This is a genomic window from Trinickia dabaoshanensis (genome assembly GCF_002879885.1).
Classification (GTDB): Bacteria; Pseudomonadota; Gammaproteobacteria; order Burkholderiales; family Burkholderiaceae; genus Trinickia; species Trinickia dabaoshanensis.
Genome location: NZ_PNYA01000009.1, coordinates 1 through 229032, shown reverse-complemented (window position 1 = coordinate 229032; position 229032 = coordinate 1). Strand labels below are relative to the sequence as shown.

Genomic DNA, 229032 nt, shown 5'->3' with positions numbered 1-229032 from the left:
GTGAACATCGTCTCGGTGTAGCCGTCCGCTCCGCGCATCGTTTCGCTCTCAGTGTTGGTCGATTCCTTCTTTCAACGTTTACCCCTCCCGCTCGGATGACGTCTGCGGGAGGTATTTCAACAGCCTGTTAGACCGTACCATGCCGGCTCGTCCAGATCGTGGGTCGTCGTTATATTGCATCGCCTTTTATGGTTGGAAATAAAAATCGCAGTTGATTTCCTTGCATTCCGCCATATTTAACTTCAATTAGTGTATCTGTGTATCTTGCGATTGAAGGGTGATAGATGTCTTTGTAGTTGACCCGAATATATATAAATAGACGGGCTTTTCTCGCTATCAATGCATTTATGCTTTTGTCAAACACAATCATTGGGCACGATACGGTAGTGTGTGGCGTTATGACGCCTTCTGGTTTTGCGTTAAGGCCAAATTTATCAAGATCATTGTATTGACCTGTGAGATCCGTTTCTTGTGATTTGCACAGCATCACGACGTCACGGGCAGGGGTATTTCCCGAATTTATCCATTGCGCTGTAAATATAAAACCGTTGCCGACGTTGTTTCCGGTTGCGTCGTGAGCGTTTTGGAATGGATTGCCCTCCATTCTAACAAGTGACATCCATGCTCGTTCAGAAAGTGAGAATTCTTCGATATTTTTGCTTGCCGCGTCAGCAGCTTTTGTTGCTGCATCGGCCGCTTGCTTGGCGACCTCGCTAGATGATCGCGCCTCTCGCCATAGGCCGTCCGTTGAATACCACAATAGAGCAGTAAATATGACAAGTAATAGTGTGAAAAGCGCCACGGGCTCATTGATCATTTTGCGTAGCCACACCCGAAAACCCGGAGACTCTGCTGCATTATCGTGTGATTCCCTGTTATGAGCCGACCCTGACATAACTGGTTGCGAGTCGGATTCACTATTCTTGTCCGTGATTGGTTCGCCGGTTACGTGATTGTTTGATGCCGCAGGCGGTGTTGCCGGGATATTTTTACGCGTGTTGCTCACTGATCCTCCCCAATGATTGAGTTTTGGTGATGTAAGTTAATCGGTCTAATCATTGCGGTCAACGATGCTACTTGCTACATGGGCGACTGTTTGCCGAGCATGTGCTCGCGCTTCGTGCGCGCAAAGCCCGAAACCACTTAGTTTCACGTGTCCCTTTGACCATCCTGTGCGGCCGACAAGCCAACGTCTCACAATGTCGACGGGGAGGGTGTTTGATAGGCAATGGACGTGAGTTGGCGAACGGCGTTGGACGGAATCGGAATTGCTGGCTGTCGAGCTTGCGGTTTCTCGTGGTGGTCAGGAGTCGTTTGCGGGCGGATTGGACCTTCGGTTGTTCTGAGATTCGCGTGGGTGCGACCGGGGTGGTTGGACGTTGGAACGTCAGCAACCGGCGCGGTTGACGTTATCGGACCGGTTTCATCCGCTCGCCGATGCGTGATCGTACGTAGTGTTCCGTCATGTTTCGGCTCTGATGTCCGAGCAGCTTTGAGAGTGTGATAGATCGCCAGTGTCGCTCGCCGCCTTCGCCCGAATATCGCGAAACTGGAAGGACGCGCCCGCTAGCTTGCGCGCCTTGTCAAATCTCGATCGCAGCTCGAACGGGCTCACCGGCGTGCCGTCGTCATTTTGCAACAGGTGTGCACCGGTCATCTTCCTGGGCCGCGCAGTGATGCGCTCTATGACCGCTTTTAACTCGCCCTCGATCGTGATTCTGAGGTGCTTCCCCGTCTTATTCTGGACGATATGTAAATGGTCGCCCCGAATGTCTGCTCACTTCACTTTCAGTACGTCGGCCGGGCATTGCCCGGTCAAGTAGGCTACGTCCATCGCGTCTTGCAGCGTCGAATGTGCGACGGCATAGACGGCCCCGAACCCCTCGTCGGTCAGGTATATGTTTCGCCCGCTCTCGCGGAACCCTTTGACGCCCGCGCACGGATTCGATGCGCTTGTGTACCCCCATTCTCGAGCCTTGTTATCGATGTGGCTCAACAACGCTTTCTCGCGGTTCGCGCGCACCCTCGCGGTTTCCCCCGAATGTCCAGATATTCGCGCACATGGACGGGAGTGGTTGCGTCATAGGCATCGCCCCGAAAATGGCTTTCGGGTTCTCCAGTTCTTTGAGGTTATCGCTGCGAGCGCGTGGCGACTTCGTTCCTGCTCCGGTTCCATTTCCGCCCACTTGCGCCTCGCCTCGTTCAGAGCAGCCGAGAGGCGTCCACTGGCGCGGGAGCGACGTTCCGACGTGATAGTAGCGGCCTCCCTTGAGGTGCATCCGCGGCGGGAGGTCTAGATTCGTCTGTCGCCTACGCCCCATGTGCGGCCTCCCGCGTTGTACGCACCCGCGCAGCGCCTCGAAACGCGGCCGAATCGTTCCCGCATGGGATGATTCCGGGGCAGACTGCGTCGCGCCGAGTCGGGCCTCGAAATAGCTGCGTGCAACCTTTGGACGGTGCTGCGAATCTTCTGCGAACCGCCAACCGTTCGCCCGCAACCATTCGATTTGCTTGGCTGATCGGATGAATCACGTCAGTTCTTCCAGTTCGATTTTCGACAGGAACATGACCTACCTCATCCGCGAGCCGTGCCGCACGCGCCGGCACATAGGGCGCGTGCTGATAGATTGGCGCTCGCCTCGCTGCGCGCGACGATGCGCGAGAGAGCGGCCCAACCTTGCTTGCCGCCGATACGGCATTTTCATGTTTCGAATGACGTGCCCGCGCAAGCGGGCCATGTTTGCCAGTGCGCTAACGGCCGTGTTGAGCTTGAATTGCTTTCTCATCGCGCCCCCGCTGCAGTGATCGGCGTCGGTGCCGCGTCGCCTTCGCGCTCAACGGGGAACGCATAAACATCTGCAGTGCGCAGTCGGGCCAACGGTTCGCCAATCCGGCATCGAATCGGACGCGTATGAAGCGCACTATAACCGGTGTAAAGTAGCGACCTTGGGCGCTGCATCTTTTCAGTATGAATGCGGCCGGTCTAAGGCTGCATGCTTTTTAGCGACGGCGACCCGCAGTTGGGCTGTAGCTGCTTCGCGTCGCAAGAACCATCTCGCCGCCGACAACGACATAGACCAATAGCTCCATGAACAAACAGCTTGCTGACCTGATCGGTGATTATCAGGAGAAGGTCCTCGAGGCCCTGATACTCATGCAGCGGTCCGGTATCCGGATGCCGGATTCAAGCCTGCGGTGGATCGAAAGTGATCTTCCAGAAAAGGGTCTACTTGATGGTGATATCACGTACGTCAAGCACGGTGCCGGATGCACGGTCTATCTCCCTGGTGGAGAGATCGATTTTGATTTCGGAATTTTTGGAGAGATAAATGGATTCGACCTGTGGCGACTCTCTCTCTTCGCTGGCGAAAAATTGTCTACGTACGGTTTTGAGAGCGAGGATGCGCTGGAGGGGGGCTTCGAGACGGCAGTTTCTGAAGGATATCTGATTCGCTCAAATGATGGTCTCTTCTACGTCGCGAACGTTAAACGCGCGCTGGCAGTTGACATCGACAGTCGGTCACCTGGCGACGAGCTACCTCCTCGCAATCTGGACATCGTGATGGTACTTCATAGCCATTATTTTCAGGCTGCTGAGTTGATGCGAGAGAACTACGAAAGCCTGAACAAGAAATGGAAGAAGGACAATTCCTTGAGTCACGGAAAGATTGTTGATTTGAGAATCTATATGTCCTCTTGGCTAGGTTTTCTTGCCGTGACATGCGAAGGCTTTGAGGATATTGGGATGCACGTTCTCCTACGGAGTGGAAGACCAGCGGCATTTGAGAAATTGATTCCGAAGAGCGATGCTGTAGGAAAAATGATTAAACGTCACCGCAACCCGCTCCGGGAGCTCCGAAACAAAACGTTTCATCTAAGGGAGGATCCGGAGGCAATCCGACGCTTCTTCGCCCCCGACGCAAGGCGGCTTCCGTGGGCTCGTGAACTGCACGATGCGTTTAAAGATTTTTTCTCCGCTTATCGCATCCAGTGCGAGGTGCATTATGCGATCAATGGACGACGAGGTGAGCTGCGCATCAAACGAGAACCTCCTCGACGACGCACGTTTATGGTGAGCTAAGCGGTCAGCCCAATGGCCGAAGCTCGGCAGGATTCTGCGCCCGATCGCGTCGCTGCGAAGATGGTCATCAGACGACCGACTGACAACGTCTCGCGTACCCGGGAAGCGGACACCAGCAATAGGCTGCTTCCGAAGTTTTACGTTCGCCGCGCTTCGGTGGATGTGCGGCAGCGGAATAGAGGTGGAGATCGTTCCGATTCAGTTATATCGTGACGTTCCCCAGCAGATGATCCCTCACCATCACACGTTCGACGTCCGTCAGGCCGAGTAGGACGCGCGCAGGATATCGGTATTCGGGACCGCCCGGGTTGATAGTGGCTTTCTCGCCAAACTGGTGCACGCGCGCCAAGCGAGCCATACGGCCACCGAAGCCGACGGCCAGGGGATCCTTGTTCATCGGCAACTGCAAGGTCAACTGCGGAGCAATTCTGCCATGTATCTAAAGTGAGCGAAATCCGAAACTGAAGTTGAGCGACTCGAATGTCGCGCCGACTTTTAGGGTCGGACTCACCGTAGGGAGGTTGCCTAACAGGCGAATGCATGCGCGCCGTACCGGCTGGTGGGGCCGATGAATGTCCCGGTGCTAGAGGAAAGGACGGAAGAGCAGGATATTAGACGCTGTCTAATTTCTAACTGCAGAGGCAAATAAAAAGGGCCTAGCATCGCTGCTAAGCCCTTGAATTCTTTGGTGGGGCGTGAGTGACTCGAACACTCGACCTACGGATTAAGAGTCCGCTGCTCTACCAACTGAGCTAACGCCCCAACAGACTGCGAATTATGCAGGACTTTTTTCGTCTTGCATAGCCCTTTGCACGAAATTCCCTGAAAAAATTCCGCCAGCCACCCGCCCAGCCCCGCCTGGCGGCCCTTCAGCGCCGTTGTCTCATGAATTCAATCCGCTCCCGGTATGATGGCGGCACCGCCGCGCCCAACCCCAGCGGCTCCGCTATGAGAAGACGGAGCCATCGGCGTGGCCGACAGGAGACAGCCCATGACAGAATCCGCCATCCTCGATCTGCTCGATCGCGTCCTCGCACCGTGGGTGCGCTCGCTCGCGCTCAAGCCGGTGACCGTCTCAGATGAAAGCGTCACGCTGCGGCTGCCGTTTTCCGGCGAATTCCGTCATTCGGGCGGCGTCATCTGCGGACAAGTGTTCATGGCAGCTGCCGATACGGCCATGATCGTCGCCATTTCAGCGGCGCTAGGCGAGTTTCGCCCAATGACCACCGTTTCGCTCAATATCCACTTCATGCGCGCGGTGCGCGCGGGCGACGTACTCGTCACGGCACGCGTGTTGCGCATGGGCCGTAACCTCGTATTCGGCGAGATCGAACTCGTCGACCAGGACGGCAAAATGGCCGTGCACGCCACCACCACCTACGCGCTCGTCAACTAAGCACTCAGCCAAGAAGCGCGCAGGCATTGTCCAGCGCAAACCCCAAAAGGAATCGCTCATGTTCGATCAGGTCGTGTTCGCAGGCGGCGGCAATCGCTGCTGGTGGCAGGCCGGCTTCTGGGACGTCGTTCAGCCCGAACTCTCGCTCGCGCCGCGCGTCATCACGGCGATCTCGGCCGGCGCGGCAACCGCTTGCATGCTCTACACGCGCGATTCGCAGTGGGTCATGCGCTATTACGAAGACGTTCTACGTCATAACAAAAAGAACGTTTATTGGGGCAACCTCTGGCGGCGCGGCGCGGCCGTGTTCCCGCACTACGCGATTTACCGGCGAGCCTTGCTCGATATCTACGGCGAGTCGTTCGACAAGCTCACGAGCGCGCCCGAGATTCGCGTCGGCGTCTCGCATGTGCCGCGCTGGCTCGGCGCGCGCACGTCGGTCGCAGCCGGTCTCATCGCCTACAACATCGATAAGCACGTCCGAAAAGTGCTGCATCCGACGCTCGGGCGCGCACTCGGCTTTCGCCCCGAGTTCGTCAAAGTGCAAGATTGCATCGTCGTCGATGAACTGGCCGATCTGATCTTGCAGTCCTCGTGCACGCCGCCGTTCACGCCCGTGCTCAAACGAGACGGCCGTCCGGTGCTCGATGGCGGGATGGTCGACAACGTGCCCGTCGATGCGCTCGACGATACGCCGGGCCGCGTGCTCGTCATGGTCACGCGCCGTTATCCGCGCCCGCAGACTTTCGTCATGTCGCACGGCCAGCAGCAGCGCCTGTACGTGCAGCCCTCGCGCAAAGTACCCATCTCGAGCTGGGACTACACGCAGCCGGCGCTCATGCGGCCCGCGTACGACCTCGGCCGCAGCGACGGCGAGGCATTCCTCGCTCGTCTGCCGCAGCTTTCCGAGCTCGTGTCCGAGCAGGCGTAAGCATCGTCGAAACAACGCCCACGCCTATTTCACTCGACGCGCCCCTGCGAACGTCTCAACGCCGGCGCACGACGCTCAGCGCCTCTGGGTTGACGACGTTCGACACGTCGCCTTCATCGAATGCAAGGATGTTCTTGAACGCGCCGCTGAAGTAGAGCTCGTAGCTTTCGCGCTCGACGTAGCCGATGTGAGGCGTGCAGATCACGTTCTCCATCCGCAATAGCCCATAGCCTTGCAAGATGGGCTCGCTTTCGTACACGTCGATGGCAACCATCCCGGGCCGATTGTGCGAAAGCGCATTGACGAGCGCGTTTTCCTCGAGCAGTTCGGCGCGGCTCGTGTTGACGAACAGCGCCGTCGGTTTCATCCGCAGCAGATCGGCTTGCTTGACGATCCCGCGCGTGTCGTCGTGCAAACGCAAGTGCAGCGACAAGACGTCGCTCTCTTCGAATAGCGCCTCCCGGCTTGCCGCCGCTTCGTAGCCGTCGGCCTTCGCGGCCTCGAGCGAATGCTCTCGGCCCCAGATCAGCACACGCATGCCGAACGCCTTGCCGTAGCCGGCCACGAGCCGGCCGATCTTGCCGTATCCCCAGATCCCGAGGGTATGGCCGCGTAACACGGTGCCGAGCCCGAAATTCGGCGGCAACACCGATGTCTTCAAACCCGATTGCTGCCAAGCACCTTGTTTGAGGTTGGCAACGTACTGAGGAATGCGGCGCTGCGCCGCCATGATGAGCGCCCACGTGAGTTCGGCCGGGGCAATCGGCGAGCCGACGCCTTCGAGCACGGCGATACCGCGCTCGGTACAGGCGGGCAGATCGATATGGCTCGACACTTTGCCGGTCTGGCTGATCATGCGCAGGTGCGGCAGCTTGTCGAGCAACTGCGACGTGACGCGCGTGCGTTCCCGAATCAGCACCAAAGCGTCGACTTCCGCGAGGCGGCTGGCCAACTGACCAAGGCCGCGCACGGTGTTATTGAACACTTTGACGTCATGACCGGTCAGTAGCTGAAAACAATCGAGTTTGCGGACGGCGTCTTGGTAGTCGTCGAGAATGGCAATCTTCATAGGCTAGGGAGGTTCGTTTTGCAGTGCACGATGTACACAATAGACGCAGTGATATGCTTGTCGGTTCCAACCTGTCACAGGAGTACAAGCTGGCATGAGCGATGCGACGCGCAGGGTCACGATGCTCACGGCTTTCACTAGGCAGGACCGCCTCTTTTTAACAGCTTGTCGCGCCGGCGCGCAAGCCGCAGATTACGCGCGTGCATCGATCGCGCCTAAAAACGTGTCGATGCCCCGCACTCGGCGACAAGCCGTTTCGCTCCTGACGCACCCGTTCGTACGCGCAGCGTACGCGTACGAACGCGCCTCTCGCATGCAGCGTCAGCGAGCCATGCCCGTTTCCTTCTTTACGATCACAAAACGGAGACTGCTCGATGAATCATCCCGCCTTTGGAGGCGTCGCTACATTTGAAGCACCCGCCTACGTCAAACATCGCAAGCTGATCGACTGGGTTCAGCGCATCGCGGAACTCGCGAAACCCGATCGCATCGTTTGGTGCGACGGTTCTCAGGAAGAGAACGACCGTCTGTGCGAACAGATGGTCGAGGCAGGCACGTTAAAGCGCCTGAATCCGGAGAAGCGTCCGAACTCGTACCTCGCTTGCTCTGATCCGTCGGACGTCGCTCGTGTCGAGGATCGCACTTTCATTTGTTCGGAGTACCGCGACGACGCGGGACCGACGAACAACTGGACCGAGCCCTCCGAGATGCGCGCCACGCTCGACAATCTGTTCGACGGGGCGATGCGAGGCCGCACGCTTTACGTCGTACCTTTTTCGATGGGACCGATCGGTTCGCCGATTGCGCATATCGGCATCGAATTGACGGATAGTCCGTACGTCGTCGTCAACATGCGGATCATGACGCGCATGGGCCGCGCGGTGTACGACGTACTCGGCACCGACGGCGAATTCGTGCCGTGCGTGCATTCGGTCGGTGCGCCGCTCGCCGCGGGTCAGGCCGATGTCGCTTGGCCCTGCAACCCGACCAAATACATCGTTCATTTCCCCGAAGCCCGCGAGATTTGGAGCTTCGGTTCGGGCTATGGCGGCAACGCGCTGCTCGGCAAGAAGTGCTTTGCGTTGCGGATTGCCTCGACGATGGGGCGCAAGGAAGGCTGGCTCGCCGAGCACATGCTGATACTGACCGTGACGTCCGACGAGGGCCGCAAGTACCGCGTGGCCGCGGCGTTCCCCTCGGCATGCGGCAAGACGAACTTTGCGATGCTGATTCCGCCGCGAACGATGGACGGCTGGACGATCTCGACGATCGGCGACGACATCGCCTGGATCAAGCCCGGCAAGGATGGCCGGCTGTACGCGATCAACCCCGAGGCAGGGTATTTCGGCGTCGCGCCGGGTACGAGCGAGAAGACGAACTACAACGCCATGGCGACGCTCAAGGCCAACGTCATCTTCACGAACGTTGCGCTGACCGACGACGGCGACGTTTGGTGGGAAGGTATGACGGACACGCCGCCCGCGCATCTGATCGATTGGCAGGGCCAGGACTGGACGCCCGAGCTCGCTAAGGAAACGGGCCGCAAGGCGGCGCATCCGAATGCGCGCTTCACGGCGCCCGCGTCGCAATGTCCGTCGGTCGATCCCGACTGGGAGAACCCGGCGGGCGTGCCGATCGATGCGTTTATTTTCGGCGGCCGCCGCTCGAGCACGGTGCCGCTCGTGACGGAGGCGCGCAATTGGGTGGAAGGCGTCTATATGGCCGCGACGATGGGCTCGGAGACGACCGCCGCCGCCGCCGGCCAGCAAGGCGTCGTGCGGCGCGATCCGTTCGCGATGCTGCCGTTTTGCGGCTACCACATGGGCGACTACTTCGATCACTGGCTCAAGGTGGGCGAGCGGCTGGATTCGCTCGGCGCCAAGCTGCCGAAGATTTTCTGCGTCAACTGGTTCCGTAAAGGGCCGGACGGCAAGTTCGTCTGGCCGGGCTTCGGTGAAAACATGCGCGTGCTGCGCTGGATGATCGGCCGCGTCGAAGGGCGCGCGACCGGCACCGACCATGCGTTTGGCGTTTCGCCTCGCTACGAGGACATCGACTGGAACGGGCTCGACTTCACGCGCGAGCAGTTCGACCAAGTCATCTCCGTCGACGACGCCGATTGGCGCCGGGAGTTGGCGTTGCATGCGGAATTTTTCGATTCGTTACGGCATCGGTTGCCCGCCGCGCTCACGCAAACGAAGGCCGAAATCGAAAATCGCCTCGCGCCGGCCTGATAATTCGAACCATCGCTCGGCGCCGCGCCGCGCCGAGCCGGCTTCTCCAAATGACCGCCTTCGGGCGGTTATTTTTTTTCTGACGAAACCGCATAGGTCGTGAATTTTCACATTATGAACTCTCGCAACAATTGATTACCGCTTGTTTCTTGCTACGAAACAAAAAACGCGATGCGCGCAACTCTGCGCGCGTTTCAAAGTCGTAGGACAATCACGGATTGGCTCAGGAATTTTTTTCTGAGTAACAACAAGCGGCAGGAGTCGTCAATGGATCATTTGCAGTCAATGCGTGTGTTCGTAAAAGTGGCGGATCTCGGCAGTTTCGCTCGTGCGGCCGGCGCGATGGATATCTCGAACGCCGTGGCCACGCGTCACGTCGCCGATCTGGAAGGCCGCCTCGGCACGCGCCTGCTCAACCGCACTACGCGTAGTCTCTCGCTGACCGAATCGGGCCAGGTCTACCTCGAGCGCGCTCGCCAAATTCTCGATGAGCTCGAAGATGTCGAGCAGATGGTCGTCGCCCGCAATCATGAGCCGGTTGGCACGCTGCGCATCGTCGCCCCCGTGGTGTTCGGCTTGCACAATCTCGCACCCGTTCTGCAGACCTATACCCAGCGCTTTCCGAAAGTGGTGCCGGATCTAACGCTCGTCGATCGCAGCGTGGATCTGGTGGAAGAAGGATTCGACGTCGGTATCGTCATCGCCCAAAGGGTGCGCAGCGCGAGTATCGTCACGCGCCGGCTAACGACGGGCTGCATGATCGTCTGCGCTACGCCCGCCTATTTGGAAAAGCACGGTACGCCGACGCGGCCCGAGGAATTGCTCGACCACGCGTGCCTGAGCCTGCCCACCGAGTATTGGGGGGACGAGCGGGTGTTCACGGGCCCGGAAGGCGAGGTGCGCGTACGCCCCTCGAACGTGATCGTCGCGAACAATACGGAGATGCTGCGTCAGTTCGCGCTGCTCGATATGGGTATCGCGATCTTGCCGAGCTACTTGATCGGCAGCGATGCGACGCGCGGCAACCTCGTGCGCGTGCTCAGCGATTACCGGCTGCCGCAGGTGGAGATCAACATCGGGTACCCGAGCCGCCGCCATTTGCCGGCCAAGGTGCGCACGTTCATCGATCACCTCGTCGACCACTTCAGCCAAACACCGAACGGCACGCTCGGGGAACTCTGGCTCAAGGATGCGCCCGAGACCGCGCCTGCGCCCGCGTTGCCGGCGGTCGAATCCGCCGACGGCGACGACGAGGCCTACGAAGTGGAAGGTGAAAGCGATGCGTTCGGCACCCGGCGCGACAGCGCGCTGCGTAAGATGGCTCGAGCGCCGCGTGCGCGTATGAGCACGCCGTCGCCGCTGTAAAGCGAGGAGCGGTGCGCCAGCCGGGCGCGCGGTCCCGGTACCCGACAAAAAATAAAGCGAGCGCTGGTTGGCGCTCGCTTTATTTGTCTATGGACCGCGGTACGGGTTGGCGCGGCCTTAGGCGTTGACCTTACGCGCCGTCGCCCGCTTCGCCGGTGTTTTGGCGGCGGTTTTCACCGCGGTCTTGGCTGCCGTCTTGGTGGCGGCCTTCTTGGCCGGAGCCGCGGCGGTCACGGTTTCGGCTGCGTCATCGCTTTGCGCCTCGCTATCCGCGGCGGACGATTTGCGCCCCGCGCTCTTCGCTGCCGCTTTAGGCTCCTTCTTCTCGAATTCGAAGCCGATCTTGCCGTCGCTTTGCTTGACGAGATAGGCCTTGAAGTTGCGGCCCGTCCGCGACGATTTGAAGTTCGTCAGCAAATCGGTGCGGCCTTCGCCGAGCAGCTTCGCCATTTGCTCGCGTGCGATTTCTTGCTGCAGGATCACCTTACCCGAGCGGAAATCGCAGGTCTTGGGGTTCGCGACGGAGTTCTCGCAGACGTAGCTCATGCCGTGCTCGAAGACGCGGGCGTGACATTTCGGGCATGCGCCCACGCTCTCTTGCGTCGAGAAGTCGGGCGCCTCGCCGTCCTCTCCGCCGGCATCCTGGCCGAAATCGAACTCGAGCTTGTAGTTCTTGATTTCGTCGTCGAACGTCAGCTTCAGAATGGCCGAGAAGGGACGGCCCATCTTGCTGCGGAAGCCCGACAGCGGACCGATTTCCTTTTGTTTGAGCAGCGTCTCGACTTCTTCGGTCTCGAATTGGCGGCTGCCCGGGATCTTCGAAATCGAGAACTCGCATTGCGTGCAAGCGAAGCGGCGGTAGTTTTCCTTGACCTGTCCGCCGCAATTCGGACACGGCGTGGCGAGCGTGGCGTAATCGCCGGGAATCGTATCGGAGTCGTACTCCTTCGCGCGCTTGACGATGGTCTGCGTCATGCGGGCAATCTCCTGCATGAACGCGTCGCGCGCTAGCTTGCCGCGCTCCATCTGCGCAAGCTTGTATTCCCACTCGCCGGTCAACTCGGGCGCCGTCAGCTCCTTGACGCCGAGCCCGCGGAGCAGCGTCATCAACTGGAACGCTTTCGCGGTCGGAATGAGATCGCGGCCCTCGCGCACGAGGTATTTCTCTCCGAGCAACCCTTCGATGATGGCGGCGCGCGTGGCCGGCGTGCCGAGCCCCTTGGCGGCCATCGCCTCGCGCAACTCGTCGTCCTCGACGAGCTTGCCCGCCCCTTCCATCGCGGAGAGCAGCGTCGCTTCGTTGTAGCGCGCGGGTGGTTTCGTCGTCAGGCCGTGTGCGGCGATCTTGTCGGTCTTGACCTTCTCGTCCTTTTGCACCGGAACGAGATTGGCGTCCTCGCCGCTCGTCTCGCGGCCGTAAATCTGGAGCCAGCCGGGCTCGACGAGCACCTTGCCTTCGGTCTTGAAGTGGTGACCCACGACCTCCGTCACGCGCGTGGTGACGCGGTACTCGGCCGCCGGGAAAAACACCGCCAGGAACCGCTTGACGACGAGGTCGTACAGTTTCTGCTCGGGCTCGGAGAGCGCTTTGGGCGCTTGCAGGGTCGGGATGATCGCGAAGTGGTCGCTGATCTTCGAATTGTCGAAGATGCGCTTGTTCGGCTTGACCCACCCCTTGTCGAGCACCTGCTTCGCGAACGGCAGGTAGTTGTTGCTCTCCTTGAGCATTTGCAGCGTGTCCTGGACCGTGCCGAGGTAGTCCTCGGGCAGCGCGCGCGCGTCGGTACGCGGATAGGTCAAGACCTTGTGCTTCTCATAGAGTGCTTGCGCCAGCCCGAGCGTGTTCTTCGCCGAGAAGCCGAAGCGGCCGTTGGCCTCGCGCTGCAAGCTCGTCAGGTCGAACAGCAGCGGGGAGAGCTGCGTGGACGGTTTGGACTCCTCCGACACCGTTCCGACGTGGTCGCGGCACGCGGCCACGACCGATTCGGCGGCGGCGACGCTCCACAGCCGCGAGTCCCGCTTTTCGGGATCGAACTCGTCGCGCTTGAATTTCGGGTCGAACCAACGGCCTTCATAGAAGCCGCCGGCGCAGACGAATTCCGCCCGCACTTCCCAATAATCGCGCGGCACGAAGTGACGAATCTTCTCCTCGCGCTCGACGACGATCGAAAGCGTCGGCGTTTGAACCCGTCCCACCGTCGTGAGGAAGAAGCCGCCGCCCTTGCTGTTGAACGCGGTCATCGCCCGTGTGCCGTTGATACCGACGAGCCAGTCGGCTTCCGAACGGCATCGCGCGGCATCCGCGAGCGGCTGCATGTCGTTGTCGCTGCGCAGGTGCGCGAAACCGTCGCGGATGGCGGCGGGCGTCATCGATTGAAGCCAAAGCCGCTGAACGGGCTTCTTCACGTTCGCGTGCTGCGCGATGAGGCGGAAGATGAGCTCGCCCTCGCGCCCCGCGTCGCATGCGTTGATGAGGCGCTCGACGTCCTTGCGCTTGATCAGCTTGGTCAGCACCTTGAGCCGCGATTCGCTTTTCGCGATCGGGTTCAGGTCGAAATGCGGCGGAATCACGGGCAGGTGAGCGAAGCTCCACTTGCCGCGTTTGACTTCGTATTCTTCGGGCGCGGCGATCTCGAGTAGATGGCCGACCGCCGAGGAGAGCACGTATTCGTCGCTCTCGTAGTACTCGTCATGTTTGGTGAAGCCGCCGAGTGCGCGCGCGATGTCGTTCGCGACCGAGGGCTTCTCCGCAATGATCAGTGCTTTGGACATGACAGGATTAATGTAGTGATCGGGGTCGAATCCCCGATTGAGTTCCCTTCAACGACCGCTTTATAGCACACGGCGCGTCAGCGGCGATTTCTTGCCCCAAAAAGGATCATGCCGGCGCCGGGGCGCCGGCACCGGCCGCCACGCTCCGATGCGTGCGGCGCGAGACCTTGTGGACGGCAGCCGGCGTGCACCCTGTGCACGGAATGTGCCACCGGGCAGCGCGGCGCGGCGGGGATCCGGGCGACGTTCAAACCGCCGCGAGCGCCGGCCGCACCTTCGGCGCGCCCACGGCGTCCGGTAAAGCCGTGAGGTCGGCGAGCATCCGTTCCGCGATCGCGCGGTGCGGCAGGACCGTCCCGAAAAAGCGAGCGGTCGTCCCGTCCTCGATCAGCAGCGTCGGGAAATTCTCGACGTCGAGATCGTCGAAGCGGTCGGCATGCGTTTCGATGTCGATCCAGACGAAACACATGTCGGGATGGGCGTCGGCAAGCTGGTCGAACGTTTCGCGGTATTCGCGGCACGTGCCGCACCATTGGGCGCACAGACAAGCGACGAGCAGCGTGTTCGGGTCGTTGACCCGCTCGCCGATTTCGTCCGAATCGGTGTCCAGGTTCAGCGCTGGCATGATGCGTTCCTTCTTTTCTAATGCCGGTAGCGGTTTTGGGGACTGTAGCACGCCGGGTTATGCCGACGTTGTGCGCCGCGTCACCCCTCGGTATGCCGAACGTATCGGCCACCCGGTAAGACGGTCAGATATCCGCGCAATTCGAGCTCGAGCAGAGCGCCTTGCAAGGTCCCGCTATCCATGTCGGTTCGGCCGGCGAGAATTTCAAGCGCGGCCGGGGCGTGTCCGAGCGCCTCGAGCAACCGGCTGCCGTCTGGTGACAGCGCGGGCGGCGGTGTATCGAAGAGGGGCAAGGCCGGAGCGGGCACCCGCGGCTTTGCCGATTTCGAGGCCGACTCCGGTCGGGGCGTCGATGAACGGCGCGCTTGCCGCTGCCGGGACGGCTGCGTTTCCTTTGCGCGCCGATCCGCGCGTTGCGGCTCGCCGGTGTCCTCGGTTACGGTCAGACCGAGCGCTTGGAGCACGTCGGCCGCCGTTTCGACGAGCATCGCGCCATCCTTGATCAATTGATGGCAGCCGCGAGAAACGGGCGAATGAATCGAGCCGGGAACCGCGAATACATCGCGCCCCATTTCGTTCGACAGGCGGGCGGTAATGAGCGAACCGGAACGCAGCGCCGCTTCCACGACGAGCACCCCCCGTGTCAGCCCGGCAATGAGCCGATTGCGCTGAGGAAAGTGAGCGGGTTTGGCCGGCGTCGCAAGCGGCCACTCGGAGACGATCGCCCCGCAGGCGGCGATCTCGTCCGCGAGCGCGTGGTGCTGAGCCGGATAGACTAGGTCGGCTCCCGTGCCGACCACCGCCAGCGTGGCGCCGCCCGCGTCCAACGCGCCTCGGTGGGCGGCGGCGTCGACGCCGAGCGCCAGCCCGGACACCACGACGAGCCCCGCTCGGGCGAGTTCGCGCGCAAAACGCCTGGCATCGGCGGCGCCCTGCGGCGTGGCATTGCGGCTGCCGACGATCGCCACGCTCGGTGCGTGGAGCCATTGCAACTGCCCGCTCACGTAGAGCAGTGGCGGTGGGTCGTGCATATTGAAAAGCGAGCAAGGATAGGCCGGATCGTCGAGCGTGACGAGCGCGTGGCCTGGTGCCGCGCACCAAGCGAGCGTTCGATCGACTTGCTCGCGCACGTCGGCGCGCGCGGCCGCCGCCACGGCCCGCGCGATCGCGCTTCCCGCCTCATCGGCGAGCGCCTCGAACGGCTGCGCCAGCAACGAGCGGGCGTCGCCGAATGCCGCGAGCAACGCCCGCAAAATGGCGGGCTTGAGTGCGCGCACACTGGTGAGCGCAAGCCACGCATGCAATTGTTCCGATGTCGGCGCGCGCGCGTTCATGACTGCGCGCCTTCGCTCGGCCGCCAGCGAATTTGCCGGCGCCGTGATAAAATTTTCACCATCCGAAATACCCCAGAACGTAGCCGATGCCTGCGCGTTTTTCGCCGCTGCGAGCGGCCTGACGACGCACGCGGTTCGGCGTATCTTCGATATTCCGAGCGGGCCGTGCCAGTTGGCCGAACGGCTAACGACCGGTCTGTAGACCATCGGCGATGCGCCCCCCGGCTGCGTCGCAACGACTTTTGACACCATGGCTTTACTGAGCATCCTGAACTACCCCGACAAGCGGCTGCACAAGGTCGCCAAACCGGTCCAGAAGGTGGACGACCGAATCCGCAAGCTCGTCGCCGATATGGGCGAGACGATGTACGCCGCGCCCGGCGTGGGCTTGGCCGCGACTCAAGTCGACGTGCACGAGCGCGTGATCGTCATCGACGTTTCCGAGACACACGATCAATTGCGCGCCTTCATCAATCCCGAAATCGTGTGGTCGAGCGACGAGCGGCGAATCAACGAGGAAGGGTGTTTGTCGGTGCCCGGCGTCTACGACGAAGTGGAGCGGGCCGAGCGCGTGCGCGTGCGCGCGCTGAACGAAAAGGGCGAAACGTTCGAGCTCGACTGCGAAGGCCTGCTGGCCGTATGCATTCAGCACGAAATGGATCACTTGATGGGCCGGGTCTTCGTGGAATACTTGTCGCCGCTCAAGCAGACGCGTATCAAGACGAAGATGAAAAAGCTCGCTCACGCGATGTGACGTGACGCGCAACTCCTACCCGCCGCTTTTGCTCGATACATGACCCATACGCTGCGCGTCGTTTTCGCCGGCACGCCCGAGTTCGCTTGCAGCGCGCTCGCCGCGATCCATGAAGCCGGTTTTCCTGTGCCGTTGGTGCTGACGCAGCCCGACCGTCCCGCCGGACGCGGGATGAAGCTGCAGGCGAGCCCCGTCAAGCGCTATGCGGTCGAGCACGGGCTCGAACTCGCTCAGCCGCCCTCGCTGCGCCGAAACGGCAAATACCCCGCTGACGCGGCGGCCGCGATCGACCGGCTGCGCGCGACGCCGCACGACGTGATGGTGGTGGCCGCGTACGGCCTGCTGTTGCCGCAGGAAGTGCTCGATATCCCGCCGCGTGGCTGCATCAACATCCACGCGTCGCTGTTGCCGCGCTGGCGCGGCGCGGCGCCGATCCACCGCGCGATCGAAGCCGGCGATACGGAGACGGGCATTACCCTCATGCAAATGGATGCGGGGCTCGACACGGGTGCGATGATAGAAGTCGGGCGGATGCCGGTCGACCCGCGCGACACCACCGCCACGCTGCACGACAAGCTCGCGGCGCAAGGCGCGCGACTCATCGTCGACGCACTCTCGAAGCTCGAGCGCGACCGCGTGCTGCCGTCGATCGCGCAGCCGGGCGAGGGCGCGACGTATGCGCAGAAGATCGAGAAGCACGAGGCCGCGCTCGATTGGCGCGCGAGCGCCACGGCACTTGCGCGCCGAGTGCGCGCGTTCGATCCGTTTCCGGGCGCGGTCGCGACGCTCGAGGATGGCACCTCGTTCAAGATCTGGGCGGCCGAAGCGACCGGCGCATCGGTCCCGACCGTAGAGCCGGGAACGATCGTGGCGGTAGCGGCCGACGGCGTCGTGGTCGCGTGCGGCGAAGGCGCGCTGCGGCTTACGCAACTGCAAAAACCGGGCGGCAAGCGTCTGCCCGTGCGCGAATTTCTCGCCAATGCGACGTTGCAAGCCGGTCAGCGGCTAACCTTGCCCGAAGCCGTGTGATTGCCGCCGCGGTGCCTGCCCGGCCCGCGCGCAAACGAGCGGCCGCCATGCGATGATGGCGGGCGCAGCTTTTCCGTGAAGGAGACCTCGAGCATGTTCGGCATCGTTCATTTTCCGTTTTTCGTCGCCGCGGTGTTCTTGCTGAACGTCACGCCCGGCCCCGATACGGCCTACATCGTGGGGCGCAGCGTGGCGCAGGGTCGCGGCGCCGGGCTGATGTCGGCGCTCGGAATCTGTTCGGGTTGCTGCGTGCACACGATCGCCTGCGCATTCGGCCTCACGGCGCTGTTGGCGGCATCGGCCACTGCCTTTACGGTCATCAAGTTCGCAGGCGCCATCTATCTGATCTATCTCGGCGTGCGGCTTGCCTTTTGGCCATCGTCGAAAAGCGAAGCCGCGACGGTTCAGACGGGCGAGACTCCGGCGCAAGCCAGCCGCACGCTCAGGCAACTCTACTTGCAAGGCTTTTGGACGAACGTCCTCAACCCGAAGGTCGTGCTCTTTTTCGTCTCCTTCTTTCCTCAGTTCGTTTCGACCGACAGCGAGTACAAAGCCTTCGCGTTTCTGTCACTCGGCGGCGTTTTCATCGCCATGAGCGTCATGTGGTGCCTGTTTCTGGTATGGGTCGCAAGCAGCGTCACGCAGCGTCTGGGCGGCACGCCCACGGTCAAGAAGTGGCTCGATCGCGTGGTAGGCAGCGCGTTCGTCGGACTAGGGCTGCGGCTTGCCGCCGTCCATCGCTGAACGAACACCTCGTTCGCGCCCGGCCGGCTAAAACCATTTCCTGACAAATCGCTTACAATTGAGCGTGACGCCAGGGCTCCCCCATGTCTGGGGGTGTCGCCGCGGCGCAAACGGAAAAGGAGTGCATATGTTCAATTGGGTCAAAACCGCGATGCTGATGGCCGCGATCACGGCCCTTTTCGTCGCCATCGGCGGGATGATCGGCGGTTCGCGCGGCATGACGATCGCGCTCGTCATCGCGCTGGCGATGAATTTCTTCTCGTACTGGTTCTCGGACAAAATGGTCCTGAGCATGTACAACGCTCAGGAAGTCGACGAAACCAGCGCCCCGCAGTTCTATCGGATGGTGCGCGAACTCGCCACGCGCGGCGGCCTGCCGATGCCGCGCGTGTATCTCATCAACGAAAACGCGCCGAACGCCTTTGCGACGGGCCGTAACCCCGAACATGCGGCGGTCGCCGCCACGACGGGCATCTTGCGGATTTTGTCGGAGCGCGAGATGCGCGGTGTGATGGCCCACGAGTTGTCGCACGTTAAGCATCGCGACATCTTGATCTCGACGATTTCGGCGACGATGGCCGGCGCGATTTCGGCGCTGGCGAACTTTGCGATGTTCTTCGGTGGGCGCGACGAGGAAGGCCGGCCGGCCAACCCGATCGCAGGTATCGCCGTCGCGCTGCTCGCGCCGATCGCCGCCGCGATGATTCAAATGGCGATTTCGCGTGCCCGTGAATTCGAGGCCGATCGCGGCGGGGCGCAGCTTTCGGGCGATCCGCAAGCGTTGGCCTCCGCGCTCGACAAGATCCATCGATTCGCTGCCGGCATTCCGTTCGCGGCCGCCGAGGCGCATCCCACCACGGCGCAAATGATGATTCTGAACCCGCTATCGGGCGGTGCCGTGGCCAATCTGTTCTCGACGCACCCGGCAACGGAGGAGCGCATCGCACGCCTCATGGAAATGGCGCGCACGGGCAGGTACGACTAAGGATCGAGGTGCGCGCGTCGATGCGCGCCAACGTCGAAACGGGCCCTCGTGGGCCCGTTTTCTTTGCCGTGTCACGCTTGCGCGCCTGCGAGCGAGCGCGCTCGAGATGATCGATCACGCGTGCGCGTTACAATGTCGCGTTTATTCGTGCGATACGCTCTTTACCGCCTCACGTCGCGCGATCCTTCGCCTTTTCGATGACTCGATCCGCTCCCGTTCACCGTAAACCGCCGAAAGCCGGCACGCCGCGCTTTGCCACGCTGCGTCTCGCGCCCGATTCGCTCGCCTTCGCGCTCGACTGCGCGGCGCTCGCCGTCGGTGCTGTGCGCGCGGGCATGGCGCTGCCGGCCGCGCTCGCCGCTGTCCAAGCCTCGATGCCGGCGGCCGCGGCGCTTGCGCGCGGCGCCATCCAAGACATCGCGTATCGCACGCTGCGGCGGTTGGGCACGGCGGACTGGCTCGTCGCTCAACTCGTGCGCAAGGCGCCGCCGGCGCATGTCGGCGACGTGCTCGCATGCGCGCTGGCACTCGCGGCCGACGATGCGCAGGCAGCCGCGTATTCCGCATTCACGGTCGTCGATCAGGCGGTGACGGCCATTGGGGCACGCCGCGACTGCGCGTTTGCCAAGGGGCTCGTCAATGCGGTCTTGCGCAACTTCTTGCGGGAGCGGGAGGCGTGGCTCGAGAAGGCGCAAGCCGATGTGGTCGCCGCCTGGAACTACCCCGTCTGGTGGGTCGAAGCGGTACAGCGGGCCTGGCCTGACGACTGGCGGCGCGTGTTGGCGGCGGGCAATGAACCGGGCCCGCTCACGTTGCGAGTCAATGCGCGCCGAACGAGCGTGGCCGAGTACTTGCATACTCTCGACGCAAACGGCATGGCGGCCACCGCGATCGGACCGCATGCGGTTCGGCTCGCTTCGCCGCTGCCCGTCGATCGCATTCCCGGCTTTGCGCAAGGCGTCGTCTCGGTGCAAGATGCCGGCGCGCAATTGGCGGCCGAACGGTTGAACGTGCGCGACGGGATGCGGGTGCTCGACGCGTGTGCCGCGCCCGGCGGCAAGACGGGGCACATTCTCGAACTCGCCGATGTCGAACTCGTGGCGCTCGAATCGGACGCCGCGCGCGCGGCGCGCATCGAGGAGAACTTGTCGCGCCTCGCGTTGACGGCGAAGGTGACCGTGGGCGATGCGGGCGCGCCGGCGCAGTGGTACGACGGCAAGCCGTTCGACCGTATTCTGGCCGATGTGCCGTGTTCGGCGTCGGGTATCGTTCGGCGGCATCCGGACGTGCGCTGGCTGCGCCGCCCGAGCGACATTCCCGCGCTCGTCGCCGAGCAGCGCCGCATCCTCGATGCGCTCTGGCCGCTGCTCGCATCGGGCGGCGAACTGCTTTACGTGACATGCTCGATCTTCCCCGAGGAGTGCGAGGAGCAGGCGCACTGGTTTGAACGTGCGCATGAAGATGCGGTACGATTGGACGCGCCTCACCAACTGCTGCCGACAGGTTCGGGCTCCGCGGCCGAGCCCTCGGCACCTTTATCGCCCGGAACGCACACCGCCAAGTCGGAGCGCTGCGGTGCCGACATGGATCACGACGGTTTTTACTACGCGCGCTTTCAAAAACGGTGACGATCAGCAAACGCTTTTTTCGGCTTCGGTTCGTGGCCTTGCTCTGGATTGGGCTGACCGTTTGTTTAGCCGCGGCGGGGTCGGCGCACGCCGATACGATCGCGGTTCAGCGCGCGTCGCTGCAGGCCGACGGAACGGGCTGGGATCTCGATGCGCGTTTCGATTTCGAACTCAACAGCAGCTTGGAGGATGCCGTCAATAAAGGCATCCCGCTCTATTTCACGACCGAGTTCGACCTTACGCGTGCCCGCTGGTATTGGTTCGACGAGCAGCCCGTATCGGTCACCCAAACGCTTCGACTTTCGTTTCAACCGTTGACGCGGGAGTATCGCGTCTCGAGCGGCGGCGGGCTCCAGCAAGGTTTCCCCTCGCTCAAAGAGGCGCTGGCGGTCATCAAGCACGTGACGTCCTGGCGCGTGATCGAGCGCAATCAAGTACAGCCGGGCGAAAGCTACACGGCGTCGGTGCGCATGCAGCTCGACACCGCGCTGATGCCCAAGCCGTTCCAGGTCGATGCGGTCAACAATCGCGACTGGACGCTCGCTTCCGATTGGAAGCGCTTCACTTTCACGGTGGCCGAACGTGTTAAATAGCGTACGTCGAAGAGCGGACGTGCGAAGCATCGTCGTCCGCGTGATCGTCTCCACGGTAGCCGTCACGGCGCTGCTGCTGCTCGTGCTGCTGGCGGCGGCGAGCGCCAACACCGAATTCTTCGATCGCTACTACTCGTGGCTCTACGCGGCGAACATCGCGGTTGCGCTCGTTTTTCTGCTGATCGTCGTCGCGCTCGTCGTGATGATCCTCGTGCGGCTGCGCAAGGGAAAATTCGGCACGCGGCTGCTGGCGAAGCTCGCGGTGTTCTTCGCGCTCGTGGGCGTGTTGCCGGGCGCGATCATCTACGTCGTCTCGTACCAGTTCGTCTCGCGCAGTATCGAGTCGTGGTTCGACGTCAATGTCGAGACCGCGCTGACGTCGGGCCTGAACCTCGGGCGCGCGATGCTCGATGCCTCGCTGTCCGATTTGCAGACGAAGGCGCACGTGATGGCCGAGCAGCTCGCCAGCACACCGCCCAATAACACGACGCTGACGCTGCTGCGTATGCGCGACCAGTTCGGGGTGCAAGATGCGATGCTCATGGAATCGGCGCGCAGCGTATCGGGCGCGTCGCCCGATCTGCACGTGCTGGCGCAGGCGCAGGCGTCCAGCAACATTTCCTCGCTGATGCCCGACGATCTGCCGACGCCGATCATGCTGGACCAGGCGCGCGGCCGGGGCTACGCGTCGATCGAGGGTGAGGTGGACGGCGATCCGCATGCGAAAGGCTCGAAGGGCGCGCTGCGCTTGCGCGTCGTCGTGCTCGTGCCCGACGCGAATGCCTCGCTGCTGCAGCCCGCCGAGCGCTTCTTGCAATTGACGCAGCCGGTGTCGCCCACGCTTGCGCGCAATGCCGATGCCGTTCAGCGCGCGTATCGCGAATACCAGGAAAAGGCGTTCGGCCGCACCGGCTTGCGCAAGATGTACATCGGCACGCTGACGCTCGCGCTATTTTTGGCGACCTTCATCGCGATGATGCTTGCGCTCGCGCTCGGCAACCAACTCGCGCGTCCGCTGTTCTTGCTGGCCAAGGGCACGAAGGAAGTCGCCGAGGGCGACTACACGCCCAAGCGCGAGATCAAGTCGCGTGACGAACTCGGCTTCCTCACGCAGTCGTTCAATGCGATGACGCGTCAATTGTCGGAAGCGCGCGCGGCCGTCGAACGCAATCGCGTGGCGCTCGAGCATTCGAAGGCGTACCTCGAAAGCATCTTGGCCAATCTGACGGCCGGTGTATTCGTGCTCGACCGGCAGTTCCGGCTGACCACGGCCAATCGCGGGGCGGAGCGGATTTTCCGCCAACCGTTCCAAGGCATGCTCGGCGCCTCGCTGGAACAGATCGGCGCGCTCGCGGAATTCGCCGTGCTGGTGCGCAAGGCGTTCGCGGATCGCGAGGCCGCGAGCGAGGGGATCGTGGATGACGGCGGGCACTGGCAGCAGCAGGTTGCCGTGTCGGTGCCCGGCGAGAGCGAGCCGCTGACGTTGCTCGTGCGCGGCACGCGGCTCTTGGCGGCAACTGTCTCGGAAGGCAGCGAAGAAGCGCGCACGGCCGGTTACGTGGTGGTATTCGACGACATCTCCGATGTCATTTCCGCGCAGCGCTCGGCGGCATGGGGCGAGGTGGCACGCCGGCTGGCGCACGAGATCAAGAATCCGCTGACGCCGATTCAGCTCTCGGCCGAACGGCTGCAAATGAAGTTGGCCGACAAGCTCTCGCCGAGCGACGCCGACGTGCTCAAGCGCGGCGCCACGACGATCGTCAACCAAGTCGCGGCGATGAAGCAAATGGTGGACGATTTCCGCGATTACGCGCGCACGCCGCCGGCGGTCCTTGCGAACTTGCAGTTGAACGAGCTCGTGACCGAGGTGCTGAGCCTGTACGGCGTGGAAGAGGGTAAGAGCGCGATCACGGCGGAGCTGTCGGCGTTGCCGGTGATTCGCGGCGATGCGACGCAACTGCGGCAGGTGATCCATAACTTGCTACAGAACGCGCAGGACGCGGTGGCGGAGATCGCGAACCCGCGTGTCGTCATCGAAACCAAGACAGTAGAATATGGCGACCCCGACGCCCAGGGCAAAGTGCGCGTCGCGGTCCGCCTGACAGTATCCGACAATGGCCCGGGCTTTCCCGCCCGCATTCTCACGCGTGCGTTCGAACCGTACGTGACGACGAAAGCGAGAGGGACGGGGCTGGGGCTTGCGATGGTCAAGAAGATCGTCGACGAACACGGCGCACGAATCGATATTCGAAATCGTGTGAAAGCAGGCGAGGCAATCGAAGGTGCGCAGATCTCGATTTTGTTCCTGCAATTGGCAGACGACACGACTCCCGCGCGAGGCTCGGCCTCGAACGGAGGCACGGCGTCGGGGACGACAAAAGCAATAGCGCAGACAAGGGCAGCATAAATGGCGACCATCCTGGTGGTAGACGACGAAATGGGCATCCGGGAATTGCTCTCGGAAATCCTGAGCGACGAAGGACATGCCGTGGAGGTGGCGGAAAACGCGCAACATGCGCGCGATTTCCGTCTGCGTCAGGCACCCGATCTGGTGCTGCTCGATATTTGGATGCCCGATACCGACGGCGTGACCTTGCTCAAGGAATGGGCGGCGCAAGGGCTTCTCACGATGCCGGTGATCATGATGTCCGGGCATGCGACGATCGACACGGCCGTCGAGGCGACGAAGATCGGCGCGCTGAACTTCCTGGAAAAGCCGATCGCTTTGCAAAAGCTGCTCAAGGCAGTCGAGCAGGGGCTTGCGCGCGGCAGCGCGGTCGCGCCGATCGCGGGCGCGAGTGCGGTCAAGGCCGCGGCGCCGGCCAATGCGACGACGGTCGCGGCGGCGGTTGCGCTGCCGATTCTTGGAGCCGATGCTGTGACGGCCACCCCGGTTTCCACGCAGGCGGCGTCGATTTCGTTCGACATTCCGTTGCGCGATGCGCGCGATGCGTTCGAGCGAGCCTACTTCGAATACCACCTGGCCCGCGAGAACGGCAGCATGACGCGCGTGGCGGAAAAAACTGGGCTCGAACGCACGCACTTGTACCGCAAGCTCAAGCAGCTCGGCGTCGATCTGAGCAAGAACAAGGGGGAGTGACGGCGGACCGGCCGTGGCGCCTATCCGGCGCAAGGCGCGTGCGAATGCGCTTCTGCAAAAAAATGCTTGAGCAACGCAAAACCCCTTGCTATACTCTCGCTTCTTCGTGGCCCGGTAGCTCAGTTGGTAGAGCAGCGGATTGAAAATCCGCGTGTCGGTGGTTCGATTCCGCCCCAGGCCACCACTTGATTCAAGCAAAAAGCCCAACCTAACCGGTTGGGCTTTTTGTTTTTGTGCTGCCTTCGTTTCGGAGTTCGTCGGGCTAGCCGCCGGTGCCCGCTAGGACGAGCAAGTCACGGCCGGGTCAGCGGGCGATGCGACTCGCTAAGGCCGCAAGAACGGAACAAAGCCCGATGCGGACAAGGCGCCCGCGATGAGCAGCATCTGAAAGGCGGCGAGCGAGGTCGCCTTCTTGCAGAGCCTCGCCACACCGCGAACGCGTGCGTCGAGTGTTCTCCCAGCCTTCGATCCGTCGATCCATCCCAGCGCCGACAGCGCGTCATCCAAGGCGGCAAGCGTATCGGCGCCAAGCTCGGTTTGCTCCAGCGCGGCGAACAGCTTTTTATCGATCGCGATGCGTACCATGAGCCACAGCGAAATAACGGCGGTGATCGTGCTGACGGCGGCGAGCAGCATGCCTGTCCAGGGCGCGCGTGTCCATTCGAGTGCTATCGACCATCCGGCGGCCGCCGCCGCGCCCGCGACGTAGACGGCTCGCTCGCCGGCATCGAGCAACCCGCGCCCGGCTGCAATCAGAAACGGCGCGGATCGGTTGCTCATCGGACCTCCTGCATCGGCATCGAGCGGCTATCGATCCATGCCTGAAGTACCGCCACGGTTTCGTTCGACCATGCCGCTCGCGGTTGCAGCCGGCGCACCGCATCCAGCGCGGCCCGCGCATCGCGCTCGCCGTTTTTGGCGGCAAGCCAGGCCGCGGCACACAGCACGCTGCGGCCCAAGCCGAGCGCGCAGCAAACGAGCACGTCATGGCCGTCGTCGACGAGCCGTTCGAGTTCGGCCATGGCACGCCGAAGACTATCGAGCGAAGGCGCCACCAAATCGAGCTGCGGCACCGCCACATAGTCGAGCGGCGCACGGCGAGACACCCAGCGCGGCATCTCGGCGGTCAAGTCGACGAGCGCCGTAAATCGATGCCGGCGCAGTTCGCCGGTCGTCGGCGCGCGGCCGATCGATAGGCGGGCGTCGATCCGCACGGGCGTCTGCCGACGCGTCCAAAGCCGCGAATTCACGAAGGCGCCTGCGATCGTCGGTGCGAGCAACGCGCGCATGAAAACCGGCATTTGTCCGTGCGCGCTCTTCAGAAAAGCGCCCGGCGCGCCGTGCCGATAGATCCAGGCAACGCAGCCGAGCGCCAGCGCGAACCATCCGAATAGCAAGGCGTACCCCGCCGCGCCGGGGATGCAAGCGATCGCCGCGAAAAAAGCGACGATCGCCGCGCCGGCATACGCCAGTGCGAGACGAGGCGCGCGCACCGAGGGCGCCACATCGCGCCGATGCGGCTCGCTTTCGGCGTCGCGCAGCGGAAACAGAAACAACGCGAGACAGCCCAGCGCGGCGCCGGTCGGCACATCGATCGCATGATGTTGCCAGGTGGTCAGCACCGATATGCCGATCGCGGCGAACCACAGATGGGTCGCCGCGCGCAGCGCGACGCCGCGAACGTGCCGCGCATAGACGGCCCAGAGCACGACCAGCAATCCGATATGTAGCGACGGCGCCTGGTTATACGGTTTGTCGAACCCCGCGAGCAAGGTGAACAGCGCCCCGGCGACGCCGCCGGCGTCGGGCCGATCGAAGCCGAAGCGCAGGGGCCACGCGATGAAGCACACCACCGAGACGAGTTGCACGGTGACGAGACGTTTGACGTGGTCGAACAGATCGGCTCGCCGTGTCTGGAACAAGAACGATGCGGCGTAAAGCAGATCGATCGACCAGTACGGCACGATCGTCCATGGCACGAATGGGATCGCATGCTCCCATCCGAACGCGAAGCTCGGGACGAAAGCGCGCCGCGACGCAAGCCAATTCGCAAACCCGTACGTCGAGAAGAAGAGCGCGCCCATCATGCCGAGCAGGCTGAGCCGTAGCAGCCAAGACGCGTCGCCCGCGTCCGTTCGCTCGCTTTGCGTGTTCAGCTTCGCTCCATCGCTGATGTGGCTCATCTCGCTGGCATTACTCATGGGTGTGTACCCGCTCAGCGAGGCTCACCGTGAAAATCCCCATCGCGTCGATTCGTTGGTCGATTTTGCGGAAGCCGGCGCGCGCGACGAGCTCGTCCATCTCGGCCTGCGAGCGGCGCCGCATCACCCAGGTTGCTTCGCCGCGATGGTTGTTCAAAGCTCGCGCGATGAACTCGAGCTGCGGATGCCACGGTTGCCCCGTGTAGACGAGATACGCGCCCGCCGGGACGGCCTGCGCGAGGCCCCGCAGCGAGCGTTCGATGCGCTCGTTATCGCCGAACAACTCGTAGAGCCCCGAGACGATCGCAAGTGTCGGGCGCGGCTCGAGTGCGGCGAGCGACGCTTCGTCGAACGCATCGCCCTGCTCGAAGCGAGCCATCGCGCCGAGGCCGCGCTGCGCGATCAGTGCGCGCCCGCCCTCGACGTTCGGTGCGCTGTAGTCGCGCAGCACGATTGCGTCCGGCGCCGTGCCGCCCGCAGCCGTGACGGCTTCGATCGCATCGAGCACGTAGCGGCCGTGCCCCGCCGCGATGTCGACGATCCGGACCGGCGAGTTCGTGTCGCGCAACCGGGCGATCGCCGTGGCGATGAGCTGTTGGAGGTGAAGTTTGCGCTGCCGGATTCCGACCCAGCCGGGCGAGTTCAGATAGGTACGGTCGATCAGCCGCCCTATGCCGGAGCACCCTTGCGGCTCGTTGCGATAGACGTAGTCGAGCGTGGAACCCGAATCGAATCCCAGTTCGAGCCCAAGCGCGATGCCCTTCGACATCGCGCCGCTCATGCGCAGCCCCGCTCGGGTAGCGTGCCAATACAGCTTTGCCAGCGGATTGGCCGGAGCGCGGCTGAGCGCGGCATATTCGTCGAAAAAGGGGCCGCGTCGATCGGCATCCGCGAGCGAGACGCGCGGCGCCGGCGCGTCGAATTCGCGCAGCACGAACGCGCGCAGCGGTGCGAGCGCCTGGGCGCGATCGCGCTCACCGAGCGTATCGTGATAAAACCCGGGCAAAACGACGCGCTCTTTGCGTACGGCGCCGAGGCGTTCGTAGAAGCGGTCCTGCGGGCCTCGATGGACGACCCAGTCGGAGCCGGAAATCAGCAGAAGTGTGGGCGCGGTGATGGCCGCCGCGTCCGCCACCACGCGCTTCGACGTCTCGTGCAGATCGAGCAGCATGTTGACCGCGATCGGCCGCGTGATCAGCGGGTCGGCCGCGTAGCTCGCCGCGCGTTCGGTATCGTGCGTCAGAAGCTTCGGCTTTACGTAGCTGTTCACGTAGAACAGGCCGCGCATGCGGTGCATCAGACGCAGCCCCGGTCGCGCGAAGGGCACGTAAAGCTTGATGTGAAAGGCCGGCGACGCCATCACGAGGCAGCGCACCGAGGGCGCGTAGTCGTGCACCCAGGCCGCCGCGAGCACCGCGCCCACGCTTTGCCCGACGATCGCCAGATCCTCTATGGCCACCTGGTGCGTGTCGCGGATGTGCTCGACGAAGCATTGCAGATCCCGCACCGAAGCGGCGGCGCCCGGACTGTAGCCGCGCGGCCCGGGGGATCGCCCATGGCCGCGCGCATCCCATGCGAAGAAGGCGAACTCGGGCAATTCGAGTTCGTCGACGAGATGGGCGACCCGTCCCGAGTGCTCATGGCCGCGATGCAGCAAAACGATCGCGCCGCGGCAGACGGGCTGCGTGGCGGGCCAATGGCGATAGAACAGTGTCTGCCCATCGTGGGTCGTAAAGCTCGCCTCCAAGGCGGCGCGTGTATTCATTGGCCTGGCTCTCACGTTATAGTCATCGTTTCTTGGGTGGCCGAGGCATCGGCGCCGTCCACGGCGCGCAACCGGAGCGTGCCGTGCCCGCTACGGCTCATTGCGCTTGCGCGATCCCGGCTCGCACGCGCCGCACGATCGTCACGAGCATCAAGACGAGCAGCACACGCCACAACCACAGCGCGAATACGCCGAGAGACCAGCCGAGCCCGACCCACAGCGCGAACGCGCCGATCGCGAACGCGCGATCGCTCTTGCCGAACGGCCCGTCGTAGCGCCGGCCCGCCCCGACGAGCGGGCCGATCAGGCCCGCGCATTCGACCACGACGGCGAGCAGCGCGAAAAGCCAGATATCGGCCGGCGCAAAAGCCGGTACGGCAAGGAGCGGCAGCACGAGCGCGATGTCGGAGATCACGTCGCCGAGCTCGTTCAGGTACGCGCCGAGCGTGCTTTTCTGTCCGTGCTCGCGCGCGAGCATGCCGTCGATCGCATTGAGCCCCATCCGGATCAATAGCCAAAGCGGAATCAGCAGAAAAAGCGTGGGGCCAAAGAAACCGAGACCCGCCAGCGCGCCCACGACGATCGAACCGCCCGCCGCGAAAAGCGTGACTTGATTGGCGGTGACACCGCGTTGGGCTAGCGATACGGTCAACGGCCTGAGCAGATTCTGGAATTTGGGTTTGAGTGCGTAAAGGCTCATTGGGCTGATTGCTTATTCCGATCGCGCGGAGTTGGAGTGGCGCGGCGGCGGGCGATCGCATGGCTAAAACGACAGCATGGCGGCGCCGGAAAATGGACGGGCACAATCGTCGCCGAGCGACACTCGATGCGTCAAGGCTTTTGAGATGAATCGAGGTCGCAAACCGAAAGCGACTTTGAAAGGGCCGGTCGAACGGCGCGATGCCGGAGCCTAGTCAATTGCCCGCAAACTCGCGATAATCCCGGAGCTTTGCCGCGCCGGTCCGATTTTCGCGCACGACCCGCGACCCGCGTAGTGGCGCCCAATTATCAACAACCACAGGCAATCGATGCGGATATTCGAGCGTATTGAGAAAATGGCCGATAACGAGCCGGGAAAGGGTACTTTAAAGCGCGGGCATGCGGGCGAGACCACCGCACGCGCGCGCCGTATCGATCTGAGCACGGGTTGAAGGGGCGCGCAGCGGATGAATCTTCGGCATGTTTGGCAGCGCGACTTCCTGCTATCGATCGTGCGCCTCGTCGCAGGCGCTTACCCCGTATGGCACGGCGGAGCGCCCACGGCGGCGCAGACGATTTACTTTTCGAACCACGCGAGTCACGTCGATACGCTCGCGATCTTGGCGGCCCTGCCGCGCGACGTGCGTGCGGTCGTGAGGCCGGTCGCCGCGCGCGATTATTGGAGTCGCGGCTCGCTCAAACGTCACATTGCGCAGAATCTGCTCAACGTCGTGTTGATCGACCGCCACCGGGAGACGGGCGGCGATCCGCTCGATCCGGTTCGCGAGGCTTTGGCCGAGGGACACTCGATCATTATTTTTCCCGAAGGCACGCGCGGCGCCGATGTGTTACCGCAGCCGTTTCGCAGCGGCCTGTTTCACTTGGCCAATGAATTTCCCAATATCGGTCTGATGCCGGTTTATCTCGAAAATCTCCAGCGGGTCATGCCCAAAGGCGCAATCTGGCCGGTCCCGCTCATTTGCAAAGTGCATTTCGGTGCGACGGAAAAGCGCCGCGATAACGAAGATAAAGCCGGTTTTCTGACGCGTATGCGCGATGCCGTCATCGCACTCGTGCCGCACCGGCAAGCAAGCTGAGCCATTGCCAATCCATTCGAGCGATAACGGAATTCATCTATGCGGACTCTTTTCTGGCAATTGGTCGCCGGCGTGACCGGCCTGCTCATCGTCGCCACGTTCGTCGGTGCGATTCTCGGTGCGCGCGACGGTGGACGAAGCGCCACGATCGTCAACTTGAATCAGCGCATCCGCGCCTGGTGGGCAATGATCGCCGTCATGGCGGTCGCGATCGGTCTCGGCAACAACGTCACCTATCTCGTATTCGCGCTGCTCTCTTACCTCACACTGCGCGAATTCATCACGCTCACGCCGACGACGGCCAGCGATCACACGACGCTGTTCATCGCGTTCTTCGTCGCGATTCCGACGCAGTATTTGCTGCTTGCGGTCGACTGGTACGGGATGTATTCGATCTTCGTGCCCGTCCATTTGTTTTTCGCGATGTCGCTCGTGTCCGCGCTGACGCAAGACACGCACGACTTCCTCGCCCGCAACGCGAAAATCAACTGGGCGCTCATGGTCTGCGTATACGGGCTCAGTTACGCGCCGGCGGTGCTCATCCTCGATATTCCCCACTACGCCGGTCAAAACGCGCTGCTGCTCTTTTACTTCCTGCTCGTCGTGCAGATCAGCGACGTATTGCAGTACGTGGTCGGCAAGCTGTTCGGCAAGCGCAAGATCGCGCCGCGCCTGTCGCCGTCCAAGACCGTCGAGGGCTTCGTCGGCGGCGGGCTGCTGGCCACCCTATGCGGCGCGGCGCTGTATCGCGTGACGCCGTTCGGCTTCGGCGCCGCGTTCGGTATCTCGCTCGCGATCGTGCTCTCGGGCTTCGTCGGCGGACTAGTCCTTTCGGCCGTCAAGCGTTCCCTCGGCGCAAAGGACTGGGGCGTGATGATCGCAGGTCACGGCGGAATGCTCGATCGGGTCGATTCGATCTGCTTCGCCGCGCCCGTGTTTTTCCATCTGGTGCGATACCTGTACGTTTAGTCCGGCAGGCTCACGGGTGTCCTCGGGCGCCCGAGCAGGGGGGAGGCGGGACCGGCTATAATGACGGGTTTTCGACGGCGCAGTCCATAATCGGGCCGCCCGGCCAGGTTCAGGGCGGCCGGCAGTCGCGCTGCCGCCGCAAGTCGAATCGGGGTAACCGGGGCGGGCTTCGAGCCGTCCCGCACGGCGAGCGCACCCCCGCATTCGCACATAATCGGGTCGGCGTGTACGACGGCGCCCTCTACTGCACGGTATAAGCGCCAGGCAACTCGACGCTCGAAAGCGAAGCATATACTGCAAGCACCGCGTGGCCGAGCGCCGCGCTCGTGCGCCGGCAGCCGCCGAGCGCTCACCTAACATTGACGGCCCACGGAGTTTCCACGGTGATTCGGACAGACGCTAAGCATGGTGCGCTCGTGCTGTTTTCGGGCGGCCAAGATTCGACCACGTGCCTAGCTTGGGCGCTCGAGCGCTACGAGACGGTCGAGACGCTCGGCTTCGATTATGGCCAGCGTCACCGGGTGGAACTCGAATGCCGTGACGGCGTGCGCGAGGCCATCGTCCGCTCGTTTCCGCAGTGGGCCGAGCGCCTCGGCGACGATCACATGATCGACCTGTCGGTGCTCGGCGCGATCAGCGAAACGGCGATGACGCGCGAGATTCAGATCGAATCGGCGGCCAATGGTCTGCCCAATACGTTCGTGCCGGGCCGCAATTTGATGTTCATGACGATCGCCGCGGCGATCGCCTACCGCCGGGGCTTGTCGGTGCTCGTCGGCGGCATGTGCGAAACGGACTTCTCGGGCTATCCCGATTGTCGCGACGACACGATGAAGGCGCTGCAAGTCGCGTTGAACCTCGGCATGGATAGCCGCTTTCTCGTCGAAACGCCGCTCATGTGGCTCGACAAGGCGGACACCTGGCGCCTCGCGCGCGATCTCGGCGGCGACGCGCTCGTCGAACTCGTGCGCGTTCAGACGCATACGTGCTACGTGGGCGAGCGGGCCGAATTGCATGCGTGGGGTTTCGGCTGCGGCGAATGCCCGGCCTGCCGCTTGCGCAAGCGTGGCTATGAAGCGTTTCTCGCCGGGGAAAAAGTCACCGAGCCCGACTGAGTCGCGGCGGCGAGAAGCCGGACCGACCCGCCGTGGGCCGGTCCAAAATCGAGATGGACGAAAAGAGCAGCATGACGTACGCGGTCAAGGAAATTTTCTACACGTTGCAAGGCGAAGGCGCGAATGCGGGTCGTCCGGCCGTGTTTTGCCGGTTTGCCGGCTGCAACTTGTGGTCCGGACGCGAGGAGGATCGCGCAAGCGCCGTCTGCCGCTTTTGCGATACCGATTTCGTCGGCACCGACGGTGAGAACGGCGGCAAGTACCGCGACGCCGAGGCGCTCGCCGCGAAAATCGCCTCGCTGTGGCCCGAGGGCGAGGCCAACCGTTTCGTGGTCTGCACCGGCGGCGAGCCGATGCTGCAAATGGATGAGCCGTTCGTCGACGCGCTGCACGCGGCCGGTTTCGAGGTGGCCATCGAGACCAACGGCTCGCTTCCCGTGCTCGAATCGATCGATTGGGTCTGCGTGAGCCCGAAGGCCGACGCGCCGCTCGTCGTCACGAAGGGCAACGAGCTCAAAGTAGTCGTGCCGCAAGAAAACCAGCGCCTAGCCGACTACGCCGCGCTCGATTTCGAGTATTTTCTCGTGCAGCCGATGGACGGTCCGGCGCGCGAGATGAACACGCGCCTCGCGATCGATTGGTGCAAGCGCCACCCGCGCTGGCGGCTCTCGATGCAGACTCACAAGTATCTGAACATTCCCTGATTCACCGTGCTGACGATTACCCGAAAACTCGAATTCGATGCGGGGCACCGCATCCCCGACCACCGCAGCCAGTGCCGCAACTTGCACGGGCACCGCTACGTGCTCGAAATCACGCTGCGCGGCGACGTCGTGGAAACGGAAGGTGCGCCGGATCGCGGTATGGTGATGGACTTCGCCGACGTCAAATCGCTCGCGATGGAGCACCTCGTGAGCCGTTGGGATCACGCGTTCCTCGTCTTCGAGGGCGATGCCCGGGTGCGCGAATTCCTCGAATCGATGCCTGAGCATAAAACCGTGGTGCTCGATCGCATCCCCACCGTCGAGAACCTGGCCGCCGTCGCCTTCGACGTGCTCGCGCAAGTCTACGACGCCCACTACGGCGTCAATCTCCGCTTACACCAAGTCCGTCTCTACGAAACGCCCAACTGCTGGGCGGACGTCGTGCGCGAGGGCGCGCTCTAACCTGCGCCGCTCGCCGGGGTCGTGCATCCGAACGTTTATTCTCGGCGTATTATCGTTCGAGGGCCGCATCGCACCGCGACGCGGCCGGCCGACGATAAACCGAGGAGCGAGACATGCCGGACGCCGCACCCCCGATCGCAAGCCGTTCGGTGACGCAGGCGCGCGCACGGGAGGCATCCCGATGAGCGCACTGACCAATTCCCTGAAGCAGCGTTTGAAAGACCGCGAGCCGCTGGTCGGCTTGTGGCTGTCGCTCGCGAGCGCCGATGCCGCGGAAGCGCTCGCGCATGCGGGCTTCGACTGGCTGTGCATCGACATGGAGCACGCGCCGAACGACTCGGCCGACGTGAGCGCCCAACTGCGCGCGATCGCGGCGGCGCACTTGCCGACCGAGCCGATCGTGCGCGTACCGGCGCGCGAAGGCTGGCTCGTCAAACGCGTGCTCGACGCCGGTGCGCGCACGGTCATGTTTCCGAACATCGAATCGGCAGAGGATGCCGCGCATGCGATTCGCCTCACACGCTATCCGTGCGCCGATACGCCCGACGGCTTGCGCGGCGTCGCCGGTGTGGTCCGGGCGGCCGCGTTCGGGGCGCGTCGCGACTACGTGCAAACCGCGAACACGCAAATCGCCACGATCATTCAGATCGAATCGGCGCGCGCCCTCGATGAGCTCGACGCCATCGCCGCCACGCCGGGCGTCGATTGCTTGTTCGTCGGTCCCGCCGATTTGGCGGCGAGTCTCGGACATCTAGGCGATTCCAAACACCCCGACGTACAGGCCGCGATCGCACGCGTACTCGACGCGGCCGGAAAGGCCGGGATTGCCGCGGGTATTTTCGCGCTCGACGTTGCCAGCGCGCGCCAGTATCGCGACGCGGGCTTTGCGGTTATCGCGCTCGCCGCCGACGTCATTTGGCTCGTGCGAGCCTCGCGCGCGGCATTGCAGGAGATGAGGTCATGAGACAACGCAAGACGAAGGCACGGATGTTATCGATTGCGATCCTGGCCGTCAGTGCCTGGGCGGGCACCTGCGCCGCCTACGCACAGGCCGCCGCGAAATCGCAGGGTGAAGCGGTCGTGGACGACGAAACGCAAACGGCCGTCGCCGACTACAACGCGGGCAATTTCGGCACGGCGCTCAAGGAGTTTCACGACGCGGCCGATCGCGGCAACCGGCTCGCGCAATTCAACTACGCGATGATGCTGCTCAACGGCGAGGGGACGGCGGCCGATGTCGGCGAGGGGCGCAAGTGGCTCCTGAAGGCGGCCGAGGCGAATATGTCGCACGCCCAGTACGTCTACGGAAAGATGTACGACGACGGCGATTTCGTCGCGCGCGACCCGGCCGTGGCGCACAAATGGTTCCTCAAGGCCGCCGAGCAGGGGCACGTGCAGGCGGAACTCGCGCTCGCCAATCAATTTCTCGACGGCCGCGGCACGCCGCGCGACAACGCGCAGGCGTTCATTTGGTACAAAAAGGCGGCGGAAGGCGGCGATATGACCGCGCAATACGTGACCGGCTCGTTCTACGAACTCGGCGGCGACGGCGTGCAGCGCAACTTGAACGTCGCGCGTGCTTACTACGCGGCAGCCGCGGCGCAGGGCGACCCGGCTGCCCGGCTCAAGTACCGAGACCTGAGCGAAGCGTTGCAGAAAGAAGCCAAGAAGCAGCCGTCGAAATAGCCACGCAAACGTCGGATGAGCGGCGCGGCGCGCAAGCGCGCGCCCTCAACTCTTCATCAGGCGCTTTTGACGGCCGACGCTCATGATGAGCCCGACGGCGATCCCGAGCGTGGTGAGCGCCGTGCCGCCGTAGCTCATGAATGGCAGAGGCACGCCGACGACGGGCAGCACTCCGCTCACCATGCCGACATTGACGAACGCATACGTGAAAAACGCCATCGTCAACGATCCGGCGAGCAGCCGGCCGAACAGCGTCGAGCCATTGGCCGCGATGTACAACCCGCGGGCGATCAGCGCCGTATAGAGCGTGAGCAGCACGAGCTCGCCCGCGAGGCCGAATTCCTCCGAGAACACCGCAAAAATGAAGTCGGTATGTTTTTCGGGGATGAAATCGAGGTGGGCCTGCGTTCCCTTTAGCCAGCCCTTGCCGAGCGGGCCGCCCGAGCCGATCGCGATCACCGCTTGGATCGTATGGAAGCCCTTGCCGAGCGGGTCCGAAGTGGGGTCGAGCAGCGTGCAGATGCGATGCTTTTGATAGTCGTGCATCAGCGGCCACTGCACCTGGGGCTGACAAATCTTGTCCTGGAACGTCGCAACGAGGCCGATGCCGATGATGGCGGCGACGAGCACGGGCACGATCAGCTTGAACGATAGGCCGGCGAAGTAAATCACGAACAGGCCCGCTGCGAACACGAGCACGGCTGTGCCGAGATCGGGCTGCTTCGCAATCAACCCCACCGGCACGAGCAGGATCACGAAGCCGACGATGAAGTCGTACCAGCGGATCGAGCTTTCGCGGCGCTGGTAGTACCAAGCGAGCATCAGCGGCGTGGCGATCTTCAATATCTCGGAGGGCTGAATGACCACGCCCACGTTGATCCAGCGCTTCGCCCCTTTCTTGGTGATGCCGAACAGCGCCACGGCGACGAGCAGCGCCAGGCCGAACGCATAAAGCGGGACCGCGAAGCGCATCAGCGTTTGCGGTGGAATGGTGGCGAGCACCCACATCAGCACGAACGTGATCAAGATGTTGCGCAGTTGGTCCTCGACGCGGCCCGGCACGTCGATGCTCGCGCTGTAGAGCGTGACGATGCCGACGCATAACAGCAGGAACACCGTCAGCGCGAGCGGACGGTCGAAACCGATGAACATTTTCTTGAAGCGTTCGAGCCAGGCGCGCTTGTCGATCTGCATGCCTATCTCCGTTATTCGTTGGGGCCGGACGCGGCCGGCGCGGGAGGCGCCGTCTCGCTGCCGGTTTCGCGCGGCGCTGCGACGTCGCTCGCGGCGGCATCGGGCGGCGGCGAGCGCCGCTTACGCGGCTTGGGGGCGGGCCGGTCGCCGGCGGCGCCCGAAGCGGGCCCTTCGCGCAAGCGGCGCATCGCTTCGACGGCCGAGACCGACGCTGTCGTACTCGCGGAATTGTCCGATGCACCCATGGCCGGGGTGTTCTTTGGGGCCGCGCCGAGTGCCGAGGCCGGGGCCGCCGCCGTACCGGGCGCGCTCGCGGCCGCGCCGCTCGCCGATGCGCCTTGCGCCGCGCCGATCACGTCCGAGGCGATCAACGGCGCGGATGCGTCGCGCGGCGGTTGAGCCGAGACGGCCGGCGCCGGCAGCGGTCTGAAGCCGGCCGCGACCTTCACGGGCGCGGCCGTGCCGTCCTCGCTGTCGGACGCGCCGATGACGGGACCCGCGATCGCCTGCGTGGCCGAGGCCGCTTGCGCGACAGCCGCTTGCAAGACGCCGGGTTTGCCGCGCTGCAACAAGTAATAGTCGAGCACGCGGCGCACGATCGGGCCTGCCGCGCTCGCACCCCACCCGCCGTTCTCGACGATACATGCGACGGCGATCGTCGGATTGTCGGCCGGCGCGAACGCGATGAACAGCGAATGATCGCGCAAGCGTTCGGGGATCGAGCCGCCGTGATACTTCGCGCCTTGCAACGAATAGACCTGCGCCGTCCCGGTCTTGCCGGCCACGAGGTAGGGCGCGTTGCGGAACACTTCGTAACCCGTGCCGGACGGATTGCTCGTCACCGCTTCCATCCCCCGTTTAACGACGTCGATATCGGCCTGGCTCACGTCGATGCGCCCGCTTTCGTGCGGCACGGTCAGGCGCATATCGCGCGTGATCGGGTTCTCGATCTCCTTGACGAGGTGGGGCCGCATGATCGTGCCGTTGTTCGCCAACGTCGCCGTGGCGTGCGCGAGCTGCAGCATCGTAAACGAGTTGTAGCCCTGGCCGATTCCGAGGCTGATCGTTTCGCCTTCGTACCAGCGCTGCTGTTCGGGCTTGCGGTAGGCTTTCTTCTTCCATTCCGTGGACGGCAAGATACCGCGCGCCTCGCCCGCGATATCGATACCCGTCAGTTGCCCGAAGCCCCACGGCTTCATGAACTTGGAAATCGCATCGACGCCGAGGTCGTGCGCGAGCATGTAGAAGTAGGTGTCGTTCGACACCATGATCGCCCGGTTCATGTCGATCCAGCCCTGGCCCTGCGGCACGTCGTTGCGGAACATGTGCCCGGCGAACATATAGAAGCCCGGATCGTGGAAGCCCCAATCGGGGGTGCGCTTGTGCAACGTCAGGGCGGCGAGCGCCATGAACGGCTTGTAGGTCGAGCCGGGCGGGTAGGCGCTGTGCAGCGGCCGGTTCAGCAGCGGGTGATCGGGCGAGGTGTTGAGCTCGTCCCACGTTTGCTGGTCGATACCGTCCACGAACGCATTGGGATCGAAACTGGGCGCCGAGACGAACGCGAGCACGTCGCCCGTCGAGGGCTCGATCGCGACGAGCGCGCCGCGCTTGCCCGCGAACGCCTGTTCGGCCACCTCTTGCAAGCCGATGTCGAGCGAAAGCACGAGATTGTTGCCCGGTGTCGCCTGCGTGCGCGAGAGTGTGCGCACGGGGCGTCCGCCCGCCGTCACTTCCACTTCCTCGAAACCGGTCAAGCCGTGCAGTTCCGCTTCGTAGCTCTGCTCGACGCCGATCTTGCCGATGTAATCGGTGCCCTTGTAGTTGTTCGCGTCGAGCCGCGGATCGTAATGATCCGGGTCGCTGTCGTTTTGCTCGCTGGCGGCGTCGATCTTCTCCTGATCGCGCTGCGAGATCCGGCCGATGTAGCCGATAACGTGCGCGGCGGTGGTGCCGAGCGGATACTGGCGGAACAACCGGGCGCGAACGTCCACGCCGGGAAAGCGGAAACGCTGCGCCGTGAATCTCGCGACTTCCTCGTCGGTGAGCCGGGTGCGGATCGGCAGGCTTTCGAAGTTCTTCGAATCCTCGAGCAGCTTTTTGAAGCGGCGCCGGTCGCGTGCATCGATTTCGACGACCGTCGAGAGCTGATCGATGACGTGGTCGAGCGTGTCGCTGAGCTTCGAGGGCGTGATTTCGAGCGTGTAAGCCGAGTAGTTACGGGCCAGTACGACGCCGTTGCGATCGGTGATGATGCCGCGATTGGGCACGATCGGCGCAACGGAAATGCGGTTTTCCTCGGCTTGCAGCGAGTACTTGCTGTAGTGCCAGACCTGCAAGAACAAAAAGCGCACGATCAAGAGCCCGAAGCAGGCGAGCACGAACAAGCCCGCCGCCGCTACGCGAAAGCGAAACCTCGAGAGCTGCTGCTGGGTGTTTTTGAATTCCGTCATGCTTGTTCGCGAAACGCGCTCACCAAGGAGCGCTCGGGGCGGCCATCAAATGGGGCGCGTATCGTCCTTGTCGGCCGGGCGGCGCTGCGGCATCAGCAGCAACGAACAAGCGAGCGGCCACAGCGCGGCTTCGACGAATCCGTGCACGAGCTGGCCCCAGCCCGGAAATCCCGCGCCGGTCAGCAAACGCGTAATGAACGGCACGAGCTGCGCGATCACGAGCAACGGCGCGACGGCGAATACCTGCAAGCCGCGCGGCATCCACAGCACCCGCCGGTGGATCGTGATGGCGCCGTATGAAAGGAGCGTGTAGGCGAGCGCGTGCTCGCCGAGCAAGCTCGCGTCGTGCACGTCCATCAACAGCCCTAAGAAGAATGCGATGCCCATGCCGACCTTGCGCGGCTGATGGACGTTCCAAAAGAGCAGCACGAGCGCCACGAAATCGGGGATGCCGATCAAGCGGCCCCACGGCATCAGGTTCAGCAAGAACGCCGCGGCGAGGCTGAACGCGATGAAATAGGGGTTGACCGGCAGCAGGATGTACTGCGGACGATTCATCGCTGGGCTCCGGAGGCGGCGCGCGCGGTGGCCGCGCCATGCGCTTTGGCGTCGGCCTTGACGGGTTCGGCTCGCTTATCGGCCGCCGGGTTCGCGGCTTTGTCGTTCGCCTTTTTGTCTTCGGGCTTCGGCGCTGCGGCCTTCTCGTCCGTCTTCGCCGCCTTTTCAGCCGCTTTTTCGGTGGCCTTGGCGGCTTTCTTGCCCTTGGCATCTTTCGACTGCGAGGCGGCCTCCGGCACTTCGGGGCGCGGCGGCACGTCGCTTTGATAATGCAGCACGAGCACGTCGCGCGCACCGCGCACGGCCGCGACCGGCGCACAGACGACACGCGCGAACGCCGTGTCGGCCTGCTTATCCACGCGCACGACCTTCGCCACCGGCAAGCCTTCCGGATAAACGCCGTCCAGCCCGCTCGTCACGAGTTCGTCGCCCGCCACGACATCGGCGCTGATCGGCACGAAACGCAACTCGAGCGTGTCGCCCGTCGCGGTCCCATAGACGACGCTGCGCAGGCCCGTGCGCACGATCTCGACCGGCACCGCTTGGTCTTTGTCGGTGAGCAGCGTGACTTCGGATTGCATCGGGAACACGCGCGTGACCTGTCCGATCATGCCGTCCTCGCTGACGACGGGCGAGCCGTTTTGCACGCCTTGCTGCGAGCCGCGGCCGATGACGACCTTTTGCGTGAACGGATCGCGCATGCCGTACTGCACATCGGCCGGGATCGACTGCGTGGCGACGTTGCGCGTGAGATTGAGCAGCGCGCGCAGATGGGCGTTTTCGGCGGTGAGCGTCGCGACTTGGTTCGCTTGCAGCGAAAGCTTCAGATTCTTGGCCGCGAGCGCATCGTTGTCGCGCCGCAGCGTATTGCTCGACACGGCGAACTGCGTCGCGCCGAGTACGAGGTCGCGCGGTAACAGCGCGACGCGCTGCAGCGGATAAAGCCCCGCATCGAGCACGGCGCGCACGACTTCGAGCGTCTTGAAGCGTGCGTCGGAAACCAGCAGCACCAGCGAGAGGACGACGAAGAAGATGAGCCGCGCGAGCGCGGACGGACCTTGCTTAAATAGAGGCGGCGGACTGTATTCCATGGTCGACGCCGAGAGCGTGAACGTTGGCGGGGAATGTTGCGGCGCGCATCAACGCTCGATCCGTAAGGAGCGAGGGGCGCGCGCCGAATATGCCTGCAACGTCACTCGTACGAGAAGATGCTACCGAGCTTGTCCATACGCTCGAGCGCCATGCCGGAGCCGCGCACGACGCACGTGAGCGGATCCTCGGCGACGAGCACGGGCAGGCCCGTTTCCTCGGCGAGCAGACGGTCGAGATCGCGCAACAGCGCGCCGCCGCCCGTCAGCATCATGCCGCGTTCGGCGATATCGGCGCCGAGTTCCGGCGGCGTTTGCTCGAGCGCGATCTTGACCGAGGAGACGATTTGATTGAGCGGGTCGGTCAGCGCTTCGAGGATTTCGTTGCTCGAAATCGTGAAGCTGCGCGGAATACCTTCCGACAAATTACGGCCCTTGACCTCCATCTCCTTGACTTCGGAACCCGGGAAGGCCGAACCGATTTCCTTCTTGATGGCTTCGGCCGTTTGTTCCCCGATCAGCATGCCGTAGTTGCGGCGGATGTAGTTCACGATCGCTTCGTCGAACTTGTCGCCGCCGACGCGGACCGAGCCCTTATAAACAATGCCGCCCAGCGAGATCACGCCGACTTCGGTCGTGCCGCCGCCGATGTCGACCACCATCGAGCCCGTGGCTTCGGAAACCGGCAGGCCCGCGCCGATCGCGGCCGCCATCGGCTCCTCGATCAGATAGACCTGCGAAGCGCCGGCGCCGTGCGCCGCTTCCTTGATCGCGCGGCGCTCGACTTGCGTCGAACCGCAGGGTACGCAGATGATGATGCGCGGCGAGGGCGAAAACATGCGCGATTCGTGGGCCGTTTTGATGAACTGCTTGATCATCTGCTCGGTGACCGTGAAATCGGCAATGACGCCGTCTTTCATCGGACGGATCGCTTCGATGTTACCCGGCACCTTGCCGAGCATTTGCTTCGCTTCGCGGCCGACCGCTTGAATGGTTTTCTTACCATTGGGGCCGCCTTCCTGACGAATCGATACGACGGACGGTTCGTCGAGGACGATACCTTTGCCGCGCATATAGATCAGGGTATTGGCGGTGCCGAGGTCGATCGCAAGGTCGTTGGAGAAGTAGCTGCGCAAAAAGCCGAACATGAAATTCCTGTCTCGCGGGAGAGCCGGGCTTCGCCGTGATGGCGCCGCGCGGCGGCGGAAAAAAATAAAAGCTTCGGGTTCTGGGCGGCTGCCGTTCGAGCGCCGCCACGCGAGCGCGAAGCTGCAATGAATTCGACCGGAGGCCGCGGCTCGCGAGGCGGCGGCTTATTGTTGAGGCGCCGAGTGGCCAGAGGCGGGGCCGGTCCGGGTTTGGTTCGAACGCGTAATGATACCTTATAATTTCGACCTATTTGTAGTAAACGGGCGGTCCTTTTTGCCGTTCCCGGCCCCCTCGTCGAGGGCACGATCCGACGCCCTAAACCACTGGCGCAACAGACGTTTTTTCCGCGTTGCGCTGAAGTCCTCGTTTCCGGTGGAACACATGGCTTTGACCCTGACCGATGTGAAACGCATCGCCCATCTCGCGCGGCTCGAATTGGCCGATGCCGACTGCGAGCACACCCTCGCCCAACTCAACGAGTTCTTCGGGCTCGTCGAGCGGATGCAGGCCGTCGATACCTCCGGCATCGCGCCGCTCGCGCACCCGATCGAGCAGATCGAGGACGTCGCCCTGCGCCTGCGCGAGGATGCCGTCACCGAAACGGTCGATCGCGACGCCGCTCAGCGCTGCGCACCCGCCGTGCAAGACGGGCTGTATCTGGTCCCGAAGGTGATCGAGTAACCGCTCCAGTCCAGGATTGCAGGATCTACGGAAAGAACCGATATGTACGAGAAAAGTTTGAGCGAGCTTGCGAGCGCGCTCGCAAGCCGCGCGACGTCCGCCGTTGAACTGGCGCAGCTTTATCTTCAGCGCATCGACGCGGCGCGCGAGCTGAACGCCTTCATCGAAGTCGACCCGGAACTCACGCTCGCACAAGCGCGCGCAGCCGATGCGCGGCTCGCGCGCGGCGAGGGCGGCCCGCTCACGGGGCTGCCCGTCGCGCACAAGGACGTGTTCGTCACACGCGGCTGGCATTCGACGGCGGGCTCTAAAATGCTCGCCGGCTACGAAAGTCCGTTCGACGCCACCGTCGTCGAGCGCCTCGCGCGCGCCGGCATGGTGACGCTCGGCAAGACCAACATGGACGAATTCGCGATGGGTTCGTCCAACGAGAACTCCGCGTTCGGTGCCGTGCGCAATCCGTGGGACGAGCGCGCCGTACCGGGCGGGTCTTCGGGCGGCTCGGCCGCCGCCGTGGCCGCGCGCTTGGCGCCCGCGGCGACGGCCACCGATACCGGCGGCTCGATTCGCCAGCCGGCGTCGTTCTCGGGCGTGACGGGTATCAAGCCCACCTACGGGCGCGTTTCGCGTTACGGGATGATCGCGTTCGCCTCCTCGCTCGATCAGGGCGGCCCGATCGCGCGCAGCGCCGCCGATTGCGCGCTGCTGCTCGGCGCGATGGCCGGCTTCGACGAGCGCGACTCGACGAGCCTGCAACGTCCCGATGAAGACTACACGCGCCTCGTCGGCCAGCCGTTCTCGGCCGGCGCACCCGCCGGTAAGCCGCTCGCCGGCATGCGCATCGGCCTGCCGAAAGAGTACTTCGGCGAAGGGCTCGCGCAGGACGTGCGCGCCGCCGTGGACGCGGCGCTCGCGCAATACGAGGCGCTCGGCGCCACGCTCGTGCCCGTGTCGCTGCCGAAAACGGAGTTGTCGATCCCCGTTTACTACGTGATCGCGCCGGCCGAGGCTTCCTCGAACCTGTCGCGTTTCGACGGCGTGCGCTACGGCCATCGCGCGGCCGAGTACCGCGATTTGCTCGACATGTACAAGAAGTCGCGCGCGCAAGGCTTCGGCCCCGAGGTCAAGCGCCGCATTCTGGTCGGCACGTACGTGCTTTCGCACGGCTATTACGACGCTTACTACCTGCAAGCGCAAAAAATCCGGCGCATCATCGCGCAGGATTTCCAGGAAGCGTTCAAGCAGTGCGACTTCATCATGGGCCCCGTGGCGCCTTCCGTCGCGTGGGACATCGGCGCCAAGGGCGACGATCCCGTGCAGATGTATTTGGCCGATATCTACACGCTCTCGGTCAGCTTGGCCGGCCTGCCCGGCATGAGCGTGCCGTGCGGCTTCGGCACGGGCGCAAACGCAGGCCGTCCGGTCGGCCTGCAGATCATCGGCAACTATTTCGACGAGGCCCGGATGCTGCAAATCGCCGACGCGTTCCAACGCGTCACCGACTGGCATACCCAAGCGCCGCAAGCGGCTTCGCGGGAGGCATGAACATGGAGTGGGAAGTCGTTATCGGACTGGAGACGCACGCGCAGCTCTCGACCGTCTCTAAAATTTTCTCGGGTGCATCGACGCGTTTCGGCGCCGCGCCGAACACGCAGGCATGCCCGGTCGACTTGGCGTTGCCGGGCGTGCTGCCCGTGGCGAACCGCGGGGCCGTCGAGCGTGCGATTCGCTTCGGTCTCGCGATCGGCGCCACGGTCGCGCCGCGCAGTATCTTCGCGCGCAAGAACTACTTTTATCCGGATCTGCCCAAGGGCTATCAGATCAGCCAGTACGAGATTCCGGTCGTGCAAGGCGGCACCGTCACGATCGCGGTGCCCGCGAACGAGAAGACCGGCTCCGCCGCCTACGAGAAGACGATTCGCTTGACGCGCGCGCACCTCGAGGAAGACGCGGGCAAGTCGCTGCATGAAGACTTCGCCGGCATGACGGGCATCGACCTGAACCGAGCCGGCACGCCCTTGCTCGAAATCGTCACCGAACCCGAAATGCGCAGCGCCGCCGAGGCCGTGGCCTACGCCAAGTCGTTGCACGCGCTCGTGGTTTGGCTCGGCATCTGCGACGGCAACATGCAAGAAGGCTCGTTCCGCTGCGACGCGAACGTCTCGGTGCGCCCGATGGGCCAGAAAGAGTTCGGCACGCGGGCCGAGATCAAGAACTTGAACTCGTTCCGCTTCCTCGAGGAAGCGATTCAATACGAAGTGCGCCGCCAGATCGAGTTGATCGAAGACGGCGGCACGGTGGTGCAGGAAACGCGTCTGTACGACCCCGATCGCCGCGAGACCCGTTCGATGCGCAGCAAGGAAGATGCGCACGATTACCGTTACTTCCCCGATCCCGACTTGATGCCGCTCGTCATCGACGCCGCGTGGATCGAACGCGTGAAGAGGGAGATGCCCGAATTGCCGGCGGCGATGCAGCAGCGCTTCGTCGCGCAATATGGCCTCACGCCTTACGACGCGACGGTGCTCACATCGAGCAAGGCGATGGCGGCATACTTCGAAGCCGTCGCCGCGAAGACGGGGCCGGCGCAAGCGAAGAGCGCCGCCAATTGGCTGATGGGCGAAGTGTCGTCGCAACTGAACCGCGACGGCCTCGAGATCGACGCCTGCCCCGTTTCCGCCGCGCAACTCGCCCTCGTGTTGCAGCGCATCGCCGACGGGACGATCTCGAACAAGATCGCGAAGGAAATCTTCCTGGCGATTTGGGACGAGAAGGCCAGCGACGAAGGCGCCGCCGATCGGATCATCGAAGCGAAGGGCTTGAAGCAGATTTCCGATACGGGCGCGTTGGAAGCGATCATCGACGAAGTGCTGGCCGCGAACCAAAAATCGGTGGAAGAATTCCGTGCGGGCAAGGAAAAGGCGTTCAATGCACTGATCGGCCAAGCCATGAAGGCGACCAAGGGCAAGGCCAATCCTCAGCAGGTCAACGAATTGCTCAAGAAGAAGCTGTCCTGAGCGTCACGACGATCGACGCGAGGAGGGCGGTGGGCCGGCGCCGCGAGCGCCGGCCGGTTCTGACCAACGAAGAAGGTAAGACAGAGCATGGGCAAGCGCGCGCGGTTGGACGATTTTCAAGTCCCGTTTCAAAACGGCGATCAAGCACGAAAGGCATTCTCGCTTGCGGATTTCGACCCGGGCGCGAAGCCGTTTTCGGCCGGTTCGAAGCTCGCTGACCGCGAGCGGCTGGCGAGCTATGCGGTCAAGCTCGACGAGATGCAGGAACGCTTGCACGCGCAGCGGCGAGAGCGCGTCTTGCTCGTTTTGCAGGGCATGGACACGAGCGGCAAGGACGGCACGATCCGCGCCGTTTTTCACGAGGTCGACCCGCTCGGCCTGCGTATCGCGACGTTCCGCGTCCCCACGCCCGACGAGGCCGCGCACGATTTTCTATGGCGCGTGCATCGTCAGGCACCGGCGGCCGGCGAGCTGACCATCTTCAATCGCAGTCATTACGAAGATGTCCTCGTGCCGCGCATCCGGGGCGAAGTCGACGCGGACGAACTCGCGCGCCGGTACGCCCATATTCGGCATTTCGAAACCCTGCTCGCCGATTCCGGTACGGCCATCCTCAAATGTTTCCTGCACATCTCCAAGGATCAGCAGCGCGAGCGATTGCAGGCGCGGATCGACGACGAGACGAAGCATTGGAAATTCGATCTGGCCGATCTCGAGGCGCGCGAGCATTGGGATGCCTATCAATCCGCCTACGCCGAGGCGCTGGCGGCGACATCGACCGAGCGCGCGCCGTGGTACGTCGTTCCGGCCGATTCGAAATCTCATCGCAACGTCATGGTGGCCGCGTTGCTGCTCCGGGTGTTCGAGAGCTTGAATCTCGAATACCCGCCCGCGAAGGCATCGCTGCAAGGCATCACGATCAAATGAACCGGCGGCGGCGAGTGCCGGCTCGCCTCGGTGAGGCGAGCGGTGTAGCCATCCCGCAATACTTCAATCCAATAGAACAAGGACGACCATGCTGCGAGTGATTTCGGCCAATTTGAACGGGATTCGTTCGGCGGCCAAGAAAGGCTTCTTCGAATGGTTCGGGGAGCAAAGTGCCGATGTCGTCTGCGTGCAGGAAGTCAAATGCTCGCAAGACGACATGACGCCCGAGTTTCTCGCGCCGCACGGCTTCACCGGGTACTTCCAGCACGCGGTGAAAAAGGGCTATAGCGGGGCGGGGCTCTATACGCGGCACGAGCCCGACGAGGTCGTCATCGGTTTCGGGAGCGAGGAGTTCGACCCCGAGGGCCGCTACGTCGAGGCGCGTTTCGGCAAGCTTTCCGTGATCTCGGTGTACGTGCCGTCCGGTTCGAGCGGCGAAGAGCGGCAACAGGCGAAGTTCCGCTTCATGGACGAGTTCATGCCGCACCTCGCGGCGCTGCGTAAAGAGCGTGAAGTGATCGTTTGCGGCGACGTGAACATCGTTCACAAAGAGATCGACATCAAGAACTGGAAAAGCAACCAAAAGAATTCGGGTTGCCTGCCCGAAGAGCGCGCGTGGCTGACGAAACTGTTCGACGAAGTGGGCTACGTCGACGTGTTTCGCCGGCTCGATTCGCGCCCGGAGCAGTACACCTGGTGGAGCAACCGCGGCCAGGCGTACGCGAAGAACGTCGGGTGGCGTATCGACTATCAAATCGCCACGCCGGGCATTGCCGAAACCGCGAAAGCGACATCGATTTTCCGCGACATCAAGTTCAGCGACCACGCGCCGCTGACCGTCGACTACGCGCATACGTTGACGTGATCGAGGGCGGCCGCCCAGACCTCCCCGGCGTCTCGTCTACCGGCGCCGATGCTCTGGCAGCAGCGGGTTCTCCGCGTAATACCGGCGTAAGAAGGTGTGCCGCGGCGTCTCGACGTCGGTGATCGTCTTGGTATCGACGGCGATCTGCTGGCGCAGCAGGCCGCCTTGTTCCTCGCGCGACGCGGGCCATGCGGGCAGCGAAGGATCGTTGGGCGTGCCCGTTTTCACGAAGTGGGCCACGTAGCCCGAAAAAATACGCGAGACGGCATGGTCCTGCGGCCGCCAAACGAATCGATTGGACAGTCCGAGGGTGCCCAAGGCGTATTTGATTTCGCTGCTATGGACCGCGCCGTCCTCGGGTAATTGGTCCGGTTCCGGATTGCGCTTTTGCGGGCGCTTGTGCGTATAGAGATAGAAGTAGACGGGCGCGCCGCTCGTTTCCCTATGCGCATCCACCCAGCGGCGTGTGGCATGGCTGATGAAGATATCGCTCGCCAGCGAGGTGGCCGAGCGCCGCACTTCATCGTCGTTGTTGCCTGGATACAGCGCGAGTACATCGGTGGCATAAGGGCCGAATACGCGCTTGAGCGCGGCGCGCCAATTGTGCGGCGTGGGCGGCTGGGCATCGAGAATCATCGTGTGGGGCGCTTCGTGCGAATTGCTGCCGACGAGCAGCGGTACGCGCGCTTGCGATCCTGCCGCATAGGTCTCCTCGAGCGGGTGCGTCAGGAAATGGCCGTCGATCGACGGCCAAAAGAGGAAATCGGGCTTTTCCTTGGGGCCGGTGCCGTTCAAGAGCGACTGTGCCGGAATCGCGCGCAGCTCGGCGAGCGATGCGCCGTTCATCTTTCGTTGAAAAGCCTGCGCCGCCGTGGTCGCGTCCTCGCGCGACCAAATCGTGAGCGGACCGAAGGCCGCCCCGCTTTGGCCGATGGCGCGGGCGAAGAATCCTTTGGACAACGGCGAGGCGAGATGTGCGCTGACGGCCACCGATCCCGCCGATTCGCCGCCGATGGTGACCTTATCGGGGTCCCCGCCGAATTGGCCGATGTTCTCGCGCACCCAGCGCAGCGCCGCATGCTGATCGAGCAGGCCGTAATTGCCGGCAGCGCCATGGGGAGATTCGCGCGCCATTTCCGGCAGCGCCAGGAAACCGAACACACCGAGCCGGTAATTGACCGTCACCGTCACGATGCCGCGCGAGGCAAGCGCGGCTCCGTCGTAGCGCGGCTCCGAGCTGTCGCCCGCCGCGAAGCCGCCGCCGTAGAAATACACGAGCACCGGCAGTTTGTCGCCGGACGGTTGAGCCGGCTTCCAGACGTTTAAAAAAAGGCAGTCCTCGCTCATCTCCCGCCCCCGGAATTCCATCGGAAACAAGGGCAACTGCATGCAGCGCGCGCCGAATCGCGTCGTGTCGCGCACGCCGGCCCAGGCGGCAACCGGTTGCGGCGGTTTCCAGCGAAGATCGCCGACGGGCGCGGCCGCGTAGGGAATCCCGCGGAAGCTGACCATTTCGATATCTTTGACCGAGATTTTGATGCCTTCGATCGTGCCGGAGCCCAAATCGAGACGGGGCGCCGATACTTGGGCGGATGCGTGCAGCGTAGCCGGCGCAAGGACGCCGAGCGTGGCGGCGACGAATGCGGCGGCGGCCCGTTGGCGTGGCGAGCTCAGTGACGGGAGATATTGCATGACTGTCTTCATCTTGATCCTCTCGATTCGTAAATTAATGAGTGGGACCGCAATTCGCATTGAAGACGCGAAAGAATCATCGACGCCATGAATCAATGGCGCAATGAGATGAGGCTGAATTGGATTTATGCGGAGCGATGTCGAGGTGCATCGATCCTGATCGGCGTCACGCAATTGCGCGGCGGCGTGAGAGGCATTGTCTTGTAGGATGTGCCGGTAATTAGCGTAATTTCTGCAAATAAGACCGACGGAATTGCGCGCGAACGCGGTGCTTCGTTTCGCGTATCGTTGAATTAATTATCGGGCATCCGGGTTATGTCGCAACGGGATCGATGCAATGCGCAATTCGGATGCAATGAAATGGAATCGTCGTTAGTGCGCGGTGGCGGACGCAAGCGGCCCGCCGGGGGCGAAAACCCGCTAGCGTGAGCCGCGGGCCCTTCTCGTTAAGCGCGTTGATTCCACGGTGCGATCCGTGGCAACAGCAGCATGCCGGGCACCGCCAGGGCGGCGCAGACGAGAAAGTAATCGAACCAGCCGATTTTCGCGACGACGAAGCCGCTTGCGGCCGAGGCCAGCGTGCGCGGCACCGAGGCCAGACTCGTGAACAGTGCGAATTGGGTGGCGGTATAGCGCGGGTCGGTGGTGCTCGCGATATACGCCGTGAAGGCGGCGAGCGTCAGGCCCGTGGCGAACGTCTCGAAGCCGTAGATCAGCGCGAGCGCGGCCGGCGACGGACCGATCTTCGCTAGCCACGCGAAGCCCAGCGTGGAGACGATCTGCACGAAGCCGAAGATCCACAACCCGCGCGCGATGCCGATCTTCACGAGCCAGGCGCCGCCGATGATGCCGCCGGCGAGGCTGGCCCAAAACGCCGTCGTTTTGGCGATGACGCCGATCTGCGTCTTCTCGAAGCCCAGGTCGAGAAAGAACGACGTCGACAGCGTCGTCGCCATCGTGTCGCCGAGCTTGTAGAGAAAGACGAACGAGAGCACGAGCACGGCGGCCGCCAGCCCGTCTCGCGCGACGAATTCGGCCAGCGGCGCGACGATGGCCTCGCGCAGATTTTTCGGCGGCGTGCCGTGTACTTGGGGCTCGCGCACGACGAGCGTCAGCACCATACCCGGCAGCATGAACGCCGCCGTAACGGCGAACACGGCCGTCCAGGGCAGGTGGTCCGACAAAATCAACGAGAGTGAGCCGGGAACGAGCGCCGCGACTTTATAGGCGTTCACGTGCACGGCGTTGCCGAGCCCCTGCTCGGTGTCGGCCAGCAGTTCGCGCCGATAGGCGTCGATGACGATGTCTTGGCTTGCGCCGAAGAAAGCGACGAGCGCGGTCAGTGCGGCGACGGTCCAGATCGCGTCGCGCGGCGAGACGAACCCGAGCGAGGCGATGGCGCCGGCCACGAGCAACTGGGTGGCGAGCATCCAGCCGCGGCGCCGCCCGGGCCGCCAGAACGGCAGCCTCGGCACATAGCGATCCATGAGCGGCGCCCAAACGAATTTCCACGTATAGGGAAATTGGATCAGCGCGAAGAGCCCGATCTCCTTCAGGTTGACGCCTTCCGAGCGCAACCAGGCCTGCACGAGATAAACGAGCGTGAATAGCGGCAGTCCCGACGTGAAGCCGAGAAAGACGCAAATGAGCATGTGCCGGTTGAGAAAGGCGCGCCACCCGGGGTGCGCCTCGTGGGCGCTCAACGCGGCGCTTTCATGCGACGGGGGCGGCGGGGCAATGTCTCGTTTGATGGCGGGCCTCTTCGATCCGGCGCGCTCAGGCGGGGGTGGCTCCGTTCGAGCCGCGCCTGACGCGGTAGACCGCAAGACTACCACGCCAGTTCGCGCCCCAGCGGAGCACGCGCCCCCCATGCAGGACGACGCGGTCCAAGATCTCGATGCCGACTTCGGGCGCGAGTGCCTCGAAGTCCTTGATCGTCAGCACCCGGACGTTCGGCGTGTTGTGCCATTGGTAAGGCAGCGCTTTCGAGACCGGCATGCGTCCTTGCAAAACCGACAGCCGATGCGGCCAATAACCGAAATTCGGGAACGAAACGATGCACTCCTTGCCCACGCGCACCGTTTCGCGCAGGATCGCGGCCGTTTGATGGATCGTCTGCAACGTCTGCGACAAGATCGCGAAATCGAAGCTCTCATCCTCGAACAGGCGCAGGCCGTCCTCGAGATTTTGCTGAATGACGTTCACGCCTTGTTTGACGCAGGCCAGCACGCCCGCGTCGTTGATCTCGATGCCGTAGCCGGTGACGCCGAGTTCCTCGGTGAGGAGCGCGAGCAGACTGCCGTCGCCGCAACCGAGGTCGAGCACGGTGGCATTGGGCTCCACCCAGCGGGCAATCGCGCGGAAATCGGACCGTGTGGCGAGCGAATCGATGGCGGCTTGATTCATGCGCGGACCTCCTCGGCAATGCGTTCGTAATAGGCGCGCAGCACATTGTGGTAACGCGCGTCGTCCAGCAAGAAGGCGTCGTGCCCGTGCGGCGCGTCGATTTCGGCGTACGTCACGCGCCGCTTGTGGTCGAGCAATGCCTTGACGAGTTCGCGCGAGCGCGTCGGAGCGAAACGCCAATCGGTCGTGAAGCTGGCCACGAGATATTGCGCGCGCGTATGCGCGACGGCCGCCGTGAGGTCGCCGTCGAACGCTTTGGCCGGATCGAAATAATCGAGCGCGCGCGTAATCAAGAGGTACGTGTTCGCATCGAAATAGTCGGCGAACTTGTCGCCCTGATAGCGCAAGTACGATTCGACCTCGAATTCGACGTCGAAGCTGAAGTGGTAGTCGTCGGCGCCGCCCGACGGACGCCGCAGCGCGCGTCCGAACTTGGTGGCCATGTCGTCGTCGGACAAGTACGTGATATGCCCGATCATGCGGGCCACGCGCAGTCCGCGCCGCGGTTTCACGCCGTGCGCGTAGTAGTCGCCGCCGTGGAAATCCGGATCGGAGAGGATAGCCGAGCGCGCCACTTCGTTGAACGCGATGTTTTGGGCCGAGAGCTTCGGCGTGGACGCGATCACGATGCAATGGCCCACGCGGTCCGGGTACATCAAGCTCCAGGCGAGGGCCTGCATGCCGCCCAGGCTGCCGCCCATCACCGCGGCGAAGCGCTCGATGCCGAAGGCGTCGGCCACGCGCGCCTGCGCATTGACCCAATCTTCGACGGTGACCACCGGAAAACGCGCGCCGTAGGGCTTGCCCGTGGCCGGATCGAGGCTCATCGGGCCCGTCGAGCCGAAACACGAACCGAGGTTGTTGACGCCGATGACGAAAAAGCGGTTCGTATCGAGCGGCTTGCCCGGCCCCACCATGTTGTCCCACCAGCCGACGTTTTTCGGCTCGTCCGCGTAGACGCCCGCGACGTGGTGCGAGGCGTTCAGCGCGTGGCACACGAGCACCGCGTTCGAGCGTGCGGCGTTGAGCGTACCGTAGGTTTCGACCATGAGGTCGTACCCGGCGAGCGACGCGCCGCTTCTGAGCGCGAGCGGCTCGGGAAAATGCATGCGATGTGGAGCGACGATGCCGATCGATTCCATGGGTTCCGCCTTCTAATGGGGCGGCTAAATGGTGTCGGCAATGCGCGGAAGGACGAGACAGTGCGCGGCTGACGACCTCTTTAGCCGCATTTATAGTGAACCCGGGACTGGCTCGGGTTCGCGCGCCCGCAATCGAGTCGACAAATCGGCGCGCTGCCTGATGCGATCCGCGCTTCCGGCTAAACGCCGAAGAAGGGCTCGCTTAAGGCAATGAACGGCAAAGGATAGCGGAAATTCGAATAACGCGCTATGGGCCCATCGTTACGGGGCCGGAGCCGGGAGGACGCCGTATCTGCGTCACGACATTCGCATGCAGGAGCTCGTCGCTCCGGGGGTACCACAGTTGGCTCGGCGGCGTCTGGGCGATACGCTGAATGAACTCGGGAGGCAGGCCCGCGACGCGGTAGTCGTCGAGCATAGCCTGCGTGATTTTTTGCTGGCCCAGCGCATTGAGTCCGACGAAGGTCGGTTGATGAAACCCGATACGTGCGTTGGGGGATGCGGCGCGTGTTTTGCCGGCTAGATAGACGAAGGTGCAAGCGCTGGCGCATTGCCCTCCGACATAGGTGTCGAGCCCGCGTGCGCGTACCGTTCGCGCCAGTTGCTGCGCCTCGAGCACGCGCCCCCCGTTCGAATTGAGTACGAGCCATTGCGCCGTCGGCGTAGCGTCGATCACGCGGGTGATCGCAGCTGCCGCGCCTTCGCGCAACGTACCGGCCACGATCACCGACCGTGAGTCGGGCGATACGCTCACGAAAAAATGGCCGATGGGATCCTGACCGATGGCGATCAGCCCGTAAATGCGCATCTGGGGCAACACGGTTCGCACGAAATTCGAAAGGCCGCCGATTATCCCGAGCACGACCATAAAACGTGCGACAAGCGCCCAGCCCTTCGCTCCGCCCCGAGCGGCGTGGTGTTCCGCCGACCGCCATATTCCGACCATCGACCAGATCGACGATAGAAGCGAGGCGCCCAATATCGCGAGCGTCGTCCATGCCACGAGGCGCAATGAAGCGAGACTTCGCTGCTCGATCTCGTTGATCGAGATGATGATCCCCGTCGATACGACGCTCAGCAAGCCGCCGTTGATCCAGTACGACACCGGCAATGGCAGTTCGCCGCGCCAGTGGCGGACGAGGTAATTCGACGACGGTGCGCGATCGGTCTGTCGGGCAGCGTCGATCGACGTTTCGTTAGGGCAGGCCGCCGCATCGGCGACTTCGCTCGCGCTTTCCCACACAGGCTCGATCTGTGCGGGACGCTTGCATTGCTCGGCCTTTTTATGCGCGAGTACTTTGGCGTTGACGGCGAAAAGCAATCCGAGCGCAACAGGGCGGAAAGTCGCCAAGGTCTCGTGTCCGCTCAACGTGGCGCCGATGACGAACGTGACAAGCATAATGAAAGCCGCCGCCAGACTGACGACCCAGGCGGCATTCGTCAGGCCCGGCGACGCCTTGCGGCCCAATCCGCGCCATGCCATCGCAAAAGGGACGGCGGCGAGGAGTGCCCCTTCGAACGTTTCCGCAGCTCCCGCTACGCCTCTGGCCAGCTTCGCCGCGGTGGTCAAAGCCGCAACGCCGACCAACGTCAGTACGACCGCATTCACGAGCGCCATCGCCCGTTCCCATTTCTCGCCCCGCATTCCGTTCCCCGGTTCTCACTCGTTTTTGTTGTTCACCGCGGACGCTTGCGAATCGGCTGCCGCGCGCGCCCAATGCGCGGCAGCATAGCGCCCGCGCGAGCGGACTGTCAAAGCGGGGTACAGACGTGCAGTATCAGATGCAGCTGCGCCTCGGCATGTTCGGCCGGTGCGCGCGTAAAACCGCTGCGCGCATACCGGTGCCAGCGGCCCACGACGTAGCTGACCAGCAAATTCGCGCGCATGGCGGGATCGTAGGTGGGCGGTATCGAAGGGGCTGCGGCGTGGGCCTCGTTCCCGGCGGCGGCCTGATTGGCCTCCATGAGCGCGATGCGCAAACTCTGCTTGACCGACGTTTCGACGCGCTCGAGCATCTGCGTGACGCGCTCGGCCAGCCGGGCATGCTCACCCACGAGCGCTTCGCCGGTCAGCACGCGCGTCATCCCGGGATTTTTCCCCGCAAAGTTCAGCAACATCATGCCGATCGCGCGTGCTTGGAGCACCCCGTTCGGTTCTTTTTCGGCGATTTGATTGATGAGCCCGAAGAAGGTCGCCTCGATGAACTCGATCAGCGCTTCGAACATTTGGGCTTTGCTCGCGAATTGGCGGTAGAGCGCCGCCTCCGATACGCCCAGTCGCGCGGCAAGCGCGGCTGTCGTGATTTTCTCGGTCTTGGGGGCTTCGAGCATCGCCGCGAGCGTTTGCAGGATATGCACGCGCCGCTCGCCCGGCTTCATGCGCGGCGCGCGCCCCGTGCCTTTCGGCTCGCTGTCGCCGTTTAAGTCCGCGTCTTGCTCTCCAATCGGCTCCATGTCCGCCCCGTTTCGTGACCCGGTCGGAGCGATTTTAGCGAACGAATGCGACGATCGACATAGTGGGGGCGCCCGGTACCCGGCAACCGTGTCGTTTTTCCGTCCGGATGCTTCGGTACGGGCAGATGACCGACGATCCAGACAGTGCGGATGCCGAGCCGCTTGTAGCGCTTCAAGTGCGAGCGCGTGTCTTCGACGAGAATCGCGTCCTCCATCGGCACGCGCGCTTCGCGCAGCACCCGCCGCAACATCGGCAGATCGGGCTTGGCGTGCCACGAGCCGCGCCTGCGCATGTGTTCGATCGCGATCACGCGCTCGACTAGGCGCTCGATCCCGAGTTCCGCGAGCACTGCGCGCGCGTACGTTTCAGGCGCGTTCGTCAGAATCAGTTTGCGCCCGGGTAGGCAAGCGACGAGGCGGGCCAGGCCGCGCTCGGAGCGCACCATGGCGGCCAAATCGGGGAACGTGTGCACGACGCGCAAAAAATCGTGCGCATCGATCGGATGATGGCGGGTGAGCCCGAGCAGCGTCGCGCCGTAACGTCGCCCATAGCGCAGTCTGAGCCGATCGGCTTCGGCGCGCTCGACGCTGAGCGCGTCGACGATATAGCGCGTCATGGCCTCGTTGATCGCCGGAAAAATGGCGTGCGAGGCGTGGTGCAAGGTGTTGTCGAGATCGAACAGCCAAACCGGGCCACCCGTGCGCGGGCGCATCCGGCGGCGTCTGGGGGCGAGTGGCGAAGGAGACATCGGCGGGCGATCGATGGCCGCGTTCGGGACCGAAGCCATCATGGCTCGAACGCGTGCTCGCTCAGTGCGAGCGGATCATCGTGCCGAACGGCTGCTCGGTCAAAATTTCGAGCAGCACCGAGTGCTCGATGCGGCCGTCGATGATGTGAACGGAACGCACGCCGCTCTTGGCGGCGTCGAGCGCCGACGCGATCTTCGGCAACATGCCGCCCGAAATCGTGCCGTCCTCGAACAGCGCGTCGATTTCACGCGCGGAGAGGTCGGTCAGCAAATTGCCGGACTTGTCCATGACGCCGGGGATGTTCGTCATCATGACGAGCTTTTCCGCGTTCAGGACGACGGCGAGCTTGCCCGCCACGAGGTCGGCGTTGATGTTGTACGACAAACCGTCTTCGCCGAAGCCGATCGGCGAGATGACGGGAATGAACGCATCGTCTTGCAGCGCGCGCACCACGGCCGGATTGATCGATTCGACTTCGCCGACTTGGCCGATATCGACGTACTGCCCCGGATTGTCGCGGTCCGGCATCATCAGCTTGCGTGCGTGGATGAGGCCGCCGTCCTTGCCCGTCAGTCCGACGGCGTGGCCGCCGAAGTGATTGATGAGCGTGACGATGTCTTGCTGCACCTCGCCGCCGAGCACCCATTCGACGACTTCCATCGTTTCTTCGTCCGTCACCCGCATGCCTTGGATGAACGTGCCCTGCTTGCCGATCTTCTTGAGCGCCTGATCGATTTGCGGACCGCCGCCGTGGACGATGACGGGGTTGATGCCGACGAGCTTGAGCAGGATCACATCGCGTGCGAACCCTTGTTTCAGGCGCTCTTCGGTCATTGCATTGCCGCCGTATTTGATGACGACGGTTTTGCCATGGTATTGGCGGATATAAGGCAATGCCTCAGCCAGAATTTCTGCTTTCAGCGTGGGCGGCATCTGGGTGAGGTCGAGAGGCTCGGACATGGCGGCAAGCTCGGCAGGCTACGGTTCAAACGGGGAGGCGAAAACAGGCGGAATTGTACAGGAGTGCGCCGCCTAACCGCGGTTTTTGGTCGCAGTGCGAGTATGACGCGCTGATTCTTTGACAAAGATGCATGCGGCATGCCGAGAAGGCTGGCATCATCGGCTCATCGTGTTGTTTTTACGACATATTTTGCATATTTGCTTTGATGTGACCGCCGATGGACGCCCCGCATAGCCCGCCGGAACCCGATTCGAGCCCGAGTTGCCCGCGCTGCGGTGCGGCTCTCGAGTGCGGCAGCATGACGCGGCCGTTCGATTGCTGGTGCGCGCGCCTGCCCGCGTTGCCCGGCGGCGGCGCGCTTGCACGTGAAGCGGGCGGCGCGGCGCTCCGGTGTTTGTGTCCCCGTTGCTATGCCGATGAACTGGCCGCCGGCGGCGCGGCCGCGGGCGGCGATATCGGCCAACGCCCACACTCCAGAAAGTAGGCTTCGATGCACCGTATTACGAATACCGGCCGGATGAATCTCGGGCACCTGTTTTGGTTGCGTTGCCTGGCGATTATTGGGCAACTCGTCACGATCGCCGTCGTGCAAACGTTCTTCGGCGTGCATTTGCCGTTGCCGGCGATGCTGATCATCATCGCGCTCGAGGCGATTTTCAACGCCGCCACCTGGATACGCGTATCGAGCGCGCGGCCCGAAACCGATCTCGAACTGCTCGGCCAGCTCTGGGTCGATTTGGGCGCGCTTTCGGCGCTCTTGTTCTTGTCGGGCGGCACGACGAATCCGTTCGTTTCGCTTTATCTGCCCTCGCTCGCGATCGCGGCGGCGGTGCTGCCGTGGCGGCACATGATCTGGCTCGCGATCTTCGCAATGTGCTGCTACGTCGCGCTCGGCTTCGATTCGGTCCCGCTGAACATGGACAACCCCGCGAACGTGTTCGATTACTACCGCACCGGGATGTGGGTGAACTTCATGGTGAGCGTCGGCCTGATCGCGTGGTTCGTTGCGCGCATGTCCGCCGCGCTGCGCCAGCGCGACGCGGCGCTCGGCGATGCGCAGCAACGGCTGTTGCGCGACGAGCGGGCGGTCGCGCTCGGGGTGCAGGCGGCCACCGTCGCTCACGAGATGGGAACCCCGCTCTCGACGATCGCGATGGTGACGGAAGAGTTGCGCGATGCCGCCAAGCACGACGAGGGCCTCGCGCCGTATGCGGAAGATTTCGCGCTGCTCGAGCAGCAGATGACGCTTTGCACGTCGGCGCTCGCGCGGCTGCGCTCGCGTGCATCGGTATCGCCCGCGCGCGAGCGGCTCGATAGCTGGCTCGCGAGTTTTTGCGAGCAATGGCGGCTGCGCCATCCGCATGTGAAGTTCGTGCGTCTCGGCGCGGTTGCCGACGACGTATGGCTCGACGAAACGGCCGCCGTCGGCCAGATTCTGACGATCTTGCTCGACAACGCCGCACGCGTGAGTTGCGATCACGTGACGCTGGCGGCCGCCGCTGCGGACGGTTTCATCGAATTCGAAGTATGCGATTCGGGGCCCGGCATCTCGCCGGCGTTGCGCACGAAGCTCGGCAGCGCCCCGGTCGACAGTACGCAGGGCGGACACGGCGTCGGCCTGTATCTCGCTTTCGCCGCCGCTTCGCGGCTGAGCGGATCGATCGAGCTGCTCGATGGCGAATCGCGCGGCACGCGCGCCGTGCTGCGGGTACCGGCCGCGAAGGACGAAGGACAATCGCGGCGTGCCGCGCCCACACCATTGCATTCCAAGGAGAACGAACTATGAGCGGCAATCAATTTCTCGTCATCGACGACGACGAGGTTTTCTCGGGCATCTTGGCGCGCGGGCTCACGCGCCGCGGCTTCACGACGCATCAGGCGCACAACGCCGAGGAGGCGATCGCGCTGGCCAACCAGCACCGGTTCGACTTCGTCACCATCGATTTGCACCTGGGTAGCGATTCGGGGCTGAGCCTCGTCGCGCCGCTGCGCGAATTGCAGCCCGACGCGCGGATGCTGGTGCTGACCGGCTATGCGAGCATCGCCACCGCGGTGCAGGCGGTGAAGGACGGCGCGGACAACTATCTGGCCAAACCCGCGAACGTCGAATCGATTTTGGCTGCGCTGCAAACCGAGGCGAGCGCCGCGCAAGCCGAAGCGGCGATCGAGCATCCGACGCTGCTATCGGTCGCGCGCCTCGAGTGGGAGCATATTCAGCGTGCACTGGCGGAGAACGGCGGGAACATCTCGGCGACCGCGCGTGCGTTGAATATGCATCGGCGCACGTTGCAGAGAAAGTTGGCGAAACGGCCGGTGAAGCAGTGAGGTGTTTCACGACATACGTCTGCTGGCGAAGCCTGGGCTCGCTTCCGGCCGCTCCGAGCGGCCGGAAGCCTATCGCCTAAGCTCGCCTATCGAGCGGACGGAGGTTGCGGCGTATCGACCGCGACTTCTTCCGGTGCCGCGACCGGTTGGCCGCCGGCCGTGAGGCGCTGAACCAGCCCATGCCGCGGCGCACTGCGATCCCACACCGAACTCGTCTTCTCGCCGATCGTTTGCATGAGGATGCCGCGGTTCTCGGCGACGACCGCCGGCCATCGCGGTAGCCAGCCGTCGCTGCGCGCCGTCGTGCTTTCCGTCGTGGCGCCTTGCCCGGCCGCTGCCTGCCCGCTCGGATCACCCGTCTTCACGAATTGTTCGACGTAACTCGAGAACATCCGCGATACATCGTAATCGGCGGCAGTCCATGCGTAGCGCCGAACTTGGTTCAGGTTGCCGAGCGCATAAGCGACTTGCGCGCTATGCCGCGCGCCCAGGCGCGGCTCCGCGGCTCGCGCTTTGGCGGAAGCGGACGAAGTGTCGACCTCGGGCGGCAACGGCTGCGTATAGCGGTAATAGAACACCGGCGAACGACCTGTCTCACGGTGCCGCTCCATCCATCTCCAAGTGCCGTGGCCGATGAACATATCGCTCGCCAGCGCCGTGGCGGCGTGTTTGACTTCGTTTTCATCGTTGCCCGGATAATGCGCGAGCACCTCTTCGGCCTGGGCCGGGAATTTCGCCTTGATGATTTCCCGCCAGTTCTCCGGCGTCGGCGCCGTCTCTCCGAGCAGCGCCGTGTAAGGCCGCTCCTGCGAGTTCGAGCCCACCATCAGCGGTACCTGCGCTTGTGCGCCGTTCGTGAAGACCTGCTCCGGCAGTTCGGTCAGAAAGTGGCCGTCGACGCTGGGCCAAAACGCGATGGACTCCGGTGCGATATTCGGTTGCGTCGCCGCGGCGAGCAGCGCCTGCGCCGGCAGGGAGCGCAGTTGTTGCAACGAGCTCGCGCCGACGCGCGTCGCGAATTTCGCCGCCGCTTCTTGCGCCTCGTCGCGTCTCCAAACCTCGTTGGGTGCGAATGCGCCGCCGCTTTCGCCGATGGCGCGCGCAAAGAGTCCGCGCGAAAGCGGCGAGGCCATATGCGTGCTCACGGCAATCGAGCCCGCCGACTCGCCGGCGATCGTGACGTTCGACGGATCGCCGCCGAACTGCGCGATGTTGTCGCGCACCCAGCGCAGCGCCGAAACCTGATCGAGCAGCCCGTAGTTGCCGGCCGTGCCATGCGATGATTCTTGGGCCGCTTCGGGCGGAGCGAGAAAACCGAACACGCCGAGCCGGTAATTCACCGTCACCATGACGATGCCGCGCGAGGCGAGGTTGGCCCCGTCGTAACGCGGCGACGAGGCGTCCCCCGCCGTAAAGCCGCCGCCGTGGAAATACACGAGCACGGGCAGCTTCGCGTCAGCCGCGCGCGAGGGCGCCCAGACGTTCAAATATAGGCAGTCCTCACTCATTTCCTTCGCGCGCGTGTCGCTCTTGCTCGCGGGGACAGGCTGCATGCAGCGCGGCCCGAACTGCCGCGCTTGCCGTACGCCGGCCCAGCGGGCGACCGGCTGCGGTTCGCGAAAGCGGAATTCACCGGTGGGCGCGGCGGCGTAGGGGATGCCGCGAAAGACGCGCACGTCCTTATGCGGGCCGCGCATCTGCAAGCCCTCGACGATGCCGTCGGCCAGCTTGACCTGAGGCGCGAGCGGTGCGCGTGCGGGCGTGGACGCGCCCGGGGTGGCGGGGGTGGCCTGGGTAGCGGATGCGGCGGTGCCGCACGAGAGCGCCGCCGCTGTGGCGATGGCTGTTACGAGATGGCGCTTTACTGCGTGATTCGACGATGTCTGCACGAGTTGCCTCCTTTTCAGATCGGACGGTTGTCCAATAAGCCCGCCTTGGCGGTGGGAGACTCGATCTTCGGCGTCGTACAAATCGGAGCGGCGCGCGCCGGGCTATTTCCGACTGAATTACGATTCCGGCGGTGACGGCGCATCGCGTTCGATGCGTCCATCCCCGCCGGTTTCACGCCTACAGCACGTATCTACAGCACGTAGCGCGAGAGATCCTCGCTTTGCGCGACCTCACCGAGTGCGCGATCGACGTAGGCCGCATCGATCTTGACCTTCTGGCCGGAGTGATTGCCGGCCGAGAACGACACTTCCTCGAGCAGCTTTTCGATCACGGTATAGAGCCGGCGGGCACCGATGTTTTCGGTCCGCTCGTTGACCGAGAAGGCGATTTCGGCCATGCGCTTGATACCGTCTTGCTCGAATTCGAGTTCGACGTCTTCCGTCGCGAGCAGCGCTTGATATTGCTTGACGAGGCTCGCGTCGGTGGCGATCAGGATCGATTCGAAATCCTCCACCGACAGCGAATCGAGTTCGACGCGGATCGGAAAGCGCCCTTGCAACTCAGGGATCAGATCGCTCGGCTTGGACAGATGAAATGCGCCGCTCGCGATGAACAGAATGTGATCGGTCTTCACCATCCCGTAGCGCGTGTTGATCGTCGTGCCTTCGACGAGCGGCAGCAAGTCGCGCTGCACGCCTTGGCGCGATACTTCGGCGCCGCCCGCTTCGCTGCGCGAAGCGATCTTGTCGATTTCGTCGAGAAAGACGATGCCGTTTTGCTCGACGTTTTGGACGGCCTTCGTCTTCACTTCCTCGTCGTTGAGCATCTTCGACGCTTCTTCGTCGGTCAAAAGCTTCAGCGCTTCCTTGACCTTCACCTTGCGGCGCGTCTTCTTGCCGCCGCCGAGATTCGCGAACATCGAGCGGATCTGCTCGGTCATGTCCTCCATCCCGGGCGGGCCCATGATGTCCATGCTCGCTTGCGGCACTTCGACGTCGAGCTCGATCTCCTTATCGTCGAGTTGGCCCTCGCGCAGGCGCTTGCGGAACGTCTGGCGCGTCGCGTTGCCGCTCTCGCCGTCGTCGCTCGCCGTTTGCGCGCCGAAGCCCACGGGGCGAGCGCTCGGCAACAAGATGTCGAGGATGCGGTCCTCGGCTTGGTCCTGCGCTTTCGTGCGGACCTTGCGCATCTCCGTTTCGCGCGTTTGCTTGAGCGCGATCTCGATCAGGTCGCGCACGATGCTGTCGACGTCGCGGCCGACGTAGCCTACTTCGGTGAATTTCGTCGCCTCGATCTTGATGAACGGCGCATCGGCGAGCTTGGCCAGACGCCGCGCGATCTCCGTCTTACCGACGCCCGTCGGTCCGATCATCAGAATGTTTTTCGGCGTGATTTCCTGACGCAGCGGCTCGCCCACTTGCTGCCGGCGCCACCGGTTGCGCAGCGCGACGGCCACGGCTTTCTTGGCCTTGTTCTGGCCGATGATGTGTTTGTCGAGTTCCGAGACGATCTCGGCGGGGGTCATGGTGCTCATCGCTTCCTCACTCGCTTGGCGCTTATTCGATCGTCTCGATGACGCGGTTATGGTTCGTGTAGATGCACATGTCGCCCGCGATTTCGAGCGACTTTTCGACGATCTCGCGCGGCGACAGCGCCGTGTTATCGGCCAATGCCCGTGCCGCGGCCTGCGCATAAGCGCCGCCAGAGCCGATCGCGCAAATGCCGCCCTCGGGGTCGAGCACGTCGCCGTTACCGGTGATGACGAGCGTCGTTTGGGCGTCGGCCGTGATCAGCATCGCCTCGAGCCGGCGCAGCATGCGATCGGTGCGCCAATCCTTGGCGAGCTCTACGGCCGCGCGCGTCAAGTTGCCTTGGTGCTTTTCGAGTTTCGCCTCGAAGCGATCGAGCAGCGAAAACGCATCGGCGGTGCCCCCCGCGAAACCCACGAGGACCTTGCCGTTGTAGATGCGCCGTACTTTCTTTGCGCCGCCTTTCATGACGATGTTGCCGAGCGTCACTTGGCCGTCGCCGCCGAGCGCAACTTTGTCGCCGTTGCGCACGGAGACGATCGTCGTGCCGTGAAATTGCTCCATGGTGCGTTCCTCGAGAATACGGAAGGGGCTTGCGCGGCACGCGGCCGCGCGAGCTTGAAAACGGGTGGCGGCGGACAGCAACCCAAAGCGATACCGCGCGCGCATTCAGCCCATTTTAGGGCGTGCGCGGATTTATCAAGGGGAGGGGCGTCGATCGACGCGTGCCGCGGCCGATGGCTGGCGCACCCGCCACGCATCGGTAAGCTTTTCCGGGTCGAGGGCCGTAGCGGCTTGCCGCAGGTCGTCGCCGATGCGATGCCCAAAAGAAAAAAGCGCGCGGGATACCGCGCGCCTCGTTGGAAGCAGCGTGCAATCGCGCGGCACGTGCGTGCCGCGCTGCCGGTGCATCAGTCGCCGAACAGCTTTTGCCGCAACTCGCGGCGCTCTTGCGCCTCGAGCGAGAGCGTGGCCGTGGGCCGCGCGAGCAGACGGGGGACGCCGATCGGCTCACCCGTTTCCTCGCACCAGCCGTAGTCGCCCGCTTCGATGCGCGCAAGCGACTGCTGCACTTTCTTCAGCAGCTTGCGTTCTCGATCGCGCGTGCGCAGCTCGAGCGCATGCTCTTCCTCGATCGTCGCGCGATCGGCCGGATCGGGCACGATCACCGTTTCGCGCAGGTTTTCGGTCGTCTGCCCGGCGTTGCGGAGAATCTCCGCCTGAAGCTGTTCGAGCCTGTTCTTGAAGAAGGCGAGCTGATCCTCGTTCATGTAATCCTTGTCGCTCATCTTCAGGATTTCGGCTTCGGTCAAGAGTCGTTTCGTCGTCATCTGCGTGCTTCTTCAATGTGAGGCAAAACCCATACATATTGCCCGCACTTTCGTATTGCCCGCAAGCGGTGCTAGGCAAGCGCCGGCGCCCGCGGCCCAGTGGCCGTCAAGACGCCGTCGCGCCGATGCGGGGCCGAACTCCTTAAGGAAACCGATCCTCGGGTGCTCCTACCCTTCGATACGGCGTCGCAGCACGAACCTCGCAATGCGCGAGCCTCGAGCGCGGCGTCTTTCGGTGTCTCGATTTTTTGTTTCGGCCTTGTCCGGATAAGGTTTCCCGGTGCCGTCGCATAACCCGCCGATAAGCGGCGGGGCGTATTGTAACTGAATCGAACTTCGGCGCTGCAACAGAGAAAACCCTGTCGCGGCGCGTTCCAATATCCTGAAAATATAGCGCGCGCCCGTGCAAAAAGCGAACGTTCGGCTAGCGAGGTGCGTGTGGCGCCCCACCTGTCGGACGATTTATACGAGGCAGGCGTCCAGGCCGTCTGTGATGAGGTCTTGCGGCAGGTCGATGCCGATGAACACCATTTTGTTCGTCTTCTTTTCGACCGGCAGCCATTTGGCCGCGAGATCGCTTCCCATCATCTGGTGCACGCCCTGGAACACGACCTTGCGGTCGACGCCCTTCATATACAGAACGCCCTTGTAGCGCAGCAGCCGCTCGCCGTAGATCTGCAGCACGCCGCCGAGGAAATCCTCGAGCTTGTTCGGATCGAACGGGCGGTCGTTGCGATAGACGAACGACTTGATCCGATCGTCGTGGTGCGCGTGGTGATGGTGCGCATGGCCTTCGTGCTCGCAATGGCCGTGGTCGTGATCGCAGTGCTCGTGACCATGATCGTGAGCGTGGTCATGGCCGTGATCGTGATGATGCGCGTGGGCATGATCGTCTTCGGCGAGGAAGTCCGGATCGATCTCGAGCTTTGCGTTCAGGTTGAAGCCGCGCAGATCGAAGATTTCCTTGATGTCGGCGTCGCCGAAGTTCACCACCTTGATCGCCGCCTTCGGATTCATGTGGACGAGGCGGTGGCGCAGATCGGCCAGCGTGGCTTCGTCGACGAGATCCGACTTCGTGATGAACAGGCGATCGGCAAAGCCCACTTGCCGCTGGACGACTTCGTGTTCGTCGAGTTGCGCGTCGGCGTGCTTGGCGTCGACGAGCGTGATGATCGCGTCGAGCAAGAACGCATCGCCGATCTCGCTATCCATGAAAAACGTCTGCGCAACCGGGCCGGGATTGGCGAGCCCCGTCGTTTCGATGACGACGCGATCGAACGCGATCTCGCCGGCGCGCTTGCGGGCCGCCAGATCGCCGAGCGCGCGCGCCAAGTCGCCGCGGATCGTGCAGCAGATGCAGCCGTTGCTCATCTGGACGATCTGCTCGGCCTGTTCCTGAACGAGGATCTCGTTGTCGATGTTCTCCTCGCCGAACTCGTTTTCGATCACGGCGATCTTCATGCCGTGCTTTTCGGTGAGGATGCGCTTGAGCAGCGTGGTTTTGCCGCTGCCTAGGAAGCCGGTCAAGATGGTGACGGGGATCATGTTCAATCGCCTATGGGTCGAAAATCAGGGACGGTTCAAGCGAGCCGGCCACGAAAATAGTGAAGCATACCGGCGAGCGCGCATTTGCGCCGAGGCCCCGTGGAACCTCGTTGCCGCCGAGCGTGCGCCCTAAGTGGGGGCGGTCATACGATTTGCAACAGTAGTCCTTTCAAGTACTCGCCTTCGGGGAAGGCGGCCAGCAGCGGATGGTCCAGGCCCGCGCCCAGGCGCTTGAGTATCCGCGCGTCCACACGCGCATCGGCCGCGGCGCCGGCGACGATCTTCTGGAACAACTCCGCATCGATCGCGCCCGAGCACGAGTAGGTGAACAGCAGCCCGCCCGGGCGCAGCATCTTGAAACCCGACAGGTTGATGTCCTTGTAGGCGCGCGCTGCCCGGTCGACGTGCTCGCGCGCCGGCGCGAACTTCGGCGGATCGAGCACGACGAGGTCGAATCGGTCGCCCTCGTCCACGAGGCGGCGCAGCGTGCGGAACGCGTCGGCGTCGAGCCACTCGGCGCGCCCGGCGTCGAAGCCGTTGGCCTCGACGTTCGCACGCGCAAGGGCGAGCGCTTCGCCCGACGAATCGATCGAGACGACGCGCCCCGCGCCGCCGCCCAATGCCGCGAGCGAAAAGCCGCCCGTGTAGCAGAAGCAATTGAGCACGTCGCGCCCGGCTGCGTACGTTTGGACGAGGGCGCGGTTATCGCGCTGGTCCACGTAAAAGCCGGTTTTGTGCCCGGTGCGAACGTCGACGTGATAGCGCACGCCGTTCTCGCGCGTAATCAACGTTTCGGGCGGCGCGTCGCCGGCCAGCACGCCCGTGGTTTGCTCGAGCCCTTCCTTTTCGCGGATGGAGACGTCCGAGCGTTCATAGACGTTCGGGCAACCCGTCGCGCCGACGAGCGCCGCCACGATCGCTTGCTTCCACGCTTCCACCCCCGCGGCCATGAACTGGCAGACTAGCTGGGCGCGGCCGGCGCCGCTGTCTTCCGTGTAGTAATCGACCACGAGTCCCGGCAGGCCGTCGGCTTCGCCGAAAATGAGCCGCACGGCGCCCGTGTCGCGTACGAACGCTTGCCGGTGCGCGAAGGCGCGCTGCACGCGCCGCTTGAAAAACGCGTGATCGACCGGTTCGGTCTCGTCGAAGCTCCACACACGCAGGCGGATTTGGGAATGCGGGCTGTAGGCCGCCCTTGCGAGGAAACGGCCGTCGTGAGCGCGCACGAGGACAGTGGCGCCGGAGGCGGGCTTGCCCTCGACGTGCTCGATCGCGTTCGCATAGACCCACGGGTGGCGGCGTAACAGCGATTTTTCCTTCGAGGGCTTGAGCGTAACGGTGTTCATCGATGGGAGTTCAGCAAAAAACGAAAGTTCGGCGGCGCAGCTAGCGCACGCGGGGCTCGCGCGTTAGCCGCGCTTTTTCGCGCGCGGATGCGCGGTGTCGTAGATGCGCGCGAGGTGTTGGAAATCGAGCGACGTATAAATTTGCGTCGCGGCGACGCTGGCGTGGCCGAGCAACTCCTGCACGGCGCGCAAATCGCCGCTCGACTGCAATACGTGCGTCGCGAACGAATGGCGCAACACGTGCGGATGGACATTGGCCGGAATGCCGGCTCGCAGCGCCGCGCGCTTGACGCGCTCGCGCACGACGTTCGGCGACATACGCGCGCCGCGCGCCGAGAGAAACAGCGGATGCGGGTCGGCTTTCACGAACTGGCCGCGTACCGCAAGCCACGCACTGAGCGCCTCGAGTGCCTTGCGCCCGACCGGCACGGCGCGCTGGCGCTTGCCCTTGCCGAGTACCGTTACCTCTGCTGCCGCCATGTCGAGCCAGCCCGCCGAGCGGTAGCCGTCGCCTTCGGCATACACGGCATCGAGCCCGACGAGCTCCGAAAGCCGTAACCCGGACGAGTAAAACAACTCGAGGATCGCATGATCGCGCAGGCCTTCGGCGCTTTCGCTCGGACCGGCTTCCATCAGCGCGGCGGCGTCGTCGACGGAGAGCGCTTTGGGCAGCCGCTTGGGTTGCTTCGGCGCCCGCACGGCAGCGACCGGATTCGCGGGGATTTCGATCCGCTCGCCGAGCCAGCGGTAAAACGCGCGCCAAGCCGAGAGGCGGTGCGCGATCGAGCGCGCCGACAGCCCTCCCGCATGCGCCCGGGCAACGGCCCCCCGCATATCCACCGCCGCCAAACTGGCCAGTGGTCTACCGTTCGCCAATTGCACGAGCGTCTCGAGTTCGTGCGTATAACTGCGCAGCGTGTGCTCCGATAGCCTGCGCGCATGCGCCAGGTCGGCCAGATACTGTGCGACCAGTTCGGAATCGGTTGAGGGCACGGTCGGGCGCGTCGCGAGCGATGCGGCTTATCGGGCGAGCAGCCGGCTCAGCGCCGCGCTCGCGAGCGTGCCGATCTGCAGCAGGAAATCGGTTGCCATGCCCTCGTGGAAGCGCCGCGGATCGGGCGAGCCCATGACGAGCAAGCCGAACGCGGGTGTCGCGGGCGCGCTGAGCTCGGCGCCGTCGGCGGTGCTCGCTTGCACGGCGGCCGCTTCGACCGCACGCGTTTCGCGTAGCGCAAGCAGCACGACCGATTGCACGGCGCCGGCCTCGCCCGTGGCGGTTTGACCGGCACTCTCGCCCGCGACCAGCCATTGCGCCGCCTCGAAGCCCGAATTCGCGCCGCAGTAAGGAGCGTCGAGCCCATTGGCGAACAAGCGGACCTCCTCGCCCACTTGGCGCGCGAATTCCGCGTCGCGATAAGTGTCGGCAACGTCCCACAGCCGCAGCGCCGCTTGCGGCACGTCGAACACCTCCATGAGCCCTTGCGCGACCGTGCGCGGCAACGCGTGGGCGTCGCGCTCGGCGATGACGCGCGCGGTCCAGCGGTTGAACTTGGCGGCGATGCTGTCGTTCTCGTGCCCATAGCGGAGCAGTTCTGCCAGGCGCCGCTCGAGCACCTTGTTCTTCTCGCGCAGCATGTCCATCTGGCGCTCTTGCAGCGAGACGGCGGCTTTACCGTGCGGGTTGGCGAGCCGGATCGCGGCCAACAGCTCCGCATGTTGCGAGAAGAATTCCGGGTTGGCGAGCAGGTAGTCGGCGACTTCGCGATCGTTCATGAGTGTCGGCAAAAGAGCGGGCAAGAGCGAATGGGTGAAAAAGGGCGGGTGCGTTGCAAGCGTATCGGATCAGTCGGCAAGTTCGATTTCGCCCTCGAATACGGTCGATGCGGGCCCCGACATCATGAGCGGCGCGGCTTCGTCGCGCGCGCCGTCCCAGGCGATCGTCAGCGTGCCGCCGAGCGCATGAACCGTGACGGGTGAATCGAGCAAGCCCCGGCGAATGCCGGCAGCCACCGCCGCGCACGCACCCGTGCCGCAGGCTAGCGTCTCACCCGCCCCGCGTTCGTACACGCGCAGCGCCACCTCGCCGCGCGACACAATCTGCATGAAGCCCGCGTTCACCCGCTGCGGGAAGCGCGCGTGGTGCTCGATCTTCGGGCCGAGCTCGGCGATCGGGAACGTGCGGACATCGTCCACGACTTGCACGGCGTGCGGATTGCCCATCGACACGACCGACACCATGCACGTGCGATCGTCGATCTCGAGCGGCCAGAGCGTATCGGCCCCCTCGCGGCGGCCGTCGAGCCCCGTGGCGTCGAACGGGACGCGGGCCGGTTCGAACACGGGCGGGCCCATATCGACGACCACCTCGCCGTTTTCCTGCATCGTGAGCGTGATGAGGCCGCCGTGCACTTGCACCCGGACGCTGCGCTTGTCGGTCAAGCCGGTGTCGCGGACGAATTTCACGAAGCAGCGCGCGCCATTGCCGCAATGCTCGACCTCGCCGCCGTCGCAGTTGAAGATGCGGTACTTGAAATCGGCGCCGGCGGCCGTGGGCCGCTCGACGAGCAGCAGTTGATCCGCGCCGATGCCGAAATGGCGATCGGCGAGCGCGCGCACTTGGTCGCGCGTCAGGGCGAGCGGGCGGCTATAGCCGTCGAGCACGACGAAGTCGTTGCCCGCGCCGTGCATCTTGGTGAACTTGAGCTTCATGATGCCGCTATTGTAAGGGACGCCTAGGTTCCGGGCGCTCGCGCGTCAATCGTAGACGCTCGGCATGCCGGGCGGGCGCGTCTTGAAGCGCTTGTGCACCCAGTAATACTGCTCGGGGATGCGCGGAATCTGCTCTTCGAGGAACGCGTTCATGCGGCGTGCGTCGGCATCTTCGTCGCCGGTCGGATAGTTTTCCCAAGGTTTGAAGACTTTCAGCCGATAACCCTTGTAATTGGGCAGCACCTCGCCGATGAAGGGCAGCACCTGTGCGTGCCCGACTTGCGCGAAGCGGCCGACGGCCGTCAGTGTGCAGGCGGGGATGCCGAAAAAGGGCACGAAAGTGGAATTGCGCAGGCCGTAATCCATATCGGCGCCGAGCATCACGGGTTTGCGCTCGCGCAGCCAGCGCAGGACCATGCGCGCGCTGTCGGCGCGGCTCGCCATGTCGGCGCCGAACCGGCCGCGCGCGTGCTTGGCGATTGCGTCGAGTTCCGGGTTGGACATCGGCTGGTACAGGGCCGCGCATTGGCGTTGCAGGGCCACGTTGATGAAGACCGAGCCCGCTTCGATGCCGACGAAGTGAAAGCCGAGCAGCAGCGTGGGCGGCATGTTCGGATCGGTCAGATCGACTTCGCTGTCGACTTGCACCAGCTTTTTGAGCTTCTCGAGCGATCCGAACCATTGCACGCTGCGCTCCACGTAGCTGCGGATCGCGTGCCGGAAGTGCTTGCACGCGATCTCATCGCGCTTTTGCTCGCTCCATTCGGGAAAGCACAGCGTGAGGTTCGTGTGGACGATGCGCCGACGTTTGCTCGGAATTTGATAGAGCAGCCAGCCGAGGCCGTCGCCCAAGCGCGCGACGAAGCCGTACGGCAAGATGGCGAGGAACTTGAGCAGCCCGATGGCGAACTTCGTGCCGAGTCGGTTTAGCATGCGCGGCCCTCACGCAAGAGGGGGCAAGCAGTGCGGCGAGGCAGCGAGAAGGCCGCGGGGACGTATGAGCAGCGCGCCCGATGCGCCGAATAGATGGGATAAGACACGGCAATTCGCTCTGTGACAATCACGAGAAGCCGCTATAATACGGGCTTCGCCGAGTTAATAGACAACTTGCGGGGCGAAGTCGCCGGACGCCAGCAGCGTCCGAACGATATGGAAATCCGCTAAAGCGTCGCCGCTTCAGGCTCTCGAAGTTGGCTACGTGAACTCAACACCGTAACCTTGGAGTCTGCAACGTGGCAAACGACTACCTTTTCACGTCCGAATCCGTTTCCGAAGGCCATCCCGACAAGGTCGCCGACCAAATCTCGGACGCCATTCTCGACGCCATCCTCACGCAGGACAAGTACTCGCGCGTTGCCGCCGAAACGCTGTGCAACACGGGTCTCGTCGTGCTCGCCGGTGAAATCACCACGACGGCGAACGTCGACTACATTCAGGTCGCGCGCGACACGATCAAGCGCATCGGCTACGACAACACCGACTACGGCATCGACTATCGCGGCTGCGCGGTGCTCGTCGCCTACGACAAGCAATCGCCCGATATCGCGCAAGGCGTCGATCGCGCGCACGACAACAACCTCGATCAAGGCGCGGGCGACCAAGGCTTGATGTTCGGTTATGCCTGCGACGAAACGCCCGAGTTGATGCCGCTGCCGATCCATTTGTCGCACCGCCTCGTCGAGCGCCAAGCCTCGCTGCGCCGCGACGGCCGTCTGCCCTGGCTGCGCCCCGACGCGAAATCGCAAGTGACGGTGCGCTATGTCGACGGCAAGCCGCATTCGATCGACACGGTCGTGCTCTCGACGCAGCATGCGCCGGAGATGGAATTGTCGACGCTGCGCGAAGCCGTGATCGAAGAGGTCATCAAGCCGACGCTGCCGGCCGATCTCATCAAGGGCGACATCAAGTTCCTCGTGAACCCGACGGGGCGTTTCGTCATCGGCGGGCCGCAAGGCGACTGCGGTTTGACGGGCCGCAAGATCATCGTCGATACGTACGGCGGTGCGGCGCCCCATGGCGGCGGCGCGTTCTCCGGTAAGGATCCGTCGAAGGTCGACCGCTCGGCCGCCTACGCGGGCCGTTACGTCGCCAAGAACATCGTGGCCGCGGGTTTGGCTTCGCGCTGCTTGATTCAAGTGTCGTACGCGATCGGCGTGGCGCAGCCCACCTCGGTCATGGTCAATACGTTCGGCACGGGCAAGGTGTCCGACGCGACGATCACGGCGCTCGTGCGCGAGCACTTCGATCTGCGTCCGAAGGGCATCATCCAGATGCTGGACCTGCTGCGCCCCGTGTACGAAAAGACGGCTGCCTACGGTCACTTCGGCCGCGAAGAGCCGGAATTCTCGTGGGAAGCCACCGATAAGGCGCTCGCGCTGGCCGAAGCGGCCGGTACGGAGCCGGTTGCGGAAGTGGCCTGATCGATCGAAGAAAGCGCCGAACGGCGTAACGGAAAGTCCAAAAAAAGCGGCCCGAGCGTAAGCGCGCTCGGGCCGCTTTTCCTTGGGCCGAGGTTAATGCGCGTCGCCGCCGCTTTCGGCTTGCGCGGCGCAGGTGATGGCTCGTTGTTTCTCGTCGGAATACGTCGATGGCTTTGTCATCGGAGATTCCTCGTCAAGACGCGTGCGGATGCCGAAGTCGCGCAAACGGCGTGCCTTCGCGCCGATGCGGCGTGGCTAATCCCAGCAGTTACGAAAGGCCACGGCTGCGATGACGGGCACACACATGACGAGCGGAATCGCGAAGTAGGGCACTTCCAGATCGGTCACCCAACTGTAGACGAGCCAGGCGATGCCGGCGGCGAGCGTGCCCACGCCGACGAGCGCCGTCAAAATGTTCAACGTGCGCTTCGAGGGCCCCTTGTGCCGCGGCTTTTCGGGAGACGGCGTGTTCATTGCAAATCCTGTTTCGTGCGGCTTGGCCGATCAGTCCGTCATGGTCGAATTTTACGCTTCGGCAAAGCGCTTGGCGCCCGCGTGCGCGATCTATCTATCGATTGTGCAAAGCGCCGTGCTTAGTTCTCATCGGTACCCCGGACTTTGTCGGGGAAATGCTCGAGCAGCCAATCGAGGAATACGCGCAGCCGATGCGTGACGTAGCGATTTCGCGGATAGACCACATGGAACGGATACGAGCCTGGGCGCCACTGAGCGAGGATTTCCACGAGCGAACCGTCTTGCAGCGCCGATCTGGCCGAGTGCGCAAAAGTCTGGATGATGCCCAGGCCCGCACGAGCGGCCGCAAAGTGCGCATTGCTTTCGTTGACGCCGATTCGATGGTCGGCTTTGATCTCGATCTTTTCGCCGTCGCGCTGAAACCGGAACGGCATGGCTCTACCATTTTGCGACGACACGTAGCTCACCAACTGGTGCCCGTTCTTCAGCTCTTCCGGGTAAGCAGGCACGCCGAATCTCCGTAAATACGCCGGCGTGGCGCATGTCACCATCACGGCATCGCCGATATGGCGTGCGACCAAGGAGGAGTTGTCGAGCGGGCCGCCGCGGATCACGCAATCGACGCTCTCGCTGATGAGATCGACCGTGCGGTCCGCCACTCCCAAATCGATGCGGATATCCGGATAGCGCGCCATGAAATCGGGAAGCAGCGGAATCAACACGTCCCGCGCGGTCAGCCCGCCCACGTCGATTCGGAGATTGCCTCGCGGCTTACCGCGCGCGACGTTGAACGACGCATCGATGTCTTGCAGGTCCTCCAAGATCCGCGTGGCTTTCGCGTAATAGTCCTGGCCTTCCGGGGTCACCGTGACTTTACGCGTGGTGCGCTGCAGGAGCCGAACGCCCAAATGCGCTTCCAACTCTTGCACGAGCTTGCTCATGGTGGCATTCGGCACGTCGAGCGATTCGGCGGCGCGCGTGAAGCTGCCCGCCTCCACCACGCGAGCGAAAGCGCGCATCGCAAGCAACTGGTCCATCCCGTCGGTCTCTCCGAGTCGTTACGCGCCGTGATTATACATAGCAGTGGATAGTCATTTCATCTTTCCACTATTTATCAATAAAAGCGCAGCTCGTAAATTAGCGTTCATGCGCTGCACGACATACCGAAACGCTGAAACGGCACCGTCGCGGCAGACATTTTGAACGTCACTCGAACCATGAAACGGAGCTGAAAATGAGCAAGCCACTGAACGGAAAAATCGCGCTGGTCACGGGCGCAAGCAGCGGCATCGGTCTGGCCGCGGCGCAGGAGTTGGCAGCCCAGGGCGCACGGGTATTCATCACCGGCCGCCGCGAGGCGGAACTGGCTGCCGCGGCTCAGGCTATCGGCCCGGCGGCGACGGCGATTCGCGCCGATGTATCGGTGTTATCGGATTTGGACGAGGTCTATGCGCAGATCGCGAGAACGGCCGGCAAACTCGATATCGTGTTCGCCAATGCGGGCGGCGGCGACATGATGCCCCTCGGCGCGATCACCGAAGAACACTTCGATCGTATCTTCGGCACCAACGTGCGCGGCGTGTTGTTCACGGTGCAAAAGGCGTTGCCGCTGCTGACCGATGGGGCGTCGGTGATCTTGGCCTCGTCCGTCACGTCGGTCACCGGCACCGCCAACTTCAGCGTCTATAGCGCGAGCAAGGCGGCTGTGCGCAATTTCGCGCGCTCCTGGGCGCTCGATCTAAAAGAGCGCCGGATCCGCGTCAACGCCGTGAGCCCGGGACCGATCCGCACGCCGGGATTGGGCGAACTCGTGCCTAACGAAGCGCGTCAGAGGCTGTTCGATGCGCTGTCCTCGCAGGTACCGCTAGGCCGTCTGGGAGAACCCGAGGAGATCGGCAAGGTGGTGGCGTTCCTTGCTTCCGACTCCGCCGCCTATATCAACGGCACGGAGCTTTTCGTCGACGGCGGCATGGCCCAGGTGTAACGCGAAACGCGAACGGCATCGGGTGCCGACCGCAAGATCGGCTTCGGCAAAAGCCCAGCCGCCGCGTTTAGCGGGCGGCGAACGCAAACCAACCGGCGCTGGCCGAGAGGCGGCGCGGCCGGCGGTTGGACACGGCCGCCGCGCGTTGCGCCGCGGCAAGCGCGGCCCTCCGGGCTTTCGTATGGCGCAGCAAGCCGCGCAGCAGTACCCGGCGCGCACGCGTTCGGCTGCGCAACATCGAGAAGACGGCGTGTAGCCACGCGCGCAACGATCCATCGGCCTGCTGCTGATGGGCGGGCGCCGTCCCGCGACGCGACAGCCCAACCGCGCGAGCGGCATGGTGACGCAAGGCACGCGCGGGGGTGCGGCGCAGCGAGCGAGCGGGGTTCAACGCGGCGGGGGGCCGACTATGACGGAAGGTGAGACGTTTGTGCATGGCTTATGCGAACCGATAGTGGGCCTCGCGATGGGGGCAAGGCCGCCGCATCGACGCAGCAATCGTGCCATGCGCGCTGGTGCCAGGCGCAGGCCGACCGTTGCGACGGGGGCAAAATCCGGGGAAGGCGAGGACGGCGCGCGACGTAAAACGGGGTCGCAAGGCGCCGACGAGAACATTCGACATGCGGAGCACAGTACACGCGAATCGTGACGCGCGTAAGTCGTGATCACCCTCGCACAGGGTCGGTGCGAACCCGCACCGCTCGCGCGCGCTTTAGAATGAAACGTTTGAGCCCCTAGCGGCCCTTCAGCAAGGAACGTTTCATGTCAGCGCAATCGAAAAAAGAACAAGTGCGGGAGCTGCGCGAGCGCGGCTTCGTCGTTGTAAAGGGGCTCGTTCCGAGCGAGCGGTGCGCGCAGATCAAGCGGCTCGCGCTGCAGCAATTGGACGAGGCGGCGCAGCCGCTCGAATACGAAGCCGACTTGCGCTACCCGGGCGCGCCCGAGTCCAAGCTGGCGCCGGGCGGCCATACCGTGCGCCGGTTGCTCGATGCGTATGGGCGCGACGCGCTGTTTCGCAAATGGGCCACGGCACCGGAAATCAAGGGCTGGATGGAGCTGTACTTCGGCGAGCCGCCCCGGCTCTCGCGCGCGCACCACAATTGCGTTATGACGAAGCACCCGGCCTACGGCAGCTTGACGGGCTGGCATCGCGACGCGCGCTACTGGTCGTTCGAACGCGACGATCTCGTCTCGACTTGGCTTGCACTCGGACCTGAAACAGTGCGCAACGGCGGACTCTGGTTCGTGCCCGGCTCGCATGCGATGACGTTCACCTCGGAGCGCTTCGACGCCCAGAAATTTTTCCGCGCCGATCTACCCGAGAATGAAACCCTGCTGCGCAGGGCCGTGTCGCCGGAACTCGAGCCCGGCGATGTCGTCTTCTTTCACTGCAACACGCTGCACTCGGCGGGGCAAAACCTCAGCGACGAGGTCAAGTTCTCGCTCGTGTACACCTATCACGGAACGAGCAACGTGCCGCTGCCGGGTACCCGTTCGGCTTCGAAGCCCGAAGTCGCGCTTTGACCGACGAGGGCGGTCGTGCCGGCGGGCGCTTCAGCGCTTACCGGCCGACGACGCGGTTAGCCCGACGAGACCGGCGAGCGTGGCCGCCACCCCGCCGGCGAGGAGCCAAATGGTCTTGTTCGTGGGCGCCCCGGTCACGACGCGCGACACGTCGTTCGCGAGCGAATGGAACGATTGGCCGCCGAAATACAGCAGCACCACGCCGCCCGCGATCAACGCCAGGGAAATCGCTTTCATCATGAAGGTTCTCATCGGTGGTTCGAGCAGGCCGCAGTGTATGAAACTTGCCGCGCAAGTGTCTATCGGTTCGCACCCCGCGGGATGCCGCCGACCCATTCACCCTGTACTCATCGAGGACTCTCATGGCCTATGAAGCTGCATCCACCCGCTACTCGGATATGCAATTCCGTACCTGCGGCCGCTCGGGGTTGAAACTGCCCGCGCTGTCGCTCGGCTTATGGCACAACTTCGGCGATACGACACCGCTCTCGACGCAGCGCGACATTTTGCGCACGGCTTTCGATCTCGGCATCACGCACTTCGATTTGGCGAACAATTACGGCCCGCCCTACGGCAGCGCGGAAACGAATTTCGGGCGCTTGTTCAAGGATGATTTCCGCCCCTATCGCGACGAGTTGCTGATTTCGTCGAAAGCCGGCTGGGACATGTGGCCGGGACCGTACGGGCAGGGCGGGGGCTCGCGCAAATATGTGCTTGCGAGCCTCGATCAAAGTCTGAAGCGTATGGGGCTCGACTACGTCGACATTTTCTATTCGCATCGCTTCGACGCCGACACGCCGCTCGAGGAAACGGCCGCCGCCCTTGCTACGGCCGTGCATCAAGGCAAGGCGCTTTATATCGGCATTTCGTCGTACTCGGCGGCCAAGACGCGCGAGATGGCGGCGCTGCTGCGCGAGCACAAGGTACCCCTGCTCATTCATCAGCCGTCCTACAACATGCTCAACCGTTGGATCGAGCACGAGTTGCTCGATGCGCTCGGCGAAGTGGGGACCGGCTGCATCGCGTTCACGCCGTTGGCGCAAGGCCTGCTCACGTCGAAGTATCTGAACGGCGTGCCGGACGATGCCCGCGTCAACAAGCCCGGCGGCGGCTCGCTGCAGCAAAGCCATTTGAGCCACGAGAACATCGAGCACGTGCGCAAACTGAACGAGATCGCGAAGCGGCGAGGGCAGTCGTTGGCGCAGATGGCGCTCGCGTGGGTGCTGCGCGATGCGCGTGTGACGTCCGCGCTCATCGGCGCGAGCCGCGCGGAGCAAGTCCGCGAAAACGTGGGGGCGCTGGCGAACCTCGCGTTCTCGAGCGATGAGATTGCCGAAATCGATCGTTACGCCACCGAAGGCGGGATCAATCTCTGGGAAAAGCCGTCCACCGATCAACGCATTTGATCGGCGTGTGCGCGGCCGGCGCCGGGCTTGCCGCGCTACATCAACGCCGGCAGCCCTTCCACTAGAACGACGGCAAATACGACGCCGATCAGCGCACCGAGCACGCGCAACGCGTTGTGCAAGAAACGCGAGGACGTCGGAAGCGCACCGAGGAACAGCGCGCCCGCGAGTGCCATCGGGATGACGAGGATGAAATCGCTAATGGTGAAGTCCGTCGGCATGCTCATCTCCTCCCAATTTTTGTTGCGGTGCAGTGCTGCAAACGTGCACACGCGTTGATCGAGTATAGGAGACGCGCAGCGATTGGCACGCGAACCGCGTTCGAGAAACGGAGCAGATGCCGGCACGTCACTCCCGCGCGGGGGCCGGAGCCGGCGCACTGGGCGGCGAAACAGCCTCACCCGAATGGTAGGCCGTGGTGGCAGTGGGCTTCACATCGTCCATACCGTTCTGTGCGCAGGCGCCGAGTGCGAGCACGCCGAGCGAGAATCCCGCTGCCCCGAGCGCGTTGGCCCAGACGCTGCGCCCTGCGGCGCATTGCGATAGATCGTTCATGGTCGTTCTCCTGTCCCTTCGAGCGCGCAATCGATGTGCCTCGCCGGCGCGTTGTGCGGCGCAGCGCGGCTGACGGACCCGCGGCGATGCGCCGCACGTTATGCTTGGACTATACCGCCTGGTACGCGTAACGTATGGCGATGGGCTCCGCGTTCAAACGAGGGGCCGCGCGGTAAAGGGCGAGCTTGCGGGACTCTTGCTATTTGGATGGTCAGCTATTTGTAAGGACGATCGCTGGAAATAGCGGTTAATCGGCCTCTACATTCGGCTTTCCTCACAGGCCGGTTCCGTGAACAATCGAGTCATCGTTTAACGCCCCAGAGGGGAGACATCATGCAGATCGGTTCTATCGTCAGGTCGGTGCATATGGCCGTGCCGTCCGGCGCGCGCGGGATTGTCATGCGCATACTCGGCGATATGGCGATGGTCGTTTGGTTCGCCGGAGAGCCCGGCGCATCGCTGCAACTGAACACCGAGCCTTTCTTCCTCGAAGATCTCATCGATACCGGCGAACTCGTTGCGCGCCCGGCCGGCTCGCTCGTGCATTGAACCCCACGTTCGGATTGCGTATTCCTCAGAGGTAGTCATGCGCCGATGGGGCACAATGCCGGCATGAACGAGCCAATCTCCGATTCCTCCGGCGTGCCCAACTCAGCGGCCACGCATCCCTTTACCCGACTCACCCCGGAATGTGTGCTCGACGCGCTCGATAGCGTGCTGGCTCAAACCGGCGTGCGTACCGACGGACGTCTGCTGCCCCTGAACAGCTACGAAAATCGCGTGTATCAGGTCGGCGTCGAAGACGGCCCGCCTGTCGTCGCGAAGTTTTATCGGCCCAATCGTTGGTCAGACGAAGCGATTCTCGAGGAGCACGGTTTCGTCGCCGAACTCGTGCAGGCGGAAATCCCGGTTGTGCCCGCACGCGAGATCGACGGACGAACACTGCATACGTTCGACGGTTTTCGCTTCGCCGTATTCGAGCGGCGCGGCGGACGCGCGCCCGATCTCGATCGCCGCGATACGCTCGAATGGATGGGACGCTTTATCGGGCGCATTCACGCGGTCGGCAAGCAAAAACCTTATGTAGCGCGGCCGACGCTCGACATCGCCACGTTCGGCCGCGAGCCGCGCGAATTTCTGTTGTCGCACGATTTCCTGCCGCCCGAGCTGCGCGCGTCGTACGACGCGGCGGCGACGCTCGCGCTCGAAGGTGTCGAACGCGCCTTCGAAGCGGCGGGCGATATCGCCCATCTGCGGCTGCACGGCGATTGTCACGCGAGCAATGTGCTGTGGACCGACGCCGGCCCTCACTTCGTCGATTTCGACGACAGCCGAATGGGGCCCGCCATTCAAGATCTGTGGCTGCTGTTGCCCGGCGGACGGACGGACGCGGCGAGCGCGCTGTCGGATCTGCTCGCCGGTTACGAGGATTTTTGCGAGTTCGAGCCGCGCGAGCTGCATCTGATCGAGGCGCTGCGCACGCTGCGATTGATGCACTACGCGGCGTGGCTTGCCCGGCGCTGGGACGATCCCGCTTTTCCGGCCGCCTTTCCTTGGTTCAATACGCAGCGCTATTGGGAGGCGCGCGTGCTGGAATTGCGCGAACAGATCGGGGCGATGCAGGAAGGACCGTTGTGGCCCGTGTAACACGCGCGCGTCAGGCGCGCGCGGATCGCCACGGATCGTCTCGCCTCACAGTTTGAACATGAGCCGCATGAGCGCGTGAAAGCGCCGCCCGTAGGGAGGCAGCAGCAGCGCCCGCGCATTCCAGCGCGGTTGCACGAGTATCGGCTTCATCTTCGAGAACGTCGTGAAGCCCTCGTATCCGTGATAAGCGCCGATTCCGCTGGCGCCCACGCCGCCGAACGGCAACCCTTCGCAGGCGATGTGCAGCAGTGTCTCGTTGACCGCCACGCCGCCCGATACCGTCTCGTGCAAGACGCGCTCCACGGTTCGGCGTTCGTCGTCGAAGAGATAGAGCGCAAGCGGGCGCGGGCGGGCGTTGACGTAGCGCAGCGCGTCGTCGAGCGTGTCGTAGGGGACGAGCGGCAGCAGCGGCCCGAAGATCTCTTCTTGCATCAGCGTGCCTTGCTCGGGCGCGTTCGTCACGACGCACGGCGGGAAGAGACGGCGTGCGGCATCGGGCTTCGCCTCGGCAAGCGGATGAAGCGCGGCGCCTTGTGCGACGGCTTCATCGGCGAGCGTGTTCATGCGCTCGAAGTGGCGTGCCGAGATAAGCGTCGTGTAGTCGCGGTTATGCGCGAAATCAGGGTAAAGCCGCGCGACGCGCGCACGGGCTCGCTCGACGAACGCTTGCTCCATCCCGCGCGGCAACAGGACGTAATCGGGCGCGATACACGTTTGCCCCGCGTTCAGCGTCTTGCCGGCGAGGATGCTGTCCACGGCGTGCTCGAAGCGCGCATGCGGCCCGATGATCGCGGGCGATTTGCCGCCTAGCTCGAGCGTGACGGGCGTCAGATTGGCCGCGGCCGCACGCATGACCTCCCGGCCGACGGCCGTCGAGCCCGTGAAGATCAGATGATCGAACGGCAAGCCGCAAAAAGCCGCCCCGACTTGAGCATCGCCCGTGACGACGGCCACCTGCTCGGGGGCGAAGGTGCGCTCGATCAATTGCCGAACGAGTTCGGCGGTACGCGGCGTGTACTCCGACATCTTGATGATCGCGCGGTTGCCGGCCGCCAGTGCGCAGATCAACGGACCGACGGCGAGCAAGATCGGATAATTCCACGGCGCGACGATGCCCACGACACCGAGCGGCTGAGGCACGACCTTCGCCGTCGCGGGCCGCAGCCAGATACCGGTGGCGCGGCGCTGCGGCTTCATCCAGCGTTTGCCGTGCTTGAGCGCCGAATCGATCTCGTTCTTGGCGAGCCACAACTCCGACAGCAGCAACTCGGCCTTGGAGCGTTGACCGAAATCGGCGTCGAGCGCTTGCGCCAGTGCGTCGCCATTGTCGAGCAGCATTGCGCGCAGCGCTTTCAAATGTGCCGCTCGCGTGTCCCATGAGGGGTATGGCTCGCGCGCGTACGCTTCGCGCTGCATGCGCAGCAGGTGGTCGAGCGCGGTGGCGCCGGGCAAATCGTTCTTCATGCGTATCCTTTGATATTCACCGCTGGGTGCGCTTCGCTACCGTGCCGCGCTTGCGCTTCGCATTCAAACGCGCAACGCGTGCGCGACGATGGCGCCGTGATCGAACGAGGCGGGCAGCGTCCCGTACACGCGCCCGCCGCCGAGCCCTGCTCCGCACTCGCCTAACCGGGTGGCGATGAAAGCTTGCGCGTGGTCCTCGGGTCCCGCGCGCAGCAGCAAGATCGCCTGGGCGCACAGCACCAACTGCTGGGCGATGCGGCGCGCGCCCGCTTCGCGTGCTTCGGGCGAGGCGGCGAGCGAGGCTTCGAGCGAATCGAGCGCCGACACGAGCACCGGCTCGCCCGGCGCATCGGCGCGCCATTGCGTCAGCAACGCGCGAGCGCCTTGCGGATCGCGTTCGAGCGCGCGCAGCACGTCGAGGCACATGACGTTGCCCGAGCCTTCCCAAATCGAATTGACGGGCGCTTCCCGATAAAAGCGCGCCATCGGCCCCTCTTCGACATATCCGTTGCCCCCCCAAACCTCCATCGCTTCGCCGGTGAATTCGAGCGCACGCTTGCAGACCCAGAATTTGGCGGCGGGCGTGACGATACGCCGCCATGCCCGTTCGACGTCGCTCTCGGCGCCACCGGTGCGTTCGGCCGCGAGATGCGCATCGAAGGCGCGCGCAAGGCGCATGAACAGAACCGTTGCCGCCTCGCTTTCGAGCGCGAGGTCGGCCAGGACGTTGCGCATGAGCGGTTGATCGACGAGGCGCCGCGAAAACGCCACGCGATGACGCGCGTGGTGAATCGCCTGAACCAGCGCCGCACGCATGAGCGCGGCACTGCCGATCACGCAATCGAGCCGCGTGTAGTTCGCCATCTCGATGATGGTCGGTACCCCGCGCCCTTCGTCGCCGATCATGACGCCGTAGGCATCGACGAATTCCACTTCGCTGCTCGCGTTCGAGCGATTGCCGAGTTTGTCCTTCAAACGCTGCACGCGGATCGCGTTACGAGCGCCGTCGGGCGTATAACGCGGCACGTAAAAGCACGAGATCGGCGCATCGGCGCTCGTGCGCGCGAGGACGAGATGCGCGTCGCATTGCGGCGCCGAGAAAAACCATTTGTGACCGACGAGCCGATACGCGGCGCCGCGTCCCGATTGCGCGCCGAGCGCCGACGCGCGCGTCTGATTCGTGCGCACGTCCGAGCCGCCTTGCTTTTCCGTCATGCCCATGCCGACCATCATCGAGCGTTTGCTCGCGAGCGGCGCATCGCGCGAATCGTGTTCGCGCGCGTAGAGCTTTTCGGCGATTTGGGCGAAGAGCGCTTGCTCGCGGCGCAGTACGGGGATGCTCGCGAAGGTCATCGTCAGCGGACATAGCGAGCCCGACTCGAGCTGCGCATGCAGAAAATAGCCCGCGCAGCGCGCCACCATCGCACCGGCGCGCGGCGTATCGAACGGCAGCGCATGCAGCCCTTGCTCGCGCAAAAGGGCGAGCAAGCTATGCCAACTCGGATGAAATTCGAGCGTGTCGATGCGCTCGCCCCGCGGACTGAACGTAGTGAGCTCGGGTTCGTGGCGGTTCGCGGCACCGGCCAGTGCGAGCACCTCGGGCGTGCCGAGCGCGGCACCGTCGCTCGCGAGCGCGCTCGCATGCCATGCGGCACCTTCGCGCTCGAGCGCCGCGGTGAGCGTCGCATCGCTCTCGTACAGGTTGTAATGCTCGAGCGGCGGCACTTGATTCGTGACTTCGTGCGTGGCCGGCGGGGCCTGGGGTTCCATAGAGCGTGTCTCCTGCTGGGGCTCGTACGCGGACGATACCTCGGCGCGCTGTCGATTCCAGGTGTTGTTTGCGGCTCGATTCGGCCGCGTGTTCGATAGGTCGCGCGCAAGCCGCCAGCGTTCTTGCGAAGGCAGATGCGGCGCTGTTCGAATTGCGCGCAAGCCGCACCGCGCTCGCTTGCGCGTCTGACTTAATGATAGGTTCGCGCGGCGTGCGCGGTTTAGAGGAATCGCTCTGCGCCGGCGATCGCGCAGGCCTGCCTATGCTCCCTACAATGCGCGAAAACATGAGAACGCCAGTCGCCGGGACATGCTGTTCGTTCCGAACATGGAGTAATGGAGGGACGCATGCAATACGACTACGTCATCGTCGGCGGCGGTTCGGGCGGCGCCGCGCTCGCGGGTAGGCTCGCGCAGCAATGTCCGGACGCGAGCATCGCATTGATCGAAGCAGGACCTCATACCGCCCGTAATTGGCTGGTGAATACGCCGCTCGGTATCGCGGCGCTCGTGCCGTACAAGCTGAAGACGAACTACGGCTATCGCACGGCGCCGCAGCCGGGACTCGCCGGCCGGCGGGGCTATCAGCCGCGCGGGCGAGGGTTGGGCGGCTCCAGCGCCGTCAACGCGATGATCTACACGCGAGGCCATCCGCTCGATTACGACGAATGGGCGAACCTCGGCTGCACGGGCTGGGGCTGGTCCGATGTTTTGCCGTACTTTCGCCGCGCGGAAGACAACGAGCGCGGCGCCGACGAATGGCACGGCGCGGGCGGGCCGCTTGCGGTATCCGATTTGCGTTTTCGCAATCCGATCTCCACGCGTTTCGTCGAGGCCGCGATCGAAGCCGGCTACCGCCCGAACGACGACTTCAACGGCGCCGATCAAGAGGGCGTGGGGTTTTACCAAGTGACGCAACGCGGCGGGCGGCGCTGCAGCGTCGCGCGTGCTTATTTGTATGAGGCAGGCGCTGCGCGATCGGGACCGCCTGCGAACGTCGATACGATCGTCGATGCGTGCGCGCTGCGTGTGCTGTTCGACGGCGCGCGCCGGGCGACCGGCGTCGAAATGATGCGGGACGGCCGGATCGCCGCACTAACGGCTCGTGCGGAGGTGATCCTCGCCGCCGGTGCCTTCGGTTCGCCGCAACTGTTGATGTGTTCGGGCATCGGACCGGCGCAAACGCTGCGCGCGTTCGGCGTGCCGCTCGTGCACGAGGCGCCCGAGGTCGGCGGCAATCTGATCGATCACGTCGATTTCACGCTGAACGTGCGCGTGGCGAGCACCGAGCCGGTCGGCTATTCGCTGCGCGGCTTCGCGAAGATGGCGGCGCAACTGCCCGCGTTCTTGCGCCGCGGCGAGGGAATCTGGTCGAGCAACGTCGCCGAGGCCGGCGGCTTTCTGAAAAGCCGCGCGTCGCTCGATCGCCCCGACCTGCAGTTGCATTTTTGCGCGGCGCTCGTGGACGATCACAGCCGGCGTTTGCACTGGGGCCACGGCTACTCGGTGCATGTCTGCGTGTTACGGCCCAAGAGCCGCGGCACCGTTTCGCTCGCGAGCGCCGACGCGCGCGTGGCGCCGCGCATCGATCCGCGTTTTCTATCCGACCCGGACGATAGGCAGACGCTCGTTGCCGGCGTGCGTATCGCGCAGCGTATCGTGGCCGCGCCGGCACTGGCCGCCTATGGCGGCAAGACGCTTTACGTCCCCCCGCATGCGACCGATGCCGAGTTGGCCGAGGTCATCGCCCGCCATGCCGATACGATCTATCACCCGGTGGGCACGTGCCGCATGGGCGGCGATGCGCAAGCGGTCGTCGATCCGCGGTTGCGCGTTCGCGGCGTGACGGGCTTGCGTGTGGTGGACGCGTCGGTGATGCCCACGCTCGTCGGCGGGAATACCAACGCGCCGACGGTCATGATCGCCGAACGGGCGGCGGACTTCATCGCGGCCGAGCGCGGCGCCGGTCAGTCGTCGGCCGGAGCGCCGTTGATATTGTCCGAACGCGTGTAGACGAAGTCGTCGCCGGGCTGCCCGGGCAGCGTCTCGCGTGCGACGTCGAGCCACGCGCGAGCGGCATGCGAGAGATAGCCGCTCTTGCGCCACGCGATTGCCATCTCCCAGCGGATTTCGGGCTCGACGACCGGCCGGCACGTGAAGTGCGCGGGATCGAGCCGCCGGCAGTAGGGGGCCGGCAGTAGCGCAATGCCGACGCCCGCGCGCACGAGTGCCGCCATGAAGTCCCAATGGCTGCTGCGCGAGACGATTTGCGGCGTGAAACCCGCGTCGCGGCAGGCCCGCGTGACGACGTCGTTCAGGGCGAGGCTCTCTCCGTAGTACACGAACGGTTCGGAGGCTAGGTCGGCGAGACGCACTTGACGCACGCCGTCGAAGCGCGAGCCGTGCGGGGCGACCACCCACAACAATTGCAGCGACATCGGCAAGACGTCGAACACTTGCGGATCGACGGGCAACAACACGCCGCCGAACTCGAGTTCGCCGGCGAGCAACGCCGCCTCGATGGCGCGCGAGCCTTGTTCGAACAGTTTCAGTTCGATCTTCGGGTAGCGGCGGCGAAACGCCGCGATGATGGGCGTGAACAACGAGCCGCCCATGGGCGGAATGCCGATCGTGAGCGCGCCGCGGCCGAGCGTGCCGACGTCGTCGAGTTCCGCCTGCAACTGGGCGTAGGCGGCGAGCACGTCCTGCGCTCGCTGATAGACGATGCGACCCTCGTCGGTCAGCACCATTTGGCGTCCCTCGCGCAGCAGGAGCGGCGCGCCGATCTCTTCCTCCAGCGCCTTGACCATTTTGCTGATGGTGGGCTGCGTGACGAACATGTGCTCGGCCGCGAGCGTGAAACTCTGCTGCCGAACGACCTCGACGAAGTAGCGCAGCGCGCGTAGCTCCATGACGACCCCTCGTTAGTTCCAATTTGGAATGCCGGCGATGAGTTTAAGTCATTTTATTTATGACGCCAGGCTTCTTACAATTTGGCTGTGGAGTCAATAGGGAGTTTTGCCATGAGCACGAAATCGATCGAGGGTCTGCGCCAAGTGATTCGTATCGCGGGACAGAGCACCTTTCTGGCCGTGCTCTGGCTGGGCGCCGATTTCGCGGCGCGGCACTTGGGGTTGCCGGTGCCCGGCGGTGTGATCGGCTTGGCCGCGCTGCTCGTGCTGCTTTTCACGGGAGGCGTCGCGCCGCGGTGGGTCAAGGCCGGGGCCGATTGGCTGCTCTCCGACATGCTGTTGTTTTTCGTTCCGGCGGCCGTCGCGGTCGTGCAATACGGCGGATTGTTCAAGTCCGACGGCTGGCGCCTTGCGCTCGTCGTCGTGTGCGGCACGCTGTTGGTGATGGTGGCGGTGGCGTTCACCGTCGACCAAGCCGCGCGGCTCGAGCGCGTTCTTGCGATGCGCCGTGCCCGCGCCTCGCGTCTCGTCTCGGCCGCGTGAGCGGGCGGACGATGCCTTTGCGCCCGCCTGGCGAGGAGTTGAGTCGATGTCCCTTTCGTCCGTGATGTCCTGGCCGGTGACGGAATTCCGGCCGCAATGGGTGGCCGCCGCTTGCTTCGTCTTGACGATCGTCTTTTACGCGGCGGGCAAGCGGTTGTACGCGCGCTTCAAGCGTCCGTGGCTCACGCCGCTCGTCGTCGTGCCGGCGATGCTCGCCGTCGTGGTGCTGGCCATGCACATCCCGTATTCGGTCTACTTCGCCGACACCCGTTGGCTGATGTGGCTGCTGGGACCGGCCACGGTTGCGTTCGCCGTGCCGATCTACGAGTACCGCGCTTTGATGCGCCGCCATTGGATCTCGCTTGCCGCTGGCGTCACCGTGGGGATCGTGGTGGCGGTGATCGGCTCGTTCGCGCTCGCCAAGCTGTTGCACCTTGCGCCCGACGTCGCGCGCAGCCTGATCACGCGCTCGGTGTCGACGCCGTTCGCGCTTGCGGTGTCCGACCAAATCCACGCGCCGCGCCAGCTCACCGCGCTGTTCGTGATCGCGACCGGCATATGCGGCATGTTGCTCGGCGAGCTCGTGCTGGCGTTCTTGCCGCTGCGCAGCCGGCTTGCGCGCGGCGCGATGTTCGGGGCGGCCGCGCACGGCGTGGGGACAGCCAGGGCGCGGGAACTCGGCAGCGAGGAGGGGGTGGTGGCGAGTCTCACGATGATGATCGCGGGCGTGGTGATGGTCTTGCTCGCGCCGTTGCTCGGCGCGACCTTCGGCTAAATGATTCGACCGCCGGCGCATGCCGGCCACGCGGCGGCTCTCGTTGCATCGCTCGCGCCGCGAATTTTGCTACAATCCATCCGTTTTCGAGGAGCGTTGCGACGGATCATTCCGCCAGGCTCGAAAACTTCAATCGGACGGCAAGCCTTTGCGTGCATGGACACGCGGGCGGGCTAGCTCCATCGAACGGCGCTCACGTCTATATTTTCTAGAACTCATTAGAAAAGGAGGGCGTGATGAACGCCGCTGTTATCGATTCGAAACACAATCAAGATTTCCTCGTTGCCGATCTGTCGCTGGCCGACTGGGGTCGTAAGGAACTGACGATCGCCGAGACCGAAATGCCCGGTCTCATGCAGATCCGCGAGGAATACAAAGCCGCGCAACCGCTCAAGGGCGCACGCATCGCCGGCTCGCTGCACATGACGATCCAAACGGGCGTGCTGATCGAGACGCTCAAGGCACTGGGCGCCGACGTGCGCTGGGCCTCGTGCAACATTTTCTCCACGCAAGACCACGCCGCGGCAGCCATCGCCAAGTCGGGTACGCCGGTGTTCGCGTTCAAGGGCGAATCGCTCGACGAATACTGGGAGTTTTCGCACCGCATCTTCGAATGGCCGAACGGCGAATTCGCGAACATGATCCTCGACGACGGTGGCGATGCGACGCTGCTCTTGATCTTGGGTTCGAAGGCCGAGAAGGACCGCTCGGTGATCGCCAAGCCGACCAACGAAGAAGAAATCGCGCTCTTCAAGTCGATCGAGCGTCACCTCGAGATCGACGGTTCGTGGTATTCGAAGCGTCTGTCGCAGATCAAGGGCGTGACCGAGGAAACGACGACGGGCGTGCATCGCCTGTATCAGATGGAGAAGGACGGCCGCCTGCCGTTCCCGGCGATCAACGTCAACGATTCGGTCACGAAGTCCAAGTTCGATAACCTCTACGGCTGCCGCGAATCGCTCGTCGATGGCATCAAGCGTGCGACCGACGTCATGATCGCGGGCAAGATCGCCGTCGTCGCAGGTTACGGCGACGTGGGCAAGGGCTGCGCGCAGTCGCTGCGCGGGCTCGGCGCGACGGTGTGGGTCACGGAAATCGATCCGATCTGCGCACTGCAAGCCGCGATGGAAGGCTACCGCGTGGTCACGATGGATTACGCGGCGGACAAGGCCGACATTTTCGTCACGGCCACGGGCAACTATCACGTGATCGGTCACGACCATATGAAGGCGATGCGTCACAACGCGATCGTCTGCAACATCGGTCACTTCGATTCCGAAATCGACGTGGCTTCGACGCGCCAGTACACGTGGGAAAACATCAAGCCGCAAGTCGATCACATCATCTTCCCGGACGGCAAGCGTGTGATCCTGCTGGCCGAAGGGCGCTTGGTGAACCTCGGCTGCGCGACGGGCCACCCCTCGTTCGTGATGTCGAACTCGTTCGCCAACCAAACGCTCGCGCAAATCGAGTTGTTCACGCGCGGCGGCGAATACGGCAACAAGGTGTACGTGCTGCCGAAGCATCTCGACGAGAAGGTCGCGCGTCTGCACCTTGCGCGTATCGGTGCGAATCTGACCGTGCTGTCCGATGCGCAAGCGAGCTACATCGGTGTCGAGAAGAACGGCCCGTTCAAGCCGAACCACTACCGCTATTGATCGGGCAGTCGGCCGGGGGCGGTTCGTTCTAGTCTAGGCGAGCCGTTCCCGTGTTCGCCGGCGGGTATGAAGGCGGCGTGGCGCTTGCCGGCGCCGCCTTGTTCAATTGCAATACCGAGCTGCGCGGCCGCGCGATCCCGTTTGGCCGCTCGCCGTCCGATAACAAATCGAGACCAACCCATCGACCCATCGACCCAACGATCGCTACGCCGAAGGAACCCGCTATGACAGTGCTGCTGACTTGGATCATCAACGCGCTTGCGCTCTTGATCATCACGTACCTCGTGCCATCGATCCACATCCGCAGCTTCGGCACGGCGTTGATCATCGCACTCGTGCTCGGCCTCATCAATGCCGTGCTCCGGCCCGTGTTGATCATCCTCACGCTGCCCGTTACGATCGTCACGCTGGGGGTGTTCATCCTCGTCGTCAACGCCTTGTGTTTCTGGCTTGCGGCATCGTTGCTGAAGGGCTTCGAGGTGTCGGGTTTTTGGTCGGCGTTCTTCGGCTCGATCTTGTACAGCATCGTGTCGTGGCTGCTTTCTGCGTTGATTTTCGGCAACCGCAGTTTGGGTTGAAGGCGGCGCGGCTTTGTCGCGGCTCGGTCCCACACCGGATCACCGGATCATGAATCCCATCGAAATCTCGTTCGAATTTTTTCCGCCGAAGACGCCCGACGGCGTCGAGAAGCTGCGCGCCACGCGCGCACAGTTGGCGCTGCTCAAGCCGAAGTTCGTTTCGGTGACGTTCGGCGCGGGCGGATCGACGCAGCAAGGCACGCTCGATACGGTGCTCGACATGGCCAAGGACGGTATCGAAGCCGCGCCTCACTTGTCGTGCATCGGCTCGTCGAAGGAAAGCCTGCGTGCGATTTTGGAACGCTATCGTTCCAATGGCATCCGCCATATCGTCGCGTTGCGCGGCGATCTGCCCTCGGGCATGGGCGAAGTGGGCGAACTGCGCTATGCGTCGGAACTCGTCGCGTTCATCCGTGCCGAGTACGGTGACTGGTTCCACATCGAAGTGGCAGCCTACCCGGAGTACCACCCGCAGGCGCGTTCTCCGAAGCACGATTTGGAGAACTTCGCGCGCAAGGTGAAAGCGGGCGCCAATGCGGCGATCACGCAGTATTTTTATAACGCCGATGCGTATTTCCGGTTCGTGGACGATGCGCGCAAACTCGGCGTCGATGTGCCCATCGTGCCCGGCATCATGCCGATCACGAACTACTCTCAGTTGATGCGCTTCTCGGAGATGTGCGGGGCCGAAGTGCCGCGCTGGGTCGCCAAGCGTTTGGAGAGCTTCGGCGACGATCGCGAAGCGATTCGCGCCTTCGGGCTCGATGTCGTTACGCAACTGTGCGAGCGGCTCGTGAAGGAAGGCGCGCCCGGGTTGCATTTCTATACGCTGAATGCGGCCACCGCGACCAAGGCAATTTGCGAGCGGTTGGCTTGAAACTCAGGTGCCGCGCACTCGCGGCACCTGCCCACCTATATTCGCTCGGCGGCCGTGCGCACTCAATACCCCAACGCCTCTCCCGCCGGGCGGCGCTCATCGTTGGCACCGTAGAAATACCCCACGCGCACCTTGCCGCCGACCGCCGAATCGTTACCCGAACTTTGTGAAGGATCGGCCGCCAAGCCTGGCAATCCGACTTCGACCAATTCAGCCGCGCCCCAAGGCGTTTGCTGAACCATCTTGTAGCCTTCGTTCGCCAGGATTTTCAGCGTATCGGCCGACACCCCGTACGGCTCGTAATACACGACGTCCGGCAGCCACTGTTCGTGAATGCGCGCGGCGTCCACCGCTTCTTGCGGCTCCATGCCGTAATCGATGATGTCGATCGCCGTTTCGAGCGTCGTCGTGATGATGCGCGAGCCGCCCGGCGAGCCGATCACGAGGAATACCTTGCCGTCTTTGGTGACGATCGTCGGCGCCATCGACGAGAGCGGACGCTTGCCCGGTGCGATCGCATTGTTCGGGCCTTGCACGAGACCGAACATGTTTTGCGCGCCGACCTTCGACGTGAAGTCGTCCATCTCGTCGTTCAGAAAGAAGCCCGTACCCGGGGCCATGACGACGGCGCCGAAGCGGCCGTTCACGGTGTAGGTCGTCGAGACCGCGTTGCCCGCCTTATCGACGATCGAGTAATGCGTCGTTTCCTTCTTTTCCGGCAGCGAGGCGGCATCGGCCAAGTCCATCGACGGGGTCGCCTTGTCGGCCGGAATCGACGCGCGGATCTTGGCCGCGTACGACTTGCTCAGCAATTGATCGAGCGGGTTGTTCACGAAGGCGGGATCGCCGAGCTTCGTGTTGCGATCGGCATAGGCATGACGCATCGCCTCGGCCATGTAGTGCACCGCCTGCGCCGAATGCCAGCCGAAGCCCTTCAAGTCATAGCCTTCGAGCGTATTCAAGATTTCGCACATCGTCGTGCCGCCCGAGCTCGGCGGCGGTGCCGAGATGAACGTATAGCCGTGATAGTCGCAGCTCACGGGCGTCATCTCGGTCGCGCGATAGTTCGCGAAGTCGGCCGCCGTCAGCAAGCCGCCGCCGTTTTTCGACGCAGTCTCGATCGCCGCCGGAATCTTGCCTTTGTAAAACGCATCGGGGCCATGCTTGGCGATCGCTTCGAGCGTATTGGCCAAATCCTTTTGCACGAGCCGATCGCCGGGCTGCAACGGCGTGCCGTCCTTGCGCAGGAAAATACGTGCGATGCCGGGGTCTTGGCTGAAGCGTTTGACGGTCGTGTCGAGGATGTCGGTGTCGGCGCGCGTCAGCACGAACCCTTCTCGCGCCAGACGGATCGCCGGGGCCATCACCTGCTCGCGGGTGAGCCGCCCATACTTGCGTTCGGCGAGATCCATGCCCATCACCGTGCCGGGCACGCCCACGGCGCCATAGCCGTACAAGCTCGCGCCTTTCTTTATGTTGCCCTCGGCATCGAGATACATGTTCGCCGTGGCGGCGGCAGGGGCCGTCTCGCGGAAATTGATGAACGTATCGCGCCCATCGGCCAGGTGAATCGTCATGAAGCCGCCGCCGCCGATGTTGCCGCAGCAGGGGTTGACGACGGCCTGCGCGTAGCCGACAGCCACCGCGGCGTCGATGGCGTTGCCGCCCATCTTCAGGATATCGACGCCGATTTGCGAGGCTAGATGTTGCGACGTGACGACCATGCCGTTGCGCGCCTCGACGGCAGGACGCGAGGCGGCCATGGCGCCGGTTGCGATCGTGCTCGTCGCGACGAGTGCCGCGCCGAGCGCGGCGATCAGGGGGCTGTGCTTTTTCATCGGATGGGCCTGCTCTAGGTTGCTGAGACGGTGGTGGGATGGATGGCCGGATTCGCGCGCTGCGCTCACGTGCTCTGCGCGATGCGCCCGGCTCTCAGGGCTTCGATTCGTGTGAGCCTGTCCTTCGCTTCGGCAGGCATGCGCTGCACGAGCGCGGCGACGATCGATTCGGTTTGCGCGACAGCCGGCACTTTCGTGTCGAACGGCGATCCGTTTTGGACGAACGAGACCAGCACGGCGTCGGCGAAAGCGGCGATCGGCGAGCGCCACTCGTCGGTGAGCAACACGACGCGCGCGCCCAAATCGTGAGCCTCGCGCGCGAATTGCACGACGCTTTCCTGGTACCGCCGGTAGTCGTAGACGACGACCACGTCGCCCGGCGTCAGATCGGCAAGCGCTTCGGAGCCGCGCTCCAGCGAGGGCTCGACGTGCCGTGCGTGCGGCCGCACTTGACTGAGCAGCACGGCGAGCCACGACGCGATAAAGCCGCTCGCGCGGCCGCCGCAGCACAGCACGGTGCGATCGAGATCGGCGAGCAACGAAACCGTACGCTCGAAGTCCTCGCGCGAGGATTGCTCCGCGGTCTTGCCGATGGCGAGCGTCAGCGAGCCCAGCATCGCTTTTTGAACGTCTTCGGCATGACTTTCGTCCGCCGGCGATTCGAGCCGCGACAGCGGCGAGTTCATGCGCGCATCGACTTCGGCCAGTAACGCGCGTTGGAACTCGGGATAGCCCTCGAAACCGAGCTTCAAGACGAGCCGATGAACCGTCGGATCGCTGACTTGCGCCGCGCCGGCAAGCTGCGAGATCGAGGTCAGCGCCGCACTCGGGTAATTCGCCAGCAGTACCGCGACCACACGCCGCTCCGATACCGTAAAAGTGGTTTCCCGCTGCTTGAGCAGCAGCCTCACGGAAAGTGGTGTCACGGTGCCTAGTACGATGAAATCTTCGGTTTCGGGAGTGGGTTGTAACGTTCGTTACGTAATCGAGATGCTAGCAAGCCAAAAAAGCGCGTCAATGCGCAAATGAGTCGGTGTTTACCCGCTTTGGATAAGCAGGCGCTATTTGCTTCGAATACTCGGCGTGATATTCATTACATCATCCGCGAGAAGCGATCGAGCGCCGTGCTACGCTTGCCCGGCCTGCCACTGGAGGACCGTCCATGCCGATATGTCGTCCCCTTCTAGCCGTTAGCTCGTTCAAGTTCGTCGCTTCCGCCGTCATCGCGGCCGCTACGGCCAGCGTCCTTTTTGGCGCTGGCCGTAGCGTTGTCGCCGCCGAGTTGCCTTCGAAAACCCTCGTTTTTTGTTCGGATGCGAGTCCGGCCGGATTCGATCCGGCGCAATACACCACGAGTGTGGAGTTCTCGGCCGCCGCTTACACCGTCTATAACCGTCTGGTCGAATTCGAGCACGGCGGCACCAAGGTCGAGCCCGGCCTCGCGCAGTCGTGGGAGATTTCGGATGACGGCCGCGTGTACACCTTTCACCTGCGTCCCGGGGTCAAGTTTCATACGACGTCCTATTTCAAGCCCTCGCGCGAGTTCGATGCGGACGATGTCGTATTGACGTTCGAGCGCATGCTCGATGCGAAAGCGCCGTTGAGTCAGGCGTATCCGGTGCGGTTTCCGTATTTCACCGATCTCGGGCTGGCCACGAACCTCGAAAGCGTCGCAAAGCTCGATCCGCTCACGGTGCGCATGACGTTGCGCAAGCCGAGCGCGCCCTTCCTATCGGAATTGGCGATGCCGTTCGCCTCGATTCTGTCTGCCGAGTACGCCGATCAATTGCTTAAGCAAGGCGCGGCCGCCGATATCAATCAAAAACCGGTGGGCACGGGACCGTTCGTTTTCCGTAGCTATACGAAAGACGCCACGATCCGGTTCGACGGCAATCCCGACTACTGGAAGAGCGGTGTCGTGCGTTTGAGCAAGCTCGTGTTTCAGATCACGCCCGATCCGGCGGTGCGCGAGGAAAAGTTGAGGGAGGGCGAATGTCAGGTGATGAACTATCCGCGCCCCGCCGACATCGCGTCGCTATCGGCCGATCCGAATCTGCAAATGCCGCATCAAGTCGGCTTCAATCTCGGTTTGCTGGCGTACAACACGACGCACAAGCCGCTCGATAACGTCGATGTGCGCCGCGCGCTCGATATGGCGATCGACAAACAGGCGATCGTCAAATCGGTGTACCAAGGTGCGGGCCAAGCGGCGGTGGCGCCGATGCCGCCCACCGAGTGGTCTTACGACAAGGCGCTGAAGGACGCGCCTTACGATCCGGCCCAAGCGAAGGCGCTGCTGGCCAAGGCGGGCTTTGCCGATGGTCTTACGTTGACGCTTTGGGCGATGCCCGTGCAACGTCCCTACAACCCGAACGCGCGTTTGATGGCCGAGATGATCCAGGCCGATTGGGCCAAGATCGGCGTGCACGCGCAGATCACGACGTATGAATGGGGCGAATACGTGCGCCGCGCGCATGCGGGCGAGCACGACGCGATGTTGATCGGGCTGACGGGCGACAACGGCGACCCGGACAATTGGCTCGGCGTGCTGCTCGGCTGCTCGGCCGTGAACGGCAGCAATTTTTCGAAGTGGTGTTACAAGCCTTTCGACGATCTCATCGTCAAGGCGCGCGAGACCAACGATGTCGCCGAGCGAACGCGTCTTTACACGCGGGCGCAAGAGATCTTCAAGCAGCAAGTGCCGTTCACGCCGATCGCGCATTCGACGGTGTACCAACCGCTGCGTAAGAACGTCGTCGGCTTCAAGATCGATCCGTTTGGTCCGACGCAGTTTTGGGGCGTGGGGCTCGAGTAGCGCGGCGAATTCTTCATCAGCGTATCTTTGCGGGAAAGCCCTCGTTGAATCGTCCGATCAATCGCCTAGACATCGGCTAGGCGATCGGCGCGCGAGGGAGGTTGACACGGAATTTTAGTGGCACTAAACATGCGCTCAGCGCAAAGTCAACGCGCACACGTGCCGAGCGTTGCCTTTTCCCGACCGCTTGTTCGGGTAATCAAAGCTCAGTAATATCCGCGTACGCTGGCTCAGGCCGGCCTCAGAACTGGAGGAAACATGAAGCAAAACAAACTGTTGCGCGCTGTGCGGTTGGGCGCGATCGCGGCCGCCACCGTAACGGTATCGCTCGCGGCGACGATTTCGCACGCGGCCGACATCCCCAACAAGACCCTCGTGTACTGTTCCGAGGGCAGTCCCGCCGGCTTCGATCCCGCGCAATACACGACAGGTACGGATTTCACGGCGAACACGTTCACCGTGTACAACCGTCTCGTCGAATTCAAGCGCGGCAGCACGGAGATCGAGCCGGGGCTGGCCGAATCTTGGGATGTCTCGTCCGACGGTAAGGTCTATACCTTTCATCTTCGTCACGGCGTGAAATTCCAAACGGCGGAATATTTCAAGCCGACGCGCGAGTTCAACGCGGACGACGTGATCTTCACGTTCGAGCGGATGCTCGATCCGAATGAGCCGTTCCGCAAGGCCTATCCGGTGTCGTTCCCGTACTTCACCGATATGGGCCTCGACAAGCTGATCACGAAGATCGAGAAGGTCGATCCGTACACCGTCCGTTTCACGCTGAAGGAAGTGAATGCGCCGTTCCTTCAAAACATGGCGATGGAATTCGCGTCGATCCTTTCGAAGGAATACGCCGACCAGCTTCTGAAGGAAGGCAAGGCCGCCGATATCAATCAAAAGCCGCTCGGAACGGGTCCGTTCATCTTCAAGAGCTACACGAAGGATGCGACGATTCGCTACACCGGCAATCCCGATTACTGGAAGCCGGGCGCCGTGAAGCTGAAGAACCTGATCTTCTCGATCACGACGGATGCCAGCGTTCGCGCGCAAAAGCTCAAGCGCAACGAATGCCAAGTGATGAGCTATCCGAAGCCGGCCGATATCGCCGAGCTGAAGAAGGACGCCGACATCGCGATGCCCTCGCAAGCGGGCTTCAACCTGGGCTACCTGTCGTACAACGTGACGCATAAGCCGCTCGACAACGTCGACGTGCGCCGCGCGCTCGATATGGCCATCAACAAGAAGGCCATCGTCGAATCCGTCTACCAGGGCGCGGGCCAGGCGGCGAAGGCGCCGATGCCGCCGACGCAATGGTCGTACGACGGCAACCTGCCGATGGCGTCCTACGATTCGGCCAAGGCCAAGGCGTTGCTCGCGAAGGCCGGTTTCCCGAACGGTTTCGACATCACGCTCTGGGCGATGCCGGTGCAGCGTCCGTACAACCCGAACGCGAAGCTGATGGCCGAGATGATCCAGTCCGACTGGGCGAAGATCGGGGTGAAGGCGAAGATCGTCACCTATGAGTGGGGCGAATACATCAAGCGCGCTCACGCGGGCGAAGACGATTCGATGCTGATCGGCTGGAGCGGCGACAACGGCGATCCGGACAATTGGCTCGGCACGCTGCTCGGTTGCGAGGCCGTGCACGGCAACAACTTCTCGGAGTGGTGCTACAAGCCGTTCGACGACCTGATCCAGAAGGGCCGTACGACGAACGGGCAAGACGCGCGCTCGAAGATCTACACGCAAGCGCAGCAAGTCTTCGCCGAGCAACTGCCGTTCTCGCCGATCGCTCACTCCACCATCTATCAACCGACGACGAAGAACGTCGTCGACATGCGCATCGAGCCGCTCGGCTATGCCCGTTTCGATGGCGTCAGCCTGAAGTAACGGCGATGCGGTACGCTCTCTCGGGTTATCCGGGGAGCACCAGCATGTTTTCCGGCGACAGGGACTCGAAAGCGTCCCTCGTCGCCGGTCGCATTTTTCCTCCTGCAAGATAAAGGGACGAACCATGTTCCGATTCGTTTTACGCCGCATCGGGATGGTGATACCGACGTTCATCGGCATCACGATCCTCGCCTTCGCGCTGATCCATCTGATTCCCGGCGACCCGATCGAAGTCATGATGGGCGAGCGCGGCGTCGATCCCGCGATGCACGCGCAAGCGCTGCACCGGCTCGGACTCGACGAGCCGCTGCCGCTGCAATACGTCCACTACGTGTGGCGGGCGATCCACGGCAATCTCGGCGATTCCATCATCACGAACACCAGCGTCATGAACGAGTTTCTCGCGCGCTTTCCGGCGACCGTCGAGCTCTCGATCTGCGCGATGCTGTTCGCGCTTCTCATCGGCTTGCCGGCCGGCGTCGTCGCGGCGCTCAGGCGCGGCACCGTCGTCGATCATGGCGTGATGGGCACGGCGCTGGCCGGCTACTCGATGCCGATTTTCTGGTGGGGCCTCATCCTCATCATGCTGTTCTCCGTCTCGCTCGGCTGGACGCCCGTGTCGGGGCGCATCGCGGTGGAATACGATATTCCGCGCGTGACGGGCTTCATGCTCATCGACGCGCTGCTCGCGCCCGACGAAGGCTCGTTCAAATCGGCCGTGAGCCATCTGATCTTGCCCGCCATCGTGCTCGGCACCATTCCGCTCGCGGTCGTGGCGCGCATGACGCGCTCCTCGATGCTCGAGGTGCTGCGCGAGGACTACATTCGCACGGCACGGGCCAAGGGACTTTCTCCCGTGCGCGTCATCGTCGTGCACGCGCTGCGCAACGCGCTCATTCCCGTCGTCACGGTGATCGGCCTGCAAGTGGGCACGCTGCTCGCCGGCGCGGTGCTGACCGAGACGCTCTTTTCGTGGCCCGGCATCGGCAAATGGCTCATCGATGCGATCAGCCGGCGCGATTACCCGGTCGTGCAGGGCGGCATTTTGCTGATCGCCACGCTCGTCATCGTCGTGAACCTGATCGTCGATTTGCTCTACGGCGTGCTCAATCCACGCATTCGCCATACGCGCTAAAGGAGCCCGCAACCATGGCAGATATTCAAAACACGGTTCCTCAAAGCGTCACGCCGGCAAGCGGACGCGCGCTCGCACTGCGCGAGTTCTGGAGCAACTTCTCGCGTAACCGCGGCGCGGTGGCGGCCGGCGTCATCGTGCTGGTGCTGGTGTTCGTCGCACTGTTCGCTCCGCTAATCGCGCCGCATAGCCCCATCGAGCAGTACCGCGACTACGTCAAGATTCCCCCGGCTTGGAGCGACGGCGGCAATTGGAAATTCGTGCTCGGCACCGACGAAGCCGGTCGCGACATCCTGTCCCGGCTGATGTTCGGCGCGCGCATGTCGTTTTGGATCGGTTTCGTCTCCGTCGTGCTCGCGCTGATCCCGGGCGTCGTGCTCGGTCTTTGCGCGGCGTTCTTCGGATGGGCGGATACGCCGATCATGCGGGCGATGGACGTGCTGCTCGCGCTGCCCTCGCTGCTGCTCGCCGTGGCGGTGGTCGCGATCATCGGCCCGGGTCTCACGAACACGATGTTCGCGATCGCGATCGTCGCGTTGCCGGGCTACGTGCGTTTGACGCGCGCCTCCGCGCAGGGCGAGTTGCAAAAAGAGTACGTGACCGCATCGCGCGTGGCCGGTGCCGGCACGCTGCGCCTCATGTTCTCCCAAGTGTTGCCCAACTGCACGGCGCCGTTGATCGTGCAAGCGACCCTCGGATTTTCGTCGGCGATTCTGGACGCGGCCGCGCTCGGCTTCCTCGGGCTCGGCGTGCAACCGCCGACGGCGGAGTGGGGGGCGATGCTCGCCTCGGCGCGCGACTACATCGACAACGCATGGTGGATCGTGACGATGCCCGGCATGGCGATCCTCATTTCGGTGCTCGCGATCAATCTGCTCGGCGACGGGCTGCGCGACGCGCTCGATCCGAAACTGAAACGGATGGCTTGAACATGAACGATCTTTTGACCATCCGCAATTTGGCGGTCACCTTCGGCGGGGCACCCGCCGTCGACGGCGTGAGCTTCGCCGTCGCCCCGGGCGAGGTCGTGGGCGTCGTCGGCGAATCGGGTTCGGGCAAGAGCGTGACGATGATGGCGCTGATGGGCCTGATCGACGCGCCCGGCATCGTCACGGCCGACGAAATCACGTTCGACGGCAAGGACCTCTTGAACGCTTCCGCGAAAGCGCGCCGTAAGATCATCGGCAAGGACATCGCGATGGTGTTCCAAGACGCGCTGACGAGTCTGAACCCGAGCTATACGGTCGGCTATCAAATCAAGGAAGTGCTCAAGCTGCACGAGGGGCTGCGCGGCGCCGCGCTCGAGCGGCGCGCGCTCGAATTGCTCGATCAGGTCGGCATCCCCGACGCAAAAGGCCGCATCACCGCGTTCCCGCACCAGCTTTCGGGCGGCATGAACCAGCGCGTGATGATCGCGATGGCCGTCGCCTGCAACCCGAAGCTGCTGATCGCCGACGAACCGACGACGGCGCTCGACGTGACGATCCAAGCCCAGATCATGGATCTTCTGGTCAAGCTGCAGAAGGAGCGCGGCATGGCGCTCGTGCTGATTTCGCACGATTTGGCCGTGGTGTCGCAAGTGGCGCAGCGCGTGGCGGTCATGTATGCGGGCGAAGTCATCGAGACGAATCGCGTGCCCGATATCTTCGCTCGGCCGCATCATCCGTACACGGAAGCGCTGCTGGCCGCCATCCCCGAGCACAATCGCGGCGCCAAGCGCCTCTCCGCACTGCCCGGCATGGTGCCCGGGCGCGACGATCGCCCGAGCGGGTGCCTGTTCGCTCCGCGTTGCAAGTACGTGGTGGACGGTTGCCTCAAAGGGCGGCCGGGGCTCGATCCCGTGGAACCGAATGCGCCCGAGGCCCGCGCGCGCTGTATCAAACCTTTGAACCTCGATGCGATCCGCTCGAACACGACCCAGCACGGAGGCGCCCGATGAACGCAGTACCCGAAGTTTCGCGCGCGCCGCGGCAAGATGGCGATCTCGTCCTGGTCGCTAACGAGTTGACCAAGCACTACCCCGTGCGGCGCGGCATGTTCGGCCACGGCACGGTCAAGGCGCTGAACGGCGTGTCGTTTTCACTGTCGCGTGGCAAGACCCTGGCCGTGGTGGGCGAGTCGGGCTGCGGCAAATCGACGCTCGCTCGGCAACTGACGATGATCGAGCCGCCCACGTCGGGGCGCTTGCTGGTCGAGGGCGAGGATGTGGCCGGCGCGAACGCGGCCCAGCTCGCCGGATTCCGCCGCCGCGTGCAAATGGTGTTCCAGAACCCGTTCGCCTCGCTCAATCCGCGCAAGACCGTCGAGCAGACGCTGTCGGAGCCGCTCGTCATCAACGCTCAGATGAGCGCGGCCGAGCGTGCCGCCCGGGTCGCGCAGATGATGCGCACGGTGGGATTGCGTCCGGAACACGCAAAACGCTATCCGCACATGTTTTCCGGCGGACAAAGGCAGCGGATTGCCATCGCTCGTGCGATGATTCTGGATCCGCGCATCGTGGTGGCCGACGAGCCCGTTTCGGCGCTCGACGTTTCCATCCAGGCGCAGATCCTGAATCTGTTTATGGACTTGCAAGAACAGTTCAAGACGAGCTACGTCTTCATCTCGCACAACCTGGCCGTCGTCGAGCATATTGCCGACGACGTGATGGTCATGTACTTCGGCGGCGTGGCGGAGCTGGGCGAGAAGAAGACGATTTTCGCGAAGCCTCGCCATCCCTACACGCGTTCGTTGATGTCGGCCACGCCGGCTATCTTCGAAGCCGATCGGCGCACGCAGATCAAGCTCCAAGGCGAGATGCCCTCGCCGCTCAATCCACCGTCGGGCTGCACGTTCCATCAACGCTGCCCGTACGCGATCGAGCGCTGCAAAGTGGAAGAGCCGAAACTGCGCGAAGTCGATGGCCGCCTTGTGTCGTGTCACCGTGCCGAGGAGGTAGGGGACGCGGATGGCTGAAAATTGGGCGGCGCGTAACCGTGCGCGCCGCCCGCGCGAGGGCGCCTTCGGGCCGGCCCGTTCTGGGCGGGCCCTTTGGGGGCAGTCCCTCGCGCGGCGGGCACGAGCCAGCCTGCGACGCATGTGCTCGCTCGTGCTCACCTTTATCTTCACGATGGCGCTCGACCCGCGCTCCGGCGGGCTGATCTCGCCGGCCTGCGCGGGACCCGCCCCGGTCCGTGTCACTCAAGCGGCGCCCAGCGCCCCGGCGCCGGCTCCCTCGACCGGCGTGGCGATCCCCGGCTTTCATGGACCGCCTCCCGGTTTCGACGGGACGAGCGCGAGCGGTCCGGTGCGGGCCGAACCGGCGCATATGCCGTTTTACGTCGCCACGAGAGGGACGACGACGATCTATCTGCTCGGCACCTTGCACGTGGGCGACCCCTACGACTACCCGAAGAATCAGCCTTTTCGCAGGCCGATCTTGGCGGCACTCGCCGCTTCGCCCACGCTCGCGCTCGAGATCTCGCCGGACGATCTGCTGCGATCGCAAGACGACGTGTCGAAGTACGGCGTGTGTTCCTACGCATGCTTGCCGCGCCTGCTGCCCGATTCGATCATGCGCAAGCTTGCGTTTCGCTTGCGCGGCAACCCGGCGGCACTCGAGGAAATCAAAAAGACGCGGCCGTGGCTCGCCGCGCTGCTCGTCGAGACCTACGACTCGCTGGCCGCGGGCTTGCAAACGGAATACGGCACCGAAGCCCAACTCGAAAACGTCTATTTGCCGACTCGGGGAAAGGTCGTCGGCTTGGAGACCCTTGCCGAGCAGATGCGCTCGTTCACGAACCTCACGCTGGCCGAGCAACGCGAAATGCTGGCGCAGGATCTCGCGCAGACGCCCGCGCAGAACATGGACGACGTGAAGACGCTGCACCGGCTCTGGCGTATCGGCGATGCCGACGCGATCTCGGCGTGGGCCACGGCCAAGTCCGAGCGCCTCGCGCGCACCGCGTCCGTTGCGCGCGCGCTCGATAACCGCATCGTCTTCGATCGAAACCGCCGTTTCGCGGCGCGCATGGTGGCCATCGCCGCGCCGAATCGGCCGATTTTCGTGGCGATCGGCTCGCTCCATCTGGGCGGCCCCAGGGGCGTGCTCGCGCTGCTGCGGCAGCGCGGCTTTACTGTCGAGGCGGGCTGAATGGATGAGCTTGAACACGGTGCGTCAATCGCCTAGTTCGACTGCATTGACGCCGATCACCGTGCGGCGGCATAAGGCCATCTTGCCCGGCACCACGTGCGATAGCGGGACGTTGCGCAAAGCCGCGTAATTGCGCCGCGCATGCTCGGTGAAACGCTGCAAATCCTGCTTGGACGGCTGCTTTCCTTCGTTGCGGCCGACATATCGAACCTCGGTCAACGGACCGCACGACATCGTCTGCACCATGTAGTACGACATGAGGCTCCCGGGTCGAAAGCCGGCGTCCGCGTGGCGTGGCTGCATCAAAGCGGCTCATCCGGTAGGTCGAGCCAACCCGAAACGATCGAGACGAACAGCAGTTCGCAGACGTTGGACGCATGAGCTTTTTTTAATAGGTTCGCGCGATGCTTGCGGGCGGTTAGGTCGCTGATGCCGAGGCGCCGCGCGATCTGCTTGTCGCTCTTGCCGTCATTGAGCAGCCCGAGCACTTGTTGTTCGCGTTTGGAAAACGGCGCCGTGCTCGGCTTTTTTTTATTGGGTTCGGGCAACTCACGACATACCGGCGCACGAGTTGCGCCGACTTAGTCGCGCCGAATTTCGCCAGCAGTGCCTCGCGATGTTTTCTGGCCGTGGACAGGGAGAAGGCGAGGCGTGCGGCAATCTCCCTGTCGGTCAATCCTTCGGCGATCAAAGCGAGTACGGTGCCCTCTCGGGTCGTTGGCATCATGCTGCTCTCCAAGATAATTCAGCCGATGCGGCGTGATTCGATTTTGATAAGCGACGCAATAAATCGCATTTAATGGGCGATCGGTCGTGGTTTCGTCGATGATTGAATGTCGATTTTCTGTGATTGCGCAAAAATACCCAATTCATGGGATTTTTGATGCTGCGGTGAAGTTCGTGTGGTCTGAGTTGTGACATGGAGGTCCTGGCAGAGAATCGTCTGGGGTTGGAGCGATTCTCTGCATCGATGCGAAAGGCATCCATTAGGCAAATGATGTAGTGCCATAAAACCTTAAAAAGTATGGATTGCGGCGGCGCATGAGATGAGAGACGTTGTTCGTGGTTGAAAATAGTTTTTCAGGGCCGCCGACAAAGCGATCGGTTTTATTGGAATGAATTTCGATAAATAGCCGCGTCCTTTCGCATCGCTCGCTTTGACTACTTCATTTGCCGAATGGTGAGGCCCGGCGTGAGCGTCGAGAATCCGTTCACCGCGTATCGACGGCGGCGGTTCGCGAGAATCGGCCGTTTTCGTCGAGAGGCGGGGCGCGTCGGTTGCCGCGATGGGGGGCCGGGGCGTTGCGCGGCGAAGTCCTGCCGTTGGCCATCGGACATGGGGAGAAGGGCTATGGAAGGGTTGACGGAGCGTGGCGACGGCGCCCGCGACGACGGATCGGACGAGAGCGAGGCGAACCCTGCGACCGCGCAGCCTGCACCGCCGGCATCGCGGCGCGTGCTCGCGGGCAGCTTGCTCGATCGGCTCGTGCTGTTGAACGGCGCGCGGCGAGCGCTGCGCGATTTGGATCTACGCGTGGCGCGCGTGATTTGGTGCGACGGGCGTCCGTTCATCGAAATCGAGCGCGAGCCCGGCGTGTCGCTTGCGCCGCTGCTCGATCGCATGGGACGACGCATGTTTCGCTGCGCGAACGGGCGTACGCGAATCGCAGGCGAATTCATGGGCGTCACCGTGTGTTGGTTCGAATGGTCGAGCGACGATGCGGCGAGCGGCGAGCGCGGCAGGGGCGACGTAGCGGCGATGAGGGAGGGTGTCGAGCGATGAGGCTGCGCCGTTTTTGTCCGCGCTGCATGACGAAGCCTCGCCTGCTGTGCCGGCTTTGCTCGGCTCGTTGCTCGTGCCGCGCACCGCTGGTGCGTGCCCGGCGGGGGCCGGACCCGGAGCAACCCGTGATATGGCCGCTCGCCGCGTTTCGCCGACCGGCGGCGCGCGGCTTCGATCGGCTTCTGAGCATGCACGAGTTGACGGCGCTCATGGTGTTGCAGCGCTCGCCTAACGAGGGCGAGCTAGATCGGGCCGATCTGGAAAGCTTGTCGGTGCGCAACTTGGTGACCTTCGAGGTGCTGCCGTGCGGCAAGCGCCGCCCTCGTATCACGGCGCATGGCGCCGATTGGCTCGCCGCGGTCATGCGGGGGCGCTAAGGGCCTGTGAGGCGCGCATGGCGATTGCATACGCGCAGGTCCGTATTTCATTGAGTTGTACTAACTAACCGAGTGAATAGGAGTTCGTATGAACTGGATGTCTCCCAAGCAGGTGGTCGCGACGCAAAGGGCCGGTATCGATACGGTACTAGGGGTGACGCAGACGCTGCTCGACGGCTGCGAACGCATGACGGATTTGAACTGGCAGACGGCGGGGGCGATGATGGGCGAGACGCATGAGCGGGCATGGCGCGGCGTGGTGCCCAAGACGCCGCTGCAATGGATGATGCCTGCGTCTTCTTGGCCCTTGCCGATGCCGATGGTGGAGAAGGTACAGGGCTACTGTCGCAAGGCATACGACATCGCGGTGTCGACGCAGGCGGACATGGCGGGCCTCTCGCGGGAAGGGAGCAATGCGTACACGCGCTTGTTCGTCGACGATGCCTCGAAGTTGGCTTCGTCGGATTCGGAAGGAGGCATTCCGGCTTGGGGGGCCGTTTTCGACGCGGCGTACCGGTTATACGAGACTTGGCAAAAGGCGAGCTTGCAGGTGGTTCAGCTCACGGCCGGCAGCCTAGACCCCGCGATGATGGTGGCGGGAAAGGGCGGCAAGCGCAGGTCGGAGCATGGGCGGCATTGAGTGGGTTGGGGGGAAGCGACATGCGCGCCGAGGCGGATGTTGCCGCTTCGGCGCATCGACACCGGCGACCCGATCGCTCTCGTCCGAGCGCGCAGGATCGCCGTTCACCTTACCTGAACATCAACGCATTGAGCAGCAAGATGTTCACGACCAGCAGCATCGCCCCCGTCGGCGCTTGCGCTTTGATCACCGCGTTCTTATCGGGCAATTCCAGCAAGGCTGCGGGCACCATGTTGAAGTTGGCCGCCATCGGCGTCATCAGCGTCCCGCAGTAGCCCGAGAACATGCCGATCGCCACCATCACCGCCGGGTTGCCATGAAACACGTTCACGAGAATCGGCACGCCGATCCCCCCCGTCATCACCGGAAACGCGGCGAAACCATTGCCCATCACCATCGTGAACAGTGCCATGCCGATGCAGTAAACCGCCACCGCGACGAAACGATAGTCGAGGTTCACATACGCGGTGGCCACGTGCGCGACGGCCTTGCCGACTCCGGCGTCGGCGAACACGAGCCCGAGCATCCCGAGCATTTGCGGCAGCACCGCGGCCCACGATAGCGCGTCGATCAGCCGACGCGCTTCCCGCGCCGATTGCCCGACCGAATCGCGCGTCACGAAGCACGCCACGGCCAATGCGACGACGCAGCCGATGCCGAAACCGATGAGCGTCGCATTCTTCGCCTCGATAAGCGGCGTTCCCCCGACGACGAGCCGCCCAGCAAGGAGCGTGACGACCACCGTTACGACCGGAATCGTCAACGCAGGCACGAACAGCAGATTGCCAAGCCGCTTGGCACTCGCCCGGCGCGTCTCGTCGTTGGGCATCTTCGGTTTGGCGCCGAGCACGCCGCCGAATCCCGCGATGAGTGCCATCGCGATCACGAGGACGCCCACCAACTCCGCCGGCAGCAAGTCGCCGACGAGAAAGATCGCCGCATAGATGATCCAAAAGCTCCCGGCCGCGAATCGACGCGGATGGGTTTTATCAGTGAGGATCATCCCACCGACGACGAGCAGCACCACGCCGACGAGCCAAAACAAATGAACGAGCTTGAGCGTCATGGTTATTCTCCTGCGGCGCGGGCCGACGATTGCACGGGCAGGCTCGAGGCATGCGCTGCGTCTTGTTCGAGATCGCCGGCTTGCGCGCGAGCGTTTTGCTTCAATTCCTTGTCCAGACGTCGATCGAGCCAATACAACCGCGCACTATGAATGATGAATGCGGCCAGCGCGGTCGGCATGCCCCAGACGGCCACGTGCATCGGCGCGACGGTGATCCCCGCTTCCTTCAAAAACGTGACCATCAACACGATGGCGCCGAAAGCAACGAAGATGTCCTCGCCGAAGAACAGACCGACGTTGTCGGTCGCCGCGGAAAACGCGCGCAGCTTATAGCGCACCGCATCGGAAATCTTGCCGTAGCGCGCCTCGGTCGCGCCCTCCGCCATCGGCGCAAGCAGCGGCCGCACCATTTGCGGATGTCCGCCCAAACCGGTCAAGCCGACGGCGGCGGTCAGTTCACGCACGAGCAAATAAACGATCAAGAGACGACCGGCCGTCGCGGCCTTGATGTTCGCGATCCACATTTGCGCCCGCTCGCGCAATCCGTGCCGCTCCAATAGGCCGATGACGGCCAACGGCAGCAAGATAATGAGGGGAATATTGCGTGTCTTCAAAAAGCCCGTGCCGATGGCCGCGAGAATTTTGTCGGGTGGGAAATGCGCGCACAGCGGGGTGACGATCGCCGCGCAAGCGACGATCAACATCGGATTGAACCGCAAGAGGAAGCCGGCGACGATGACGGCTACCCCGAGCAAAGGCCATAGGTTGGTCTGCATGTATATGTCTCCAAGTGACGAACGTCGAACACGCCGCGTTGCACCGCTTTATTTATCGATTGCGGGCTAACCCGTCGCGGTAATTGCCGGCGATCTATATCTGTGCCCTCATCGCCTTATCACTCGCGGCTCTATCGGCCGCTTGCACTGCTTTGCATCGGCGTTGCCCCGTGCGTGCTTGCACGGAGGACAACGCGTGACAGCGAATCGTTTTCTACCCTTGGCGGGTCGAGCATGCATACGGTCATCGTGCTTGGCCGCATGCGAGAGCATCAATGGGCCAGCGAGGACGCGGGCAGCACATCGACACCGTTTTCATCGAGCGTGCGGCGCAACTTCTGCGCGAACGCAAGGGCATGCGGGCCGTCGCCGTGCAGACACAACGTGCGCACGTCGAGCGTGACCCAATCGCCGTTCACCGCTCGCACGCGCTTGTCGCGCACCATCGAAAGGACATGCGCGAGCATTTCGTCGTCGTCGTCGATCAGCGCACCCGGTTCGCTGCGCGGCACGAGCGAGCCGTCGGTGCGGTAGCCGCGATCGGCGAATCCCTCTTCCACGGCGACGAGCCCCGCCTCGCGCGCCATCGAAATGAACCGGCTGCCGGCGAGGCCGAACACGGCGACCGACGGATCGAAATCGTGCACCGCCGAGATGATCGCCTCGGCGATGGCCGGATCGCGTGCCGCCTGGTTATACAACGCGCCGTGCGGCTTCAGATGCGCCACGCGCACACCTTCGGCCTGGGCGATCGCCGAGAGCGCGCCGAGTTGGTAGAGTATCCCGGCATAAATGTCGTCGGGCGGCAAATGCATTTCCTTGCGCCCGAAATTGTCCGGGTCGTGAAAGCTCGGGTGCGCGCCGATCGCCACCCCTTGCTTGACGGCAAGCCGCACGCAATCGCGCATCGCGTTGGCGCCCCCGGCGTGCCAGCCGCAGGCGATGTTCGCCGAGCTGACGAGGCCCAGCAGCGCTTCATCGGCGTCGCCGCCTTCGCCGAGATCGGCGTTCAAATCGATATTCATGACTACCTCGTTACAAAACCCTCAAGCGGCGCGCGAAAGACGTTGCAGCCGCTCTTCATGCATGGCGATCGCGGCATCGATCTGCCGCAGATACGCGTGTTCCTCGGCCAGTGCGTAGCGCGCTTCCTCGCGCGTCGAACGCACGAAGCGCACGGCGGCCCCGAGCCGGACCTGGGCAAGCTTCCATAAATCGGCGGCGATGACCACGCCGATCCGCGGATACCCGCCGGTCGTGTGCGCGTCCCCCATGAGCACGATCGGTTGACCGTTGCCGGGGACTTGGATGGTGCCGGGCAATACCGCGTGCGAGAGCAGATCGCACTCTTGTTCGCGGCTCAAGGCGCTGCCCTCGAGCCGATACCCCATTCGATTGCTGTTCGGCGTGACGCGCCATGTGTTCGACCAGAATGCGGTGCGCGCGGCCTCGGTGAACGAATCGTATTCGGGGCCACGCAGCACGCGAATCGTCTCTCCGCGTTCGCCGCTCGCAACGTATTTGCCGTGCCGCGCGGGCTCGCGCGCCGCTTCGGCGAAGCGGCACCACTCGGGCGCCTTCACGCCGAAAGCCGGGGCATCGACACCGGTGGCCCGATCTTGCCGCCGAATGCTTTGGCCCATCGGCAATCTGTCGCCGTCGCGCAGCTTGCGTCCGCCGAGTCCGCCGAAGCCGGCGGCCAAATCGGTGCTGCGCGAGCCGAGTACCGGGATGACGTCGATGCCGCCCTGCACGCACACGTAGCCACGCATGCCGCGCACGGGACCTTGCAGGAGCAACTCTTGGCCGGCCCGAACCGGCAGGCTCCACCAGGTATGGACCCTCGCGCCGTCGAGCGTCGCGTTGAATTGCGCGCCGGTCAGCGCGATGCGCGTGGCGCGCGTGAAGCGCAGCGCCACCGGCCCGATCGTGACTTCGATCGCGGCCGCTTGCGGTTCGTTGCCGACGAGGCGATTGCCGACTTCGAGCGCGAGCGTGTCGAGCGCGCCCGCTTTGGCGATACCGAGGTGCCGGTATCCCGCCCGGCCGAGATCTTGCACCGAAGAAAGCATGCCGGCGCGCACGAGGTCGATCATGGCTCGATCTCCAAGACGGTGAAGCGGACGCGGTCGCCCGGTTCGAGCAGCGTCGGCCGTTCCCGGGTGGGATCGAATAACTGCGACGGCGTGCGGCCGATCAATTGCCAGCCACCCGGGGAGGCCGCCGGATAGATACCTGTTTGCGCGCCGCCGATGCCGACCGCGCCGGCCGGTACGACGACCCGGGGCACCGCCCGGCGCGGCATGTGCAGCGATGGATCTAGGCCGCCGAGATAGGCGAAGCCGGGCTGAAAGCCGACGAAAAACACGATGTATTGCGCGCTCGAGTGACGCCGGACGACCTCCTCGACGGTGAGGCCGGTGTACTCGGCGACCGCGCGCAAATCGGGACCGTCCTCGCCGCCGTAGCGCACGCCGATCTCGATTTCCCGAGTGTGCGGATCCACGCCGACCGCCCGGTCCCAAGCGACCGAGAGATCGGCCGCGCGCGCCTCCAAATCGACGGAAGCCGGATCGAAGACGATCGTCAGATTATTCATACCCGGCACGACCTCGACGACGCCCGGCCATTCGAGCACGGCCTGGGCGAGCGCCCAAATGCGCTGCTGGCATGCGAGCGTCGCGGGCGCCGGCGCCTCGCACACGAGCGCGCTATCGCCGAACGGGTAGATCCGAGCCGCCGTCGTATCGCGCGCCGAATCGCCCGAGGCGCGCTGCGCAAGCCCATCGGCGGCGGCGGACGACGCTGAGCGTGAGGTTGATTTCATGTAGGCCTTGGCCGGCGCGGCGCCCTTTACCGGTGGGGTGCGGCGCTCGGTCCTCTGGTTCTGTTCAAGGTGCATTATCGATAATTTATCGACATTTTACCCATAAGCGTTTTTGCTAGTGCTGATCGGACGATGCGCGGCGTACACTTCGCACACTCCTTTTTCCACCCTCAGTTTGTTAGCCGCCATGTCGCGCCATCCGACCAAGATCGTATCTTCGGAACATCTCGTCTCCGAGACGAGCGTCGAGCTCTCGGAATTCGAATACGGTCTGATCATGGCGAGCAACGCGTTCAATCGCTGGATGGTGCGATGCATGTCGGCGGCCGGCGCCAAGGATATGACGGCCATCGAAGTGTCGCTGCTCCATCACGTCAGCCATCGGGAACGCAAGAAAAAGCTCGCCGACATCTGTTTCGTGCTCAATATCGAGGACACGCACGTCGCCACGTATGCATTGAAGAAGCTCGTAAGTAGAGGGTATGTAAAAAGCGAAAAGACCGGCAAGGAAGTCTTCTTCTCGGCGACGCCGGCGGGACGCGATCTCTGCAACAAGTACCGCGAAGTGAGGGAAAGCTGCCTGATCGCGGCACTCAAAGAGAGCGGGCTCGCCAATGACCAGATCGGCGAGGCCGCTCAGTTGATGCGCAACGCCTCGGGGCTCTACGACACGGCGGCGCGCGCGGCCGCTTCGCTTTGAGCCTAAGCCGGCTCGACCGGCGCGCGCCCTTTATGGCACTTGCAGCGCACGCGGTTGCTTGAACAAGCCCGCATCGGTGACGAGCGCGTCGAGCGGTATGTCGTGCAGTTCACGCGGCAGCGGCGCACGACAGGCTTCGTAGCCGATGCCCACCGTGACCGGGCGGGCCACGCCGGGCCAGGCGGCGAGCGTGCGATCGTAATAGCCCCCGCCATACCCTAGGCGATAGCCGTCATCGTCGAAGCCCACGCACGGCACGAGCAGTAGGTCGGGCAAGACCACCCGCGCCTGCTCGGGTTCCGGAATGCGATGCGCGCCGACGCGCATGGGGGTGGCGGGCGTCCATGCGTGAAACTGAAGCGCTTGACCTTTCATGGCGACGACGGGCAACGCGGCCTGGCGCCGCACGTCGCCTTCGAGCCATGCTCCCATGATTGCGCGCGCATCGAACTCGCCCGCGAGGGGCCAATAAAATCCCACGGTATGGGGCGCGAAGCTTGCCAGCGCCTCGTTCAAATGGGCGGCGAGCGAGATGTCGGCAAGGCCCTGCCGTTGCGTGTCGAGACGCGCTTGGAGCAAGCGTTTTCGCAGCTCGGCTTTCGATTCCGCCGAGGGGTTGCGTGCTATGCTTTCGCTCAATTTTTGCTCCCCGAACCACGATGTCAAAACGCCTTGCCCGAGTATATCGCGCGGCTGCTTTCGCCCTCGCCGCCGTGGGGCTCGTCGCCTGCGGCACGGCTTCCGCGGGACGCCATGCGCGCCCCAGCGCCGCGCCCACCGATGACCAGATCTTCGTGCAGTTGCGCCAGGCGGCGCTCGGCAACGATCCGGCGCGTGCGGCGCAGCTCGCCGCGATGATCCCGAACTATCCGGCGCCGTCGTACCTTCAGTACTACCAGCTCCGGCCCCAACTGTTCGATAGCAGCGGCCACGCGCGCATCGACGCGCCGGACGAGCCCGTGCTGTCGTTCTTGCAGCGCCACGACGGCGAAGCGATCGCCGATCGTCTGCGCAACGATTACCTCGTGGTGTTGGGCGCGCGCCACGATTGGAAGAATTTCGATGCGCAGTACCCGCGCTTCGTGCTGAACGACGACACGCAAGTGAAGTGCTACGCGCTCGAATCGCGCGCCGCGCGCGGGGAGAACGTCGCCGAAGCGGCGCGCGCGCTGCTCGTCGAGCCGCGATACTACGGCGACGGCTGCGTGGATCTCATCACCGCGCTGGCGTCGAGCCACCAGTTCAACGACGACGACGTTTGGCAGCAGATTCGCCTGGCCTACGAGCAAAACGCGACGAATACCGGCAGCCGGCTGTTCGACGCGCTCGGCGCGCTGCGTCCCGATCAAAAGCTCATCGACCAAGCGACGAGCGCCCCGCCGCTCGTGCTCGCGCGTGGCGTGGGGCCCGATTCGGCGTCGCACGCGCTCGCGTTGCTGGCGATCACGACGATGGCACGAACCGACGTGGTCACGGCGGCGGCGACGTTCGCCACGGTCGCGCCCTCGCTTTCGCTTGCCGAGCGCGCGATCGGATGGGGCACGATCGGATACCAAGGCGCGGTCCATCAGGTGCCGGGGGCGGTGGATTGGTACCGGCTCTCGTCGAACGCGCCGCTTTCGTACCCCGCCTACATGTGGCGTACGCGCAGCGCGCTCCTCGCCGGCGACTGGACGATGGTGCGCTGGTCGATCGAACAAATGCCGAGCGCGCTGCGCAATCAGCCCGCTTGGGTGTATTGGCATGCGCGCGCGCTGCTCAAGAGCGGCAGCCCCGAAGACAAGGCGCTCGCCACGCAGGAGTTCGAGCGCATCGCCTCGGGCTTCGACTTTTACGGGCAACTTGCCACCGAGGAACTCGGCCGGAAGATCAGCTTGCCGCCGAAGACGACCGTGACCGACGCGGAAGTCGATGCCGCCGGCCGTACGCCGGGCTTCGATCTTGCTCGCCGCTTCTATGCGCTGAACCTACGGCTCGAAGGCAACCGCGAATGGAATTGGCCGCTGCGCGGCATGAGCGACCGGCAGCTGTTGGCCGTGGCCGAGTACGCGCGCCGGATTCAGTTGTACGACCGCACCGTCAATTCGGCCGATCGGACGCAAAGCGAACACGACTTCTCGCTGCGTTATCTGGCGCCGTTCCGCGATGTGGTGGAGCGCGATTCGAAATCGACGGGCTTGGACGTCGAGTGGGCCTATGGCCTCATTCGTCAGGAGTCGCGCTTCATCATCAATGCGCAATCGGACGTGGGCGCGGGCGGATTGATGCAACTGATGCCGGGCACGGCGCGGATGGTGGCGCGCAAGATCGGCCTCGGGCCGCTCTCGCGCGAGCAAATGAACGATATGGATACGAACATTTTGCTCGGCACGACGTATCTATCGATGATCTACAATCAATTCGACGGTTCGGCCGTATTGGCCACGGCAGGCTACAACGCCGGGCCCGGCCGCCCGCGCCAATGGCAGGCTGCCTTGCAGCGTCCCGTCGAAGGCGCGATTTTTGCGGAAACCATCCCGTTCAACGAAACGCGCGACTACGTCAAAAACGTGCTGTCGAACACGGTCTACTACGCGGCGCTGTTCGAAGGCCGTCCGCAATCGCTGAAGGCGCGGCTCGGCGTCATCCTGCCTCAAGCGCAATGAAGCGGGGCGTGCGCGCCGGCCGGCGCGCACGATAAGCGCGATGTGCCGTGACGAGCGTCGCCAGCAGGGAGTCGAAAATGCGGCATCAATCCATTGCATTGATCGGCGGTTCCGGCTTTATCGGTACGCATCTATCCAACGCGCTCGTCGCCGCCGGCAAGAACGTGCGCGTTGCGACGCGCAGGCGCAGCCGAGCCGCCCACCTCACTTTGCTTCCGCTCGACGTGATCGAACTCGATGTCTTCGATCCCGTGGAGCTCGCGCGATTCGTCGAGGGCGCGGATGCCGTCGTCAATCTCGCCGGGACGCTGCACGGCCGGCGCGGCGTGCCCTATGGACCCGAATTCGCGAAGCTGCACGTGGAATTGCCCGCGCGAATCGCGGCGGCTTGCGAGGGCAAGGGCGTGCATCGGTTCATCCACTTGAGCGCCTTGAACGCCGATTCGAACGGCCCGAGTATGTACCTGCGCTCGAAAGGCGATGGCGAGAAAGCCGCGCTTGCCGCGGCGCAGCTCGCGACGACGGTCTTTCGGCCATCGGTCGTGTTCGGGCCGGAAGACCGCTTTCTTAATACATTCGCGGCGCTCGCCCGGTGGTTTCCGGTATTGCCGCTCGCCAAGCCCGATGCGAAGTTTCAGCCGATCTACGTCGGCGACGTCGTCAAGGCGATCCTCGCCACGCTCGATTTGGACGCCGCGCATGGACGCATCTACGAGCTTGGCGGCCCCGCCGTCTATACGCTCGAAGCGTTGGTGCGGATGTGCGCCGAGATGATCGACCGGCATCCGCGCATCGTGCGGTTGCCCGACGCCCTGGCGTACATGCAGGCACTGACGTTCGAAACGCTACCCGGCGAGCCGTTGATCACGCGCGACAACCTCGATTCGATGTCGCGCGACGCGATCATGACCGGCCCGCTCGCCGCCGAGCTGAACTTGGAGCCCGTCGCCATCGAGGCCGTCGCGCCGGCGTATCTAAGCGACGCGTCGCTGCGTTCGCGGTTCAGCGCTTTTCGGGCGACGGCGGGACGCTGAGGCGGTCGTTTGCCTGTCCGGCCGATGAGCATCGATCGCATGCTCGTGGCAACATTGCCGTTCGCCAAGTCGGTCCGATCCATCCACGCTTATTTTCTTTGCGCATGAAACTCGTCATCGGTGATAAGAACTATTCGTCCTGGTCGATGCGGCCCTGGGTCATGATGAAGCATGCGGCCATCCCGTTCGACGAGGTGCTCGTGCCGCTCAGAGAGCCCGATACCCAAGCGCGCATTCGCGAGTACGCGCCTTCGGGCAAGGTCCCGTGCCTCGTGACGGACGACGGGCAGTCGATTTGGGAGACGCTCGCCATTCTCGAGACGCTCGCCGAGCGTTATCCGCAATATGAGATCTGGCCGCGCGACGCCGCCGCCCGTGCCCATGCGCGCGCGATCTCGAGCGAGATGCATGCGGGGTTTGCGCAGTTGCGCGAGAACATGTCGATGAACGTGCGCGCGCAGCGCGCCGGCAAAGGCGCTACGCCGGGGACGCTGGCCGATATCGCGCGTATCGATTCGATCTGGAGCGAGTGCCTCGCGCGTTACGGCGGCCCGTTCTTGTTCGGACAGGCGTTTTGCGCCGCCGATGCGATGTATGCGCCCGTGGTGTCGCGCTTCATCACGTATGCGCCGGCGCTGTCGGATGCGGCGCGCGGATACGTCGAGCGCGTGAGCGCCGTGCCCGCCGTGCGCGAATGGTTCGACGCCGCGCGCAGCGAAACCCACCGTCTGGCCGAACTCGACGACGACGCATGAAGATCTACGCGGTAGGCGGTGCGATTCGCGATGCGCTGCTCGGGGTGCCTGTATCCGATCGCGACTATGTCGTCGTCGGGGCCACGCCCGAGCAGATGGTGGCGCAGGGCTATCGCCCGGTCGGTAAAGACTTTCCCGTGTTCCTTCACCCCCAAACCCATGAGGAATACGCGCTCGCGCGCACCGAGCGCAAGACGGCGGCCGGATATCACGGGTTCCAGTTCTACTATGCGCCCGACGTGACGCTCGAGGAGGACCTGGCCCGGCGCGACCTGACGATCAATGCAATGGCGCGCGAAGTGCGGCCCGACGGCGAATTGGCCGGGCCCGTCATCGATCCGTTCGACGGGCAGGGCGATTTGAATGCGCGCTGCTTCAGGCACGTGAGCCCGGCGTTCGCGGAAGATCCCGTGCGCATTTTGCGCGTGGCGCGGTTCGCGGCGCGATTTCACGATTTCACGCTCGCGCCCGAAACGCTCGCGTTGATGCGCGCGATGACCGAGGCGGGAGAGGTCGATGCACTGGTGCCCGAGCGCGTCTGGCAAGAGCTTGCTCGCGGGCTCATGGAGCGCAAGCCTTCGCGGATGTTCGCGGCGCTGCGCGAATGCGGTGCCCTGCCGCGCGTGTTGCCGGAAGTCGACGCGTTGTTCGGCGTGGCTCAGCGCGCCGACTACCATCCCGAAGTGGATACGGGGGTGCATGTGATGATGGTCGTGGATTACGCGGCGTCGCGGGGCTATGCGTTGCCGGTGCGTTTCGCCGCTCTCACGCACGATCTCGGCAAGGCGACGACGCCCGATGACGTCTTGCCCCGCCACATCGGACACGAGATGCGCAGTGTCGATTTGCTGCGGCCGATGTGCGAGCGCCTGCGCGTGCCGAACGAGTGCCGCGACTTGGCGCTGCTCGTCGCTCGCGAGCACGGCAACATCCATCGCGTGATGGAGATGGGCGCGCAAGCGCTCGTGCGGTTGTTCGAGCGCTGCGATGCGTTGCGCAAGCCGGCGCGCTTCGCCGAAGCGCTGCAGGCATGCGAAGCCGATGCGCGCGGGCGGCTGAATTTCGAGGCACGCGAGTACCCGCAAGCCGACCGCTTGCGCGTCGCATTGACGGCGGCGCGGGCGGTGGACGCGGGCGCGGTTGCGCAAGCGTTCGCCGGCGAGCCGGCAAAAATCAAGGAAGCGGTGCACCGCGCGAGGGCGAAAGCGGTGGCCGAGGCACTTGGCGGCGGGGACGAGTAGGGGGCGAAGGACGTCGTCCCGCCGAGGTTTGACGCGAGCCTACTAACGGGTCCCGTCGTAGACGGTCGCGCCCGCTCAAAGCGTGTGCGACCGATCCCCGCGTGAAAAGGCGTCGAGCGTGCCGTCGATCCCGCGCGAGAACGCGATCACCTTGAACAGTTCGCCCATTTCCGCTTCGGACAACAGTTTTTGGACGGCGTTGGCCGCCGGCAGGAAATTCGCTGCGTCGGCCGGGTCGATTTCCGCCAGTACGTCGGTGATGCCAGCGTTCATCAGAAAGCGAGCCTGCGACGTATACCCGAGCAGATCCGCCCCCGTTTCCACGCCCACCTCCGCGATGCGCGTGAATTCGACGTGGGCCGTGATGTCCTGCAGACCCGGGTACAGAAACGGGTCGCCGTGCGCATGGTGCCGGTAGTGGCACATCAGCGTGCCCTCGGTGCGCTGCGGATGGTAATACTCGGCGCGCGGAAATCCATAATCGATGAAAACCGCCGCGCCGCGGGTGAGCATCGAGCAGACGGTGCGGGTGAACGCGGCGCCCGCGCCGTGCGTTTCGGCGACATAGTCCACGACTGGGTCGATCTGCGCATCCAGCTCGGCAAGCAGCTCGGCATCCTCCTTCGAGAGCGCCACGCCGGGCGCCCCGAGCGCGCGCGCTTCGAAACGCAACGCGCCCGTTTCGTCGATGCCTACGCCGCGCGCGTGCCACACGCCGCCGGTGCGCGCGAATAGCTGGACCGGCATCGCGTCCAGCACCTCGTTGCCGATGACGACGCCTTCGAACTGCTCGGGCAGCGCGTCGAGCCAGCGCACATGCGAGGCCAGTGGGCCGCCGCAGGCCGCGATGGTCTCGTGCTGGCGCTGACGCAGTTCGCCGGAAAGATCGACGATGGCATAAGAGTCGATCGACACGCCGAGTTCAGCGAGCGCCGACAAAATGCCGGCCGCGAGACGCCCTGTGCCGGCACCGAATTCCATCAATTGACGCGTGCCGCTTGTCTCGAGCGCCTGGGCCAGCGCGCGCGCGAGCGTGCGTGCGAACAGAGGCGAGAGTTCGGGCGCGGTGACGAAGTCGCTGCCGTCGTCCGCGCGGCGGCCGAATTTGCGCGCCCCGCCGCTGTAATAGCCGAGCGCGGGCGTATAGAGGGCGAGCTCCATATAGCGGTCGAACGGCAGCCAGCCCCCGCCGGCCGCGATCGCGTCGCGGATCTGCGCGACGAGTTGGGCGCTGGCCGTGAGCGCATCGGCGGGCGGAACGGGTAAACTAGCGGGTTCGTGAGCATTTCGATTCATTCCGGCATTGTAAATGACCGCCTCCGTCGATTCCCGCCCTGACGCCGGCGCTCCGGCGTCGCCTTCGCGCATCGTTCTCGTGACCGGCGCGGCGCGGCGCATCGGCCGCGCGCTGGCACTCGGCTTCGCGGCCGACGGCTGGTATGTCGCCGTCCACTACGGGACGTCGCGCGCCGATGCGGATGCGCTGGTGGCGCAAATCCGTGCCCAAGGCCGCCGCGCGGTGGCGCTCGCTGCCGACCTGGCGCTCGAGCACGAGGCCGCGGATCTCGTCGGGGCATGCACGCGGGCGCTCGGGCGGCCCACCTGCATCGTGAACAACGCGTCGAGGTTCGACGAAGATACGGCTGGCGACGTCGGCTACGCGTCGCTGCTCGCGCATATGGCCGTCAACGTCGGCGCGCCGCTCGTACTGGCGCGCGCGCTGTACGAGGCGACGCCCGATGCGGCCGAGCACGACGAGGCGCTGCGCGGCGTTGTCATCAACGTGTTGGATCAGAAGCTGTACAACTTGAATCCGGACTATTTGTCGTACACGCTCTCGAAGGCTGCGCTGCAAACGGCGACCGTCACGCTGGCGCAGGCACTCGCGCCGAAGGTGCGCGTCGTGGGTATCGCGCCGGGCCTTACGCTGCAATCGGCCGACCAGACGCGCGACGAATTTACCCGAGCGCACCAGGTCACGCCGCTCGGCCGTGCCTCGACGTCCGAGGATATCGTCGCCGCGGCCTGCTATTTAGCCCGCGCCGGCGGCGTGACGGGCACGACGCTGGTCGTCGACGGCGGCCAGCATTTGGTGCCGCTGCCGCGTGATGTAATGTTTTTGACGCGCTAACGCGCGCCGGCCCCGGCCCCGGCCACATCGGGCCCTGTTGCGTCGAAGGGCGCATATTTTGATTGGAAAGAACATGGTTGCCGCTCTCTTGCATCCCCGGCTCGCCGATTGCCGCAGGTTATTTCTGCGCAATTACGAGGTTTTCATCAACATCGGCGTGCACGAGTTCGAAAAGCGCGGGGAGCAGCGAGTCGTCATCAACGTCGAACTGTTCGTGCCGCTGGCGAAAACAACGCCCGTCGGCGACAAACTGCACGAAGTGCTCGATTACGATTTCATGCGCTCGACGATCGCCGCGCGTGTCGGACGGGGCCACATTCATCTGCAAGAGACGTTGTGCGACGACGTCGCCGCGGCGATGCTCGAGCACCCGCAGGTGCGCGCCGTCTCCGTTTCGACGGAAAAACCCGACGTCTATCCCGATTGCGACGCCGTGGGCGTCGAAGTCTTTCGCATCAAAGAGGAATCCGTATGAACGCGCACGAGTCGATCGTGTCCGCCGAGCCCACGCCGTCCGCGCAAGCGGCGGATGCCGATCAAGGCGGCGCGGGCCGCGTGCTGACCCGCCGCGAACAGAAGGAAGCGTACGAGAACAACAAGCTCTTCAAGCGGCTTGCGCGCCTCGTCGGCCAGGCGATCGGCGACTTCAACATGATCGAGGACGGCGACAAGGTGATGGTCTGCATGTCGGGCGGCAAGGACAGCTACGCCATGCTCGACATCCTCTTGCGTTTGCGCGAGCGTGCGCCGATACATTTCGATATCGTCGCCGTGAACCTCGATCAAAAGCAGCCCGGTTTTCCCGAGCACGTGCTGCCCGAGTATCTCGAGCAAGTCGGCGTGCCGTTCCATATCGAGAACCAAGATACCTATAGCATCGTCAAGCGCGTCGTACCCGAAGGCAAGACGACGTGCTCGCTGTGCTCGCGCTTGCGGCGCGGCATTCTGTATCGCGTGGCGGGGGAACTCGGTGCGACGAAAATTGCGCTCGGACACCATCGCGACGACATCTTGCAGACGATGCTGCTCAATATGTTCTATGGCGGCAAGCTCAAGGGCATGCCGCCGAAACTGCAATCGGACGACGGCAAAAATATCGTGATCCGCCCGCTGGCGTACGTGAAGGAAGTCGATCTCGAGAAATACGCGCAATTGCGTGCGTTCCCGATCATTCCTTGCAACTTGTGCGGTAGTCAGCCCAACCTGAAACGTGCGGAAATGAAGGCACTGATTCGCGATTGGGACAAGCGTTTTCCCGGGCGCGTGGAGAATATGTTCAACGCGCTGTCGAACGTGGTGCCGTCGCATCTCATGGATGCGTCGCTATTTCCGTTCGCGGGACTGCGGGCGACGGGGCAAGCCGATCCGCTCGGGGACATCGCGTTCGACGACGAGCCGTGCGCCACCGGGACCGGCGCCGAGCCCGGCGACGGGCAGGCCATTTCGTTCGTTCCGTTCGACGAACTCTGACGCGTTCGGGCGCCGCGCGACGCGGCTCGGAGCCTTGCGTCGCGTGGCCTTGACGGGGATGGCTGCATGCTAAACTCACACACTTTGTCTCTTTGTTTTTCGCCGATGCCATGAACATCGTCATATTGGCTGCAGGCACCGGCAAGCGCATGCGCTCCGCGCTGCCGAAAGTGCTTCACCGGTTGGCCGGCCGGCCGCTTCTCGCACACGTCATCGATACCGCTCGCACGCTGCAGCCGGCGCGCATCGTCGTCGTCGTGGGCCATGGCGCCGATGCCGTTCGCGAAGCCGTCGCGGCACCCGATATCGCGTTCGCGCTCCAAGCGGAGCAACTCGGTACGGGCCATGCCGTTCAGCAGGCGCTGCCGCTCATCGACCCGGCGCTTCCCACGCTCGTGCTCTATGGCGACGTGCCGCTCACCAAAGCGTCCACGCTCAAGCGCCTGGCCGATGCCGCCGTCGAGGGGCGCTACGGCATTCTGACGGTGTCGTTGGACGATCCGGACGGGTACGGCCGCATCGTGCGCGACGCGGGCGGCTACGTGACGCGCATTGTCGAACAAAAGGATGCGACGGCGGACGAGTTGCGTATCGCCGAGATCAACACCGGCATCGTCGTGACGCCCACGGCGCAGTTGGCGATGTGGCTCGGCGCGCTGCGCAACGACAACGCGCAGGGTGAGTTCTATCTGACCGACGTCGTCGAACACGCGATCGAAGCGGGCTTCGACATCGTGACGACGCAGCCGGACGAAGTCTGGGAAACGCTCGGCGTGAACAGCAAGGCGCAACTGGCGGAGCTCGAGCGCATCCATCAGCGCAACGTCTCCGACGAATTGCTGGCCGGCGGCGTGACGGTGATCGATCCGGCGCGCCTGGACGTGCGCGGCACGCTGACGTGCGGCCGCGACGTGTCGATCGACGTGAACTGCGTGTTCGAGGGCGAGGTCACGTTGGCCGATGGCGTGACCGTCGGCGCGAATTGCGTGCTGCGCGACGCGACGATCGGCTCGGGCACGCGGATCGAGCCGTTCACCCATATCGAGGGCGCGCGCGTGGGCGCCAATGCCGTATTGGGTCCGTACGCGCGGCTGCGCCCGGGCGCCGCGCTGGGCGACCAAGCGCATGTCGGCAATTTCGTCGAAGTGAAGAATGCGACGCTCGGCGAAGGTTCGAAAGCGAACCATCTCACCTACATCGGCGACGCCGATATCGGTGCGCGCGTGAACGTGGGGGCCGGCACGATTACCTGCAACTACGACGGCGCCAACAAGTTCCGCACGATCATCGAAGACGACGTCTTCGTCGGTTCGGACACGCAGCTCGTGGCGCCCGTGCGCGTGGGCCGAGGCGTGACGATCGCCGCCGGAACGACGGTATGGAAGGACGTGCCCGAAGGCACGCTCGTACTCAACGAAAAGACGCAAGTGACGCGGGACGGCTACGTGCGCCCGGTCAAGAAAAAGAGCTAAGCGCCGTGCGAGTGCCGCCCCGCATGCGCTTGCGCACGGACGCGGGCGCGAGCGGGCCGGATGATTGAAGAACTCAGCAAGATTTGCGAAAGGAAGAATTCCCATGTGTGGCATCGTCGGCGCCGTGGCGCAGCGTAATATCGTTCCCGTCCTCGTAGAAGGATTGCGCCGCCTCGAATACCGCGGCTACGACTCGTGCGGCGTCGCCGTGCTGGCGGGCGGCGAGCCGCGCCGCGCGCGCAGCGTCGCGCGTGTGGCGGACCTCGATGCGCAAGTGCAACAAGGGCATCTCGAAGGCGTGACCGGTATCGCGCATACGCGCTGGGCGACGCACGGCGCGCCCGTCACCGACAACGCGCATCCGATTTTTTCGCGCGATACCGTTGCGCTCGTGCACAACGGCATCATCGAAAACTTCGAATCGTTGCGCGAGATGCTGCGCGGCAAGGGGTACGAATTCGTCTCGCAGACCGACACGGAAGTCATCGCGCACCTGATCCACAGCCTGTATAGCGGCAACTTGTACGAAACGGTGTGCGAAGCCGTCAAGCAACTGCACGGGGCCTATGCGATCGCAGTGATGCATAAGGACGAGCCGCATACCGTGGTGGGTGCGCGCCAAGGCTCGCCGCTCGTCGTGGGCGTGGGGCAGGGCGAGAACTTCCTGGCGTCGGATGCGCTCGCGCTGGCGGGCAGCACCGAGCAGTTCATGTTCCTCGAGGAAGGCGACGTCTGCGAGCTGACGCGCGAGGGCGTGCGCATCAGCGATCGCGACGGCAACGTGGCCGAACGCGAGATCCGTACCGTGCAAGCCTATGGCGGCGCGGTGGAGCTCGGCCCGTATCGCCACTTCATGCAGAAGGAAATCTTCGAGCAGCCGCGCGCGATTTCCGACACGATCCCGGCTGGCGACGCGTTTACCCCGGATCTCTTCGGCGCGCCGGCGGCCGCAGCTTTCGACGAGATCGACAGCGTCTTGATTCTCGCGTGCGGCACGAGCTACTACTCGGGATCGACGGCCAAGTACTGGCTCGAATCGATCGCGAAGATTCCGACGCAGGTCGAAATCGCGAGCGAATATCGCTATCGCGAATCGGTGCCCAATCCGAAGGCGCTCGTTGTCGTCATTTCGCAATCGGGTGAGACGGCCGATACGCTGGCTGCGCTCAAGCATGCGCAGGAGCTCGGCCATCGTCATACGCTGGCGGTGTGCAACGTCAGCACGAGCGCGATGGTGCGTTTGACCGAAATGCAGTTCTTGACGCACGCCGGGCGTGAGATCGGCGTTGCTTCGACGAAGGCGTTTACGACGCAGTTGGTCGGCTTGTTCACCTTGGCGGTGACGCTCGGCAAGCTGCGTGGGCGCGTGGATGCGGCGAAGGAAGCCGATTACTTGAAGCACTTGCGCCATTTGCCGGCTGCGTTGAATAGCGTGCTCGCGCTCGAGCCGCAAATCATCGCTTGGGCGGAGGAGTTTTCTCGCAAGGAAAACGCGCTGTTTCTCGGGCGCGGGCTGCATTACCCGATCGCGCTGGAAGGGGCGCTCAAGCTCAAGGAAATCTCGTACATCCACGCCGAGGCCTATCCGGCGGGCGAATTGAAGCACGGGCCCTTGGCGCTCGTGACGGAAGCGATGCCGGTGGTGACGGTTGCGCCGAACGATGCGCTGCTCGAAAAGCTCAAGTCGAACATGCAGGAAGTGCGGGCGCGCGGTGGCCAGCTTTATGTGTTCGCCGATGCGGATACGAAGATCGTCAACGAAGAAGGCATGCACGTGATTCGGATGCCTGAGCACTATGGGATGCTTTCGCCCATCCTGCATGTCGTGCCGTTGCAGTTGCTCGCATATCACACGGCTTGCGCACGTGGGACCGATGTCGATAAGCCGCGGAATTTGGCGAAGTCGGTGACGGTGGAGTGAGGGGGGGGCGATCGGCTCTTGAATGTTCGCCGATCACCTCCGCATCCGGGGCCGGATTATCGGCCCGTCGGCGGAGAGGCTGCGGTTACGACGGCAATTTGACCTGCCTCGAATATGGCGGCTCGATATTCGGACTTGATCGCATGTTTTCCCTTTTGCGCCTCAATTCCGGCTCGGGATGCCGCCCTCTCGAATTGAGACGACACGACAGCGTTTTTTGTCTTGTTCTTGCGGTCGCGGCTCATCGTCCCTCCGTCCTCGCGGCTACATGCTTTTTCGACCGCCGCTTCTTCACATCCGCTTCATTGACCGCTTGCGCGATGCCGGCATTCACTTTTGAGGCAAAGCCGACCAATCCGCCCCATTCCGCCTCGTCGATATGCTCCGCGGTCGGGTCGAGCTGCGAGATGTCGTGTGACTCACCGCTCCGGTCGAAGAAATACACGCGGTAGTCCTTAGCGAGCGCCGCGCCGGCCAGTTCCTTTGCGTAAGGTACGGCTGCCAGCTCGAAAAGCTTTCTCACGTTGCCTTCGTCGGCACTCAGCTTCTTGAATTCCTGCAGTGCCCAAACCATCTCCAAAACGACCGGAGAGTGCGTCGATACAACGACGCGATAACCTCTTCTCATCAACTCCAGCACGAGCAGAAGAACGGCCTGTATGCCTTTGGGATGGAGGCCCATCTCGGGCTCCTCGATCACGACCCAATCGATCGTTTCCTTGGCATTCGATCCGGACTTGCGCTTTTGCGTGACCGTGCAGAGCCAGTACAACCCCATGAGCATCGGTGTGAACTCTCGCTGGCCCGCGGACCAGGAAAGGAAGCTCAACGCCTTCTTTTGCCCGGGCACCTGCAAAGCGAGGCGCTTCGTGAATTCACTTTCGTCGATCACGAGACTGCTGTGGCCGAACAACTGGTCGCTGATCGGTTGGCGCAAAACGGCGTTCAATCGATTCGGCGCGGGAAACAACTCGCCTTTCGCCGCGAATTCGTTCTGAATGAGGTTATGAACCGCATCACTGAACGCACGCAGTGCATAGGGGTCGCCGAAATTGAACGTACCGAAGTTTTGCGATACGCCTCCCGGCAAGCTCATGACACGTTGCGCCGGTATGTAGAACAGTCGCTCGTAGCGCGTTTTACTTTTGCTCGGCCGAGCGAGCTCGCCAAGGGTTGTCGCCTTTCCGTTGAAGCTCATCGAGGAATGGCGACTCCATCCGCTCGCTATGCCTCGGCCGAAGTAGGCGTCGAGAAATGCCTCCTCCCGCCCGCCGAACGACATGTTGTGATGCGCGAACATGTCGTGGATCTGGTCTCGATCCACGAGCAGCTTCAGCGTTTGGAGAAACAGGCTTTTACCGGTCGCCTGAGGGCCGATGATCACCGTCAAGTCGCCGAATGCGACGTCGGCTTGCGCAATTGGGCCGAAGCGCTTAACGGTCAGCCTAGGTGCCTTTGCTTTCGGCAATGTGCTCTCCTCGTCCCATTGATCGACGTGATGAATAGCGAGGTCCGATTCTACCTTGCTACCTCAGCACGTCCCTCACTCGAAACGATGAGTGAGCGCGATTGCCCACTCGAGGCACAGCCGCCCACCGATACTACGAAGCCAACGCCTCCGTAATCGCCGCGCACAGCTCCTGCGGCGCGAACTTCGCGACATACCCGTTGGCGCCCGCGTTCCTCACGTGCGCTTCGTTTGCCGAACCCGTCAGCGACGAGTGAATGATGACGGGAATATGCTTGAGCCGTTCGTCCGCTTTGATGCGCCGCGTCAGCATGAAGCCGTCCATTTCGGGCATTTCCAAATCGGTGATCACGAGCGCGATCTTGTCGCGCGCCGGCACCTTTTCTTTCTCGGCCTCGTCCGCATAGCGCAACAGCATTTGCCACGCTTCTTCGCCGGTGTTGGCGATCACGTGCGGCGCACCGATAGCCGTGAGCGCCTGATCCAGCAACGAACGCGCGAACGCCGAGTCGTCGGCGGCCAGGATCTTGCCCCCACCGACGGCGGCATAGTTCACCTCCGCGCTGAGTTCCGCCTTGTTGACGTCGCGGTGCTGCTCGGGGAACACGTCGCGCATCACTTGCTCGACGTCGAGCACCTGGGCCAAGCGCAACTCGCCCGAATCGCCGTTGAACCGCGCCATGCTCGTGATGTAGCCCGTGCCGCCCGCGCATTCCGCGGGATGCACTTGGCTCCATTCGAGCCGTACGATGTCGTCCACGTCTTCCACCGCGAACGCCTGCGTCGTGCGCGCGAATTCGGTGATCAGCAAGATGTTCGGCTCGCGCGACGGAGTATTGCCCGTCAACCGGCACAAATCGATCACGGGGATGATTTGCCCGCGAATGTCGATCGCGCCCTTCACGACTTCCGGGGCGCCGGCGATCGGCGTGATTTCGCGGTTCGTAATGATTTCGCGAACCTTGAAAACGTTGATGCCGTATAGCGCCGGCGCGGTGCCGGGGCGTGCCGTTCCCAAACGGAACAGGAGAAGTTCGAACTTGTTCTTGCTCGTGAGCTGCGTGCGCTCATCGTGCATGATGTCGTGGGTAGACATGCGTGCCCTCAATATGAAATCCGACCGGCATCCCCGATTGCTCGTTACTTGGGATGCGCCATCAATCTGGTTGACGGCGGCGCGCGGCAAAAGCTAAGGGCCCGTTACATTTTTCGCGATGCGGGAAAATCAGGGTTGAATTGACCGACGATCGCGCTGCGCGTTGCTGCGAAAGGGGGAAGGGGAAGCCGGTCTGTTTCTTGCGTCGGAGCTTTGACACCGATCCAACGACCGTGGGAGCGACTATGAACCGCGAAACCAACGATCCGCAGCACATGGCCAACGAGCCGAAGCCGGCCCATCACAGCGACGACGCGCGCAGCCGTATGCCCGAGCGCGACGACAAGTCGCGCCGGCAGTCGCCGGCCGACAAGCCGGGAAAACGGCCCGGCGAGGGGGAACCTAGCGTCGGCTAAGGTCGGCCGACCTCGGCAAAATAGGGGCATTCGGAGAACGCGCCGGCTCGATCAATTTGGTTCCGGCGCGTTCCGTTCCAAAGCGACGCGCGTGGCCTTACTTGGCCGCGTCGGCTTCGCACTTCTTCACGAACGACGACTTGGCCGCGCCCGCGAGCGGTTTTCCGTTGCTACCGACCGCTTTCGCCTCACAGCCTGCTTTGGCTGCTTTCATCGCATCGGCCTGGCATTTCTTCATGAACGAGTTCTTCGCTGCACCGGCCAGCGGCTTACCGTTCTTGCCGACCGCTTTGGCTTCGCATCCACCGCCCGACATCGATGCCGACGCGCCCGCGGGGGCCGCCGCCGTGCTCGCCGAGGCTTGGGCGTGTGCCATGCCCACCGTGAACATACCGGCAATCGCAGCCAAAATGAATTTGTTCAACATGACCATCCCTCCTGAAGTGGCGTGAAGCGACGTGCTTCATCCCGTTAACGGTGCCCGAACGCGATGGTTGACGGTGTTGCGAAGATTCGGCGTGAGGTGCGCCGCTCAAGGCGCGCTAGAGCGCGGAAGCAACTCGGCGCTCAGGGTTCCTTGCTCGCGTCGCGTGCTTCCTCGCGTGCTTCCACCAGGCGCTCGACGCGACGATCCGGGATGAGCCAAAGCAGCGCCGTCCCCGCAAAAAACGCGAGCCCGATGCCCGGGTAGCCAATCCACGCGGCGGCAATGCCCGATAGATAGAGCAGCGGCGAGGCCTTGCTCTTTTCCCGCTTGCCGATTGCGCGGGCGAGCAGGCTGTCGGGCCCATGGTGTCGGACGAGGCTCACCTCCAATACGGCCCACGCGACGGCGCAGGTAAGGAGGTTCACGCCGTACAGCACGCTAGGCCAGCGCGCGAAATGGTTCTCGCCCATCCATCCGGTGCTGAACGGCAAAAGCGATAACCAAAACAGCAGGTGCAGATTCCACCAGAGGATCGCGCCGTTCACGCGGCGCGTGGCCTGCAACATGTGATGGTGGTTGCTCCAATAAATGCCGACGTAAATGAAGCTGAGCACATAGCTCAGCGCGACCGGCCAAAGCTCCGCGAGCGCGGCCAAGTCTTCGCCGTGAGGCACCTTCAACTCCAGCACCATGATCGTGATGATGACGGCGATCACGCCGTCGCTAAAGGCTTCCAGTCGGTTCTTTTCCATGGTTTTGGTCGTTGGTGCAAAGCGGCGCGCACATTCTCGCCCCGATCGGCGGCGCGACGCAAAGGCTTCTTGATGGGGGCGGCGCTCGGCGTTGACTTCCGTTCGTCGCGCCGCAGGGTACGGCGCCGCCCTATTTTTCGTGAGGCTCGCGTTTTGGACAGCTGGGGCTCGAGACCGAGCCGACACTCGAGTGATAGAGTGCTCGCTTTGCCGCGCACTGCCACACGGGCGCCTGTTCCGATGAGCGCCACCGCCTAGCCATGCCGCCACTGCTATCGCTCGCCGCCAATCTACGCAAGAGATGCCGCGCGCTCGCGGGATGGGGGCCCGGCTTGCTCGTGATGCTGGCCGATTGCGACGCCGGCAATGTCGTCGCGGCCGCGCAAAGCGGTGCGCAGTGGGGCATCCGATTGTTGCCCTTGCTGCTCGCGCTGGCCGTTCCGCTCTATATGGTGCAGTCGCTGTGCGTGCGGCTCGGCATCGCGACGGGCCGCGGTTACGGTGCCCTCGTACGCGAACGGTTGGGACGAGGCTGGGCGGCGCTGGCCGCGGCCGCACTCGTCGTCGCTGTCTTGAGCTCGCTCGTGACGGAGTTCACGGGTATCGCCGGCATCGGCGAGATGGTCGGGGTGCCGCGAGCCGTCTCGCTCTGCGGCGCGGCGGCGCTGCTGCTGGCGCTTGTTTGCACCGGATCGCACGAGCGTGTCGACCGTGTCGCCATGGTGATCGGGCTTGCCGAACTCGCCTTCTTCGTCGTCGCGTGGCATGCCCGGCCCGACTGGCCGCGGCTCGCGCGCGAGGCCGGCGATTGGCCGCTCGGCCATCCGCAGTTCGTCTATCTTGCCGCCGCGTTGATCGGTGCGTCGTTCAACCCTTGGATGATCTTCTATCAGCAAGCGGCGATCGTGGACGAGCAGCGAACATCGTCGGACGATCGATCGGCACGCGTCGAAACGGCGCTCGGCGCCGTATTGACGCAGTGTTTGACGGGCGCAGTGCTCGTCGCCGCAGCCGCGTCGCTGTCGTCCCAAGGGGCAGCAGCCGGATTGCGCAACGTCGGCGAGATCGCGGCCGCGTTCTTCGGTGTCGCAGGCGAGCAGGCGGGGCGGATGATCTTCGGCGTCGGGGTGCTCGGGGCTTCGCTCGTGGCGGCGATCGTCTGCTCGCTGGCGCTGGCCTGGGGCTTGAGCGAAGTGACGGGGCACCGCGGCTCGCTGCAAACGCGGCCCCATCGCGCGCCATGGTTCTACGGAATCTATGCGTCGGCGATCGCGATCAGTGCGGGGCTCGTCTGGCTCGAACCCGATCTCGTATCGGTCAATGTGGCCGCTCAGGTCGTGAATGCCCTGTTGCTGCCGTTCGTCATCGGGCCGCTGATCGTGCTCGCCATCGTCGCGCTGCCGGCGGCCTCTCGTTTGCGGGGCGCCTATCGTTGGTGCGTTTGCCTATGTGCGGCCGCCGTGTGCGTAGCCGGCGTCGCCGGTGCCGTGGCAGGTTGGCTGGCATGATCTGTCCTCGCCGCTAACGGTGCGCGGGGTCCGTCGCTCAATAAAAAAGCACTTACAACACTAATGAGCGCGGGTGAGGTGCCGATAAGAAGTCCGTGAAGCGCATGTTTCACACACCTATACGCGGACTTTCGGATCTATGAACGCTCTTTCTAAAGTGTCTGTGGCGCGTAAGCTGCAGATCGTGCTGGCCGTTGCCTTGGCCAGCCTTTTACTGGTCGGCGTGTTCGGCGCCATGCAAATCGCGCGCATCGCCTCGCAAAGCGGCGCGATCAGCGGCAAATGGATGCCAACGGCCATGCAGGCGCAACGCATGGCCCAGCTCGCGGCCACCGTGCGTAACCAAGAATTCGCCTACATCCTCGTGCGTTGGGATCAACGCGACCAAGTGGCGCCCGCGCTCAAGCGCAGCATCGATGAAATGTCGGCCCAACTCAAAGCCTTCGGCGAGTTGCAGCTAGGCGACACCGAGCGCAATACCTACGAGCACGCGAGTGCCGAGTGGCGCAACTACCTCGCGCTCGACGCGAACTTGCAAGACGAAGTCGATAACGCTTCGCCCAACGCCGCGCGCGCCATCATCATGCAAGACAGCGCGAAGAGCTTCCAGCGCTTCACGGCCGATCTATCGGCACTTGCGAACTCGAGTCAGGCCGAGGCAACGCAGGCGGGCAACGATGCGACGGGTGCCGCGCATCGATCGCTGATGCTGATCGCCATCGCGGTGGTGACGGCCGTGGCGATCGCGGCCGTCTTGATGACGCTCGTTGCGCGTGCGATCAGCGTGCCGTTGCATGCGGCCGTTCAGTTCGCGCAAACCGTCGCGAGCGGCGATTTGACCGTCCACATCCGTTCTCAAGGCAACGACGAAGTCGCGCTCGTCATTCGTGCGCTCTCCGAAATGTCCGATCGCCTGCGCAAGCTGATCGCCGAAGTGCGCGACGGCGTGGAGTCGGTCAACACCGCGTCCAGTGAAATCGCGGCCGGCAATCTCGATCTGAGTTCCCGTACCGAAAAGGTCGCCCTCAGCGTGCAACAAACGGCCACGTATATGGATCAACTCGGCAGTTCGGCGTCGCAATCGACCGAGACCGCCCTGCAAGTGAACGATCTCGCGCAGCAAGCGTTCACCGCGGCCGAGCGCGGCGGCAATATCGTCTCCGGTGTGGTGACGAGCATGAGCGAAATCACGGCATCGTCGAGCAAGATCAACGACATCATCGGCGTGATCGACGGCATCGCCTTCCAGACCAACATCCTGGCGCTCAACGCCGCGGTGGAAGCGGCGCGCGCCGGCGAACAGGGCCGCGGTTTCGCCGTGGTGGCGAGCGAAGTGCGCGGGCTGGCGCAACGGTCGGCCGCCGCGGCCAAGGAGATCAAGGAGTTGATCGAATCGTCGGTCGGCATCGTCGACGCGGGCGGCCAACTCGTGAGCGAGGCGGGCGGGGCGATGAAGGACATCATCGAAGCGGTGCGCCACGTGAGCGCGCTCATCGGCGAGATCGCCGACGCTTCGCAAGCGCAGCAGCGCGATCTCGTGCAGGTGCGCGAAGCGGTCGTGCACATCGACGAGACGACGCAGCAAAACGCGGCGCTCGTGGAAGAATCGGCATCGGCGGCTTCGTCGCTGCGCGACCAAGCCGATCGTCTGGCCTCGCTGGTGGCGGTTTTCCGGGTGAATGCAGCATGAAATCGATCCGTCTTCTCAACGCGTGCTTGATCGCGCTGACCGTCTGGGCCGCGTGCGGCGCCGGTTCGGCACACGCGCAGAACAACGAGGCCGCGAAGCCGAAAATCGGTATCGCGATGGCCGAGTTCGACGACAACTTTCCGACGCTGCTACGCGAGGCGATGTCGAAAGAAGCGCGCAAGCAAGGCTGGAAACCGGTATTCGCGGACGGTCATTCGGACCAGCACCGCCAAGACGGCGAGGTTGCCGCGATGATCGCGAACGAGCACCTCGATGCGATCGTGATCCTGCCCGTGGACTCGGCCGCCACGGCGGCGATGACGAAGACGGTGCGCGACGCCGGCGTGCCGCTCGTCTACGTCAACCGTAAGCCGGCCGAGCCGCTTGCCGACTCCATGGGCTACGTCGGATCGCAAGACGTCCTCGCGGGCCGCATCCAGGGCGACTACGTGGCTCAGCAGCTGAACGGAAAGGGCGACGTGGGAGTGCTGGTCGGGCAACTGAGCACCGATGCGGCCGTGGCGCGCACGGCCGGGCTGAAGGAAGTGCTCGCGCACTACCCGGGAATGCATGTGGCCGCCGAGGAGGTGGGCGATTGGTCGCGCGAGAAAGGGATGGCCATCACCGCGGGCTGGCTTGCTCAGGGCAAAAAGCTCGACGCCATCGTCTCCAACAACGACGAGATGGCGATCGGCGCGATCATCGCTTTACAAAAGGCGGGGCGCGCGCCGAACAGCATCTTCATCATGGGCGTGGATGCCACGCCCGATGCGCTTGCCCAGATGGATCGCGGCGCCATGAAGGCAACCGTCTACCAGGACGCCAAGGGCCAAGGCATCGCCGCGGTCGATCTTGCGATTGCCATGAAGAAGGGTCAACCCAACCCGCCCCGCTCGGTGGACGTCCCCTTCAAACTGATCACGCCGCAAAACTATAAGGACTTGATGGCGTATTGATGGGGCAACCGGCGCACGATGCGCCGGCAGCCGAGCCGTATCGGCATCCAACTTGCTGCGTTGCACGCACACAGGCGCTCGTCCCTCGGGCGCGCGCCTGGTTCGCCCGCTCCACGCGGGCGCTCGTTCTTCGTTCGGAAGGAGGGATGTCCTATGCAACGCACAACCAAGACCGGATGTTCTGTTCTCTTTGTGGCGGCCCTCGCGCTCGGCGCGGCGCCGCTTTCCGCGCTCGCGGCCACGATGGCCAGCCCGAGCAGCACGGCCGAAGCCCAATCGGCACCGGCTGAAAATCAAAATGCCGACGGCGATTCGACCGCGGCGTTCAAGGCCGCCGACGAGCACATGATGCAGTCGATGCAGGGCGAAGCTTATACGGGCAACGCGGATGAGGATTTCGTCTCGCGCATGATTCCTCATCATCAAGGCGCCGTCGATATGGCGGAGGTCGAGGCGAAGTACGGCAAGGACCCGCAACTGAAGCGTCTAGCCGCTCAAATCATCAAGAGCCAGCGCCGCGAGATCGATTTTATGAAAAGCTGGCAAGCGAAACACGCTCATCGCTGAGCCCAGCACGAGACGAGCGCACCTTGCGCTCGCCTTCGCTTCGGATGCCGGTCCGCCATCCGAGGAGCGCATCTCATTCGGCCGGCCGAATTCCCTGCCGCGCTTCATTTCGTAGTTCTAACCATTCCCCGCTTTATCCGTCGCGCGCAACCTAGCAGGCTCGACGGGTTCGCCGGCGACCGCGTTCGATTAAATTAGCTCGAACGAGATAAATGTTTCTTTTCGGGAGAAAGCCACAGCCGGCCCGCGGCCGGGCCTCGCCGCGCGGTCCCACTTCTTGTTCGCTATGCTCCCGCTCCCGTTTTCGCGGCGCCGACGGTGTGCGTCGCGTAACCGAATGTCGGCTTTCCCGCCGGCATCCCGCAGGAGGTTTCCTGCATCTCAATAATTAGGACTGCGAAATGGACGATATCTTGGCTTACTTCGAAGCTCCCGCAACCGCGCTCTTGCCCGTGAAGATGGGCGGTTGGTAATCCGATCGCATCGACGTAGGTAAGGAAAGAAGAAGGGGGGGCAACCCCCTTCCAAATGGAGAACCGCATGCAGCTACTGTCAGGCCGGTCGCTCGTCAAATTCGATCGCCAGTTTCCGATCTACAACTTCTTTTTCCCGAACCAGGGCAAGGCGCGCGCGACCGACCCGGTGCCGCTCATATGGGCCGAGGCGGCGCGCCACGTCCGCTCGCGCGCCTTGTATTTCCACATTCCGTTTTGCGACACGATTTGCAATTTTTGTCCTTTTACGCGAGGGCGCTACTCGAACCGTACCGTCATCGACGAATACGTCGAGGCGTTGATCGCCGAAATTCGGCTCAAGGCCGATCTGATCGATTTGAAGCAAGTACCGGTCGCAGCGATCTTTTTCGGGGGCGGCACGCCGAGTTTGCTCGATCCCGAGCAGATCGCCCGCATCGGCGCGCTGATTCGGGAGACGTTCGACCTTTCGCAACTGCGCGAATTCTCGTTCGAGGTCGAGGTGAAGAGCCTCACGCCGGAACGCGCGCAAGCCATGCGCGAGATCGGCGTGACGCATCCGCGCTTCGGCTTGCAGACCTTCTCCCCCAAATGGCGCGATATGTTCGATCTGACCGCGTCGCTCGATCAAATCGGCGCCGCCGCAGCACTGCTCAAACAGCGCTTCCCTCATCAAACGTTCGATATCTTGTACGGCATGAGCGGGCAGGACGAGGACGAACTCATGGCCGACTTGCAAGCGGCGGTCGCGCTCGGAACGACGAACGTGGACATCTACCCGATCGATAACGTCGTGACGCAAGTGGGGCTGCACGAAAAGCTCGCACGCGCCGGCGCCGCGCCCACATCGGCGATGCGCAAGTTCGCCATGAATCTGCTCGTCGACCAAACCATGCGCCATGCGGGCTTCATGCCGCACAACGGTCACGGCTACGTTCGCACCGGCGCGAGCGCCGGCGCCGACGTGGTGACCGACGTGTATCGCTTTGTCTATCACGAGCACGTGTACGGCTATCATGATTACGACCTGATGGGCTTCGGCGTCAACGCGATCAGCTCGACGAAGGGGCATGTCATGACCCAGACGCATAACAAGAAGATCTACCGCGAAGCGATCTCGCAAGGCCGGATTCCCGGTGAAGCGAGTATGCACGAGGGAGCGTTGGACTATGCGCGCCCGATCGTGCTGAGATTGCCCTACCACGGCCGCATCGAGAAGCACCGGGTACGCTGGGATGCCGTGCATCCCGAGGTGCTCGAAAAACTGGAATGTCTGAAGCAGGAGGCGCTCGTGACCGAAGACGATACGAGCCTCTCGCTCACTAAACTCGGATGGTACTGGTACGTGAATCTGATGTATTTCTTGATGCCGCGTGCGGACCAACTGCTCATGAACGGCATGGTCATCGACCACCTCAAAGATCGTGGCCGCCGTTTCTCGAAGCGCGAACTCCTGTTTCCGATCATCCCTGTCGCCGCGGCTTAGGAGTGACGATGTTCGCCATGCTGCGCAAGGAACGCCGGTTCTCCGTGCTGTTGACGGGGCATCTGCTGTCGCAAGTCGGCGACGGCGTTCACGAGTTCGTTTTCATCATTACGGTTTTGCACGTCACGCACGCGAACGTGGCGGCATCCGGCGCCGTCTATTTCTTTCGATTCATCCCTTACGTGCTGTTGGGCCCGCTTGGCGGCGCGCTGTCCGATCGCTGGCCGCGCCGCTCGCTGATGATCTTCGCCGATCTTGCGCGGATGACGATCACGCTCGTGCTGTGCGGGCTGCTTTCGACGCGCAGTCTGGGTGTCGGCGGACTCGCTGTTATCGGCATGGCGATGACGGCGCTTCGAACGGTATTTCAGCCGGCGTTCCAGGGTGCCATCCCGTCGCTCGTGCGTACCGAGCATCTGCCGGCGGCGAATGGGGCCACGCAAACCGTCGCGGAGTTGGGCGGCTTTCTAGGGCCCGCACTCGGCGGCACATTGCTGTATGCGGTGACGAATCCCGGCTATATCCTCGTCATCGATGCGGCGACCTATCTCGTGTCGGCGCTGTGCATCCGGTATGCGATCGGCACGCCGTCGCGGGGCGGGTCCGATGCGCCGGCGCCAGGCGCGGGCTCGATCACCTTGCGCGCGCTTTACCGCGACTTCGCGAGCAACCTCAAGGCGGCGCTCGGGCGGCGCGATCTGTTCGTGAGCATCGGCTACTCCGCGCTTTGTATCTTGTTCGTCGGCGCGGCGTTGCGGGTCCTCATTCCGACGATGCTCAAGGCGGAAGGCTTCGTCGATAGCGTGATCGGCTACGCCATGAGTCTTCTGGCGCTCGGCGCGGTGGCGGGGGCGCTCCTGTGCGGCAATCTCTCGCGCGATTTCAGTACGGCGAGCCTGATGACGTATTGGCGCTGTTACGGGTTCATGTTGGCGCTGTTGCCGCTGTGCGCCGTGAGTGCGGTCGTGACGCTGGCCGGCTGTTTCCTGCTCGGCGCCATCGGCGCGTTCGTCGACGTGGTCTTGCCGACGAACATTCAGCGCTTGTCGACCCAGGAGAACGTCGGCAAAAACTTCAGCCTGTTCTCCACGCTGGCGAACACCGGCGAGGCCATGTCCGGCGCCTTCGCGGGGGCATTGAGCGTCGTGGCTCCCGTGAGCATCGGCATCTCGGTGATCGGGGTGATCGTCGTCGCGGTGGGATACCTCGGCGGGGCACGTTCGGCGGTCCGGCATGGCTGAATTCGAATCGCTTCATCTCGCCTATGGACGCCACGTGCTCGTCGATATCGCCGATACGAGCGCCGACCTGCTCAACGACGGCGACGCGCTGGTTCTCGCCCTGTCGCGTGCAGTGAAGGCGGAAGGCGCGACCGTGCTCGGCACGATCACGCATGCGTTCGAGCCGGTGGGCGTAACGGTGCTTTTGTTGCTGTCCGAATCGCATGTTTCACTCCACACGTATCCGCGCGAAGGACGCGCTTTCTTCGATGCGTTCACCTGCGGGGTGAGGTGCGAACCGATGAACATCTTTCAGCGGTTTGCCGATGAAAGCGCCGTCGGCAGCTATCGCATCATTCGGTGCGAACGAGGCGAATCCGTCACGCGTCCATCGGGTGCGACCCTTACCCATACGAACCCACTTATTCGCGGAATGCGCATATAAAACTCGAGCGGGTCCTGCCGTAATAAGGAGAGTGCGTCCGGGCGCTATTCGACCCGGCGCGGCGCATTTTCTGAAAATTCGTAAGGACCCCAAAATGAATCGACTCGATAGCATGACGGTGCTGAGCAAGCTCTTGCTCGCCTTCGCGGTCGTCATCGGCCTCGGCATGGTCGTCGGCGGCGTCGGCGTGTGGGGGCTTGCCACGATGCACGGCATTGCCACCGATCTCGGTACCTCGCAGATGGATGGCCTGTACGCCATCGAAGAAACCAACAAGTATCGATTGGACGCCGATCTCTCCGGCGCGAACTTAGGCTTTGCGTCGGACGACGCAGGCAAGCAGCGCTTGCAACAGCGCATGGCGGATGCGTTGGTGAACATTCATCAAGACCTCGACCGCTTCGGTCGAACGGTCACGACCGACGAAGGCCGCGCGATCGTCGCCGATGTGCGCGCCAAAGAGCAAGCTTGGGACAAATACATCCGCTATCAAACCGGTGCGGAGCCGCAGCCGTCCGGCATGGACCACGATGCGATGGTGCGTGGGGTCATTGCCGCCAGCGACGAGTTGCGCGGCGCGCTCGAACAGGCGATTCGCTATAAGCACAAGGTAGCGAACGATAGCGTCGCCGAATCGACGGCGCGTTTCGAGTCGATGCGCGCGATCATGTTCGCGTTCATGGCGGCCTCGCTGATCGCGGGCGCGGCGCTCGCATGGCTCATCGCGCGGCGGTTGTCGCGGCAACTGGGCGGTGAGCCCGGCTATGCCGCGCAAATCGCAAGCCGTATCGCGGGCGGCGATTTATCCGTGCGTATCGAGACCCGCGCGGGCGATGCGACGAGCCTGCTGTGGGCCTTGAAGGATATGCGCGACCGGTTGGCCCAAATCGTCGCGCGCATCGGCAATTCGAGCGAGGCCATCGCGGGTGCGTCCGAGCAGTTGGCGCGCGGCAATGCCGATCTGTCCGAACGTACCGAGCAGGAAGCCGCCTCGCTCGAGCAGACGGCGTCCAGCATGGAGGAACTCAGCTCCACGGTGCGGCACAACGCCGACAACGCGCGTCAAGCCAGCACGCTGGCCGGCGCGGCGTCCGAGATCGCCACCAAGAGCGGCAGCCTCGTGGGCGAAGTCGTCGAGACGATGCGCGAGTTGGCGAACGGTTCGAAGCGCATGACCGACATCATCGCGGCGATCGAGGGCATCGCGTTCCAGACGAACATTCTCGCGTTGAACGCAGCCGTCGAAGCGGCGCGTGCGGGCGAGCAAGGACGCGGGTTCGCGGTCGTGGCGGGTGAAGTGCGCTCGCTCGCGCAGCGCAGCGCCGTTTCGGCCAAGGAAATCAAAACCTTGATCGAGGCTTCGACGGCGAGTGTCGATAGCGGCGCGGCGCTGGCGGAGCGCGCGGGCTCCACGATGACCGAGGTCGTGCAAGCCGTGCGGCGCGTGACCGACATCATGGGCGAGATCTCGGCCGCATCCGGCGAACAGAGCAAGGGCATCGAGCAAGTGAGCATCGCCGTGTCGCAGATGGATCGCACGGTCCAGCAAAATGCGGCGCTCGTCGAGGAGGCGGCCGCGGCCGCGAGTTCGATGGCGAGCCAAGCCGGGCAGCTCAAATCGGCCGTCGCCGTCTTTCACCTTGGGCAGTGATGCCGTTGGGGCGATGGCCAGCACCCGCTTAGGGGCGCCGGCGCTTGTCACCGGTTATTGCCGTCCTTAAACTCGCGCGTGATTCCAATGCGCCGCGCCAATGAGGCGGCGCCATTACCACCCCGCGAGAAGGAGCCCAATTAGCATGGCCGAATCCTATTTTCCGCGCTGGCGCCTTGCGCCGCGCGCCGCCGAAGGACGCGTCGTCGCGCCCGACGAGCGCTTGCCATGGCCGCAGACGTTCGCCATGGGCGTCCAACACGTCGTCGCGATGTTCGGCTCGACCGTGCTGGCCCCGCTGCTCATGGGCTTCGATCCGAACCTGTGCATCCTCATGTCGGGCATCGGCACGCTGCTCTTTTTCGTGCTCGTGGGCGGCCGCGTGCCGAGCTACCTCGGCTCCAGCTTTTCGTTCATCGGGCTCGTCATCGCCGTGACCGGGTATGCGGGCCATGGCGCCAATGCGAATATCCCGGTCGCGCTCGGCGGTATCGTCGCGTGCGGCGTGGTCTACGCCATCATCGGCCTCATCGTGGGCGCGGTCGGCACGAAGTGGATCGAGGCGCTCATGCCGCCGGCGGTGACAGGCTCGATCGTGGCCGTCATCGGCCTGAATCTCGCCCCGATCGCCGTAAAGGGCGTAAGCGGTTCGATCTTCGATTCGTGGATGGCGATCGTCACGGTGCTGTGCGTAGGTATCGTCGCGGTATTCGCGCGGGGAATGATGCAACGCCTCCTGATCCTCGTAGGGCTCGTCATCGCCTATGGGATTTATGCCGTCGCCGCCAATGGCATGGGCCTCGGCAAGCCGATCGATTTCTCGATCGTCGGCCAGGCCGCCTGGTTCGGTTTGCCGCATTTCTCGGCGCCGGTGTTCGATCCGCATGCGATGTTGCTGCTCGCGCCGGTATCCGTGATTCTCGTCGCCGAAAACCTCGGGCATATCAAGGCGGTCAGCGCGATGACGGGGCAAAACCTCGACCGCTACATTGGCCGCGCCTTCGTCGGCGACGGTCTCGCGACGATCGTTTCGGGCTTTTCGGGCGGCACGGGCGTGACGACCTACGCCGAAAACATCGGCGTGATGGCCGTGACGAAGATTTATTCGACGCTCGTGTTCGTCGTGGCCGCCGTCATCGCACTCGTGCTCGGGTTCTCGCCGAAATTCGGCGCGTTGATCCAAACGATTCCCGGGCCGGTGCTCGGCGGCGTATCGATCGTCGTGTTCGGTCTCATCGCCGTGACCGGTGCGCGCATCTGGGTGGTCAACAAGGTCGACTTCTCCGATAACCGCAACCTCATCGTCGCGGCCGTCACCCTGGTGATCGGCGCCGGCAATTTCTCGCTGCAGATCGGCGGCTTCGCGCTCGGCGGCATCGGCACGGCGACTTTCGGCGCGATCATCCTGTATGCGCTGCTGCGGCGCGAACTGGCGCGCGGTCCCGTCCTTTGAGCGTCACGCAGGGGCGCGTCGCGTCGCGGTGCACCGCCGTGGTGCGCGCGACGCCGCGCCGCGGCTCGGCGCACCGGCCTCGGCGCGTTCCGTGCACGCGCGTTGCGCCGCGCGCTGCATCGCCCGGTGAGGCTCTTCCATAAAGGGATTGCGCGCAAGCACGGAGCTTGCTTTCGTCTCGGCTACCACTACAGTGAAAAAAGAAAACGAGGGAGCCGTCGATCATGCTTTTTGCCTTTCGCATTCGAAGCCGCTTTAGCAGTCGCAGTCGTTTGGATCGAGACGTTCGAACCGGTCTCGATCGTTGTGCCGGGAGGTCGCCATGGTGACGCCCGTTCGCGAGGACACGGCCGCCGGGCTCGCGCTCGAGTCGGACGTCACATCCGGCCAGCAGCGCTACGCGCTACGCCATCGAGACCTCACGCTCACCAGCGTGTTTCAGCCGATCTTCAGTCTGTCGCACCTGCGAGCCGTGGGTTACGAGGGCTTGCTGCGCGCGCACGACATCTTCGATCGGCCGGTGCCGCCGCTCGATGTGTTCGGCGATGCGGCGCGGCAAGGCGAGTTGCACTATGTGGATCGCCTCGCCCAGTCGCTGCATCTGGAGAACTTCAAGGCATTGAAAGCCGAGCGTGAGTGGCTGTTTTTGAACGTTCACCCCGGCGCATTGGCGGACTCGTATCATGCGGCGGCGTTTCGCGCGCATCTCGAGCGCTTGCAGTTGTCGCCGCGCCGTATCGTGATCGAGTTGCAGGCCGTGCGCGCCGAGGATTTCGATAAGCTCGCCGAGGAGGCGCGCCTGTTCCGAGAGCAAGGCTTCTTGATCGCGCTCGACGATTTCGGCGCAGGCGATTCGAATCTCGAGCGGATCTGGCAACTCGATCCCGACATCGTGAAGGTCGATCGCATGATGCTGTCGCAAGCGGCGCATCGCACCGAAGCGGCGGCGATCCTGCCGGGCTTCGTATCGATGCTGCACGAAGCGGGCAAGCTCGTGCTCATCGAAGGTGTAGAGACGGAGCACGAGGCGCAACTCGCCTTCTCGTGCGATACGGATTTCGTCCAGGGCTTTCACTTCGGACGCCCGAGTCCGGGCACGGCGGACAGCGCCTATGCGGGCGACCGGATCGCGGCGCTGGCGCAGCGGCATCGCGAGCACAGCGCGGCGCGCGAGCGGCTGCGCGCGAACCGGCTCGCGCCGTACTTGCATGCTTTCGGACGGGCCGGCGAGCGGCTGGCGCAAGGCGAGCCGCTCGAGGAAGTGTGCTGGAATTTTCTGGCGCTCGATCATGCGGCGCGCTGCTTTCTACTCGACGAGAATGGCCGGCAGGCCGGGCGCAATGTCGTGCTGCGCGCCGATCGCGCGGGCCATGAAGCGCGCTTTTTACCCGTGGCCGATGCGCAAGGCGCGAACTGGATGCGCCGGCCATATTTCAATGCGGCCATGGAGTCGCCCGACCGCATTCATGCGACCAAGCCCTACCTGTCGATCAACGAAGCGCTACCTTGCGTAACGCTGTCGATGGCCGTGCGTATCGGCGAACGCCTTTGCGTACTGTGCGGCGATATCGACTGGCTCAACGAGCCCGAAAGCTGAGCCTGGCCGCACCGAAGCGCCGCCGGGTCCCTCCGGCGGTGGCTTGATCTGTCCGTCTGCGCGCCTATCATCTGGGTAGGCGCGATCGGCATCCCGTCTTCCGACTGCGCGCGGCGCGCGTATTGCTACCTGCGATATGCGCGCCGCGCCCCCTCGATGCTTGCTGCGGCACCGGCCGAGACGCGCTCTCATTGAAAAAAAAGCAAAAGGAGCACAGACATGATGGTTCGGCATTCGCCGCTAGCGGCGCTCATTCTCGCGGTATCGACGGTCGCGATCGCCCCGGGCGCTGCGCATGCGCAAGACCAAGGCACGATCAAGATCGGTGTACCCGCGCCGCTTTCGGGCAGCTACTCGCGGGCCGGCAAGGACATTTTGAACGGCGCGCAACTCGCGGCCGCCGATATCAATGCGAAGGGCGGCGTGCTCGGCAAGAAAATCGAACTCGTGAGCGAAGACGACAAGTGCGATGCGGACGCCGCGGCCACCGCCGCGCAAGCGCTCGTTCAAAAAGGCGTGGTGGCCGTGGCGGGCGGCTATTGCTCGAGCGCGGCGTTGCCCGAGTTGCGCGTGTTTCACGGCGCGGGTCTGGCCTTTGTCATGGATGCCTCGACGAACCCCGAGTTGACCGAAAAAGGCTGGAGCGAAGCGTTTCGAACGATCGGCCGGGACGATGAGCAAGGCCCGTTCGCCGCGAAGTTCATGAAAGAAGTGTTGCATGCGAAATCCGTTGCCGTCGTCAACGACAACACCACCTATTCGAAGGGCTTGGCCGAGAACACGGTTCAGGCGTTGAAGAAAGAGGGCGTCGAGGTGGTGTATGACGACGCGGTGACGCCGGGACAAATGGACTATGCCGAGGTGGCGAAGAACGTCGGCGCGCTCAAGCCGGATGTCGTCTACTACACCGGCTACTATCCCGAGGCCGCGCTGATCGCGAAGGACGTGAGGCAATTGAAATTGCCCGTCAAATACGTGATGGGCGGAGACGGGACGACCGATCCGACGTTGATACGATCGGCCGGTTCGGCCGCCAAAGGGATGATCTGCACCACGGCGCCGCTGCCGCAGTTTTTGAGCGGCGCCAAGGCGCGGCGTTTCGTTGCCGACTACAAGAAGGCCTATGGCGCCGATGCGGTTCCCGGACCGTACTCGATCTACGAGTACGATGCGGTGTCGGTGACGGCCAAGGCGATTGCCGCGGCCAACTCGACGAAGCGCGAGGATATCGTGGCCGCCTTGCACAAGGTGTCGGGTTTCAAGGGCGCGACGGGCGACATCACGTTTAACGAGAAGGGCGACCGCAGCAAGGCGGTTTATATGGCCGTGATTGCGGACGGTCCGGACTTCAAGGCTTACCGCGAGCTCGACGCCAACGGAAACTGGGTGACGCCGAAGTAAGCGGCTTCGACACGAAGCGGGTCGCGCCGTATAAAAGCGCGACCCGCCTTCGATCGAGTGCCGCGAGGCGGCTTACTTGGCGAGCACGACGGGAATGCCGCGCAGCGAACCGGCACCTTTCATTTCGTCGAGGGCTTGCTGCACGGCCGCGCTCGTGGCCGCCTCCAGGCCTAGCCGCGTCGCGGCCTCGCGCTCGGCGCGTTTGACGCCGGCGAGGTTGCGCAGCTTGACGTGACCGTAGCCGCGCACCTTCGCGTGCAGCGCGGCAAGCGCGGCCACGTCGTCGGCATTGACGGCATCGAGCAGCGCAAGGGCGCGTAGCATCGTCGCCTCGTAGTCGTTCGCGAGCGCGCGCTCCATGCGGCGCTCGACGGTGCGGCCGAACGGATCGAGCGCCGTGCCGCGCAAACCGCGCCATTTCGCGAGCATGCCGAGCACCGGCCACATCCATGCGCCGAACGTCTTCTTGCTCGGGACTTGACCTGCGCGGGCTTTCGAGAGCGCAGGCGGGGCGAGATTGAATTTCACCGTGAAGTCCTTGCCGGCGGTGCCTTCGAACTGGGCCTCCAGCGCGGCGCGCAAGGCGCCGTCGGTGTGCAGCCGTGCCACCTCGTATTCGTCCTTGACCGCCAACAATCGATAGAACGTGGCCGCCACGGCGCGGGCGACGTTCGCGCCGGCTACCCGGCGATCGGCCTCGCGTGCGGCGTTGACGAGCGCGCGATAGCGCTCGACGTAACGCGCGCCGCCGTACGCGGCAAGACGCGTCTCACGATCCGCGATCAGCGCATCGAGGTCGAGGGCCGCTTCCGGCTGCTCGCCGGTTGCCCGTGCCGTACGCGCGGCATGGCGTTCGGCCCATAGGGCTTCGAGCGCATCGGGTGCGCCGGCTGCGAGACGGCCGACCGCGAAGGCCAGTTTGTTCATCGGCACCGCGACGTTGTTCAACTCGATCGCGCGCATCAGGGCTGCGTGCGAGACGGGCACGAGACCGAGTTGCCAGGCGAAGCCGAGCATGAGGATGTTCGCGCCGATCGTGTCGCCGAGGAACTTGGCGGCGAGTGCCTGCGCGTCGCAGCTCGACATGCGTTCGGCACCGGCGGCGTGGCGCATCTTGTCCACGAGCGCGTCGGCGTGCAGGTCGGCGTCGGGGTTGCCGACAAACGAGGCGTTCGGGATCGCATGCGTGTTGACGACGATGCGCGTGCGGCCGTGGCGCACCGTTTGCAGCGCGTCGGCGCTGGCGCCCACGACCATGTCGCAAGCGAGCAGCACGTCGGCTTGCTGCGTGTCGATGCGCACTTGATTGAGCCATTCGTCGCGCGCCGCGAACCGCACGAACGAGAGCACCGAGCCGCCCTTTTGCGCAAAGCCCATGAAGTCGAGCACGGAGGCGCTCTTGCCTTCTAGGTGAGCAGCCATGCTGATCAACGCGCCGACCGTCACGACGCCCGTACCGCCTACGCCCGTGACGAGGATGTCGTACGGTGCCGCATCGAGGCCCGCTTGCGGCACCGGCAGGTTTTGAACGCACCGCTCGAGCGCCGCTTCGTCGAAGGCCGCGCCCGCTGCTTTCTTCAGCTTGCCGCCTTCGATCGTGACGAAGCTCGGGCAAAAGCCGTTGACGCAGGAGAAGTCCTTGTTGCACGACGATTGATCGATACGGCGCTTGCGTCCGAGCGGCGTTTCGATGGGTTCCACGGAAAGGCAATTCGATTGCACGCCGCAGTCGCCGCAGCCTTCACAGACTTGCTCGTTGATGAAAAGGCGCTTGTCCGGGTCGGGGAATTCGCCTTTTTTGCGGCGGCGGCGTTTCTCGGCGGCGCATGTTTGATCGTAGATGAGCACCGTCACCCCCGATGTTTCGCGCAACTCGCGTTGGACGGCGTCGAGTTCGCGCCGATGATGGAACGTGGTGCCCTTCGGGAACAGGCCGTGATGGCCGTCGTACTTCTCGGGCTCGTCCGATACGACCACGAAACGCGAGACGCCTTCGGCTTCTACTTGCCGGGCGATTTGCGGCACGGAGATGCTGCCGTCCACGGGCTGCCCGCCCGTCATGGCGACGGCGTCGTTATAGAGAATCTTGTAGGTGATGTTCGTTTTCGCGGCTACGGCTTGCCGGATCGCGAGGATGCCCGAATGGAAGTAGGTGCCGTCGCCGAGGTTTTGAAAGACGTGCCGGGTCTTGGTGAACATCGAATGCGACGCCCAGTCCACGCCCTCGCCGCCCATTTGAATGAGGCCTGTCGTGCCCCGATCCATCCACGAGGCCATGAAATGGCAGCCGATCCCGGCATGGGCGATCGAGCCCTCGGGCACTTTGGTGGACGTGTTGTGCGGGCAGCCCGAGCAGAAGTACGGCGTGCGGCGCACACTGTCGGCGGCGTTCGACAAGATAGTAGGCGCGACGAGATCGACGACGCGCTCGCGCCGGTCGAGCGCAGGCTTATGGCGCGCGAGCCATTCGGCGAATACCGGCAACACGCGTGAGGGGCGCAGCTCGCCGAGCGCGGAGAGCAGCGGGGCGCCTTGCGCGTCGTGCTTGCCGATCACGGCGGGGCGCGCTTGCGCGGCGCGGTTGTACAGATGGTCTTTGATCTGCTGCTCGATGACGGGGCCTTTCTCCTCGATCACGAGTACTTCTTTCAGGCCTTCGACGAACGTATCGAGGCGCGTCGTCTCGAGCGGGAACGAGAGTCCGACCTTGTAGATGCGCACGCCGGCCGCATCGAGATCGGCGACCGTCAGATCGAGCCGCCGCAGCGCTTCCATCAAATCGAGGTGGGCCTTGCCGCAGGTGACGATGCCGACGTCGGCGCGCGGGCTCGCCGCCACCCATTTGTCGATGCTGTTCGTGCGGGCGAATAGGCGCACGGCTTCGAGCTTTGCCGCGAGGCGCGCTTCGATGGTGAGGCTCGGCAGATCGGGCCAGCGGTTATGCAGGCCGCCGGGTGGCGGCGCGAAATCGCCGGGGACGGGCCAGTGCGTCGTCAGTGCATCGAGATCGACGGTGGAACCCGATTCGACCGTCTCCGAGATGGCCTTGAAGCCGACCCAGGCACCCGAAAAGCGCGAGAGTGCGTAGCCGTAGGCGCCGAACTCGAGCATGTCTGCGATATTCGACGGGTTCACGATCGGCATGTGCCAGGCCATCATCGCGAAATCGCTTTGATGCGGCATCGAGGACGACACGCAACCATGATCGTCGCCCGCGACCACCAGTACGCCGCCATGCGGCGACGAGCCATAGGCATTGCCGTGTTTCAAGGCGTCGCCGGCGCGATCCACGCCGGGACCCTTGCCGTACCACATGGCGAATACGCCGTCGACGGTGCGTTCGGGATCGGCTTCGACGCGCTGCGTGCCGAGTACGGCGGTGCCGCCGAGCTCTTCGTTGATGGCGGGCAGGAAGCGCACATCGGCCGCATCGAGCAGCTTTTTGGCTTTCCACATCTGCTGATCGACCATGCCGAGGGGCGAGCCGCGGTAGCCGCTCACGAATCCGGCCGTGTTCAAGCCTTGCGCGCGGTCGAGATCGCGCTGCGCGAGCAAGATGCGCACGAGCGCCTGGGTGCCGGTGAGGAAGATCCGGCCGCGCGTGGCGGACAGATTGTCGGTGAGCTTGTACTCGGATAGAGCAGGCGTGCCGTCGATGGGCAGGCGGGCGGTCATGGTTGTGTCTCCTTCATCCCTTTTTTACCCCTTGCGATGTCGACGGCGGGCCGATGACGATATGACGCGGCTCGGGGTTGCGAAGGATCTATTCTTTCGCTTCGGAGGGGGAGGATTTTTGCTATCTGACCTGCACCGGCCAGTGGGCGAGGTGATTTATGCGCGCAAGGGACGAGATCGGAGGGAAACCTTTCTCGGTAGTGGCGCTGCGTGTGCCGCTATGTCGCGTGCGGCGCGGATTTCCGCGCATTGCGCACCGCGAAGCCGGCTTCCGCGCGTTTCCAATCGGTCCATGTCGCACGGACCCGACTGAGATTGACGAGCCATGTTTCCAACGGTCCGTGAATCCATGACACCAGCTTTAGCCCGTTTGTGTAGACGGTATCGACGTCCGGCGCTAGCCAAAGGACGGGCTCATGGTGAAATGCTCGATTACGCACGTCTCGGAGCGTATTGACGTGGGCCGAAATGGTCCGAAGTTGCCGCTCCGGCTTAGGGCAGTGCGGAAACGCTTTGCGAAGCGGGGACCGCAGGCTATGTTGAAACTCTACATTCAGTAGCGTTGCCCAGAAGCCGAAAGTGAGTTCCGCGACAACTTTATCGGCTGTCGCAGGCTCCCGGCGGCGCCGGAGCTTCGAATAGGCCGCTTGAACGCGGTCGAATTGCCCCTGGTGGGCCCGGTTGCCGGCCCACGAATCCCACCAGTCGGCTCGTCCGAAATGGGCGCTCAGTTGCCTATGCATTGAATTTCTAAGGGCGATCTCAACGGTGGAGAAAAATGGAGTTAACGACTCACTGATCCATAGGTTGTGCAAGTATGCCGTCATCGCTTGCGACTCGTCGCTTCGGTACCTAGACTTGTAACGCCCTACGCGCGCGGGCGAGAACGCCGTTTCGAAATCGTTCCAATTCATGCTTGTTTTGTCGGCTCGTAGCCGGCTGACGGAGAAGGTGCATTGTTATCGGTCCTGGGCGTACACGGACGGTCTAGCGAAAAAATCAGATATACTGGCTAGGCAGCCCTACCCATCCCTCTCCCGGACCCACGTGCCGGTGTACGGATCTAGGTCAGTCTGTGGCCCTGAGTTCGCGGGTCACACCCAATCTCGAAAAGGACGCCGCTTTTTTGCGCGCGTCTTTTTTTTGCCCTTCCGCGCACGCCTATTGCACGCCATTCGAATTCCTGCGAACAATGGCGGACATTTCCCGCGGAGAAACCGAATGGAACGTCCGAGCTTTATCCGGCACTGGACCGAACTCGAGGGCGAAGACAACGCCCATTACAGGAACGACACCGAACTCATGGCGATCGGCGCACCGCTCGCGGCGAAGCTCGGGCTCACGCGTATCGGCATTCATCACGTGCGTTTGTTGCCCGGGCGCCGGACCTCGTACCCGCATGCCGAGAGCGCGGAGGAGGAGTTCGTTTTCGTGCTCGAAGGTACGCCCGACGCCTGGATAGACGGGCACTTGCACCGGTTGGCGCCCGGCGACGCCGTCGGTTTTCCCGCCGGGACGGGCATCTGCCATACGTTCATCAACAACACGGAAAGCGAGGTGCGGTTGATCGTGGTGGGTGAGCCGGCCAAGGCCGAGAACCGCATTCGCTACCCGCGGAACGAGGCCCACGAGGCGACGCGGCCCGACCGTTGGCTCGATTGGCCCGAACGCGAGATGGGCGCGCACGACGGCTTGCCCGATCTCGTGCGAAAAGCTCGCTCGGCCGGCAAGGGCGGAGAGTAGCCGCTAGCCGCACCGTGGCGAAAAAGGGCCCGGCCGATTAGCCCAAGTCGCTCGACGCCCCGCCCGATTCGCCGAGCGGCTGCAGCGTATCGAACTTCGAATAGTCGATGTGCGTGACGCCTTCCTCGTCGTCGCGCAGCAAATCGGCGAAGCGATGCCGCCAGCGGATATCTTCGTGGCCCCACGTATGGCGTCCGTACATGGTTTGCGTCGTCCACTCGTCGGCGCCTTCGATCATCAGCATCAACGAAGCTTCGCAGGCGGCCAGGCTTTCGGCCGTCTCGCCGTACAGCGGGCTCGATTCGTCGATCACGTGCATGAGGTTCCAGCCGAGCATGAAGATCGGATGCTGTTCGCGCACCAGCTTCAGATCGATGATTCGCCACAGCGTGTAACCTTCCGGCTTCGTCTCGTGGCGCATCAGCCGCAACCGCGCTTTCGCTTCGACGATGACGTTTTGCCGCGCGTTCGCGGCGCGCAACATGAGCGTGGGGCGTCCGTCGAGCGGACATACCACGGCGTTGCGCGAAAAGATGATGCGCGAGCGCGGCCTCGAAAAGCGCACGAAGATCAGGCCCGTGGCCAACGCGATGCTCGACATCCCCGTGAAGATTTCAAGCGAGGCGACCGCATGCGCATAGACCGTCTGCGGATGCATGTCGCCATAGCCGACCGTCGCGAGCGTCTCGACGCTGAAAAAGAACGCGCCTAGAAAACCGTCTGGCGATTGATTCGCGATGGGTGCGTGGCCCAGCGAATACAACACGGCAAAGAAAGCGTTCAATAGAACGAAGAAACCGGCGAGCGAGGCGAAGAACACCGGCCACCGGGCCGTCAGCGCGCGGTGATAGAGATCGAGCCGCGTTCGATCGGGCATACCGTGCGTGACGATGGTGCCCGAGCCCGTGCGTAGAAGACGGCCGCCCTTGCCGCCGGGCGCGCGGCGCTTCGGCGCGAGCCGCCGATGCGGCGAACGCGGCACGCGCGGCGCAGCGTCGCTCTTCGCGGAGTCGTCGAGGTCCGGCAGGTCGGAGAACGGGGGCGTCTTGGAGTGCATTTCGGCGGCGCGTCGTCGTGAACGGCGCAGCGTAGCATGCACGGACACGGCGCGCGACTACGGGAACGCTCGCGGTTTGGGCACACCGGCGCCGTTTTCCAGGTCGGCGACGGCTCGACGATGCGCGTGCTCGATCGCCTCGGCCGGATTTTCGTAGCCGGCATCGCCGCCGACCGTCGTCCAGCGTTGCACGGGCTTGTCTTGATGCCGTATCTCGTACTCGGCGTCCCAGCGCGAACCTTCGAGTTCGATCGGCCGCACATGGATCGAATAGACACCGTAGATGAATTGCTCTTCGGCCATCTTGATCCTCCCTATTCCGAATCTGTTCCGAATGGGCTCGGGGCGCTTGCGACGAGGCTACAGCTCGATTTCGCCAAGGATTTGGTGCGCGAGCGCTTTGGCTTCCTCCAATGCTTCCGTCACGGTGGCGCTAGCGCCTTTGACTTCGTAGAGCATCGTCTCGGGCTCGGTCGCGTCGTCGCGCGCCAACTGGACGACGCCCTGGAACCGGCCGTCGTCGAGCGCTTGCACGCCGGGCCTGGCCGTGTAGATACCTTTGGTGTAGGTGAGCTCTTCCATGTTCGCGCTCCCGTTCGGACGCATGAATTCATGCTAGCACGCCGTTGGCGCACTAGCGGTTCGTATGACGGCCCGGGCGCGCCTGGCGTGCCTGGCGTGCCGAATGGGCCGTCATCGAGCATGAACCGCGTCTATGGCAGGAGTGCGACGACCTCGTCGAGCGTCGGCGAATGGGCACCCGCATGGCGGCATGCCGCCGCACCCGCCGCTAGCGCGAACGCCAAATGGTCGCGCCAGGGCTGCTGTGGCCGCTGCATGAGGCTAAAGAGCAAACCGCCGATCGACGCATCGCCCGCGCCGACGGTATCGACCACTTCGATGCGCGGCGGCATCGCCGCGATCGTCTCGCCGGGCGTGATCAAGGTGGCGGGTCCCGCGCCGCGCGTCACGAGCACGGTGGCGTCGCGATTCATCGCGCGCAACTGCTCGAGCGCCGTGTCCTCATCGGTCCCGAACAGACAGCGCAAGTCTTCGTCGGAAACCTTGATCAGGTGCGCGAGCGCGGTCATCGTTTCGAGCATCGGCCGGTAGCCGTGCTCCATCAGATTCCGATAATTCGGATCGAAGCTGATGCGTACGCCTTGCGCGCGCAAATCGGCCGCCAAGGTAGCCAGCGTCGAGCTCAAAGGGGCGCGGGCGAGACTGATGCCGCCGAAGTGCGCCCAGCGCGCGGCGCCGATCCAGCCTTCAGGTAGCGATTCGGGATCGAACGCGAGGTCGGCGCTGGCATCGCCGATGAAGAAGTAGGCGGGCGGGTGCGTTTCGTGCACGATTGCCAGCAACGGGGCGCGATCCACGCGCTGAAGGAAGCGCAGATCCAGGCCCGCGGCCTCGCTCGCGCGCCACAACTCGTCGGAAAAGCAATCGGTGCCAATCGAGCCGGCAAAAGCGGTGGGCAAGCCCAGCCGCGCCACCGCGCGCGCGACGTTCCAGCCCGCACCGCCCGGATGCGCGATCCAGTGCGCGCCGTCCGTGCGGACGAGATCGGTCAAGATGTCGCCCGCGCTGACGAATTGCGGGAAGCCCGAGCGCGTCACGCCGCTTGTTGCCGGCTCCGGGGTCGCTGCGGTTCTCGTTTGCATAGGTTGTCCGTTCAAGCCCGGTTCGAAAGATTGCCGCCGCTGCCGTTCGTCCACGCGCCGGCCGCGGCGTCCATGCCGTTGCCTCGCGTCGCGATCGGTGCGGCAGGCGGCTCGCTCGCGTCTTCGCTTCTCGCGCCGAGCGCGTGGAGCACTTCGTAGCACGCGCCCATCGTGTGGTAGTCGGTCTTGCCGGCCGGGCTCTTCTCGTCGCTGTACTTGCGGTTGTCGCACGTGAGGATGCGATACCAGGCGCCATAGCGATGGTCGACGAAATGCGTCCAGCTATAGCTCCAAATCTCGTCGTACCAATCCCAGAAGCGTTCGCTGCCCGTGCGGTGCCCGAGCAGGGCGGCGGTGGCGAGCGTTTCCGCCTGGACCCAAAAGTACTTGTCGTGGTCGCAGATCTTGCCGTCGGGACCGAAGCCGTAGCACAGGCCGCCGTGTTCGTCGTCCCATGCGTGCGTCAGCGCCGCGTCGAAGAGCTCCACCGCGCGCGGCAAGAGCCACGGCAGCGGCCGGTGACGTTCGAGGATCAAGAGCAGCTTGGCCCATTCCGTTTGATGGCCCGGCTGAAATCCCCAAGGACGGAAGATGTTCGAGCTATCTTCCTCGTTGTAATGCCAATCGACCGACCAATCCGCGTGGAAGTGCTCCCAAACGAGCCCGTGCGACAGCTTGGCTTGACGTTCGGTGATATTCGTCGCGACACGTTCGGCGCGATCGAGGTAGACCAGGTGGCCCGTCGCCTCGTAGGCGGCGAGCAGTGCCTCGGTCGTGTGCATGTTCGCGTTTTGTCCGCGATAGGTGGAGACATGCCAGTCGGGGGTCGCTTCATCGGCATACAGCCCGGCGGCGGGGTCCCAGAAGCGGCGCTCCATCAATTCGAAGGTTTCGGCGATTTGCAGCCGCGCCTCTTCGATGCCCGCCATTGCGGCATGGGCTTGCGCGAGCAGCACGAACGCCAGGCCGTAGCAATGCCGCGTACCGTCGATCGTGCGTTTTTCGCGATTGCGCCACTCGATTTCCCAGTCATATCCGCGATGCTCGGCGTCCCAGTGCGCATCGCGCATGAACGCGAGCCCATGGCGCGCGTATTCGAGGTATTGCGGATCGCCGAAGTGGCGGTACGCCATCGCGTAATTGAAGACGAAGCGGCAACTGCTCACCAGGTGGCGCGAGGTGCGGTTATAGACGCTGCCGTCGTCCTTGAAGTAATGGAAGAACCCGCCCGACGGATCGTGAACCGTCGGCGCGTAGAACGCCAACGTATCGGCCACGTGCTCCAGCAGGAACGCGCGATCGCGGAAGTCGTCGACGGGCGGCACCATCGCGTTCGTATGAACGGCGCCGGCGGCCGGTTTGGGGCTTCGAGAGGCGTTGGGAAGCTTCGTCATGATGTGGTTTCCGATTCAATACTGGCCGTACCGAGCGGGTCGCGTGCGCCGGCCGTGCTGGCTCGCACCACGAGCCTTACGGGCAGGCGCACCGTCAACTCGCCGGGCGTGTCCTCCAACAGCATTTGAACCCCGCGCGCGCCGAGCGCTTCCTTGTCGATCGCGATCGTGGTGAGTGCCGGCGTGGCGTGCGCGGCGGCGGGGATGTCGTCGAAGCCGACGAAAGCGATGTCCTCGGGCACGCGCAAGCCGCGCGCGAGCGCGACGCGCATGGCGGCGAGCGCCGCCACGTCGTTATAGGCGAACACGGCATTGGGCCTGTGCTCCGGGCCGTGCGCGTCCAACAGCCGCTGCATCGCCAGCGCCGCGCCTTCGTCGGGCGGCAGATGCGCATCGATCGACGTCTCGAGCGACGGATCGAACAGCAGGCCGGCCTCGAAGAAGGCGCGCCGATAGCCGAGCGCGCGCTGCGCGATGCTGTAGTGCGCGAGCGAGCCGCCGATGAAGGCGACGCGCCGGCGGCCGAGCGCGAACAGGTGCCGCATCGCGAGTGCCGCCCCTTCGGCGTTGTCGAGGTTGACCGAGCGCATATTGGGGGCCCACAAGTCGATCAACACGAGCGGGCGCTGCATCGCGGCAACGGCCGCGAGCGTTTCCGGTTCGACGAAGCCCGCCACCGCGATCGCATCGGGCGCATGCAAGCGCAACTGTTCGGTCACGTCCTCGGTCGGGCCCGCCGTCAACAGCGACGGCACGATGCCGTGCGCGCGGCACGCATCCTCCACGCCGTGAAGAACGTGAGAAAAGAACGGGCTCGCGCCGAAGTTGTTGTGCTGGCGATGCAGCAAGAACGTGAGGCGCCGAATGCGCGGTCTCAGTTGCGCCGCATCGTATCCGAGCCGCTGCGCCGTTTCGACGATCCGCAGCCGCGTGGCTTCGGACAGTCCCGGCTGATTTTTCAGCGCGCGCGAGACGGTGCCGATCGACACGTTCGCCGCTCGGGCAATGTCGCGAATCGTGGTCGCCATCGTCGCTCGCATTCAAGGTGAAAGAATGCGGCCAATTGTATAGTAAAAACGACGTACGACCGCCCGTTCAACGCCTAGGAATTCACCTTAAACGTTGAATCGGTAAGGGATGCACAACGAAAATATGTTTAGTAAAAAATGCTAAACGCCGTTTTGGCGAGCCGGCTCAGTCGAGCACGCTCGCATGTTGAAGGCGTGCCGTTCCCGCCGCTTCGTGCAAATGGAGTTGCGCCGCGCCTTCCTCGAGATCGATCACGAAAAAGCCGCTTGCCTCTTTCTTGGCCCGATGTTTGGCGAGTGCCGCCACCGAGGCGATCTCCTCGCTGCCGTAATGCACCTGGTGCCGTGCGCGGGGCGTTACGCGCACGCAGCCGATCGCCATCGTCACGAAGCTGAAGAACGAGGGGTTGCCGCGCCGGTCCTCGCCGTGGATGCCGCCCGCGGCGCGATCTTCGTCGGCGTAAAAGCGCAAGGCGCCCGTATCGAACGCGCGCAACGCCCGGGCGACGCGCTCCGCCCAGTCGTCGCTCTGAAACAGGACGAGGAAATCGTCGCCGCCCACGTGGCCGAGGAAGTCGCGCGTGGGATCGCAGACGTCGGCGAGCACGGCCGCCGCGAACTTCAGCACTTCATCGCCTTGCCAGTAGCCGTAGCGGTCGTTGAACGGCTTGAAATGGTTCAGATCGACGTAGCATGCATAGAACCCGGCCCGATGCTCGACGAGGCGCGCGATATGCGAACTGATCGGGATGTTGCCGGGGAGGAACGTCAAGGGATTGGCATAGCGCGCAGCCTCGATACGCACCTCCGTCACCGCCCTGACGAGCGATTCCCCGGTGCCTAGGCCGACGTAGCGCTCCTCGTCGGTGATGACGAAGCCATCCGCGAGATAACGCTGATCGTCGCTCGCGAGCAGTTTGGCCATCTGCTCGACCGTCATCGATTTCTCGATAATGACGGGCGAGGCATTGGCGAACAGCATGCAAGGCCGCTTGCCGAATAGTTCGCGGTGGTAGGGCAGCGCGTAGCGATCCATGAAACTGCGCCGGTTGATCAGGGCGACGGGGCGCTCGTTCTCTACGATGGCGACGGCATGCAGTGTCGGCAGGCGGTTGAACAGTTCGAGCACGTCGTTGTTCGTCGCGCTCATCGGGAGCGCCGGTGCGGTGACGATCATCTTCGCGGCGGCCATTCCGCCCGAGGGCGAAGCGGCCACGGGCGTGCGCGTGGCGCCGGGGAAGACGGCGATATGCCCCGCGCCGAGCGCGTCGCGCGCGCCTTGGGTGAATTCGCGCGACGCTTGCGTGGCGGGGCGGCCGATGAAGAATCCTTGGCCCAGCGCGATGCCCATGTCGCGCACGACGATCAGATCCGCCGCGTTCTCGATACCCTCCGCCACGAGTCTCGCGCCGCTTGCGCCGGCGAAATGCTGCATGGCGCGCACGGCTTCGAATTTGAGCGGGTCGTTGGCAATGTCGTGAATGAAGAAGCGATCGATCTTGACGACGTCGGGCTGCAAGCGCACCCACAGGTTCATGCTCGCGTTGGCCGTGCCGTAATCGTCGAGCGCGAATTGGATGCCCGTCTCGCGCAACGCATTGACGGCGGGGGCGAAGGCGGCGACGTCGGCGATCGCGCATTGCTCGGTCAACTCGAGCACGATCCTCTCGACGCCGAGTCCGCGCCGCTGGAGCCAGGCGATCGTGCGTTCGCGCGTTTCCCCGAGCGCGACGAGCGCCTCCGCGCTGAAATTCAAAAATAGCTTTCCCTCGCATCCGAGGCTCGCGAACGCATCGATGCACCTGCGAGCGGCCGCGTGCTCGAGGGCGACCGATAGCCCTTCGCGAGCCGCCTGCGCGAACAGCGCGCCCGGCGATTCGAGCGGGGAGCCGGCGGGGCCGCGGATGAGCCCTTCGTAACCGAGAATGGTGCCTCCGTCGAAGTCGACGATCGGCTGGAAGACGGCGTTAAGCGTGCGCCGGGCGATCAACTGGGCGACGGACGGCTGGCCGAGCTGCGATGACGGGCTCAAAGACATGACGGGACAACAAGCCGGAATGATTGGACATTCGGCTTATCGACCGCGATGCTTGAGAATTGAATGAATTTTCGATGAAGCGATGCACCGATGTGGTGCTTTCGGCCGCGCGCCGAGCCGTGGCGCCCGTGACGGGCCCAGCACGGCACGATTGCGCGTCAGTCGGCCAACGGCTCGCGCTCCGGCTTGGCGAGCGAGTCGTTGGCGGCGTCGGCTCGCGCAGGTTCGCGCACGCGCTCGGTCTTCGCCATCGCCTCGGCCTCTTTGCGCGGGGCGGCCGCCTCGACCGGGCGTTCCGCGATGACCACGCGATTGCGCCCGCTTCCTTTTGCATCGAGGAGCGCCGTGTCGGCCCGCCGGATCACGCGCTCGATCGCCTCGCCGCGCACGTGCTGCGCGACGCCCACGCTGATCGTCAACGCGACCTCGAATTGACGCCAATCCTCGATGCGACGCCGCAACCGTTCGGCCACGCGAGCCGCGTCGTGCTGGTCCGTGCCGGGCAGCAACACGACGAACTCCTCGCCGCCGAAGCGTCCGGCGACGTCGCTCGGGCGCATGCTGTGCTGGATATGCTGCGCGATCAGTTGCAAGGCGCGGTCGCCCGCGTCGTGGCCGAAACGGTCGTTGACGGCCTTGAAATGGTCGGCATCGATATAGAGCACCGAAAAAGGCTGCGCGACGCGCTCGGCGCGCAGCAAGATGCGGCGTCCGAGTTCGAACACGCGGCGCCGGCGCGGAAGCTGAGTGAGCTCGTCGATGTCGGCGAACGCACGCAATTGACGTTCGAGCCGGAAGCTCTTTTTCTGAGAGCGAAGCGCGAACAGGTTCGTGACGAGGCTCGTGGAGATGGCGATGAACATCGAGAGCACGACGCCGAACTGCTCGACGGCCGAGGGCTGGCTAATCGCCACGAGGGCGAGCGGTCCCGCCAGGGCGAGCACGGCCGCGGCGGGGAAATCCCAACCGCGCAGCAGCACCGGACTAAACGTGAGCGGGATCAGCACGAAGGCGGGCAGCACGATCAGCATGCCGTCGCCCCATTGCAGCGCGTGTAAGACGATGCCGGCCTCGAGCGAGGCGATGAAGGCCAGCGCGGCGAGGCTCGCGCGCAGTCCGCTGCCTTTGCTCCAAGCGACGACGAGGGCCAGCGCCATCGGTAGCGCCGGCAATGCGCTCGTGAGCGCGGCGGGTGCCATGCGTTGCTTATCGAGCCAGGCGTCGCCGGCTACGAGCACCACGTAGCCGACGAGCGCCGTGGCGAGTTGCGCGCAGAGGAAAGACCAAAGGCGATGGGCGGCGTAGTCTTCGAACGAATGCGCATCTTCCGGCGCCTCGATGGTCTTGGCGCGCTGCCCCCGGACGCGCCGCATGCGGCGCGACGCCGCCTCATGGCGAACGTCGTTGGATCTATCCTCGCTGTTCATTATTGTCTCGCTTGGACGTGCAATTTCGGCATCGACGGAAAAGCTTATGGCACCCCGTATCGTCGCGCCATTCTAATAGCGCTAAAAGCCGCGCGGAATGATTTTAAGAAGATTTATGAGCGGCGGAAGGCCGCCTGTCCGCGTATCGCGTCTTTTTGACCGGTGGAGCCGGGTGGCGGCAAATGCCGAGCACGCCCTCGAAGCATTTTCGACGGGCCGGTCGAACGTAATTCCGAGGGTCATTCAAACCTGCAAACGTTTGCTTTTTCGTGCGGGCGATTTCTCGCGCTGAAACTCCCTCGCGGGTAATCGCCTTTCGATCTCGATTACTAGGCTTTCAATGCCAATGCAAAAGAGCGGCGGCGCGCGACGGCGTCAGCGTGGCTCCGCGGCTACGGGTTCCGCGCGCTCGGCCTGCGTGTCGCGCGCCCAGCGCTGGGCCAGCGCTGCGCACACCATCAACTGCATCTGGTGAAACAGCATGAGCGGCAACACGACGGCGCCCACGGCGTGGGACGCGAAAATAACCTTGGCCATCGGGATTCCCGATGCGAGGCTCTTCTTCGAGCCGCAAAAAATGATGGTGATTCGATCTTCGCGGTTGAATCCGAGCCGGCGGCTCGTGAACGTCGTGATGGCGAGCGCCGCGGCGAGCAGCAGCGCGTTGACGAGGAAGAGCCCCGCGAGCGCGGGTAGCGGTAGATGGTGCCAAAGCCCTTCGTTGACGGCCTCGCTGAACGCCGTATAGACGACGAGCAGGATCGAACCTTGGTCGACGAAACGCAGCAGTCCCCGGTTGCGATCGACCCACGCGCCGATCACCGGCCGCAACAGTTGACCGGCTAGGAACGGTACCAGCAACTGCATGACGATGGCGCCGACGGTATGCCAGCCCGAGCCCGTCGTGGCGGCGTGGTTCGTGACCACGATGCTCACGAGCGCCGGTGTGAGAAAGATGCCGAGCAGGCTCGACGCCGACGCGCTGCACACGGCGGCCGGCACGTTGCCTCGCGCGATCGAGGTGAACGCGATCGAGGATTGAACGGTCGAGGGCAGCGTACAGAGAAACAAGATGCCCGTGTAGAGCGCCGGCGTGACGAGCGGCGCAACGAGCGGCTTCATCGCGAGCCCGAGCAGCGGAAACATCGCGAACGTGCTGAGCAGCACGACGGCGTGCAGGCGCCAATGCATGGCGCCGGCCAGTACCGCCTCGCGCGAGAGTTTCGCGCCGTGCAGAAAGAACAGCAAGCCGATCGCCACGTTGGTCACCCAATTGACGGCCACGGCGGCGGCGCCTTTGCACGGGAGCAGGGTCGCCAAGACGACCGTGCCGACCAGCGCAAGGGTGAAATTGTCGGGAATCAGAAAGGGAAGACGACGCATGAGCTACTTCTCGTTATCGCGGAATGAACGAATGCCCGAGGGCAAGAAAAATCAAAGCGGAAAATAGGGAAGGTAATCGAATTTTGCGGCACTGCGAAATAGTCGCATGAATGGGCGTGAAGCGACAAAGGGCCACCGTAACACCGAGTTACAACGGCGTCGCTCGCCTAACACTTTTTGCCTCGACACCTTGCTGGGCGGCCCATAAATTACACCTCGAGCTCCCACGGAGCACCATTTATCTGACCGTAAAGAAGGCGCGTGCGGCGCGCCGGTGCGCGACGGCATTTCCGTAGGGGGCAAGCGAGTGCATCGATCATGGCGGATTGCGCGTTGAAAATCGTTGGGCGGTGGGGGGCGGTCGTGCTTTGCACGCTCGCGGCTTCGATCGCCCACGCGCAGCCGCCGCACGGCCGCGACGTCTGGCTCGCGCCCTCCCGCGGCGTGCCGCTCTGGCGCGCACCCGCGCATCCGATGCAGGCTCCCGTTCGGCGCCCCGCACGCCGCGTGTTCATGATGTCGACCGACGCCTATGGACATGGCGGCGCACGGATGGTGCCGGCCCCGATCGTCGCGCCCGCGACGATCCCGCTGCGTCCCGTCAGCGACGAAGCGCGCACGCTCGCGCGCGAGGGCGGCGCCGCCTATTTGCGGGCGGGCTCGATCCGGGCCGATATCGCCCGCTACAACGAGGAGCGCGGCGCCAATCGCGCGCCGCCCGCGCCCAATGCCCGGGAGTCGAGGCCGCCCGCGTCTCCGTCCCTGTATCGCAATTGATCCGCAACTAATGCGCAACTGATGCGCGCACCGCATCCGACGCGCGCGGCGCGACCGGCCGGCGCGCGCCCATCGATCGTCGCGCCCGTGCGGGCACGAGGCCGGTCCCTCTCGCCCGCGCGACAGCGGAACGACGCTCCCTCGAACCACCGCGCTGAACCCGATGATGCAAATTCGCCACACTTTCGCACCCTAAACCCGGTTTTCCAACGTCAGCGAAGCACTCCTCGGACGAAAACATTTTGTCGTCCGGCACTCGTGCGTCATATTCCCCCCTGTTTCCGCAACAAAGGCCGAGAGCGAGCGCCCGCGCGCCTTTCCGGCCGTTTGCCGCGCGCCACCCGCGTGCACCGATTTGCACCGTTGCACCGGGTACGGGCAAGCGCGCCCTCGCATGCGGCACGATTAAGCGAATCGCTATACCGGCAATAAGCGGACGTAATTTTGTCCGGAAATATGGTCCGTAACGATGGGTCCGCCCCCGAACGAACAGGCGACCCACAGCGCCGCAAGCGGTTTGCACGCATCACTTTTCTGACAAATGACAGGAGAACTTATGAAAGCCACCGTCAGCCGCGCGCTGAAAACGAGTCTTCGCATGGCCGCCGTCGCTGCCTTTGCCGCAGCGGCAGGCACGGGCGCGCATGCCCAATCGAGCGTGCAACTCTATGGCCAGGTCGATACTTGGGTCGGGATGCAGCAATTCCCGGGCGGACAGCGCTCGTGGGTCGAGGGCGGGGGCGGAATGTCGACGTCGTATTGGGGATTGAAGGGCTCGGAGGATCTCGGCGGCGGCTATAAAGCCGTCTTCACGTTGGAGGACTTCTTCCTCCCCCAAAACGGCAACTATGGGCGCTTCACGGGCGACAGCTTCTTCTCGCGCAATGCCTACGTCGGCATCCAATCGCCGTACGGCACGGTGACGGCCGGGCGTTTGACGACGCACTTGTTCGTCTCGACCATTCTGTTCAATCCGTTCATCGATTCGTATACGTTCTCGCCGATGGTCTATCACGTGTACCTCGGCAACACGGCTACGCCGACGGGGGCGACGTACGGAACCGACATGGGCGTGGTCGGCGATTCGGGCTGGAACAACGCGGTTCAGTACTCGACGCCCGATTACAACGGCCTGTCGGGTAGCGTCATGTACGGCCTCGGCAACCAGGCGGGCAACAACGGGGCGAAGAAGTGGAGCGCCCAATTCCTGTACTTCCATGGTCCGTTCGCGGCGACCGGCGTCTACCAGTACGTGAACTTCAACAACAGCCCGGGCGACCTCGTGAACGTGCCGGCCTTCGGTACGATCGTGCCGTTCAAGAGCCAGAGCGTCGCGCAGCTCGGTGCGAGCTACGATCTGAAGGTCGTGAAATTCTACGGCCAGTACATGTACACGAAGAACGACACCCTCACCGGCGGTAGCTGGCACGTCAATACCGGGCAGGGCGGTGTGACGGTGCCGGTCGGCCCCGGCTCGGTGATGGCTTCGTTCGCATACTCGCGCGATGCGGGCGGTCTCGATCAGACGCGCCGCACGTGGGCGCTCGGCTATGACTATCCGCTCTCCAAGCGCACGGATCTGTACGCCGCGTACATGAACGACAAGTTGAGCAGCTTGTCGACGGGGCAAACGGTCGGCGCGGGGATTCGCGCGAAGTTCTAAGCGACCGGCTCGCTTCGTTGCAGCAAGGCCGCGGCGTGCCCCGGCCTTGACCGGTGCGCGTTGGCGCGCGCACCGAGCCTCGCCGCCCGTTGCCTATACTGCAAGCATCCGCTTCGCAGCCGGCAAGCGTGCAAGAGGCTCAGCCATGACCGATCTTTCCACGCCGCAAGGTCACCGCGCCATGGGCGCGGCGCCGGCTCCCCGCTTGCGCTTCGTCACGGCCGCCGCGCTCTTCGACGGGCACGACGCAGCCATCAACATCGTCCGCCGCATCTTGCAAGCAAGCGGTGTCGAAGTCATCCATCTCGGCCATAACCGGTCAGTCGCCGAAGTCGCCCGCGCGGCGCTCGACGAGGACGCCGACGGCGTGGCGATATCGAGCTACCAAGGCGGTCACCTCGAGTACTTCAAATATCTCGTCGATGCGCTGCGCGAAGGGGGCGGCGAGCACATCGCCGTGTTCGGCGGCGGTGGCGGCGTGATCCTTCCCGATGAGATCGGCGAGTTGATGCGCTATGGCGTCGAATGTCTTTATTCGCCGCAGGCGGGACAGCAACTCGGCCTGCAAGGCATGATCGACGATATGGTCGCGCGCTGCCGAAGCGCCGCCGCGCGGGCCGATGCATCGGCCGAGACGCGCGCGGACGCATGGCTCGCTGCCATCGATGGCGATGCACGGCAGCCGCGGCGCGCGTTGGCGAAGCTGATCACCGCGCTGGAGAACGGCCGCACGGACGGTTCGATTCACGCGGCCTTGGCCGAGCGGGCCGGTGCGAGATCGCGCGTCCCGGTACTCGGCGTGACGGGCACGGGCGGCGCGGGCAAGTCGTCGCTGACCGACGAGCTCGTGCGAAGGTTCCGGTTGGACTTTCGCGATGCGCTTTCCATCGCGATCCTCGCCGTCGATCCGTCGCGCCGCAAGTCGGGCGGCGCGCTGCTCGGCGACCGCATTCGGATGAACGCGATCGCCGAGTGGGGCCACGGCCCGCGCGTCTTCATGCGCTCGCTCGCCACGCGAGAAGCGGCGAGCGAACTGCCCGACGTCATCCCCGATGCGATCGCCGCTTGCAAGGCGGCCGGCTTCGATCTCGTCATCGTCGAGACGTCGGGGATCGGGCAGGGCGATGCCGCCATCGCACAGGTCGCCGATCGCTCGCTCTACGTGATGACACCGGAGTTCGGCGCCGCGAGTCAGCTCGAAAAAATCGATATGCTCGACTTCGCCGATTTCGTCGCGATCAACAAGTTCGACCGCGCGGGTGCGCTCGACGCGCTGCGCGACGTCGCCAAACAGATGCAACGCAATCGCGGCGCCTTCGGCGAGGCGCCGGAGACGATGCCGGTCGTCGGCACGATCGCCTCACGGTTCAACGACGACGGTGTCACCGCGCTTTACCGGCGCATCGCCGGCGCGCTGCGCGAATTCGGCTTGCCCGAGCCCGCGCCGGAGCCGAGCGTGCGCTCGACGCGGCCCGACGTTGATCACGATCCTGCCGATGGCGCGATCGTGCCCGCCGCTCGCGCCCGCTATCTCTCCGAGATTGCCGACACGGTGCGCGCTTACCGCGCGAGAGCGATCGAGCAGTCGCGGCATGCGCGCGAGCGTTGGCAGCTTGCGGAAGCCAAGCGCATGGCGGCCGAAGAGGACGGAGCGCCAAACCAAGCGCCAACCCAAGCGCCGGCAGCACAGAAGGACTCCCCCTCCGCGTCGCTCGCGTCACGCCTCGATGCCTTGATCGCCGCGCGCGATGCGCGTCTCGGTGCGCGCGAACGCGCGTTGCTCGACGCCTGGCCGCGCACGGTGGCCGAATACTCCGCCGATGAGCGCGTCGTCACCATTCGCGGCCGCGCGTTGCGCACCCCGCTCACCGCGACGACGCTTGCGGGCACGTCGATCCGTAAGGTCTCGTTGCCGAAGTTCGCGGACCCCGGCGAGACGCTGCGCTGGCTCATGCTCGAAAACCTGCCCGGCTATTTTCCGTTCACGGCCGGCGTCTTTCCGTTCAAACGCGAGAACGAGGACCCCACGCGCATGTTCGCGGGCGAGGGCGATCCCGCGCGTACGAACCGGCGCTTCAAGATGCTCTCGGAAGGCATGCCGGCCCGGCGTTTATCGACGGCCTTCGATTCGGTCACGCTTTATGGCGAGGACCCCGACGAACGGCCCGATATCTACGGCAAGATCGGCAATTCGGGCGTTTCCGTCGCCACGCTCGACGACATGAAGACGCTCTACGACGGCTTCGACCTGTGCGATCCGGCGACATCGGTGTCGATGACGATCAACGGCCCCGCGCCGACGATCCTCGCGATGTTCTTCAACACGGCGATCGATCAGCAGATCGAACGATTGCGCGCGCATTGCACGGCGCAAGGGCGCGAGCCGGCCGAGGCCGAACTTGCGCAGACGCGAGCGCGCGCTCTGAACGAAGTGCGCGGCACCGTGCAAGCGGACATCCTGAAGGAGGACCAAGGCCAAAACACCTGTATCTTCTCCACCGAGTTCAGCTTGAAAACGATGGGGGACGTGCAGGCCTATTTCATCGAGCACGGCGTGCGCAATTTCTATTCGGTGTCGATCTCGGGCTATCACATCGCGGAGGCCGGCGCGAACCCGATCACGCAGCTCGCTTATACGCTCGCGAACGGGTTCACCTATGTGGAGGCCTACTTGGCGCGCGGCATGCGGATCGACGAATTCGCGCCGAACCTATCGTTCTTCTTCTCCAACGGCATGGAGCCCGAGTACACCGTACTCGGCCGCGTGGCTCGCCGCATTTGGGCCGTGGCGCTGCGCGAGCGTTACGGCGCGAACGAGCGCAGTCAGAAGCTGAAATACCACATACAGACGTCGGGCCGCAGCCTGCACGCGCAGGAAATCGCATTCAACGATATCCGCACGACGCTGCAGGCGCTGATCGCCGTCTACGACAATTGCAATTCGCTGCATACGAACGCGTTCGACGAAGCCATCACCACACCCACGCACGAATCGGTGCGACGGGCGATCGCGATCCAGCTCATCATCAATCGCGAGTGGGGCCTCGCGAAGAATCAGAATCCGAATCAAGGCAGCTTCGTCATCGAGGAACTGACCGATCTCGTCGAAGCGGCCGTGCTCGACGAGTTCGATCGTCTGACCGCGCGCGGCGGCGTACTCGGTGCAATGGAAACGGGTTATCAGCGTGGGCGCATCCAAGACGAATCGATGCGCTACGAACATCGCAAGCACGACGGCTCATATCCGATCGTCGGCGTGAACACGTTCGTAGGCGATGAGGCGTTGGAGGCGAAGGCGCCGCTCGCGCTGGCGCGTTCGACGCACGAGGAAAAGCGCAGCCAGCTCGAACGGCTGGCAGCCTTTCAGGAGCGGCATCGCAACGAGGCAGGGCCGATGCTCGAGCGCCTGCGGCATGCCGTGCTCGAGGGCGAGAACGTGTTCGCGGCCTTGATGCAAGCCGTGCGAGTGTGCTCCCTGGGGCAGATCACGCACGCGCTGTTCGAAGTGGGCGGACAGTACCGGCGCAACATGTGAACTGCCGAGGGCGGCGCTCGCCGCCCGTTTCTCTTGCGCTTGGGCTTATCGGCCGTCGCTCATCGCAACGACAGCCGCTCGCACGCTTGATCGTATTCGTGCTTCAGCCGCTCGACGAGTTCGGCGACGCTCGGGACGTCGTCCATCAAGCCCACGCCTTGACCGGCGCCCCAGATGTCTTTCCACGCTTTCGCCTTGTCGCTCGCGAAGTTCATCGCCGTCTTATCGGAGACGGGCAGCGCATCGGGGTCCAGCCCTGCGTTGACGATGCTCTCGCGAATGTAGTTGCCGTGTACGCCCGTGAACAGGTTCGTGTAGACGATGTCGGACGCGCTCGCATTGACGATCGCACGCTTGTAATCGTCCACCGCATGCGCTTCGCGGGTCGCGATGAAGCGCGTGCCCATGTAAGCGAGATCGGCACCCATCGCTTGCGCCGCGAGGATCGACCCGCCGTTGGCGATCGCGCCGGACAGGACGATGGGGCCGTCGAAGATTCGCCGCACCTCGCCGACCAGCGCGAACGGCGAAGTCGTACCCGCGTGTCCGCCCGCGCCGGCCGCGACCAAGATCAACCCGTCCACGCCGGCTTCGAGCGCTTTCTGCGCGTGGCGCAAGTTGATGACGTCGTGCAGCACGATACCGCCGTAGCTATGGACCGCATCGATGATCTCTTTGGCGGGCGCGCGCAAGCTCGTGATGAAGATGGGCACTTTATGATCGACGCAAACCCGCACGTCGTGCTCGAGCCGCGCGTTGGATTGATGCACGATCTGATTGACGGCAATCGGCCCGATCCGCGCGCCGGGATTCGCGGCGCGATGCGCGTCCAGCGCCTCGCCCATCTGCGTGAGCCATTCGTCCAGCAATTCGGCGGGCCGCGCGTTCAAAGCCGGGAACGAGCCGACGATCCCGGCCTTGCATTGCGCAAGCACGAGTTCGGGGTAGCTGACGATGAACATCGGCGACGCGACGATAGGCAGCGTCAAATTCTGTAGGACGGCAGGCAAGGCCATGACGCGTGTCTCCTCTTCATTAAAAGAACGAACGTTCGAATTATAGGCGATGAAACCGGGGTCGCCCGGCCGGTCGGCGTTCGAATGAGTGCTCTGGTTCTACGTTTCGTGGCGTTTCGAACGGGCAAGCGCCATCCACACACCTAGAATACGAATGGTTCGAACAACGATAAGAGGCAGGAGCGAGCGCTATGAGTTTCGCCGACTTTACTCCGTTTCGGGTCGACGCCGACGGCGTCGAAATATTTGGAATGACGGGCGGCGAAGGTCCCCCTTTATTGCTGCTGCATGGGCATCCGCAAACGCATCGCATCTGGGACCGATGCGTTGCGCGCTTGGCGGAGCACTTCACCGTGGTGGCGACGGATCTTCGCGGTTATGGGCAATCGGGCAAGCCGGCGAGCGATGCGGCGCACATGCCTTATTCGAAGCGCGCGATGGCGGCCGACCAAGTCGCCGTCATGCGGCATTTCGGATTCGATCGATTCCTGCTTTGCGCGCACGATCGCGGCGCACGCGTCGCACATCGGATGGCGCTCGATTATCCCGACGCCGTCGAGCGCATGATGCTGCTCGATATCGCGCCGACGCTCGCGATGTACGAGGCAACCGATCGCGCATTCGCCACGGCGTACTTCCATTGGTTCTTCTTGATACAGCCCGAGCCGCTTCCGGAAACGCTGATCGGCGCCGATCCCGAGACCTATGTGAAGTCCGTGATGGGCGGGCGCCACGCAGGGCTCGAGCCGTTCGAGCCGGACGCGCTGCGTGCTTATTGCGATGCGTTGCGAGCGCCCGGCGCGGTGCATGCGATGTGCGAGGACTATCGCGCGTCGGCCACCATCGATCTCGAGCACGACCGCGCCGATCTGGAACGTGGCCGTAAGATCGGCTGCCCGCTGCGGGTCCTATGGGGCGCGCATGGCGTCGTTGGGCGCTGCTTCGACCCCTTGCAGGAATGGCGGCGCGTCGCGCGCGACGTGAGCGGGCGCGCGTTGGCATGCGGTCATTACATCCCCGAGGAAGCGCCGGACGCATTGATCGCGGAAATCCACGATTTTTTCGAAGCGGACGAATCGGGCGAGCGCATGGTGCGCAGCGAACGCCACCTCAACGAACACCGCGCTTGAGCGCGCGCGGTTTGACGACCGGCTCGGCGGCCCCGAGCGGAGGCAGGCGCCGCGCGACCGGCGTCGCCTTGACGATCGCGGTGCTCGTTTCGGCACGCTCGCCGACTTTGCCGAGGATTTCGTCGAGCTCCTCGATGTTGCGCAAAAAGAGGCGGCAGATGAAGCAATCGTCGCCCGTCACCTTGTCGCACTCGACGAACTCCGGGATGCGGCGAATCTCGTCCTCCACCAGATGCAACTGTCCCGGCAGCGGCTTCACGCGCACGATCGCTTGCAACGTGTAGCCGAGGGCGCGCGGATCGAGTTGTACGGTGTAGCGTTCGATGACCCCTTGCGCCTCGAGACGGCGCAACCGCTCGGCGGTGCTCGGTGCCGAGAGTCCGATTTCCCGGGCGAGATCGGCCACGGCGGTGCGCGCATCGTCGGCCAGCAAACGCAGCAGCGTGCGGTCGGTCGTGTCGAGTTCGGCGCCCTCCGCGCCATTGGCAAGGCGTTTTGACATTTCAGCCTTCGTTTCGAAGAGAGAATGGGTATTCGGCCTAAGTTTATCTATGTTTTCCGCAGCGTCAAATCGTTAGACTGATTTGCATCGATCTTAGACTTTCGGTGCGTCCCCGGTTGCCGAGGCAGGCAGGAAGAAGGTGAGGGGGACGCAGTCGCTTCCACCCGACGAGGTGCATTCATGGCTAACCAAACAGGCAAGGAAATCCGGCGCGGCGCGCTCGAGATGATCGCCGCGATGTTGATCTCGGGCACGATCGGATGGCTCGTGGTGGCGTCCGGGCAATCGCCGCAAAACGTCGTTTTCGTGCGCTGCGCCCTAGGCGCGCCCACGCTCTTGGCGATTTGCCTGGCGTTGGGCATCATCCGCAAGGAAATGTTGACCTGGCGCACGCTCGGGCTGGCGGCGGTGGGCGGCGCGGCGATCGTCGCCAATTGGGTCCTGCTGTTCGCCGCGTACTCGCGGGCGTCGATCTCGATGGCGACCGTGGCCTACAACACGCAACCGTTCATGCTCGTTGCGCTCGGCGTCGTCGTGTTCCGCGAACGCATCACGGCTTCGACGGCCGCGTGGCTCGGTGTGGCCTTCATCGGGCTCATGCTCGTCGTGAAGGTGCAGCCCGCGGTACTCGCCGTGCCCGGGCAGTATCTCGAAGGCATCGGCTATGCGCTCGGGGCCGCGTTTTTCTACGCCGTATCGTCGATCATCACGAAGCGGCTCAAAGGTACGCCCGCGCAATTGATCGCATTGATTCAGGTCACCCTCGGCGTGCTGCTGCTCGCACCTTTCGTGAATTACCGCGCGCTGCCGACCACCTTTCTGCCCTGGGCCGATCTAGGCACGATCGGGGTAGTCCATACGGGCATCGTCTATATCCTGCTCTACGGCGCGATTCAGAAGTTGCCGACGTCGATGACGGCCGCGCTTTCGTTCATCTATCCGATCGTCGCCATCGTCTGCGACCGGTTCGCATTCGGACAGACCCTCGCATGGGTGCAACTCGCCGGCGCTGCGTTGATTCTGCTGGCCGCCGCCGGGGTGAATTTCGGCTGGCGCGTCATGCCGCGGCGCGTTCGGGCCCCGGCCGCATGCGGCGGCGCGCAGTGCGACTGAGGGCCGCTGTCGCCGATTCGCAGGGAAATCACCGATGCGTTGCGCCGGCTCACATCGGTATGATGACAACTGACGCTGATCACGTCGGAAATTGCGCCGTTCGTCCTCGATGATGAACGGCTTTCTTTTTTTGTGCACCCCTCGGGGTGCCGGCGGCCTAGGCGCGCAGCGCGACGTCCACGACGGGCGCGCCCGTCAGCGCGATCAGCTCTTGCGGCGACAAGTTGAATACCGCGTGCGGGTGACCGGCCGCGGCCCACAAGCTGTCGAGTTGCAGTAGATCCGAATCGATCAGCGTGACCGGCGCGGTCAGGTGACCGATCGGGCAGACGCCGCCGATCGCATAGCCCGTCTTTTCTCGGACGAATTTAGCATCGGCGCGCGCAATGCCGCCGACGTGCCGCGCGACCTTTTCCTCATCCACGCGATTGGCGCCGCTCGCCACGACGAGCACGGGCGCGTCGTCGTCGCGGCGGCGAAACAGGATCGACTTCGCGATTTGCGCGACCGAACACCCGAGCCCGGCCGCGGCCTCGGCCGATGTCTTGCCCGTTTGCGGCAGCATGACGACGGGCTTTTCGTGACCGCATTCGCGCAGCAGCAACGCCACGCGCTGCGCCGACTCGGGCAGCGCGACGAGCGGCTCGGACGCATCGGCCGCATCGGGAAGGTTCGTCGATCTCAACTCAGAATGCTCCATCCGGTGTTCTTTCCCGCGTGATCCGATTTACGAGGCGCATGCGGCATTGGCCGCTTTGGCGAGCAAGGCACGACCCGCGCGCGAGACGTTCGCGCGACCGACCGCCTTCGAAATGAAATCGCCGATGCTCACCACGGCATCCAGGTCGATCCCCGTTTCGATACCGAGGCCATTCATGAGATAAAGCACGTCCTCCGTTGCGACGTTGCCCGTCGCGCCCTTCGCATACGGGCAGCCGCCGAGCCCGGCGACGGACGCGTGATAGATCTCGATACCCTCGAGCAGCGCGGCGTAGATGTTCGCGAGCGCCTGTCCGTAGGTGTCGTGGAAATGGCCGGATAGCCGCTCGCGCGGGAACACCTTCGTCACGGCCGCGAAGACTTCGCGCGTGCGCCCCGGCGTACCGACGCCGATCGTATCGGCGATGTCGATTTCATCGCAGCCGAGCGCGGCCATGCGCTGCACGACGTCCACGACCGCCGGCACGGGCACTTCGCCTTGATAGGGGCAACCGAGCGCGCAAGAGATGCTGCCGCGCACGCGCAACCCGCTTTCCTTCGCCGCCCGGGCGACGGGCTCGAAGCGTGCGATGCTTTCGGCGATGGTGCAGTTGATGTTCTTCTGCGAGAACGCTTCGCTCGCCGCGCCGAAGATGACGATCTCATCGGCTTGCGCGGCCAGCGCGCCGTCGAAGCCCTTCATGTTCGGCGTCAGCACCGAATAGATCGTCCCTGGCCGGCGCTCGATACCGGCCATGACTTGCGCGCCGTCGGCCATCTGCGGCACCCACTTGGGCGAGACGAACGATGCCGCTTCGATATTGCGGAAGCCCGCCGCCGAGAGCCGGTTCACGAGATCGATCTTGATCTCGGTCGGCACGAACTCCTTCTCGTTTTGCAACCCGTCGCGCGGGCCGACTTCGACGATCTTGACTGCGTGGGGCAAAGACATGGACTGTCTCCTCGATGCTATTCGTTTGGAATGCTAAACAAAGACGAATCGGCTCGGGCATCGAGCGCGTCCATGCGCCGAGCCGCGAGCCGCCGGTTTGCGTGTTCAGTAGCCGCGGTGGAGGTCGACGATTCCGCCGATCGCCTCGCCGCGTGCGAGTGCTTCAATCTTACGCGCAATTTGCCGCACCGCCGGTTCGCGCAGGGTGAGCGCGGAAATGTGCGGCGTGATCGTCACGCGCGGCATGCGCCAGAACGGGTGCTCGGCGGAAAGCGGTTCTTGGGCGAAGACATCCAACGTGGCCGCCGCGAGCCGGCCCGAGTCGAGTGCGGCCATGAGATCGGCTTCGACGAGATGGGCGCCGCGAGCGAGGTTGACGAGATACGCGCCGTGCGCGAGCGCGTCGAACAAATCGCGATTCAGGATGCCGTCCGTATCGGGCGTGCTCGGCAAGAGATTGATCACGAGCTTCAGGCCGTCGAGGAATGCGGGAAGAGCGCTTTCGCCCGCGAAGGTGGCGACGCCTTCGAGCGTTTTCTTGCCGCGGCTGTAACCGCGAACGGACAACCCGAGCGAGGCGAGCGTTTTCGCGACGTGTGCGCCGAGCATCCCGAGGCCGAGCACGCCGATGTGGAACGATTCGCGCGGATGCGGCTCGAGTGCGTGCCACGGTGCGGCGCCGGTGCGCTCGCGCTGCGCGAGTTCATATTCGTCGAACCGGCGCAAGTAGCGCAGCGCGGCGTGCACCGCGTATTCGGCCATCTGTTCGGCCATGCCGGCATCCTCGAGTCGTACGAGCGGGACGCCGGCCGGCAACGTGCCGGGCGCGTGCCGCTCGAGCGCGAGCAGCGCGTCCACGCCGGCGCCGAGTGCGAAGATCGCGCGCAGGCTGGTTCGCCCGGCGAGCAACTCGGCCGGCGGGCGCCACAGGACGGCGTAATCGGCATCGGCCGTATCGCCGGGCGACCACAGGCGCACGCCGGCGCCGGGCAACGCGCGCTCGAGCGACGCGATCCAATCGGGCGCCTCGTCGGCACGCGGGGTATACAAGAGGACGTTCATGCAATGGCGGCCGCGCGACGCGGCGCGGCTCCGATCGACCGAGAATGGGCGTCATTTTACGGTCCGCGGCGATGGATGCGCTCGCCCGATAGCAAAGGCGCAAGCGCGGCGGGCGGCAATGGCCCGCTCACCGCGATCGCGAAGCGAGACGGCTAGCCGATCCGGCTGCCTTGCATGAAGTCGATCAACCGAACGTCGTCACCGGCGCGACTGCCGCCGGGTCGGTGAAGCTCGAGCGTCCCGTTTCGATGTGGCCCGCGATGCGCCGCATGAACGCCCCGCCTTCGCTCGCCTCGACCGTCAGGTCGTACCAATGATGGCTTTCGGCTAGGCGCCAGCAGGCTTCGTGTTCGCCATACGGCGCCAACTCGATGTGCCGCGGCGATGCGCCGTAGGCGTTGTCGATGACCGACAAACGCGCATGCTCATACCCGCGATTCACGAAGCGCAAATACAGATGACCGTTCGCGACGTCATAGCCGGTCTTGACCTCGATATCGAGGGCCACGCCTTCCCGGCGAGCGTCGCGCGCACCGACGGCCCCATTGAATTCGCGCACGAAGCCGTTCGGACCGTGCACGATGAACGCGTAGGCGCCGTTCGTCACGCTCAGATCGAACGTCTCGCGCAACGACTTATGCGCTTCGACCGTGTAGCGCCACGGCCCGTCCTGGCGGTTTTTCGCGTAGACGTAAAAGTGCGCGCCTTGTTCTCCGGTGTTGATCAAATCGAGCGCGAATTTCGCTTCGTCCGCATGCACGTGGCCGTTTACATGCAACTCGTAGGGCAGCGCACGAGCGCGGCGCACGCCGGGCTCTTGCGGATCGATCGTGCCGGGCGTCGCCGGTACGCTCGGCGCCGGCAGCGTCGAGCATTGGTTGTCGGCGATCGACTTGTAGTTGCTCGTGTCGGGCAGCGGCGGCATCGTCGCGTCGGGATGGCGGAAATCGAACGCCGAAGTCAAATCGCCGCAGACGGCGCGGCGCCACGGCGTGATGTTCGATTCTCGAACGCCGAAGCGCGCCTCGATGAAGCAGATGACCGACGTGTGATCGAACACCTGCGAGCATACGTAGCCGCCCTTCGTCCAAGGCGAGACGATCGTCATCGGCACGCGCGGTCCGAGACCATAGGGCAGGTTGTCGGCGGTGAAGTGCCCGCCTCGCCCCGGGTTCACGACGTTGTGAATCTCGCCGTCCGTCGTCACGGTGGAGAGGCCTTGTGCGCGCGAGGTCGGCGGTTGGGGCGGCACGATATGGTCGAAGTAGCCGTCGTTCTCGTCGTACATGATGAACAGGACGGTCTTGCTCCATACCTCGGGGTTGGCCGTCAGCGCGTCGAGGATCTGCGAGGTGTATTCGGCGCCATACGCGGGCGTGTACTTCGGATGCTCCGAATAGGCCGCGGGCGGCAGCAGCCACGATACCTGCGGGAGATTATTCGCGAGCACATCGGCCTTGAGCTGATCGAGCGAGCGTACCGTCATCGCGCGCTGCTGCAACGGCGAGCCCTCCGGCGCGTTGATGTACTGCGCGAAGTTCATCAGGATGTTCGTGCCGTAGTTGCCGTTCAGCGGATCCTTCCAGGTGAGCCCTTGCTGATAAACCTGCCACGAAATCCCCGCTGCCTGTAGACGCTCGGGAAACGTCGTCCACGACAGCAGTTGATAGGCGGGCGGCAGATCGCCGTCCACGTAATCGTTGTTGTCCAGCAGCGGTCCGCCCATCGTGCCCGTCGGATCGATGGTGCCCGTCATCAAGTACGAGCGATTCGGGTGCGTCGCGCAAGGAATGGAGCAGAAATAGTTGTCGCAGACGGTGAAGGCATCGGCCAGCGCGTAATGGAACGGGATGTCGCCGCGCAGGTAGTAGCCCATCGTCAGGTCGGTCTTGTTGGCCGGCCATTGGTCATAGCGGCCCGCGTCGATCGCGGCTTGCGTGGCATACCAGGAGTGATCGAGCGCGCCGACGCATTGGGCGCTCGTCGTTTGCGTATTCAGGTGAAACGGTGGCACCGGTTGCGCGGGGTTTTCCTTCGAGGGCTGTTGCCAGACGGGCGCGCCGCTCGGCAACGGGATCGGAAACCGGTCGTTGTAGCCCCGCACGCCGGCGAGGTGCCCGAAGTAATGATCGAACGAGCGGTTTTCCTGCATGAAGACGACGACGTGCTCCACGTCGCGGATCGTGCCCGTGCGCGAGGCGGCCGGGATCGCGAGCGCGCGGCGAATCGATTCGGGAAAGATCGTCATCGCGGCGGCGGCGCCCGCCGACTGGGCCATCGATTGCAGGAAACGGCGGCGGCTATTCGAAGTCGTCGGGTTTCTCTCCTGGTTCTTGGCGGCTTGTTCGTTAGAGGGGGTGCGGGGCGTTCGACCGCGCTCGGCCGGCGGACGTTTCGTCTGGATAGGGCACGGCCACGCGCGATGCACGGCATTGCGCCGGACAGTGTGGCCAAACGATAAGAAGAAATTGTGACTCGGCGCGCGGACGACGAGCGTGAGCGGCCCACGCGCGACCGTCCGAAATTACGGGGACGCGGCGCTAGACCGGTCCGTACATGCGATAAAGCGGGCGGCGCGCCGCGGCGCACGCCACGGGCCTGGCCCGATTGCGCCGGGCCTTGGCGTGCATCACGCTCTATCGGAGAAACGGCATATGACTATCGAGACGGTTTATCTCATGACCGAAAACGGGCGCTTCGTCTGTACCAACAGTTTCGGCGACTTGACGATCAAGAACGAACAGGCGGATGCGACGTGTAAGCATCGAGCGGGCTGGGGGCCCGGCGACGACACCGTCACGTTGTACAACGCGTCCACGCAGCGATACTGGGCGGTGGCCCCCGATCCGGCGACGCCGCATGTGGAGGGCTTGATCACCGCGCGCGAGAGCGAATGGACCGCGTTCAGCTACCAAATCGACGAGAAGGACCCGACGCTGATGACGTTGAAGACGGGCGATGGCCGATACGTGTCGCGCGTGGACATCGGCCGGCCGCACGAGTACCTTGCCGCGGACGGTACGAACGCGCAAGCGGCAAGCCGGCTGCGCGTGATCCGCTTCGCCGACGATGCAGCGTAGCGATCGATCGATATACGAGGCGGCATACGGGGGCGCGCGCGGCGGCCCTCGCTGAACGCCGCCTCTCGTCTCGCTTCAATGACCGCCGCAGCCGCCCGAGCACGACTCGGCGGCCTCGCGCGGCTCGGGACTTCCCGCGCGGATATTCAAGCGTTCGAGCAGTTTGCGGTCGGCATCGGCCTGCGGGTTGCCCGTCGTCAGCAATTGATCGCCATAGAACATCGAGTTCGCCCCGGCGAGGAAACAGAGCGCTTGCATCCCGTCGTCGAGCCGCTGGCGTCCGGCCGAGAGGCGGACCACGGCGCGCGGCATCGTGATGCGCGCCACCGCGATCGTGCGCACGAACTCGAACGGGTCGATCGGTTCGACCTCGCCGAGCGGCGTGCCTTCGATCGCGACGAGATTGTTGATCGGCACCGATTCGGGATACGGGTCCATGTTCGCGAGTTGCGCGATGAGCCCGGCGCGCTCGCGGCGCGATTCGCCCATGCCGATGATGCCGCCGCTGCATACGTTGATGCCCGCGTCGCGCACGCGCTCGAGCGTATCGAGGCGGTCCTGATAGCTGCGCGTCGAGATGATCTGCCCATAGAACTCGGGCGAGGTGTCGAGGTTGTGGTTGTAGTAATCGAGGCCGGCTTCACGCAATGCCTTGGCTTGATCGTCCTCGAGCATGCCGAGCGTCACGCACGTTTCGAGGCCCATCGCCTTCACGCCGCGGATCATGTCCTTGATCGGTTCGAGGTGCCGCTCTTTCGGGCTGCGCCATGCGGCGCCCATGCAAAAACGCGTCGCGCCGCTTTGCTTCGCGAGGCGGGCCGCGTCGAGCACGGCTTCGACGTCCATCAGTTTCTCGGCCTTCAAACCCGTATCGTAGTGCGACGATTGCGAGCAGTATTTGCAGTCTTCCTCGCAGCCGCCGGTCTTGATCGACAGCAACGTGGACAGTTGAATTTCGTTGGCGCTGAAGTGCTCGCGATGCACTTGCTGCGCGCGGTAAAGCAGATCGTTGAACGGCAGTTCATAGAGCGCGACGACGTCGGCGACGCGCCAGCGTTGAGCGCTGCTCGCGTTGCTTGCCTGGGTTTCGTTGGCCGGGGAGGCGGGCTGCAGGGCGTTTTGAGCTTCGGTCATATCGTTGATCCCGTTGTGTATCGATTGAATCGAAAAGGGCAGGCCGGGTAGGCCGATCAAATAGTGTTCGCGCGCAGCGCGCGTAATGCGCGTAATAGCGCGGCGATATCCAAATGCGCCGCCGCCGTCTCTGCCGACGGCGGTGCCAGATGCGGCACCGTTCCGAGCAGCGGTGTGCCGTGTTCGCGCTCGAGCCAGGCACTTATGGTTTCGACGTTTTCGCCGGCGAAGCGCATCGCCGGATCGACGATGTTCGCGACCCAGCCCGCGAGGCGCAGGCCGCGCGAGACGATCGCCTCGGCCGTGAGCAGCGCGTGATTGATACAGCCGAGCCGCACGCCGACGACGAGCACGACCGGCAACGCGAGCGCGCGTGCGAGGTCGGCCGTGTCGTGCTGCATGTCGAGCGGTACGCGAAAGCCGCCCACCCCCTCCACGACGACGACGTCGGCGCGTCGCATCGCTTCGCGATGACATTCGACGATCGGCGCCATCTCGATCGTGCGGCCTTCTTGCGCCGCGACGATGTGCGGCGCGGCGGGGGCTTTGAGCAAATAGGGCGTGCGTACTTCGGGCGGCAGCAACGCGCCGGCCGCGGCGTCGAGTTGATCGGCGTCCTCGTTGTGCCAGAGTCCGTCGTCCGCGTTGAAGTAAGCGCCCGCTGCAACCGGCTTCATCGCCGCCGCCGAGAGGCCCGCCTTCGAGAACCCGCGTAGCAGCGCGCACGAGATGAGCGTCTTGCCGATCTCGGTATCGGTGCCCGTGACGAAAAGCGAAAGCGGCGCGCTCATGCGAGTTCTCCCATTCGAACGAGCGCGGCGCGCAGCCGTTCGAGATCGGCGAACGTGTGCCCCGCCGAGAGCGATATGCGCAGACGCGAGGTATCCACCGGTACGGTAGGCGGACGGATGGCCGGTACCCACAATCCTTCGGCCTCGAGCCGCGCTGCCAGGGCCAGCGTCTGCTCGTTGCCGCCGATGACGAGCGGCTGCACGGCCGTTGGCGAATCGATCGGGCGCCAGCGCGTGAGGCGCAACGTTTCGCGCGTGTGCTCGATCAGTGCCTGTAGATGCTGCCGGCGCGCCCGCCCTTCGTCGCCCGCGATCAGAGCGAGGCTCGCCGAGACGGCGTGCGCGTCGGCCGGCGACGCAGCCGTCGTGAAAATATACGGACGCGCGCGCTGCAGCAGCCATTCGATGACCGTTTCGTGCGCGATCACGGCGGCGCCGGCCACGCCGACCGCTTTGCCGAACGTGCACAGGTACACGAGATGCGGCGAGCGCAAGGCGGCTTGCGCCACGGCGCCGCGGCCCTGCGGCCCGAGCACGCCGAAGCCGTGCGCATCGTCGACGATGAGCCACGCCCCGTGCCGCTCCGCCAACTCGGCCAGCCGAGCCAGCGGCGCGATGCTTCCGTCCATGCTGAACACGGTATCGGTAACGATCGCTTTCACGCTCGCGTCGGAGGCATCGAGCATCGCCGCCAGTGCCTCGGTGTCCGCATGCGGATAGATCTGCACGTCGGCGCGCGACAGCCGGGCGCCGTCGATGAGCGAGGCGTGATTGAGCGCGTCGGAGAACAAGGTGGCGCCTCGCCCGGCGAGTGCCGTCACGGTGGCGAGATTCGACATGTAGCCGGTCGAGAACGTCAACGCGCGCGGCGCATCGACGAAACCGCCCGCGAACGCGGCGAGTTCGTCCTCGAGCACCGCATGGGCGCGCGAGTGGCCGCCGAGCAGATGCGAGCCGCCGCTGCCCGAGCCATAGCGGCGCGCGCCTTCGGCGATGGCTTCGGCGAGCCGCGGATGCGCCGCAAGTCCGAGGTAGTCGTTGCTCGCGAAGCCGACGATCTCGCGTCCATCCACCGTCATGTGCGCCGCGCAAGGCGTGTCAGCCACACGGCGGCGGCGCGTCAGCCCGCGCACGTCGAGATCGGCGAGTCCTTCGCGCAAGGTATCGAGCAGAACCATCAGTGCGCTCCCGCGGTGAGCGTGGCTTCGAGCGTTTCGCAGGTGCGCGAGCCGAGCAGTGCGATCGTTTCGGAGTCCAAAATATAGGGGGGCATGAGATAGACGGTGCGGCCGATCGGGCGTAGCAACAACTCGCGGGAAAGCGCCTGCTCGAAGAAGCGGCGCGAGAACGTACGCGCCGCGTCGCCTTCGATCGCAACGTCGAAGGCGATGATGGTGCCCGCGCGCCGCACGTGACGCACGGTGTCGAGCGCGCGCACGGGCGCGAGCGCCTCCATCAGCAGGGCCGCCTTCTTTTCGTTTTGCGCGAGCACGTCGTCGCGGGCGAACAAATCGAGCGTGGCGAGCGCGGCGCGGCAGGCGAGCGGGTTGCCGGTGTACGAATGCGAGTGCAGGAAGCCGCGCGCGGTGTCGTCGTCGTAAAACGCCGCGTAGATTTCGTCACGCGAGAGCACGAGCGAAAGCGGCAAGTAGCCGCCGCTGATTCCTTTCGACAGACAGAGAAAATCGGGCCACACGCCGGCCTGTTCGCACGCGAAGAAGGTGCCCGTGCGGCCGCAGCCGACCGCGATCTCGTCGGCGATCAGATGCACCTCGTATTCGTCGCAGAGCTTGCGCAGGCCCGCGATGTAGGCGCTATCGTGAATCGCCATGCCGGCCGCGCATTGCACGAGTGGCTCGACGATCAGCGCGGCGATGCGCGAACCGTGCGCGTCGAGCAGCTTGCGCCCGTCTTCTAGGGCACGATGCGCGAACTCGGCCGCGCTTTCGCCGGGCTCGGCCAAACGCGCGTCGGGCGAGGCGACGATATGCGCGCCGCGAATCAACGGATCGTAAGCATCCCTAAACAATGCGACATCGGTCACGCCGAGCGCACCGATCGTCTCGCCATGGTAGCCGTTCGCGACGCAGACGAATTCGCGCTTCTCGGTGCGGCCGCGATTGCGCCAGTAGTGAAAGCTCATCTTCAGCGCGATTTCGACGGCGCAGGCGCCGTCCGATGCGAAGAACGCATGACCGAGGGTGCCGTGCGTCGCGGCCGACAGACGTTCGGCCAGTTCTACGGCGGTTTCGTGCGTGCAGCCCGCGAGCATGGCGTGCTCGAGCGTATCGAGCTGCGTTTTGAGGGCCGCGTTGATGTCCTCGTTCGCGTGACCGAAAAGGTTGACCCACCACGAGCTAATGGCGTCGAGGTAGCGATGGCCCGCTCGGTCGTAGAGCCAGGGGCCCTTGCCGCGGGCAACGGGGACGAGCGGCAGACGCTCGTGATGCTTCATCTGCGTGCAGGGGTGCCACACGGCCTTCAGGCTGCGGGCGACCCAATCGTGTTCGGCTGGTTCTACGTTCACTCACCGCTCCGTGGCATGAAGCGGGCGCGCTCGCGCCCCTCGCATGCGGAAAAACGCGCGGGACAGGTCAGTCGAATGGACGGTTCGAGCAACGCCGCGCGGACAAAAACGGCGTGAGATTAGCGCGTTCGGCGCTCGATTGCACCTACCTGCACGAGCCCGGACAAAGCGTCGTTCGGCGCTGTTCAGGGCATCTGGCGACGCTTTTTACGAGATCCCAAAAAATGACCGTAGATAGCGACGTCAGAGTGACGTGCGGGTTGCAAAAAAATTTGGGATGACGCAGGTGGAACCGATTTCGATGTTCCGGAAGGCGAGCGCAAAAACGCGCCGAAGCGGCGCGTCTCGAAGAAAGATCGGAGGAAAAAGGGGGGGCGTGTCAGGCGATCGGCCCGCGGGCCGGTCTCGAATTAGTCGCGGCTGGCTAACGCGGATTCGCTTTGGTGGTCGTCGTTCGTCGACGAGGCCGTTTGAGAATCGGAAGATCGGTCGTTCCAGACGACGCGATTGTCGACGGCATACAGGCGGCACGGCGAGTTGCCGTTTTCTTTGTTGCAATTGGCGAGCGCGACCGATATCGGATTGTCGCCACCCTCGGCCCAGGACCACGCGCCCGATGACGAGACGGCGAATGCGCGGGTCGGATACTGATCGAGGAATTGACGATAGGCGGCACGGCCCGCGGCATCGACATAGGGCACCGAGTTGACGGCGTCGATCGACGCATAACCCGAGGCACGCGGAATCGTCAGATCTTGGACCTCGTACTGCACGCGTGTGGGCATGCCGATGTGTTCGAGGAACGCTTCGACGGCCGGCCACCAAATGCGCACGCCGTCGCGATCGACGACGAGCCGATGCGCGTCGTTCTTGTAATCGCCGAAGTCGACCATTTCGGCGGGGGCGCCATGCGCGACGTACTGCGCGTACATGCGCTTCGTTAAGTTAGGACTCCAAACCGAATCGTTATCGCCGTAGACCCAGAGGGAGGGGACGCGCACCGTTTCGCCGTACTGCTCGAACGCGTTCGTCAAATTGTCTTGCCAGCCGGAGCAGGCGTCTTGACGCAATCCGCCCGAAAAGTTGATCAAGCCGCGCACGCCTTGCGATGCGTCCATCCCGTACGCGATCGTCGTCAAGCCGCCATGCGAGGTGCCCGCCACGACGATGCGCGAAGGATCGACGTAGCCGCGGCTCGACATGTATTCGATCGTCGCTTTCACGTCGTCGGCTTGAGCGACGCCGTTCTTCTCGACGTTGCAGCCTTCTTGACGATAGGCGCCGCCCGAATCCGCGAAGCCTTCGCGATTGGGCGCCACCACGACATAGCCGCGCCGCACGAATTCGCGCGCGAACGACAGCGGGCGGCTGCGCGGCTGCGTGCGCGGGTCGCCCTCGATCTTCCCGTGATTGAAGACGACCAGCGGGAACGGACCTTTGCCGTCGGGTTTATAGATGGTTGCCTCGAGCGTGATCGTCCCCGCCGCGTTCACGGGGATACGAACGATCTGCTCGTTCATGTTCCCCGCGAGCGCCGGCAACGCGTAGGCATTGTGGCCGAACTCGAGCGGGGCGACGCTCGCGCGAGCGAGCGGCCTTGCGTCGTTGGAGGCCAGCGTCAGCTCGGGCATCGCGTCGCCCGAGGACGACGCAGTGCCGCCTGCAAAGGCGCTCATCCATGCGCACGCGCACAAACAACCGAGGAATACGTTCTTCAAACTCATGCGCGTGTCTGCTCTGATCACAAAAAAAAGCGCTGGGGCAGGGCCGGACCGTCAAAAGTGCCATAGGGGCCCGGTCGACTCAGTATCCACGAGCCGCTTTGCGCGCCGTTGCCCGAAAAGAGCGGGCCGGCGGCCGCAATTCGCCCCTTAGACCGCGGCACCAACGCGGCGGCCGATCATGTGCGAAAGCGGGAGCGGCTTACCCGGCGGCGATGGACCGCGCGTTAAGCGAATACTTAAACGACGCGGTCGATTGCGATCGCCGGTATGGATCGCCGGAGAGGGACATGCCCGAATGCCGGCGCACCACAAGCCCGGCCATCGTATCGTCGCCAAAATGATCCGTGCAATGCAGGAGAACCCGGGGCGCCGAGCGGCCCGGGTGGATGTGTCGTCAACCTTTGCCCGTGCAAAGATCGACGAAAAAAGCGCGCGAGTTAGCGCTCGCTAACGTCGCCGTCCACGTAGCGCCAGCGTTCGTCGTCGCCGCGTACGAAGCGGCTGGTCTCATGCAGACGGTGGCCACGGCCGCCTTGCTTGTAGCGAGCGACGAACTCGACGATCGCGTGCCGCGCGTCTTGCGGCTCGAATCGCTTCACTTGCAGCCCGAGCCAGCGCGGCGCGTCGGGCGCATCCACGTCGACGTCGAGGTCGGCGGGACAAGTGGCAGGATCCCAGGTCGCGCGCAGGTAGTCTGTGTGGCCCAGCACATAAGCGCTGTAGCGCGAGCGCATCAATTCGAGCGCCGTGGGCGCCACCGCGCGGCCGTCGAGATAGGGACCGCAGCACGCGTCGAAGCGGGGCGCGGCGGCGGTGCTCGAGCGCCCCGGAGCCGCGCCGCCGCATGGGCATTCGAGCGGTGCCGTCATTGCGCGAGCCCTCGCGCGATCAGGATCTTCTGGATATCGCTCGTGCCTTCGTAAATCTGGCAGACGCGAACGTCGCGGTAGATGCGCTCGACCGGGAAGTCGCTGACGTAACCGTATCCGCCGAACGTTTGGATCGCATTCGAGCAAATGCGCTCGGCGGCCTCGGAAGCGAACAGCTTGGCCATCGCCGCTTCGGTCAGACAAGGCAGGCCCGCATCCTTGAGGGAAGCCGCGTGCCATACGAGTTGACGGGCGGCTTCGAGCTGGGTCGCCATCTCGGCGAAACGAAACTGCACGGCTTGGTGCGCATAGATCGGCTGGCCGAAACTTTCGCGTTCGCGCGCATAGTCGAGCGCGGCGTCGAATGCCGCGCGGGCCATGCCGACGCTCTGCGCGGCGATGCCGATGCGCCCGCCTTCGAGTCCCGAGAGCGCGATCTTGTAGCCCTCGCCTTCCGCGCCGATACGATTGGCGGCCGGCACGCGGCAGCCCTCGAAAACGATCTGCGCGGTGTCCGACGAGTGTTGGCCGAGCTTGTCCTCGAGCCGGGCGACGATGTAGCCCGGGGTGTTCGTCGGCACGATGAACGCGCTGATGCCGCGCTTGCCGGCGGCTTTATCGGTTACGGCCAAGACGATCGCGACGTCGCCGTTCTTGCCGCTCGTGATGAATTGCTTGACGCCGTCGATGACGTACGCGTCGCCGTCGCGCACGGCCACCGTGCGCAGCGCCGAGGCATCCGATCCGGCCTGCGGCTCGGTTAGACAAAAAGCGCCGAGCATCTCGCCGCGCGCGAGCGGGGTGAGCCAATCGCGCTTTTGCTCCTCGTTGCCATAGGCGAGCAAGATGCTGCACACGGGGCAGTTGTTGACGGAAATCGCAGTGGAGGTGCCGCCGTCGCCGGCCGCGATCTCCTCGAGGATGACGGCGAGCGCAAGCGCATCGAGGCCCGCTCCGCCGTACTCGGCCGGCACGAGCACGCCATAGGCGCCCAACTCGGCCAACTGCCGGTGCACCTCTTTCGGGAACGATCGCTCGCGGTCCCAGGCGGCCGCGTGCGGTGCGATGGCCTCGCGCACGAACGTGCGCACGGCGTCTCGTATCATCGAGTGATCTTGGTCGAGCACCATGGCCGACGTCTCCGTAATTTCGGTATTCGATTAGGACTGCTTGCTATGGTCGATTGCGGGGCCGTTCGGGGGGAATCGCCGCTACCAGTCGATGGTCGTGCCGTCGTACTGAATGAACCGGCCGTGATAGGCGTCTCGGTCGGCCGCCGCCGCGGCAATGACCGAGCGCATGCCCGTCACGCTGCGCTCCACGTCGATTGCCGCATTCGCGCCGCCCATTGACGTGCGCACCCAGCCCGGGTGCAGGGCGACGCACGTGGCGCGGCGCGTTTGCAGCCCGGCGATGCGCAGCGCGCAGTTGAGTGCCGCCTTACTCGTGCGATACAGCCAGCCTGTCGTGCCCGTGGCTTCGGCGATGCTGCCCATGCGGCTCGACACGACCGCCAGCACGCCGTGCGCCGATTCGACGAGCGGTAGCAGGATCGGCATCAGCATCATCGGGCCGCGCACGTTGGTCGTCATGACGTAATCGAAGTCCTCGGCGGAGAACGGCTCGACACCCTCCGTCGCCGGGCCGTAGACGCCGGCCACGATCAGCGCCGCATCGAGCCGCTCGCCCGCGAGCTTCGTTTCGAGCGCCGCGATTTCGTCCGGCTCGGTGACGTCGAGCGAAATCGCCGAGACCCCCGGCGCCTGCAGTTCGGCGAGGGCCTCGCCGTCGCGCGCCGTGGCGATCACGCGCCAACCGGCCGCGCGATACTGGCGTACGAACTCATGACCGATGCCGCGCGACGCGCCGACGATCAATACGGTTTTCATACTGCCCCTCCGTTCGCTATGCATGCGCATTCGATCCGGCCGGCGCGCCAATAGGCGAGCCGGCCCCGAGCGCATCGATCAGACGATTTCGATGCCCATCGCCGTCGCTTCGCCGCCGCCGATGCACAGGCTCGCAACGCCGCGCTTGCCGCCGCGCTTGCGCAGCGCCCCGATCAGCGTGACGAGAATGCGCGCCCCCGATGCGCCGATGGGATGGCCGAGCGCACAGGCGCCGCCGTTCACGTTCACCTTCTCGTGCGGCAGTGCATGCTCGGTCATCGCGGCCATCGTGACGACGGCGAATGCCTCGTTGACTTCGTAAAGATCGACGTCGTTCGCGTGCCAGTCGTTTTTCTCGAGCAGCTTGCGGATCGCGCCGACGGGTGCCGTCGTGAACTTCGAAGGCTCTTGGGCGAACGTCGAATGCCCGACGACGCGTGCGAGCGGCGAGAGACCGAGCCGCTCGGCCGTCGAGGCGCGCATCATGACGAGCGCGGCGGCGCCGTCGGAGATCGACGACGAATTGGCGGCCGTGACCGTGCCCGTCTTGCTGAAGGCGGGCTTGAGCGTCGCGATCTTCTCTAGATTGGCCTTGAACGGTTGCTCGTCGCGCGAGATCGTTACTTCGTCGCCCTTGCGGCCGGCGACCTTCACGGGCGCGATTTCCCACGCGAACGAGCCGTCCTCGTTGGCGCGTTTTGCGCGCACCAGCGATTCGATGGCGAACGCGTCTTGCGCCTCGCGCGTGAAACCGTAAGCGCTCGCGCATTCCTCGGCGAACGTGCCCATCAGGCGGCCTTTTTCATAGGCATCCTCCAAGCCGTCGAGGAACATGTGATCGAGCACTTGGCCGTGTCCCATGCGCATGCCGCCGCGCGCCTTGGGCAGCAGGTAGGGGGCGTTGGTCATGCTTTCCATGCCGCCGGCGACCATGACGTCCACCGAGCCGGCCGCGAGCATGTCGTGCGCGAACATCGCCGCGCGCATGCCCGAGCCGCACATCTTGTTCACGGTCGTGCAGCCCGTTGCGAGCGGCAAGCCCGCGCCCAATGCCGCTTGCCGGGCCGGTGCTTGGCCCAGGCCCGCCGGCAGCACGCAGCCCATCAGCGCTTCCTCGATCTGCTCCGCCTTCAGGCCCGAGCGCTCGAGCGCGGCCGCGATCGCCGCCGAACCGAGTTGCGGCGAGGTCAGCGAGGCGAACTCGCCTTGGAACGCCGCCATCGGCGTACGCGCCGCGGAGACGATAACGATGGGGTCCTTCGTATTGCGCGTTGCGTCAGTCATGTTTTATCTCCTTGATCACACCCTTGGCTACCTGCTCGACGTTCGCGAGATCCGCGGCGTCGGCGGCAACCACGTCGTTTTTCGCCGTGCCGGCCTGCTCGGCCGAAAGCGCGGCGACACAGCGTTGGTAGGTCTCGTCCAATCCCTCGGCGTTCGAAATCGTCATGCCGAGATTTCGAACGCGCCCGTCGTGCACGCCGTAGGCGAGGCCGTGCACGGTCAGCGGCTGGCTGCGCGCCCAGGCGTCGTTGACGATCGTCGTGCGGCAAACATTGACGACTTGCTCGATCGTGTTCAGTTCGACGAGGCGGCGGTGACGCGCCACCATCGGCCACTTCTCGAGCAGCGCGGCGTGCTTGGCGCGGACGTCGTGAATATGGTGCAGCCAGTTGTCGGCCAACCCGACGCGGCGGTCGTGCAGCGCGGCCCCGACGCCCGAGCAGCCGTAGTGGCCCACCACCATGATGTGCTTGACCTTGAGCAGGTCCACGGCGAATTGGATCACCGACAGGCAGTTCAGGTCGGTGTGCACGACGACGTTCGCGATGTTGCGATGGACGAACACCTCGCCCGGCGGCAGCCCGATGATCTGATTGGCGGGCACGCGCGAATCGGAGCAGCCGATCCACAGGTACTCGGGCGCTTGCTGGTCGGCAAGGCGCGTGAAGTATTCCGGGTCTTGGGAGAGCTTGCGCTCGACCCAAGCTTCGTTGTTCGCGAAGAGTTGCGCGAGCGGGTGATTCTGATCGTTCATGAGTGTGTCGTCGCGGTGGTTGAGCCGAGAGCAGGCTGTGAAGAGCGCCCGGGCGGGGGCTTACGCCGCGCGGGCGGCATCGGAGCCGCCGCCGTCCGCGCGCGCCGTTTCGGTGCCGGGCGCCGCGCCGGCTTCGTGTGCGCAGCACTGATGCGTAGAGGCAAACCGAGCCGGGAAGCGATTGCAAAAGCGCACGCTCTTGTCATAGGGAAAGAAGTCGGGCAAGTCGCCCTTGAGCAGCATGTCCTTGTGCGTTTGCCAGAGCTTCGGATCGAAGAAATCGGCGTGATGGCGCATGAAATACTGACGCACCGTGGGATCGCCGAGCAAGAAGGTGGAATACGTCTCGGGGAAAATATCGTTCGGGCCGACGGCATACCACGGTTCGGCCGACAATTCGTCTTCCTCGTTCCGTGCTTGCGGCACGTGACGCACGTTGCAGTCGGTCAGGTATTCGATCTCGTCGTAATCGTAGAACACCACGCGTCCTTGCCGGGTGACGCCGAAATTCTTGTAGAGCATGTCGCCCGGGAAGATGTTCGCCTGCATGAGCTCTTTGACCGCATCCCCGTATTCCTTGATCGCGTGCTCGATATCGGCATCGTCGCCGTTTTGCAGGAACAGGTTGAGCGGCACCATGCGGCGCTCGATATAGACGTGCTTGATGATCAGGGAATCGCCCTCGTACTCGATCATCGAAGGCGCTTCCTTCTCGAGTTCGCGCAGGAGCGCTTCGTCCAGGCGCGCGAGCGGCAACGCCACGCTCGAATATTCGAGCGTATCGGCCATCCGCCCCAGCCGGTCGTGGCGTTTCACGAGCAGATATTTCTCCTGGATCTTCTGGCGCGTGGTTTCCTTCGGCGGCGGGAAGGCGTCCTTGATGATCTTGAAGACGTAGGGGAACGAGGGCAAGGTGAATACCACCATCACGAGCCCTTTGATACCCGGCGCGACGATGAAGTGATCGCTCGAATGCGAAAGGTGCTTGAGCAAGTCGCGATAGAACAGATTCTTGCCTTGCTTTTGCAAGCCGACCGACGTGTAGATCTCCGCTCTCGGCTTGCCCGGCATGATCGTGCCGAGGAAGTCGACGTAGGCGGACGGTACGTCCATATCGACGAGAAAGTACGAATGCGAGAAGCTGAAAATGATTTGCAGTTGTTCGCGTTTGAGCAGCACGGTATCGAGCGCGAGCAGCCCCGGCTTCACGTGGCGGATCGGCACCGCGAACGGCAGCAGGAGTTCGCCGTTGATGATACGGCCGACGATGTACGCCGCCTTGTTGCGATAAAACAGCGACGAGAGCACGTGCACTTGGAAGTTCACCGCTTCCGAGAAGGCCCCATACGTTTCGTGGATCGAATCGATGATGCACGATACGTCCCGCGATAGGTCCTCGAACGGCCGCTCCAATTGAAAATTCGTCACGATGCGCTCGAGCGTCGCGGCAAGACCGTCTTTGCCCGGGTAGTACGCGCGATAGGTCGGCTTTGCGGCCGGCTCGTCGTTTTCGAGGTATTCCGTCGAGATGACGGGCCGCACGAAGATGAAATCGTTGTTGAAATACGAGCGATGCAGGATCTTGCAGCACACCGAATTGAAGAACGTTTCGGCGCACTCGGGCTGCAAATGTTGTGTCAGCAGGCCGATGTAGTGCAGCTTGATTTGCTGCCAGATCTCGTCGTCGATGTTTTCGGCGTCGTATTCGTCCTCCAGCAGGTGCACGCATTCCTCGACGCGATCGTCGTACGAGGCGATCCGGTCGCGCGCGAGCTTTTGCAGCGCGAGCCAATCGCCCGCTTCGAACAGCGCCTTCGCGCGCACGGCCGCGGCGCGGAACGAGCCGTAGTGGCGATTGAAGCCATCCAGCATCGATTGAGCGACATCGAAGCCGATCTGCGACGACAGCAGTTTGGGAAAGTGTTTCATGTTCGCTCGGAGTGGGCAGCGCTCTCTCGGTTGCCGTCGCCGCCGCCATCGTGCTCGCGTTCGTCCGGCAGCACGCCTTGATCGGACGCATCGGACGCCGCGCCGTTCCCGGCCAGCATGGAGCGGCACTGCGATTCGTATTGCGCGAGGTCCTCGAGCGTGGCCGTCAAATCCTCCAACTGCCGCTCCAGCACTTGCCGGTGCTCGGCGATCGTCGCGAGGAACGCGTGCAACTGCGGCACGGTATCGGTCGGCGATTCGTACAGATCGAGCAGATCGCGGATTTCCGACAACGTGAAGCCGAGCCGCTTGCCGCGCAGCGTCAGTTTCAGGCGCGTACGGTCGCGTGTCGAATACACACGGCGCAGGCCGCTCGAGCCCTCGCGCCTGGGAGCGAGCAGCCCCTGGTCTTCGTAGAAGCGGATCGCGCGCGGCGTGACGTCGAATTCGCGTGCAAGTTCGGTAATCGTGAAGTGCTGTGTCATAGCGGACGCGTCGGGGTAGAATCGACGGACGTTTACGTTATCGTCAACTTTGACAAAGCGCAACTGGGCAGATGCCCGGTTGCTGTGGACCGAGATTGCCCAGATGAATGCGTTGGAACATCAACTCGACTATCCGTTCGCCGATGCCTTGCCCGAGCCGGGCCAGGTGCGCGAGGTTGCGCCCGGCGTTTTTTGGGTGCGCATGCCGTTGCCGTTCGTGCTCGATCACATCAACTTATGGCTGCTGCGCGACGAGATCGACGGCCAAGCCGGTTGGACGGTGGTCGATTGCGGCATTGCGGACGAGACGATCAAAGCGAATTGGGAACGCGTTTTCGATGAGGTGCTTCATGCTGCACCGGTGCTGCGCACGATCGTGACGCATTGTCATCCCGATCATCTCGGGTTGGCCGATTGGATCTGCAACGGGGGCGCGCGCGAACGCTGGAACGTGCGCCTTTGGATCACGCTCGGCGAATACATGCTCGGGCGCGTGATGGCCGCCGGCGACGGGTCGAACGCCGGCGGCGAAGGGGCCGCGCGTCATTTCGCGCGGCATGGTTTGAGCGACGAGCTCGCCCTCGAGAAGCTGCGCAATCGGCGCGATTACTACTCGAAGCTCGTGCCTTCCATGCCGGCGCAATACCGGCGCATGCGCGAGGGCGACGTGATTCGGATCGGCGGCAACGATTGGCGCGTCGTGACGGGATACGGACACTCGCCCGAGCACGCGGCGCTCTTTTGCGAAGCGAGCCGCGTGTTGATTTCGGGCGATATGGTGTTGCCGCGCATTTCGACCAACGTCTCCGTTTTCGACATCGAGCCCGAGGGCAACCCGCTTGCGCTTTACCTCGAATCGCTCGGACGCTACGAGCAGATGCCCGCCGACACGCTCGTGCTGCCTTCGCATGGCAGGCCGTTCCGCGGATTGCATACGCGCATCGCGCAATTGCGCGCGCATCACGAGGCGCGTCTCGCGGAAGTGCGCGCCGCATGCGCGGAGCGTCCGGTGAGCGCGGCCGACATCGTGCCGCTGATGTTCAAGCGCGCGCTCGACGTCCATCAACTGACGTTCGCGATGGGGGAGGCGCTCGCCCACCTGCACTTGCTATGGCTGGCGGGAGAGCTCGAGCGCGAGGTGGGCACGGACGCGATCGTGCGCTTTACCCCGGCGAGCTAAGGCCGCGCACGTTTACGGCGCCGGTGCATCGGTCCGATGCGCCGCCGCCACGGCCGCCGCGGCATCGAGCATGCCGACGCCGCAGCGCGCGCGATCGGGTTCAGCCGAGCAGTTCGATTCCGCCGGATAAGCGCGGGCGCTCGCCCTCAGTTTTTCGCGGATGGCGGCGGACGAGAGGTTGGGCTGCACGGCGAGCATCAACGCCACCGCGGCCGAGACATGCGGCGCGGCCATGCTCGTGCCGTTCTGATTTCGATAGCTGTCTTCGCCGGGCACGGTGAGCCCCGCATTCGAGGTCGACAGGATATCGACGCCCGGCGCGCCCAAATCGATGCGTTCGCCCGAGTTGCTAAACGCGGGCATATTGCCCCGCGCATCGATCGCGGCGACGGCGATCGCGCCGCGGCAACTGGCCGGCTCGCCCACTTCGATGCCCCCGTTGCCCGCTGCCGCGATTAGCGTCGCGCCGTGTGCGAGCACGTCGTCGATGGCCGCTTGCATCGCGCGCCCGCAAGGCTGTGACGTTCCGAGGCTCATGTTGACGACCTTCGCCGGATGGGCATTGGCCGGTACGCCGGGAACCGGCAGCCCCACTGCCCAACGCATGGCGTCGATGATGTCGCTGGCCGGTCCCCCGCATTTGCCGAGTGCGCGCACCGGTAAGATGCGCGTTTGCCAAACGCCTCCGGCACCCCCCATCTCGTTATTGACCACCGCCCCGATCGTGCCGGCGACATGCGTGCCGTGCCATGTACTGTCGCTCGTGAGGCGGTCGGTGCCGTCGCACACGAACGATTCCTCCGCTGTGACCCAGTCCCCCGGGTCCGAGGCGTCCGCGTCTCTGCCGTCGCCGTCGTTGGCGTTCATGGGATCGGTCAGGAAGTCGTACCCAGGTAAAACGTTCGCGATGATATCGGGATGCGGCCGATAACCGGTGTCGATCACCGCGACCACCGCTTCGCTCGATCCCGTCGTCGTGTCCCATGCCGCGTCGAAGCGCGCCGCGCCCACGGCCCCGCGATAGCCCCATTGCTTCTCGAAGAGCGGATCGCTCGGCGCGAGTTGGCGGTAAAGGCGATAGTCGGGCTCGGCGTATTCGATCTCGGGTTGAGCTTGCAGCCGCGCCGCGATCTCATTGGCCGTATCGTCGCGCACGGGGCTGTCGAGCGTGACCACGTGCGCTGCCCCGGACATCGGCCGGGTGCCGACGACGCGCTCCGCCGAGCGCCGCGTGCGACCGGCCGGCGGTGCCTCGCTTTCATGCAGCACGCGCTCGACGGCGCGCCGCGCGAGTACCGCGTGCGCTTCTTCCTCCCCGGCGTTCGGATGATTCGCTTGTGGCGTCGCGGATGCTTTGACCTTAACGATGAACTGCGTCACGCGCTCTTTCGATGCCGGTCCGGTAGGGGTATCGGTTTCCGCGGCCCGAACATCGGGCATGGAGGGGCACAACGAAAGCAACGCGGCGGCGACGAAACAATTCGCAATGGGTCGGCACGGTGTCATGAGCGCTCCTATCGGCTCGTTGTGAAAGCAAATAGAAAGCTTGCTCAGCACGAATCGTTCCCGAGCTTGAAACGGGCCAGGCGGGTTCGCACACCCTGCGCAGCCGGCGGATGCCGGCTACTTCGATAGCCGGATAGCCCGGTCAGGGCTCGCCACGCATCGCATCCGCGCGGGCCAGCAACAGCGCTCGCTCACGGGCGTTTTGCGTCATCGCCGCGGCGCGTTCGAACTCCGCGCGTGCTTCGTCGCGCCGGCCCAGCTTGGCGAGGAAATCGCCGCGCACGCTCGGCAGCCAGTGATAGCGCGCGAGCGCGGGGTTGGCCGCGAGCGCTTCGACGATCTCGAAACCCGCTTGCGGCCCGTACGCCATGCCCACCGCCACTGAGCGGTTCAACTCCACGACGGGTGACGGGGCGATTTGGGCGAGCGCGTCGTAGAGCGCGACGATCTGCGCCCAATCGGTGTCTTCGGCGCGATGCGCCCGGGCATGGCACGCGGCCAGTGCCGCTTGCAACGCGTAGGGGCCCAATGCGCCGTCAAGCGCTTGCGCTCGCTCGAGCGCCGCAAGACCGCGCCGAATCAAGAGCGGATCCCAGCGCGAACGATCTTGGTCGGCCAGCAGCACCGGGTGGCCGTTCGCGTCGATGCGCGCGTGCAGTCGCGAAGCCTGCAACTCCATCAGCGCGACTAGGCCCTGTACTTCGCTATCGTCGCGCATGAGCTCGGCGAGGACTCGACCCAGCCGCAGCGCCTCGTCGCATAGTGTGGGCCGCGTCCAATCTTCGCCGGCGGTGGCCGCGTAGCCTTCGTTGAAAATGAGGTAGACGACTTCGAGCACCGACGCCATCCGCGCGGCCCGCGCATCGGCATGCGGCACTTCGAACGGTACGCGTGCCTCGCGCAGGGTGCGCTTGGCTCGGACGATGCGCTGTGCGATCGTCGGCTCGGGCGTCAGAAACGCGCGCGCGATTTCATGCGTGGCCAGGCCGCCGAGCAGCCGTAACGTCAGCGCGACGCGCGCGTCCATCGACAGCACCGGATGACACGCCGTGAAAATCAAACGCAGCAAGTCGTCGCCGATGTCGTCGGCGCGCGCCGCATCGATCGAGTCGACGAAATCGGGGACGACGTGCGCCTCGAGCGCGTCCAGATCGCGCCCGATCGCCTCGTGCTTGCGCGCATGCAACGCGTCTTGCCGCAGTTTGTCGAGCGCGCGATGCTTGACCGTTGCCATGAGCCAAGCGCCGGGATTCGCGGGTACGCCGTCTCGCGGCCAGTGTTCGAGGGCCGCGATGAGCGCGTCCTGCGCGAGCTCCTCCGCCACGCCGATGTCGCGAACGAGCCGCGCGGCATGGGCGACGACGCGCGCCGCCTCGATGCGCCAGACCGCTTCGATCGCGCGGTGCGTGGGCGTGTTCATGGTCAACGCCGGCTCGCTTCGAGTTCGCGAAAACGGTCGATCGCCTCGCCGGGCTCGAAGTCCTCGAGCTCGAACAGCGGTCTCACCTCGATTTCGCCGTCGGCCGCCTCTCCGAACGGCGCCGGAAAGCGCCTGGCCCACTCGAGCGCCTCCTCGCGCGAGCGCACCTGTATCAGCGTGTAGCCTGCGATCAACTCCTTCGTTTCGGCGAACGGGCCGTCGACGATCGTGCGTGTGCCGCCCGAATAGCGCACGCGCCAGCCTTCGCGACTGGGCTTGAGCCCATTCGCGTCGAGCAGCACGCCCGCTTTCGCCAACTCCTCGTGATAGGTCGTCATCGCGGCCATCAACGCTTGCTCCGGCATGACGCCGGCCTCGCTGCGGGCGGTGGCCCGGACCATGATCATGTAACGCATCGATTCGCTCCTCGCAGAAGATGGAGGCCGCTTACCGGCTCCTAACGCTACGACGAACGACGAGGGCCGCCATCGACACGGTCTCGCGATTTGTTGATTCGAGCCTGCCGGGCTTATTCGTAGCAAGGCGCCAAACGCCGGACTTCGACCGTGCACCATTGGGCGGCCGGACATTCGGCGGCAATGGCGAGTGCCTCTTCTTCTCGATCGCAGTTGAGCAAGTAAAAACCGCCGACCATTTCCTTGGCTTCGGCGAAAGGGCCATCGATGAGGCGGCGCTCGCCGCCGCGTACTTCGACGCGCACCGCTTCCTCGGTCGAGGCCAGCGACTGGGCGGCCTCGAGCAAGCCGCGCGCTTTCAAGCCCTCGCCGAAGCGGACCATCGTGTCGTAGGCGGCGCGAGCTTCGTCGGGTGTGCGTTCGGCGCGCTGGCCGATCGGCTCGACGATCAACAACAGGTAGGACATGGACGACTCCTAGGGATCGAACGCGCCGGGACAGGCGCGACACTCGCCAAGAAGCATAGAGCAGCCATCGCGGGCTCGCCACGAAGCGAGCAAGCGTCTTTTTCCGTCAGGGCGTCATCGCATTGGCGTCGGCTTGGCGCAACGCCGTCATATTGCCGACGAAGGCGTCGGCGATCTGCCGAGCCAAAGCGGCGATCGCGGCATTGCGGTCGGTCCGTTCGAACGAGAGCTTGGCCGGGACGACATAAGGGGTCCAGGGGCGCTCGCTTCCCGAGGCGGCGGCCGCAGGCGGGACGCCGATGATCGCAAACGGCGTGTCGGCGCCGTGCTCCAAGTCCGCGACGGTGACCGAAACGTCGGCGCCGAGCGCCTCAGAGCCGGAGCCCGAGGCCGTGCCGTCGTCAGCGGCGGGTTGCGTCTCGCCTTGCAAATGAAAGACGCCGCCGATCAGCCAGCCCACGACCGGCGGTTGGTCGCCGGGTGCGAGGTAGCGGGCCGCGATGCCGGCGTGATTGAGCCTTTGGACCACGGCTTGCGCGACGAGTCCCGCGTCGTGTCCGGCCGCGTGCGCGTGCAGCGCCGCTCGCAGGCGCGCGAGCAGTCCGGCGGCGGAGGCGTTGACAGGCACCGCGACGAAATTCGTGACATAGACAGCGTCGGGCACGCCCGCCATGGGCGGCGGTCCCTGACGAACGGGTGTGACGGGCGCGCTCGGCGCGGGCACCGGAGCGGTGGGGGCGACGGTGACCTGCGCGACCGCCTGCGGCGCGACGGTCATCCGCTGGTCCTCGTCCGGGGGGCTGGAGATGGGACCGCCGACGATAGGATCGCCCGCCGCGGGATCGCCCGCTATCGAGTCTCCCCCGGCCCGGTCGAGTTGCGTTTGCGCGCTGGCTGGGGAGATCGCCGCGATGGCGGCCCAAATTGTGAACGCCGTAACCGTGCGGCCGAGATTTCGCATGACTGCTGTTAACCGAATCGTCAATCCGGCGCCTAGGTTAAGGCGGCCATGTGACAGGCGTCAACGGATGGCCGCGCGGCGCCGCGTCATTTTACCGAAACGGTTGCGAAGTCCTGCCGGCCGAAGGCGCTGACTTTGTAGCCCTCCACCGATTTGCGCGTGATGGCGCTCGCGGTCGGGTAGCCGAGCGGAATCCACAGCGCTTGGTCGTGAATCACCTTTTGCGCCGCCTCGTAGTCTTTCGTGCGAGCGGATTGATCGGCCGTGGCGCGTCCGTCCGCGATCAGCTTGTCGAGCTTGGGATCGCAGAAACGGGCGAAGTTGATGCCCGACTTCACGCCGTTGCAGCTAAAGAGCGGCGTGAGGTAGTTGTCGGGGTCGCCGTTGTCGCCGGCCCACCCCATGAACAGCAGATCGTGTTGCCCTTGCTTGGCTTGCTTGATCAGCTCGCCCCATTCGATGACCTTGACCTCGGCTTTCACGCCGATCTTGGCCAGATCAGCTTGCAGCAATTCCGCGCCGGCTTTCGGCTTCGGATTCAGCACGCTGCCTTGCGGACGTACCCAGATCGTCGTCGAGAACCCGTTCGGGTATCCCGCCTGGGCTAGCAGCGTGCGCGCCTTGGCCGGATCGTAGGGGTAGGCGTCGACGGCCTGATCGTAGCTCCAGGTCGACGGCGGATAGGGATTCACGGCTGGCGTGGCGGTGTTGTCGAAGACCACTTTCAAGTAGGTGGCACGATCGAATGCCATATTGATCGCTTGCCGCACGCGTTCGTCGTCGAGCGGCTTCTTGCTCGTGTTCAGCGCCACGAAGGCGGTCATGAAGGCCGGCGTTTGCACGATCGCGAGCGACTTGTCGCCCTTCGCGGCGGCGATGTCCTCAGGCTTCGGCGAGAGCGCGATCTGACATTCGTCGGCTTTCACTTTTTGCGCTCGCACGGTGGGGTCGGGGGTGATCGCGTAGATGAGCCGGTCGACCTTCGGCTTGGGCCCCCAGTAAGCGGGGTTGACGTCGTAGCGGATCACGGCGTCTTTCGTGTAGCTCTTGAGCACGAACGGTCCCGTGCCGATCGGCTTGGCGTTCAGATCGGTCTGCTTGCCGGCCTTGAGCAGTTGATCGGCATATTGCGCCGAATAGATCGATGCGAAGCCCATCGGCAGCATCGGAACGAACGTCGCGTTCGGCTCGTTCAGATCGAATTCCACCGTGTGCTCGTCCACCTTCTTCACGGCCTTCACGAGTTTGACGAGCCCCATCGACTGCGCGTGCGGGAACCCGTTCGGACCAGCCACCTTGTGCCAGGGATTGGCGTCGTCGAGCATCCGATCGAACGTGAAGACGACGTCGTCGGCGCTCAAGGGCCGCGATGGCTTGAAGTAATCGGTCGTTTGGAACGCTACGTTCGGGCGCAGATGGAACGTATAGACGAGGCCGTCGCCGCTGACGTCCCACTTTTCGGCCAGCGCGGGGACGACCTTTTTGGCCGCCTCGTCGTAATCGACGAGCGTGTTGAAAACGACGTCGGCCGACGCGTTCGTGGTGACGAGGGAGTTGAATTGCACGACGTCGAACCCGTCGGGGCTCGCCTCGGTACACACGGTGAGCGGCTTGGCGAATGCAAGAGCGGGCAACACGGCGAGCGTGGCGGCGAGCAGTTTGACGTGCATGAGGTCTCCGTTTCGGACGGGTGCAGCCGCGCACGAGCGCGGCGAGGCAGCGAGCCAATGAGCTTAGCCCAAGCGCGCGGCATCGACAACGACGCTCCGTTTATATCGATATGCTTGCGAGGGCCCGCCAAGGATCGCGGCTTAGCGCGCCTCGCCCACCGCCCGCGGCTTTCTCGGTGCTTTTTCGAAAAGGCGGTCGTATAGCCAGCGCGGCAAGCATCGGAGCAAGACCGCGACGATCCCCATCGGCCAAGGCAATACGGCGAACCGGGTCTTTCTCGCGATGGCCGCGGCGGCTTTCTGCGCAAAGCGCTCGGCGTCCATCAGAAACGGCATGCGATACGGATTGTGGGCCGTCATCGGCGTGCGGATATAGCCCGGGGCGATCGTCACGACCGCTACGCCGAACGGGCGCATCTCCACGCGCAGCGATTCGAGATAGGTCAGTGCGGCCGCCTTCGATGCGCTGTAGGCACCCGAGCCGGGCAACCCGCGCACGCCGGCTACGCTCGCGATGCCGACGAGCGTGCCGCGCCGCGCCTCGGTCATCGCCCTGACGAACGGTTCGAACGTGGCCGCCATGCCGAAGCAATTGACGTCCATGACTTCGCGGAATGTCTCGAGATCGCCGTAGCCGGTCGCCACGCCCTTGCTGATGCCGGCGTTGGCGATAACGATATCGGGCAAGCCATGTTCGCCGATGAACTGCGCGGCCGCGTGCGCGAGCGCTTGCGTATCGCGCACGTCGGCCGAATAGGTGGAGATGGAAACTTGGGGGAAGCGGCGAGCCAACTCGGCGAGGGCATCGAGGCGGCGAGCCACGAGCCCGAGCGTGGCGCCTTGCCGCGCGTATTGCTCGGCAAGGGCAAGACCGATGCCGCTCGAGGCGCCGGTGATGAAGACTTTGGACGGAGAGTTCATACCGGCACCCGCGTGCATCACATCTTCTTCGCGCGCACTTGCGACACGAGATAGTCGAGCACTTGGATCGTGCCGGTCAGGCTATCGGTTGCGGCCGGGCCCGTCTCGTACTTGCCCTGCACGGCCAGCGTCGGCACGCCGTCGATCTTGTAGTCCTGGATCATTTGCTTATCGCGGTTCAGCTCGGCCTGGGTGGAGAACGAGTTGTACGCGGCCAGGAATTTCTTCGGATCCACGCCCTTCGTAGCCAGGAATTTGGCCTGGTCTTCCGGCGTCAGCAGATAGTTCTTGTTGACATGGATTTCATGAAAGACGGCCGGCGTCAGTTGTTGCACGAGGCCCAGCGCGTCGAGTGCGTGAAGGAGCTTCGAATGCGGGATGAAATCGTCGCGAAAGGCGACGGGCACGCGCTTGAACACGACGTCCGGCGGCAGTGCCTTCACCCATTTTTCGAGGTACGGGTCGAACTCGTTGCAGTGCGGGCAGCCGTACCACATGAATTCGATGACTTCGATCTTGCCGGCGGGCACGTCGACCGGCTGCGGCGTTTTCAGGACCGTGTAGTCCTTCGACGCGACGGGGGCGGACGGAGAAGCTTGCGCGACGCCCGCGCCGACGACGGCCAGGCTGACGGAAAACAAAAGCGTGCGGATCAGTTTTTTCATTGTGGGCTCGTGGGTACGATGAACGTTGAACGCCTTGCTGCCGACACCGTGGCGGCTGGCCTTATCGGCACATGCGCGTCGCGGCACCCGCTGCCGAATGAGACTCGCGCCGTCCCCGCATGGTTCATCGGAAGACGGCGGGTCGCCACCTGTGCGTTACTGCTTGGTAAAGCGGATCACCGCCGTGTCGATGCCGGCATCGGACAGGCGTTGGCGCGTCGCATTCATTTCGTCGAATTTCGAGAACGGTCCGATGCGCACGCGGAAATACGTGACACCGCCGGCGTCGCGTTGCGATACCTTCGATTCGAAGCCTTGGAATGCCAAGCGCGCGCGTTGTTGCTCGGCGTCGGCCGCCGTCTTATAGGCGCCGACTTGCAGGAAGTAGCCCGTATTCGCGTCGTTCGCGCCGGCCGCCGGATGCGCCGCGTTATTGGCGTTCGGCGTGACCGCGGGCGCCGCGTTCGCCGTTTGCGCGGGCTTTTTCTGCTGTGCCGGGTTTTGGCCGTTCGCTTGGGCCGGCTGCTGTTGCGCGGGCGCGCTGGCTGCATTGGCCGCCGCGTTCGAAGCGCCGTTCGCGGACGGCACTTCGACGATTTGCGGCTCTTGCAGCAAGCCTGGCGCTTGCGCCGGCGTGGCCGGCTGCCCGGACGATTGGCCGGGGGCCGTATTCGGCGGAGGCGTTTGCTGAGCGGCCTGCGGCACGGGCTGCCCGGGCGACTTGCCTTGCAGCGCGCGGTTCGGGTCGTATTGCTGCTCGATCGTTCCGGCCTCGGAGGCGCCGCCGGGGGCCACCTTGGCCACGAAAGGCGTGGGCGCGCGCGTGATGTACAGCGCCACCACGACGGCGATCGCCAGGCCGACGATCAACCCCAGCACGATGCCGAGAAACGTGCTTCCGCTTTGCTTCGCTGCCCGAGGGGCGGCGCTTCGTCCCGACGGACGTCCGCTTTGCGAATCGGCGTGCTGTTTCCCCTTGGGGGACGTGCTGCGTGGCGCGGTACGGCTCGGTTTTGCCATTGTCTGAATCACCTGCGAAAGAAGCCCGGAGGGCGGCGCCCGGCGCATGCCTAGCGTCAGGCCGCGAGAAGGGCGGCCACCGATTATAGCGATGGCGCGCGGCGGCGCGCGGCGAACCCGCGCGATGTGTTACATCTTGGCCGGAGAGGACACGCCGATGATCGCGAGCCCGTTGGCGAGCACTTGGCGCGTCGCCGCGAGCAGCGCGATACGGGCGTCGCGTTCCGCTTGGGAATCGACGAGAACGCGCTCGGCATTGTAGAACGAGTGGAATTCGCTCGCGAGCTCGCGCAGATAGAACGCGATCGCATGCGGCGCGAGTTCCGACGCCGCATGCGTGAGCATGTCGGGATACTCGGCCAGCTTGTGCATGAGCGACATGGCGCGCGCGCTCGTGAGCACCGAGACGTCCGTTTGCGGCAGGCTCGCTTCGTCGCCCGCGTAGCGCGTCTTCCATTCGGCGAGAATCGAGCAAATGCGCGCGTGCGCGTATTGGACGTAATAAACCGGGTTCTCGTCGTTTTGCTTGAGCGCGAGATCGACGTCGAACACGAACTCGGTGTCGGCCTTGCGCGAAATGAGGAAGAAGCGCACGGCATCGCGCCCGCGCTGAATGGTCGCCTCGTCGAGCAGATCGGGCGCGGCTTCCTGTCCCGGCACCGCGCCGCCCGACCATTCGATCAAGTCGCGCACGGTCACGTAGCTGCCGGCGCGCTTCGAGATTTTCACCTCTTGGCCGTCGCGCATCACGGTGACCATCTTATGCAGCACGTAGTCGGGATAGCCCTTCGGGATGCCGACGCCGAGCGCCTGCAAGCCCGCGCGCACGCGTGCGATCGTGCCGTGGTGATCCGAGCCTTGTACGTTGATGACCTTTTCGAAGCCGCGCTCCCACTTGGTGACGTGATAAGCGACATCGGGCAGGAAATAGGTGTACGTGCCGTCGGATTTGCGCATCACGCGGTCTTTGTCGTCGCCGTATTCGGTCGTGCGCAGCCATAGCGCGCCGTCTTGCTCGAAGGTCTTGCCCGCGGCCACGAGCGCATCGACGGTCTGCGCGACGCGCCCTTCCGTGTAGAGCGACGACTCGAGATAGTAGCGGTCGAACTTCACGCCGAATGCCTGCAAGTCCATGTCTTGCTCGTGGCGCAGATAGGCCACGGCGAACTTGCGGATCGCGTCGAGATCGTCGATGTCGCCCTTGCCCTTGACCGGCTCGCCGTCCTTGGCCGCCACCGTCTCGCCGTTCATGTAATCGTGGGCGATGTCGGCGATGTACTCGCCGTTGTAGGCGGCTTCCGGCCAGCCGGCATCGCCGGGCTTTACGCCCTTCGCGCGCGCCTGCGTGGAGACGGCCAGGGTATGGATCTGCACGCCGGCGTCGTTGTAGTAGAACTCGCGGTGAACGCCGTAGCCTTGGCTCGCGAGCACGTTCGCCAGTGCGTCGCCGAGCGCCGCTTGGCGGCCGTGGCCCAAGTGCAGCGGACCGGTGGGGTTCGCCGAGACGAATTCGACGAGCACGCGCTTGCCGGCGCCGTGAGTCGAGCGTCCGAAGCCGGCGCCCTCGGCGATCACCGCGCCGACGACCGCTTGCTTCGCCTTGGACGTGAGCCGCAGGTTGATGAAGCCGGGGCCGGCGATCTCGGCCGCATCGATCAGGTCCTTGGCGGCCGGCTGAGCGAGCAGCGCATCGACGATGCGCTGGGCGAGTTCGCGCGGATTCTTTTGCAGCGGCTTGGCGATCTGCATGGCGACGTTGCAGGCGACGTCGCCATGGGCGGCGGCCTTCGGGCGGTCGAGCGCGATCGCGGGCTTGACGGCGGCGACGCCGTTCGATTCGGTGACGACTTGCTGGACGCTGGCGGCGAGCAAGGCTTCGAGATTTTGTTTGTGTGCGGGCAGCATGCTGTTTCAGTACGGTCGGCTTGAGCAGTCCGCGGGGCGGACGCGATGGGTTGGCGGGGAGGGCGAACCGGCGGTCTCGCCATCTTCGCGCTCGCGCTGCGCGAACGCGCGCGTTTATCTCTAGCCGGATTTTAGCAGGTGCTAATATGTCTCAATGAGGCGTCCGCCAAGGGAGGGCGCGGCCGGCGCGGTTCGGCGCGGGCCGCGCTGCCTGGGGCAAGCGGTGTCATGACGCTGTCAGGCGTGGTAAACAAAACGAAGGAAACGGGTCCATCATGTTGATTACATTTAAATGTCGTGCGGCGCCGGATGTCGTCATGCTCGAAAATCTGGCTCAGTATCTCGTCGGCATCGTCGGCAAGCAGTTGGGTGCGCGCGGCGTGATTACTCACGACGAATTGCCCCAGGCGATTTCGAAGCTCGAGGCGGCGATCGTGACGGACAAGCGGGAGATTGCCGAGCACGAAGGGCACTTCCACGAAGGGGAAGAAGGGCACGAGCCGCACGAGTTGCCGATCGGCCTCGCGCAGCGCGCTTTCCCGTTTCTCGACATGCTGCGCGAGGCGCAACGCGAAAACGCCGACGTTCTCTGGGGCGTTTGAGCCGTCAAGCGCGCACCTCGGCCCCGCGGTAAGCGTTGCCGATTTAGTCGGAAAAAAGCCCGGTTCACGCATGCTCGCGCGAACCGGGCTTTTCTTTTTCCTTCGAGCGGTTACAGCAACGGCGCCAATGCGCGCTCGGCGTCGTTCAGCGCGATTGCGTTCCGGCGGGCGAAGTCTTCCACCTGGTCGCGACCGATCTTGCCGACCGAGAAGTAGCGGCTTTCCGGATGCGCGATGTAAAAGCCCGAGACGCTGGCGGCGGGCAGCATGGCCAGCGATTCGGTCACCGTCATGCCCACTTCGTCGGCCTTGAGCGTGGCGAACAGATCGCGTTTGACGAGGTGATCGGGGCAGGCCGGATAGCCTGGCGCCGGCCGGATACCGGCATAGCGTTCGGCGATGAGCGCTTCGTTATCGAGCGTCTCGCCGGCCGCATACCCCCACAGTTCCCGCCGTACGCGCGCGTGCATCGCTTCCGCGAACGCTTCGGCCATGCGATCGGCCAGTGCCTTGAGCATGATTGCGCTGTAGTCGTCGTGGTCGGCCAGGAATTGCTTTTCCTTCGCGTCGACGCCGATGCCCGCCGTCACGGCGAACATGCCGATGTAATCGGCCACGCCCGAATCTTTCGGCGCGATGAAATCGGCGAGCGAGCGGTTCGGGCGCATCACGCCGTCCACGACGGGCCGCACGCTCTGCTGGCGCAGGTTGTGCCAGGTCATCGCGACTTGCGAGCGCGTTTCGTCCGTGTAGATCTCGATATCGTCGTCGCCGACGGTATTGGCGGGCAGCAGCGCGATCACGCCGTTTGCCGTCAGCCAACGGCCCGCGATCAGCCGTGCGAGCATCGACTTCGCATCGGAGAACACGCGGCGCGCCGATTCGCCGACGATTTCGTCATTCAAAATCGCGGGGTACGGGCCGGCAAGATCCCAGGTCTGGAAGAACGGGCCCCAGTCGATATAGTGGGCCAGCTCGCTCAAGTCGTAGTTCTTGAATACGCGCCGCCCCACGAAGGCCGGTTTGACGGGCCGGTAAGCGGCCCAATCGATCTTCGTCTTGTTCGCGCGCGCTTGGGCGAGCGTCACCATCGGCTGCGCCTTCTTATTGGCGTGCTGCAGGCGAATGCGGTCGTATTCGGTCTTCAGTTCGTCGAGATACTTCGCCGCGCCTTCGTCGGAGAGCAGGTTCGACGCCACCGAGACCGAGCGCGATGCGTCGGGCACATAGACGACGGGCCCCTCGTAATTCGGCGCGATCTTGACGGCCGTATGCACGCGAGACGTGGTGGCGCCGCCGATCAAGAGCGGAATCTTCTTGATGCGGAAGTAGTCGTCGCGCTGCATTTCGGAGGCGACGTAGGCCATCTCTTCGAGGCTTGGCGTGATGAGGCCCGATAGGCCGACGATATCCGCGCCTTCCACCTTCGCTTTGGCGAGGATCTCGTTGCACGGGACCATGACGCCCATGTTGACGACTTCGAAGTTGTTGCACTGGAGCACGACCGAGACGATGTTCTTGCCGATGTCGTGCACGTCGCCCTTCACGGTGGCGATGACGATCTTGCCCTTCGCCCGCACGTCGCCGCCGGCCTCGGCCACCTTTCGCTTTTCCTCTTCGATGAACGGAATCAAATGCGCAACGGCTTGCTTCATGACGCGCGCCGATTTGACGACCTGCGGCAGGAACATCTTGCCCTGGCCGAACAAGTCGCCGACGATGTTCATGCCGTCCATCAGCGGGCCTTCGATCACGTTGATCGGCCGTCCCCCGGCCGCGGCGATCTTTTGGCGGGCTTCCTCGGTATCTTCGACGATGAAGTTCGTGATGCCGTGCACGAGCGCGTGAGCCAAGCGCGCCTCGACGCCCTGGTTGCGCCACTCCAGGTTCTCTTCCTTCTTGGCCGCGCCGGTCTTGAACCTGTCGGCGATCTCGAGCAGGCGGTCGGTCGCGTCGGCGCGGCGATTGAGGATCACGTCCTCCACGCGCTCGCGCAGCTCGGGATCGAGGTCGGCATAGACGCCGAGCTGGCCGGCGTTCACGATGCCCATATCCATCCCGGCCTGGATCGCGTGGTAGAGAAACACCGTGTGGATCGCTTCGCGCACCGGGTCGTTGCCGCGGAACGAGAACGAGACGTTCGATACGCCGCCGCTCACCTTGGCGTACGGCAGATGTTGCTTGATCCAGCGCGTGGCTTCGATGAAGTCGACGGCGTAGTTGTTGTGTTCCTCGATGCCCGTGGCGACGGCGAAGATGTTCGGATCGAAGATGATGTCCTCGGGCTCGAAGCCCACTTCGTCGACGAGTATTCGATACGAACGCTGGCAGATCTGGGTCTTGCGCTCGAACGTGTCGGCTTGGCCCGTTTCGTCGAACGCCATGACCACGGCGGCGGCGCCGTAGCGTCGAATCAACCTTGCATGATGGCGGAAAGCGTCTTCGCCTTCCTTCAGCGAGATCGAATTGACGATGGCCTTGCCTTGCACGCATTTGAGCCCCGCCTCGATGACTTCCCACTTCGAGGAGTCGATCATGATCGGCACGCGGGCGATGTCGGGCTCGGAGGCGATCAGATTCAGAAAGCGCACCATGGCCGCTTTCGAATCGAGCATCGCTTCGTCCATGTTGATGTCGATGATCTGGGCGCCGTTTTCGACTTGCTGCCGCGCAACCGCGAGCGCCTCGTCGAATTGGCCGTTCAGGATCATTCGAGCGAACGCTTTGGAGCCCGTCACGTTCGTGCGCTCGCCGACGTTGATGAAGAGCGCGCCCGAGGCGACGTTAAACGGCTCGAGGCCGGCAAGACGCATCATGTGTTCGGTCATGGTTCTCGTCGATGGATGGCGGTAAGCGTGGACAAAGAGCGTGGCAACGCGCGTTTCAAGCCGCGTCGCGATAATGTGCCCACGCGCGCGGCTTCACGCCGCTCAACGCTTTGGCGATGGCCGCGATGTGTTCGGGCGTCGTGCCGCAGCACCCGCCGGCGAGATTCACGAGCCCGGCTTGCGCGAATTCCTTCAACTGGCGCGACGTGTCCTCGGGCGTTTCGTCGAAGCCCGTGTCGCTCATCGGGTTCGGCAAGCCCGCATTGGGATAGCACGACACGTACGTGTCGCAAATCTTGGCGAGCTCGGCGATGTACGGGCGCATCAACGCGGCGCCGAGCGCGCAATTGAGCCCGAACGTCAGCGGTTTCGCGTGACGCAGCGAATTCCAAAACGCTTCGACCGTCTGCCCCGACAAAATGCGGCCCGAGGCGTCGGTCACCGTGCCCGAAATCATCACCGGCAGCACTTGCCCCGTGTTCTCGAACAATTCGTCCAGCGCGAAGAGCGCGGCCTTCGCATTGAGCGTGTCGAAGATCGTCTCGACGAGGAACAGATCCGCGCCGCCCTCGAGCAGTGCTTGCGCCTGCTCGTAGTAGGCCGCGCGCAATTCATCGAACGTGACGTTGCGCGCGCCGGGATCGTTGACGTCGGGGGAAATGCTGGCCGTTTTCGGCGTCGGTCCGATCGCGCCCGCGACGAAGCGCGGCTTGTCCGGCGTCGAGTATTTGTCGCACGCCTCGCGCGCCAGCTTGGCTGAGGCGAGGTTCATCTCGCGCGCGAGCGACTCCATGCCGTAGTCGGCCTGGGCGACCGTCGTGGCGCCGAACGTATTCGTTTCGATGATGTCCGCGCCGGCCGCCAGATATTGCTCGTGGATCTCGGCGATGATCTGCGGTTGCGTGAGCGAGAGCAGCTCGTTGTTGCCTTTCACGTCGCGCCCGTAGTCCTTGAAGCGTTCGCCGCGATAGCGCGCTTCGTCGAGCTTGTAGCGCTGGATCATCGTGCCCATCGCGCCGTCCAGAATCAGGATGCGCGAGGCGAGCAGCGCGGGCAGCGCGGCGCCTCGCGTGTAGGGCGTGGATGCGGTGGCGGACGGATTCATGGCGAGCGGGCTCGTTCGTGGCGTAATCGGGGAAAGCGTCATTGTAGCGGCTGGCGGCTACGCCCGCCGGTGGGGCGCCGGACCGGGGCAGCGGGCAACGCCCAAAAGAAAACCCCGTCCGGCAAGCCGGACGGGGTTCGATGGGGATGTCGTGCCGCCTTACGGCCTGTCGACCGTCAGTGCAGAACCACGGGCTGGGTCATCAAGCTGTCGAATTGACCGAGGAACTCGTCTACTTCGTCGAGCGTGGGCTCTTCCTCGATCAGTTTGCGTACGTGCTCTCGAAACTGTGCCGCCATCGCACCGTCGATGAAGATCTCGCGCTGCGTGTTTTTGTCTACGATTTCGTAGCCACCTGCGTTCATCGCCAGGTGGTCCGATTGCGGTGCGAACTCGACGACACAATAGTTGGGGCTGTTGTAGATCATTTGCATGGCGACACTCCTTATTCCGATTGGCTCCTGGCCGTTTTCCGCCCAGTACGTGGAGCGTGTTGCATGGAATTTCAAGGGGTGGGTCTTAAACGACGCTTAAAACGGGTTGGAACATTGCAACTAAATGTTCGCCCCCCGACCACAACCGCAAGTCTCAAGCGTCGTCGACCTATAAGTTAGACCCCAATCATGCAAAACGTTCGAGCGGCAAGGGAAAACATCGAGGATCGTCCGTGTGCCTCGACACACTTGATAACGGCACGCGCGAGCCGCCGGTTTAGGGGTGTTCGCGCGCCGGCCCGGGTTCGGCTGCCGGGGCATCGGACGAGTCATCCGGTGTCTTTGCCACGGATGTTGCATTTTCCGCGCCCGGGGGGCGCAAGGGACCACGCCACACCAGTTCGATCTGCGAGCCGTTCGGTTCTGTTTGCATGATACGTGCGGGTAGCCAGCCTAGCGAAGGGGCAAGCCACACATCGATACGACGCCGGTCGCCGTCGTGCCTAGGCAATCTCATAAAGTGGCGTGTATCGAGCAAACCTTCGGCAGTCCGAATCGATTCGTCGCCGATCGTCTCGATCGGCCAAAGCTCCCCGCTATCGTCGTCGGCGACGTAAAACGAGCGTGTGACGCCAGGTTTGTAGGTATCGGGATCGCCGCGCACGAGGCTTGCAAGCTGCATCACCATGCTGAAGCGGTCTTGCGCGCCGTTCGGCAGTGCGAGCGTCGCGCTCGTGCGTGTGAAGCCGATGCGTTTATCGGCGCGATCGAACGTCGTGACCTGCTCGGGGCGGCGGCCGCGCTTTTCGATATAACGCTCGGGCGCCAGACCGAACGCGTCGATGCGGCCACGGCTTTCGTAGGTGAACGTGCCGACGAACGGCAGCGGCACCGACACGAGCATTTCGTAGCCGTCGCGGTCGCTCGACCAGCGGATCGTGCCTGGCGCGTTTTCCACCCCGTTGTAAAACGTGTTGTAGTGCAAATTCCCCGAGGGCGGGACCGAAAACCGAAGGCCTGCTTGGGGTGTGCTCGCCGGCGCGGCGGCGGACGCATGCGCCGAATCGGCGCCGGATGCGCTCGCGGCGGCAGCGGCGCTGGCGGCTGCCCCGCCGGCCGCGGTGCCGGCGGCGCTCGTGGCCTCGGGCGCGGCGGGCGCCGAGGTTAGCGCATGGAGGACCGGGGCAGGCCCGGCCTGCCCGCTGCGCCGGGCGCGCACCGGTTCCGTGCGCGCCGGTGCCGGCCGGCCGAAGGCCTGGCCGCGCGCGATTGGTTGGGGCGTCAAGAGCGCTACCTGCACCGGCGGCTTGGGCGTATCGGGGGCGAACGCGTCGCGATGCCGGGCGAACCACGTCAAGGCCGCGCCGTGCAGCACCAGGGCCGCCGCCAGCGACGCGCTCCAACGCCAGGCACGGCGCGGCGCCTTGCGCGAGAGGCAAGCGGTACGGAGGGCGGGGCTGTGCGATAAGTCTGGCATGGCGAAGGGCTCGGCCATCGTCGAAACGCCCGAGGTTCGGAGCGGCGAGGCGGCTTGCGATACGCGGACAAACGCACATGATGCCCGCAAATGGCCCATCTTGCCGGGCATGGCCAAAGCGCCGGACGCCGGCGAGGCTCGATGCGAACCTTAGCGGGGCGCTTCGCTGTAGCCGAGCTCGTACGAAAGCTTACTGGCACAGGCTTTGAGCGCCAGCGCGATCTCGCCGTCCCACGCGAGATCGAACGCGCCTTCGTGCCCCAGCGCGATCAGGCCCAGTGCAAGCTCGCCCGAGGCATCGAAAACAGGCACGCAAAAGGCGTGAATCGTCGGCAGCAGCATGCCGGCCACGCGCGCCGCGCCGTGGGCGCGCACTTGCTCGAGGGCCGCTTCGAGTTCGGCTTCGGTGCGCGGGCCCGTCGCGTGCGCGGAGCGGCGCGTGTCGGCCAGTTCGCGCTCGATCATCGCGGCGGTCTTGCCGCGCGGAAGGTAAGCGGCGAACAGCAAACCCGTGGCCGATCCGAGAAGCGGCATCACATCGCCGAGCTTCAGAGACGCCTTTGCCGGGTGGCTCGATTCGGTCCAATGAACGACGGTGGGCCCGAGGTTGCCCCACACGGCGATGCCGACGGTAACGTCCAACCGGTCGCGCAACTCGCCGAGCGCAAGCCGCGCAAGCTTGACGCCGTCCACGCGAGCCAAGCGTGCGAGACCCATCTGCAGCGCGAAGCCGCCGAGTTCGTAGCGCCCCGATACGGGATCTTGCGCGACGACGCCCAAGCGCTGAAAGCTCACGAGGTAGCGGTGGGCTTTGGCGGGACTCATCTGCGCGAGCTTGGCGAGATCGCGCAGCATCATGGCGCGCGGCTCGTTCGTGAGCACCTCGAGCAGTCGAAACCCCACTTCGATCGACTGAATGCCCGAGCGCACCTTCTCCTCGCCGTCGGCGGCCTCGTCCAGTGCGTCGGGTGGTTCCGCGAGCGTGGGATCGAGCGAATCTGACGGATCGGGCGAGTGAACGTGCGTGGCGGACATGAGAAGGCGAGTGAGCGAGGCCCGAGGCATCGAAAATTAGGCGTATGTTGCCTGCGCGACCCGACCCCGCAGTCCGAGGCGATGCCGCGCATTCACCATCGTAAAATAGATTCCCTCTATCGTCATCTCATGGCTTCGACCCCCGCTAAATGAAACTTGCCACGCTCAAAGACGGTTCCCGCGACGGTCAACTGATCGTCGTTTCGCGCGATCTGCGCACGGCCGCGATCGCCGACGGCATTGCCCCGACGCTGCAGCGCGCGCTCGACGACTGGCCTTTTTACGCGCCCCAACTCGCCGAACTCTACGACGCGCTGAACCAAGGCCGCGCCCGCAATTCGTTCGCCTTCGAGCCGAAGGACTGCATGGCGCCGCTTGCGCGCGCCTATCAATGGGCCGACGGCTCGGCCTACGTCAACCACGTCGAACTCGTGCGCCGTGCGCGCGGCGCCGAGATGCCGCCGGAGTTCTGGACCGACCCGTTGATGTATCAAGGCGGCAGCGACGATTTCCTCGGCGCGCGCGACGACATCGTCTGCGCCTCGGAGGCCTTCGGCATCGACTTCGAGGCCGAAGTGGCCGTCGTGACGTCCGACGTGCCGATGGGCACGGCACCCGATGCCGCGCTCAAGGCGGTGCGCTTGCTCATGCTCGTGAACGACGTGTCGTTGCGCAACTTGATTCCGGCCGAACTCGCCAAGGGTTTCGGTTTTTTCCAAAGTAAGCCGGCGACCGCGTTCTCGCCCGTGGCGGTGACGCCCGACGAACTCGGCGAGCACTGGCGCGAGGGCCGGGTGCAGCGGCCGATGATCGTGCATTGGAACGGCAAGAAGGTGGGCCAGCCGGAGGCCGGCGTCGACATGGTGTTTCACTTCGGCCAGCTCATCGCGCACGCGGCCAAGACGCGCAATCTGCGCGCCGGCTCCATCGTGGGCTCGGGCACCGTCTCGAACAAGGATGAAAAGCGCGGCTACTGCTGCATCGCCGAGAAGCGCTGTCTCGAAACGATCGCGAGCGGCGCGCCGCAAACCGAGTTCATGAAGTACGGCGATACGGTGAAGATCGAGATGTTCGACGAAGCGGGCAAATCGATCTTCGGCGCGATCGAGCAATCGGTGGCGCCGCTGGAACGATGAGCGCGAGGCCGCGCCGGGTTTGGCCCGATGCGGGCCTCCTCGAGCGGGCCTACACTGACGAGACAAGGGCGGCGCCCGCGCGGGCCGTCGATGCACACCATAAGAGCCGACACGGATGACCGACACGACACCTGCCGACGACATGGCGCTTTACGCGCACTATCAATCGCTGCGTTTGCGGCGCCATCCGCTCGGCGTGCTCGAGATCGTCATGAGCGGCGAGGGGATGAACAAGAGCGGGTTGGCGGCGGCGGACGACCGCATGCACCGCGAACTGGCCGAGATTTGGCGCGACGTCGATCGCGACCCCCACACGCGCGTGGCCGTGATCCGCGGCGAGGGCAAAGGCTTCTCCGCGGGCGGCGACTTGGGCCTCGTCGAGCAGATGGCCGACGACTTCGAGGTACGTTCGCGGGTCTGGCGCGAGGCGCGCGACCTCGTCTACAACGTCATCAATTGCAGCAAGCCGATCGTTTCGGCGATGCACGGACCGGCTGTCGGCGCGGGGCTCGTCGCGGGGTTGCTGGCCGATGTGTCGATCGCGGCCACCGACGCGCGCATCATCGACGGGCATACGCGCTTGGGCGTGGCGGCCGGCGATCACGCGGCCATCGTTTGGCCGCTCTTGTGCGGGATGGCCAAGGCGAAGTACTACTTGCTGTTGTGCGAGGCGGTGAGCGGGGCCGAGGCCGAGCGGATCGGGCTCGTCTCGCTGGCCGTCGAGCCCGGCGATCTGCTGCCGCGCGCATTCGAGGTGGCGACGCGCCTCGCGCAGGGCTCGCAAAGCGCGATCCGCTGGACGAAATACGCGCTGAACAATTGGCTGCGCATGGCGGGGCCTACGTTCGATACGTCCTTGGCGCTCGAATTCATGGGGTTTTCAGGACCGGATGTCCGCGAGGGGATTCAATCGCTGCGTGAGCGGCGCGCCCCTCGATTTCCGGGCGGCGACGAACCGGTTTGAACGTTCAAAGCGTTTTCACGATATTTCACCGTATTCCTAGGAGCACTCGATGACCGATACCGCCGGCGACAAACCGCCATTCCCGGGCTTCCCTGGTTTTCCGCCCGCCGAGATGCTCGACAAAATGTGGGACATGATGCGTCTCACGCCATTCGGCGCCGCGTTCCCGGGGATGCAGCCGGGCTCGGCGCAAGGCTTCGGCTCGCCGCTCGCCGCGATGTCGGACATGATGTCGCCGCTCATGAACGTCGAGGAACTCGATAAACGCATCACGGACATGCGCGCCGTCGAGCAATGGCTGAAGTTGAACTTGAACATGCTGCAGTCGGCGATTCAGGCGCTCGAGGTGCAACGTGCGACGCTGTCCACGCTGCGTGCGTTCGGTGCGTTCGCGCAGGCATCGATGACGCAAGCGGCCGATGGCGCGGATACGCAAGAGCGTCCGGCCTCGCCGTGGGGCGCTTCCGCGAGCGCGCAACCGAGCGGCGCGTTCAGCCGCGCGAGCGATCCGGGCAAGGAGCAATCGACCGGGGGCGCCGGCGATAGCGGCACCGCCGGTGGCGCGGGCGATGCCCAAAGCGCCGATTCGCAAGCGGGCGCGGCGGGTGCCGGTGCGTTCGATCCGTCGGGCTGGTGGAATCTGCTGCAGTCGCAATTCAACCAGTTGGCCGCGTTTGCGATGACGCAGCCGAGCGCGGCGAGCGAGGGCGAGGCGAAGCCGGCATCGTCGAAAAAGGCCGGCGGCGCGCCCGGCGCCAAGGCCGCCGAGCCTGCCGCGAAGGCGGCCGCAGGGCCCGCCGCGAAGCGCGCGAGCGCACGCAAGCCGGCGGCGAAGGCGGCCCCGCGACCGGGCGGCGCCGCGCGCGGGGAAAAATGACATGCGCGGGTAGGCCGCGAGTGGCGCGCGCCGATCGTTCCTCGAGTTCGCGAGCCTCGCCCGCTGTTCGTTTGGGGGATACGCCGTGCGTCTGGCGCTGGTTTTGATGGGGGGCGGCGCGCGCGCCGCCTATCAAGTGGGCGCGCTGAAGGCGCTCGCGCAAATCGCGCGCGAGCTGGCGCCGGACGAGCGGGCATCGCCATTCACGATCGTATGCGGCACTTCGGCCGGCGCCATCAACGCGGCCTCGATCGCGAGCCACGCGGACGACTTCGCGCTCGGCGTGGGGCGGCTGATCGATTTTTGGTCGCATATTCGCGCCGCGCAGGTCTATCGCACGGACTGGCGCGGCGTGGCGTCGGCCGGCGCGCGCTGGCTCGCGGCGATGAGCTTCGGCTGGGCCGTGCGGCGCTCGCCGCGCGCGCTGTTCGACAATAGCCCGCTCGCCGACTTGCTGCATGGCGCGCTCGATTTCGGACGCATCGCCGATATGCTCGATGCGCACGCATTGCACGCCTTGTCGATTACGGCGCTCAGCTATTCGAGCGGCCGGCATTTGACGTTCTACCAGGCCGCGGAGTCGATTCAGTCCTGGCGGCGCGCGCAGCGAGGGGCGCGCATGGTGTCGCTTACGCCGTCGCATCTGCTCGCGTCGTCGGCGATTCCGCTTCTTTTTCCGGCGGTCCCGCTCGAACTCGATGGCTGCATCGAATACTTCGGCGACGGCTCCATCCGGCAAATCGCGCCGTTGAGCCCCGCGATTCACTTCGGCGCGCAGCGTATCGTCGTGCTCGGCGCGGCGACGCCGCGTCCAGAAGTGCCGGCGGCGGGCATCGAGAGCGGCTATCCGTCGCTCGCGCAGATCGGCCAACAAGTGCTCGCCAGCGTTTTTCTCGACTCGATCGGCGCCGATATCGAACGCATCGAACACATCAACGGCATGATTCGCCACTTGCCGCAGCAGGTCGAGCCCGAGAGCGGCTGGCGCCATGTCGACGTGTTGCCGATCGCGCCGAGCGAGCGCATCGAACTCCTGGCCGTGCGCCATCTGAAGCGTCTTCCGCTGACCGTTCGCGGGCTGCTGGGCGCCGTGGGCGGCAACCGGGCCGCCGGTGCGTCGTTCGCGAGCTATCTGCTGTTCGAGGCGGAATTCGCCAGCGAGCTCATCGAACTTGGATTTCGCGACACGCTCGCACAGCGCGAGCGGCTGGCCGATTGGATTCGCGCGACGCTTACGCGGGAGCCGGCGAGCGAAACGCCGCCCGGCGTCGAGCAGCACCGCGCACTGTCGTGAAAGCCGCGTGTCCCGCCGTTGCGGCGGCGCGTCGGCTCATATGGGGAGGCGGGCGGCGACGGCCGCGCATGCTATCATTTCAAAGCTTTCGATCCGTGGGCGAACACCGAAAAACCATGATCGCGGCTCATCGTTGCGCCGCCGTCCGCCGGACACAGCAAGGCAAGGGGCTCGGCGCGAGGCGCGGCGCCGCGTTCGATCGCCGCCGGCAGGCTCAGCGCCGGGCGGCGTCTTCACGCGCAGCACCGTCCTGCACGGCCGGCCTTGAGTTCGATCAATAAACGGATGCGATCGCAGCGTAAAATTGTGTGCTTTTCGCCGCACGTCGCGGTGATCGAACACGCGCGGCAATAGTCATACGAGTTGCAATGGGCAGACCAGGGGTGGGACCTATGAACACCATGCTTTATCCGGAACTTTACAAATCGCTGGAATCGGTCCGATGGGATATGGAGAAGGACATTCCCTGGGACAAGTTCGATCCGTCGCTGCTGACCGACGAGCAGGCGGCCACGATCAAAATGAACGCGATCACGGAATGGTCGGCGCTGCCGGCCACGGAGATGTTCCTGCGCGATAACCACCATGACAGCGACTTCTCGGCGTTCATGAGCGTGTGGTTTTTCGAGGAGCAAAAGCATTCGCTGGTCCTGATGGAGTACCTGCGCCGCTTCAAACCCGAGATGGTGCCCACCGAAGAGGAGTTGCACGCCGTGCGCTTCGAGTTCGATCCGGCGCCGCCGCTCGAAACGCTGATGCTGCACTTTTGCGGCGAAATCCGTCTGAATCACTGGTACCGCCGCGCCGCCGAATGGCACACGGAGCCCGTGATCAAGCATATCTACGAGACGATCTCGCGCGACGAGGCCCGTCATGGCGGCGCCTATTTGCGCTACATGAAGAAGGCGCTGAACAATTGCGGCGACGTCGCGCGCGCGGCCTTCTCGAAGATCGGCGTCTTGATGGCTTCGGCGCGTCGTACCGAAAAGCCGCTGCATCCCACTAATTTGCACGTGAATCGCGATCTGTTCCCGCGCGACACGATTCAATCGCGCTTGCCCGATCCCGAGTGGCTCGAGCGCTGGCTCGACGAACAGATCCGGTTCGACGACGGTTGGGAGAAGAAGGTCGTCGAGCGTATCTTGCACAACCTCTCGCTGCTGTTCGAGCGCACGTTTACGACGGCGCAAGAGCTGAACCGCTATCGCAAGGAAGTGACGGCGCGTCTGCAAGCCGCCGGCTCCGCCGAGCACCAGGCCGCTTAACGAGCCAGGCTCATCGATTGGTCGAGCCCGCCGGCGCGAGGGGAGTCGTTCTCTTCGCCCTGCGGGCTTTTTCTCACCCGAACGCTCCGCGCGGCCGGCACGGCGCCGCCCCAATTTTTCCGCTCATGTCTCCCGTCTCGTTCGAACGCAAAATCACGACGCGCGAAGCGCTCATGGCCCGGCGCGACACGCTTGCCGCGCCCGTCGTCTTCACGAACGGCGTGTTCGATATCCTGCACCGCGGTCACGTCACCTACTTGGCGCGGGCGAAGGCACTCGGCGCCACGCTGATCGTCGGGGTCAATAGCGACGCCTCCGTGCGCATGCTCGGCAAGGGCGACGACCGGCCGATCAACGTCGAGGACGACCGCATGGCGCTGCTCGCCTCGCTCGAGTGCGTGGACTGGGTGGTCTCGTTCGAGGAGCGCACGCCGGTGGAGTTGATTGCCGCGTTGCGCCCGGACGTGCTCGTCAAGGGCGGCGACTACGATATGGATGCACTGCCGGAATCGGCGCTCGTGCGCGGCTGGGGCGGGCGCGCGCTCGCCATCCCGTTCGAACACGAGCGCTCCACCACGGCGTTGCTCAAGAAGGTCCGCTCGCAAGACGGCAACGGCTAGGCGGTCAAGCGTCGCGGGCCTCGCGCGCCGCGCTCAGCCGCCGAGCGGGGCCGTGGCCACGGAGGGAGACGGGTCGGGCTGACCGACGATCACTTGCTCGGCCGCTTGTGCCTCGGTGATCGGCTTCGTCTTGAGCCATTCGGGATGGATCTGGCGCTCGATGTGGTTCGACTCGAGCGGTCCCGCCGCGGGCAACGGGCCGAGCATACCGCTCGCGAGCGCGAACGCGATCATGTTCGCGAGCAACAAAATGGCGATTAGCCAACGTAACATCGTCACGTCTCCTTATCGTTCACTTCCCTTCATCGAGTCACCGCCGCGTCCTGCGCCGCGATCAGCGCGAGCCCGGCCAGCACGAGCGCGTCGTGGCGCGTATGCGGCACATCGAGCGCTTGCGCCACTTCGTCGGCTGCGCCCCCGCCCACCACGAGCCGCACCGGAACGCCCCAAGCGCGCGATAGTTCGCGCCATGCCCGCTCGATGAGACCCGCTTGGGCGAACAGCGAGCCCGCCGCGATCGCGTGGGGCGTATCGGTCGCGAACCAATCCTGCGCCGGCGCGTCGCCGACGAGCATGCGCGCCGAGTCGCCGCCCACGGTCGGCAACTGTGCCGTATGTTCGCCGAGCGAGCGCATCATCAGCGACCAACCCGGCGCGATCATGCCGCCCGCGAATCGGCCGTCGGCCGTGAGCGCTTCGAGCGTCGTCGCGGTGCCGAGCGTCGCGATCAGCAGGGCCTCGCCGGGAAACGCGGCATGCGCGCCGATGAGGCTGGCCCAACGATCGCTGCCGAGCCGCTCGGGGGTGCCATAGCCGTTGACCACGCCGCATTGCCGGGCGCACGCACGCACGAACGTAGGCGCCAAGCCCGGCCAATGCGCCTCGATGAGCGCGCTTAGCCGCTCGGCGACCGCCTCGCCCGCTACATTCGAAATCCAGACGCCGCCCGGCGCCGGAAGCGCCGGCCATTGGGCGCCGGCGCCGGCGTCGTCCGCATGCGCGAATATGCCGCTGCGCAGGAATGTCCCAGGCCCGTCGGCGAATGCCCACTTGATGCGGCTATTGCCCGCATCGATCAATAGATACGGCGCGCGGCCGGTCATGACGCGTCGTCGGCGAGCCGCAGCGAAACGTCGCCCGTCGCGATCGCCCGCACACCCGCGGCGGTGGCCAGCAAGAGTTGCCCGGAGCCGTCGACGCCGGTTGCGGTGCCGCGCGCGAATTCGTTGCCTTTCTCGATCAGCACGACCTCGCGATTCGCATAGGCGTGATACGCATTCCAACGATCGACGAATGCCGGGAAGCCTTGCGCGCCGAAGCGTTCGATCATTTCCGTCAGCGCTTTGACGACGACGGCCAGCGTATCGGTCAAATTCGCGTTGGGCAATGCTTGCGAGAGCGCGGCGGGCGGCGTGCCGCGCGCTTGGGCGGGCATCGTCGAGGCGGCGGCCTCCAAGTCGGCCTCGAGCGCCTCGTCACGCCGCACGTTGATGCCGACACCGATCACGACGGCACTGGCGCTTGCCGTGCTCCACGCCGTCTCGATCAAGATCCCGGCCAGCTTGCGCCCGTCGAGCAGCACGTCGTTCGGCCATTTGAGCTGAAGCCGCGCGGCTTCGCTCGGGGCCAGACGCGCGAGCGCATCGACGACGGCGACCCCCGTCGCCAAGCTGAGCCCGGCGAGCCCCGCGAGCGGGCGCGGCAACACGCAAGCGAGCGAGAACGTGAGCGCGTGCCCCGGCGTCGCTTGCCAACTGCGGCCTTGCCGCCCGCGGCCCGCGGTTTGCCGATAGGCGGCCCGCACCGCGTGCACGCCCAAGGCGACCCGCTCGCGCGGCAGCGCCTTCATGCGCGCCATCAGGTCCGTATTGGTGGAGGCGGTCTCGTCGACGATTTCGAGCGCCTCGGATGGGATCGCGCCCGCGCCGCCGGCGCGCGCCCGGTCGCGATCGATGCGCCAATCGTTGCCGCGTCCGCTCTTAGCGGCGCCCGGCTCCGGTGGAGGAAAAAGGGTATCGGTCATGGCTGTATTGTAGTGGGGCCGGCGCCGAGCGGCGTGCCAACCACGCGTTCACGGTTGGGCGCGTTCGAGGGCCGCCCTCACGCGCGCCCGCTACAATGGCCGCACCTTTCTTACCATCTGGGTCTTCGTTCCTTGGACTTCGACACCCCGCCCGGCTTGCGGATCGAGTCCGGCAGCCTCGGGCCGCTCGTGACGCTGTCCGGCCAATGGACCGCGCTGGCGCTCGCGCGCGACCGCGCCCGGGCGGGCGCCACGTCGCGCCTGGCCACGCTCGCGCGCGCGGCCCCCGCGCAATGGGACCTGTCGGCCGTCGAGCGGATGGACCACGTGGGCGGACAAGCGCTCTGGCGCGTGTGGGGGCGCAAGATGCCCGAGCACATCGCGCTCACGGATACGCAACGCGATATTTTCGCGCGCATAGCACTGCTGGAGACGCAGCGCGAGGCGCCGGAGCCCGTGGAGCGGGTCGATGCCGTCACGGCGTTGGGCCGCGCGGTGCTCGGATTTGCCGATCACGCTTACGGCGGCATGGCGATGTTCGGCCGATTCGTGCTCGACGCGCTCTCGGTGATACGCCGCCCATCGCGCGCGCCATGGCTCGAGATCTCGGCGAACGTCTACGGCGCCGGGGCCAAAGCCCTGCCGATCACGGCGCTCGTCGCGTTTTTGATCGGTATCGTGCTGAGCTACCTGTCCGCGCAGCAATTGCGCCTGTTCGGCGCGAATCAGTACATCGTCAACATCCTCGGCCTGTCCGTGATCCGCGAACTGGGGCCGGTGCTGTCGGCGATTCTCGTCGCCGGCCGCTCGGGCTCCGCGATCACCGCTCAGATCGGCGTCATGCGCGTGACCGAAGAGCTCGACGCGATGCTCGTGATGGGCATCCCGCACGGCCGGCGCCTCGTGCTGCCGCGCGTCGTGGCGCTCTCGGTCGCCATGCCGCTGCTCGTCATGTGGACCAACATCGTCGCCCTCATCGGCGGCGCGCTGGCGGCGCAGCTCGTGCTCGGCATCGATATGGCTTATTTCGTGCGCGCCTTGCCGAGCGTCGTACCAATCGCCAATGTATGGATCGGGCTCGGCAAGGGCGTTGCCTTCGGTATGCTGATCGCACTCGTCGCCTGTCACTTCGGCTTTCGGATCAAGCCGAATTCGCAAAGCCTGGGCACGGGCACCACGTCGTCCGTCGTCTCCTCGATCACGGTCGTCATCTTGGCCGATGCGATCTTCGCCATCGTTTTTCAGAACGTCGGGCTATGACCGCTCCCCTCACCGCCGCCGTACGCAACCGACCCCCGCCCGCCATCGCGGAGCGCGTGATCGAGGTGCGCGATCTGACCAAGCGCTATGGGTCGATGCTCGTGCACGAGCATTTGGACTTCGACGTGCGCCGTGGCGAGATCGTCTCGATCGTCGGCGGCTCCGGTTCGGGCAAAACCACGCTCGTGCGTCAGATCCTCGGCCTCGAGGCGCCCACCTCGGGCACCATCGAGGTCTTCGGACGCGATACGCGGGCGATCGACGAACAAACGGCCCGCGTCATGCGCAGCCGTATCGGCATGCTGTTTCAACAAGGGGCGCTGTTCTCGTCGATGTCGGTCTTCGACAACGTCGCGCAGCCGATCCGCGAGTTGGGCCGGGTGCCGGCCCCGCTCTTGCACGACATCGTCATGCTCAAGCTCGAGATGGTGGGGCTGCCTTGCAAGCATGCCTCGAAAATGCCGGCGGCGCTCTCGGGCGGCATGATCAAGCGGGTGGGTATCGCGCGCGCGCTCGCGTTGGAGCCCGAATTGCTGTTCCTGGACGAGCCCACGGCCGGGCTCGATCCAAAAGCGTCGGAAGACTTCGTCGAGCTCATCGCCACGTTGCATCGCGCACTGGGCTTGACCGTCGTCATGGTCACGCACGATCTCGACACGATGACCGCGCTGTCCACGCGCGTGGCCGTCATCGCGGACCGGCGTGTTCTCGTGGCGGCCCCGATCGAAGAGGCGGCGGCCGTCGATCATCCGTTCATCCGCGAGTTCTTTCTGGGCCGCCGCGGCCGGCGCGCATTGCAGGCGCTGCCGCCCGAGCGCCGCGCTAAGCTGCCGCCGGCCGCGCTCGTGTCCGCATCGGCCGAGGTGTCGCTATGAAGCGGCGGCGAGCGGTCTTCCCCTTTCGAGGCGTCGCGCAACGACGAGACGACAGCGATGGAAAATAAATCACACGCGTTTTGGGCAGGGCTATTCACGATCGGGCTGGGCCTTACGATCGCGCTCGCGGTGTTCTGGTTCAATCTCGATCGCACCGTGCGCGTGCCCTACGATCTGATTTCCCATACGAACGTGACGGGGCTCTCGACCGATGCCGACGTGCGCTATCGCGGGCTCGAAGTGGGGAAGGTGCGCTCGATTCATTTCGACCGCGCGCATCCGGGTACGATCGTCATCCGCATCGCCGTGGACAAAAATGCGCCGATCACGCGCTCCACGTTCGGCAGTCTCGGTCTGCAAGGCGTCACCGGCATCGCGTTCGTGCAACTCGACGATACGGGCGCCGATCTCTCCCCGGTGCCGAGCTCGGAGCGCCACGTGGCGCAATTGCCGATGCGGCCCGGGCTGCTCGATCAGTTGCAAGAGCGCGGCGACGCCTTGCTCAGCGAGATGCAGAGCGTCGCCGCGCGCGCGGACGCGATGTTTTCCGAGCAAACGCGCACGCAGTTGCTCGCGACGGCCTCGAGCTTGCAGCAGGCAGCCGACGCGGTCACGCAACTCGCGCATACGGCCACGCCGGCCGCCGCGCAGTTGCCCGGCACGATGCAAGCGCTCACGCGTACGCTCGCTTCGACGAACGCGTTGGTCACGACGCTGTCCTCGCCGAGCGGCCCGCTCGTGTCGAATTTGAACAAGATCGGCTCGGCTGCCGATCATGCGGGCGGGGCGCTCGCGACGATGGACGCGTCGCTCCAGGAGATGTCGGCGCGGCTCGACTATGAGACGCTGCCGCGCGTGAGCGCGCTCGCCACCGATGTCAGCGGCGCGGCGCGCGCGTTCGATCGCGCGGCCAACGCCTTCAGCACGAGCCCGAGAAGTGTGCTCTTCGGCGTGGGACGCGCGCAGCCCGGCCCGGGCGAGCCCGGCTTCGCTTGGCCCTCGCCGGCGGGCGAGAAGCATTGAACGATTCGATGAGGAAGCGCAGAGCATGACGTGGACAACCGATCGAACTGCGCCTGTCCGGGCGCACCATCGCGGCTCGATGCCCGGACCGGGTGGGCGGTGCGCGCTGACGCGTAGGGCGCATATGGCGCGAGCGGCCGCATGCGCCCTTGCGGCCTTTTCCTTGGCGGGCGCGATCGCCGGTTGTACCTTCGGCACGCCGGCCGCGATCGCGAATATTCGCTATGACCTCGGGCCACAGACGCCGCCCGCGTATCTGGGTCCGCTGCCGACGCTGCGCTTGTTCGATATACGCGCGCCGGCTTCGCTCGACACGGACGACATCCTGTACCGGATGAGCTACGCCGACCCGCGCCGCACGGCGGCCTACGCGAACAGCCACTGGACGATGCGTCCCGCGCAATTGCTGACCGAGCGCGTGCGCGGCGCGTTGGCGGCGCGCGGCGCCGTGCTGAGCGGCGGGGAAGCGGTGAATGCGCCGCTACTCACGATCGATCTGCAGCAGTTCGAACAGGTGTTCGACAGCGAGAGCCAGAGTCATGCGCTGTTGACTGCGCGTGCGACGCTCACCCGCGATGGGGTGATGGTCGCCCAGCAGACGTTCGAAGCGCGCGCGCCGGCGCGCATGGCCAACGCGGCCGGCGGCGTGCAGGCGCTGGCGGCCGCGAGCGACCAATTCGTCGCGCAACTCGTGACGTGGCTGGGTATGCAAGCGGTCGCGGTCGCGGTCGCACGGTGAGCCGCGCCGGCTCGGCGAGCGCCGCGGTTCGCCGGGCAGGCGATTGCATCGCCAGGCATTGCCGGGCAACGCTCAAGCGGCCTCACGCGACGCTCGCTATAATCGGCCGGCCTCCTCATCCCGCCCGCGCCGCCCGGATGGCCGCGCGGCGGGCCCGCACCTTTTCCGAACTCGAAGATCATGGACTCCTTCTACAAGTACCATGTGTTTTTCTGTACGAACCAACGCGCGCCCGACGCGGAGCGCCCGAGCTGCGGGCGGCGCTGCGATGCCGAGCGGATGCTCGATTACACGAAAAAACGCGTCAAGACGCTCGGGCTCGCGGGCCCCGGCAACGTGCGGATCAACAAAGCCGGCTGTCTCGACCGTTGCGAGCAAGGGCCGACGGTCGTCGTTTATCCCGAAGGCACGTGGTACACCTACTTCGACGAGGCCGACCTCGACGAAATCGTCGATTCGCATTTGAAGGACGGCAAGATCGTCGAGCGTCTTTTGATCGATCAGCCCTCGTAAGCCCCTACGCGCTCGCGCAGCGTCAGTCATGAACGTTCACACGAAGAAATTTCTCATCGACGGTCCCGTCGGCAAAATTGAAGTCGCGCTCGATAGCCCGGACGGCACCGCGCGCGGCATCGCGCTCGTCGCGCATCCGCATCCGCTGTTCGGCGGGTCGATGGACAACAAAGTCGCGCAAACGCTCGCGCGCACGCTCGTACAACTCGGCTACGTCACCTACCGCTCGAACTTTCGCGGCGTGGGGCAGACCGAGGGCGCGTACGACGAAGGGATCGGCGAGCGAGAGGATCTGCTCGCCGTCATCGCGCACATGCGCGAGCAGCCGGGCCAAGCGTCGATGCCGCTCGTGCTCGCAGGATTTTCTTTCGGCACGGCCGTCGTCTCGCACGTAGCGCGCATGCTTGCCGAGCGCGGGCAAAGCGTGGAGAGGATGGTGTTCGTCGGTACCGCCGCGAGCCGCTTCGACGTGGCGACCGTACCCGAGAACACGCTCGTGATTCATGGCGAGCAGGACGACACCGTGCCCATCGGCTCGGTGTTCGACTGGGCGCGGCCCCAGGAACTGCCCGTCGTCGTGATCCCGGGCGCCGAGCACTTCCTGCATCGCAAGCTGCATATCTTGAAGCGGATCGTGGTCGATGCTTGGCGCTGAGCTGCCGCCTCGTTCACATTGACCTGACGAATCGGCCCACGCGGCGCGTGCGCCGAAGTCTTTCGAACGGCCCACGCGTGCGCGCTTGCATCGCGAAAAGCGCGTTTTGCGCCAGACGTGCCGCGTATAATGGGCGAAATTTTTTTGCGCGCCGTCTCGTCGATACGTCCCCATACGTCTTACGCATACGGGATCACGTATCGGTGCACCGGAGCGAACGACGCGAACCGAATCGCGCGCCGGCAGTCAAAACGGCGCCGCGCGAGTGCGCGTCGCTCGTTCATCGTGCGCCGTGACGGGCGGCGAGAACCGCCAGCCGGCGGCCCGGTATTTCCCGATCGCGCGCGTTGCGCGCTTCGCTTTCCTGCACGAATCGATCTATGCGTTCTTCCTCGTTCCGCCTCCCGCCCGTTGCTTCTTCGTTCGTTCCTTCTTCGCTCAATCGCACGGCCGGCATCGCCGCATTGACCGCCGCGACGCTCGTCGCGGCGGCCGCGTATGCGTCGGCCGCCGGCGCGCAGGTGCCGCCGCCTGCCGTGACGGCCCGCTCGTGGGTACTCGTCGATGCCACGAGCAATCAGGTGCTCGCCTCGGGCAATCCCGACGAGCGCGTCGAGCCCGCATCCCTCACGAAGCTGATGACGGCCTACCTCGTGTTCGAGGCGTTGCAGACCAAAAAGATCTCGATGGATCAGGTCGTGATCCCGAGCGAGGCCGTGCGCCGCGTGCGCAACGACGAATCGCGCATGTTCATCGAAGCGCAAAAGCCGGTTACCGTGCACGATCTCGTGTACGGCATGATCATTCAGTCGGGTAACGATGCGGCCATCGCACTGGCCGAGCTCGTCGGCGGCAGCGAGGCGCATTTCGTCGAAATGATGAACGCCGAGGCGCAGCGGCTCGGGATGAAGGGCACGCACTATGCCGACGTCAACGGTATGCCGTCGCCGGGGCATTACACGACGGCCGCCGATCTCGCCGTGCTCTCCGCGCATTTGATCCGCGACTATCCCGAGTACTACAGCATCTTCTCGATCAAGGATTTCACGTACAACAAGATCAAGCAGCCGAACCGCAACCGGCTCCTCTGGATCGATCCGACCGTGGACGGCTTGAAGACGGGTCACACGCAAGCGGCCGGCTACTGCCTGATCGCATCGGCCAAACGTCCGCTGCCCGGTGTGCCCGACGCGTCGCGCCGCCTCGTCAGCGTCATGATGGGCGAGGAAAAAGAGCACGAGCGCGTGCAAGACAGCATGAAGATGCTGAACTACGGGTATTCGGCTTACGACACCGTGCGCTTGTTCAAAGCCAACCAAACCGTGCAGACGCCGCGCGTCTACAAGGGCGCGGCGAACGCCGTGCAGGTGGGCGTGAAGAGCGATCAGTACATCACCGTGCCGCGCGGAATGGGCGAGAAGATCAAGCCGCAATTCGTGCTGAACGAGCCGCTCGTTGCGCCGATCGCCAACGGCCAGCAAGTGGGTACGGTGCAGATCGCCGCCGACGGCAAGACGCTCACGCAGTTCCCGATCGTCGCGCTGCAAGCCGTGCCGCAAGCAGGCATCGGCGGCCGCCTGTGGGATTCCCTCTTGCTCATGTTCGGCAAGAAGAAGTGATGGAGGTGCCAGCATGAGCCCGGTGAACGAGTCCCTATTCGAGTTTCCTTGCGACTTCCCGATCAAGGTGATGGGCAAGGCACATCCCGAATTCGCGGAAACGATCGTGACCGTCGTGCGCCAGTTCGATGCGAGTTTCGATGCGACGCGCGTCGAAACTCGGCCCTCGAGCGGCGGCAACTATATCGGTCTGACCGTGACGGTGCGCGCGCACAGCCGGGAGCAGCTCGACGACATCTATCGGGCGCTCACCGGGCATCCGATGGTCAAGGTCGTGCTGTAATCTGCGCGCGGTAGCTCGCCACTTCTTCCATCAGCCACGCGCGGAACGCCTGCACGCGGGCGCTGGCCAGTAGCGGCGGCGGGCAGACGAACCAATACGACGATGCGCTGGGCGCATCGATCTCGAACAGCCGCACGAGCCGCCCGGTGGTGAGCTCGTGCGAGGCGATCGAGCGCCGGACCATCGCGATGCCTTGTCCGTCGATCGTCGCTTGCAGCAGGTTCGACGAATCCTGGTAAAGCACGCCGCGGCGCGGCTCGGGTACGCCGGCGAGACCCGCCGCTTGAAACCAGGGCCGCCACATCTGATCGTCCGAGCGCAACAAGCGCGGGCAAGCCGCCAGTTCGGCCGGTGTTTTCGGCAACGCGCCGCCGTTGAAGGTGGGCGCGCAGACGGGGAACGAAACCTCGTCCAGCAGGGCCTCCACATGAAGATCGGAATAGGGGCCGGTGCCGAACCGAATCCCGACGTCCACGTCGTCGCGCGTGAAATCCGTCAAGACATTGGTCGACAACAATTCAAGGTCGATCTGCGGATAGCGTTCGATGAACCGCCCGATGCGCGGCGTGATCCAGCGCGCCGAGAACGAGGATACCGACGAAACGACGAGCCGCCTGGCTCGCTGGCCTTCGCGCACTTCGCGAGTCGCGTCGGCCAGCGAGATCAAGGCGGCGCGCACGTCCTTCGCGTAGCGGCAGCCCACGTCGGTCAGACGCACGCGTTTGCCTTCGCGCAAGAACAGCGGGGTGCCTAGCTCGTCTTCCAGCGCGCGGATCTGATGACTCACGGCGCCGTGGGTGACGAACAGTTCGTCCGCGGCGCGCGAGAAGCTTTCGTGCCGGGCGGCGGCCTCGAACACTCTCAAGGCGTTCAGCGCCGGTAGCTGTCGTAGGTTCACGGGATGCTCAATACGTTAGTTTTTCTCACATGAGCGTGAGAATTGATCGTTTTGCCGGTTGCCTTGCTCTGCCTACGATTGTAGGCACGGAGCACACTTTTGGTGGAACGATCATGCGACAAATTTCCTCAAGTATCACGTTCGAAATCACGCCCGGTGAAACGCTGCCGATGATGGTTGCGCACAGTACTCGCTTATCGGTACACGGCGCACCGGTGTGGGTGACCCGCAGCAACGACGTGGAGGATTACTGGCTCGAGCCCGGCCACTCGTTGAGGCTGCGGCCCGGCGAGCGCTTGTGGCTCAGCGGCGAGGGACCGAAAGCGGCGTGTGTCGCGTTCGTGGCGCCGTTGCGGCGCACGGCGATGCTGGCCGATCTGGGGCGTGCGTTGTCTGAATGGTGGGCGGCGCGCTGGAGCGGTTGGCGTACTGTTTGAGCGAGCCGGGCGCGCTGAACGGCTTGATCTCGCGCAAGCGATTTCCGGCGCGTCGGGCGCGCCGGGGCCGATTCCGGTAAACTGGCGGCCATCATGTGTGCCGCACCGTCCCTTCAGTCCGAGTCCCCGTTGCCGTTTTCGTCGAATGCGGGGGCGTCCGATACAGCGCCTGGCGGTGACGAGACGGCCGTTCTCAGCGCCGCGCCGGCCGTTGCCGCGCCGGACGCTGCCGCGCCGGCCGCTGCCGCGCCGATCGTCCGGTGGTTGGGCGTTGTGCCGTACGAACTCGGTTTCGAGTCGATGCGCGCGTTTACCGAGGCGCGCACCGCCGATACGCCCGATGAAATCTGGCTCGTCGAGCATCCTCCCGTCTTTACGCTCGGCCAAGCCGGCAAACCCGAGCATTTGCTCGTGGCCGATCCCGGCATCGCGGTCGTGCAAGCGGACCGGGGTGGACAGATCACCTATCATGGGCCCGGGCAGGTCCTTGCGTATTTGCTGCTCGATTTGCGCCGGCGCAAGCTGATGGTGCGCGAACTGGTGATGCTGATCGAGCAGTCCGTGATCGATACCCTCGCGGCGTATAATCTCGCCGGCGTGCGCCGGCCCGGTGCCCCTGGCATCTACGTGGCGCCGGGGCAGGGCGCGGGTGGCCACGAGGGCGCGAAGATCGCCGCGCTCGGGTTGAAAATCCGCAACGGGTGCAGCTATCACGGCGTGAGCCTGAATGTGAAGATGGACCTGCGGCCGTTTCTCGCGATCAACCCTTGCGGCTACGCTGGGCTGGAGACGGTCGACATGGCGACGCTCGGCGTCGCCGCCGGCTGGCACGAAGTGGCCGAAACTCTAGCGGCGCGACTTGCCGCGAACTTCCAAGGCGCATGCCGCGCTCGCTCATCGACTGGATCACCGAATGACTGACGTTACCGCTCAACCGAGCGGCGCCCCCGACGCGCCGCAAGCCGCGACTCCGTACGACGCGACCGCCAAGCAAAAGGCACAAGCGAAAACGGCACGTATTCCGATCAAGATCGTCCCGATCGAAAAGCTGAAAAAGCCCGAGTGGATTCGCGTGAAGGCCGCGACGGGCAGTTCGCGCTTCTCGGAGATCAAGCAGATCCTGCGCGAGCACAACCTGCATACGGTGTGCGAAGAGGCGAGCTGCCCGAACATCGGCGAATGTTTCGGCAAGGGCACGGCCACGTTCATGATCATGGGCGACAAGTGCACGCGCCGCTGCCCGTTTTGCGACGTCGGCCACGGCCGTCCCGATCCGCTCGACACGGAAGAGCCGGGTAACCTCGCGCGTACGATCGCGGCGCTCAAGCTCAAGTACGTGGTGATCACGAGCGTGGATCGCGACGATTTGCGCGATGGCGGGGCGGGGCATTTCGTCGAATGTATCCGTCAAGTGCGCGAGCATTCGCCCGCGACGCGCATCGAAATTCTGACGCCCGATTTCCGTGGCCGCCTCGACCGTGCGCTGGAGATCTTGAACGCGGCGCCGCCCGACGTCATGAACCACAATCTCGAAACGGTGCCGCGGCTTTATAAGGAAGCGCGCCCGGGTTCGGACTACGCGCATTCGCTGAAGCTGCTGAAAGACTTCAAGGCGTTGCACCCCGATGTGCCGACGAAGTCCGGCATCATGGTGGGCTTGGGCGAGACCGAGGAAGAGATCTTGCAGGTGATGCGCGATCTACGCGCGCACGACGTCGATATGTTGACGATCGGCCAATATCTCCAGCCTTCCGAGCACCACTTGCCCGTGCGCGCTTACGTTCACCCCGATACCTTCAAGATGTACGAGGAAGAGGCCTACAAGATGGGCTTCACGCATGCGGCGGTGGGCGCGATGGTGCGTTCGAGCTACCACGCCGATCAGCAAGCTCACGACGCCGGTGTGGAGGGCGTGGTCTGAGGAATCCAGCGTAGCGCGCGACTAGGCGCGTAGCGCGAGCTGCCCGCGCGGCGGTGCGGCCGATCTGAATGATCGGTCGTGCCGCCGCGTTTTCGTTTTGGGTTCGCCGATGGCGCCGGGGCTCAAAGCAAACCGTGTGACTTCGCGTAGTCGCGTAGTGCTTCGTTGATACGCGTTTGCCAGCCGCTGCCTTGCGCCCGATAGGCTTCGACGACGTCCGGGTCAATACGCAACTTCAGGGCGACTTTCGCATTTGCCGACTTGGGACGTCCACGCCGTTTCAACATTTGCGCGGCCGCTTCAGCGCCAAAGAGTTCCGGGAGCACGGTCTCGGCGTTCCTCGCTCGGGCGAATTCGGCGTCGCCCCAAATCGGATTGTCGTTTGTGGGCTCACTCACTTTTCGTTTGCTCATATCGCGTGACCTCTCGCGCGTTCGCTTTGCGCAGGCTGATAACGTGGACGTTGCCATCCCGCGGTGTAAATACCAGCATATGTAATCGGTGGCCGATGTAGCCGAGGGCTTGGAAGCGTCGTTCCGAATACACCTTTCTCATATCCTCGACGATCAACGCTTCCGCCATTTCGAACTCACGTGCGGATTCGAACGATAGGCCTCTAGTGTCGACGTTAGCTCTGCTTTTCTTTGGATCGTAAGAGATATTGATCAAATAGTGTACCCCCGGTAATTCGAGTGTCAACGCATATTTGTACCCCCCGCAAACCGAGACTGACTCGCCAGCTTCAGCGATTCGGACACATTGACCTTTCCGGACAGCCGGAGACAGATCGGTCTAGTTTCCGGAAATCTGGACCAAGATTCGTCGAAGAAACCTAAAAACCTATAAGAATCAAGGCGTAACGTCGCCTCCCCCCCTTGGCATCGACCTTGCAATCGATGGACCCCACGAACGGCTGCCTTGGCCGATCGACTTATTTCAAGCTGGGAGACAACGATGCGTCCTCTGAAGAAACCCTTCTATCGAATCCTCTACGTCCAAGTCATTGCGGCGATTATCGCCGGCGTGTTGCTCGGCCACTTCTCGAGCGCGCTCGCGATCGACATGAAGCCGCTCGGAGACGCATTCATCAAGCTCGTGAAGATGGTCATCGGACCGATCATCTTCTGCACGGTCGTCTCCGGTATCGCCGGCATGGAAGACATGAAGAAGGTCGGCCGAGTCGGCGGCAAAGCGCTGCTGTACTTCGAAGTGATCTCGACGTTCGCGCTCGTGCTTGGCCTCATCGCCACGCACGTGCTCAAACCCGGTGCGGGCTTCAACGTCGACGTGAACTCGCTCGACGGCAAGGCCGTGGCCGCCTACGCTGCCAAGGCGCACGGCCAGAGCACCGTCGACTTCTTCATGCACATCATCCCGCACACGATGGTCGATGCGTTCGCGCAGGGCGAAATCCTGCAGATCTTGCTCGTCGCATTGCTGTTCGGTAGCGTACTCGCGACGATCGGAGAACGCGGCAAGCCCGTCACCGATTTCATCGAAAGCGTTTCGCACGTGCTGTTCGGTATCGTGCGCATCGTGACGAAGCTCGCCCCGATCGGCGCGTTCGGCGCCATGGCCTTCACGATCGGCAAGTACGGCCTCGGCTCGCTGCTGCCGCTCATGAAGCTGATCGGCACGTTCTATCTGACCGCGATCGTGTTCGTGCTCGTCGTGCTCGGGACCGTCGCGCGCCTCGTCGGCTTCAACATCGTGCGCTTCGTCGCCTACATCAAGGAAGAAATGCTGATCGTGCTCGGCACGAGCTCGTCCGAAGCCGCTCTGCCGCAACTGATGGCGAAGCTCGAGAAGCTCGGTTGCTCGCGCTCGGTCGTCGGCCTCGTCGTGCCCACGGGTTACTCGTTCAACCTCGACGGCACCAACATCTATATGACGATGGCCGTGCTGTTCATCGCGCAGGCGACGAACACCGACCTCTCGCTGATGCAACAACTGACGCTGATCGCCGTCGCCATGCTGACGTCCAAGGGAGCCAGCGGCGTGACGGGGGCCGGATTCATCACGCTCGCCGCCACGCTCGCCGTCGTGCCGACCATTCCGCTTTCGGGCATGGTGCTGATTCTCGGCATCGACCGCTTCATGAGCGAGTGCCGCGCGCTGACGAACATCGTCGGTAACGGCGTCGCCGCCGTCGTCATCTCGGCGTGGGAGAAGGAACTCGATCGCTCCAAGCTGCGCGCGGCGCTCGGGCGCGGCACGCAAGCGCTCGACGCGGATGCTCAAACGAACACCGCGGGCGTTTAAAACCTTGGCGGTGCGGGCGAGGCGCGAAGGCTATGCCACAATAAGCCACGTCCTCGTCCGGTGTCAGCCATCGTGACTCGCCGCCTGATTGTCATTCTCGCGCTTGCCGCGGCGCTGCTTGCCGTATGCGCCGCCACTTGGCGCATCGCTTGGGCCCGCGGCATCGACCTGTTGCGGCAGCAGGCCACCACGCGGGCCGAGCGTACGGCGAGTTCGCTCGGCGATACCCTCGAACGCTACGAATCGCTGTCCTATCTCGTGGCGAGCCACCCCGTCGTCGCCGAGGCGCTCGAATCGGGCTCGCCCGACGCGCTCGCGCGCGCCGATCGCTACCTCGCGGACGCGAACGCGCACGCGCACGCCGACGTCTCCTACATCATCCGCGCCGACGGCCTGTGCATGGCTGCCAGTAATTGGGATCGGCCCGATAGCTTCGTCGGTTCCCAATACCGTTTCCGGCCGTACTTCATCGATGCGATGCAGACGCGCGTGGGCCGCTTCTTCGGCATCGGCACGGTATCGGGCGTGCCCGGCTATTACATTTCTCAGCCGGTTCGCCGCGGCGATCGTATCGTCGGCGTCGCCGTTCTCAAGCTCAACCTCGAATGGTTTCCAGGCACCGATGCCAATGAGCCGGTCTTGGTTGCCGACAAGCACGGCGTGATCTTTCTGTCGTCGGTGCCCGCTTGGAAATATCGCGCCGTGCGCGACTTGCCGCGCGACGTCGCCGAGTCGATCGAAAAGACGCGCCAGTATGCCGGGGCATCGATCCTCAAGCTGCCGATCACGCCCGTGCGCGCGCTCGATACGCCCGATCTGCACATCGTTCGTGTGGGCGGCCGTACGACTTCGCCTTATTACTTGTTGATCGAGCGCCCCGTGCGTGCGCCGGGCTGGACGTTGATGACACTCGCGCCGGTGGAGTCGGTCGTGGACGATGCGCGCAATGCGACCGCTGCCGTCGGTTTCGGCTTCATCTCGCTGTGCTTGCTCGCGTTTTATTGGCGCATGCGTCTCGCGCGCGCACGCGAGAGAGAGTCGGGGCGAGCGGCGCTGCAACGCGCCTATGCGGAGTTGAACCAGCGCGTCGAGGCCCGCACCGCCGATCTGTCGGCCGCCAACGAGCAATTGTTGACCGAGGTAGCCGAACGCACGCGAGCCGAGAACGAGTTGCGCGCGGCCCATGCGGAGCTGCTGCAGACGAGCAAGCTCGCCGCGCTCGGTCAGATGGCCGCCGGCATCACGCACGAACTGAACCAACCGCTCGCCGCCCTGCGCACGTTCTCCGATAACACGCGGGTGCTGATCGAGCGCGGCGAGCTTGGCGCCGCCCGCGACAATCTCGAGGCGATCGGCGCGCTGACCGAGCGGATGGGCAAGATCACGAATCAATTGAAACTGTTCGTCGGCCGCGCGCAGCCGAGCAACGCATGCTGCCAAATCGCGCGGGCGCTGCGCAACGCTTTGCAAGTGCTGCAAGACAGGCTGCGCCGCGTATCGTTCGAAGTGCGTATGCGAGAAGTCGCGCGCTTGCCGGATGCGCAAACGCAAGATTCGGCCGCCGAGCCGGGCGGCTATGAGCCGATCGACTTGCGGGCCGAGTATCCGGCGCTCATCGTTCATTGCGATAGCTTGCGTCTCGAACAGGCGCTCATCAACTTGATCGGCAACGCGCTCGACGTCTTGGAATCCGTGGCGGACCCGCGTTTGTCGATCGACCTCGATATCAGCGACGAGGCGCTGGCGATCACGGTGCGCGACAACGGTCCGGGCATCAGCCCCGAGGCGTTGCCCCGGCTGTTCGAGCCGTTTTTCACGACCAAGGCCGCGAGTCAAGGCCTAGGGCTCGGTCTGGCCATCGCATCGTCGATCGCGCGCGATTGCGGCGGTACGCTCATCGCACGCAACGAATCTGCCGGAGGCGCGGCATTCGTGCTGACGCTGCGTCGCGCGACGGCGTTGTCTCAGGCGGCGTGGCTGCCGAGCGACGACGAAGCGTCGTCTAGCTAACATCCTTCGACGGCTTGGACTTTTCTTTAGTTATCACGACATCGCCATGAACCCGACGGTATCCACAGACGACGTGCAGGTGATCTTCATCGAAGACGATGAACTCGTGCGGCGAGCGAGCGTGCAAAGCTTGCAGCTGGCCGGCTTCGCCGTCGGCGGGTATGGCTCGGTGGAGGCGGCGGGCGATGCGCTGGCGCAACTCGACGAGCGGTTCGCGGGTGTCATCGTCAGCGATATCCGGCTGCCCGGCGCAAGCGGCCTCGATCTGCTCGCGCGGTGCGCTCATGACGCTCCCGAGGTGCCCGTCATCCTGGTCACGGGGCACGGCGACATCTCGATGGCCGTGCAGGCCATGCGCGACGGTGCCTACGATTTCGTCGAAAAGCCGTTTTCCGCCGAACGGCTCGTCGATACCGTGAGACGCGCGCTCGAGCGCCGGCGGCTCGTCCTCGAAAATAGTGCTTTGCGCCGTGAACTGGCCGTGCGCGATGCGCTGGTGCCGCGCATCATCGGCCGCAGCGCGGCGATCGGTGAGGTGCGACGGCTCATCGCGAATGTCGCGCCGACCGATGCGCCGGTGCTCATCGTCGGCGACACCGGCACCGGCAAGGAACTCATCGCGCGCAGCTTGCACGAATTGTCGCCGCGCCAGGCCAAACCGTTCGTGGCCGTCAATTGCGGCGCGTTGCCCGAAGCGATGTTCGAATCGGAGATGTTCGGCTACGAACCCGGCGCATTCACAGGCGCGGCCAAACGCCGCATCGGCAAACTCGAATATGCATCGGGCGGAACCGTGTTTCTCGACGAGATCGAGAGTATGCCGCTCCCGCTGCAAGTGAAGCTGCTGCGCGTGCTGCAAGAAGGCACGCTCGAACGGTTGGGTTCGAACCAGCCGGTACGCGTCGATCTGCGTGTCGTCGCGGCGGCCAAGGGCGATATGCAGGCGCTCGTGGCGGCCGGCACCTTCCGGCGCGACCTGCTCTATCGGCTCAATGTCGTGACGATCGAGGTGCCGCCGCTTACCGAGCGGCGCGAAGACATCGTGCCGTTGCTCGAACACTTCGTGCTCGAAGCGGCGGTCCGATACGGTCGTCCCGCGCCGATGCTGACGGCGCGCCAACGCGCGGATCTCATGGCGCGAGACTGGCCGGGCAATGTTCGGGAGTTGCGCAATGCCGCCGACCGGTTCGTCCTCGGCATCGAGCCGGCGTCGGGTGGGGGCAAGGTTGGGGGC

General features: G+C 64.3%; 208 protein-coding genes, 2 tRNA genes, 2 pseudogenes and 1 riboswitch. Of the genes and pseudogenes, 102 read left to right on the top strand and 110 right to left on the bottom strand.

All coding sequences use genetic code 11. The features are described from left to right. Positions 1-169: 169 nt before the first annotated feature. The 3 genes from C0Z18_RS32695 to C0Z18_RS33900 all read right to left on the bottom strand — a co-directional run bounded on the left by C0Z18_RS32695 (position 170) and on the right by C0Z18_RS33900 (position 2507). A complete protein-coding gene (locus C0Z18_RS32695) occupies positions 170-1006 on the bottom strand; it encodes a hypothetical protein (protein WP_146013996.1) in 837 nt (278 codons plus the stop codon). Between the two features lie 771 nt (positions 1007-1777). Then, complete coding sequence (locus C0Z18_RS33475) at positions 1778-1996, bottom strand: site-specific integrase (protein ID WP_233217283.1); 219 nt, start codon at positions 1994-1996, stop codon at positions 1778-1780. Next, complete coding sequence (locus tag C0Z18_RS33900; protein WP_408646992.1) at positions 1980-2507, bottom strand: hypothetical protein; 528 nt, start codon at positions 2505-2507, stop codon at positions 1980-1982. Before C0Z18_RS33900 ends, C0Z18_RS33475 begins: the two co-directional genes overlap by 17 nt. A gap of 581 nt (positions 2508-3088) precedes the next feature. Here C0Z18_RS33900 and C0Z18_RS12260 point away from each other — a divergent pair. Continuing rightward, on the top strand, positions 3089-4081 hold the full coding sequence (locus C0Z18_RS12260; RefSeq protein WP_102645674.1) for a DUF6896 domain-containing protein: 993 nt from the start codon (positions 3089-3091) through the stop codon (positions 4079-4081). A 202-nt stretch (positions 4082-4283) separates the two neighbouring features. Here the strand turns inward: C0Z18_RS12260 and C0Z18_RS12255 are convergent, their stop codons facing one another. Together C0Z18_RS12255 and C0Z18_RS12250 are read right to left on the bottom strand one after the other, a co-directional pair. Further along, complete coding sequence (locus C0Z18_RS12255; protein WP_102645702.1) at positions 4284-4478, bottom strand: phage virion morphogenesis protein; 195 nt, start codon at positions 4476-4478, stop codon at positions 4284-4286. Positions 4479-4767: 289 nt separating this feature from the next. After that, positions 4768-4843, bottom strand: a tRNA-Lys gene (locus C0Z18_RS12250). A 229-nt stretch (positions 4844-5072) separates the two neighbouring features. Here C0Z18_RS12250 and C0Z18_RS12245 point away from each other — a divergent pair. Together C0Z18_RS12245 and C0Z18_RS12240 are read left to right on the top strand one after the other, a co-directional pair. After that, the gene (locus tag C0Z18_RS12245) at positions 5073-5477 is read left to right on the top strand and encodes a PaaI family thioesterase (RefSeq protein ID WP_102645673.1); all 405 of its coding nucleotides are present in this window, start codon (positions 5073-5075) and stop codon (positions 5475-5477) included. 58 nt (positions 5478-5535) lie between these two features. Beyond that, positions 5536-6408, top strand: coding sequence for a patatin-like phospholipase family protein (locus C0Z18_RS12240; RefSeq protein ID WP_102645672.1), 873 nt, complete (start codon positions 5536-5538; stop codon positions 6406-6408). 55 nt (positions 6409-6463) lie between these two features. On the opposite strand, the gene C0Z18_RS12235 is transcribed toward C0Z18_RS12240, so the two are convergent. Continuing rightward, on the bottom strand, positions 6464-7477 hold the full coding sequence (locus tag C0Z18_RS12235) for a D-2-hydroxyacid dehydrogenase family protein (protein WP_102645671.1): 1014 nt from the start codon (positions 7475-7477) through the stop codon (positions 6464-6466). A 374-nt stretch (positions 7478-7851) separates the two neighbouring features. Here C0Z18_RS12235 and C0Z18_RS12230 point away from each other — a divergent pair, with 374 nt between their 5' ends. Further along, the gene (locus C0Z18_RS12230) at positions 7852-9711 is read left to right on the top strand and encodes a phosphoenolpyruvate carboxykinase (GTP) (RefSeq protein WP_102645670.1); all 1860 of its coding nucleotides are present in this window, start codon (positions 7852-7854) and stop codon (positions 9709-9711) included. 267 nt (positions 9712-9978) lie between these two features. Further along, positions 9979-11076, top strand: coding sequence for a LysR family transcriptional regulator (locus C0Z18_RS12225; protein WP_102645669.1), 1098 nt, complete (start codon positions 9979-9981; stop codon positions 11074-11076). Between the two features lie 117 nt (positions 11077-11193). On the opposite strand, the gene C0Z18_RS12220 is transcribed toward C0Z18_RS12225, so the two are convergent. From C0Z18_RS12220 to dprA, 3 genes are all read right to left on the bottom strand, one after another. After that, on the bottom strand, positions 11194-13848 hold the full coding sequence (locus C0Z18_RS12220; protein WP_102645668.1) for a DNA topoisomerase III: 2655 nt from the start codon (positions 13846-13848) through the stop codon (positions 11194-11196). 247 nt (positions 13849-14095) lie between these two features. Continuing rightward, the gene (locus C0Z18_RS12215; protein ID WP_102645667.1) at positions 14096-14473 is read right to left on the bottom strand and encodes a thioredoxin family protein; all 378 of its coding nucleotides are present in this window, start codon (positions 14471-14473) and stop codon (positions 14096-14098) included. A gap of 80 nt (positions 14474-14553) precedes the next feature. Then, positions 14554-15807 (bottom strand): DNA-processing protein DprA, encoded by a 1254-nt coding sequence (gene dprA, locus C0Z18_RS12210; RefSeq protein ID WP_102645666.1) that lies wholly within the window; start codon positions 15805-15807, stop codon positions 14554-14556. A 250-nt stretch (positions 15808-16057) separates the two neighbouring features. Between dprA and def the strand changes: the two genes are divergently transcribed. The 9 genes from def (at position 16058) to C0Z18_RS12160 (ending at position 24824) form a co-directional block, all read left to right on the top strand. After that, positions 16058-16561, top strand: a complete 504-nt coding sequence (gene def / locus C0Z18_RS12200) for a peptide deformylase (protein WP_102645664.1) — start codon at positions 16058-16060, stop codon at positions 16559-16561. Positions 16562-16600: 39 nt separating this feature from the next. Then, positions 16601-17590, top strand: a complete 990-nt coding sequence (gene fmt, locus C0Z18_RS12195) for a methionyl-tRNA formyltransferase (RefSeq protein ID WP_102645663.1) — start codon at positions 16601-16603, stop codon at positions 17588-17590. 93 nt (positions 17591-17683) lie between these two features. Next, a complete protein-coding gene (locus C0Z18_RS12190) occupies positions 17684-18334 on the top strand; it encodes a LysE family translocator (RefSeq protein ID WP_102645662.1) in 651 nt (216 codons plus the stop codon). A gap of 127 nt (positions 18335-18461) precedes the next feature. After that, entirely contained in the window at positions 18462-19319 is an 858-nt protein-coding gene (gene htpX, locus C0Z18_RS12185) for a zinc metalloprotease HtpX (RefSeq protein ID WP_102645661.1), read from the top strand. Between the two features lie 197 nt (positions 19320-19516). After that, entirely contained in the window at positions 19517-20947 is a 1431-nt protein-coding gene (rsmB, locus tag C0Z18_RS12180) for a 16S rRNA (cytosine(967)-C(5))-methyltransferase RsmB (RefSeq protein ID WP_102645660.1), read from the top strand. Further along, the gene (locus tag C0Z18_RS12175; RefSeq protein WP_102645659.1) at positions 20944-21540 is read left to right on the top strand and encodes a DUF4390 domain-containing protein; all 597 of its coding nucleotides are present in this window, start codon (positions 20944-20946) and stop codon (positions 21538-21540) included. Before rsmB ends, C0Z18_RS12175 begins: the two co-directional genes overlap by 4 nt. Continuing rightward, positions 21530-23947, top strand: coding sequence for a sensor histidine kinase (locus tag C0Z18_RS12170; protein ID WP_102645658.1), 2418 nt, complete (start codon positions 21530-21532; stop codon positions 23945-23947). The genes C0Z18_RS12175 and C0Z18_RS12170 overlap by 11 nt, the downstream gene beginning before the upstream one ends. Next, on the top strand, positions 23948-24640 hold the full coding sequence (gene esaR, locus C0Z18_RS12165) for a response regulator transcription factor EsaR (RefSeq protein ID WP_102645657.1): 693 nt from the start codon (positions 23948-23950) through the stop codon (positions 24638-24640). 108 nt (positions 24641-24748) lie between these two features. Beyond that, positions 24749-24824 (top strand) — tRNA-Phe (locus C0Z18_RS12160). A 140-nt stretch (positions 24825-24964) separates the two neighbouring features. On the opposite strand, the gene C0Z18_RS12155 is transcribed toward C0Z18_RS12160, so the two are convergent. The 4 genes from C0Z18_RS12155 to C0Z18_RS12140 all read right to left on the bottom strand — a co-directional run bounded on the left by C0Z18_RS12155 (position 24965) and on the right by C0Z18_RS12140 (position 29306). Then, positions 24965-25420: a hypothetical protein gene (locus C0Z18_RS12155; RefSeq protein WP_102645656.1), complete on the bottom strand. Its 456-nt coding sequence runs from the start codon at positions 25418-25420 to the stop codon at positions 24965-24967. Then, complete coding sequence (locus C0Z18_RS12150) at positions 25417-26823, bottom strand: phosphatase PAP2 family protein (protein WP_146013997.1); 1407 nt, start codon at positions 26821-26823, stop codon at positions 25417-25419. The genes C0Z18_RS12155 and C0Z18_RS12150 overlap by 4 nt, the downstream gene beginning before the upstream one ends. A gap of 10 nt (positions 26824-26833) precedes the next feature. Further along, a complete protein-coding gene (locus C0Z18_RS12145) occupies positions 26834-28606 on the bottom strand; it encodes a bifunctional alpha/beta hydrolase/class I SAM-dependent methyltransferase (protein ID WP_102645655.1) in 1773 nt (590 codons plus the stop codon). Positions 28607-28703: 97 nt separating this feature from the next. Then, positions 28704-29306, bottom strand: coding sequence for a CDP-alcohol phosphatidyltransferase family protein (locus tag C0Z18_RS12140; RefSeq protein ID WP_102645654.1), 603 nt, complete (start codon positions 29304-29306; stop codon positions 28704-28706). A 466-nt stretch (positions 29307-29772) separates the two neighbouring features. On the opposite strand from C0Z18_RS12140, the gene C0Z18_RS12135 reads away from it, so the two are divergent. The 7 genes from C0Z18_RS12135 (at position 29773) to C0Z18_RS12105 (ending at position 35338) form a co-directional block, all read left to right on the top strand. Next, entirely contained in the window at positions 29773-30402 is a 630-nt protein-coding gene (locus C0Z18_RS12135; protein WP_102645653.1) for a lysophospholipid acyltransferase family protein, read from the top strand. Between the two features lie 39 nt (positions 30403-30441). Then, on the top strand, positions 30442-31371 hold the full coding sequence (locus C0Z18_RS12130; RefSeq protein ID WP_102645652.1) for a phosphatidate cytidylyltransferase: 930 nt from the start codon (positions 30442-30444) through the stop codon (positions 31369-31371). Between the two features lie 383 nt (positions 31372-31754). Continuing rightward, entirely contained in the window at positions 31755-32486 is a 732-nt protein-coding gene (gene queC, locus C0Z18_RS12125; RefSeq protein WP_102645651.1) for a 7-cyano-7-deazaguanine synthase QueC, read from the top strand. Between the two features lie 71 nt (positions 32487-32557). Further along, complete coding sequence (queE, locus tag C0Z18_RS12120) at positions 32558-33190, top strand: 7-carboxy-7-deazaguanine synthase (RefSeq protein ID WP_102645699.1); 633 nt, start codon at positions 32558-32560, stop codon at positions 33188-33190. A 9-nt stretch (positions 33191-33199) separates the two neighbouring features. Further along, positions 33200-33652 (top strand): 6-carboxytetrahydropterin synthase QueD, encoded by a 453-nt coding sequence (gene queD / locus C0Z18_RS12115; protein WP_102645700.1) that lies wholly within the window; start codon positions 33200-33202, stop codon positions 33650-33652. Between the two features lie 181 nt (positions 33653-33833). Then, positions 33834-34616: an HpcH/HpaI aldolase family protein gene (locus C0Z18_RS12110; protein ID WP_102645650.1), complete on the top strand. Its 783-nt coding sequence runs from the start codon at positions 33834-33836 to the stop codon at positions 34614-34616. 23 nt (positions 34617-34639) lie between these two features. Then, positions 34640-35338: a tetratricopeptide repeat protein gene (locus C0Z18_RS12105; protein WP_102645698.1), complete on the top strand. Its 699-nt coding sequence runs from the start codon at positions 34640-34642 to the stop codon at positions 35336-35338. Positions 35339-35383: 45 nt separating this feature from the next. On the opposite strand, the gene rodA is transcribed toward C0Z18_RS12105, so the two are convergent. The 5 genes from rodA to C0Z18_RS12080 all read right to left on the bottom strand — a co-directional run bounded on the left by rodA (position 35384) and on the right by C0Z18_RS12080 (position 41776). Continuing rightward, positions 35384-36532 (bottom strand): rod shape-determining protein RodA, encoded by a 1149-nt coding sequence (rodA, locus tag C0Z18_RS12100; protein ID WP_102645649.1) that lies wholly within the window; start codon positions 36530-36532, stop codon positions 35384-35386. Positions 36533-36543: 11 nt separating this feature from the next. Next, positions 36544-38982, bottom strand: a complete 2439-nt coding sequence (mrdA, locus tag C0Z18_RS12095) for a penicillin-binding protein 2 (protein WP_102645648.1) — start codon at positions 38980-38982, stop codon at positions 36544-36546. Between the two features lie 45 nt (positions 38983-39027). Next, positions 39028-39540: a rod shape-determining protein MreD gene (mreD, locus tag C0Z18_RS12090; RefSeq protein WP_102645647.1), complete on the bottom strand. Its 513-nt coding sequence runs from the start codon at positions 39538-39540 to the stop codon at positions 39028-39030. Continuing rightward, the gene (gene mreC, locus C0Z18_RS12085; protein WP_102645646.1) at positions 39537-40631 is read right to left on the bottom strand and encodes a rod shape-determining protein MreC; all 1095 of its coding nucleotides are present in this window, start codon (positions 40629-40631) and stop codon (positions 39537-39539) included. The genes mreD and mreC overlap by 4 nt, the downstream gene beginning before the upstream one ends. Before the next feature lie 101 nt (positions 40632-40732). Continuing rightward, complete coding sequence (locus C0Z18_RS12080) at positions 40733-41776, bottom strand: rod shape-determining protein (protein ID WP_017772379.1); 1044 nt, start codon at positions 41774-41776, stop codon at positions 40733-40735. 382 nt (positions 41777-42158) lie between these two features. On the opposite strand from C0Z18_RS12080, the gene gatC reads away from it, so the two are divergent. The 5 genes from gatC to C0Z18_RS12055 all read left to right on the top strand — a co-directional run bounded on the left by gatC (position 42159) and on the right by C0Z18_RS12055 (position 47267). Next, complete coding sequence (gene gatC, locus C0Z18_RS12075; RefSeq protein WP_102645645.1) at positions 42159-42458, top strand: Asp-tRNA(Asn)/Glu-tRNA(Gln) amidotransferase subunit GatC; 300 nt, start codon at positions 42159-42161, stop codon at positions 42456-42458. 42 nt (positions 42459-42500) lie between these two features. After that, the gene (gatA, locus tag C0Z18_RS12070) at positions 42501-44003 is read left to right on the top strand and encodes an Asp-tRNA(Asn)/Glu-tRNA(Gln) amidotransferase subunit GatA (protein ID WP_102645644.1); all 1503 of its coding nucleotides are present in this window, start codon (positions 42501-42503) and stop codon (positions 44001-44003) included. Further along, entirely contained in the window at positions 44000-45475 is a 1476-nt protein-coding gene (gatB, locus tag C0Z18_RS12065) for an Asp-tRNA(Asn)/Glu-tRNA(Gln) amidotransferase subunit GatB (RefSeq protein WP_102645643.1), read from the top strand. The genes gatA and gatB overlap by 4 nt, the downstream gene beginning before the upstream one ends. 87 nt (positions 45476-45562) lie before the next feature. After that, positions 45563-46402 (top strand): PPK2 family polyphosphate kinase, encoded by an 840-nt coding sequence (locus C0Z18_RS12060; protein ID WP_102645642.1) that lies wholly within the window; start codon positions 45563-45565, stop codon positions 46400-46402. A gap of 88 nt (positions 46403-46490) precedes the next feature. Next, the gene (locus C0Z18_RS12055) at positions 46491-47267 is read left to right on the top strand and encodes an exodeoxyribonuclease III (protein ID WP_102645641.1); all 777 of its coding nucleotides are present in this window, start codon (positions 46491-46493) and stop codon (positions 47265-47267) included. Positions 47268-47303: 36 nt separating this feature from the next. Here C0Z18_RS12055 and C0Z18_RS12050 read toward each other — a convergent pair whose 3' ends face one another. The 8 genes from C0Z18_RS12050 to argB form a co-directional block, all read right to left on the bottom strand. Then, positions 47304-48971 (bottom strand): carboxylesterase/lipase family protein, encoded by a 1668-nt coding sequence (locus C0Z18_RS12050; RefSeq protein ID WP_158244225.1) that lies wholly within the window; start codon positions 48969-48971, stop codon positions 47304-47306. A gap of 434 nt (positions 48972-49405) precedes the next feature. Beyond that, positions 49406-50698, bottom strand: coding sequence for an AmpG family muropeptide MFS transporter (locus tag C0Z18_RS12045; protein ID WP_102645697.1), 1293 nt, complete (start codon positions 50696-50698; stop codon positions 49406-49408). A 37-nt stretch (positions 50699-50735) separates the two neighbouring features. Then, positions 50736-51365, bottom strand: coding sequence for a methionine biosynthesis protein MetW (gene metW / locus C0Z18_RS12040; RefSeq protein ID WP_102645639.1), 630 nt, complete (start codon positions 51363-51365; stop codon positions 50736-50738). Continuing rightward, positions 51362-52507 (bottom strand): homoserine O-succinyltransferase MetX, encoded by a 1146-nt coding sequence (gene metX / locus C0Z18_RS12035; protein ID WP_102645638.1) that lies wholly within the window; start codon positions 52505-52507, stop codon positions 51362-51364. The genes metW and metX overlap by 4 nt, the downstream gene beginning before the upstream one ends. 247 nt (positions 52508-52754) lie before the next feature. Continuing rightward, positions 52755-54125 (bottom strand): COG3904 family protein, encoded by a 1371-nt coding sequence (locus C0Z18_RS12025; protein WP_158244224.1) that lies wholly within the window; start codon positions 54123-54125, stop codon positions 52755-52757. Between the two features lie 134 nt (positions 54126-54259). Next, the gene (slmA, locus tag C0Z18_RS12020; protein WP_102645636.1) at positions 54260-54961 is read right to left on the bottom strand and encodes a nucleoid occlusion factor SlmA; all 702 of its coding nucleotides are present in this window, start codon (positions 54959-54961) and stop codon (positions 54260-54262) included. Next, positions 54928-55710: a pyrimidine 5'-nucleotidase gene (locus tag C0Z18_RS12015; RefSeq protein WP_233217282.1), complete on the bottom strand. Its 783-nt coding sequence runs from the start codon at positions 55708-55710 to the stop codon at positions 54928-54930. The genes slmA and C0Z18_RS12015 overlap by 34 nt, the downstream gene beginning before the upstream one ends. Positions 55711-55771: 61 nt before the next feature. Then, positions 55772-56671 carry an acetylglutamate kinase gene (gene argB, locus C0Z18_RS12010; RefSeq protein ID WP_102645634.1) on the bottom strand — a complete coding sequence of 300 codons (900 nt, stop codon included), beginning with the start codon at positions 56669-56671 and terminating at the stop codon, positions 55772-55774. A 218-nt stretch (positions 56672-56889) separates the two neighbouring features. On the opposite strand from argB, the gene C0Z18_RS12005 reads away from it, so the two are divergent. From C0Z18_RS12005 to C0Z18_RS11995, 3 genes are read left to right on the top strand one after another with little or no spacing between them, the layout of a single operon-like run. Beyond that, a complete protein-coding gene (locus C0Z18_RS12005) occupies positions 56890-57156 on the top strand; it encodes a cysteine-rich CWC family protein (RefSeq protein WP_102645633.1) in 267 nt (88 codons plus the stop codon). Positions 57157-57162: 6 nt separating this feature from the next. Beyond that, on the top strand, positions 57163-58458 hold the full coding sequence (locus tag C0Z18_RS12000) for an ATP-binding protein (RefSeq protein WP_102645632.1): 1296 nt from the start codon (positions 57163-57165) through the stop codon (positions 58456-58458). Then, positions 58455-58997, top strand: coding sequence for a response regulator transcription factor (locus C0Z18_RS11995; protein ID WP_102645631.1), 543 nt, complete (start codon positions 58455-58457; stop codon positions 58995-58997). Before C0Z18_RS12000 ends, C0Z18_RS11995 begins: the two co-directional genes overlap by 4 nt. An 86-nt stretch (positions 58998-59083) precedes the next feature. On the opposite strand, the gene C0Z18_RS11990 is transcribed toward C0Z18_RS11995, so the two are convergent. The 10 genes from C0Z18_RS11990 to C0Z18_RS11940 form a co-directional block, all read right to left on the bottom strand. Beyond that, complete coding sequence (locus tag C0Z18_RS11990) at positions 59084-60886, bottom strand: carboxylesterase/lipase family protein (RefSeq protein ID WP_102645630.1); 1803 nt, start codon at positions 60884-60886, stop codon at positions 59084-59086. 191 nt (positions 60887-61077) lie between these two features. Continuing rightward, positions 61078-62421 (bottom strand): ATP-dependent protease ATPase subunit HslU, encoded by a 1344-nt coding sequence (hslU, locus tag C0Z18_RS11985; protein WP_102645629.1) that lies wholly within the window; start codon positions 62419-62421, stop codon positions 61078-61080. A gap of 22 nt (positions 62422-62443) precedes the next feature. Continuing rightward, a complete protein-coding gene (gene hslV / locus C0Z18_RS11980; RefSeq protein WP_102645696.1) occupies positions 62444-62980 on the bottom strand; it encodes an ATP-dependent protease subunit HslV in 537 nt (178 codons plus the stop codon). Positions 62981-63327: 347 nt separating this feature from the next. Beyond that, on the bottom strand, positions 63328-63747 hold the full coding sequence (gene dksA / locus C0Z18_RS11970; RefSeq protein WP_102645627.1) for an RNA polymerase-binding protein DksA: 420 nt from the start codon (positions 63745-63747) through the stop codon (positions 63328-63330). A 462-nt stretch (positions 63748-64209) separates the two neighbouring features. Then, positions 64210-65292: a CobW family GTP-binding protein gene (locus C0Z18_RS11965; RefSeq protein WP_102645626.1), complete on the bottom strand. Its 1083-nt coding sequence runs from the start codon at positions 65290-65292 to the stop codon at positions 64210-64212. Positions 65293-65435: 143 nt separating this feature from the next. After that, the gene (locus tag C0Z18_RS11960) at positions 65436-66638 is read right to left on the bottom strand and encodes a class I SAM-dependent rRNA methyltransferase (protein WP_102645625.1); all 1203 of its coding nucleotides are present in this window, start codon (positions 66636-66638) and stop codon (positions 65436-65438) included. Positions 66639-66701: 63 nt separating this feature from the next. Beyond that, on the bottom strand, positions 66702-67631 hold the full coding sequence (gene xerC / locus C0Z18_RS11955; protein ID WP_102645624.1) for a tyrosine recombinase XerC: 930 nt from the start codon (positions 67629-67631) through the stop codon (positions 66702-66704). A 27-nt stretch (positions 67632-67658) separates the two neighbouring features. Continuing rightward, positions 67659-68411 carry a DUF484 family protein gene (locus C0Z18_RS11950; RefSeq protein WP_102645623.1) on the bottom strand — a complete coding sequence of 251 codons (753 nt, stop codon included), beginning with the start codon at positions 68409-68411 and terminating at the stop codon, positions 67659-67661. A gap of 69 nt (positions 68412-68480) precedes the next feature. After that, the gene (gene dapF / locus C0Z18_RS11945) at positions 68481-69347 is read right to left on the bottom strand and encodes a diaminopimelate epimerase (protein ID WP_102645622.1); all 867 of its coding nucleotides are present in this window, start codon (positions 69345-69347) and stop codon (positions 68481-68483) included. A gap of 45 nt (positions 69348-69392) precedes the next feature. Next, complete coding sequence (locus C0Z18_RS11940; protein WP_102645621.1) at positions 69393-70280, bottom strand: lipid A biosynthesis lauroyl acyltransferase; 888 nt, start codon at positions 70278-70280, stop codon at positions 69393-69395. 299 nt (positions 70281-70579) lie between these two features. Here C0Z18_RS11940 and metK point away from each other — a divergent pair, with 299 nt between their 5' ends. Next, the gene (metK, locus tag C0Z18_RS11935; protein ID WP_102645620.1) at positions 70580-71767 is read left to right on the top strand and encodes a methionine adenosyltransferase; all 1188 of its coding nucleotides are present in this window, start codon (positions 70580-70582) and stop codon (positions 71765-71767) included. A 255-nt stretch (positions 71768-72022) separates the two neighbouring features. On the opposite strand, the gene C0Z18_RS11930 is transcribed toward metK, so the two are convergent. Both C0Z18_RS11930 and C0Z18_RS11925 read right to left on the bottom strand, forming a co-directional pair. Continuing rightward, the gene (locus C0Z18_RS11930; RefSeq protein ID WP_102645619.1) at positions 72023-72241 is read right to left on the bottom strand and encodes a hypothetical protein; all 219 of its coding nucleotides are present in this window, start codon (positions 72239-72241) and stop codon (positions 72023-72025) included. Positions 72242-72360: 119 nt separating this feature from the next. Beyond that, positions 72361-73278 (bottom strand): LysR family transcriptional regulator, encoded by a 918-nt coding sequence (locus C0Z18_RS11925; protein WP_102645618.1) that lies wholly within the window; start codon positions 73276-73278, stop codon positions 72361-72363. Positions 73279-73475: 197 nt separating this feature from the next. Here C0Z18_RS11925 and C0Z18_RS11920 point away from each other — a divergent pair, with 197 nt between their 5' ends. Continuing rightward, positions 73476-74225 carry a glucose 1-dehydrogenase gene (locus C0Z18_RS11920; RefSeq protein ID WP_102645617.1) on the top strand — a complete coding sequence of 250 codons (750 nt, stop codon included), beginning with the start codon at positions 73476-73478 and terminating at the stop codon, positions 74223-74225. Positions 74226-74292: 67 nt separating this feature from the next. Here C0Z18_RS11920 and C0Z18_RS11915 read toward each other — a convergent pair whose 3' ends face one another. Continuing rightward, a complete protein-coding gene (locus C0Z18_RS11915; RefSeq protein ID WP_102645616.1) occupies positions 74293-74661 on the bottom strand; it encodes a hypothetical protein in 369 nt (122 codons plus the stop codon). A gap of 326 nt (positions 74662-74987) precedes the next feature. On the opposite strand from C0Z18_RS11915, the gene C0Z18_RS11910 reads away from it, so the two are divergent. Beyond that, a complete protein-coding gene (locus C0Z18_RS11910) occupies positions 74988-75749 on the top strand; it encodes a phytanoyl-CoA dioxygenase family protein (RefSeq protein ID WP_102645615.1) in 762 nt (253 codons plus the stop codon). Between the two features lie 30 nt (positions 75750-75779). Here C0Z18_RS11910 and C0Z18_RS11905 read toward each other — a convergent pair whose 3' ends face one another. Further along, the gene (locus C0Z18_RS11905; protein ID WP_102645614.1) at positions 75780-75989 is read right to left on the bottom strand and encodes a DUF3185 family protein; all 210 of its coding nucleotides are present in this window, start codon (positions 75987-75989) and stop codon (positions 75780-75782) included. Positions 75990-76111: 122 nt separating this feature from the next. Between C0Z18_RS11905 and mgrA the strand changes: the two genes are divergently transcribed. Next, positions 76112-77155: an L-glyceraldehyde 3-phosphate reductase gene (mgrA, locus tag C0Z18_RS11900; protein ID WP_102645613.1), complete on the top strand. Its 1044-nt coding sequence runs from the start codon at positions 76112-76114 to the stop codon at positions 77153-77155. A gap of 35 nt (positions 77156-77190) precedes the next feature. Here mgrA and C0Z18_RS11895 read toward each other — a convergent pair whose 3' ends face one another. Then, positions 77191-77376: a hypothetical protein gene (locus C0Z18_RS11895; RefSeq protein ID WP_102645695.1), complete on the bottom strand. Its 186-nt coding sequence runs from the start codon at positions 77374-77376 to the stop codon at positions 77191-77193. 127 nt (positions 77377-77503) lie between these two features. Further along, positions 77504-77710, bottom strand: coding sequence for a hypothetical protein (locus tag C0Z18_RS11890; RefSeq protein WP_102645612.1), 207 nt, complete (start codon positions 77708-77710; stop codon positions 77504-77506). Between the two features lie 333 nt (positions 77711-78043). Here C0Z18_RS11890 and C0Z18_RS11885 point away from each other — a divergent pair, with 333 nt between their 5' ends. Next, positions 78044-78259, top strand: a complete 216-nt coding sequence (locus C0Z18_RS11885; protein ID WP_102645611.1) for a hypothetical protein — start codon at positions 78044-78046, stop codon at positions 78257-78259. Positions 78260-78322: 63 nt separating this feature from the next. Beyond that, positions 78323-79357, top strand: coding sequence for a serine/threonine protein kinase (locus C0Z18_RS11880; RefSeq protein ID WP_102645694.1), 1035 nt, complete (start codon positions 78323-78325; stop codon positions 79355-79357). 45 nt (positions 79358-79402) lie between these two features. Here C0Z18_RS11880 and C0Z18_RS11875 read toward each other — a convergent pair whose 3' ends face one another. Both C0Z18_RS11875 and C0Z18_RS11870 read right to left on the bottom strand, forming a co-directional pair. Next, the gene (locus C0Z18_RS11875) at positions 79403-80821 is read right to left on the bottom strand and encodes a coniferyl aldehyde dehydrogenase (RefSeq protein ID WP_102645610.1); all 1419 of its coding nucleotides are present in this window, start codon (positions 80819-80821) and stop codon (positions 79403-79405) included. 63 nt (positions 80822-80884) lie between these two features. Then, positions 80885-82591 carry an isovaleryl-CoA dehydrogenase gene (locus C0Z18_RS11870; RefSeq protein WP_102645609.1) on the bottom strand — a complete coding sequence of 569 codons (1707 nt, stop codon included), beginning with the start codon at positions 82589-82591 and terminating at the stop codon, positions 80885-80887. Between the two features lie 348 nt (positions 82592-82939). Between C0Z18_RS11870 and C0Z18_RS11865 the strand changes: the two genes are divergently transcribed. After that, positions 82940-84604, top strand: a complete 1665-nt coding sequence (locus C0Z18_RS11865) for a GMC family oxidoreductase (protein WP_102645693.1) — start codon at positions 82940-82942, stop codon at positions 84602-84604. Here C0Z18_RS11865 and C0Z18_RS11860 read toward each other — a convergent pair. Next, positions 84559-85503: a LysR family transcriptional regulator gene (locus C0Z18_RS11860; RefSeq protein ID WP_102645608.1), complete on the bottom strand. Its 945-nt coding sequence runs from the start codon at positions 85501-85503 to the stop codon at positions 84559-84561. The genes C0Z18_RS11865 and C0Z18_RS11860 overlap by 46 nt on opposite strands. 111 nt (positions 85504-85614) lie before the next feature. On the opposite strand from C0Z18_RS11860, the gene C0Z18_RS11855 reads away from it, so the two are divergent. From C0Z18_RS11855 to metF, 5 genes are all read left to right on the top strand, one after another. Continuing rightward, positions 85615-86046, top strand: a complete 432-nt coding sequence (locus tag C0Z18_RS11855) for a CidA/LrgA family protein (protein WP_102645607.1) — start codon at positions 85615-85617, stop codon at positions 86044-86046. Positions 86047-86110: 64 nt separating this feature from the next. Further along, the gene (locus C0Z18_RS11850) at positions 86111-86821 is read left to right on the top strand and encodes an LrgB family protein (RefSeq protein ID WP_102645606.1); all 711 of its coding nucleotides are present in this window, start codon (positions 86111-86113) and stop codon (positions 86819-86821) included. Positions 86822-86903: 82 nt separating this feature from the next. Then, positions 86904-87023, top strand: a riboswitch (S-adenosyl-L-homocysteine riboswitch). 34 nt (positions 87024-87057) lie between these two features. Continuing rightward, positions 87058-88479, top strand: a complete 1422-nt coding sequence (ahcY, locus tag C0Z18_RS11845) for an adenosylhomocysteinase (RefSeq protein ID WP_102645605.1) — start codon at positions 87058-87060, stop codon at positions 88477-88479. 224 nt (positions 88480-88703) lie between these two features. Further along, on the top strand, positions 88704-89057 hold the full coding sequence (locus C0Z18_RS11840) for a phage holin family protein (RefSeq protein ID WP_102645692.1): 354 nt from the start codon (positions 88704-88706) through the stop codon (positions 89055-89057). Between the two features lie 49 nt (positions 89058-89106). Beyond that, positions 89107-89934 (top strand): methylenetetrahydrofolate reductase [NAD(P)H], encoded by an 828-nt coding sequence (gene metF, locus C0Z18_RS11835; RefSeq protein ID WP_102645604.1) that lies wholly within the window; start codon positions 89107-89109, stop codon positions 89932-89934. Positions 89935-89996: 62 nt separating this feature from the next. Here the strand turns inward: metF and ggt are convergent, their stop codons facing one another. Beyond that, on the bottom strand, positions 89997-91697 hold the full coding sequence (gene ggt / locus C0Z18_RS11830; protein ID WP_233217286.1) for a gamma-glutamyltransferase: 1701 nt from the start codon (positions 91695-91697) through the stop codon (positions 89997-89999). Positions 91698-91837: 140 nt separating this feature from the next. After that, entirely contained in the window at positions 91838-92698 is an 861-nt protein-coding gene (locus C0Z18_RS11825; RefSeq protein WP_102645602.1) for a MurR/RpiR family transcriptional regulator, read from the bottom strand. 236 nt (positions 92699-92934) lie between these two features. Here C0Z18_RS11825 and C0Z18_RS11820 point away from each other — a divergent pair, with 236 nt between their 5' ends. From C0Z18_RS11820 to C0Z18_RS11790, 7 genes are all read left to right on the top strand, one after another. Next, positions 92935-94587, top strand: a complete 1653-nt coding sequence (locus C0Z18_RS11820) for an ABC transporter substrate-binding protein (RefSeq protein WP_102645601.1) — start codon at positions 92935-92937, stop codon at positions 94585-94587. 258 nt (positions 94588-94845) lie between these two features. Further along, positions 94846-96477, top strand: a complete 1632-nt coding sequence (locus C0Z18_RS11815) for an ABC transporter substrate-binding protein (RefSeq protein ID WP_102645600.1) — start codon at positions 94846-94848, stop codon at positions 96475-96477. A 124-nt stretch (positions 96478-96601) separates the two neighbouring features. After that, positions 96602-97612: an ABC transporter permease subunit gene (locus C0Z18_RS11810; RefSeq protein WP_102645599.1), complete on the top strand. Its 1011-nt coding sequence runs from the start codon at positions 96602-96604 to the stop codon at positions 97610-97612. A gap of 14 nt (positions 97613-97626) precedes the next feature. Then, on the top strand, positions 97627-98541 hold the full coding sequence (locus tag C0Z18_RS11805; RefSeq protein ID WP_102645598.1) for an ABC transporter permease subunit: 915 nt from the start codon (positions 97627-97629) through the stop codon (positions 98539-98541). 2 nt (positions 98542-98543) lie between these two features. After that, complete coding sequence (locus C0Z18_RS11800) at positions 98544-99551, top strand: ABC transporter ATP-binding protein (protein WP_102645597.1); 1008 nt, start codon at positions 98544-98546, stop codon at positions 99549-99551. Next, positions 99548-100567, top strand: a complete 1020-nt coding sequence (locus tag C0Z18_RS11795) for a peptide ABC transporter ATP-binding protein (RefSeq protein WP_102645596.1) — start codon at positions 99548-99550, stop codon at positions 100565-100567. The genes C0Z18_RS11800 and C0Z18_RS11795 overlap by 4 nt, the downstream gene beginning before the upstream one ends. Further along, a complete protein-coding gene (locus C0Z18_RS11790; protein WP_102645595.1) occupies positions 100560-101744 on the top strand; it encodes a TraB/GumN family protein in 1185 nt (394 codons plus the stop codon). The genes C0Z18_RS11795 and C0Z18_RS11790 overlap by 8 nt, the downstream gene beginning before the upstream one ends. 24 nt (positions 101745-101768) lie before the next feature. Here the strand turns inward: C0Z18_RS11790 and C0Z18_RS11785 are convergent, their stop codons facing one another. From C0Z18_RS11785 to C0Z18_RS33895, 3 genes and pseudogenes are all read right to left on the bottom strand, one after another. Further along, the gene (locus C0Z18_RS11785; protein WP_102645594.1) at positions 101769-102002 is read right to left on the bottom strand and encodes a hypothetical protein; all 234 of its coding nucleotides are present in this window, start codon (positions 102000-102002) and stop codon (positions 101769-101771) included. A 44-nt stretch (positions 102003-102046) separates the two neighbouring features. Continuing rightward, on the bottom strand, positions 102047-102292 hold the full coding sequence (locus tag C0Z18_RS11780) for a response regulator transcription factor (RefSeq protein WP_102645593.1): 246 nt from the start codon (positions 102290-102292) through the stop codon (positions 102047-102049). Between the two features lie 26 nt (positions 102293-102318). After that, a pseudogene (locus C0Z18_RS33895) lies at positions 102319-102468 on the bottom strand (response regulator transcription factor); the annotation flags it as partial. Between the two features lie 627 nt (positions 102469-103095). Here C0Z18_RS33895 and C0Z18_RS11770 point away from each other — a divergent pair. From C0Z18_RS11770 to C0Z18_RS11760, 3 genes are all read left to right on the top strand, one after another. Beyond that, the gene (locus C0Z18_RS11770) at positions 103096-103527 is read left to right on the top strand and encodes a hypothetical protein (RefSeq protein ID WP_102645592.1); all 432 of its coding nucleotides are present in this window, start codon (positions 103096-103098) and stop codon (positions 103525-103527) included. 125 nt (positions 103528-103652) lie between these two features. Further along, on the top strand, positions 103653-103904 hold the full coding sequence (locus tag C0Z18_RS11765; RefSeq protein ID WP_233217281.1) for a hypothetical protein: 252 nt from the start codon (positions 103653-103655) through the stop codon (positions 103902-103904). Positions 103905-103992: 88 nt separating this feature from the next. Next, positions 103993-104544 (top strand): phasin family protein, encoded by a 552-nt coding sequence (locus C0Z18_RS11760; RefSeq protein WP_102645591.1) that lies wholly within the window; start codon positions 103993-103995, stop codon positions 104542-104544. Positions 104545-104653: 109 nt separating this feature from the next. Here C0Z18_RS11760 and C0Z18_RS11755 read toward each other — a convergent pair whose 3' ends face one another. The 5 genes from C0Z18_RS11755 to pxpB all read right to left on the bottom strand — a co-directional run bounded on the left by C0Z18_RS11755 (position 104654) and on the right by pxpB (position 109213). Next, the gene (locus C0Z18_RS11755) at positions 104654-105610 is read right to left on the bottom strand and encodes a DUF979 domain-containing protein (RefSeq protein WP_102645590.1); all 957 of its coding nucleotides are present in this window, start codon (positions 105608-105610) and stop codon (positions 104654-104656) included. Positions 105611-105612: 2 nt separating this feature from the next. After that, the gene (locus C0Z18_RS11750) at positions 105613-106386 is read right to left on the bottom strand and encodes a DUF969 domain-containing protein (protein ID WP_102645589.1); all 774 of its coding nucleotides are present in this window, start codon (positions 106384-106386) and stop codon (positions 105613-105615) included. 272 nt (positions 106387-106658) lie between these two features. Beyond that, positions 106659-107411, bottom strand: coding sequence for a 5-oxoprolinase subunit PxpA (gene pxpA, locus C0Z18_RS11745; protein WP_102645588.1), 753 nt, complete (start codon positions 107409-107411; stop codon positions 106659-106661). A gap of 21 nt (positions 107412-107432) precedes the next feature. Further along, positions 107433-108482, bottom strand: coding sequence for a 5-oxoprolinase subunit C family protein (locus tag C0Z18_RS11740; protein ID WP_102645587.1), 1050 nt, complete (start codon positions 108480-108482; stop codon positions 107433-107435). Next, a complete protein-coding gene (gene pxpB / locus C0Z18_RS11735; protein ID WP_102645689.1) occupies positions 108479-109213 on the bottom strand; it encodes a 5-oxoprolinase subunit PxpB in 735 nt (244 codons plus the stop codon). Before pxpB ends, C0Z18_RS11740 begins: the two co-directional genes overlap by 4 nt. Before the next feature lie 187 nt (positions 109214-109400). Here pxpB and C0Z18_RS11730 point away from each other — a divergent pair, with 187 nt between their 5' ends. Then, complete coding sequence (locus C0Z18_RS11730) at positions 109401-109913, top strand: winged helix DNA-binding protein (RefSeq protein WP_102645586.1); 513 nt, start codon at positions 109401-109403, stop codon at positions 109911-109913. A gap of 30 nt (positions 109914-109943) precedes the next feature. On the opposite strand, the gene C0Z18_RS11725 is transcribed toward C0Z18_RS11730, so the two are convergent. Next, a complete protein-coding gene (locus tag C0Z18_RS11725) occupies positions 109944-110552 on the bottom strand; it encodes a 5-formyltetrahydrofolate cyclo-ligase (protein WP_102645585.1) in 609 nt (202 codons plus the stop codon). A 20-nt stretch (positions 110553-110572) separates the two neighbouring features. On the opposite strand from C0Z18_RS11725, the gene C0Z18_RS11720 reads away from it, so the two are divergent. From C0Z18_RS11720 to C0Z18_RS11705, 4 genes are all read left to right on the top strand, one after another. After that, complete coding sequence (locus tag C0Z18_RS11720) at positions 110573-112558, top strand: lytic transglycosylase domain-containing protein (protein ID WP_102645584.1); 1986 nt, start codon at positions 110573-110575, stop codon at positions 112556-112558. Positions 112559-112635: 77 nt separating this feature from the next. Then, positions 112636-113592: a complex I NDUFA9 subunit family protein gene (locus C0Z18_RS11715; RefSeq protein ID WP_102645583.1), complete on the top strand. Its 957-nt coding sequence runs from the start codon at positions 112636-112638 to the stop codon at positions 113590-113592. Positions 113593-113696: 104 nt separating this feature from the next. Further along, positions 113697-114347: a glutathione S-transferase family protein gene (locus C0Z18_RS11710; protein ID WP_102645582.1), complete on the top strand. Its 651-nt coding sequence runs from the start codon at positions 113697-113699 to the stop codon at positions 114345-114347. Beyond that, positions 114344-115588 (top strand): multifunctional CCA addition/repair protein, encoded by a 1245-nt coding sequence (locus tag C0Z18_RS11705; RefSeq protein ID WP_102645581.1) that lies wholly within the window; start codon positions 114344-114346, stop codon positions 115586-115588. The genes C0Z18_RS11710 and C0Z18_RS11705 overlap by 4 nt, the downstream gene beginning before the upstream one ends. Before the next feature lie 75 nt (positions 115589-115663). Here the strand turns inward: C0Z18_RS11705 and C0Z18_RS11700 are convergent, their stop codons facing one another. Further along, on the bottom strand, positions 115664-116884 hold the full coding sequence (locus tag C0Z18_RS11700; RefSeq protein WP_102645580.1) for a class I SAM-dependent methyltransferase: 1221 nt from the start codon (positions 116882-116884) through the stop codon (positions 115664-115666). A 13-nt stretch (positions 116885-116897) separates the two neighbouring features. On the opposite strand from C0Z18_RS11700, the gene C0Z18_RS11695 reads away from it, so the two are divergent. From C0Z18_RS11695 to glmS, 5 genes are all read left to right on the top strand, one after another. Further along, a complete protein-coding gene (locus C0Z18_RS11695) occupies positions 116898-117719 on the top strand; it encodes an SDR family oxidoreductase (RefSeq protein WP_102645579.1) in 822 nt (273 codons plus the stop codon). A gap of 73 nt (positions 117720-117792) precedes the next feature. Next, the gene (locus C0Z18_RS11690; protein WP_102645578.1) at positions 117793-118194 is read left to right on the top strand and encodes a dihydroneopterin aldolase; all 402 of its coding nucleotides are present in this window, start codon (positions 117793-117795) and stop codon (positions 118192-118194) included. Continuing rightward, a complete protein-coding gene (ttcA, locus tag C0Z18_RS11685; RefSeq protein ID WP_102645577.1) occupies positions 118191-119189 on the top strand; it encodes a tRNA 2-thiocytidine(32) synthetase TtcA in 999 nt (332 codons plus the stop codon). The genes C0Z18_RS11690 and ttcA overlap by 4 nt, the downstream gene beginning before the upstream one ends. Before the next feature lie 110 nt (positions 119190-119299). Next, entirely contained in the window at positions 119300-120661 is a 1362-nt protein-coding gene (gene glmU / locus C0Z18_RS11680; protein WP_102645688.1) for a bifunctional UDP-N-acetylglucosamine diphosphorylase/glucosamine-1-phosphate N-acetyltransferase GlmU, read from the top strand. A gap of 103 nt (positions 120662-120764) precedes the next feature. Further along, positions 120765-122582: a glutamine--fructose-6-phosphate transaminase (isomerizing) gene (gene glmS, locus C0Z18_RS11675; RefSeq protein ID WP_102645576.1), complete on the top strand. Its 1818-nt coding sequence runs from the start codon at positions 120765-120767 to the stop codon at positions 122580-122582. A gap of 241 nt (positions 122583-122823) precedes the next feature. On the opposite strand, the gene C0Z18_RS11670 is transcribed toward glmS, so the two are convergent. Beyond that, positions 122824-124050, bottom strand: coding sequence for an AAA family ATPase (locus C0Z18_RS11670; RefSeq protein WP_102645575.1), 1227 nt, complete (start codon positions 124048-124050; stop codon positions 122824-122826). Between the two features lie 133 nt (positions 124051-124183). Next, the gene (locus tag C0Z18_RS11665) at positions 124184-125146 is read right to left on the bottom strand and encodes a chemotaxis protein CheV (protein WP_102645574.1); all 963 of its coding nucleotides are present in this window, start codon (positions 125144-125146) and stop codon (positions 124184-124186) included. A gap of 245 nt (positions 125147-125391) precedes the next feature. Between C0Z18_RS11665 and C0Z18_RS33175 the strand changes: the two genes are divergently transcribed. After that, positions 125392-125562: a hypothetical protein gene (locus C0Z18_RS33175; protein ID WP_199189432.1), complete on the top strand. Its 171-nt coding sequence runs from the start codon at positions 125392-125394 to the stop codon at positions 125560-125562. Between the two features lie 97 nt (positions 125563-125659). On the opposite strand, the gene C0Z18_RS11660 is transcribed toward C0Z18_RS33175, so the two are convergent. Further along, a complete protein-coding gene (locus C0Z18_RS11660; RefSeq protein ID WP_102645687.1) occupies positions 125660-125989 on the bottom strand; it encodes a hypothetical protein in 330 nt (109 codons plus the stop codon). A gap of 140 nt (positions 125990-126129) precedes the next feature. After that, positions 126130-126741: a TMEM175 family protein gene (locus C0Z18_RS11655; RefSeq protein WP_102645573.1), complete on the bottom strand. Its 612-nt coding sequence runs from the start codon at positions 126739-126741 to the stop codon at positions 126130-126132. Positions 126742-127001: 260 nt separating this feature from the next. Here C0Z18_RS11655 and C0Z18_RS11650 point away from each other — a divergent pair, with 260 nt between their 5' ends. The 11 genes from C0Z18_RS11650 (at position 127002) to C0Z18_RS11590 (ending at position 141188) form a co-directional block, all read left to right on the top strand. Further along, a complete protein-coding gene (locus tag C0Z18_RS11650; protein WP_102645572.1) occupies positions 127002-128249 on the top strand; it encodes an NRAMP family divalent metal transporter in 1248 nt (415 codons plus the stop codon). Positions 128250-128388: 139 nt separating this feature from the next. Next, complete coding sequence (locus C0Z18_RS11645) at positions 128389-129939, top strand: methyl-accepting chemotaxis protein (RefSeq protein ID WP_102645571.1); 1551 nt, start codon at positions 128389-128391, stop codon at positions 129937-129939. Then, positions 129936-130895 carry a sugar ABC transporter substrate-binding protein gene (locus C0Z18_RS11640; protein WP_102645570.1) on the top strand — a complete coding sequence of 320 codons (960 nt, stop codon included), beginning with the start codon at positions 129936-129938 and terminating at the stop codon, positions 130893-130895. Before C0Z18_RS11645 ends, C0Z18_RS11640 begins: the two co-directional genes overlap by 4 nt. Positions 130896-131048: 153 nt before the next feature. Next, positions 131049-131462: a CopM family metallochaperone gene (copM, locus tag C0Z18_RS11635; RefSeq protein ID WP_408646990.1), complete on the top strand. Its 414-nt coding sequence runs from the start codon at positions 131049-131051 to the stop codon at positions 131460-131462. A 540-nt stretch (positions 131463-132002) separates the two neighbouring features. After that, on the top strand, positions 132003-133421 hold the full coding sequence (locus tag C0Z18_RS11625; protein WP_102645685.1) for a coproporphyrinogen-III oxidase family protein: 1419 nt from the start codon (positions 132003-132005) through the stop codon (positions 133419-133421). A gap of 8 nt (positions 133422-133429) precedes the next feature. Next, a complete protein-coding gene (locus tag C0Z18_RS11620; RefSeq protein WP_102645684.1) occupies positions 133430-134662 on the top strand; it encodes an MFS transporter in 1233 nt (410 codons plus the stop codon). Beyond that, a complete protein-coding gene (gene speD, locus C0Z18_RS11615) occupies positions 134655-135086 on the top strand; it encodes an adenosylmethionine decarboxylase (RefSeq protein WP_102645568.1) in 432 nt (143 codons plus the stop codon). Before C0Z18_RS11620 ends, speD begins: the two co-directional genes overlap by 8 nt. A 94-nt stretch (positions 135087-135180) precedes the next feature. Then, a complete protein-coding gene (locus tag C0Z18_RS11610; protein ID WP_102645567.1) occupies positions 135181-136737 on the top strand; it encodes a methyl-accepting chemotaxis protein in 1557 nt (518 codons plus the stop codon). A gap of 145 nt (positions 136738-136882) precedes the next feature. Beyond that, positions 136883-138190 carry a solute carrier family 23 protein gene (locus tag C0Z18_RS11605; protein ID WP_102645566.1) on the top strand — a complete coding sequence of 436 codons (1308 nt, stop codon included), beginning with the start codon at positions 136883-136885 and terminating at the stop codon, positions 138188-138190. 322 nt (positions 138191-138512) lie between these two features. Further along, positions 138513-139787, top strand: coding sequence for an EAL domain-containing protein (locus tag C0Z18_RS11595; RefSeq protein WP_102645564.1), 1275 nt, complete (start codon positions 138513-138515; stop codon positions 139785-139787). Positions 139788-140006: 219 nt separating this feature from the next. After that, positions 140007-141188, top strand: coding sequence for a branched-chain amino acid ABC transporter substrate-binding protein (locus C0Z18_RS11590; RefSeq protein WP_102645563.1), 1182 nt, complete (start codon positions 140007-140009; stop codon positions 141186-141188). A gap of 72 nt (positions 141189-141260) precedes the next feature. On the opposite strand, the gene C0Z18_RS11585 is transcribed toward C0Z18_RS11590, so the two are convergent. Then, positions 141261-144863 carry an indolepyruvate ferredoxin oxidoreductase family protein gene (locus tag C0Z18_RS11585; protein WP_102645562.1) on the bottom strand — a complete coding sequence of 1201 codons (3603 nt, stop codon included), beginning with the start codon at positions 144861-144863 and terminating at the stop codon, positions 141261-141263. Between the two features lie 1221 nt (positions 144864-146084). Here C0Z18_RS11585 and C0Z18_RS11575 point away from each other — a divergent pair. Further along, a complete protein-coding gene (locus tag C0Z18_RS11575) occupies positions 146085-146606 on the top strand; it encodes a cupin domain-containing protein (protein WP_102645560.1) in 522 nt (173 codons plus the stop codon). Between the two features lie 37 nt (positions 146607-146643). Here the strand turns inward: C0Z18_RS11575 and C0Z18_RS11570 are convergent, their stop codons facing one another. From C0Z18_RS11570 to C0Z18_RS11530, 9 genes are all read right to left on the bottom strand, one after another. Then, the gene (locus C0Z18_RS11570; RefSeq protein WP_102645559.1) at positions 146644-147663 is read right to left on the bottom strand and encodes an ion channel; all 1020 of its coding nucleotides are present in this window, start codon (positions 147661-147663) and stop codon (positions 146644-146646) included. A gap of 57 nt (positions 147664-147720) precedes the next feature. Continuing rightward, complete coding sequence (locus C0Z18_RS11565; protein ID WP_102645558.1) at positions 147721-147966, bottom strand: hypothetical protein; 246 nt, start codon at positions 147964-147966, stop codon at positions 147721-147723. Positions 147967-148023: 57 nt separating this feature from the next. Further along, positions 148024-148245 (bottom strand): hypothetical protein, encoded by a 222-nt coding sequence (locus C0Z18_RS11560; RefSeq protein WP_102645557.1) that lies wholly within the window; start codon positions 148243-148245, stop codon positions 148024-148026. 131 nt (positions 148246-148376) lie between these two features. Next, complete coding sequence (locus C0Z18_RS11555) at positions 148377-149327, bottom strand: carbohydrate kinase family protein (protein ID WP_102645556.1); 951 nt, start codon at positions 149325-149327, stop codon at positions 148377-148379. 11 nt (positions 149328-149338) lie between these two features. Then, on the bottom strand, positions 149339-150655 hold the full coding sequence (locus C0Z18_RS11550; protein ID WP_233217285.1) for an AGE family epimerase/isomerase: 1317 nt from the start codon (positions 150653-150655) through the stop codon (positions 149339-149341). A gap of 62 nt (positions 150656-150717) precedes the next feature. Then, positions 150718-151749, bottom strand: a complete 1032-nt coding sequence (locus C0Z18_RS11545) for a LacI family DNA-binding transcriptional regulator (protein ID WP_102645683.1) — start codon at positions 151747-151749, stop codon at positions 150718-150720. 166 nt (positions 151750-151915) lie between these two features. Then, entirely contained in the window at positions 151916-153787 is a 1872-nt protein-coding gene (locus tag C0Z18_RS11540; RefSeq protein WP_102645554.1) for an EAL domain-containing protein, read from the bottom strand. Between the two features lie 158 nt (positions 153788-153945). Next, complete coding sequence (locus C0Z18_RS11535; protein ID WP_102645553.1) at positions 153946-155214, bottom strand: GGDEF domain-containing protein; 1269 nt, start codon at positions 155212-155214, stop codon at positions 153946-153948. A 375-nt stretch (positions 155215-155589) separates the two neighbouring features. After that, entirely contained in the window at positions 155590-156597 is a 1008-nt protein-coding gene (locus C0Z18_RS11530) for a bile acid:sodium symporter family protein (RefSeq protein ID WP_102645552.1), read from the bottom strand. A 333-nt stretch (positions 156598-156930) separates the two neighbouring features. Between C0Z18_RS11530 and C0Z18_RS32690 the strand changes: the two genes are divergently transcribed. From C0Z18_RS32690 to icmF, 3 genes are all read left to right on the top strand, one after another. Further along, positions 156931-157374: a peptide-binding protein gene (locus tag C0Z18_RS32690; protein ID WP_146013995.1), complete on the top strand. Its 444-nt coding sequence runs from the start codon at positions 156931-156933 to the stop codon at positions 157372-157374. A gap of 556 nt (positions 157375-157930) precedes the next feature. Beyond that, positions 157931-159037 (top strand): porin, encoded by a 1107-nt coding sequence (locus C0Z18_RS11515; RefSeq protein ID WP_102645549.1) that lies wholly within the window; start codon positions 157931-157933, stop codon positions 159035-159037. Between the two features lie 145 nt (positions 159038-159182). Beyond that, positions 159183-162572: a fused isobutyryl-CoA mutase/GTPase IcmF gene (icmF, locus tag C0Z18_RS11510; RefSeq protein ID WP_102645548.1), complete on the top strand. Its 3390-nt coding sequence runs from the start codon at positions 159183-159185 to the stop codon at positions 162570-162572. A gap of 59 nt (positions 162573-162631) precedes the next feature. On the opposite strand, the gene C0Z18_RS11505 is transcribed toward icmF, so the two are convergent. After that, positions 162632-163588 carry an NAD(P)H-dependent flavin oxidoreductase gene (locus tag C0Z18_RS11505; RefSeq protein ID WP_102645547.1) on the bottom strand — a complete coding sequence of 319 codons (957 nt, stop codon included), beginning with the start codon at positions 163586-163588 and terminating at the stop codon, positions 162632-162634. Between the two features lie 191 nt (positions 163589-163779). On the opposite strand from C0Z18_RS11505, the gene C0Z18_RS11500 reads away from it, so the two are divergent. Beyond that, the gene (locus C0Z18_RS11500) at positions 163780-164718 is read left to right on the top strand and encodes an alpha/beta fold hydrolase (protein ID WP_102645546.1); all 939 of its coding nucleotides are present in this window, start codon (positions 163780-163782) and stop codon (positions 164716-164718) included. Here the strand turns inward: C0Z18_RS11500 and C0Z18_RS11495 are convergent. Next, positions 164699-165220 (bottom strand): Lrp/AsnC family transcriptional regulator, encoded by a 522-nt coding sequence (locus tag C0Z18_RS11495; RefSeq protein WP_102645545.1) that lies wholly within the window; start codon positions 165218-165220, stop codon positions 164699-164701. The genes C0Z18_RS11500 and C0Z18_RS11495 overlap by 20 nt on opposite strands. Positions 165221-165400: 180 nt before the next feature. Here C0Z18_RS11495 and C0Z18_RS11490 point away from each other — a divergent pair, with 180 nt between their 5' ends. Next, positions 165401-166333, top strand: a complete 933-nt coding sequence (locus tag C0Z18_RS11490; RefSeq protein WP_102645544.1) for a DMT family transporter — start codon at positions 165401-165403, stop codon at positions 166331-166333. Between the two features lie 157 nt (positions 166334-166490). On the opposite strand, the gene C0Z18_RS11485 is transcribed toward C0Z18_RS11490, so the two are convergent. The 4 genes from C0Z18_RS11485 to C0Z18_RS11470 form a co-directional block, all read right to left on the bottom strand. Continuing rightward, the gene (locus C0Z18_RS11485) at positions 166491-167018 is read right to left on the bottom strand and encodes a YbaK/EbsC family protein (protein WP_408646989.1); all 528 of its coding nucleotides are present in this window, start codon (positions 167016-167018) and stop codon (positions 166491-166493) included. A 42-nt stretch (positions 167019-167060) separates the two neighbouring features. Further along, a complete protein-coding gene (locus C0Z18_RS11480; protein ID WP_102645542.1) occupies positions 167061-167984 on the bottom strand; it encodes a hydroxymethylglutaryl-CoA lyase in 924 nt (307 codons plus the stop codon). A gap of 105 nt (positions 167985-168089) precedes the next feature. Continuing rightward, positions 168090-169046, bottom strand: a complete 957-nt coding sequence (locus C0Z18_RS11475; RefSeq protein ID WP_102645541.1) for a 2-hydroxyacid dehydrogenase — start codon at positions 169044-169046, stop codon at positions 168090-168092. A gap of 184 nt (positions 169047-169230) precedes the next feature. Continuing rightward, positions 169231-171324, bottom strand: a complete 2094-nt coding sequence (locus C0Z18_RS11470; protein WP_102645540.1) for a phosphocholine-specific phospholipase C — start codon at positions 171322-171324, stop codon at positions 169231-169233. 376 nt (positions 171325-171700) lie between these two features. On the opposite strand from C0Z18_RS11470, the gene C0Z18_RS11465 reads away from it, so the two are divergent. After that, positions 171701-172126, top strand: coding sequence for a hypothetical protein (locus tag C0Z18_RS11465; RefSeq protein WP_102645539.1), 426 nt, complete (start codon positions 171701-171703; stop codon positions 172124-172126). Between the two features lie 75 nt (positions 172127-172201). On the opposite strand, the gene bioB is transcribed toward C0Z18_RS11465, so the two are convergent. From bioB to C0Z18_RS11405, 12 genes are all read right to left on the bottom strand, one after another. Next, a complete protein-coding gene (gene bioB / locus C0Z18_RS11460) occupies positions 172202-173260 on the bottom strand; it encodes a biotin synthase BioB (protein WP_102645538.1) in 1059 nt (352 codons plus the stop codon). 56 nt (positions 173261-173316) lie between these two features. Continuing rightward, complete coding sequence (gene bioD / locus C0Z18_RS11455) at positions 173317-174051, bottom strand: dethiobiotin synthase (protein WP_102645537.1); 735 nt, start codon at positions 174049-174051, stop codon at positions 173317-173319. Beyond that, the gene (bioF, locus tag C0Z18_RS11450) at positions 174048-175229 is read right to left on the bottom strand and encodes an 8-amino-7-oxononanoate synthase (protein ID WP_102645536.1); all 1182 of its coding nucleotides are present in this window, start codon (positions 175227-175229) and stop codon (positions 174048-174050) included. Before bioF ends, bioD begins: the two co-directional genes overlap by 4 nt. Further along, on the bottom strand, positions 175229-176578 hold the full coding sequence (gene bioA, locus C0Z18_RS11445; protein WP_102645535.1) for an adenosylmethionine--8-amino-7-oxononanoate transaminase: 1350 nt from the start codon (positions 176576-176578) through the stop codon (positions 175229-175231). Before bioA ends, bioF begins: the two co-directional genes overlap by 1 nt. Positions 176579-176988: 410 nt before the next feature. Beyond that, the gene (locus C0Z18_RS11440) at positions 176989-178302 is read right to left on the bottom strand and encodes a dienelactone hydrolase family protein (RefSeq protein WP_102645534.1); all 1314 of its coding nucleotides are present in this window, start codon (positions 178300-178302) and stop codon (positions 176989-176991) included. 437 nt (positions 178303-178739) lie between these two features. Further along, positions 178740-179171, bottom strand: a complete 432-nt coding sequence (locus tag C0Z18_RS11435; protein ID WP_102645533.1) for a YchJ family protein — start codon at positions 179169-179171, stop codon at positions 178740-178742. Beyond that, positions 179168-180301, bottom strand: a complete 1134-nt coding sequence (locus C0Z18_RS11430) for an acyl-CoA dehydrogenase family protein (protein WP_102645532.1) — start codon at positions 180299-180301, stop codon at positions 179168-179170. The genes C0Z18_RS11435 and C0Z18_RS11430 overlap by 4 nt, the downstream gene beginning before the upstream one ends. A gap of 81 nt (positions 180302-180382) precedes the next feature. After that, positions 180383-181060 carry an SDR family oxidoreductase gene (locus tag C0Z18_RS11425; RefSeq protein WP_102645531.1) on the bottom strand — a complete coding sequence of 226 codons (678 nt, stop codon included), beginning with the start codon at positions 181058-181060 and terminating at the stop codon, positions 180383-180385. Between the two features lie 78 nt (positions 181061-181138). Continuing rightward, positions 181139-182344, bottom strand: coding sequence for an acetyl-CoA C-acetyltransferase (locus C0Z18_RS11420; protein ID WP_102645530.1), 1206 nt, complete (start codon positions 182342-182344; stop codon positions 181139-181141). Further along, positions 182337-183098 carry a carbonate dehydratase gene (gene can, locus C0Z18_RS11415; RefSeq protein ID WP_102645529.1) on the bottom strand — a complete coding sequence of 254 codons (762 nt, stop codon included), beginning with the start codon at positions 183096-183098 and terminating at the stop codon, positions 182337-182339. The genes C0Z18_RS11420 and can overlap by 8 nt, the downstream gene beginning before the upstream one ends. 60 nt (positions 183099-183158) lie before the next feature. Continuing rightward, entirely contained in the window at positions 183159-185027 is a 1869-nt protein-coding gene (gene aceK, locus C0Z18_RS11410) for a bifunctional isocitrate dehydrogenase kinase/phosphatase (RefSeq protein WP_102645528.1), read from the bottom strand. Next, entirely contained in the window at positions 185024-185512 is a 489-nt protein-coding gene (locus tag C0Z18_RS11405; protein WP_102645527.1) for a MerR family transcriptional regulator, read from the bottom strand. The genes aceK and C0Z18_RS11405 overlap by 4 nt, the downstream gene beginning before the upstream one ends. A 103-nt stretch (positions 185513-185615) precedes the next feature. On the opposite strand from C0Z18_RS11405, the gene C0Z18_RS11400 reads away from it, so the two are divergent. Next, positions 185616-186692 carry an MBL fold metallo-hydrolase gene (locus C0Z18_RS11400; protein WP_102645682.1) on the top strand — a complete coding sequence of 359 codons (1077 nt, stop codon included), beginning with the start codon at positions 185616-185618 and terminating at the stop codon, positions 186690-186692. A gap of 12 nt (positions 186693-186704) precedes the next feature. Here the strand turns inward: C0Z18_RS11400 and C0Z18_RS11395 are convergent, their stop codons facing one another. The 10 genes from C0Z18_RS11395 to argS form a co-directional block, all read right to left on the bottom strand. Next, positions 186705-188198 carry a S8 family peptidase gene (locus C0Z18_RS11395; RefSeq protein ID WP_102645526.1) on the bottom strand — a complete coding sequence of 498 codons (1494 nt, stop codon included), beginning with the start codon at positions 188196-188198 and terminating at the stop codon, positions 186705-186707. 142 nt (positions 188199-188340) lie between these two features. Next, positions 188341-189618 carry an RNA polymerase sigma factor gene (locus C0Z18_RS11390; protein WP_102645525.1) on the bottom strand — a complete coding sequence of 426 codons (1278 nt, stop codon included), beginning with the start codon at positions 189616-189618 and terminating at the stop codon, positions 188341-188343. Between the two features lie 2 nt (positions 189619-189620). Next, positions 189621-190034: a YciI family protein gene (locus tag C0Z18_RS11385; protein WP_102645524.1), complete on the bottom strand. Its 414-nt coding sequence runs from the start codon at positions 190032-190034 to the stop codon at positions 189621-189623. A gap of 113 nt (positions 190035-190147) precedes the next feature. Next, positions 190148-190501, bottom strand: coding sequence for a YciI family protein (locus C0Z18_RS11380; protein ID WP_102645523.1), 354 nt, complete (start codon positions 190499-190501; stop codon positions 190148-190150). Between the two features lie 106 nt (positions 190502-190607). Then, positions 190608-191462 (bottom strand): hypothetical protein, encoded by an 855-nt coding sequence (locus C0Z18_RS11375; protein ID WP_102645522.1) that lies wholly within the window; start codon positions 191460-191462, stop codon positions 190608-190610. 86 nt (positions 191463-191548) lie between these two features. Then, a complete protein-coding gene (locus C0Z18_RS11370) occupies positions 191549-193132 on the bottom strand; it encodes an ABC transporter substrate-binding protein (RefSeq protein WP_102645521.1) in 1584 nt (527 codons plus the stop codon). 141 nt (positions 193133-193273) lie between these two features. After that, a complete protein-coding gene (locus C0Z18_RS11365) occupies positions 193274-194053 on the bottom strand; it encodes an SDR family oxidoreductase (RefSeq protein ID WP_102645681.1) in 780 nt (259 codons plus the stop codon). Between the two features lie 17 nt (positions 194054-194070). Further along, positions 194071-194718: a thiol:disulfide interchange protein DsbA/DsbL gene (locus C0Z18_RS11360; protein WP_102645520.1), complete on the bottom strand. Its 648-nt coding sequence runs from the start codon at positions 194716-194718 to the stop codon at positions 194071-194073. Positions 194719-194874: 156 nt separating this feature from the next. Further along, positions 194875-195738 (bottom strand): SPOR domain-containing protein, encoded by an 864-nt coding sequence (locus C0Z18_RS11355; RefSeq protein WP_102645519.1) that lies wholly within the window; start codon positions 195736-195738, stop codon positions 194875-194877. Between the two features lie 129 nt (positions 195739-195867). After that, complete coding sequence (gene argS, locus C0Z18_RS11350) at positions 195868-197643, bottom strand: arginine--tRNA ligase (RefSeq protein WP_102645518.1); 1776 nt, start codon at positions 197641-197643, stop codon at positions 195868-195870. Between the two features lie 275 nt (positions 197644-197918). Here argS and C0Z18_RS11345 point away from each other — a divergent pair, with 275 nt between their 5' ends. Then, positions 197919-198245 (top strand): DUF1840 domain-containing protein, encoded by a 327-nt coding sequence (locus C0Z18_RS11345; RefSeq protein WP_102645517.1) that lies wholly within the window; start codon positions 197919-197921, stop codon positions 198243-198245. A 110-nt stretch (positions 198246-198355) separates the two neighbouring features. On the opposite strand, the pseudogene metH reads toward C0Z18_RS11345, so the two are convergent. The 5 genes and pseudogenes from metH to C0Z18_RS11320 form a co-directional block, all read right to left on the bottom strand. Then, positions 198356-201079, bottom strand: a pseudogene (metH, locus tag C0Z18_RS11340) (methionine synthase); the annotation flags it as partial. Positions 201080-201128: 49 nt separating this feature from the next. After that, entirely contained in the window at positions 201129-202178 is a 1050-nt protein-coding gene (locus tag C0Z18_RS11335; protein ID WP_102645515.1) for a homocysteine S-methyltransferase family protein, read from the bottom strand. A 176-nt stretch (positions 202179-202354) separates the two neighbouring features. Next, complete coding sequence (locus C0Z18_RS11330) at positions 202355-202612, bottom strand: BTH_I0359 family protein (protein ID WP_102645514.1); 258 nt, start codon at positions 202610-202612, stop codon at positions 202355-202357. A gap of 277 nt (positions 202613-202889) precedes the next feature. Continuing rightward, a complete protein-coding gene (locus tag C0Z18_RS11325) occupies positions 202890-204089 on the bottom strand; it encodes a DUF3108 domain-containing protein (RefSeq protein WP_102645680.1) in 1200 nt (399 codons plus the stop codon). A gap of 150 nt (positions 204090-204239) precedes the next feature. After that, positions 204240-205124 (bottom strand): IclR family transcriptional regulator, encoded by an 885-nt coding sequence (locus C0Z18_RS11320; RefSeq protein WP_102645513.1) that lies wholly within the window; start codon positions 205122-205124, stop codon positions 204240-204242. A 149-nt stretch (positions 205125-205273) separates the two neighbouring features. Here C0Z18_RS11320 and C0Z18_RS11315 point away from each other — a divergent pair, with 149 nt between their 5' ends. The 6 genes from C0Z18_RS11315 to rfaE2 all read left to right on the top strand — a co-directional run bounded on the left by C0Z18_RS11315 (position 205274) and on the right by rfaE2 (position 211280). Further along, positions 205274-206260, top strand: coding sequence for a fumarylacetoacetate hydrolase family protein (locus tag C0Z18_RS11315; RefSeq protein WP_102645512.1), 987 nt, complete (start codon positions 205274-205276; stop codon positions 206258-206260). 142 nt (positions 206261-206402) lie between these two features. After that, positions 206403-207224, top strand: coding sequence for an enoyl-CoA hydratase/isomerase family protein (locus C0Z18_RS11310; protein WP_408646991.1), 822 nt, complete (start codon positions 206403-206405; stop codon positions 207222-207224). A 49-nt stretch (positions 207225-207273) separates the two neighbouring features. Continuing rightward, the gene (locus tag C0Z18_RS11305; protein WP_102645510.1) at positions 207274-208101 is read left to right on the top strand and encodes a PhaM family polyhydroxyalkanoate granule multifunctional regulatory protein; all 828 of its coding nucleotides are present in this window, start codon (positions 207274-207276) and stop codon (positions 208099-208101) included. An 85-nt stretch (positions 208102-208186) separates the two neighbouring features. Beyond that, positions 208187-209395 carry a patatin-like phospholipase family protein gene (locus tag C0Z18_RS11300; RefSeq protein ID WP_102645509.1) on the top strand — a complete coding sequence of 403 codons (1209 nt, stop codon included), beginning with the start codon at positions 208187-208189 and terminating at the stop codon, positions 209393-209395. A 401-nt stretch (positions 209396-209796) separates the two neighbouring features. Next, the gene (locus tag C0Z18_RS11295; RefSeq protein WP_199189433.1) at positions 209797-210660 is read left to right on the top strand and encodes a ferritin-like domain-containing protein; all 864 of its coding nucleotides are present in this window, start codon (positions 209797-209799) and stop codon (positions 210658-210660) included. Between the two features lie 125 nt (positions 210661-210785). Next, on the top strand, positions 210786-211280 hold the full coding sequence (gene rfaE2 / locus C0Z18_RS11290; protein ID WP_102645679.1) for a D-glycero-beta-D-manno-heptose 1-phosphate adenylyltransferase: 495 nt from the start codon (positions 210786-210788) through the stop codon (positions 211278-211280). 33 nt (positions 211281-211313) lie between these two features. Here rfaE2 and C0Z18_RS11285 read toward each other — a convergent pair whose 3' ends face one another. The 3 genes from C0Z18_RS11285 to C0Z18_RS11275 are packed head-to-tail and all read right to left on the bottom strand — an operon-like array spanning position 211314 to position 213303. After that, positions 211314-211553, bottom strand: coding sequence for a hypothetical protein (locus C0Z18_RS11285; protein WP_102645507.1), 240 nt, complete (start codon positions 211551-211553; stop codon positions 211314-211316). Positions 211554-211582: 29 nt separating this feature from the next. Further along, positions 211583-212383, bottom strand: a complete 801-nt coding sequence (locus C0Z18_RS11280; RefSeq protein ID WP_102645506.1) for a type III pantothenate kinase — start codon at positions 212381-212383, stop codon at positions 211583-211585. Then, positions 212380-213303, bottom strand: a complete 924-nt coding sequence (locus tag C0Z18_RS11275) for a biotin--[acetyl-CoA-carboxylase] ligase (protein ID WP_102645505.1) — start codon at positions 213301-213303, stop codon at positions 212380-212382. The genes C0Z18_RS11280 and C0Z18_RS11275 overlap by 4 nt, the downstream gene beginning before the upstream one ends. 132 nt (positions 213304-213435) lie before the next feature. Here C0Z18_RS11275 and C0Z18_RS11270 point away from each other — a divergent pair, with 132 nt between their 5' ends. The 8 genes from C0Z18_RS11270 to C0Z18_RS11230 all read left to right on the top strand — a co-directional run bounded on the left by C0Z18_RS11270 (position 213436) and on the right by C0Z18_RS11230 (position 220270). Next, a complete protein-coding gene (locus tag C0Z18_RS11270) occupies positions 213436-214563 on the top strand; it encodes an MlaE family ABC transporter permease (RefSeq protein WP_102645504.1) in 1128 nt (375 codons plus the stop codon). Further along, positions 214560-215438, top strand: coding sequence for an ABC transporter ATP-binding protein (locus C0Z18_RS11265; protein ID WP_102645503.1), 879 nt, complete (start codon positions 214560-214562; stop codon positions 215436-215438). The genes C0Z18_RS11270 and C0Z18_RS11265 overlap by 4 nt, the downstream gene beginning before the upstream one ends. A 57-nt stretch (positions 215439-215495) precedes the next feature. Next, complete coding sequence (locus C0Z18_RS11260; RefSeq protein WP_102645502.1) at positions 215496-216461, top strand: MlaD family protein; 966 nt, start codon at positions 215496-215498, stop codon at positions 216459-216461. A 124-nt stretch (positions 216462-216585) separates the two neighbouring features. Then, entirely contained in the window at positions 216586-217200 is a 615-nt protein-coding gene (locus tag C0Z18_RS11255) for an ABC-type transport auxiliary lipoprotein family protein (protein WP_102645678.1), read from the top strand. A 180-nt stretch (positions 217201-217380) separates the two neighbouring features. Next, the gene (locus tag C0Z18_RS11250) at positions 217381-217713 is read left to right on the top strand and encodes a (2Fe-2S) ferredoxin domain-containing protein (protein WP_102645501.1); all 333 of its coding nucleotides are present in this window, start codon (positions 217381-217383) and stop codon (positions 217711-217713) included. A 28-nt stretch (positions 217714-217741) separates the two neighbouring features. Further along, positions 217742-218368: an alpha/beta hydrolase gene (locus C0Z18_RS11245; protein ID WP_102645500.1), complete on the top strand. Its 627-nt coding sequence runs from the start codon at positions 217742-217744 to the stop codon at positions 218366-218368. 380 nt (positions 218369-218748) lie between these two features. Continuing rightward, positions 218749-219987, top strand: coding sequence for a D-alanyl-D-alanine carboxypeptidase family protein (locus C0Z18_RS11235; protein ID WP_102645498.1), 1239 nt, complete (start codon positions 218749-218751; stop codon positions 219985-219987). Positions 219988-220000: 13 nt separating this feature from the next. Further along, entirely contained in the window at positions 220001-220270 is a 270-nt protein-coding gene (locus C0Z18_RS11230; RefSeq protein WP_102645497.1) for a DUF493 family protein, read from the top strand. Here the strand turns inward: C0Z18_RS11230 and C0Z18_RS11225 are convergent. Beyond that, positions 220254-221168: a transcriptional regulator GcvA gene (locus C0Z18_RS11225; RefSeq protein ID WP_102645496.1), complete on the bottom strand. Its 915-nt coding sequence runs from the start codon at positions 221166-221168 to the stop codon at positions 220254-220256. The two genes, C0Z18_RS11230 and C0Z18_RS11225, sit on opposite strands and share 17 nt — an antisense overlap. Positions 221169-221281: 113 nt before the next feature. On the opposite strand from C0Z18_RS11225, the gene C0Z18_RS11220 reads away from it, so the two are divergent. The 3 genes from C0Z18_RS11220 (at position 221282) to lipA (ending at position 223526) form a co-directional block, all read left to right on the top strand. Beyond that, positions 221282-221605 carry a DUF2917 domain-containing protein gene (locus C0Z18_RS11220; protein ID WP_102645495.1) on the top strand — a complete coding sequence of 108 codons (324 nt, stop codon included), beginning with the start codon at positions 221282-221284 and terminating at the stop codon, positions 221603-221605. Positions 221606-221698: 93 nt separating this feature from the next. Next, on the top strand, positions 221699-222526 hold the full coding sequence (gene lipB / locus C0Z18_RS11215) for a lipoyl(octanoyl) transferase LipB (protein WP_102645494.1): 828 nt from the start codon (positions 221699-221701) through the stop codon (positions 222524-222526). Beyond that, the gene (lipA, locus tag C0Z18_RS11210) at positions 222519-223526 is read left to right on the top strand and encodes a lipoyl synthase (RefSeq protein WP_102645493.1); all 1008 of its coding nucleotides are present in this window, start codon (positions 222519-222521) and stop codon (positions 223524-223526) included. The genes lipB and lipA overlap by 8 nt, the downstream gene beginning before the upstream one ends. Positions 223527-223648: 122 nt before the next feature. On the opposite strand, the gene C0Z18_RS11205 is transcribed toward lipA, so the two are convergent. After that, positions 223649-223924, bottom strand: a complete 276-nt coding sequence (locus C0Z18_RS11205; protein WP_233217280.1) for a BrnA antitoxin family protein — start codon at positions 223922-223924, stop codon at positions 223649-223651. Next, positions 223917-224195 (bottom strand): BrnT family toxin, encoded by a 279-nt coding sequence (locus tag C0Z18_RS11200; protein ID WP_233217284.1) that lies wholly within the window; start codon positions 224193-224195, stop codon positions 223917-223919. Before C0Z18_RS11200 ends, C0Z18_RS11205 begins: the two co-directional genes overlap by 8 nt. A gap of 285 nt (positions 224196-224480) precedes the next feature. Here C0Z18_RS11200 and C0Z18_RS11195 point away from each other — a divergent pair, with 285 nt between their 5' ends. The 3 genes from C0Z18_RS11195 to C0Z18_RS11185 all read left to right on the top strand — a co-directional run. Then, entirely contained in the window at positions 224481-225788 is a 1308-nt protein-coding gene (locus C0Z18_RS11195) for a dicarboxylate/amino acid:cation symporter (RefSeq protein ID WP_102645491.1), read from the top strand. A gap of 72 nt (positions 225789-225860) precedes the next feature. Beyond that, positions 225861-227798 carry a sensor histidine kinase gene (locus C0Z18_RS11190; protein ID WP_102645490.1) on the top strand — a complete coding sequence of 646 codons (1938 nt, stop codon included), beginning with the start codon at positions 225861-225863 and terminating at the stop codon, positions 227796-227798. 46 nt (positions 227799-227844) lie between these two features. Continuing rightward, on the top strand, positions 227845-229032 hold a 1188-nt coding region (locus C0Z18_RS11185), incomplete at its 3' end, for a sigma-54-dependent transcriptional regulator (protein WP_102645489.1).

What these genes read in the sequence shown, in the direction of transcription:
- C0Z18_RS11545 (WP_102645683.1), bottom strand. Translation starts at nt 151,749, where the DNA reads ATGGCGACCACGATTCGCGACATTGCCCGAGCGGCGAACGTGTCGATC.
- esaR (WP_102645657.1), top strand. Translation starts at nt 23,948, where the DNA reads ATGGCGACCATCCTGGTGGTAGACGACGAAATGGGCATCCGGGAATTG.
- C0Z18_RS11915 (WP_102645616.1), bottom strand. Translation starts at nt 74,661, where the DNA reads ATGCACAAACGTCTCACCTTCCGTCATAGTCGGCCCCCCGCCGCGTTG.
- gatC (WP_102645645.1), top strand. Translation starts at nt 42,159, where the DNA reads ATGGCTTTGACCCTGACCGATGTGAAACGCATCGCCCATCTCGCGCGG.
- C0Z18_RS11795 (WP_102645596.1), top strand. Translation starts at nt 99,548, where the DNA reads ATGAACGCAGTACCCGAAGTTTCGCGCGCGCCGCGGCAAGATGGCGAT.
- C0Z18_RS11375 (WP_102645522.1), bottom strand. Translation starts at nt 191,462, where the DNA reads ATGCGAAATCTCGGCCGCACGGTTACGGCGTTCACAATTTGGGCCGCC.
- C0Z18_RS11295 (WP_199189433.1), top strand. Translation starts at nt 209,797, where the DNA reads ATGCTTTATCCGGAACTTTACAAATCGCTGGAATCGGTCCGATGGGAT.
- C0Z18_RS11500 (WP_102645546.1), top strand. Translation starts at nt 163,780, where the DNA reads ATGAGTTTCGCCGACTTTACTCCGTTTCGGGTCGACGCCGACGGCGTC.
- C0Z18_RS11965 (WP_102645626.1), bottom strand. Translation starts at nt 65,292, where the DNA reads ATGATCCCCGTCACCATCTTGACCGGCTTCCTAGGCAGCGGCAAAACC.
- C0Z18_RS11770 (WP_102645592.1), top strand. Translation starts at nt 103,096, where the DNA reads ATGGAAGGGTTGACGGAGCGTGGCGACGGCGCCCGCGACGACGGATCG.
- lipB (WP_102645494.1), top strand. Translation starts at nt 221,699, where the DNA reads ATGTGTGCCGCACCGTCCCTTCAGTCCGAGTCCCCGTTGCCGTTTTCG.
- C0Z18_RS11655 (WP_102645573.1), bottom strand. Translation starts at nt 126,741, where the DNA reads ATGGAAAAGAACCGACTGGAAGCCTTTAGCGACGGCGTGATCGCCGTC.
- C0Z18_RS12140 (WP_102645654.1), bottom strand. Translation starts at nt 29,306, where the DNA reads ATGAGCCTTTACGCACTCAAACCCAAATTCCAGAATCTGCTCAGGCCG.
- C0Z18_RS11660 (WP_102645687.1), bottom strand. Translation starts at nt 125,989, where the DNA reads ATGTTGAACAAATTCATTTTGGCTGCGATTGCCGGTATGTTCACGGTG.
- can (WP_102645529.1), bottom strand. Translation starts at nt 183,098, where the DNA reads ATGAACGATCAGAATCACCCGCTCGCGCAACTCTTCGCGAACAACGAA.
- C0Z18_RS11425 (WP_102645531.1), bottom strand. Translation starts at nt 181,060, where the DNA reads ATGAAAACCGTATTGATCGTCGGCGCGTCGCGCGGCATCGGTCATGAG.
- C0Z18_RS12105 (WP_102645698.1), top strand. Translation starts at nt 34,640, where the DNA reads ATGTTATCGATTGCGATCCTGGCCGTCAGTGCCTGGGCGGGCACCTGC.
- glmU (WP_102645688.1), top strand. Translation starts at nt 119,300, where the DNA reads ATGAACATCGTCATATTGGCTGCAGGCACCGGCAAGCGCATGCGCTCC.
- C0Z18_RS11695 (WP_102645579.1), top strand. Translation starts at nt 116,898, where the DNA reads ATGACCGCCTCCGTCGATTCCCGCCCTGACGCCGGCGCTCCGGCGTCG.
- C0Z18_RS11570 (WP_102645559.1), bottom strand. Translation starts at nt 147,663, where the DNA reads ATGCACTCCAAGACGCCCCCGTTCTCCGACCTGCCGGACCTCGACGAC.
- C0Z18_RS11560 (WP_102645557.1), bottom strand. Translation starts at nt 148,245, where the DNA reads ATGGAAGAGCTCACCTACACCAAAGGTATCTACACGGCCAGGCCCGGC.
- C0Z18_RS11195 (WP_102645491.1), top strand. Translation starts at nt 224,481, where the DNA reads ATGCGTCCTCTGAAGAAACCCTTCTATCGAATCCTCTACGTCCAAGTC.
- C0Z18_RS11230 (WP_102645497.1), top strand. Translation starts at nt 220,001, where the DNA reads ATGAGCCCGGTGAACGAGTCCCTATTCGAGTTTCCTTGCGACTTCCCG.
- C0Z18_RS12260 (WP_102645674.1), top strand. Translation starts at nt 3,089, where the DNA reads ATGAACAAACAGCTTGCTGACCTGATCGGTGATTATCAGGAGAAGGTC.
- C0Z18_RS11465 (WP_102645539.1), top strand. Translation starts at nt 171,701, where the DNA reads ATGACTATCGAGACGGTTTATCTCATGACCGAAAACGGGCGCTTCGTC.
- C0Z18_RS11760 (WP_102645591.1), top strand. Translation starts at nt 103,993, where the DNA reads ATGAACTGGATGTCTCCCAAGCAGGTGGTCGCGACGCAAAGGGCCGGT.
- C0Z18_RS11405 (WP_102645527.1), bottom strand. Translation starts at nt 185,512, where the DNA reads ATGACACAGCACTTCACGATTACCGAACTTGCACGCGAATTCGACGTC.
- C0Z18_RS11645 (WP_102645571.1), top strand. Translation starts at nt 128,389, where the DNA reads ATGAACGCTCTTTCTAAAGTGTCTGTGGCGCGTAAGCTGCAGATCGTG.
- C0Z18_RS11620 (WP_102645684.1), top strand. Translation starts at nt 133,430, where the DNA reads ATGTTCGCCATGCTGCGCAAGGAACGCCGGTTCTCCGTGCTGTTGACG.
- C0Z18_RS11325 (WP_102645680.1), bottom strand. Translation starts at nt 204,089, where the DNA reads ATGCCAGACTTATCGCACAGCCCCGCCCTCCGTACCGCTTGCCTCTCG.
- C0Z18_RS11245 (WP_102645500.1), top strand. Translation starts at nt 217,742, where the DNA reads ATGAACGTTCACACGAAGAAATTTCTCATCGACGGTCCCGTCGGCAAA.
- gatA (WP_102645644.1), top strand. Translation starts at nt 42,501, where the DNA reads ATGTACGAGAAAAGTTTGAGCGAGCTTGCGAGCGCGCTCGCAAGCCGC.
- C0Z18_RS12145 (WP_102645655.1), bottom strand. Translation starts at nt 28,606, where the DNA reads ATGAATACACGCGCCGCCTTGGAGGCGAGCTTTACGACCCACGATGGG.
- slmA (WP_102645636.1), bottom strand. Translation starts at nt 54,961, where the DNA reads ATGGAGCCGATTGGAGAGCAAGACGCGGACTTAAACGGCGACAGCGAG.
- C0Z18_RS12110 (WP_102645650.1), top strand. Translation starts at nt 33,834, where the DNA reads ATGAGCGCACTGACCAATTCCCTGAAGCAGCGTTTGAAAGACCGCGAG.
- speD (WP_102645568.1), top strand. Translation starts at nt 134,655, where the DNA reads ATGGCTGAATTCGAATCGCTTCATCTCGCCTATGGACGCCACGTGCTC.
- C0Z18_RS12080 (WP_017772379.1), bottom strand. Translation starts at nt 41,776, where the DNA reads ATGTTCGGCTTTTTGCGCAGCTACTTCTCCAACGACCTTGCGATCGAC.
- C0Z18_RS11430 (WP_102645532.1), bottom strand. Translation starts at nt 180,301, where the DNA reads ATGGTGCTCGACCAAGATCACTCGATGATACGAGACGCCGTGCGCACG.
- C0Z18_RS11865 (WP_102645693.1), top strand. Translation starts at nt 82,940, where the DNA reads ATGCAATACGACTACGTCATCGTCGGCGGCGGTTCGGGCGGCGCCGCG.
- C0Z18_RS11435 (WP_102645533.1), bottom strand. Translation starts at nt 179,171, where the DNA reads ATGACGGCACCGCTCGAATGCCCATGCGGCGGCGCGGCTCCGGGGCGC.
- C0Z18_RS11920 (WP_102645617.1), top strand. Translation starts at nt 73,476, where the DNA reads ATGAGCAAGCCACTGAACGGAAAAATCGCGCTGGTCACGGGCGCAAGC.
- ggt (WP_233217286.1), bottom strand. Translation starts at nt 91,697, where the DNA reads ATGGCCGCCTCGCGTCCTGCCGTCGAGGCGCGCAACGGCATGGTCGTC.
- C0Z18_RS11815 (WP_102645600.1), top strand. Translation starts at nt 94,846, where the DNA reads ATGAAGCAAAACAAACTGTTGCGCGCTGTGCGGTTGGGCGCGATCGCG.
- C0Z18_RS11950 (WP_102645623.1), bottom strand. Translation starts at nt 68,411, where the DNA reads ATGAACGATCGCGAAGTCGCCGACTACCTGCTCGCCAACCCGGAATTC.
- C0Z18_RS11895 (WP_102645695.1), bottom strand. Translation starts at nt 77,376, where the DNA reads ATGCCGACGGACTTCACCATTAGCGATTTCATCCTCGTCATCCCGATG.
- C0Z18_RS11885 (WP_102645611.1), top strand. Translation starts at nt 78,044, where the DNA reads ATGCAGATCGGTTCTATCGTCAGGTCGGTGCATATGGCCGTGCCGTCC.
- C0Z18_RS11805 (WP_102645598.1), top strand. Translation starts at nt 97,627, where the DNA reads ATGGCAGATATTCAAAACACGGTTCCTCAAAGCGTCACGCCGGCAAGC.
- C0Z18_RS12000 (WP_102645632.1), top strand. Translation starts at nt 57,163, where the DNA reads ATGCACCGTATTACGAATACCGGCCGGATGAATCTCGGGCACCTGTTT.
- C0Z18_RS11305 (WP_102645510.1), top strand. Translation starts at nt 207,274, where the DNA reads ATGACCGATACCGCCGGCGACAAACCGCCATTCCCGGGCTTCCCTGGT.
- C0Z18_RS11710 (WP_102645582.1), top strand. Translation starts at nt 113,697, where the DNA reads ATGAAACTCGTCATCGGTGATAAGAACTATTCGTCCTGGTCGATGCGG.
- C0Z18_RS11860 (WP_102645608.1), bottom strand. Translation starts at nt 85,503, where the DNA reads ATGGAGCTACGCGCGCTGCGCTACTTCGTCGAGGTCGTTCGGCAGCAG.
- C0Z18_RS11930 (WP_102645619.1), bottom strand. Translation starts at nt 72,241, where the DNA reads ATGAACACGCCGTCTCCCGAAAAGCCGCGGCACAAGGGGCCCTCGAAG.
- C0Z18_RS11540 (WP_102645554.1), bottom strand. Translation starts at nt 153,787, where the DNA reads ATGTCTTTGAGCCCGTCATCGCAGCTCGGCCAGCCGTCCGTCGCCCAG.
- C0Z18_RS11875 (WP_102645610.1), bottom strand. Translation starts at nt 80,821, where the DNA reads ATGAAGAACGATTTGCCCGGCGCCACCGCGCTCGACCACCTGCTGCGC.
- pxpA (WP_102645588.1), bottom strand. Translation starts at nt 107,411, where the DNA reads ATGAATATCGATTTGAACGCCGATCTCGGCGAAGGCGGCGACGCCGAT.
- icmF (WP_102645548.1), top strand. Translation starts at nt 159,183, where the DNA reads ATGACCGATCTTTCCACGCCGCAAGGTCACCGCGCCATGGGCGCGGCG.
- C0Z18_RS12245 (WP_102645673.1), top strand. Translation starts at nt 5,073, where the DNA reads ATGACAGAATCCGCCATCCTCGATCTGCTCGATCGCGTCCTCGCACCG.
- copM (WP_408646990.1), top strand. Translation starts at nt 131,049, where the DNA reads ATGCAACGCACAACCAAGACCGGATGTTCTGTTCTCTTTGTGGCGGCC.
- C0Z18_RS11720 (WP_102645584.1), top strand. Translation starts at nt 110,573, where the DNA reads ATGTCAAAACGCCTTGCCCGAGTATATCGCGCGGCTGCTTTCGCCCTC.
- C0Z18_RS11385 (WP_102645524.1), bottom strand. Translation starts at nt 190,034, where the DNA reads ATGCGTTACATGATCATGGTCCGGGCCACCGCCCGCAGCGAGGCCGGC.
- C0Z18_RS11250 (WP_102645501.1), top strand. Translation starts at nt 217,381, where the DNA reads ATGGACTCCTTCTACAAGTACCATGTGTTTTTCTGTACGAACCAACGC.
- C0Z18_RS11870 (WP_102645609.1), bottom strand. Translation starts at nt 82,591, where the DNA reads ATGGAACCCCAGGCCCCGCCGGCCACGCACGAAGTCACGAATCAAGTG.
- C0Z18_RS11335 (WP_102645515.1), bottom strand. Translation starts at nt 202,178, where the DNA reads ATGAATCCGTCCGCCACCGCATCCACGCCCTACACGCGAGGCGCCGCG.
- C0Z18_RS11260 (WP_102645502.1), top strand. Translation starts at nt 215,496, where the DNA reads ATGGAAAATAAATCACACGCGTTTTGGGCAGGGCTATTCACGATCGGG.
- C0Z18_RS12005 (WP_102645633.1), top strand. Translation starts at nt 56,890, where the DNA reads ATGGACGCCCCGCATAGCCCGCCGGAACCCGATTCGAGCCCGAGTTGC.
- mgrA (WP_102645613.1), top strand. Translation starts at nt 76,112, where the DNA reads ATGGCCTATGAAGCTGCATCCACCCGCTACTCGGATATGCAATTCCGT.
- C0Z18_RS11960 (WP_102645625.1), bottom strand. Translation starts at nt 66,638, where the DNA reads ATGAACACCGTTACGCTCAAGCCCTCGAAGGAAAAATCGCTGTTACGC.
- C0Z18_RS11595 (WP_102645564.1), top strand. Translation starts at nt 138,513, where the DNA reads ATGGTGACGCCCGTTCGCGAGGACACGGCCGCCGGGCTCGCGCTCGAG.
- C0Z18_RS12060 (WP_102645642.1), top strand. Translation starts at nt 45,563, where the DNA reads ATGGGCAAGCGCGCGCGGTTGGACGATTTTCAAGTCCCGTTTCAAAAC.
- C0Z18_RS12055 (WP_102645641.1), top strand. Translation starts at nt 46,491, where the DNA reads ATGCTGCGAGTGATTTCGGCCAATTTGAACGGGATTCGTTCGGCGGCC.
- C0Z18_RS11330 (WP_102645514.1), bottom strand. Translation starts at nt 202,612, where the DNA reads ATGCAAATGATCTACAACAGCCCCAACTATTGTGTCGTCGAGTTCGCA.
- C0Z18_RS11400 (WP_102645682.1), top strand. Translation starts at nt 185,616, where the DNA reads ATGAATGCGTTGGAACATCAACTCGACTATCCGTTCGCCGATGCCTTG.
- C0Z18_RS11235 (WP_102645498.1), top strand. Translation starts at nt 218,749, where the DNA reads ATGCGTTCTTCCTCGTTCCGCCTCCCGCCCGTTGCTTCTTCGTTCGTT.
- C0Z18_RS11590 (WP_102645563.1), top strand. Translation starts at nt 140,007, where the DNA reads ATGATGGTTCGGCATTCGCCGCTAGCGGCGCTCATTCTCGCGGTATCG.
- metW (WP_102645639.1), bottom strand. Translation starts at nt 51,365, where the DNA reads ATGAATCAAGCCGCCATCGATTCGCTCGCCACACGGTCCGATTTCCGC.
- C0Z18_RS11700 (WP_102645580.1), bottom strand. Translation starts at nt 116,884, where the DNA reads ATGAATCGAAATGCTCACGAACCCGCTAGTTTACCCGTTCCGCCCGCC.
- aceK (WP_102645528.1), bottom strand. Translation starts at nt 185,027, where the DNA reads ATGAAACACTTTCCCAAACTGCTGTCGTCGCAGATCGGCTTCGATGTC.
- dapF (WP_102645622.1), bottom strand. Translation starts at nt 69,347, where the DNA reads ATGAAGCTCAAGTTCACCAAGATGCACGGCGCGGGCAACGACTTCGTC.
- C0Z18_RS11395 (WP_102645526.1), bottom strand. Translation starts at nt 188,198, where the DNA reads ATGACACCGTGCCGACCCATTGCGAATTGTTTCGTCGCCGCCGCGTTG.
- C0Z18_RS12015 (WP_233217282.1), bottom strand. Translation starts at nt 55,710, where the DNA reads ATGTCTCCTTCGCCACTCGCCCCCAGACGCCGCCGGATGCGCCCGCGC.
- rfaE2 (WP_102645679.1), top strand. Translation starts at nt 210,786, where the DNA reads ATGTCTCCCGTCTCGTTCGAACGCAAAATCACGACGCGCGAAGCGCTC.
- C0Z18_RS11650 (WP_102645572.1), top strand. Translation starts at nt 127,002, where the DNA reads ATGCCGCCACTGCTATCGCTCGCCGCCAATCTACGCAAGAGATGCCGC.
- C0Z18_RS11750 (WP_102645589.1), bottom strand. Translation starts at nt 106,386, where the DNA reads ATGCAGACCAACCTATGGCCTTTGCTCGGGGTAGCCGTCATCGTCGCC.
- C0Z18_RS11625 (WP_102645685.1), top strand. Translation starts at nt 132,003, where the DNA reads ATGCAGCTACTGTCAGGCCGGTCGCTCGTCAAATTCGATCGCCAGTTT.
- C0Z18_RS12230 (WP_102645670.1), top strand. Translation starts at nt 7,852, where the DNA reads ATGAATCATCCCGCCTTTGGAGGCGTCGCTACATTTGAAGCACCCGCC.
- bioD (WP_102645537.1), bottom strand. Translation starts at nt 174,051, where the DNA reads ATGAGCGCGCCGCTTTCGCTTTTCGTCACGGGCACCGATACCGAGATC.
- C0Z18_RS11910 (WP_102645615.1), top strand. Translation starts at nt 74,988, where the DNA reads ATGTCAGCGCAATCGAAAAAAGAACAAGTGCGGGAGCTGCGCGAGCGC.
- C0Z18_RS11495 (WP_102645545.1), bottom strand. Translation starts at nt 165,220, where the DNA reads ATGTCAAAACGCCTTGCCAATGGCGCGGAGGGCGCCGAACTCGACACG.
- hslU (WP_102645629.1), bottom strand. Translation starts at nt 62,421, where the DNA reads ATGAGCACCATGACCCCCGCCGAGATCGTCTCGGAACTCGACAAACAC.
- glmS (WP_102645576.1), top strand. Translation starts at nt 120,765, where the DNA reads ATGTGTGGCATCGTCGGCGCCGTGGCGCAGCGTAATATCGTTCCCGTC.
- C0Z18_RS11740 (WP_102645587.1), bottom strand. Translation starts at nt 108,482, where the DNA reads ATGATCGACCTCGTGCGCGCCGGCATGCTTTCTTCGGTGCAAGATCTC.
- C0Z18_RS11705 (WP_102645581.1), top strand. Translation starts at nt 114,344, where the DNA reads ATGAAGATCTACGCGGTAGGCGGTGCGATTCGCGATGCGCTGCTCGGG.
- C0Z18_RS11370 (WP_102645521.1), bottom strand. Translation starts at nt 193,132, where the DNA reads ATGCACGTCAAACTGCTCGCCGCCACGCTCGCCGTGTTGCCCGCTCTT.
- C0Z18_RS11280 (WP_102645506.1), bottom strand. Translation starts at nt 212,383, where the DNA reads ATGACCGGCCGCGCGCCGTATCTATTGATCGATGCGGGCAATAGCCGC.
- C0Z18_RS11800 (WP_102645597.1), top strand. Translation starts at nt 98,544, where the DNA reads ATGAACGATCTTTTGACCATCCGCAATTTGGCGGTCACCTTCGGCGGG.
- hslV (WP_102645696.1), bottom strand. Translation starts at nt 62,980, where the DNA reads ATGGAGCAATTTCACGGCACGACGATCGTCTCCGTGCGCAACGGCGAC.
- ahcY (WP_102645605.1), top strand. Translation starts at nt 87,058, where the DNA reads ATGAACGCCGCTGTTATCGATTCGAAACACAATCAAGATTTCCTCGTT.
- argS (WP_102645518.1), bottom strand. Translation starts at nt 197,643, where the DNA reads ATGCTGCCCGCACACAAACAAAATCTCGAAGCCTTGCTCGCCGCCAGC.
- C0Z18_RS12190 (WP_102645662.1), top strand. Translation starts at nt 17,684, where the DNA reads ATGTTCGGCATCGTTCATTTTCCGTTTTTCGTCGCCGCGGTGTTCTTG.
- C0Z18_RS11365 (WP_102645681.1), bottom strand. Translation starts at nt 194,053, where the DNA reads ATGAACTCTCCGTCCAAAGTCTTCATCACCGGCGCCTCGAGCGGCATC.
- C0Z18_RS11575 (WP_102645560.1), top strand. Translation starts at nt 146,085, where the DNA reads ATGGAACGTCCGAGCTTTATCCGGCACTGGACCGAACTCGAGGGCGAA.
- queE (WP_102645699.1), top strand. Translation starts at nt 32,558, where the DNA reads ATGACGTACGCGGTCAAGGAAATTTTCTACACGTTGCAAGGCGAAGGC.
- C0Z18_RS11255 (WP_102645678.1), top strand. Translation starts at nt 216,586, where the DNA reads ATGGCGCGAGCGGCCGCATGCGCCCTTGCGGCCTTTTCCTTGGCGGGC.
- C0Z18_RS11840 (WP_102645692.1), top strand. Translation starts at nt 88,704, where the DNA reads ATGACAGTGCTGCTGACTTGGATCATCAACGCGCTTGCGCTCTTGATC.
- C0Z18_RS12220 (WP_102645668.1), bottom strand. Translation starts at nt 13,848, where the DNA reads ATGTCCAAAGCACTGATCATTGCGGAGAAGCCCTCGGTCGCGAACGAC.
- C0Z18_RS12255 (WP_102645702.1), bottom strand. Translation starts at nt 4,478, where the DNA reads ATGAACAAGGATCCCCTGGCCGTCGGCTTCGGTGGCCGTATGGCTCGC.
- C0Z18_RS11565 (WP_102645558.1), bottom strand. Translation starts at nt 147,966, where the DNA reads ATGGCCGAAGAGCAATTCATCTACGGTGTCTATTCGATCCATGTGCGG.
- C0Z18_RS11310 (WP_408646991.1), top strand. Translation starts at nt 206,403, where the DNA reads ATGGCGCTTTACGCGCACTATCAATCGCTGCGTTTGCGGCGCCATCCG.
- C0Z18_RS11380 (WP_102645523.1), bottom strand. Translation starts at nt 190,501, where the DNA reads ATGTCCTACCTGTTGTTGATCGTCGAGCCGATCGGCCAGCGCGCCGAA.
- htpX (WP_102645661.1), top strand. Translation starts at nt 18,462, where the DNA reads ATGTTCAATTGGGTCAAAACCGCGATGCTGATGGCCGCGATCACGGCC.
- C0Z18_RS11925 (WP_102645618.1), bottom strand. Translation starts at nt 73,278, where the DNA reads ATGGACCAGTTGCTTGCGATGCGCGCTTTCGCTCGCGTGGTGGAGGCG.
- C0Z18_RS11665 (WP_102645574.1), bottom strand. Translation starts at nt 125,146, where the DNA reads ATGTCTACCCACGACATCATGCACGATGAGCGCACGCAGCTCACGAGC.
- dksA (WP_102645627.1), bottom strand. Translation starts at nt 63,747, where the DNA reads ATGACGACGAAACGACTCTTGACCGAAGCCGAAATCCTGAAGATGAGC.
- C0Z18_RS11320 (WP_102645513.1), bottom strand. Translation starts at nt 205,124, where the DNA reads ATGTCCGCCACGCACGTTCACTCGCCCGATCCGTCAGATTCGCTCGAT.
- C0Z18_RS11530 (WP_102645552.1), bottom strand. Translation starts at nt 156,597, where the DNA reads ATGCGTCGTCTTCCCTTTCTGATTCCCGACAATTTCACCCTTGCGCTG.
- C0Z18_RS11995 (WP_102645631.1), top strand. Translation starts at nt 58,455, where the DNA reads ATGAGCGGCAATCAATTTCTCGTCATCGACGACGACGAGGTTTTCTCG.
- C0Z18_RS11555 (WP_102645556.1), bottom strand. Translation starts at nt 149,327, where the DNA reads ATGCAAACGAGAACCGCAGCGACCCCGGAGCCGGCAACAAGCGGCGTG.
- C0Z18_RS11515 (WP_102645549.1), top strand. Translation starts at nt 157,931, where the DNA reads ATGAAAGCCACCGTCAGCCGCGCGCTGAAAACGAGTCTTCGCATGGCC.
- ttcA (WP_102645577.1), top strand. Translation starts at nt 118,191, where the DNA reads ATGAACGCGCACGAGTCGATCGTGTCCGCCGAGCCCACGCCGTCCGCG.
- mrdA (WP_102645648.1), bottom strand. Translation starts at nt 38,982, where the DNA reads ATGACGGAATTCAAAAACACCCAGCAGCAGCTCTCGAGGTTTCGCTTT.
- fmt (WP_102645663.1), top strand. Translation starts at nt 16,601, where the DNA reads ATGACCCATACGCTGCGCGTCGTTTTCGCCGGCACGCCCGAGTTCGCT.
- C0Z18_RS11420 (WP_102645530.1), bottom strand. Translation starts at nt 182,344, where the DNA reads ATGACTGACGCAACGCGCAATACGAAGGACCCCATCGTTATCGTCTCC.
- C0Z18_RS11360 (WP_102645520.1), bottom strand. Translation starts at nt 194,718, where the DNA reads ATGAAAAAACTGATCCGCACGCTTTTGTTTTCCGTCAGCCTGGCCGTC.
- C0Z18_RS11315 (WP_102645512.1), top strand. Translation starts at nt 205,274, where the DNA reads ATGAAACTTGCCACGCTCAAAGACGGTTCCCGCGACGGTCAACTGATC.
- C0Z18_RS11440 (WP_102645534.1), bottom strand. Translation starts at nt 178,302, where the DNA reads ATGAGTTTGAAGAACGTATTCCTCGGTTGTTTGTGCGCGTGCGCATGG.
- C0Z18_RS11285 (WP_102645507.1), bottom strand. Translation starts at nt 211,553, where the DNA reads ATGTTACGTTGGCTAATCGCCATTTTGTTGCTCGCGAACATGATCGCG.
- gatB (WP_102645643.1), top strand. Translation starts at nt 44,000, where the DNA reads ATGAACATGGAGTGGGAAGTCGTTATCGGACTGGAGACGCACGCGCAG.
- C0Z18_RS11505 (WP_102645547.1), bottom strand. Translation starts at nt 163,588, where the DNA reads ATGGCCTTGCCTGCCGTCCTACAGAATTTGACGCTGCCTATCGTCGCG.
- C0Z18_RS33175 (WP_199189432.1), top strand. Translation starts at nt 125,392, where the DNA reads ATGAACCGCGAAACCAACGATCCGCAGCACATGGCCAACGAGCCGAAG.
- C0Z18_RS11790 (WP_102645595.1), top strand. Translation starts at nt 100,560, where the DNA reads ATGGCTGAAAATTGGGCGGCGCGTAACCGTGCGCGCCGCCCGCGCGAG.
- C0Z18_RS11220 (WP_102645495.1), top strand. Translation starts at nt 221,282, where the DNA reads ATGCGACAAATTTCCTCAAGTATCACGTTCGAAATCACGCCCGGTGAA.
- rsmB (WP_102645660.1), top strand. Translation starts at nt 19,517, where the DNA reads ATGACTCGATCCGCTCCCGTTCACCGTAAACCGCCGAAAGCCGGCACG.
- rodA (WP_102645649.1), bottom strand. Translation starts at nt 36,532, where the DNA reads ATGCAGATCGACAAGCGCGCCTGGCTCGAACGCTTCAAGAAAATGTTC.
- C0Z18_RS11470 (WP_102645540.1), bottom strand. Translation starts at nt 171,324, where the DNA reads ATGGCCCAGTCGGCGGGCGCCGCCGCCGCGATGACGATCTTTCCCGAA.
- C0Z18_RS11890 (WP_102645612.1), bottom strand. Translation starts at nt 77,710, where the DNA reads ATGAACGATCTATCGCAATGCGCCGCAGGGCGCAGCGTCTGGGCCAAC.
- dprA (WP_102645666.1), bottom strand. Translation starts at nt 15,807, where the DNA reads ATGAACGCGCGCGCGCCGACATCGGAACAATTGCATGCGTGGCTTGCG.
- C0Z18_RS12235 (WP_102645671.1), bottom strand. Translation starts at nt 7,477, where the DNA reads ATGAAGATTGCCATTCTCGACGACTACCAAGACGCCGTCCGCAAACTC.
- C0Z18_RS11820 (WP_102645601.1), top strand. Translation starts at nt 92,935, where the DNA reads ATGCCGATATGTCGTCCCCTTCTAGCCGTTAGCTCGTTCAAGTTCGTC.
- C0Z18_RS11940 (WP_102645621.1), bottom strand. Translation starts at nt 70,280, where the DNA reads ATGCTAAACCGACTCGGCACGAAGTTCGCCATCGGGCTGCTCAAGTTC.
- C0Z18_RS11265 (WP_102645503.1), top strand. Translation starts at nt 214,560, where the DNA reads ATGACCGCTCCCCTCACCGCCGCCGTACGCAACCGACCCCCGCCCGCC.
- C0Z18_RS12050 (WP_158244225.1), bottom strand. Translation starts at nt 48,971, where the DNA reads ATGAAGACAGTCATGCAATATCTCCCGTCACTGAGCTCGCCACGCCAA.
- C0Z18_RS11480 (WP_102645542.1), bottom strand. Translation starts at nt 167,984, where the DNA reads ATGTCTTTGCCCCACGCAGTCAAGATCGTCGAAGTCGGCCCGCGCGAC.
- C0Z18_RS12150 (WP_146013997.1), bottom strand. Translation starts at nt 26,823, where the DNA reads ATGAGCCACATCAGCGATGGAGCGAAGCTGAACACGCAAAGCGAGCGA.
- C0Z18_RS11640 (WP_102645570.1), top strand. Translation starts at nt 129,936, where the DNA reads ATGAAATCGATCCGTCTTCTCAACGCGTGCTTGATCGCGCTGACCGTC.
- C0Z18_RS11715 (WP_102645583.1), top strand. Translation starts at nt 112,636, where the DNA reads ATGCGGCATCAATCCATTGCATTGATCGGCGGTTCCGGCTTTATCGGT.
- C0Z18_RS11355 (WP_102645519.1), bottom strand. Translation starts at nt 195,738, where the DNA reads ATGGCAAAACCGAGCCGTACCGCGCCACGCAGCACGTCCCCCAAGGGG.
- mreC (WP_102645646.1), bottom strand. Translation starts at nt 40,631, where the DNA reads ATGGAATACAGTCCGCCGCCTCTATTTAAGCAAGGTCCGTCCGCGCTC.
- C0Z18_RS11850 (WP_102645606.1), top strand. Translation starts at nt 86,111, where the DNA reads ATGTCCTGGCCGGTGACGGAATTCCGGCCGCAATGGGTGGCCGCCGCT.
- lipA (WP_102645493.1), top strand. Translation starts at nt 222,519, where the DNA reads ATGACTGACGTTACCGCTCAACCGAGCGGCGCCCCCGACGCGCCGCAA.
- C0Z18_RS11475 (WP_102645541.1), bottom strand. Translation starts at nt 169,046, where the DNA reads ATGAACGTCCTCTTGTATACCCCGCGTGCCGACGAGGCGCCCGATTGG.
- C0Z18_RS12225 (WP_102645669.1), top strand. Translation starts at nt 9,979, where the DNA reads ATGGATCATTTGCAGTCAATGCGTGTGTTCGTAAAAGTGGCGGATCTC.
- C0Z18_RS12155 (WP_102645656.1), bottom strand. Translation starts at nt 25,420, where the DNA reads ATGAGCAACCGATCCGCGCCGTTTCTGATTGCAGCCGGGCGCGGGTTG.
- C0Z18_RS11810 (WP_102645599.1), top strand. Translation starts at nt 96,602, where the DNA reads ATGTTCCGATTCGTTTTACGCCGCATCGGGATGGTGATACCGACGTTC.
- C0Z18_RS11585 (WP_102645562.1), bottom strand. Translation starts at nt 144,863, where the DNA reads ATGACCGCCCGCCTGCCCATCGACGGCACGCCTGCTCTATCCGAGTAC.
- pxpB (WP_102645689.1), bottom strand. Translation starts at nt 109,213, where the DNA reads ATGAAATCAACCTCACGCTCAGCGTCGTCCGCCGCCGCCGATGGGCTT.
- C0Z18_RS12240 (WP_102645672.1), top strand. Translation starts at nt 5,536, where the DNA reads ATGTTCGATCAGGTCGTGTTCGCAGGCGGCGGCAATCGCTGCTGGTGG.
- C0Z18_RS12025 (WP_158244224.1), bottom strand. Translation starts at nt 54,125, where the DNA reads ATGGCGCTCGTGAATGCGGTCGTACTGACGTTGGTCGGCGTTGCGGCT.
- C0Z18_RS12135 (WP_102645653.1), top strand. Translation starts at nt 29,773, where the DNA reads ATGAATCTTCGGCATGTTTGGCAGCGCGACTTCCTGCTATCGATCGTG.
- C0Z18_RS11855 (WP_102645607.1), top strand. Translation starts at nt 85,615, where the DNA reads ATGAGCACGAAATCGATCGAGGGTCTGCGCCAAGTGATTCGTATCGCG.
- metX (WP_102645638.1), bottom strand. Translation starts at nt 52,507, where the DNA reads ATGGAATCGATCGGCATCGTCGCTCCACATCGCATGCATTTTCCCGAG.
- metF (WP_102645604.1), top strand. Translation starts at nt 89,107, where the DNA reads ATGAATCCCATCGAAATCTCGTTCGAATTTTTTCCGCCGAAGACGCCC.
- bioB (WP_102645538.1), bottom strand. Translation starts at nt 173,260, where the DNA reads ATGACCGAAGCTCAAAACGCCCTGCAGCCCGCCTCCCCGGCCAACGAA.
- C0Z18_RS12130 (WP_102645652.1), top strand. Translation starts at nt 30,442, where the DNA reads ATGCGGACTCTTTTCTGGCAATTGGTCGCCGGCGTGACCGGCCTGCTC.
- C0Z18_RS11535 (WP_102645553.1), bottom strand. Translation starts at nt 155,214, where the DNA reads ATGAACAGCGAGGATAGATCCAACGACGTTCGCCATGAGGCGGCGTCG.
- C0Z18_RS11690 (WP_102645578.1), top strand. Translation starts at nt 117,793, where the DNA reads ATGGTTGCCGCTCTCTTGCATCCCCGGCTCGCCGATTGCCGCAGGTTA.
- C0Z18_RS11610 (WP_102645567.1), top strand. Translation starts at nt 135,181, where the DNA reads ATGAATCGACTCGATAGCATGACGGTGCTGAGCAAGCTCTTGCTCGCC.
- bioF (WP_102645536.1), bottom strand. Translation starts at nt 175,229, where the DNA reads ATGGTTCTGCTCGATACCTTGCGCGAAGGACTCGCCGATCTCGACGTG.
- C0Z18_RS11490 (WP_102645544.1), top strand. Translation starts at nt 165,401, where the DNA reads ATGGCTAACCAAACAGGCAAGGAAATCCGGCGCGGCGCGCTCGAGATG.
- argB (WP_102645634.1), bottom strand. Translation starts at nt 56,671, where the DNA reads ATGTCCGAGCCTCTCGACCTCACCCAGATGCCGCCCACGCTGAAAGCA.
- C0Z18_RS11275 (WP_102645505.1), bottom strand. Translation starts at nt 213,303, where the DNA reads ATGACCGATACCCTTTTTCCTCCACCGGAGCCGGGCGCCGCTAAGAGC.
- C0Z18_RS11730 (WP_102645586.1), top strand. Translation starts at nt 109,401, where the DNA reads ATGTCGCGCCATCCGACCAAGATCGTATCTTCGGAACATCTCGTCTCC.
- C0Z18_RS12215 (WP_102645667.1), bottom strand. Translation starts at nt 14,473, where the DNA reads ATGCCAGCGCTGAACCTGGACACCGATTCGGACGAAATCGGCGAGCGG.
- C0Z18_RS11905 (WP_102645614.1), bottom strand. Translation starts at nt 75,989, where the DNA reads ATGATGAAAGCGATTTCCCTGGCGTTGATCGCGGGCGGCGTGGTGCTG.
- C0Z18_RS11785 (WP_102645594.1), bottom strand. Translation starts at nt 102,002, where the DNA reads ATGTCGTACTACATGGTGCAGACGATGTCGTGCGGTCCGTTGACCGAG.
- C0Z18_RS11390 (WP_102645525.1), bottom strand. Translation starts at nt 189,618, where the DNA reads ATGAACACGCCCACGCACCGCGCGATCGAAGCGGTCTGGCGCATCGAG.
- C0Z18_RS11880 (WP_102645694.1), top strand. Translation starts at nt 78,323, where the DNA reads ATGAACGAGCCAATCTCCGATTCCTCCGGCGTGCCCAACTCAGCGGCC.
- C0Z18_RS11755 (WP_102645590.1), bottom strand. Translation starts at nt 105,610, where the DNA reads ATGACGCTCAAGCTCGTTCATTTGTTTTGGCTCGTCGGCGTGGTGCTG.
- C0Z18_RS11550 (WP_233217285.1), bottom strand. Translation starts at nt 150,655, where the DNA reads ATGGTGCCGCCCGTCGACGACTTCCGCGATCGCGCGTTCCTGCTGGAG.
- def (WP_102645664.1), top strand. Translation starts at nt 16,058, where the DNA reads ATGGCTTTACTGAGCATCCTGAACTACCCCGACAAGCGGCTGCACAAG.
- C0Z18_RS11605 (WP_102645566.1), top strand. Translation starts at nt 136,883, where the DNA reads ATGGCCGAATCCTATTTTCCGCGCTGGCGCCTTGCGCCGCGCGCCGCC.
- C0Z18_RS11345 (WP_102645517.1), top strand. Translation starts at nt 197,919, where the DNA reads ATGTTGATTACATTTAAATGTCGTGCGGCGCCGGATGTCGTCATGCTC.
- mreD (WP_102645647.1), bottom strand. Translation starts at nt 39,540, where the DNA reads ATGAATCGTCCGCAGTACATCCTGCTGCCGGTCAACCCCTATTTCATC.